This window comes from Trueperella sp. LYQ141 (genome assembly GCF_046599555.1).
GTDB lineage: Bacteria > Actinomycetota > Actinomycetes > Actinomycetales > Actinomycetaceae > Trueperella.
Genome location: NZ_JBKIWQ010000001.1, coordinates 1 through 230,686 on the forward strand (window position 1 = coordinate 1; position 230,686 = coordinate 230,686).

General features: G+C 54.1%; 192 protein-coding genes, 4 tRNA genes, 1 other RNA gene, 1 pseudogene, 1 CRISPR repeat array and 1 riboswitch (1 of these 200 cut by a window edge). Of the genes and pseudogenes, 128 read left to right on the forward strand and 70 right to left on the reverse strand.

What is annotated here, in order from left to right:
• Positions 1 to 445: 445 nt before the first annotated feature.
• Together ACLHIJ_RS00005 and ACLHIJ_RS00010 are read left to right on the forward strand one after the other, a co-directional pair.
• Positions 446 to 1,549 (forward strand): tyrosine-type recombinase/integrase, encoded by a 1,104-nt coding sequence (locus tag ACLHIJ_RS00005; RefSeq protein WP_411298148.1) that lies wholly within the window; start codon positions 446 to 448, stop codon positions 1,547 to 1,549.
• Between the two features lie 136 nt (positions 1,550 to 1,685).
• Positions 1,686 to 1,952, forward strand: coding sequence for a helix-turn-helix domain-containing protein (locus ACLHIJ_RS00010; protein ID WP_411298379.1), 267 nt, complete (start codon positions 1,686 to 1,688; stop codon positions 1,950 to 1,952).
• 224 nt (positions 1,953 to 2,176) lie between these two features.
• Here the strand turns inward: ACLHIJ_RS00010 and ACLHIJ_RS00015 are convergent, their stop codons facing one another.
• The 6 genes from ACLHIJ_RS00015 to ACLHIJ_RS00040 all read right to left on the reverse strand — a co-directional run bounded on the left by ACLHIJ_RS00015 (position 2,177) and on the right by ACLHIJ_RS00040 (position 7,362).
• The gene (locus ACLHIJ_RS00015) at positions 2,177 to 2,338 is read right to left on the reverse strand and encodes a hypothetical protein (RefSeq protein WP_411297361.1); all 162 of its coding nucleotides are present in this window, start codon (positions 2,336 to 2,338) and stop codon (positions 2,177 to 2,179) included.
• 1,016 nt (positions 2,339 to 3,354) lie between these two features.
• Entirely contained in the window at positions 3,355 to 4,152 is a 798-nt protein-coding gene (locus tag ACLHIJ_RS00020) for a hypothetical protein (protein ID WP_411298149.1), read from the reverse strand.
• A gap of 13 nt (positions 4,153 to 4,165) precedes the next feature.
• On the reverse strand, positions 4,166 to 5,044 hold the full coding sequence (locus ACLHIJ_RS00025; protein WP_411298150.1) for a DNA-processing protein DprA: 879 nt from the start codon (positions 5,042 to 5,044) through the stop codon (positions 4,166 to 4,168).
• A gap of 470 nt (positions 5,045 to 5,514) precedes the next feature.
• Complete coding sequence (locus ACLHIJ_RS00030) at positions 5,515 to 5,931, reverse strand: ImmA/IrrE family metallo-endopeptidase (RefSeq protein WP_411298151.1); 417 nt, start codon at positions 5,929 to 5,931, stop codon at positions 5,515 to 5,517.
• Between the two features lie 171 nt (positions 5,932 to 6,102).
• A complete protein-coding gene (locus tag ACLHIJ_RS00035) occupies positions 6,103 to 6,696 on the reverse strand; it encodes a hypothetical protein (protein WP_411298152.1) in 594 nt (197 codons plus the stop codon).
• Between the two features lie 156 nt (positions 6,697 to 6,852).
• Entirely contained in the window at positions 6,853 to 7,362 is a 510-nt protein-coding gene (locus ACLHIJ_RS00040; RefSeq protein WP_411298153.1) for a helix-turn-helix domain-containing protein, read from the reverse strand.
• A gap of 233 nt (positions 7,363 to 7,595) precedes the next feature.
• Here ACLHIJ_RS00040 and ACLHIJ_RS00045 point away from each other — a divergent pair, with 233 nt between their 5' ends.
• The 3 genes from ACLHIJ_RS00045 to ACLHIJ_RS00055 are packed head-to-tail and all read left to right on the forward strand — an operon-like array spanning position 7,596 to position 8,363.
• Entirely contained in the window at positions 7,596 to 7,775 is a 180-nt protein-coding gene (locus ACLHIJ_RS00045; RefSeq protein WP_411298154.1) for a helix-turn-helix transcriptional regulator, read from the forward strand.
• A 44-nt stretch (positions 7,776 to 7,819) separates the two neighbouring features.
• The gene (locus tag ACLHIJ_RS00050; protein ID WP_411298155.1) at positions 7,820 to 8,029 is read left to right on the forward strand and encodes a hypothetical protein; all 210 of its coding nucleotides are present in this window, start codon (positions 7,820 to 7,822) and stop codon (positions 8,027 to 8,029) included.
• Positions 8,030 to 8,087: 58 nt separating this feature from the next.
• A complete protein-coding gene (locus tag ACLHIJ_RS00055; RefSeq protein WP_411297354.1) occupies positions 8,088 to 8,363 on the forward strand; it encodes a helix-turn-helix domain-containing protein in 276 nt (91 codons plus the stop codon).
• A 48-nt stretch (positions 8,364 to 8,411) separates the two neighbouring features.
• Here the strand turns inward: ACLHIJ_RS00055 and ACLHIJ_RS00060 are convergent, their stop codons facing one another.
• Positions 8,412 to 8,618 carry a hypothetical protein gene (locus ACLHIJ_RS00060; RefSeq protein WP_411298156.1) on the reverse strand — a complete coding sequence of 69 codons (207 nt, stop codon included), beginning with the start codon at positions 8,616 to 8,618 and terminating at the stop codon, positions 8,412 to 8,414.
• A 204-nt stretch (positions 8,619 to 8,822) separates the two neighbouring features.
• On the opposite strand from ACLHIJ_RS00060, the gene ACLHIJ_RS00065 reads away from it, so the two are divergent.
• The 8 genes from ACLHIJ_RS00065 (at position 8,823) to ACLHIJ_RS00100 (ending at position 16,079) form a co-directional block, all read left to right on the forward strand.
• Entirely contained in the window at positions 8,823 to 9,182 is a 360-nt protein-coding gene (locus ACLHIJ_RS00065) for a hypothetical protein (RefSeq protein ID WP_411298157.1), read from the forward strand.
• Positions 9,179 to 10,018: a hypothetical protein gene (locus tag ACLHIJ_RS00070; protein WP_411298158.1), complete on the forward strand. Its 840-nt coding sequence runs from the start codon at positions 9,179 to 9,181 to the stop codon at positions 10,016 to 10,018. The genes ACLHIJ_RS00065 and ACLHIJ_RS00070 overlap by 4 nt, the downstream gene beginning before the upstream one ends.
• A gap of 30 nt (positions 10,019 to 10,048) precedes the next feature.
• Entirely contained in the window at positions 10,049 to 10,633 is a 585-nt protein-coding gene (locus ACLHIJ_RS00075; RefSeq protein ID WP_411297349.1) for a hypothetical protein, read from the forward strand.
• A 126-nt stretch (positions 10,634 to 10,759) separates the two neighbouring features.
• A complete protein-coding gene (locus ACLHIJ_RS00080) occupies positions 10,760 to 13,231 on the forward strand; it encodes a phage/plasmid primase, P4 family (protein ID WP_411298159.1) in 2,472 nt (823 codons plus the stop codon).
• The gene (locus ACLHIJ_RS00085; RefSeq protein ID WP_411297347.1) at positions 13,224 to 13,892 is read left to right on the forward strand and encodes a VRR-NUC domain-containing protein; all 669 of its coding nucleotides are present in this window, start codon (positions 13,224 to 13,226) and stop codon (positions 13,890 to 13,892) included. Before ACLHIJ_RS00080 ends, ACLHIJ_RS00085 begins: the two co-directional genes overlap by 8 nt.
• Complete coding sequence (locus ACLHIJ_RS00090) at positions 13,889 to 15,253, forward strand: DEAD/DEAH box helicase (protein ID WP_411298160.1); 1,365 nt, start codon at positions 13,889 to 13,891, stop codon at positions 15,251 to 15,253. Before ACLHIJ_RS00085 ends, ACLHIJ_RS00090 begins: the two co-directional genes overlap by 4 nt.
• 19 nt (positions 15,254 to 15,272) lie before the next feature.
• Positions 15,273 to 15,437, forward strand: a complete 165-nt coding sequence (locus ACLHIJ_RS00095; RefSeq protein WP_411297345.1) for a hypothetical protein — start codon at positions 15,273 to 15,275, stop codon at positions 15,435 to 15,437.
• Between the two features lie 12 nt (positions 15,438 to 15,449).
• A complete protein-coding gene (locus tag ACLHIJ_RS00100) occupies positions 15,450 to 16,079 on the forward strand; it encodes a hypothetical protein (RefSeq protein WP_411298161.1) in 630 nt (209 codons plus the stop codon).
• 367 nt (positions 16,080 to 16,446) lie between these two features.
• On the opposite strand, the gene ACLHIJ_RS00105 is transcribed toward ACLHIJ_RS00100, so the two are convergent.
• The 3 genes from ACLHIJ_RS00105 to ACLHIJ_RS00115 all read right to left on the reverse strand — a co-directional run bounded on the left by ACLHIJ_RS00105 (position 16,447) and on the right by ACLHIJ_RS00115 (position 18,273).
• A complete protein-coding gene (locus ACLHIJ_RS00105; RefSeq protein WP_411297342.1) occupies positions 16,447 to 16,644 on the reverse strand; it encodes a helix-turn-helix transcriptional regulator in 198 nt (65 codons plus the stop codon).
• Between the two features lie 252 nt (positions 16,645 to 16,896).
• Complete coding sequence (locus ACLHIJ_RS00110) at positions 16,897 to 17,022, reverse strand: hypothetical protein (protein WP_411298162.1); 126 nt, start codon at positions 17,020 to 17,022, stop codon at positions 16,897 to 16,899.
• A gap of 1,128 nt (positions 17,023 to 18,150) precedes the next feature.
• Entirely contained in the window at positions 18,151 to 18,273 is a 123-nt protein-coding gene (locus ACLHIJ_RS00115) for a hypothetical protein (RefSeq protein ID WP_411298163.1), read from the reverse strand.
• Positions 18,274 to 19,364: 1,091 nt separating this feature from the next.
• Between ACLHIJ_RS00115 and ACLHIJ_RS00120 the strand changes: the two genes are divergently transcribed.
• From ACLHIJ_RS00120 to ACLHIJ_RS00260, 29 genes are all read left to right on the forward strand, one after another.
• Entirely contained in the window at positions 19,365 to 19,754 is a 390-nt protein-coding gene (locus ACLHIJ_RS00120) for a hypothetical protein (protein ID WP_411297340.1), read from the forward strand.
• A gap of 46 nt (positions 19,755 to 19,800) precedes the next feature.
• Positions 19,801 to 20,226 carry a hypothetical protein gene (locus ACLHIJ_RS00125; protein ID WP_411298164.1) on the forward strand — a complete coding sequence of 142 codons (426 nt, stop codon included), beginning with the start codon at positions 19,801 to 19,803 and terminating at the stop codon, positions 20,224 to 20,226.
• On the forward strand, positions 20,165 to 21,670 hold the full coding sequence (locus ACLHIJ_RS00130) for a terminase (protein ID WP_411298166.1): 1,506 nt from the start codon (positions 20,165 to 20,167) through the stop codon (positions 21,668 to 21,670). Before ACLHIJ_RS00125 ends, ACLHIJ_RS00130 begins: the two co-directional genes overlap by 62 nt.
• Positions 21,667 to 23,064 carry a phage portal protein gene (locus ACLHIJ_RS00135; RefSeq protein WP_411297337.1) on the forward strand — a complete coding sequence of 466 codons (1,398 nt, stop codon included), beginning with the start codon at positions 21,667 to 21,669 and terminating at the stop codon, positions 23,062 to 23,064. Before ACLHIJ_RS00130 ends, ACLHIJ_RS00135 begins: the two co-directional genes overlap by 4 nt.
• A 79-nt stretch (positions 23,065 to 23,143) precedes the next feature.
• On the forward strand, positions 23,144 to 24,484 hold the full coding sequence (locus tag ACLHIJ_RS00140; protein ID WP_411298167.1) for a hypothetical protein: 1,341 nt from the start codon (positions 23,144 to 23,146) through the stop codon (positions 24,482 to 24,484).
• A gap of 814 nt (positions 24,485 to 25,298) precedes the next feature.
• Positions 25,299 to 25,769 (forward strand): hypothetical protein, encoded by a 471-nt coding sequence (locus tag ACLHIJ_RS00145; RefSeq protein WP_411298168.1) that lies wholly within the window; start codon positions 25,299 to 25,301, stop codon positions 25,767 to 25,769.
• 2 nt (positions 25,770 to 25,771) lie between these two features.
• Positions 25,772 to 26,695: a phage major capsid protein gene (locus ACLHIJ_RS00150; RefSeq protein WP_411298169.1), complete on the forward strand. Its 924-nt coding sequence runs from the start codon at positions 25,772 to 25,774 to the stop codon at positions 26,693 to 26,695.
• A 106-nt stretch (positions 26,696 to 26,801) separates the two neighbouring features.
• On the forward strand, positions 26,802 to 27,311 hold the full coding sequence (locus ACLHIJ_RS00155; RefSeq protein WP_411298170.1) for a hypothetical protein: 510 nt from the start codon (positions 26,802 to 26,804) through the stop codon (positions 27,309 to 27,311).
• On the forward strand, positions 27,299 to 27,670 hold the full coding sequence (locus tag ACLHIJ_RS00160) for a hypothetical protein (RefSeq protein ID WP_411298171.1): 372 nt from the start codon (positions 27,299 to 27,301) through the stop codon (positions 27,668 to 27,670). The genes ACLHIJ_RS00155 and ACLHIJ_RS00160 overlap by 13 nt, the downstream gene beginning before the upstream one ends.
• Positions 27,671 to 27,681: 11 nt before the next feature.
• A complete protein-coding gene (locus ACLHIJ_RS00165) occupies positions 27,682 to 27,933 on the forward strand; it encodes a hypothetical protein (protein ID WP_411298172.1) in 252 nt (83 codons plus the stop codon).
• Positions 27,930 to 28,337 carry a hypothetical protein gene (locus tag ACLHIJ_RS00170; protein WP_411298173.1) on the forward strand — a complete coding sequence of 136 codons (408 nt, stop codon included), beginning with the start codon at positions 27,930 to 27,932 and terminating at the stop codon, positions 28,335 to 28,337. Before ACLHIJ_RS00165 ends, ACLHIJ_RS00170 begins: the two co-directional genes overlap by 4 nt.
• Positions 28,324 to 28,509, forward strand: coding sequence for a hypothetical protein (locus ACLHIJ_RS00175; RefSeq protein ID WP_411298174.1), 186 nt, complete (start codon positions 28,324 to 28,326; stop codon positions 28,507 to 28,509). Before ACLHIJ_RS00170 ends, ACLHIJ_RS00175 begins: the two co-directional genes overlap by 14 nt.
• A complete protein-coding gene (locus ACLHIJ_RS00180; RefSeq protein ID WP_411297328.1) occupies positions 28,496 to 29,059 on the forward strand; it encodes a hypothetical protein in 564 nt (187 codons plus the stop codon). Before ACLHIJ_RS00175 ends, ACLHIJ_RS00180 begins: the two co-directional genes overlap by 14 nt.
• 127 nt (positions 29,060 to 29,186) lie before the next feature.
• Positions 29,187 to 29,486, forward strand: a complete 300-nt coding sequence (locus ACLHIJ_RS00185; RefSeq protein WP_411297327.1) for a hypothetical protein — start codon at positions 29,187 to 29,189, stop codon at positions 29,484 to 29,486.
• Entirely contained in the window at positions 29,441 to 29,863 is a 423-nt protein-coding gene (locus ACLHIJ_RS00190; RefSeq protein ID WP_411298175.1) for a DUF5361 domain-containing protein, read from the forward strand. The genes ACLHIJ_RS00185 and ACLHIJ_RS00190 overlap by 46 nt, the downstream gene beginning before the upstream one ends.
• A 34-nt stretch (positions 29,864 to 29,897) precedes the next feature.
• Positions 29,898 to 33,284, forward strand: coding sequence for a tape measure protein (locus ACLHIJ_RS00195; RefSeq protein ID WP_411298176.1), 3,387 nt, complete (start codon positions 29,898 to 29,900; stop codon positions 33,282 to 33,284).
• Complete coding sequence (locus ACLHIJ_RS00200) at positions 33,281 to 35,446, forward strand: hypothetical protein (RefSeq protein ID WP_411298177.1); 2,166 nt, start codon at positions 33,281 to 33,283, stop codon at positions 35,444 to 35,446. The genes ACLHIJ_RS00195 and ACLHIJ_RS00200 overlap by 4 nt, the downstream gene beginning before the upstream one ends.
• Positions 35,447 to 35,458: 12 nt before the next feature.
• Complete coding sequence (locus ACLHIJ_RS00205) at positions 35,459 to 36,466, forward strand: hypothetical protein (protein WP_411297323.1); 1,008 nt, start codon at positions 35,459 to 35,461, stop codon at positions 36,464 to 36,466.
• Complete coding sequence (locus tag ACLHIJ_RS00210; RefSeq protein WP_411298178.1) at positions 36,459 to 37,004, forward strand: hypothetical protein; 546 nt, start codon at positions 36,459 to 36,461, stop codon at positions 37,002 to 37,004. Before ACLHIJ_RS00205 ends, ACLHIJ_RS00210 begins: the two co-directional genes overlap by 8 nt.
• 35 nt (positions 37,005 to 37,039) lie before the next feature.
• Positions 37,040 to 37,354: a hypothetical protein gene (locus tag ACLHIJ_RS00215; RefSeq protein ID WP_411297321.1), complete on the forward strand. Its 315-nt coding sequence runs from the start codon at positions 37,040 to 37,042 to the stop codon at positions 37,352 to 37,354.
• 2 nt (positions 37,355 to 37,356) lie between these two features.
• A complete protein-coding gene (locus ACLHIJ_RS00220; RefSeq protein WP_411297320.1) occupies positions 37,357 to 37,860 on the forward strand; it encodes a hypothetical protein in 504 nt (167 codons plus the stop codon).
• Positions 37,861 to 37,877: 17 nt separating this feature from the next.
• On the forward strand, positions 37,878 to 38,138 hold the full coding sequence (locus ACLHIJ_RS00225; protein WP_411297319.1) for a hypothetical protein: 261 nt from the start codon (positions 37,878 to 37,880) through the stop codon (positions 38,136 to 38,138).
• Between the two features lie 78 nt (positions 38,139 to 38,216).
• Positions 38,217 to 39,422: a peptidoglycan DD-metalloendopeptidase family protein gene (locus ACLHIJ_RS00230; protein ID WP_411298179.1), complete on the forward strand. Its 1,206-nt coding sequence runs from the start codon at positions 38,217 to 38,219 to the stop codon at positions 39,420 to 39,422.
• A 4-nt stretch (positions 39,423 to 39,426) separates the two neighbouring features.
• Positions 39,427 to 39,699, forward strand: coding sequence for a hypothetical protein (locus ACLHIJ_RS00235; protein WP_411298180.1), 273 nt, complete (start codon positions 39,427 to 39,429; stop codon positions 39,697 to 39,699).
• A 317-nt stretch (positions 39,700 to 40,016) separates the two neighbouring features.
• On the forward strand, positions 40,017 to 41,510 hold the full coding sequence (locus ACLHIJ_RS00240) for a DUF1846 domain-containing protein (RefSeq protein ID WP_411298380.1): 1,494 nt from the start codon (positions 40,017 to 40,019) through the stop codon (positions 41,508 to 41,510).
• Between the two features lie 49 nt (positions 41,511 to 41,559).
• On the forward strand, positions 41,560 to 44,082 hold the full coding sequence (locus ACLHIJ_RS00245; protein ID WP_411296597.1) for an HAD-IC family P-type ATPase: 2,523 nt from the start codon (positions 41,560 to 41,562) through the stop codon (positions 44,080 to 44,082).
• A gap of 55 nt (positions 44,083 to 44,137) precedes the next feature.
• A complete protein-coding gene (locus ACLHIJ_RS00250; RefSeq protein ID WP_411296598.1) occupies positions 44,138 to 44,467 on the forward strand; it encodes a MoaD/ThiS family protein in 330 nt (109 codons plus the stop codon).
• Entirely contained in the window at positions 44,460 to 45,290 is an 831-nt protein-coding gene (locus ACLHIJ_RS00255; protein ID WP_411296599.1) for a HesA/MoeB/ThiF family protein, read from the forward strand. The genes ACLHIJ_RS00250 and ACLHIJ_RS00255 overlap by 8 nt, the downstream gene beginning before the upstream one ends.
• Before the next feature lie 365 nt (positions 45,291 to 45,655).
• Positions 45,656 to 45,892: a hypothetical protein gene (locus tag ACLHIJ_RS00260; protein WP_411296600.1), complete on the forward strand. Its 237-nt coding sequence runs from the start codon at positions 45,656 to 45,658 to the stop codon at positions 45,890 to 45,892.
• Positions 45,893 to 46,266: 374 nt separating this feature from the next.
• On the opposite strand, the gene ACLHIJ_RS00265 is transcribed toward ACLHIJ_RS00260, so the two are convergent.
• Complete coding sequence (locus ACLHIJ_RS00265) at positions 46,267 to 46,416, reverse strand: hypothetical protein (protein WP_411296601.1); 150 nt, start codon at positions 46,414 to 46,416, stop codon at positions 46,267 to 46,269.
• A gap of 80 nt (positions 46,417 to 46,496) precedes the next feature.
• On the opposite strand from ACLHIJ_RS00265, the gene ACLHIJ_RS00270 reads away from it, so the two are divergent.
• Positions 46,497 to 47,573, forward strand: a complete 1,077-nt coding sequence (locus tag ACLHIJ_RS00270; protein ID WP_411296602.1) for a hypothetical protein — start codon at positions 46,497 to 46,499, stop codon at positions 47,571 to 47,573.
• Positions 47,574 to 48,214: 641 nt separating this feature from the next.
• On the opposite strand, the gene ACLHIJ_RS00275 is transcribed toward ACLHIJ_RS00270, so the two are convergent.
• The 6 genes from ACLHIJ_RS00275 to modA form a co-directional block, all read right to left on the reverse strand.
• On the reverse strand, positions 48,215 to 48,703 hold the full coding sequence (locus ACLHIJ_RS00275) for a response regulator (RefSeq protein WP_411296603.1): 489 nt from the start codon (positions 48,701 to 48,703) through the stop codon (positions 48,215 to 48,217).
• Positions 48,700 to 50,970 carry a sensor histidine kinase gene (locus ACLHIJ_RS00280; RefSeq protein ID WP_411298181.1) on the reverse strand — a complete coding sequence of 757 codons (2,271 nt, stop codon included), beginning with the start codon at positions 50,968 to 50,970 and terminating at the stop codon, positions 48,700 to 48,702. The genes ACLHIJ_RS00275 and ACLHIJ_RS00280 overlap by 4 nt, the downstream gene beginning before the upstream one ends.
• 18 nt (positions 50,971 to 50,988) lie before the next feature.
• Entirely contained in the window at positions 50,989 to 52,494 is a 1,506-nt protein-coding gene (locus ACLHIJ_RS00285; RefSeq protein WP_411296605.1) for an SLC13 family permease, read from the reverse strand.
• Between the two features lie 706 nt (positions 52,495 to 53,200).
• The gene (locus tag ACLHIJ_RS00290) at positions 53,201 to 53,470 is read right to left on the reverse strand and encodes a GlsB/YeaQ/YmgE family stress response membrane protein (RefSeq protein WP_411296606.1); all 270 of its coding nucleotides are present in this window, start codon (positions 53,468 to 53,470) and stop codon (positions 53,201 to 53,203) included.
• Between the two features lie 192 nt (positions 53,471 to 53,662).
• Complete coding sequence (locus tag ACLHIJ_RS00295) at positions 53,663 to 55,858, reverse strand: ABC transporter permease (protein WP_411298182.1); 2,196 nt, start codon at positions 55,856 to 55,858, stop codon at positions 53,663 to 53,665.
• A 165-nt stretch (positions 55,859 to 56,023) separates the two neighbouring features.
• A complete protein-coding gene (gene modA / locus ACLHIJ_RS00300; protein WP_411298183.1) occupies positions 56,024 to 56,860 on the reverse strand; it encodes a molybdate ABC transporter substrate-binding protein in 837 nt (278 codons plus the stop codon).
• Between the two features lie 339 nt (positions 56,861 to 57,199).
• Here modA and ACLHIJ_RS00305 point away from each other — a divergent pair, with 339 nt between their 5' ends.
• Positions 57,200 to 57,691, forward strand: a complete 492-nt coding sequence (locus tag ACLHIJ_RS00305; protein WP_411298184.1) for a molybdenum cofactor biosynthesis protein B — start codon at positions 57,200 to 57,202, stop codon at positions 57,689 to 57,691.
• Positions 57,692 to 58,211: 520 nt separating this feature from the next.
• Here the strand turns inward: ACLHIJ_RS00305 and glp are convergent.
• Positions 58,212 to 59,828 (reverse strand): gephyrin-like molybdotransferase Glp, encoded by a 1,617-nt coding sequence (gene glp / locus ACLHIJ_RS00310; RefSeq protein WP_411298185.1) that lies wholly within the window; start codon positions 59,826 to 59,828, stop codon positions 58,212 to 58,214.
• On the reverse strand, positions 59,821 to 60,312 hold the full coding sequence (gene moaC / locus ACLHIJ_RS00315) for a cyclic pyranopterin monophosphate synthase MoaC (protein WP_411296611.1): 492 nt from the start codon (positions 60,310 to 60,312) through the stop codon (positions 59,821 to 59,823). The genes glp and moaC overlap by 8 nt, the downstream gene beginning before the upstream one ends.
• A gap of 168 nt (positions 60,313 to 60,480) precedes the next feature.
• On the opposite strand from moaC, the gene ACLHIJ_RS00320 reads away from it, so the two are divergent.
• The gene (locus ACLHIJ_RS00320) at positions 60,481 to 60,912 is read left to right on the forward strand and encodes a molybdenum cofactor biosynthesis protein MoaE (protein ID WP_411296612.1); all 432 of its coding nucleotides are present in this window, start codon (positions 60,481 to 60,483) and stop codon (positions 60,910 to 60,912) included.
• Between the two features lie 52 nt (positions 60,913 to 60,964).
• Here the strand turns inward: ACLHIJ_RS00320 and moaA are convergent, their stop codons facing one another.
• Positions 60,965 to 62,011 carry a GTP 3',8-cyclase MoaA gene (moaA, locus tag ACLHIJ_RS00325; protein WP_411298186.1) on the reverse strand — a complete coding sequence of 349 codons (1,047 nt, stop codon included), beginning with the start codon at positions 62,009 to 62,011 and terminating at the stop codon, positions 60,965 to 60,967.
• A gap of 97 nt (positions 62,012 to 62,108) precedes the next feature.
• On the opposite strand from moaA, the gene ACLHIJ_RS00330 reads away from it, so the two are divergent.
• Positions 62,109 to 62,783 carry a molybdenum cofactor guanylyltransferase gene (locus ACLHIJ_RS00330; RefSeq protein ID WP_411298187.1) on the forward strand — a complete coding sequence of 225 codons (675 nt, stop codon included), beginning with the start codon at positions 62,109 to 62,111 and terminating at the stop codon, positions 62,781 to 62,783.
• 168 nt (positions 62,784 to 62,951) lie between these two features.
• Positions 62,952 to 63,692, forward strand: coding sequence for a helix-turn-helix transcriptional regulator (locus tag ACLHIJ_RS00335; protein WP_411298188.1), 741 nt, complete (start codon positions 62,952 to 62,954; stop codon positions 63,690 to 63,692).
• Positions 63,693 to 63,919: 227 nt separating this feature from the next.
• On the opposite strand, the gene ACLHIJ_RS00340 is transcribed toward ACLHIJ_RS00335, so the two are convergent.
• Genes ACLHIJ_RS00340 through xylA form a run of 3 tightly spaced genes read right to left on the reverse strand, consistent with a single transcriptional unit; the run spans position 63,920 to position 67,888 of the window.
• Positions 63,920 to 65,290: an alpha-amylase family protein gene (locus tag ACLHIJ_RS00340; RefSeq protein ID WP_411298189.1), complete on the reverse strand. Its 1,371-nt coding sequence runs from the start codon at positions 65,288 to 65,290 to the stop codon at positions 63,920 to 63,922.
• Between the two features lie 50 nt (positions 65,291 to 65,340).
• Positions 65,341 to 66,669 (reverse strand): xylulokinase, encoded by a 1,329-nt coding sequence (gene xylB, locus ACLHIJ_RS00345; protein ID WP_411298190.1) that lies wholly within the window; start codon positions 66,667 to 66,669, stop codon positions 65,341 to 65,343.
• 37 nt (positions 66,670 to 66,706) lie between these two features.
• Positions 66,707 to 67,888 carry a xylose isomerase gene (gene xylA, locus ACLHIJ_RS00350; RefSeq protein ID WP_411296618.1) on the reverse strand — a complete coding sequence of 394 codons (1,182 nt, stop codon included), beginning with the start codon at positions 67,886 to 67,888 and terminating at the stop codon, positions 66,707 to 66,709.
• A 232-nt stretch (positions 67,889 to 68,120) separates the two neighbouring features.
• Between xylA and ACLHIJ_RS00355 the strand changes: the two genes are divergently transcribed.
• Together ACLHIJ_RS00355 and ACLHIJ_RS00360 are read left to right on the forward strand one after the other, a co-directional pair.
• Positions 68,121 to 69,755, forward strand: coding sequence for an ROK family protein (locus tag ACLHIJ_RS00355; protein WP_411298191.1), 1,635 nt, complete (start codon positions 68,121 to 68,123; stop codon positions 69,753 to 69,755).
• A 104-nt stretch (positions 69,756 to 69,859) separates the two neighbouring features.
• Positions 69,860 to 72,130, forward strand: a complete 2,271-nt coding sequence (locus tag ACLHIJ_RS00360; protein WP_411298192.1) for a hypothetical protein — start codon at positions 69,860 to 69,862, stop codon at positions 72,128 to 72,130.
• A gap of 651 nt (positions 72,131 to 72,781) precedes the next feature.
• Here ACLHIJ_RS00360 and ACLHIJ_RS00365 read toward each other — a convergent pair.
• The 4 genes from ACLHIJ_RS00365 to ACLHIJ_RS00380 all read right to left on the reverse strand — a co-directional run bounded on the left by ACLHIJ_RS00365 (position 72,782) and on the right by ACLHIJ_RS00380 (position 78,293).
• Positions 72,782 to 73,333, reverse strand: coding sequence for an O-acetyl-ADP-ribose deacetylase (locus tag ACLHIJ_RS00365; RefSeq protein WP_411296621.1), 552 nt, complete (start codon positions 73,331 to 73,333; stop codon positions 72,782 to 72,784).
• Positions 73,334 to 74,101: 768 nt separating this feature from the next.
• Positions 74,102 to 74,178, reverse strand: a tRNA-Pro gene (locus ACLHIJ_RS00370).
• 97 nt (positions 74,179 to 74,275) lie between these two features.
• Positions 74,276 to 75,466, reverse strand: a complete 1,191-nt coding sequence (locus ACLHIJ_RS00375) for a metallophosphoesterase (RefSeq protein ID WP_411298193.1) — start codon at positions 75,464 to 75,466, stop codon at positions 74,276 to 74,278.
• Between the two features lie 379 nt (positions 75,467 to 75,845).
• Positions 75,846 to 78,293: a penicillin-binding protein gene (locus tag ACLHIJ_RS00380; protein WP_411298194.1), complete on the reverse strand. Its 2,448-nt coding sequence runs from the start codon at positions 78,291 to 78,293 to the stop codon at positions 75,846 to 75,848.
• A gap of 309 nt (positions 78,294 to 78,602) precedes the next feature.
• Here ACLHIJ_RS00380 and ACLHIJ_RS00385 point away from each other — a divergent pair, with 309 nt between their 5' ends.
• The 3 genes from ACLHIJ_RS00385 (at position 78,603) to ACLHIJ_RS00395 (ending at position 79,736) form a co-directional block, all read left to right on the forward strand.
• Positions 78,603 to 78,941: a WhiB family transcriptional regulator gene (locus tag ACLHIJ_RS00385; protein WP_411296625.1), complete on the forward strand. Its 339-nt coding sequence runs from the start codon at positions 78,603 to 78,605 to the stop codon at positions 78,939 to 78,941.
• 151 nt (positions 78,942 to 79,092) lie between these two features.
• Positions 79,093 to 79,248: a hypothetical protein gene (locus ACLHIJ_RS00390; protein WP_411296626.1), complete on the forward strand. Its 156-nt coding sequence runs from the start codon at positions 79,093 to 79,095 to the stop codon at positions 79,246 to 79,248.
• On the forward strand, positions 79,245 to 79,736 hold the full coding sequence (locus ACLHIJ_RS00395) for a RidA family protein (protein WP_411296627.1): 492 nt from the start codon (positions 79,245 to 79,247) through the stop codon (positions 79,734 to 79,736). Before ACLHIJ_RS00390 ends, ACLHIJ_RS00395 begins: the two co-directional genes overlap by 4 nt.
• Positions 79,737 to 80,248: 512 nt before the next feature.
• Here ACLHIJ_RS00395 and ACLHIJ_RS00400 read toward each other — a convergent pair.
• Entirely contained in the window at positions 80,249 to 80,926 is a 678-nt protein-coding gene (locus ACLHIJ_RS00400; RefSeq protein ID WP_411296628.1) for a Crp/Fnr family transcriptional regulator, read from the reverse strand.
• A 186-nt stretch (positions 80,927 to 81,112) separates the two neighbouring features.
• On the opposite strand from ACLHIJ_RS00400, the gene nth reads away from it, so the two are divergent.
• Positions 81,113 to 81,847 (forward strand): endonuclease III, encoded by a 735-nt coding sequence (gene nth, locus ACLHIJ_RS00405; RefSeq protein ID WP_411298195.1) that lies wholly within the window; start codon positions 81,113 to 81,115, stop codon positions 81,845 to 81,847.
• A gap of 421 nt (positions 81,848 to 82,268) precedes the next feature.
• Here the strand turns inward: nth and ACLHIJ_RS00410 are convergent, their stop codons facing one another.
• A complete protein-coding gene (locus tag ACLHIJ_RS00410) occupies positions 82,269 to 83,177 on the reverse strand; it encodes an alpha/beta fold hydrolase (RefSeq protein ID WP_411298196.1) in 909 nt (302 codons plus the stop codon).
• 163 nt (positions 83,178 to 83,340) lie between these two features.
• Complete coding sequence (locus tag ACLHIJ_RS00415) at positions 83,341 to 85,026, reverse strand: hypothetical protein (RefSeq protein WP_411298197.1); 1,686 nt, start codon at positions 85,024 to 85,026, stop codon at positions 83,341 to 83,343.
• A gap of 150 nt (positions 85,027 to 85,176) precedes the next feature.
• Between ACLHIJ_RS00415 and ACLHIJ_RS00420 the strand changes: the two genes are divergently transcribed.
• The 12 genes from ACLHIJ_RS00420 to ACLHIJ_RS00475 all read left to right on the forward strand — a co-directional run bounded on the left by ACLHIJ_RS00420 (position 85,177) and on the right by ACLHIJ_RS00475 (position 97,884).
• Positions 85,177 to 86,220, forward strand: a complete 1,044-nt coding sequence (locus tag ACLHIJ_RS00420) for a hypothetical protein (RefSeq protein ID WP_411296632.1) — start codon at positions 85,177 to 85,179, stop codon at positions 86,218 to 86,220.
• Between the two features lie 11 nt (positions 86,221 to 86,231).
• Complete coding sequence (locus tag ACLHIJ_RS00425) at positions 86,232 to 87,359, forward strand: TadA family conjugal transfer-associated ATPase (protein WP_411298198.1); 1,128 nt, start codon at positions 86,232 to 86,234, stop codon at positions 87,357 to 87,359.
• Positions 87,360 to 87,361: 2 nt separating this feature from the next.
• Positions 87,362 to 88,222, forward strand: coding sequence for a type II secretion system F family protein (locus ACLHIJ_RS00430; RefSeq protein WP_411298199.1), 861 nt, complete (start codon positions 87,362 to 87,364; stop codon positions 88,220 to 88,222).
• 390 nt (positions 88,223 to 88,612) lie between these two features.
• Positions 88,613 to 89,119, forward strand: coding sequence for a hypothetical protein (locus ACLHIJ_RS00435; RefSeq protein WP_411298200.1), 507 nt, complete (start codon positions 88,613 to 88,615; stop codon positions 89,117 to 89,119).
• Between the two features lie 516 nt (positions 89,120 to 89,635).
• Positions 89,636 to 89,821: a DUF4244 domain-containing protein gene (locus ACLHIJ_RS00440; protein WP_411296636.1), complete on the forward strand. Its 186-nt coding sequence runs from the start codon at positions 89,636 to 89,638 to the stop codon at positions 89,819 to 89,821.
• A 308-nt stretch (positions 89,822 to 90,129) separates the two neighbouring features.
• Positions 90,130 to 90,516: a hypothetical protein gene (locus ACLHIJ_RS00445; RefSeq protein WP_411298201.1), complete on the forward strand. Its 387-nt coding sequence runs from the start codon at positions 90,130 to 90,132 to the stop codon at positions 90,514 to 90,516.
• Positions 90,500 to 90,925, forward strand: coding sequence for a pilus assembly protein TadG-related protein (locus ACLHIJ_RS00450; RefSeq protein ID WP_411296639.1), 426 nt, complete (start codon positions 90,500 to 90,502; stop codon positions 90,923 to 90,925). Before ACLHIJ_RS00445 ends, ACLHIJ_RS00450 begins: the two co-directional genes overlap by 17 nt.
• A 102-nt stretch (positions 90,926 to 91,027) precedes the next feature.
• A complete protein-coding gene (topA, locus tag ACLHIJ_RS00455; RefSeq protein ID WP_411298202.1) occupies positions 91,028 to 93,814 on the forward strand; it encodes a type I DNA topoisomerase in 2,787 nt (928 codons plus the stop codon).
• The gene (tmk, locus tag ACLHIJ_RS00460) at positions 93,814 to 94,461 is read left to right on the forward strand and encodes a dTMP kinase (RefSeq protein ID WP_411296641.1); all 648 of its coding nucleotides are present in this window, start codon (positions 93,814 to 93,816) and stop codon (positions 94,459 to 94,461) included. The genes topA and tmk overlap by 1 nt, the downstream gene beginning before the upstream one ends.
• 2 nt (positions 94,462 to 94,463) lie before the next feature.
• Positions 94,464 to 95,663 (forward strand): DNA polymerase III subunit delta', encoded by a 1,200-nt coding sequence (locus ACLHIJ_RS00465; protein ID WP_411298203.1) that lies wholly within the window; start codon positions 94,464 to 94,466, stop codon positions 95,661 to 95,663.
• A 386-nt stretch (positions 95,664 to 96,049) separates the two neighbouring features.
• On the forward strand, positions 96,050 to 97,630 hold the full coding sequence (locus ACLHIJ_RS00470) for an alpha/beta hydrolase (protein ID WP_411298204.1): 1,581 nt from the start codon (positions 96,050 to 96,052) through the stop codon (positions 97,628 to 97,630).
• A gap of 178 nt (positions 97,631 to 97,808) precedes the next feature.
• Positions 97,809 to 97,884: transfer RNA gene (locus ACLHIJ_RS00475), tRNA-Thr, on the forward strand.
• Positions 97,885 to 97,974: 90 nt separating this feature from the next.
• Here ACLHIJ_RS00475 and ACLHIJ_RS00480 read toward each other — a convergent pair.
• Positions 97,975 to 98,394 carry a Fic/DOC family protein gene (locus tag ACLHIJ_RS00480; protein ID WP_411296644.1) on the reverse strand — a complete coding sequence of 140 codons (420 nt, stop codon included), beginning with the start codon at positions 98,392 to 98,394 and terminating at the stop codon, positions 97,975 to 97,977.
• A gap of 85 nt (positions 98,395 to 98,479) precedes the next feature.
• The gene (locus ACLHIJ_RS00485) at positions 98,480 to 98,665 is read right to left on the reverse strand and encodes a hypothetical protein (protein WP_411296645.1); all 186 of its coding nucleotides are present in this window, start codon (positions 98,663 to 98,665) and stop codon (positions 98,480 to 98,482) included.
• A gap of 524 nt (positions 98,666 to 99,189) precedes the next feature.
• On the opposite strand from ACLHIJ_RS00485, the gene ACLHIJ_RS00490 reads away from it, so the two are divergent.
• A complete protein-coding gene (locus ACLHIJ_RS00490) occupies positions 99,190 to 99,639 on the forward strand; it encodes a hypothetical protein (RefSeq protein WP_411298205.1) in 450 nt (149 codons plus the stop codon).
• A gap of 1,080 nt (positions 99,640 to 100,719) precedes the next feature.
• Here ACLHIJ_RS00490 and ACLHIJ_RS00495 read toward each other — a convergent pair.
• On the reverse strand, positions 100,720 to 101,535 hold the full coding sequence (locus tag ACLHIJ_RS00495) for a hypothetical protein (protein ID WP_411298381.1): 816 nt from the start codon (positions 101,533 to 101,535) through the stop codon (positions 100,720 to 100,722).
• Positions 101,536 to 101,758: 223 nt separating this feature from the next.
• On the opposite strand from ACLHIJ_RS00495, the gene ACLHIJ_RS00500 reads away from it, so the two are divergent.
• Positions 101,759 to 101,995, forward strand: coding sequence for a hypothetical protein (locus ACLHIJ_RS00500; protein WP_411298206.1), 237 nt, complete (start codon positions 101,759 to 101,761; stop codon positions 101,993 to 101,995).
• A 41-nt stretch (positions 101,996 to 102,036) separates the two neighbouring features.
• On the opposite strand, the gene ACLHIJ_RS00505 is transcribed toward ACLHIJ_RS00500, so the two are convergent.
• Positions 102,037 to 102,855 (reverse strand): hypothetical protein, encoded by an 819-nt coding sequence (locus ACLHIJ_RS00505; RefSeq protein WP_411298207.1) that lies wholly within the window; start codon positions 102,853 to 102,855, stop codon positions 102,037 to 102,039.
• Between the two features lie 10 nt (positions 102,856 to 102,865).
• A riboswitch (SAM riboswitch) is annotated at positions 102,866 to 102,981 on the reverse strand.
• 764 nt (positions 102,982 to 103,745) lie between these two features.
• Complete coding sequence (locus tag ACLHIJ_RS00510; protein ID WP_411298208.1) at positions 103,746 to 106,667, reverse strand: AAA family ATPase; 2,922 nt, start codon at positions 106,665 to 106,667, stop codon at positions 103,746 to 103,748.
• Positions 106,668 to 107,013: 346 nt separating this feature from the next.
• Between ACLHIJ_RS00510 and ACLHIJ_RS00515 the strand changes: the two genes are divergently transcribed.
• Positions 107,014 to 107,190 carry a hypothetical protein gene (locus ACLHIJ_RS00515; protein WP_411296649.1) on the forward strand — a complete coding sequence of 59 codons (177 nt, stop codon included), beginning with the start codon at positions 107,014 to 107,016 and terminating at the stop codon, positions 107,188 to 107,190.
• 37 nt (positions 107,191 to 107,227) lie between these two features.
• Here ACLHIJ_RS00515 and ACLHIJ_RS00520 read toward each other — a convergent pair whose 3' ends face one another.
• The 3 genes from ACLHIJ_RS00520 to ACLHIJ_RS00530 all read right to left on the reverse strand — a co-directional run bounded on the left by ACLHIJ_RS00520 (position 107,228) and on the right by ACLHIJ_RS00530 (position 109,564).
• Complete coding sequence (locus ACLHIJ_RS00520; protein ID WP_411298209.1) at positions 107,228 to 107,716, reverse strand: hypothetical protein; 489 nt, start codon at positions 107,714 to 107,716, stop codon at positions 107,228 to 107,230.
• 544 nt (positions 107,717 to 108,260) lie between these two features.
• Positions 108,261 to 109,115, reverse strand: coding sequence for a hypothetical protein (locus ACLHIJ_RS00525; RefSeq protein WP_411298210.1), 855 nt, complete (start codon positions 109,113 to 109,115; stop codon positions 108,261 to 108,263).
• 68 nt (positions 109,116 to 109,183) lie between these two features.
• Entirely contained in the window at positions 109,184 to 109,564 is a 381-nt protein-coding gene (locus ACLHIJ_RS00530; protein ID WP_411296652.1) for a VOC family protein, read from the reverse strand.
• A gap of 93 nt (positions 109,565 to 109,657) precedes the next feature.
• On the opposite strand from ACLHIJ_RS00530, the gene ACLHIJ_RS00535 reads away from it, so the two are divergent.
• Together ACLHIJ_RS00535 and ACLHIJ_RS00540 are read left to right on the forward strand one after the other, a co-directional pair.
• Positions 109,658 to 111,076: a hypothetical protein gene (locus tag ACLHIJ_RS00535; RefSeq protein ID WP_411298211.1), complete on the forward strand. Its 1,419-nt coding sequence runs from the start codon at positions 109,658 to 109,660 to the stop codon at positions 111,074 to 111,076.
• A gap of 396 nt (positions 111,077 to 111,472) precedes the next feature.
• Positions 111,473 to 114,844: an AAA family ATPase gene (locus ACLHIJ_RS00540; RefSeq protein ID WP_411298212.1), complete on the forward strand. Its 3,372-nt coding sequence runs from the start codon at positions 111,473 to 111,475 to the stop codon at positions 114,842 to 114,844.
• An 83-nt stretch (positions 114,845 to 114,927) separates the two neighbouring features.
• Here ACLHIJ_RS00540 and ACLHIJ_RS00545 read toward each other — a convergent pair.
• Positions 114,928 to 117,709, reverse strand: a pseudogene (locus ACLHIJ_RS00545) (class I SAM-dependent DNA methyltransferase).
• 795 nt (positions 117,710 to 118,504) lie between these two features.
• Between ACLHIJ_RS00545 and ACLHIJ_RS00550 the strand changes: the two are divergent.
• The 8 genes from ACLHIJ_RS00550 (at position 118,505) to ACLHIJ_RS00585 (ending at position 130,209) form a co-directional block, all read left to right on the forward strand.
• Positions 118,505 to 120,298 (forward strand): 5'-nucleotidase C-terminal domain-containing protein, encoded by a 1,794-nt coding sequence (locus tag ACLHIJ_RS00550; protein ID WP_411298213.1) that lies wholly within the window; start codon positions 118,505 to 118,507, stop codon positions 120,296 to 120,298.
• Between the two features lie 399 nt (positions 120,299 to 120,697).
• Complete coding sequence (locus tag ACLHIJ_RS00555) at positions 120,698 to 121,993, forward strand: excalibur calcium-binding domain-containing protein (RefSeq protein ID WP_411298214.1); 1,296 nt, start codon at positions 120,698 to 120,700, stop codon at positions 121,991 to 121,993.
• A gap of 626 nt (positions 121,994 to 122,619) precedes the next feature.
• Entirely contained in the window at positions 122,620 to 123,636 is a 1,017-nt protein-coding gene (locus ACLHIJ_RS00560; RefSeq protein ID WP_411298215.1) for a 4-hydroxythreonine-4-phosphate dehydrogenase PdxA, read from the forward strand.
• Positions 123,633 to 124,184, forward strand: coding sequence for a tripartite tricarboxylate transporter TctB family protein (locus tag ACLHIJ_RS00565; RefSeq protein ID WP_411296659.1), 552 nt, complete (start codon positions 123,633 to 123,635; stop codon positions 124,182 to 124,184). The genes ACLHIJ_RS00560 and ACLHIJ_RS00565 overlap by 4 nt, the downstream gene beginning before the upstream one ends.
• A 12-nt stretch (positions 124,185 to 124,196) precedes the next feature.
• On the forward strand, positions 124,197 to 125,828 hold the full coding sequence (locus tag ACLHIJ_RS00570) for a tripartite tricarboxylate transporter permease (RefSeq protein WP_411296660.1): 1,632 nt from the start codon (positions 124,197 to 124,199) through the stop codon (positions 125,826 to 125,828).
• Between the two features lie 184 nt (positions 125,829 to 126,012).
• Positions 126,013 to 126,999: a tripartite tricarboxylate transporter substrate binding protein gene (locus ACLHIJ_RS00575; RefSeq protein WP_411298216.1), complete on the forward strand. Its 987-nt coding sequence runs from the start codon at positions 126,013 to 126,015 to the stop codon at positions 126,997 to 126,999.
• Between the two features lie 478 nt (positions 127,000 to 127,477).
• Positions 127,478 to 128,842, forward strand: coding sequence for a C4-dicarboxylate transporter DcuC (gene dcuC / locus ACLHIJ_RS00580; RefSeq protein WP_411296662.1), 1,365 nt, complete (start codon positions 127,478 to 127,480; stop codon positions 128,840 to 128,842).
• A gap of 26 nt (positions 128,843 to 128,868) precedes the next feature.
• Positions 128,869 to 130,209 (forward strand): lyase family protein, encoded by a 1,341-nt coding sequence (locus tag ACLHIJ_RS00585; protein ID WP_411298217.1) that lies wholly within the window; start codon positions 128,869 to 128,871, stop codon positions 130,207 to 130,209.
• A 33-nt stretch (positions 130,210 to 130,242) separates the two neighbouring features.
• On the opposite strand, the gene ACLHIJ_RS00590 is transcribed toward ACLHIJ_RS00585, so the two are convergent.
• Complete coding sequence (locus ACLHIJ_RS00590; RefSeq protein WP_411296664.1) at positions 130,243 to 131,112, reverse strand: MurR/RpiR family transcriptional regulator; 870 nt, start codon at positions 131,110 to 131,112, stop codon at positions 130,243 to 130,245.
• 133 nt (positions 131,113 to 131,245) lie between these two features.
• On the opposite strand from ACLHIJ_RS00590, the gene ACLHIJ_RS00595 reads away from it, so the two are divergent.
• The 4 genes from ACLHIJ_RS00595 (at position 131,246) to ACLHIJ_RS00610 (ending at position 133,293) form a co-directional block, all read left to right on the forward strand.
• Positions 131,246 to 131,689 (forward strand): MarR family transcriptional regulator, encoded by a 444-nt coding sequence (locus ACLHIJ_RS00595; RefSeq protein WP_411296665.1) that lies wholly within the window; start codon positions 131,246 to 131,248, stop codon positions 131,687 to 131,689.
• A gap of 103 nt (positions 131,690 to 131,792) precedes the next feature.
• A complete protein-coding gene (locus ACLHIJ_RS00600; RefSeq protein WP_411296666.1) occupies positions 131,793 to 132,041 on the forward strand; it encodes a hypothetical protein in 249 nt (82 codons plus the stop codon).
• 17 nt (positions 132,042 to 132,058) lie between these two features.
• Entirely contained in the window at positions 132,059 to 132,694 is a 636-nt protein-coding gene (locus ACLHIJ_RS00605) for a radical SAM protein (protein WP_411296715.1), read from the forward strand.
• 365 nt (positions 132,695 to 133,059) lie between these two features.
• Complete coding sequence (locus tag ACLHIJ_RS00610) at positions 133,060 to 133,293, forward strand: hypothetical protein (protein ID WP_411298218.1); 234 nt, start codon at positions 133,060 to 133,062, stop codon at positions 133,291 to 133,293.
• 216 nt (positions 133,294 to 133,509) lie between these two features.
• On the opposite strand, the gene ACLHIJ_RS00615 is transcribed toward ACLHIJ_RS00610, so the two are convergent.
• Complete coding sequence (locus tag ACLHIJ_RS00615; protein WP_411298382.1) at positions 133,510 to 133,629, reverse strand: type II toxin-antitoxin system mRNA interferase toxin, RelE/StbE family; 120 nt, start codon at positions 133,627 to 133,629, stop codon at positions 133,510 to 133,512.
• A 1,180-nt stretch (positions 133,630 to 134,809) separates the two neighbouring features.
• Between ACLHIJ_RS00615 and cas9 the strand changes: the two genes are divergently transcribed.
• From cas9 to cas2, 3 genes are read left to right on the forward strand one after another with little or no spacing between them, the layout of a single operon-like run.
• Complete coding sequence (gene cas9 / locus ACLHIJ_RS00620; RefSeq protein WP_411298383.1) at positions 134,810 to 138,226, forward strand: type II CRISPR RNA-guided endonuclease Cas9; 3,417 nt, start codon at positions 134,810 to 134,812, stop codon at positions 138,224 to 138,226.
• A 1-nt stretch (position 138,227) separates the two neighbouring features.
• Positions 138,228 to 139,127 carry a type II CRISPR-associated endonuclease Cas1 gene (gene cas1 / locus ACLHIJ_RS00625; RefSeq protein WP_411298219.1) on the forward strand — a complete coding sequence of 300 codons (900 nt, stop codon included), beginning with the start codon at positions 138,228 to 138,230 and terminating at the stop codon, positions 139,125 to 139,127.
• Positions 139,127 to 139,447 carry a CRISPR-associated endonuclease Cas2 gene (cas2, locus tag ACLHIJ_RS00630; protein WP_411298220.1) on the forward strand — a complete coding sequence of 107 codons (321 nt, stop codon included), beginning with the start codon at positions 139,127 to 139,129 and terminating at the stop codon, positions 139,445 to 139,447. Before cas1 ends, cas2 begins: the two co-directional genes overlap by 1 nt.
• A gap of 49 nt (positions 139,448 to 139,496) precedes the next feature.
• Positions 139,497 to 140,556: direct repeats of the CRISPR family, unit length 36 nt; unit sequence CAAGTATATCAAGGGGAAAGGTAACAGATCCCCAAC.
• 118 nt (positions 140,557 to 140,674) lie between these two features.
• Here the strand turns inward: cas2 and ACLHIJ_RS00635 are convergent.
• The 10 genes from ACLHIJ_RS00635 to ACLHIJ_RS00680 all read right to left on the reverse strand — a co-directional run bounded on the left by ACLHIJ_RS00635 (position 140,675) and on the right by ACLHIJ_RS00680 (position 153,215).
• Positions 140,675 to 142,294 (reverse strand): class I adenylate-forming enzyme family protein, encoded by a 1,620-nt coding sequence (locus tag ACLHIJ_RS00635; protein ID WP_411298221.1) that lies wholly within the window; start codon positions 142,292 to 142,294, stop codon positions 140,675 to 140,677.
• Positions 142,295 to 142,309: 15 nt separating this feature from the next.
• The gene (locus tag ACLHIJ_RS00640) at positions 142,310 to 144,403 is read right to left on the reverse strand and encodes a glycerate kinase (RefSeq protein ID WP_411298222.1); all 2,094 of its coding nucleotides are present in this window, start codon (positions 144,401 to 144,403) and stop codon (positions 142,310 to 142,312) included.
• Positions 144,346 to 145,695 carry an MFS transporter gene (locus ACLHIJ_RS00645; RefSeq protein ID WP_411296672.1) on the reverse strand — a complete coding sequence of 450 codons (1,350 nt, stop codon included), beginning with the start codon at positions 145,693 to 145,695 and terminating at the stop codon, positions 144,346 to 144,348. Before ACLHIJ_RS00645 ends, ACLHIJ_RS00640 begins: the two co-directional genes overlap by 58 nt.
• Positions 145,696 to 145,708: 13 nt before the next feature.
• Positions 145,709 to 146,884 carry a thiolase family protein gene (locus tag ACLHIJ_RS00650; RefSeq protein WP_411298223.1) on the reverse strand — a complete coding sequence of 392 codons (1,176 nt, stop codon included), beginning with the start codon at positions 146,882 to 146,884 and terminating at the stop codon, positions 145,709 to 145,711.
• 20 nt (positions 146,885 to 146,904) lie between these two features.
• Positions 146,905 to 147,039 (reverse strand): hypothetical protein, encoded by a 135-nt coding sequence (locus ACLHIJ_RS00655; RefSeq protein WP_411298224.1) that lies wholly within the window; start codon positions 147,037 to 147,039, stop codon positions 146,905 to 146,907.
• Positions 147,040 to 147,407: 368 nt separating this feature from the next.
• The gene (locus ACLHIJ_RS00660) at positions 147,408 to 148,883 is read right to left on the reverse strand and encodes a CoA-transferase (protein ID WP_411298225.1); all 1,476 of its coding nucleotides are present in this window, start codon (positions 148,881 to 148,883) and stop codon (positions 147,408 to 147,410) included.
• Positions 148,880 to 149,641, reverse strand: a complete 762-nt coding sequence (locus tag ACLHIJ_RS00665) for an SDR family oxidoreductase (protein WP_411298226.1) — start codon at positions 149,639 to 149,641, stop codon at positions 148,880 to 148,882. The genes ACLHIJ_RS00660 and ACLHIJ_RS00665 overlap by 4 nt, the downstream gene beginning before the upstream one ends.
• Complete coding sequence (locus ACLHIJ_RS00670) at positions 149,638 to 150,693, reverse strand: LacI family DNA-binding transcriptional regulator (RefSeq protein ID WP_411296677.1); 1,056 nt, start codon at positions 150,691 to 150,693, stop codon at positions 149,638 to 149,640. Before ACLHIJ_RS00670 ends, ACLHIJ_RS00665 begins: the two co-directional genes overlap by 4 nt.
• 298 nt (positions 150,694 to 150,991) lie before the next feature.
• A complete protein-coding gene (locus ACLHIJ_RS00675; RefSeq protein ID WP_411298227.1) occupies positions 150,992 to 152,308 on the reverse strand; it encodes an MFS transporter in 1,317 nt (438 codons plus the stop codon).
• A gap of 73 nt (positions 152,309 to 152,381) precedes the next feature.
• Positions 152,382 to 153,215 (reverse strand): SMP-30/gluconolactonase/LRE family protein, encoded by an 834-nt coding sequence (locus ACLHIJ_RS00680; RefSeq protein WP_411296679.1) that lies wholly within the window; start codon positions 153,213 to 153,215, stop codon positions 152,382 to 152,384.
• A 275-nt stretch (positions 153,216 to 153,490) separates the two neighbouring features.
• On the opposite strand from ACLHIJ_RS00680, the gene ACLHIJ_RS00685 reads away from it, so the two are divergent.
• The 10 genes from ACLHIJ_RS00685 to ACLHIJ_RS00730 all read left to right on the forward strand — a co-directional run bounded on the left by ACLHIJ_RS00685 (position 153,491) and on the right by ACLHIJ_RS00730 (position 172,380).
• The gene (locus ACLHIJ_RS00685; protein ID WP_411296680.1) at positions 153,491 to 154,837 is read left to right on the forward strand and encodes a hypothetical protein; all 1,347 of its coding nucleotides are present in this window, start codon (positions 153,491 to 153,493) and stop codon (positions 154,835 to 154,837) included.
• A 176-nt stretch (positions 154,838 to 155,013) separates the two neighbouring features.
• Positions 155,014 to 159,897: a family 20 glycosylhydrolase gene (locus ACLHIJ_RS00690; RefSeq protein WP_411298228.1), complete on the forward strand. Its 4,884-nt coding sequence runs from the start codon at positions 155,014 to 155,016 to the stop codon at positions 159,895 to 159,897.
• 371 nt (positions 159,898 to 160,268) lie between these two features.
• Positions 160,269 to 162,443, forward strand: a complete 2,175-nt coding sequence (locus ACLHIJ_RS00695) for an HtaA domain-containing protein (protein WP_411298229.1) — start codon at positions 160,269 to 160,271, stop codon at positions 162,441 to 162,443.
• 112 nt (positions 162,444 to 162,555) lie between these two features.
• Complete coding sequence (locus ACLHIJ_RS00700; RefSeq protein ID WP_411298230.1) at positions 162,556 to 163,671, forward strand: hemin ABC transporter substrate-binding protein; 1,116 nt, start codon at positions 162,556 to 162,558, stop codon at positions 163,669 to 163,671.
• Complete coding sequence (locus tag ACLHIJ_RS00705) at positions 163,668 to 164,876, forward strand: FecCD family ABC transporter permease (RefSeq protein WP_411298231.1); 1,209 nt, start codon at positions 163,668 to 163,670, stop codon at positions 164,874 to 164,876. The genes ACLHIJ_RS00700 and ACLHIJ_RS00705 overlap by 4 nt, the downstream gene beginning before the upstream one ends.
• Positions 164,869 to 165,693, forward strand: coding sequence for a heme ABC transporter ATP-binding protein (locus ACLHIJ_RS00710; RefSeq protein ID WP_411296685.1), 825 nt, complete (start codon positions 164,869 to 164,871; stop codon positions 165,691 to 165,693). The genes ACLHIJ_RS00705 and ACLHIJ_RS00710 overlap by 8 nt, the downstream gene beginning before the upstream one ends.
• Complete coding sequence (locus ACLHIJ_RS00715; protein ID WP_411298232.1) at positions 165,690 to 167,771, forward strand: ATP-binding cassette domain-containing protein; 2,082 nt, start codon at positions 165,690 to 165,692, stop codon at positions 167,769 to 167,771. The genes ACLHIJ_RS00710 and ACLHIJ_RS00715 overlap by 4 nt, the downstream gene beginning before the upstream one ends.
• Complete coding sequence (locus tag ACLHIJ_RS00720; protein ID WP_411298233.1) at positions 167,768 to 169,852, forward strand: ATP-binding cassette domain-containing protein; 2,085 nt, start codon at positions 167,768 to 167,770, stop codon at positions 169,850 to 169,852. The genes ACLHIJ_RS00715 and ACLHIJ_RS00720 overlap by 4 nt, the downstream gene beginning before the upstream one ends.
• A 12-nt stretch (positions 169,853 to 169,864) precedes the next feature.
• A complete protein-coding gene (locus tag ACLHIJ_RS00725) occupies positions 169,865 to 170,569 on the forward strand; it encodes an FMN-binding negative transcriptional regulator (RefSeq protein WP_411298234.1) in 705 nt (234 codons plus the stop codon).
• 518 nt (positions 170,570 to 171,087) lie between these two features.
• A complete protein-coding gene (locus tag ACLHIJ_RS00730) occupies positions 171,088 to 172,380 on the forward strand; it encodes a hypothetical protein (protein ID WP_411296689.1) in 1,293 nt (430 codons plus the stop codon).
• Between the two features lie 279 nt (positions 172,381 to 172,659).
• Here the strand turns inward: ACLHIJ_RS00730 and ACLHIJ_RS00735 are convergent, their stop codons facing one another.
• Positions 172,660 to 173,787, reverse strand: a complete 1,128-nt coding sequence (locus ACLHIJ_RS00735) for a threonine synthase (protein ID WP_411298235.1) — start codon at positions 173,785 to 173,787, stop codon at positions 172,660 to 172,662.
• 124 nt (positions 173,788 to 173,911) lie between these two features.
• Here ACLHIJ_RS00735 and ACLHIJ_RS00740 point away from each other — a divergent pair, with 124 nt between their 5' ends.
• The 9 genes from ACLHIJ_RS00740 (at position 173,912) to ispF (ending at position 183,767) form a co-directional block, all read left to right on the forward strand.
• Entirely contained in the window at positions 173,912 to 174,652 is a 741-nt protein-coding gene (locus ACLHIJ_RS00740) for a phosphoglyceromutase (RefSeq protein WP_411296691.1), read from the forward strand.
• Between the two features lie 229 nt (positions 174,653 to 174,881).
• Positions 174,882 to 176,171, forward strand: a complete 1,290-nt coding sequence (locus tag ACLHIJ_RS00745) for an ABC transporter substrate-binding protein (RefSeq protein WP_411298236.1) — start codon at positions 174,882 to 174,884, stop codon at positions 176,169 to 176,171.
• A gap of 87 nt (positions 176,172 to 176,258) precedes the next feature.
• On the forward strand, positions 176,259 to 177,215 hold the full coding sequence (locus ACLHIJ_RS00750) for a carbohydrate ABC transporter permease (protein WP_411296693.1): 957 nt from the start codon (positions 176,259 to 176,261) through the stop codon (positions 177,213 to 177,215).
• Positions 177,208 to 178,068, forward strand: a complete 861-nt coding sequence (locus ACLHIJ_RS00755; protein ID WP_411296694.1) for a carbohydrate ABC transporter permease — start codon at positions 177,208 to 177,210, stop codon at positions 178,066 to 178,068. The genes ACLHIJ_RS00750 and ACLHIJ_RS00755 overlap by 8 nt, the downstream gene beginning before the upstream one ends.
• 3 nt (positions 178,069 to 178,071) lie before the next feature.
• The gene (locus ACLHIJ_RS00760) at positions 178,072 to 180,201 is read left to right on the forward strand and encodes a glycoside hydrolase family 127 protein (protein ID WP_411298237.1); all 2,130 of its coding nucleotides are present in this window, start codon (positions 178,072 to 178,074) and stop codon (positions 180,199 to 180,201) included.
• A gap of 142 nt (positions 180,202 to 180,343) precedes the next feature.
• Positions 180,344 to 181,345, forward strand: a complete 1,002-nt coding sequence (locus tag ACLHIJ_RS00765; RefSeq protein ID WP_411296696.1) for a LacI family DNA-binding transcriptional regulator — start codon at positions 180,344 to 180,346, stop codon at positions 181,343 to 181,345.
• A 465-nt stretch (positions 181,346 to 181,810) separates the two neighbouring features.
• Positions 181,811 to 182,371: a CarD family transcriptional regulator gene (locus ACLHIJ_RS00770; protein ID WP_411296697.1), complete on the forward strand. Its 561-nt coding sequence runs from the start codon at positions 181,811 to 181,813 to the stop codon at positions 182,369 to 182,371.
• 33 nt (positions 182,372 to 182,404) lie between these two features.
• A complete protein-coding gene (locus tag ACLHIJ_RS00775) occupies positions 182,405 to 183,283 on the forward strand; it encodes a 2-C-methyl-D-erythritol 4-phosphate cytidylyltransferase (protein ID WP_411296698.1) in 879 nt (292 codons plus the stop codon).
• Positions 183,273 to 183,767, forward strand: coding sequence for a 2-C-methyl-D-erythritol 2,4-cyclodiphosphate synthase (ispF, locus tag ACLHIJ_RS00780; RefSeq protein WP_411298238.1), 495 nt, complete (start codon positions 183,273 to 183,275; stop codon positions 183,765 to 183,767). The genes ACLHIJ_RS00775 and ispF overlap by 11 nt, the downstream gene beginning before the upstream one ends.
• A 19-nt stretch (positions 183,768 to 183,786) precedes the next feature.
• On the opposite strand, the gene ACLHIJ_RS00785 is transcribed toward ispF, so the two are convergent.
• Both ACLHIJ_RS00785 and ACLHIJ_RS00790 read right to left on the reverse strand, forming a co-directional pair.
• Positions 183,787 to 184,302, reverse strand: a complete 516-nt coding sequence (locus tag ACLHIJ_RS00785) for a hypothetical protein (RefSeq protein ID WP_411298239.1) — start codon at positions 184,300 to 184,302, stop codon at positions 183,787 to 183,789.
• Between the two features lie 570 nt (positions 184,303 to 184,872).
• A complete protein-coding gene (locus ACLHIJ_RS00790; protein ID WP_411298240.1) occupies positions 184,873 to 186,411 on the reverse strand; it encodes an MFS transporter in 1,539 nt (512 codons plus the stop codon).
• Between the two features lie 103 nt (positions 186,412 to 186,514).
• On the opposite strand from ACLHIJ_RS00790, the gene cysS reads away from it, so the two are divergent.
• Genes cysS through ACLHIJ_RS00810 form a run of 4 tightly spaced genes read left to right on the forward strand, consistent with a single transcriptional unit; the run spans position 186,515 to position 190,900 of the window.
• Positions 186,515 to 187,939 (forward strand): cysteine--tRNA ligase, encoded by a 1,425-nt coding sequence (cysS, locus tag ACLHIJ_RS00795; RefSeq protein ID WP_411298241.1) that lies wholly within the window; start codon positions 186,515 to 186,517, stop codon positions 187,937 to 187,939.
• A complete protein-coding gene (gene rlmB / locus ACLHIJ_RS00800; protein WP_411298243.1) occupies positions 187,932 to 188,915 on the forward strand; it encodes a 23S rRNA (guanosine(2251)-2'-O)-methyltransferase RlmB in 984 nt (327 codons plus the stop codon). The genes cysS and rlmB overlap by 8 nt, the downstream gene beginning before the upstream one ends.
• A gap of 46 nt (positions 188,916 to 188,961) precedes the next feature.
• The gene (locus ACLHIJ_RS00805) at positions 188,962 to 190,272 is read left to right on the forward strand and encodes a hypothetical protein (RefSeq protein ID WP_411296704.1); all 1,311 of its coding nucleotides are present in this window, start codon (positions 188,962 to 188,964) and stop codon (positions 190,270 to 190,272) included.
• Positions 190,262 to 190,900 (forward strand): ASCH domain-containing protein, encoded by a 639-nt coding sequence (locus ACLHIJ_RS00810; protein ID WP_411298244.1) that lies wholly within the window; start codon positions 190,262 to 190,264, stop codon positions 190,898 to 190,900. The genes ACLHIJ_RS00805 and ACLHIJ_RS00810 overlap by 11 nt, the downstream gene beginning before the upstream one ends.
• Before the next feature lie 596 nt (positions 190,901 to 191,496).
• Here the strand turns inward: ACLHIJ_RS00810 and ACLHIJ_RS00815 are convergent.
• Positions 191,497 to 192,075, reverse strand: coding sequence for a LytR C-terminal domain-containing protein (locus tag ACLHIJ_RS00815; RefSeq protein ID WP_411298245.1), 579 nt, complete (start codon positions 192,073 to 192,075; stop codon positions 191,497 to 191,499).
• Positions 192,076 to 192,085: 10 nt separating this feature from the next.
• Positions 192,086 to 192,181: signal recognition particle sRNA small type (ffs, locus tag ACLHIJ_RS00820), an RNA gene on the reverse strand.
• Between the two features lie 161 nt (positions 192,182 to 192,342).
• On the opposite strand from ffs, the gene ACLHIJ_RS00825 reads away from it, so the two are divergent.
• Positions 192,343 to 192,427, forward strand: a tRNA-Ser gene (locus tag ACLHIJ_RS00825).
• 847 nt (positions 192,428 to 193,274) lie between these two features.
• Here ACLHIJ_RS00825 and ACLHIJ_RS00830 read toward each other — a convergent pair.
• Positions 193,275 to 194,342: a metal-binding protein ZinT gene (locus tag ACLHIJ_RS00830; RefSeq protein ID WP_411296707.1), complete on the reverse strand. Its 1,068-nt coding sequence runs from the start codon at positions 194,340 to 194,342 to the stop codon at positions 193,275 to 193,277.
• A 288-nt stretch (positions 194,343 to 194,630) separates the two neighbouring features.
• Between ACLHIJ_RS00830 and ACLHIJ_RS00835 the strand changes: the two genes are divergently transcribed.
• From ACLHIJ_RS00835 to ACLHIJ_RS00855, 5 genes are all read left to right on the forward strand, one after another.
• Complete coding sequence (locus ACLHIJ_RS00835) at positions 194,631 to 197,513, forward strand: DNA polymerase III subunit gamma and tau (RefSeq protein WP_411298246.1); 2,883 nt, start codon at positions 194,631 to 194,633, stop codon at positions 197,511 to 197,513.
• A complete protein-coding gene (locus tag ACLHIJ_RS00840; RefSeq protein WP_411298247.1) occupies positions 197,500 to 197,736 on the forward strand; it encodes a hypothetical protein in 237 nt (78 codons plus the stop codon). The genes ACLHIJ_RS00835 and ACLHIJ_RS00840 overlap by 14 nt, the downstream gene beginning before the upstream one ends.
• A complete protein-coding gene (gene recR / locus ACLHIJ_RS00845; RefSeq protein ID WP_411298248.1) occupies positions 197,737 to 198,351 on the forward strand; it encodes a recombination mediator RecR in 615 nt (204 codons plus the stop codon). It abuts the gene before it with no gap.
• Positions 198,352 to 198,415: 64 nt separating this feature from the next.
• On the forward strand, positions 198,416 to 199,690 hold the full coding sequence (locus tag ACLHIJ_RS00850) for an aspartate kinase (protein WP_411296711.1): 1,275 nt from the start codon (positions 198,416 to 198,418) through the stop codon (positions 199,688 to 199,690).
• Positions 199,687 to 200,745 (forward strand): aspartate-semialdehyde dehydrogenase, encoded by a 1,059-nt coding sequence (locus tag ACLHIJ_RS00855; protein WP_411298249.1) that lies wholly within the window; start codon positions 199,687 to 199,689, stop codon positions 200,743 to 200,745. Before ACLHIJ_RS00850 ends, ACLHIJ_RS00855 begins: the two co-directional genes overlap by 4 nt.
• Positions 200,746 to 201,303: 558 nt before the next feature.
• Here the strand turns inward: ACLHIJ_RS00855 and ACLHIJ_RS00860 are convergent.
• Together ACLHIJ_RS00860 and ACLHIJ_RS00865 are read right to left on the reverse strand one after the other, a co-directional pair.
• Positions 201,304 to 202,563, reverse strand: coding sequence for a DUF4032 domain-containing protein (locus ACLHIJ_RS00860; RefSeq protein ID WP_411296713.1), 1,260 nt, complete (start codon positions 202,561 to 202,563; stop codon positions 201,304 to 201,306).
• Between the two features lie 308 nt (positions 202,564 to 202,871).
• A complete protein-coding gene (locus ACLHIJ_RS00865; RefSeq protein WP_411297518.1) occupies positions 202,872 to 204,005 on the reverse strand; it encodes an ABC transporter ATP-binding protein in 1,134 nt (377 codons plus the stop codon).
• Between the two features lie 321 nt (positions 204,006 to 204,326).
• On the opposite strand from ACLHIJ_RS00865, the gene ACLHIJ_RS00870 reads away from it, so the two are divergent.
• From ACLHIJ_RS00870 to ACLHIJ_RS00880, 3 genes are all read left to right on the forward strand, one after another.
• On the forward strand, positions 204,327 to 206,519 hold the full coding sequence (locus ACLHIJ_RS00870; RefSeq protein ID WP_411298384.1) for a serine/threonine protein kinase: 2,193 nt from the start codon (positions 204,327 to 204,329) through the stop codon (positions 206,517 to 206,519).
• Between the two features lie 217 nt (positions 206,520 to 206,736).
• Positions 206,737 to 207,603 (forward strand): thioredoxin domain-containing protein, encoded by an 867-nt coding sequence (locus ACLHIJ_RS00875; RefSeq protein ID WP_411298250.1) that lies wholly within the window; start codon positions 206,737 to 206,739, stop codon positions 207,601 to 207,603.
• 207 nt (positions 207,604 to 207,810) lie between these two features.
• Positions 207,811 to 207,885 (forward strand) — tRNA-Thr (locus tag ACLHIJ_RS00880).
• A gap of 469 nt (positions 207,886 to 208,354) precedes the next feature.
• On the opposite strand, the gene ACLHIJ_RS00885 is transcribed toward ACLHIJ_RS00880, so the two are convergent.
• From ACLHIJ_RS00885 to ACLHIJ_RS00905, 5 genes are read right to left on the reverse strand one after another with little or no spacing between them, the layout of a single operon-like run.
• Complete coding sequence (locus ACLHIJ_RS00885) at positions 208,355 to 209,170, reverse strand: hypothetical protein (protein ID WP_411298251.1); 816 nt, start codon at positions 209,168 to 209,170, stop codon at positions 208,355 to 208,357.
• A complete protein-coding gene (locus ACLHIJ_RS00890) occupies positions 209,167 to 210,009 on the reverse strand; it encodes an ABC transporter ATP-binding protein (protein ID WP_411297514.1) in 843 nt (280 codons plus the stop codon). The genes ACLHIJ_RS00885 and ACLHIJ_RS00890 overlap by 4 nt, the downstream gene beginning before the upstream one ends.
• Positions 210,010 to 210,011: 2 nt before the next feature.
• Positions 210,012 to 210,524: a PLD nuclease N-terminal domain-containing protein gene (locus tag ACLHIJ_RS00895; RefSeq protein ID WP_411298252.1), complete on the reverse strand. Its 513-nt coding sequence runs from the start codon at positions 210,522 to 210,524 to the stop codon at positions 210,012 to 210,014.
• Positions 210,511 to 211,329, reverse strand: coding sequence for a DUF5808 domain-containing protein (locus ACLHIJ_RS00900; protein ID WP_411298253.1), 819 nt, complete (start codon positions 211,327 to 211,329; stop codon positions 210,511 to 210,513). The genes ACLHIJ_RS00895 and ACLHIJ_RS00900 overlap by 14 nt, the downstream gene beginning before the upstream one ends.
• Positions 211,326 to 211,652, reverse strand: coding sequence for a PadR family transcriptional regulator (locus ACLHIJ_RS00905; RefSeq protein ID WP_411298254.1), 327 nt, complete (start codon positions 211,650 to 211,652; stop codon positions 211,326 to 211,328). The genes ACLHIJ_RS00900 and ACLHIJ_RS00905 overlap by 4 nt, the downstream gene beginning before the upstream one ends.
• A gap of 273 nt (positions 211,653 to 211,925) precedes the next feature.
• Here ACLHIJ_RS00905 and ACLHIJ_RS00910 point away from each other — a divergent pair, with 273 nt between their 5' ends.
• From ACLHIJ_RS00910 to ACLHIJ_RS00920, 3 genes are all read left to right on the forward strand, one after another.
• On the forward strand, positions 211,926 to 212,597 hold the full coding sequence (locus tag ACLHIJ_RS00910; protein WP_411298256.1) for an endonuclease III domain-containing protein: 672 nt from the start codon (positions 211,926 to 211,928) through the stop codon (positions 212,595 to 212,597).
• A 514-nt stretch (positions 212,598 to 213,111) separates the two neighbouring features.
• Positions 213,112 to 214,407, forward strand: a complete 1,296-nt coding sequence (locus ACLHIJ_RS00915; protein ID WP_411298257.1) for a MurT ligase domain-containing protein — start codon at positions 213,112 to 213,114, stop codon at positions 214,405 to 214,407.
• Positions 214,407 to 215,159 carry a type 1 glutamine amidotransferase gene (locus ACLHIJ_RS00920; protein ID WP_411298259.1) on the forward strand — a complete coding sequence of 251 codons (753 nt, stop codon included), beginning with the start codon at positions 214,407 to 214,409 and terminating at the stop codon, positions 215,157 to 215,159. The genes ACLHIJ_RS00915 and ACLHIJ_RS00920 overlap by 1 nt, the downstream gene beginning before the upstream one ends.
• 299 nt (positions 215,160 to 215,458) lie before the next feature.
• Here the strand turns inward: ACLHIJ_RS00920 and hemH are convergent, their stop codons facing one another.
• Positions 215,459 to 216,439, reverse strand: coding sequence for a ferrochelatase (gene hemH / locus ACLHIJ_RS00925; RefSeq protein ID WP_411298260.1), 981 nt, complete (start codon positions 216,437 to 216,439; stop codon positions 215,459 to 215,461).
• 229 nt (positions 216,440 to 216,668) lie between these two features.
• Here hemH and ACLHIJ_RS00930 point away from each other — a divergent pair, with 229 nt between their 5' ends.
• The 7 genes from ACLHIJ_RS00930 (at position 216,669) to ACLHIJ_RS00960 (ending at position 224,587) form a co-directional block, all read left to right on the forward strand.
• The gene (locus tag ACLHIJ_RS00930; RefSeq protein WP_411298261.1) at positions 216,669 to 218,597 is read left to right on the forward strand and encodes an acyltransferase family protein; all 1,929 of its coding nucleotides are present in this window, start codon (positions 216,669 to 216,671) and stop codon (positions 218,595 to 218,597) included.
• A 263-nt stretch (positions 218,598 to 218,860) separates the two neighbouring features.
• Positions 218,861 to 220,063 carry a Gfo/Idh/MocA family protein gene (locus tag ACLHIJ_RS00935; protein WP_411298262.1) on the forward strand — a complete coding sequence of 401 codons (1,203 nt, stop codon included), beginning with the start codon at positions 218,861 to 218,863 and terminating at the stop codon, positions 220,061 to 220,063.
• A 35-nt stretch (positions 220,064 to 220,098) separates the two neighbouring features.
• Entirely contained in the window at positions 220,099 to 221,130 is a 1,032-nt protein-coding gene (gene tdh, locus ACLHIJ_RS00940; RefSeq protein ID WP_411297502.1) for an L-threonine 3-dehydrogenase, read from the forward strand.
• 64 nt (positions 221,131 to 221,194) lie between these two features.
• On the forward strand, positions 221,195 to 222,394 hold the full coding sequence (locus ACLHIJ_RS00945) for a glycine C-acetyltransferase (RefSeq protein ID WP_411298264.1): 1,200 nt from the start codon (positions 221,195 to 221,197) through the stop codon (positions 222,392 to 222,394).
• 578 nt (positions 222,395 to 222,972) lie between these two features.
• On the forward strand, positions 222,973 to 223,392 hold the full coding sequence (locus tag ACLHIJ_RS00950; protein WP_411298266.1) for a hypothetical protein: 420 nt from the start codon (positions 222,973 to 222,975) through the stop codon (positions 223,390 to 223,392).
• A gap of 159 nt (positions 223,393 to 223,551) precedes the next feature.
• Positions 223,552 to 223,983: a hypothetical protein gene (locus ACLHIJ_RS00955; RefSeq protein WP_411298267.1), complete on the forward strand. Its 432-nt coding sequence runs from the start codon at positions 223,552 to 223,554 to the stop codon at positions 223,981 to 223,983.
• Positions 223,973 to 224,587, forward strand: a complete 615-nt coding sequence (locus ACLHIJ_RS00960) for a hypothetical protein (protein ID WP_411298268.1) — start codon at positions 223,973 to 223,975, stop codon at positions 224,585 to 224,587. The genes ACLHIJ_RS00955 and ACLHIJ_RS00960 overlap by 11 nt, the downstream gene beginning before the upstream one ends.
• Positions 224,588 to 225,005: 418 nt before the next feature.
• On the opposite strand, the gene ptsP is transcribed toward ACLHIJ_RS00960, so the two are convergent.
• The 5 genes from ptsP to ACLHIJ_RS00985 all read right to left on the reverse strand — a co-directional run bounded on the left by ptsP (position 225,006) and on the right by ACLHIJ_RS00985 (position 230,025).
• Positions 225,006 to 226,691 carry a phosphoenolpyruvate--protein phosphotransferase gene (ptsP, locus tag ACLHIJ_RS00965; protein ID WP_411297497.1) on the reverse strand — a complete coding sequence of 562 codons (1,686 nt, stop codon included), beginning with the start codon at positions 226,689 to 226,691 and terminating at the stop codon, positions 225,006 to 225,008.
• A 41-nt stretch (positions 226,692 to 226,732) separates the two neighbouring features.
• Entirely contained in the window at positions 226,733 to 226,993 is a 261-nt protein-coding gene (locus ACLHIJ_RS00970) for an HPr family phosphocarrier protein (protein ID WP_411298269.1), read from the reverse strand.
• A gap of 89 nt (positions 226,994 to 227,082) precedes the next feature.
• The gene (locus ACLHIJ_RS00975) at positions 227,083 to 227,568 is read right to left on the reverse strand and encodes a PTS glucose transporter subunit IIA (RefSeq protein WP_411298270.1); all 486 of its coding nucleotides are present in this window, start codon (positions 227,566 to 227,568) and stop codon (positions 227,083 to 227,085) included.
• 8 nt (positions 227,569 to 227,576) lie between these two features.
• A complete protein-coding gene (nagE, locus tag ACLHIJ_RS00980; RefSeq protein ID WP_411298271.1) occupies positions 227,577 to 229,187 on the reverse strand; it encodes an N-acetylglucosamine-specific PTS transporter subunit IIBC in 1,611 nt (536 codons plus the stop codon).
• Positions 229,159 to 230,025 (reverse strand): PRD domain-containing protein, encoded by an 867-nt coding sequence (locus ACLHIJ_RS00985; protein WP_411295997.1) that lies wholly within the window; start codon positions 230,023 to 230,025, stop codon positions 229,159 to 229,161. The genes nagE and ACLHIJ_RS00985 overlap by 29 nt, the downstream gene beginning before the upstream one ends.
• A gap of 482 nt (positions 230,026 to 230,507) precedes the next feature.
• Between ACLHIJ_RS00985 and ACLHIJ_RS00990 the strand changes: the two genes are divergently transcribed.
• Positions 230,508 to 230,686 carry the beginning of a hypothetical protein gene (locus ACLHIJ_RS00990; protein ID WP_411298272.1) on the forward strand. The gene runs 3,112 nt beyond the window's last position, so the window shows 179 of its 3,291 coding nt (coding positions 1–179); its start codon is at positions 230,508 to 230,510; its stop codon lies beyond the right edge, outside the window.

Here is a 230,686-nt window from a genome sequence, read left to right on the forward strand (position 1 = left end):
TCCCTCCTCCACCGCGAATGAGCCCCTCTCAGGGAATCCTGAGGGGGGTTTTTCGTTGCTATTAAGCCAAAAAGTGCTAATCAGGGTGTTAGGTCGAGCCTGACGGAAAAAGCCGACAAAAGGTGCGTGAATGACCCTATTTATACCCCAGTTGTGCGGTGGAAATGAGGTATCGTCGAAGTGTCATCGAAGCGAAAAAGTGAGGCAGCTTTAGAGTCCAATAAAGGCTGATAAAAGCTGATAAAGACGATAGGCAGATAGGAAACGCGAAGAAAAATAGGAAAAAAGGGAAAAGAAAAAGCTAATAAAAGAAAAATTTGAATTAAATCAGAACTCACTACACTAACCCGATAAAAGGGGCAAAAAGCGTGGCAAGTTGCCCCGCAAAAGAAAAATAAGTGAGGCACAAACAGACACCAAAAGACCACCAGAAAGACACACCAACATGCGATCAACATTCGGAAACGTCGTCCAAAAACCAGACCGCCGACCCCACGGCCGCTACAAGCACAAAGGCAAAACCTACTACACGCCAACACGAGACCGCGTCAGCCAAGTACGCCACGACCTCGCCCGAATCCACGCCACCATCCTCGACGGAACATGGGAAGACCCCAAACGCCTAGAACGAAAACAAATCACCCTACACGACTGGACAAACAAATGGCTTGAACAAATCAACAACAGCGACTACTCGCCAGGAACATACCGCTCCTACCGCTCCTACGTGCGCGCCCACATCCTGCCATTCTTCGGACCAGACACCCCACTACACGCTATCGACACCACAGCAGTCAACGAATTCGCCGACCACCTGCGCGCCACCAGCACCAAAGCCGTATTCTCCGCGTCTTTGCGAACCCTCAGCTCACTCCTACGCGCCGCCCAACGTACCGACCACATCGAAACACTACCCACCATGCCTGACGGCATATACAAGAAAATGAAACGCCCACCAGAAAAACAAGTCACCTACACCCATACAGACTTGTTAGCGCTCGTTGAAGTAGCAGAGCCGCGTTTCAGAGCCGCTATCGCGCTAGCAGGCTGGGGATGTATGCGCTCTGGCGAGGTTGGCGCACTACAGCGCAAACACGTCAGCGAGGACGGAAAATGGATCAAGATCGAGCGCACAACCAAGCGTGACGTGTCCGGGCGCACGGTGGTTGGCCCGCCAAAAAGCGAGGCAGGGCGCCGTATGGTGAGCCTGCCAAAAGTAGCGGCACGGATTGTTAAAGATCATTTGGATTTGTTTTGTGCTCCTGGTGATGAGGCGTTGCTGTTTGCTCCGCATAACTATGACAGGGAGGAGTTTGTGTCGGATCGGGTATTGCGCTACGCGTTGCATAGGGCGTGTGAGCGTGCTGGGCTGCCAAAGGCACGTTTTCATGATCTGCGTCATTCGGGATTGACGTTGTTTGGCCAGGCAGGCGCAACATTGGCGGATCTGATGGCACGGGCAGGACATTCCACGGTTGATACTGTGCTGATCTATCAGCATTCAGCACGTGCGCGGGACGCAGAGCTAAGCGCACGAATGGGCAAGTAAGTGGCTAACGTCATGATTATTACGGTGCACGATGGTCCTGTTCGATGCACAACTGTTAACGACAAGCGATAAAGCGCTCTGTTTTGCGGGTTTCGTAGATAGGAGGAGTGTAAAAATGCGATTTACTAGGGAACGGATGCGAAGTATTCGGCGTCGTGTTGCGCAAAATCACCGCAACCAAGATCTTGTCCGTAAACTCGTGCAAGAACGCAAAAATAAGTGTCTCAACCAGGAAGAGATAGCTGAAAAGCTAGGGGTGAGCCAGTCGCTTATTTCGAGGATTGAGAATCTTGAGCTGCACCCTCGTTTAGATCAGATCCGAGAGTATGCTGAGGCGGTGGGTTGCGAAGTTCATTTTGACGTGAGGCCTGTAAAGGAAACTTTCCCGCTTATTCCTTGCTGAATATACAGACCCTCTAGTTTAGTTTTGTTGTGGTTTCAGGTCGGTGCGTGCTCCTCGTCCTGGCCGGTTGGCGTTCCATGTGTCGAGTGTTTCGGGTAGCCAGCCTTGGGCTTGACCGATGGTGGCGTCGGGTGGCGGTGTGAGGCCTTTTTTGGTGTAGGAGCGGAATGTGCCTCGTGTGATGCCGAGGTGTTCGGCTGCTTCGCTGCTGGATAGATAGTGGATCATTTGTGGTGTCCTTTGATGGTGGCGATGAGGATGGCGATGGCGGCGAGGAGGATTCCGGTGCCTGCCATGATTTGAGGTGCTCCGTCTAGCTGGGTGATGGTGCATACGGCTAGGAGGATGATGAGGAGGCTTGCGAATAGTGTTTCTTTAGGTGTCATGGTGTTTATGATATTATCCTAGGGAGGCTAGACCCTCACGGTGAGGGCCTAGCTGAGAAGTTTGGTTACTTCTCTTTGTCCTTGCCGGCGCGAAGGGCGGTTATAAGGTTTGCAATCCCTGTAATGATTGCCCCTAGCCCGGTGAGGATTTCTCCTAGGTTGTTCATCATTTCACCTCCTTTCTTACACTAACAATTATACTCCCGATAGGGAGTATTGTGCATGTTGATAAAAGTGCAATACACCACAAGCCGAATAAAACGCATAAAAACTGGCAAAGAGCAGGGGCATGTTTAACTTCTAATGTTCTCGATAGAACTGCATAGCAAGGCTAATACTGCTGAAAGCACTCACTCCTACGCCGCAAATAATAGACGTGTAGCCAACCGTGGTTACTAGCAGGGCTGCAATAATAACAATCCCGCATAGGAGATGTATTCGATTAGTTTTAAGGGGTGTGTATGCGCCGCGTAGATACTGGATAAGAGAGAAGGCGGCGATCAGTAGGGCAAGATCTTGTAGAGGTGTGCTGATGATTTGGGCGATAGACATAGGTGCATTCCTTGCTTGGCACGTTTTAGGTGGGGTAGAATAGTGCGCGGAAGAGCGCCCATCTTGATGGACGCCCTCCGCTTTGATGATATTTAATCGTCCTTATTGTTCCGCTTGCTGGTTGCTAGTGCTAGTAGGATTCCAGCGACTTGAACGATTAAGCTTAAGATTTCATATCTTGTCATTATGACCTCCTTCCGGTTTTCTCTGGGAGGAGGTCTTTTTGCTATCCCCTCGCTCTAATATAATATTACCGATATTTACCAAAATGTACTAATTATATGCGGTGTAAAGCGCCACAATCAGAACAAAACGCGCAAAAATAAAATCACTGGTGCGAACACCAAAAACAACAACCCTCACCGCAAAAACCGTCAAAAAATGACGAAAACTGCTATCATAGGACTATCAGACCCCCGGCCAGGCCTCTGACTCAAGCACAAATGGCCGGGGCCATTTCATGTCTAGCTATGACGCTCCCCGGTAACAGGACACAAATACGGGTCAAAATGCTTATCATCCGCCCACGTATCCACCAACTCTTTCGTAGGCGGATACCGATAATCTAACAAGCGGGCAAGCACCACAACACTCACCTTTTCCGCACCCGCACGCCGCGCCTGAACAGCCAGACCCTGCGCATTATGCCCCTGAACCCACGTATCCTCAACAATCATCACATGCCCAGACAAAGCTTCATCAATCCTGAAATCATCCGGGCTAGTATCCTGAGCCCTACCCGTGCGCGGCTGACCGACAAAACAAGCCGGAACAAACGACACGCCAGAACCCTCTGAAGCAAAACGCTGCGCAATATTCACAAGAGGATGGTCAGGCCGATTTCTCCCAGACGGCACCGCAATCACATGCTTAACAGGTAACCCAATACGGTTTTCTAAACAGGCAAGATGACGAACCCGAAAAAGATGAGCTAACACCGTAAGGTGAATCAACGCCCTAGTATCACAACGCGCCGATTTATAATTATGCAAATCAAAATAAAACTGTTGCAGTACCGGATGTGCACGAACCGCATAACTTAACGGCACAACAATATCCGCTAACTCGCCACCGAAAACTCGCTCACGCTTATTGCACGCATAACACGTCGAATAGATAGCCTCAACCGAACCACAACAAACATGACACACATTCTGGCGTGGAAATAAAGCAAACTCGCTACCAGGCCAGTCGCGTTGAATATTACGCACGTGATAGCCGATAAGCTGTAAAAGCTCACTATTCTCACTATCACCCGCCATCAGAACACCACTCTTATAGCAAGGCAGCCAAAGCAGGAGGCGAGAAAGTAAACTCAACCATACCTATAGCTTTATCGACTGCTTCCACGGCGCTGGTTGCTACCGCCGCCAACACGTGCGGACTATCCACAAGCTTACGCGCCCACGTCGTCCCCTCATACACCGATCGTGACACTACCAATGGCCGACTATGAGCCGCCGCCTGGCGGGCTTGATGCCGAGTCCCAGAACTCTCAGAAGCCTCAACAATAATAGTGGCACTCCCATAAGCCGACATCACCGCATTACGCATAGGAAAGGAATACCGAGTCGGACTAGAACCAGGCCAGAACTGGGACACAACCAGGCCACGATTCTCAATCGTCTCTTGCAAAGCCCTATTCTGGGCGGGGTAATACAGGTCGATACCATTACCGATAACAGCGACGGTCCGCCCTCCACACTCCAAGGCTTCACGGTGAGCCGCCGTGTCAACGCCTTTTGCTAGACCGCTGACCACAGTCCATCCTTTATCAACAATAATCCGTGCCAGGTCACGGGCAGCATTGATAGCGCGTGGTCCTGCATTGCGTGATCCGACAACGCATAGCCCGTGATCGTAAGGGACACGTGTGCCGCGTGTGAAGATCACTGGCGGGAAGTCATGCACTTCGCGTAACTGTTGCGGGTATTCCTCATCGCACCAGGATATGGGCTGTTCTCCAGCGGTAATCCACTGGTCAATATCATCATGGGCTTTCTGTAGGAGTTCTTGCGGGTTAGGTTCGTCGGCAAGGATTTCAGCGGGGGATTCACCCTCGATAAGGCGTTGGCGTAACGACATTTGTTCCCTACGGTACGACCCATAACGTAACAGGGCAACAAGGGTTGCAAGTTCAGGCGAAACAACCATCTCCACACCCCCACTTCACAGACACATTCCTACTATCTGATCCTATCACCGTCACCTACACGTTTTAACCTGCGATAGCGGTTTTGTATAATAATGTCAACAGTTCCCCGGCCTGGCCTCTGCACTGCATGCACAACATGACCGGGGCCAGTTTTTATATCGCCTCAACCCTGGTCGTGATCCGCGCACCAACAGGCATGCCTATCAGTACATACGGCAACCGCCCCTAGGGAGTCCTAGAGGCGGCGCTAAATTATTCAAAACATGCTGAGTAACAGACCTGTGGCCTAGCCCAGCGGGTGCCGGCTATACGACCTGAGGCCGGGGCTTAGGCACCTACCGATAGGCTACCACACGTCAATATAAAAGCCTTTTTGGTCATCGGCGTTCCCCTTATAAGTGGGGATGTCAACGGCCAAAAGGGCTGATATGCAAAATCTTAGCTGATTTGCAAAAAGAAGATCAAGTATCTAGTAGCTGGTGTCGCTTAATGGGGTGTGTGGTGGGTTTTGGGTTAGCCAGGTTTGATAGGCGATGAGGAGTCGGGTGGTGACGCCGAGTTCGTCGGCGATTGCCCAGGGGTTTCCGGCGTATAGGTGTTCTGCTGTGGCGTAGTCGTTTTCGTCGATGAGCATGCGGGCGGCGGTTTGGTCGCATAGGTGTTCCACGCTGGGGGTTTGGTGTCCGTGGTCGCACCTGTAGGCGTGTGCGAGTTCGTGGGCGAGGGTGCAGCGCAGTGCGGTGGATTGCGGGGTGTGGGCTAGGTAGATGGTGTGGGTGGTGTGGTCGTAGTATCCGGCGGGTTGGCCTGGTTGTGGGTGTGTGAGGACGAGGTGGAGGTGGAGGGCGTGGATGGTGGAGATGAGGTCGTTGATTGTCATGCTCATTGTTGGTTGTCCTGCCTTTCCTCACACCGTTGTTCGAACGTTTGTTCGTATATGTATTAGTGTAAAGGCGGGCTCATTAAAAAATTCTTTCCACAGGAGGAAGAAAATGGGGCGGGTGTTGATTTTCCAGGAAAACCCACAACCCGCCCGAGACGCAGATCACAAAAATAGCTAGCGTGAGGGGGCGGGCTCGTAATCACTATCCTCATCCGGATCATACGACCTGCCAAACGTGAACACCCTACCAGGAAGCTCATTCGCTATCTTCTCCGAGACAATCTGACTAAATAGCCCTGCAGAAATCTCCGAACCCCTAGGGCTGACATAATAAATAGTGTTGCCCTCAGTGAAAATAAGAAGCGCAACAGGCTCATCGCCAACCTTGAAAGCTTCTTCCCAGTCGCGAGGATCGTATTTAGGTTCTCTCTCGTAAAACACTTTCCTCAGCTCTGGATAAACCGAGTTCCTGTGCATTTTCTTGCCGGCCATATCATAGGCCTCCACGTGCATGCCTTCTGGGCCTAAATGCACATCACGATCCGTAGGTGAAAGAGGCCTCCAGTGCATGACTGCCGTATAGTCATTATATTCCTCGTCGCGTTCTACGCTTTCAACTGTGACGAGTGCGGAGGGAAATTCAAGCGTATCTCCGACCTTGTGTATAAGCTCGCTACGGTCAACCGGCTCATGACTAGCACAGCCAGCAAGCAAGGGGAAAGCAAGGAGCGCGGTGGTGAGAATGCGAGGAAAACGTTTTGTGCTCATATCCCACATATTAACCGATCCACCCCCCCCGTAAACCAAAAAGAAAGAAAAGCGGCGAACCGTCTAATACAAGAGGGACATGCCAACAATTTGTCGCACGCCCCCTCCGAGTCGGTGCCCTGCAGTCTATTTCACCTGCTGCTACCATCACCTATTCTAGCAGCCATCCCAATACTCTTCCTCCTGCTCATACGGCTCAGGAAACATCGCCGCATGCCGCAACGGATCATACGCAGAATCCACAATCGGCAAAGAATCCAACAAATCACCACCACTACCAGACTCCGGCATAGCCTCTGGTACGGGGGTGAGTCGTACCGACCCAGACTCGGCAGTGGTTCCCGCATTCCGTGCCCGCACAATCACGCGGATAAACTCGTCCACCGCTTTACGCTCACGAGTATCCAGAAAATCAGCCTCTGGAGGAGGAGAATAAGGGGAAGTTGTTTGAGCAGCAATGCCTAATGCTTCTGCGATTTCGCTTTCTGAACGGCGTAACGCTTTAGCTAGCCCAGCAAGCGTCTCAGGCTTCACAGTGTCCGTTTTCCCGTTAATTGCTTTGTAGATGGTAGCGCTAGAAAGTTCTGCTGCGTCGGCTATTTTATGGTACGACGAAAGTCGAACCTGGATAGCCCATGTTCGCCACGGTTCTGGCATTGTAGTCATGGCGGAAGTCTTCCTATCAGCACATCATTAATTCAACGAAACAAGTATACGTGGCGTATACAAATTACTAACATGTAATTTTTCGACGCGCAGTAAACAAGCCAAAAAATAGAGTTGACAGAGTATACAAACATGTATACTGTTTGTTGTGTGCATGAACGAAAAACATATGAAAGGGGGCTATTTTGAGAACCGATTACACCTACACGGTGAAGCTAAGTAGCCCAGATTCCATGCGTAGACTGCTCGCCTATAAAGACTATTCATACGGCGATATAGCGTTTCGCGTAGGGTGTTCAAAGAGCCTCATTGGCCACCTTCTAACTGGTAGGCGTTCACGTACCAAACTCAGCACAGCACGGAACATTTGCAAAGTTCTAGATGTTCCGATCGAGACTCTTTTTTTGCCGTAATTGTTCACCGTGTACGAGAACAAGAACTATTGAAGGAGTTTTTTATGGACAGTGAATACGGACGGATTCTCGTCGAATACATGGACTGGCTGGATTACAAGATCGAGACCACTCGTGATGTTGCCCAGGACCGCCGTGCACAAGGCTCAATCCGAGCCAAACACGAACTGAACGCCTGGGAAGAAGCCCACGACAAGCTCTCTGAACTTTTTGAAGAGCACACACCCGAACCACTTGACCCCGCCTGGAACTAACAGGACAACCCCATGACCACGAAAACCACTTACTTTTTACGCACTCCAAGGAAACCCCATGACCATCGAACCGCTGTTAACCATCAAAGAAGCAGCCAAAATCCTGAAAACCACCCCGAACACGATCTACAGGTACGCATGGTCCGACCAGCTCGAAACAGTGAAAATCGGCGGCCGCAGGCTCATCACTCCCGAAAGCCTACAAGCCTTCATCAACCGTCACATCGACACCGGCCAAACCGTCATCGACCGAGCAAATACCGCTACCAGTTTCGAGCGACCGTGGCTCTCATCGCGGCCTGCTGGGCGCTCATCGACCTACCTAAACCTCTAACCGCCCTCACCGTCTACACGATCGGAATCACCTATGCCATCTACCAGCTCATCCGCTACGACCACGACCAGCAACAGGACGATCCCCGCCAGGCGGATCTTCACCACCACCGTGAACGCCACACCCAAAGGGAGACACTACGCGCACAGCCCACAAATGCGGCTCGCTAACCACCTCCTGTGTATTGTGCGTGACCTGGCTGAGAACCGTCGCCAACTCGCCTGCCCGCCCCAAATCGTCCACCGGCCAAACCACTACCTCATCCAATGGGACACCGAACCCCAACCCGAACCAGACCCACAAGAAAAAAACCCACTCTTTATCCGAGCCCTCAACGGTGTGGATCTAAAAAACGTCCTCATCCGTGCGGTTGGTCCGAATAAATGGCCGCCATCAACCCTCCCATCACTTCTTATAAACCCGAAAAACTCCCTCAACACAACCACGTAAGGAAACACAATGAACACGACAACCACCACCATCCTGGCTGCCCCGCAAGACGACGACCCCGCCTACCACGTCCAACGGATCCTCCACCTCACCGACATGGCAAACACAATCAACAACGAAATCACCGAACACAAAAACACCCTCGCAGCCCTCCTGCCACAAGGCGGACACGTCGGAAACGTCAAAATCACCGTCACCCACCCACGCCGCCTTGACACCACCAAGATCGCTAAAGACTACCCCGTCACCACCTACCCCTACCTGTACAAGCCGCAAATCTCCACCAGTGACGTCCGCAAACACCTCTCACCGGCCGACCTCGACACATATCTGAAACCCTCCGACAAGCCCGTAGTGAGCCTGCGATGAGCCTGAACACGCGAATCTACCGGATACCCCACACGCCAGGAGCCGAACCACACCCCGATGACGGGAAAGCCAGCCACGGCTACATCACCTCCATCATCGAACACGCCATCGCCAACCAGCCACGATCCCTACAAACCATGATCGGACCATCCGAAATCGGCATGGAATGCGACCACTGCCTCGCCGCACGCCTCGCCGGCTGGACCAAACACGGCCACGACACCCCCTGGCTACCATTCATCGGCACCGCCGTACACGAAAAACTCGAACGAATATTCAACGCCTATAACCACGCCAACCCGCCACAAGAAGACGGCGTGGACACACCCGAATTCTTCACCGAACAGAAAGTCACCGTCGGCAAAATCGGCGGCCAGCCCATCACCGGCTCTACCGACCTGTATCGGACACACATGCGCGGCCCTGGCACCTGTGGGATGACGGTCGATTGGAAGATCGTGGGGGATACGACACTACGCAAGGTGAAAGCCACCGGCCAGCCCTCTATGCGCTACCAAGTCCAAGCACACCTGTATGCACGCGGCTGGAACATGGCCGGATACCCAACCTCACACGTCGCCGTCTACTTCATGCCCAGGAACCGGATGACCCTCAACGACGGGTACTGGTGGACCGTCGAATACGACGAACAGATCGCCCATGCGGCTCTAGAGCGAGCAAACAGTATCTATACCAGCCTGACCATGATCGAAAAACACGCCGGAACCGCCGCACGCGACACATGGATCACCAGCCTACCCAGAGACGCTAACTGTTACGACTGCCCCCGATACCCCGACTATCCAACCAACCTCAACACGTTGCTAACGCCATAAAAACAAGTAAGAGAAAGAGAGAAAAATAAAATGAGCGAATTCGATTTCAACGCCGAACTAGCCGACAGTGTTCCCAGCGCAAAATTCGACCACATCGGCGACACTTACACCGGCCGGATCATCGCAGCAGACATCCGCCAAGCCATCGACTACGAGTCCGGGAAACCAGACTATTGGAACAGTGGCGAACCCAAAAAACAAATCCGTATCGAGCTCGATACCGGCGGGCAGAACCGGATAGCAGTGTGGATCAAACTATGGGGATCACAAAAAACCGCGTTAAAAACCGCGTTACGCCGGTGCGGCACAGACGCAAACACCGCGCTAGCACCCGGCAACATGTTCACCGCCACATTCGTCCGCGAAGTACCCAGCGAGAAGAATCCCCGCCTGCAACCAGCAAAAGAATTCGAATACCGGATCGACGTGCGCGCGAATCTGGACAGTGCCGGACTCGACGAAACCCCCACACCAACCGAGCCGGTAGCCCCGGCAGGACAGGGCTATGACATTCCCGCGTTAATCCGCGCCGGCCTAGACAACGCGAGCATTGCTAAAACCACCGGCATGCAACCAAGCGCGATCCAAACAATCCGCGACAACATCACCAACTAACCCCTAACCCGCGCATGTATGCGGGTGGCTTCATACCGTCAGGGACACAGCTAGGTGCAAGCCCTAGATGAAGCACAAAAACACAGGTCAATAAAACAATATTGCGATCACCAAGGAGAGGGACTAATGACAACACTCGCTATTACCGCGACCGCCACACACGTCCTAGACGTTGCTCTACAGGCTGCACGGCAGGGAATCAGTGTCATCCCCATCCTGCCCCACACGCCAACAAAAGGCGACAAACGCCCCGCTTTCCCCTGGAAACAATACCAACACCAGCCAGCCAGCCTCCAACAAGTCACGCAATGGTTCCAGAGCGATACTTACGGGCTTGCCGTCGTATGCGGAAAAGTATCAAACAACCTGGTCATGGTCGAGTTGGAGGCTGCCGGGGCTGATCGGTTGACCGACCTGGAAGCAATCGCCCGCGACAGCGGACTCGGCCCCCTATGGGACAAGATCACAGGCGGCGCGTTCGAGCAGTCCCCTTCTGGCGGCTACCACTGGTACGTGCATGTTGACCTGGAAGACGGTCAGGAGTTACCAGGGAATACGAAACTCGCCCAGGTTGTGACCGGTGGGAAACGGAAAGTGGTGGCAGAGACCCGCGGGGAAGGCGGATACTCCGTTATCGCCCCCACCCCAGGACGCTTCCACGCTTCTGGTAAACCCTGGCAGGCCATCACCAACCATATAGATAAGGCCGCACACATCACCCTCGACGAATACGAAACGTTTACTGACCTGCTGCGCACCCTCCACCAGCCTGCCGAACCCAGCCCAAACATGCCTGCCTGTTCTACCGGTCCTATGATTGGCGGCGTCCGCCCAGGAGACGATTACGAGAGTAAAACTAGCTGGGAAGACATCCTCACCCCACACGGCTGGACGAAAGCATTTATTCGCGGCACCACAACCTATTGGTGCCGGCCAGGGAAAACTGAGGGCACATCAGCCACCACCGGCCGTGCTACCGACAGGGACAGACTCTACGTTTTCACTACTTCTACTGTTTTCGAGCCGGAAACCCCGTACACGAAATTCGGCGCATACGCACAGTTAAATCACGGCGGGGATGTGCATGCGGCCGCTAAAACCTTAGCCCGTGACGGGTACGGAAAACCCGGCGAACACCCACGCGACACCACCGGCCTGGATACTTGGATCAACCAACACGCCACCAGCCAGCAGGCAGATAGCACGCCTAGCGGCATGCCCGCCCTAACAATAGACGAGCCTGATACGTACACCCGCACCGATGACGGCAACGCCATCCGCTTCGCCGACACCTACCGCAACCAGCTACGCTACATACCCGAAACCAGCTCATGGGTGTACTGGACCGGAACACAATGGAAACGCGACCACAAAAACGCCACCGCCATCGAAGCCGCCCGAACCCTCGCCCGCAACCTCCCACAAGATGACAAACCAGACCAGGCACACCGCCGCCGCTCCCTATCCAAAACCGGAATAGACGCCACCGTCGCCCTCGCCTCCACCATGCCAGGAATCTACACGCCACTCACACGTTTCGACGCCGACCCCTACATCCTTAACACCCCCGGTGGTGCTATCGACCTGAAAACCGGCCAGCTCGCCCCACCAGACCCCAACATCCTCTGCCTACGCTCCACCACCGTCACACCCGACTCCACCGTACCCATCACACAATGGGACGCATTCCTCGCCCAAACATTCGCCGGAAACCCCGAACTGGTCACCTACGTCCAACGATTCCTCGGCATGGCGTTAATCGGGAAAGTCAAAGAACAAATCTTTGCCTTCTTCAACGGAGCTGGAGCTAACGGTAAATCAACCCTGCTTAACACTATCCAGCACATTCTCGGAACAGGAACAGACGGCTATTCCACCACCGTCCAATCCACCATGTTCACCAAAGGAGCAGAAAACCGGCACCCCGCCGACATCGCCGCCCTCTCAGGCGTCCGCCTCGCCGTCACATCCGAAACCGAAGAAGGACAGCACTTCGCCGAAGCCAGAGTCAAACTATTAACCGGCTCGGATCTAATCTCCGCCAGGTTCATGCGACAAGACTTCTTCACCTTCACCCCCACCCACACCATCGTCATGATCTCCAACTACGAACCAGAAGTAGCAACAGGCGGCAGTGCGTTCTGGCGCAGAGTCAAGAAAGTCCCATTTAACAATGTTGTCCCTGAAAACCAGCGCGACCCGCATTTGGAAGAAAAACTCCTCAAGGAAGCTCCAGGGATTTTGTATTGGCTGATTGATGGCGCGTGGGACTATCTCCAGCACGGCATGGAAGAACCAGCGGCGGTCAGGGTCGCAACGAAAACCTACGAGGTCGAGCAAGACAACGTACAGATGTTCATCGACGAAAAATGCACCATCTGCATTAAGAATCGGGATCTGTTTCAAGTGCCGGTATCCCGCGTCTACAGCGTCTATGAGCGGTGGTGTACCCGCAACGGGTATGACGCGATAAGCAAGGCCAGTTTCGGGCGGCGGTTAAAACGGCGCGGGATTGAAAGCTGTGTGTCGAACAGTGTGCGTTACTACGTCGGTTTGCAAGTGGAGTCGAACGAGCTGGAGGAGGCCCTCGATGGGTAAGAAAAACGGAGCACAGAAATGTACTTTGCCGCATCAAAAATCTGTATTTTCTGTACTAAAAAACCGTACTAAGCGTGTTGAAAATAAAACTAAATATATTGAAAGTAAAACTAACGGGCGTTTTTACAGTACAGATAAGCCGATTAGTACAAATAAAGTACAGAATTTTAAGGCAATCTGTACTGGCACTTTTCCCAGTAAACACAATACTTTTATTACTTTACAGTACAGAAGTACAGAAAATATATACATACACGCTATACGAGAAAATATATATACGTATATACGTATAGGGGAACTAAGTAAAAAATTTCTGTACTGTGTACTGACTCAACAAAAACCAGCCACGAAAACGGGATCAGGCATGGCCAGAAAACACTCAGAAAAAACCCTCGAAAAACTCCTCGCTACCGCCTGCCACACCCACGGCTGGCTGTGCTGGAAATTCGTCAGCCCCGGCCTAGTCGGCGTACCCGACCGGATCATCCTCACCCCCAGCGGGCGGGTTGTCTTCGCTGAAATCAAAACCAGCGGCAAAAAAACCACCCCCATCCAAACCCACCGACACCACCAGCTCAACACCCTCGGCTATCCCGTCTACCTCATCGACCAGCCCGAACACATCACACAACTCGTCACAACACTTGAGGAACAACAATGACTGTCTACACGCCCCACGACTACCAGACCGCCGCTACCCGCCACATCCTCACCCACCCACAGGCCGCGATCTTCCTCGACATGGGGCTAGGCAAAACCGTCATCACCCTCACCGCCCTCACCCACCTCATCGCCACTAAACAAACTCAGCGGGCCCTCATCATCGCGCCCCTACGGGTTGCGAATACCACCTGGCCGAGCGAAATTGCGAAATGGGACCACACCCAGCATTTGACCTACACCCTCGCCACCGGCAGCCCAACCCAACGCCTCCAAGCCCTCACCGCCGACAGTCAGCTAGTGATTATCAACCGTGAAAACATCCCCTGGCTCATCGACCACTACGCACAGACCGGCCGGCACTGGCCGTTCGACACCGTCATCATCGACGAACTCTCCAGCTTCAAAAACCATGCCTCCAAACGAGTCCGCGCCCTGCTACGCGCCCGCCCGTACATCACACGGATTATCGGACTGACCGGCACACCCAGCCCCAACGGCATGATGGACCTATTCGCCCAATACCGAATCCTCGACCAAGGCCAACGTCTCGGCAAACACATCAGCCACTACCGTGCTAAATACTTCACCGCCCACAGGTACGGCAACATGACATTCACCCGCTACGAACTCAAACCCGATGCGGAACAACAGATCTATGAGGCGATTTCCGATATGACGATCTCCATGCGCGCCGCCGACCACCTCCACCTGCCAGCCCTGACCACCACCAGCCAGCCTGTCTATCTCACCGACAAACAAACCCGCCTCTATAACGAACTCAAAAAGAACCTCATCGCCACGATCGAGGGTGAAATAATCGACGCGGCTAACGCTGCTGTGCTTGCCGGCAAACTCACCCAGCTCGCCTCCGGAGCCCTCTACCTCGACAATCCAAGTCGGCCCTCACGCGAATACCTCGAAACCCACAGCGCAAAACTCGCCGCCCTCGAAGATCTGATCGAAGCCGCGAACGGTCACCCCGTTCTTGTCGCCTACTGGTTCCAACACGACCTAGACCGGATCAGCCGCCGATTCCACGCGAGAACGATCACCACAGCCAAAGACATTGAGGAGTGGAACGCCGGGCGTATCCCACTCGGTCTGATCCACCCAGCTTCTGCGGGGCACGGCCTGAACCTCCAGGCTGGTGGGCATATTCTCATCTGGTTTTCCCTCCCATGGTCCCTTGAGCTTTATCAGCAGACCAACGCCCGCCTATACCGGCAAGGACAAACCCAGCCCGTCACCATCACCCACCTGGTAGCTGCTGGGACGATTGACGAACAAATCCTGGCAGCCCTCAAGCGCAAGGATCTCACCCAGTCCGCGTTGATTGACGCAGTGAAAACCCACCTGTGAGCAGCGGAGGGACATACACATGTGGAATATACGCTTGACCGTCACGCTCAGCCTCGGACACCCCAAACCCGAACCGGATTTTGATAGCCCGCCCGTCCCAGGAGATACCTACACCGATACGGTCCTCGCTGAGACTGATCCAACCCCGCGCACCATCGGCTTCATGCCCAACCACGACCAGTAAAGGAGGCCCGTAATGGACAACACGACCCCGTTTGAACTCGTCTGCGCCAGACTCGACGAATGGGAGCCAGAAATGGTCATGAAAACTGCTAGCCAGAGTGTTAGCCAGCCTGCTGTGGCTATCCGGCAGAGCGTTTCACCCGTGGAATGTAGCGTGATGAGCCGCGAGCGCTTGGCGGAGCAGTTGGGGCTTATCCGGGCGTATGCGGTGGCGTTGGGCTGGCAGTTTGGGGATGGTCGTGCGGCTGGGTGGATTGCTAGCCGTCTAGATGTGGCGCGTAAGACGTTTCCTGATTATGGGCGGATGGTGGAAGATCTTGACCGGATCTATCGGGCGTGGCGGGCGGTGTTGGAGCCGGTGGTGTCGGCTCATACGTGTCCGATTTGTCTTTCGGAGCGGTTGGAGTATCACGCGAATGGTGGTCTTGTGTGTCGTGGTTGTGATTATTACGGGACAACAGAGCAGGTGCGGGTGGCGGTGGTGTGGCGGTTGGCTGGTGCGCGGGTGTGGGTGTCTCGTGGTCAGGCGTGTGCTGTTGCGGGTGTGAGTCGTGCGGCGTTGCGTAAGCGGATTCAGAGAGGGCAGGTAAAGACCCAGCCGGATGGGCGGGTGTGGCTGGCGGATGTGATAAAAGCCCGCTAATGCTCCTGTGAGCCTGTTAGTGGTGTTTTTGGTATGGGGGTAGCGGAAGTGGTGTGAAACTTCGTCTGTGGGGCGTATAGGTGGCTTATTGGGGCTGTTAGGTGGTGTGGTGGTCTTACGGTTCGGGTTTGTGGTGTTGAAGGTTTTGGGCGTGTCGAATAGTTGCATACTGACATCAATTCTGGTAGTGTCACGCTTGTGGGCGTTTCGTGCGCCCTTTTTCCATAAAAGAAGCATCTGGTTGTCTGGTTTCTCGCATGGTGTCAAATCCTTGAGCGTGGTCACCTCAGGGGGTTCCTTTCATAAGCCCGTGGCGGGGTAGCGTCCGATCAACGCACACCCCGCCACGAGTTTATTGTGAGCTTTTTTACTTGTTGGCTCGTGGTCGGTTCGCCTGCCAAATATCTAGGGTTTCCTCGCTCCATCCACGCACGTCACCGATGAACGCATCGGGCTCTGGAAGCATTTTCTTGTGCGAGTAGGACCGGAACGTGTTAGGGGATAGTCCGAGATAGATAGCGGCTTCGGATAGGGAAAGAAACTTCAACGGTTCTTTGCGTGCCATGATTGTCCTCCTTAGGGGTGGTGTTGTGTATTCTTTTTGTATCGGCGTAGTTCGCTGACCCATAGATATGCCACGTAGATACAGGCGGCTAGTCCGAATCCGAACTTAAGCCAATCCGGGGCGTGTAATACCTGTAGCAGGAACATGCCGAAAACGATGATGTATGTTGCGTAGTTGCGCATAGTCTTCATGTCGGTTAGATTGGAGATAACCAGGTTTCCCCGCCCGAAGGCGGGGATCTGGTTGAGATAATTACTTATCTCGCTTTTGCTCGCGGCGGTAAATCCACATCTGGAAGAATAGGTTTGCCGCTGCGGCTAGCCCTCCGATGAGGGCTCCAATCTGTCCGATCATCTTTTCACCTCCTTTCTTCGTCATACCTACATTCTACACATGAACGGCGGGACTTGTCTAGCTGTTCAGTGTAGAACATAGGTAAATTACATGTGATATGCACCACATAGGAAGTGTGAGCGCTTGAACAGGCTCTGGTGCCAGGTTAGATTGACATTGGATAATTATTTATCCCGTTTTTGCCGTGGTAGTAAATCCAGATGTGAAGCACGCGGTTTACTGCCGTGGTGATCCCTGTTGTTAGCAAGTCAATCTGTCCGATCAAAAATAGCCGAATCCCCGCCAAAGCGGCGGGGAAACGGTCATTTATTTAGTTGTTCTTGTTCTTCTTGCATCGGCGTAGTTCACTGACCCATGCGTATGTCACATAGGCGCAAGCCCCTAGTCCGAATGCGAACTTGAACCACCCTGGAAGGGGGAGCAGGCTAATGATAAAGCCGCCATAAATAATGATTTCTGCAGCGTACTTGTGCATAGCGATTTCGTTAGGTTAGATTGGAGCTAACCAGGTTTCCCCGCCCGAAGGCGGGGTCCCGGTTGGGAGATTTTATCTATCACCCTTTTGGTCGCGGTGGTAGCGCCAGATTTCGAAGGCTAGCGTTACCACTGCGGCGATCCCTGAGATCAGGGCTCCGATTTCACCTAACATCTTTTTCACCTCCTTTCTTCGTTGTAACTCTATTCTACACACAAACGGCGGTAAATGTCTAGCTGTTTGGTGTAAAATAAAGGCAGATACTATGTGATTTATGCTACACAACCAGTGCGAGTGCTTGATTTGCTTCTCCGTATTAGGCTAACTTTGGAAGTGCCAGAGCTTCCCGCCCGAAGGCGGGAAGGTGGCGCGAGGGCCTATCTATCCCTCTTTTGGTCGCGGTGGTAGCGCCAGATTTCGAATACTAACGTTGCCACCGCGGCTAAGCCTCCAATGAGACTTCCAAACTCGCCCATCTTTTCACCTCCTTTCATCGTCATATCTATATTCTACACATGAACGGCGGTAAATGTCTAGCTATTCCGCCTAGAACAGGGAGAGATCGCATGTGATTAGCACTACATAATCGCTGTGAGTACTTGATTATTTTCTTGATGTTAGGTTAGATTGAAGCCGACCAGGTTTCCCGCCCGAAGGCGGGGATCTGGCTGGGAATATTATTTATCCCGCTTGTTGCGGCGGTAGTCGAGGACTTTGATCGTGGCTTCGACTACTGTTGCAATTGCTGTCACCAGCAATGCAATCTCACCTAACATCTTTTCACCTCCTTCCTTCGTCATACCCGCATTCTGAACATAAAAGACGGTAAATGTCTAACTATTTGGCGTAAAACAACCATAAAACCCCTATGCAGTAAAACACACCCGCCCCGCTTAAACCACACCCGCACCCAATAAAACCCCTACCGCAAACCACCACGCCTACCCCTAACCTCACCCCTGGCATAAGCACGCAAGAACAACAGCAGACACACACGAACACAACACAACAACGTTCCAAACGCCAAATAAAACCACGAACACCTAGCGCACAAATCACAGCCAAACCCGTAGCATTCAGACCCCGCCCGCACAAACACTGCCCCAGTCCCTGCTAAGGAGGAGATATGGCAGCACGTAAACGCCCACCTAGCCGCCTGTATGCCGACCTATCGAACGCCTTACGACGCAAAGCACAACGCGAAAACCAGCCCTGCTGGATCTGCGGACAACCCATAGACTTCACCGCCAACTGGCGATCAGCCAGATCATTCACAGCCGATCACGTTCATCCCATCGCACGAGGCGGAAAAATACGCGGACTCCTACGTCCAGCCCACCGGGGATGTAACTCACGCAGGGGCACAAAAGATGTTATCCTTGGACCGAAACCTATTGCGTGGATAGTGCCAAAAACATCGCGCGATTGGTGCGAGAAAAATTTTTAAAAAAATATCCCCGCTCCTCCCGGGTAGGTAGGGGGAGGACCCCGCCGAGGGTGGGCTGGGAGGCCACGCCGCATAGACGGATTTTTACACGAAGGTCTAACGTGGAACGTACCACGAGACGTCTTATTTTTGATTCTGACTGCCTTTCTCGCCCTTTTCCGGCTTTTATTGGGGTGGCTGTTTTTAATTGTTTCTAAGGCGCCTACGCGTCTTGCCACCTGTTTACTGTTAGACATATTGGCTTTATTGCAGTAATTAACCGTAAACACTGCTATTATTAGAGATGTGAGATCCTGCCAGAATTGCGGTGTTGACGTCAGTGGTAAGCGCGCGAACGTGAAGTACTGCTCAACTTCATGCCGAGTCATGGGCAACCGGCAAACGAAAACCCATGTGGTACCGCCCGTTATGGTTAAATCGTCGCGCTGGGTGACATGGAAACCTATGCAACGTAACGGCAGAATAACAAAACGCCCCTACCAGCTTGATGGTTGTCCGGCTTCTACCCGGGATCCTGGCACGTGGACTTCGTATGAGCAGGTTCGCCACCTGCCTCGTAAAGGCTGGGTACTGGGTGAGGGTATTGGCTGTATTGATTTAGATCATTGTTTTGTTGATGGCCGGCTTGCCTCGTGGGCTGGTGAGGTGTTGGACGAGGTGCGAGCGTGTGCGGTTTTGGTGGAATATTCGCCCTCGGGTGATGGGCTGCATATTTTCTTGCCTCTTACCCCTGGTTCGGGGCGGGTGGTGCGTGATGGGCGCAATATTGAGATTTATCCGCCTGATTCTGGGCGTTATATATGTGTAACTGGTAGGCCGTATATCGCCTGGTAGAAGCAGTGCCAGGCAGAGGCTTGGCGTTGTGAGGTGATGATTAGTTTTGGCTGGACGGGAATTGAAGCCGTGTGGGACACATGCGGCGGCAATGCGGCATCGTCGTCGTGGCGAGCCGTTATGTGAGGAATGTTTGGCGGCTGAGCGTAAACATAAAGCGCAGATGGTGGCACGGCGTGCGGCAAAAATATCGCAAGCGGTGGAGGAACATATCCAGGCTGCGCCGTCGGACAGCCTGCGCAGGGTTGATCGCCGTGAAGTACTATTACAGATTTTTGATGTTTTGGAAGCGAATCTCCATCAGGCTCTACCGCAGTCGGTTGCAGGTATTGCTCGTGAGCAGCGTGCTGTTTTGGCTGAGTTAGCCGCGTTGGATGGGGATGTTCATGAAGATACGCAGGAAAAAGTGAATGGGGGTGACCCGCTCGATGAACTTGCCCGGAGACGTCAGATGCGGGTCGCAAACGCCTAGGATTGCGCATATTCCACAAACGATTGCGGATTTTTCTGCTGGTGAGGACGCGATAGACCTTATCGCGATTGCCGGTAAAGAGCTCATGCCGTGGCAGGCCTCGGTGGTGCGGAACGCTCTCGGTATAACCCAGACGGGTAAATATGCGGCCTTGGAGGTAGCGGTTAATGCTCCACGCCAAAACGGCAAGAATGTCATTATTGAAGCTATCGAGTTGTATAACTTGTTTTTGAATCCTGACTGCAAGGTGATTACGCATACGGCGCATTTGTTTTCCACGGCTCGTAAATCGTTTAGCGAGTTGGAGGCGATTATCAGAGATAATCCGTGGATGTTTTCCCGTGTAGCTGGAGCACAAGGCAGGTCGCGTTTTGATGATGTGCGCGGGATTCGTACCTCGTCGGCGGAGATGTCGATCAAACTGGCGGACGGGTCGAAGATTACGTATGTGACGCGGACGGGCCGGCAAGGGCGTGGCCTGACGGGTGATCTTGTGGTGCTTGATGAGGCGTTCGATCTTGATGAGGATCAGATTGCTTCGCTTATGCCGACGATGGCGGCGCGCACTATGCAGGGTAATCCGCAGATTCTTTACACTTCCTCGGCGGGTATGCTCTCGTCGGCGACGTGGGAGCGGGTTCGCGATCGGGCACTATCGGGGGCGGATAGTGCGTTGATGTATGTCGAATGGTCTGCTGATGATACGGCTGATAGTGGTGATATTGAGGCGTGGTATCAGGCGAATCCGTCACTGGGCCGGTTCATTTCTGAGGATTACATTCGTAACACTGAGCTGGTTGGGATGGCTGATGAGCAGTTCCGGCGGGAGCGGCTGGGTATTTGGGCGCGTGTTGGTGATGAGGCGGCGATCCAGGTTCGGGATTGGGCTGGGCTGGTTGATCCGGATTCTGAGCCGTCGGACACGGTTGCGTTCGCGGTGGATGTGCCGCCGACGCGGGATTGGGCGGAGATCGCTGTCGCGTCGATTCGCGATGATGGCCGTATTCATGTAGAGCTGGTTGACCGGCAGGTGGGTACGGACTGGGTGGCAGATCGTCTAGCCCAGTTGCAAGAGGCCTGGTCGCCGGTAGCGATTGTGGTGGAGGCAGGGTCGGCTGCTGGTTCGTTGATTGGTCAGTTGCGTCGCCAGCGGGTGCGCCTGTTGCAAGTATCGGCGCGGGAGTATTTCCAAGCATGTGGCCGGTTTTATGACTTGGTCCGTCAGGGTGTGTTGGTGCATATCGGGCAAGAAGAAATGGATCAGGCCGTTAGCGGGGCAAAGATGAAGTTTGTTGGTGATTCGTTGTTTAAGTGGGTTCGCCGTGAGGAGTTATCGAATATTTCTCCGCTGGTGGCTGCCACTCTTGCGGTTGCGGGTATTGAGCAAAAGGGAATGAAGCCTGTTGGGGCGCGCAGGTCTGGCTGGAAGGTGGTGTCATTATGATCGTTGGGTTAACGGATGTTGAGCAGGGTGTGTTTGACCTGTTGGAAAAACAGTTGGCGGGTAAGCGTCGGCGGAATTTGTTGCGGTCGGCGTATATGGATGGCAAGCATGTGTTGGATAGGTTGCCGCCGACTGCGCCGCCGTATTTGTCGCAGGTGCGTACCGTGTTGGGATGGCCGGCGAAAGCAGTAGAGATGTTGGCTCGCCGGATTCGTTTAGACGGGTTTGCTCCCGCGTCGGGTCGTGGCGGGAATGATCTGGGTGTATCGGAGATCCTGGCTGGTTCGCATTATGTGGAGATGGTGATACAAGCTCAGGTTTCGGCGTTGGTGCATTCGACCGTGTTTGCGGCGGTGACGGCGGGTGATGTGTCGGCGGGTGAGCCGGAGGCATTAGTGTCGTTTATTTCGGCGTTGGATGGCACGGGCGTGTGGAATGCGAAGTTGCATGCGTTGGATTCGTTCTTGTGGGTTCACCGTTGGGGTCAGTCGGTGTCGGAGGGGTTTGCTTCTCGTGGCGGGGCGCGTATTGAGAGTGCGACGCTGTTTTTGCCGTTTGTGTCGATCCGGGTTGAGGATGGCCGGGTGGTGGACCGGCAGGTGCAGGATTTGCGTGTTCCGGTGGTGCAGTTTCCGTATAAGCCGCGTCTGGATCGTCCGTTTGGGTCTTCTCGTATTTCACGCCCAGTCATGTCGCTTACGGATAGTGCGGTGCGTACCGTGTTGCGTTCGGAGGGTACAGCAGATTTTTATGGTGCCCCGTGGTTTATGGTGTTTGGTCCGGATGAGGACGCGTTCACGAAGGGTTCGTGGCAGTTGATTATGGATCGGGTGAACGCGATTCCGGATAATGATGACGCGGCGAATCCTCGGGCGGATGTGAAGCAGTTTTCGCAGGCCTCTCAGCAGCCGCATGTGGATCAGTTGCAGGTGTTGGCTGGCTTGTTTGCGGGTGAGACGAATATTCCGGTGTCGAGTTTGGGTGTGGGATTAGCGCAGGCTAATCCGACGTCGGCGGAGTCGTATTTGGCGTCTCGTGAGGATTTGATTGCGGAGGCAGAAGACGCTCAGGCGACGTGGTCGGCGGCTCATCGTCAGGTGGCTGTGTGGGCGTGGCAGGTGGCGAATCGGTCGTTGGATGTCCCTGCCGAGTTGGCGGGCTTGTTGCCGGTGTGGCGGGATACTCGGTTTACGTCTCGGGCGGCGGCTGCGGACGCGACGGTGAAGCTGGTGTCGGTGTTTCCGTGGATGGCTGAGTCTGAGGCGATTATTGAGCAGTTGGGGTTTGATGTTCAAACGACGCGGCGTTTGCTCAATGAGAAGCAGAGTGTGAGTTTCCTGGCTGAGTTGAGTGCTGAGATGGAGCGTAGTCGTCAGCGCAGGGAGGCTATTTAATTCTTCTACTCGTTTGTTGAAAGCGGGGTGATATGTATTGGTTTCCCGCAAGCAAATGCGAGATTATCAGAACACCAACATGGCGATTAATGCGCGGATCGAAGCAGATATGCGTGAGGCTGTGGAGGCGGTGGCGAAGATTGAGGATCCTGAGCTTGTCCGTCCGGCGTTGAAGCAGTTGATTGCGGGGGTTCTGGAGCGGTATGGGCTTTTGTCTCAGCAGGCTGCGCAAGAGTGGTTTGAGACGTTGATTGGGTATCCGGCGATTGTTCCGGCGATTAGTCAGACGAAGAAATCGGCGAGTGTTATTGCTCAGTCGATTGGGCCGTTGATTGAGGCTCGTAATCTTCGGCAGGCTAGTGCGCTTGGGGCTCGCTGGGTTGGCCGCCGGGTTGATCGTAATGGTCGTGATGTGATCCATGCGTCGGTTGAGCATTATAAGGATGTGTATTGGGCGCGGGTGTTATCGCCTGGGGATAATTGCGATTTTTGTATTATCTTGGCCTCTCGTGGTCCGGTGTATGGATCGTCTAAGACGGCTGCGGCGACGGCTGATGGGAAGAGGTATCACGAGAATTGTCATTGTAGTGCTGTCCCGTTGAAAGGTCGCTGGGTTATTGATCCGTCTAATCCTCGTGGGACTGCGTGGGTTGGTGACCGGGTTGCTGGTGTTGATTTCGATGAGTTGTATGCCAAGGAGTATAAGCCGTATTGGCGTAAGAATGATTCGATTGAGCATGTTGTTAAGCGTCGCCGGGAGGCATTGCGAGCCGCGGGGAAGCAGGAGGTAAGAGCAGAGGTAGCGGCTGGTGAATCGGTCGGAGCAGTATCGAAAGTAAAGCGCCGTAGAGGATCGAAACGGGTTGATTTTCCGTTAGAGCTTTTGCCGGCTAGTTCGCCGAATCGGAAGAATGGTGTTATTTATGCTCCTCCGGAGGGTGGCTGGCCTGCTGGTCGAGGGACTGAGGATGAGCCGCTGTGGGCTAAGCGGCAGTCAGAGTTAAGGTCGGAGACAAATGGTGAGTTTCTGAGTACGTTGGAGATTGAATCGCTTGAACGTCTGGAGAAGCATGACCATTATGTGAATTGGATTCCTCGTCCTCCGCATGTGTTAGGGGTTGGACGTAAGGCTTCTAATGATTTTTATTGGACGTCGAATAAGAATATTGAAGCGGATCTGAAGACAACATCAACTAAATGGGGGACTATCTCTAAACACCTATTGAAATCGATTGTAAATGCGAAAGAACATCATGTGATTAAAGAGAATTTCATTCTAGATTTCCAAGGAGTAGAAATAATCCCGGCTAAGGTAATGCGTTATCTGCGCGAATGGAATACTTCTCATGCTGCTGACCGCCAGATCAAGGAATTATGGATCATGTGGGATGATGGTAGACAACTGCTAAGAATCCTTTAAGCATAAAAAAGAACGGAGGCTTAGCCGCCGGTTTCCTCTTAGCCCAAGACACTATGGCCAGGCGCCCCGTTATTTTCAGGGTACAACGGGTGGCTCTCCGTTCTTTATCTTCATAGTAATGGGCGGGCGGTTATCTGTCAATACTTTATTTTATTTGACTGAAGATGATACACTGTGAAGCACGGCAGTAGGAAGGCAGTCCCTAGGGACAGCCGGGCCGCTGTCTCAGCCCTGTGGATACTTTGGTATTGGCAGGGCTTTAACTTTACCTGGAGTGTTTAGGGGTAAATATAAAAAGAACGGAGGCTTAGCCGCCGCCTGATCTTCTAGTTCCGCAATGAGAACGCCCACTTCGAAATCTGTTGAACAGAAATCTTGAGGTGCACCGGGTGGCTCTCCGTTCTTTGCTTTTATCGTAATGGGTGAGTATTTATCTGTCAATACTTTATTTTGTTATTTTGTTTGACTGAAGATGATACGCTACAGATACGGTGGCGGCCGGCAGTCCCTAGGGACAGCCTTGCACCATCTCCAGCCCTGTGGATACTTCGGTATTGGCAGGGCTTTAACTTTACCTGGGGTGTTTTAGAGGAAATAAAAAAGAACGGAGGCTTAGCCGCCGGCTGGTCTTCTAGCCCTAGACACTATGGACGGGCGCCCCAATTATTTTCAGGGTACAACGGGTGGCTCTCCGTTCTTTACCCACAGCATAGCTGGAAGAAACACAAGTAGCAACAATTTTTTATGGTTTTTGGCCTGTTCCCGCACGGGGGCGGGTCTTTTTCATTAACCCGCACGGGAGGAAACAAAAAATATGGCTGACAATACAGCACATACTGGGCACGATACGACACCGGCAGACACGATTCCTGCACAGGAAGAGGCTGCTGGTGAGGATTGGAAGATCCAGGCACGTAAATGGGAAGAGCGAGCGAAAGCGAACATGGCGGAGGTACGCCGGATGAAAACCGAGCTGGACGCTGCTCAATCCCAGAAAACCGACCTGGAAAAAGCATTAGATCGGATCGCGAAACTCGAATCGAATAATGCCAGGCTTGAGCACGAAAAACTTCTTTCACAAGTCGCAGCCAGTAAAAAGGTTGATCCTGGCTTGTTGAAAGGCGACACGTTAGAAGAGCTGGAGGCCTCGGCTGAGGCGCTACTAGCGTGGCGGGGCGATCGTCCAATCGTTGCACACGTGCCCCAGGCTGGAGCCCAGCCATCACAACCCAAACAAGATGAGAAACGCGAGTTTCTTAAACAACTTTTAGGCAAGGAGGAATAGCTATGGCTATTTTGGATTCAAAGACTCTTTCCGCCGTCCTTCCGCGCAATATCGCAGAGGGCATGATTAAGAAAACCCTGTCAACCTCAACGGTGGCGAAACTATCGGGACAAGAGCCCATGAAGTTCGGCACGGTGGATATTCTGCGTTTTAATAACACGGTTCGTGCCGAGTTCGTGGAAGAAAACGCGGATAAGTCCTCAACGGTTGCCGCGTGGGATAAGGTCACCGCGGTACCGCATAAGGCTCAGGTGACTATTCGCACGTCGAATGAATTCATGTGGGCGGATGAGGATTATCAGCTTGGCGTGCTCGATCAGGTTGCCGAGGCAGGCGCGAACGCCTTGTCACGCGCTTTGGATATGGGCCTGTATCATCGGGTGAATCCGCATACGGGTAACGTGATTGCTTCGTGGACGAATTATTTGACGGCGACAAAGAAAACGGTCACCCAGGGTAGTGCAGACGCGGACGCGGATATTCGCCAAGCGATCGGCCTGGTGATTGATGATGGGACCCCGATCACTGGTTTGGCTCTCGATCCGAAGATGGCGTTCGCGCTTGCGAATTTGCAGTGCTTGTCGGGTGGTAAGCCCAATGGTATGCCGCGGTATCCCGAGCTGGGTTTCGGAACGGATATTACATCGTTCTTGGGGGTTAAGACGGCTGTCGGGACAACGATTTCTGGTCTGCCGGAGGCGGCTAAGGATACGGGTGTTCGGGCGATTGTTGGTGACTTCGCCGATGGTATCCGGTGGGGTGTCCAGCGTGATCTGCCTTTGGAGTTGATCCCGTATGGTGACCCGGATGGTCAAGGTGATTTGAAGCGGAAGAATCAGATCGCGTTGCGTCTTGAGATCGTCTATGGCTGGTATGTGATGGAGGATCGTTTCGCGTTGATTAAGACGGCAGCGGTTGGCGGATGATACGCCCGGTCGGCTGGTGGGTACGGATGATACGGTTACGGGTTTTCCGTGCCCACACACGCCACTAGGGACATTCCAACACCAATAGATTTTTAAGGAGTGTTGTATGTGGTTGACAGTTGATGATCTTCTCGCTGACTGGATTGGTACGGACGCTCCTTACGGGCAGGAAGACACGATCGGCCGGTGGATCGGGCGGGCGGAGCGGATGATCCGTCGTGAGTTTCCCTCGATCCAGGCGCGGATTGATTCTGGTGGTGAGCCCGACTTGTTAGAGACTGTGCGTGACGTAGTATCGGCGATGGTCACCCGGGTCTTTCGTAACCCGGAGGGGATTCGGCAACGCCAGGAAACGGATGGGTCGTTCACGGGCAGTATCACGTTCGCGGGCGACATGCCTGGCGGGTTGTTTCTTTCTGATAGTGAGCGTGACGCGTTACGTGAACCAGGATCGACAGGTTCTGGTGCGGCGTATTCAATCACAGTGTCAGGAAAAGACACCGGCCGTCATTACCCGTGGTGTGATCGAACGTGGGCGCGGGATTCTTGCTCATGCGGAACAGATATTGCGGGTTATCCGATCTATGAGGCAGGTGACTGCTCGTGCGTCGGATAACCGCGATAGGAAAGATTCACCGTAAACCGGCCGACAGGCTAGACAGGTACGGCAATCCGGTATCTGTGCCGGTAGCACAGTGGAAAACAGAGGACCTGCCCGTGTTTTCCATCCAACCCTCACCCCCGGTAGAAGAGTTCGCCGGCGGGCGGGTGGCTGTAGAGCGTCACGTGCGGGTTTCTGCCCCGCTGTCTGCCCCGATTCCGGGGGTTGATGACCTGGTTAGTCTTCCTGGCTCGTGGAGTGAGGGCGGCTTGTTCATGGTTGTTGGTGAGGTGGAACGGTGGGAGACGAATCCGATTTTGCCGGTGACGTTACATGGCGGGATGGTGATCCGTTTGGTGAGGTATCGAAGATAGGGGTGGTTGTCATGCCTGTGCAGGTGCGCCGTGTGGTGTTGCAGCATTCCCAGGTGCGGGCGTTTTTACGTTCGGATGAGGTTCGGGATCTGGTTGGCGAGTGTGCGGAGGAGATTGCGGGCCGTGCCGGTGAGGGGTATGCGTCGGAGACGTGGATGGGTCGTTCGCGTGTGATTGGTAGCGCCTATACGGATAGTGTCCGGGCGATGGTTGATTGCGCGAAAAATCAGACCTTGTTGCATGCGTTAGGGAGGTCCTCGTGATGGTTATTCCTGGTCCGGCTGACGTGGTGGCTGGGGTGGTGGCGTTTCTACGTGCGCGCGGCTTCCCAGCCTCTACACAGAACATGTTGGATCCTGCACCTGGGGCGGTGAAAGTGACCCGCACGGGCGGCGCTATGGACGGAAAACAAGATAAAGCCCAGATCCTGGTTGAGGTTTGGCACACCGATCAGGGTGCCTGTTTTGACTACGCTCGACGGATTTGGGCTGAGTTTGCGGCAGTATCACGGGATGACCAGGAGGCTTTTCCTGGTTTGACCGTGTATGAGGCTGTCCCGTCGATCCCGTTGCAGTATCCCGATCCGCGTATGCCGAGTCTTGATCGGCATCAGTTTACGGTGTCCATGCTTGTCAGATGGGAAGAGGTGAAAGTTGGCGGAGGATAAAACAGAGCTTGTTCATCCGGTGTTTTCGCAGGTGCGTGCCTGGGTGGCAGCCGGTGAGAAAGAGTCATGGCTTGCCCAGGGTTGGGTGGGTCGAGAAGCAGGAAATGTTGGGATCATGCCGGTAGATGTCGGTGTGGAGAGTAAGGATAGTGAAGATAATGGCGTTACCTAAAGTGATGATTGGTTCGTTGGAGAAGGTTGGCGGTTCGGTTGCGGCTGGCCCGTTGAATACGGCGTTGCCAACGGATGCGAAGTCGGAGTTGGATCCGGCGTTTAAGACGCGTGGTTTGATTGGCGTGGAGGGTTTCACGTGGTCGCCCGAGCGTGAGGATACGGAGATTGAGGTTGAGGGCGGGCTGGTTGCTCGGACGTTGACCACGAAGTATAAGGAACGTATCTCGTTGACGTTCATGGAAGCAGCGAACGCGGAAGTGTTGAAAGCTGTTTTTGGTGAGAAGAATGTTGAGGCGAAAGATAAGAAGGTTTCGATTAAGCATAATGCGTTGGATCCTGCCGAGTTGGCGTGGGTTATTTCGCTTAAGGATGGGGATGGCCGGCGTCGTCTGGTTATTCCTCGTGGCCAGTTGAAGCTTTCGGGTGAGATCGCGTTTGTTCATAATGACGCGATTAAGTATCCGGTGGAGATCACGGCGTTGGCTGATGATAACGGAAACTACACTTACGAGTATATCGAGGATACTGCTACCGGGCCTGCCGCGTAGTGTTCACTATTTTTCTGTGTGTGGTCTTGCCTGTCGGCTCAGTGTTGCCCTCGGGTAAGACCACACGTTTCTTCCCCCCTTTTTTTCTTATTTGTCTTTTTGTTAGATGCCTGTTTTGGAGGTTGTAATGGTAAAGAAAGCTGTCAAAAATGAGCCGGTAGTACAGTTTCACGGTGAAGACGAGTTATTTGAGCATGTCACCGAGCATGGGACGATCCGTTTACCGTTTTTAGAAAACGTGCCGATGGGGATTCTTGAGGATAATACGGGTAAGCCGCAGGCGGCGTTTATTACTCAGATTATTATGGAGTTTTCTGACGAGGAGGCGGTGCGGGCTCGACGGGCGATGACGATCCGTGAGTTTAACGAGATGATTACTGCGTGGCAGGATCAATCCGCACTGAAACTGGGGGAATTGGTGTCCTGAGCCTCCTGTTGGGACGGTTCAGGGACGAAATCGAATATGAGCTGATCCGGCTGGGCTTACGTCTGCGAGACGTGGGCCAGCCGGGTTTTAATTTGCGGGATTTATTCCTTATCGTGTCTCATCCTATGCCGGGTTTGCCGTTAGAGCGTGTGGTGGCGGGTGAGGCGTGGACGCCGTGGAAGACCACGGATTATCTGTTGGCGAGCGTGTTGGATTGTGTGCGCTGGCTGGTGTGGTCAAAGACGCGCGACGGGGCGCGCGGGGTGAACCTTCCCACGCCTACCCCACGTCCGGGCATGGCTAACCAAAGTAGTGAAGAGTGCCAGCAGGTGCGCGGTGTCGAGGTCAGTGTGGACGAGGCGGCTGACATGTTCTAAAAGAGCGGGAAAACAATTGTAAGGGAGGGCGCTGGTGGCGGGTGTTGAAATAGCAAAAGCATACGTGCAGATCATTCCATCTATGCGTGGGGCGGAACGCCGGATTATGGCTGATCTGGGCGGTATTACTTCGACGGCGGGCAGCAAGATTGGTTCCATGCTGGGTATGGGGATCGGCCAGAAAGCTGTTTCTCATGCGAAGTCTCTGATTGTTGGCGGTATGGCGTCGGTTGCTGGAGCCTCGACAGCTATTATCGGCACCGCCTTGACCAAGGGTTTTAACAGGTTAAAGAAGTTTGAGCAGGCAGAGCAGGGCTTGAAAGGTATGAAGCTGTCTGCTGAAGAGATTGACCTGACGATGAAGAACGCTGAGGCTGCGGTCAAAGGGACGGCATTCGGTTTGGATTCGGCGGCGACAGCGGCGAAGAATCTGGTTACAGCGAATGTGAAGCCTGGCCAGGAGTTGGAGCGGGTACTGCGTCTGATTGGTGATTCTGCCGCGCAGGCAGGCGTGGATTTTGACCGGATGAGCCTGATCTGGAGCAAGATCTACTCTAACCAGAAAATGCAGGGCGATGAGGCGATGCAGCTCATGGAAGCCGGAATCCCGATCTATCAGATGGTCGCTAAACAGATGGGGATCACTGCCGAGGAAGCCCGAAAGATGGGTGAAGCCGGTCAGATTTCGGCAGACATGTTTGCTGACGCTATCGAGGCCGGGTTTGGTGGTTCGGCGTTAAAGATGGGTGAGACGGTTTCCGGATCGTTCGCTAACCTGGGAGCAGCGTTAGGCCGTCTAGGGCAGGGTATCCTTGCCGGGCCGTTCGCGGATTTACCGAAAGTGTTCACCGTCGCTAAAGACAAGATCGACAGCATAATCCCCACCGTGAAAGTCCTATCAGAAACCTATTACGGGTTGGGTAAAGCGGTCGGTTCGTTCCTTGCCACCGGGTCTGCACAGTCACAGTTAGATCTTTTACATTCGCTTAGCAATGTTGCGAATATGGATAGTTCTGCCAAGATCATGAAAAGTCTGGTGGTGCTCCGTGAGGAAACCGCGAAAACCAAAGTAGCGTTTTCTAGCCTGTTTACTGTTATGCGTGACCAGTTGCATCAGACGCATGGGGTGGAGATTGCGCTTGCTGCCCTGCCTCGGGTGATTAGTCTTGTTGGGGAAACGATCCGGGGCATGATGGGAAGTATGGAGGCTCTCGCTCCGGCGATGAAGTTTATTGCTCAGGCTGCCGCGATTATGGGTAACGGTATCCTTACCTCCGCAGAGATCCTTATCCCGGCGTTAAGTGAACTGTGGAAAGCGGTTGGCGAATCAGGCGTGACGGTTTCGGCGTATCTTGTGCCGGCAGCAACGGCAGCTTCTGCGGTGCTCGTCCCACTATCGCGTGTGGTGGCGGTGCTTGCTGAAACCATATCCCAGCTCCCTACCCCGGTGTTGGCTGTCGGTGTGGCGTTCGCAGCGTTGAAACTGAAGATCGGCCCGATTGGGAAAGTGATTGGTGTGGCGTCAAGGGCGTTGACTTCTTTCGGGGATGAGACAACTTTGGTTGGTAAACGTATTGCGGCAATGAAACTACCGGAGAATATTTCCCTGGTTGGAAAAATGCGTGCGGGTGTAAAAGCTATGGGCGGGGCTATGAAAGACGTTTTTATGGCAAATCTTCCCATGCTAGGGATTGCCGCCGCTGTCGCTGTTTTCGGTAAGGTCACTGAAACCATTGCCCGGAATAAGCAAGAAGTCAGAGATTTAGCGGCAACCTTTGACCGTTTAGGCCAGGCCACATCAGAAACCAGAACCCAGATTCTAGCAATGGCTGACGCAGATAAACGCCTATTTGGCTTTGGTGAAAGCTTAACGGAGCGTCTAGACAAACTGGGGATCAGTCAAGAGAAATGGATTAGCGCAGCTATTCATGGAGGCAAAGAACTTGAAGCAGTATACGATGAAATAGATAGAAATATTTTGAAAGATCCGCTTCATTATGAAGGCACAAAAAATGGGCTAGAACTTCTAAATAAGAAGTATGAGAACGCGCAGGAAGTGCAGAAAGCCACAGCCAATGCGTTAAAAACTTCCACGGATCGCTTCAAGGAGCAAGAGCAAGCAATTCAAAGTCTGATTGAAACCGAAAACCGTCGGCAAGAAAAACTGCTTGCAGCGCAAAATGCTGCTCTCGCAGCCCGTGCAGCTAATCGTGACTATCAGTCTGCTGTTGAATCAGCCCGTGAAACAATAGCGAAAGCTAACGCAACAGAAACAGAGCGTGAAGCAGCCCTTGATTCAGTTGCGAAAGCAATCCAAGCAAATATTATCGCGGCAAGGGAGAACAGATCCTCGCAAGAAGAGCTGAACGCGATAGCAACGACAGGCAAACAGGCCTTCTTTGAGCTTGGTGCGGCAGCGAACAAGTCCAATGAGGAACTCACAGCTTTATGGAATCAGATCGGTACAGATCCAGGGGTTATCTCGGCAACTGTTGATATTGATACTAAGGCTGCTTGGGGTAAGTACCGTCAAATGATGGTCGCTATAGATTCTTCAACGGGCCTTATAAATATTGATGGTGATTCTTATCGGTTTGATGAAACGATGGCCCAGGTTAAAGGGGCAATTCAAAATGCGGATGGAACCGTCACTATTAAGGGTAATACTTACCCTGCAGATATGAAGCTGGACGCTTTAATGCACCAAATTGTTGGTTCTGAGGGCAGTGTCAATATCGAAGGTAACGATATTCCGGCAACTGTTGCTCTCAATAAGCTTATAGAAGCTATTAACAAGAATCAGGGCACAGTTAAGATTGGCGGTAAAGAATTCGGTGTAGATACCGTATTAGAGGCAATAAAGAATCGTGTTGCAGAGCAGACAGCTTTCTTCCGAGTTAGCGTTACGCCTGCTGCTAATTTGTCTGGAATGGTTGCGAATATCAGATCATTAATATCTGGGCAGTTGGGAACGATTCATGCTGCTGTTGCTCCTTCTACGGGATCTAGATCTTTTAATGCTGATGGTTCGATTATGGGTCGGTATACGCGGGAACGTCATATTGCGCAGATTGCGCCGGCTGGGGCGTGGCGTATCTGGGCTGAGGATGAAACCGGCGGGGAGGCATATATTCCGCTCGCACGGTCGAAACGAACCCGCTCCACCCAGATCCTTGCCGAGGTTGCCCGCCAGTTCGGATACCGGCTCGAATCGTATGCGCAAGGAGGACTCCACGGGGTGAGCCCCATGCCCGTCGATGTGTACGGGCCGGCACGTCTGCCCTCCACTGTGATTCTTCAAGTAGGGGATCGGCAGATGGAAGCCTACGTGACGGAAGTCGCCTCAGGGATTCCTGGCGTGCAAGCCGCGAACGATATAGCCCGCTCAGCCACCCGCTATCGGGCACAGATGGGAGTGTGATTAATGTGATGTGGTGGGGTAGCCCTGTCAGCGGGCAGGGCACAACAGTGCAAATCGGGATCGACATGCAGGTCGCTTCAACCCAGAACACGGACACGGTCACCTTGACCGCATACCTGTCCTGTTCTGCCGGCTGGGTATCAGACTCGTATAACAAGCTCGTGTTTTACGGGGAAATCGCGCAAACGTTCACGAACGTTCCGGTCAACATTAAAGCCGGCCAGCAGATCCAACTCGGGCAGGTATCGAAGACCTTCACGAAACAGCCCGGCGTGGAATACTCGGTGTCGTTCGGGGTACGCCTAGAGGAGTTCCAAACGGGAACCCCGTCTATGGTGGTCACCCATATTGTGCGTCCGATGGCCTATCAGGTGCCGGCACGTCCCGCGTTCTACGTGACCCGCCAGTCAGATAACCAAGTAGCGCTATCCTGGTCAGTGACCTCTACCAGTGAGGCGCCGATCTCCAGTTTCACGATCCAACGCTGCTATAACGCGTTACCGTGGGAAACGATCGCAACTCTCGACGGGCAGATGCGTAACTGGATTGATACGGCCGCACCAGGGGCGAACACGGTCATCAACTATCAGATCCGTGCCAACGGCCCGGGCGGGGCTTCACCGTGGAACCTGTACGAGCATTTATATATGACTCCTGGAGCACCGGCGTCTGTGGTAGGTCGGCGTGACGGGACGAATATTATTCTCGAATGGGTAAACACGGCGGTCGGACCAGCCCAAATCGAGATCTGGGAGGGCTCTACCAAGATTGCCACCCTCAACCCGGGTACGACCACATACACGGTGGTCAATGCCGCCCAGGCGGCAGCCCACACGTACCGGCTACGCGCCCTCCTCGGCGGCCTGGTTTCCGATTTCACCTCGTCCAACACGGTGATTATGGCTTCTGCACCGCTTGCCCCGACCGAGCTGCAACCCTCCGGGCAGAACCAGCCGAAAGGCGCGACAGTGAACCTCGTGTGGCGGCATAACCCGACCGACACATCCGGGCAGACCCAATTCGAGGTTCAATACAGGTTTAACGGGGCTGCTAGTTGGACGAGTAGCGGGGTGAAAACCGCTACCAGTTCGACGTTCGCGTTAACGGTGGGGTCGAATAGTTCGTGCGAGTGGCAGGTGCGCACGACAGGTCAGGATAAAACGAAATGGTCGCCGTGGTCGAACACGGCAGCGTTCACGATAGTGGATCGTCCTAGCGTGCAGATCACTAGCCCGCCCACGTCAAGCACTGTTAATTCGTCTATGTTGACCGTCGAGTTCACATCGAGCCCGACGGTTGTTTTTTGGCAGGCAACCGCAACAGCAACGGGCTATTCCCAGTCAAAAACAGGCAGCTCAACATCTCCACATCGGGTAACGTTCACAGGGATCCCGAACAAGGCAACCGTCAGTGTGAATGTGACGGTGCGAACCACGGTCGATTCCTTGCCGGTGTCGCGGTCGTTCACGGTTTCCTATAGTCCGCCGTCTACCCCGTCAGGGTCTGCCGTGTGGGATACCGCCCGCGGGTCGATCAATATCAACTACAGTGAGGGCCCGCTACTGACCGGCGGAATGGAGACGGTTAAGCTGCGTGTTTTACGGGTTGACGGGACGGGCGAAACCTTGGTTTATGAGGATTCACGTCCAGGCACAACTACCGGGCAGGTTTCGGGTGTGGTCACGGACGGGCTGCCCTCGTTAACCGGGGCGGCCTATGTGATCGAGGCCGTGTCGAAAGATGGTGCTACGGCGCGCACCCGTGTCGAATCTGGACCGTTGCAACAGCAAGCCCAGTTCCTAAATTGGGGTCCACAGGCAGGGAAAGTTCTCAAGGTTACCTACAATCCGACGCTAGCGGTATCGGCAGACCGGCAAACAATCGTGCAAACGTTCGCAGGACATACTCTGCCCCGTGCGGTGTTCGCCGAGCAATGCACCACCACCTATACGGTTGGCGGTCTGCTGGTTTCAGATCCGGGGCTACCGGCAGCACGGCAAGCCCAAGCAGCAGTGTCCGATCTGGCGTTAACCGACAGTCCGGTCGTGCTACGCACGTTCGATGGGATGGTGCAAACCGGCTATGTTTCGGCGGTGAAATTGACTCGTAATAGGTGGCGTACCTGGGAGTTCTCGTGTACTCACACGCAGGCAGAACTATAAGGAGATGATTGTATGCGGGAGCGCTATTGGGTGGATGTGTTAACCCGTGAGGGGGTGCTGGTTGGCCGGTTGGATCGTTTCACGTCGCTGTCGTTGACGGGGAATGTGAATCGGCAGATCCGGTGGGATGGCCAGATGGAAACCCAGGGCGATCCGGGTGTGGACTGGTGGCGGCATAGGATACGTCCGATGTATCAGCGTGACGAGGCTGCGCCGGTCGCGTTAGGCGTGTACCTAGTTGAACCGGAATCCTGTAAAGAAACAGAAGGGCTGACCCATTCGCGTGGCTCCCTGTCGTTCAACCTGTATGACCGTACCCGTATCCCGTCGTTGGATAAGGTCGAGCAGGTTCACACAGAAGTCGCGGGATCGAAAGTCACCGCTCGGATTAAAGCATTGTTGGAATCGACTGGCGAGAAAGGTGTGGCTATCACGGATCGGGATGAAACCCTACGCACCGACATGGTGTTCGATCCGGGCACATCAAAACTACGGATCATCAATGATTTGCTGGACGCGGCCGGTTTTTTCGCTCTCTACACCGACTATTCCGGCCAGTATCGCGTCACCCCCTATACGGCTCCGAATCTGCGTCCGGTGGTGCGGGTCTACACGCCTGGCGGGCGGGATCTTTACGAGCCACAAGTGACAACAAGTTTTCCGGAAACCGCCGCGAACAAGGTGATACTTCAGGCTCGCGGGGATGGTGACGCGCCGGATCTGATCGCGGTGGCGCAAGACCGGGAGGATTTCGCCCGCACAGGCACCTGGCGAGCCATCCACGACGAGTCAGTAGAGGCAACATCGCAAGCAGTGCTGGATGGGATGGCACAGCGGCGTCTACGCGAGGCTCAGCAGGCGACATGGACGCGTAGCCGTTCGGTGGAGGTGTCCCCGCTGGAGTTAAACAGTGTGATCGCCGGTCGTGATGGCGGGCGGGAAACGGTGGAGGAGATCCGGATTACCTGCCAGGCAGGCGCGTTAATGATGGTCACATCAAGGGAGGTGCGTGGTGGCTAACCCGTTTATTGATCTATTCGCGCCCGATACGGATACGGGCCAACGATGGTTTTGGGCGACGGTCGCCTCAGTGAACCCGTTACGGGTACGGGAGGACGGTGCGGCAGCCCCGCTGGGAACGACTCCGCGCACCCTGGTGGCACTCACCCCAGGGGATCGAGTGCTATGCCTGCGGGTGGGTAGGCGTCTGATCGTGATGGGCAAAATGGGTGGCGGGCCGCCCCCAGAAGTAGTCTCACCAACCCAAATCACTATCAACGGTAAAACGTATAACCGTTTTGGTTTTCAGTCTCTGCCGTCGTTTGGGTTTGGGTATATGGCTCCGTTGGCGTGGGCGAAGATCCGGGTACCGTTTCCGTTTACTCCTCCGTCTGGGTGGGGGTTTCATTATGAGGTTGTGGATTCGGCGTCGGTGACGTTCGTATCGTCTTACACCTCGCAAAAGGACGCTTCTGGTACGTGGATTTGTATTTGGCAGTTGGCTGATCAGGATGCGTCGAAGGTGAAGAAGCTGCGTTGGGAACTCGTCCCAGCATAGAGAAACTGTAGGAACAATATTTTAGGGGTTGATTAGTGATGGTTGCGTTGACGTCGTTGAATGCGTTGATTGAGGATGAGGATTTTCGTCGCCGGGTTTATACGGCGGCGTTACTGGTGGGTGTGGTAGACGCTCATGATTTCACGGCACGGTTTTTAGGTAAGATCGCGGCAAGTAAACCGATTATCGAAGCCTATGATAAGGCGGTCCAGGCTCAGGCCTATGAGGGTGCTCATGGTCGGATTGGTTTTGATCCACGGGTGATTACTGACGAGATGATTATCAGCACGGTACGTGAGTGTGTTACCTGCGAGACGGGTACAGCCACGGATCTTGGGGTGGTGGTCTAGTCATGTCGAAGAAACTTGTTATAGCGCTGTGGCATACGTTGGAAGAGCCGCGGGCGGTCACCGCCGCAATGGTGGCAGCCTACGGACTGACACTACTGGTCGGCATCGACCTTTTACTCCACCTGCCTGGAGTATCCCCGGTTGCTGCGTGTTTGCGTCTCATGTGTGGGTTGCTGCTTGTGTTTGCTGGTTGTACGGGTATGCCCTCAGCGTGGCGGGGCGCCTATTGGTTGGAGCGGTTATCGGCGTTAGCGATGGCTGGCGGGCTCGCGATTTGGGGATTCCGACTAGTCACGGCCCAGTTGTTTGTTCACCGTGACTTGCTGTTACACGCCCCGTTGGCTTCTGTGTGCTCTATTTTCCTCGGTGTGCTTTTTGGGTTCACGCGGTTTCGCCGGGTGGCTCACATGCCCTATGCGTTTGGTAAAGGTCCGTTACTACCAGAGACACAGGCACGGTTGCATGTGGCAGCTGAGCAAGAGCTAGGGATTATCGCGGCAGGCTAGGAAGAGAGTGGGACTAGATGGATGCAGGGGCGATTATTGGTTTGATCGCTGGCTCGACGTTAACGGTTGAGTTGTTGAAACAAGGTGTGTCTGGGGTGCAACAGCGGCGGCGTTCGCGGCGTAAGTCTCGCACGGAAATGGATTCGCTGCATGCGGCGCGTATGGAGTTACGTGAATACGTTTCGGTGTTGCGTCAGATGATGATTGAGCATGGGATTGACCCGCCTGATGTGCCTGAGGACGCCTGGACGGAGTGGACGATACGTAACGAGGAATAACCAAAAAAGAAAACATGTGTAAGGCCCGATGTGGGTCTATTTTTATGCCCGAAAAGCACGAGTAAAGGGAGGGTGTTGATGAGGGAACTAGAGACGTTTATGCGTCTGGTTGAGTCCAAAGCGGGCTGCCCGTATGTGTGGGGCGCGGATGGTCCAGGCGAGTTTGATTGTTCGGGGCTGATCGTCTGGGGGCTCCAACAGATCGGGCTGCTTGCCCGTGGTGAGGATCGGCATTCGACCGCGCTAGCAGTCATGGGCCGACAGATCAGCGTCGAGGAAGGCATTACTACTCGTGGGGCGTTCCTCTGGACGCCGACCCATATTGCGATCTCGCGTGGGGATGGCACAACAATCGAAGCCCGCAACCCGGATCTGGGGGTGGGTATCTTCCCCGCTACCGGTCGGGGCTGGACCGGGGCAAATATTCTGAACACTTTCACACAAGGAGGAAATATGACACGTATGGCTTCACCGGCGGTAGGGATGGTCGCCTCGGAATACGGCTGGCGGCCCCGCCTATCCGTGAATATTCCTGCCATGTTGCATGCTGGGATTGATATAGCGAACCAGACGGGCACACCGGTCTATGCCGCCTATGCGGGGGTGGTAGAAAAAGCTGGCTGGGCACCTGTGGCAGGCAGGTCAGGTAATGGGATTCTGATCCGTAACCCTGATGGGGAACGCCAATACTACGGGCACCTATCGGCTATCCAGGTTATGGTCGGTCAACAGGTGGCACTCGGTCAACAGATCGGACTCATGGGCGCAACAGGTAACGTCACCGGACCGCACCTACATTTCGAATGTTGGGATGTTAATGGTAAGACGCGGAATCCGCGTGAGGACTTCGCCAGCCACGGGGTAATAATCGGCTCAACAACCGGACAAGGCGCACCCACACCACAGACCACCACTAGCACTAATGCTGGTGATGAGAACAGAGACGGGAAAATCACCTACTATGAGCGCTCTATTGACGGGGATTTTGGTAGCGAAACCGTTAAAGGGCTGCAAGAGTTTCTGCGCGACCGGCATGTCTATGCCCGTGAGATCGACGGGCAGCCCGGACGCTACACCTGGCAGGCCTGGCAACAATGGCTACAAACCAGGGGCTTCTATGTGGGTTACACGGTAGATGGCGACCTGGGCTATTACACGGTGTACGAAACCCAACGCTACCTACAATCTCTCGGGCAATACGCCGGCTGCCTACTCGATGGGCAATTCGGCGGGGAAACCATTAAAGCTCTCCAGCGGGTCCTGGCAACAACACGGAAAGGATAAAAACATGATGGATACGATTTTTGCGCCGCACGTGCGTTCCTGGATCTACGGGATTGCTCTAGCAGGGCTAGCAATCCTGACAGCCTATGGGATTGTGGATCAGGCAACATCCCCGCTATGGCAGACCCTCACCGCCGCGATCCTCGGCATGACCGCCTCCGGCACAGCGTTGGCATACCGACCAACCAAACACCCACAAGACGCGCCGGACATCCCCACCACAGACGGGGTAAACACGGTAACTAGTGGACACGGAAAACATGTGGCGGATGTTTAACGCATAATAATGGGTATGGGCTGGCTATCGCATGCGAGGAGTGTGGTAGTCAGCCCTCCTATTTTTATAAGTGGGGCAGAGTGTGGTGAAGTGCACAAAGTGGGGCGAACATGTGTTCGAAAAAGCGGGGTGGAAGTGGGGCGAAAACGCGTAAAATCCTTCTACCATGCGGAAGGGTTCTGCTCCCTCCTCCACCGCCATCTCTTTCGGGACGTTGAATCAACGTCCCGATTTTTTATTTCCATTACATGCCACGTGCTTCCACAGTATGTTTCGTATCCGTCAAGCTCTCGCTTAGACTTTCGACAGGAAAGGGAATAGCTATGTCGATTGGTTTCCATCGGGATAAATATATTGAGATGCAGTCTGCTCATATTCAGGAGCGCCGCGACGCTATCGGCGGCAAGCTCTACCTGGAAATGGGAGGGAAGCTCTTTGATGACCACCATGCCTCTCGGGTTTTACCTGGGTTCACCCCGGATAACAAGATCGTCATGCTCGAACAGATCAAAGACGAAATCGAGATTGTTGTCTGCCTGAATGCCAAGGATATTCAACGCCAGAAGAAGCGCGCGGATCTGCAGATTTCCTATGAGGATGACGTTTTGCGCCTGGTTGATGTGTTCCGGGAGCGCGGTTTCCTGGTGGAAAACATCGTCGTGACGCAAATGGATGAATCCAACCAGCAAGCGCAGGCCTTTATTGAACGTCTACAGCGGCTGGGCTTGAAGGTGGCCAAGCATCGCGTTATTGCTGGATACCCTTCCGATACCCACCGGATCGTTTCGCCGGAAGGGTTCGGGGTTAATGACTATGTTGAAACCTCGCGGGATCTCATTATCGTCACAGCTCCTGGCCCAGGTTCGGGCAAGCTGGCGACCTGCCTTTCACAGATTTATCACGAGTATCAGCGGGGTAAGCAGGCAGGCTACGCCAAATTTGAGACGTTCCCGATTTGGAATATTCCGCTAGAACATCCCGTGAATCTGGCTTATGAAGCGGCAACGGCTGATTTGGACGATATTAACGTCATTGATCCGTTCCATTTGAGTACCTATGGCAAGCAAGTCACCTCGTATAACCGTGACGTTGAGGTGTTTCCGCTGTTGAAGTCGCTGCTAGAGACGATGGCCGGATCGTGTCCGTATGCCTCTCCAACGGATATGGGTGTGAATATGGCGGGTATGTGCATCAGTGATGACGAGGTAGTTCGGCAGGCTTCTCGCCAGGAGATTGTGCGGCGCTACTTCAAGGCATTAGTGGATGAGCAGGCCAACGATCTGGATTCGACGATTTCTGATCGGGTGGCCATCATCATGTCGAAAGCTGGTACGACGGTAGCGGATCGTCGCGTGGTTGCTCCAGCTCGCGAGTTGGAGGAGCGTACCGGCGCTCCGGCCTGTGCGATGGAGCTGCCAGATGGCACGATTATCACGGGCAAAACCTCGGAACTTTTAGGGTGTTCGGCGGCTATGTTGTTGAATGCCTTGAAGCATCTGGCAGGGATTGATCCAGAGATTCCGTTGCTTTCCCCGCGTTCCATTGAGCCTATTCAGACCTTGAAAACCACTCATCTTGGGTCACGTAATCCACGGTTGCATACCGACGAAGTGTTGATTGCCTTGTCGGTATCGGCTGGTGAATCCGAGGATGCCCGTCGGGCTTTAGAACAGTTGCAGAGTCTGGCCGGATGTGATGTGCATACCACAACGATTCTGGGCACGGTAGATGAAGGCATTTTCCGTAATCTTGGAATGCTCGTCACGTGCGAACCGAAGTATCAGCGCAAGACGTTGTACCGCAAGAAGTAATTGCGTTTACGCAATGAATAATGCCGCAAGGCGGATACAGGGAGTTGGCATGAGCCAAACTGACCACACTCATACAGATATGACAGCACCGACGCAGCCGCATGACGGTCGGGTATCGGGGTTAACCACAGAGCAGGTCGAACAGCGCCGAGCTGCGGGGCGGGCGAATGAGCTACCGCCGCGTACTGGAAAAACTGTTCGCCAGATCGTACAACAGAACGTTTTTACGCGAATTAATGCGATTTTAGCGGTTCTGCTGGTTATGGTTCTCAGTACTGGATCATGGATTAATGCGGCCTTTGGTTTGTTGATTGTGGTGAATTCAGCGATTGGCATTATTCAGGAGTTGCGGGCGAAGCACACCCTGGAATCGCTGTCGATTATCGGCGAGGAGCATCCGCGCGTATGGCGGGATGGCACGGTCGTAGAGGTGAAGCAAGAGGATCTTGTGTTAGATGACCTTGTGGAACTTGCGGCTGGCAATCAGATCGTGGTTGATGGCGAGGTGGCAACCTCAGATTATCTTTCCGTCGATGAATCGAATCTGACTGGTGAATCGGATCCAGTGGCGAAAAAAGCTGGCGATACGGTGATGTCTGGTTCTTTCGTGGTTTCCGGAACGGGCTCATACGTGGTGACGAAAGTGGGGGCGCAATCCTATGCGGCGAAGCTCGCTCAGGAGGCTTCGCGTTTCACCTTGGCGCGTTCCCAGTTGCAGGCGGGTATTGATTCGATATTGCGCTACGTGACGTGGGTGCTCATTCCGGTGGGAATCGTGACGGTTATTTCTCAAATGCGTTCGGGGGTTTCCCGTTGGCAGTCAATGATTCTCGACATTACCGGCGCGCTTGTGCCGATGGTTCCCGAGGGATTAGTGCTGATTACCTCAACGGCTTTCGCACTGGGTGTGATCCGTTTGGGTCGGCGTCAGTGTTTGGTTCAGGAGCTGCCCGCTATTGAGGGATTAGCGCGCGTGGACGTCGTATGTGCGGATAAGACGGGGACGCTGACGGAGAACACCTTGGAGTTTGCCGAGCTAGTGATCGCTGAGGATGCGCGAATGGATCGCGATGCGGCAACTGGGGCTTTAGCTCAATTGTTGGCAACGGATCCAGCCCCTAATGCGACGGCACAGACGGCAATGGAGCAGTTCCCGTTAACGCAGCAGCCGTGGCCAGTTGTGGCCCGTCAGCCGTTTACTTCAGCGAAGAAATGGTCTGGGGCTACTTTTGCCGAGGGCACAGTTACGATTGTGGGTTCTTCGGGGGCAGGCACTGCGCAGGCCGGTTCTGCCGGTAGTACCCCGTGTTCGTGGGTGATGGGTGCGCCTGACGTTTTGGCGCAGTCACATCCGCTGGGTCAGCAGGCGGAAGAGATCGGTGCTACGGGCAAGCGCGTGATCGTCTTTGGATGGTGCGAGACGCCGGTGGATCAAGAGAATGCCCCGGGGCAGGTTCATCCGGTTGGGCTATTGGTGTTCGAGCAGCGCATCCGCCCAGATGCTGCCGATACCTTGGAATATTTTGCCCGTCAAGATGTTGATGTAAAGGTCATTTCCGGGGATAACGCGACCTCGGTTGCCGCGGTAACGAATCGTTTAGGAATAGATGCGGGCCAGGCGGTGGATGCTCGGCATATCGAGGATTCTGAGTTTGACGAGGTAATTACCAGCAATCGTACATTTGGTCGAGTGCGCCCCGATCAGAAACAGGCGATGGTTAAGGCCCTGCAAAAGGCTGGTCATACGGTGGCAATGACGGGTGATGGCGTCAATGATGTTTTGGCTTTGAAGAATGCCGATATTGGGGTGGCGATGGGCTCAGGCTCAGCGGCAACCCGAGCGGTGGCCAAAATTGTGCTACTGGATAACCGCTTTGCGACTTTGCCGTATGTGGTGGGAGAAGGGCGCCGAGTGATCGGCAATATCGAACGAGTGGCTAATCTGTTTTTAACAAAGACGATCTACTCTGCGATTTTGGCTATTCTCATCACGGGCGCGTCGGTGCCGTTCCCCTTTGTGCCTATTCACGTCACGATTACCGGCTGGTTTACTATTGGAATTCCCGCATTTTTCTTAGCTTTGCCACCGAATAACAATCGGGCAAAATCGCATTTCGTCCGGCGTGTTTTGCATTTTGCGGTGCCGGCTGGAGTGATCGTCGGGGTGACGGCGGTGGTGGCTTATCTTGTGGTCTCTGGTGGGCATGTGCCCGACCATCACGTGCAAGAGTCCACGGCGGCTTTGGCGGCCCTCATTATTCCTTCTTCCTGGGTGTTGTGTTGCATTGCGCGTCCACTTTCCCCGTGGAAATTAGCATTGATTATTTTGCCACTTGTGGGTTATGGGGTGATTTTTACCTGGTCGGTGACGCAGCGGATGTTCTCCTTGGATTCGTCGAATGTACAGATGATGATAGTGGCGAGCGTGATCGGGGTAGTGGGAGCACTCGGTGTAGAAGGCGTATGGTGGTGGAATCGGATGCGCTCTGAGGATCCGACTCCGTTGTGGAAGCCAGAGCCGTTCTTTGATTCTGAGGTAACGCACAGCGAGGAGCGCAGCAGCGCAAAGTAACGCAATCGCACGTTCTGGAGCTAGCGGTGTTGTGGTGTGTGGATAAGGGAAGTGAATGAAGATTCAGTTGCGTTATTTTGCTGCGGTCGCGGCGGCAGCCGAACGAGAGGTAGAGACGATTGAGTTTCCGACGGCGGTTCGGGTCAGCGAACTAATGGCTGAGATTATGCGGCGGCATCCGAGTGAGCGAATGGCTCATGTGCTCGATATATCGTCTTTTTTGGTGGATGGCAGCTATGCCGAGCGGGAGGCTGAGCTCAGCGGCGAGGTAGTGAATGTTGATATTTTGCCGCCGTTTGCGGGTGGTGATCCGGATGCGGTGATCTTGCCTCAGGTAGCGAAACGTCATCGGATTGCGAGCCAAGGCGTGGGCGCTCGTGGGTGAGCGCGGCACAATTGCGCCGCTGGTTGCGCCCGGGGCAGAGCTGAGTGCTGAGCAGCAGGAACGTTTTGCTCGGCATATTAGTCGGGAAGAGATCGGCATGATCGGTCAGCGGCGTTTGCTTAACGCTCGGGTGCTGATGGTCGGTGCAGGCGGTCTGGGATCAACGGTTCTGCTCTACCTGGCGGCTGCAGGTGTGGGAACTATCGGGATTGTGGATAACGATCGCGTAGATCTGACGAATCTGCAACGGCAAATCATTCATTCAACGGCGGCAATTGGGGAACTGAAAGTTGATAGTGCGGCGCGGCGCTTACGAGAGCTCAATCCAGAAATACGCATTGAACGAATGGCACTGCGCCTAGATAGCGAGAATATCGACGAGGTACTGCACGGGTGGGATCTCATTATTGACGGCACGGATAATTTACCTACGAGGTATCTCATCAGTGACGCTGCCGCAAAAGCGGAGATCCCGCTGGTGTGGGGCACAGTCCTCGGGTGGCACGCGCAAGTGTCGGTGTTCTGGAGCGGGCCTCGGGCGGTGGCGGCCGGGTTCCCCGGCCCGCGCGGGATTTCGATGCGGGATATTTTCCCGCGCGAGGCACCGCCGCAGGCGGTGCCTCCCACCGCCCAGGTGGGCTTGCTGGGGGCGGTTCCTGGGCAAGCTGGGGTCGTCATGGCAAGCGAAGCGATCAAGCTCATCACTGGAGCTGGTGTACCGCTCGTGGGGAGGATCCTGCTTATTGACGCCCTTACGGCTCGCACGCATGAGATCCCAATTGTGCCGCGTGTGTCGCATACCGATACTCCGTCGGGTGAATAAAACCTGTCGGATTGATATGTGCGCCTGCCAGAGTGCGGCGAGGTCAATTGGGTGAGGAGTTAGGGATGGCCGACGGTCGAGTGCCATTTTGGCAAGCCAGATCAATGAAAAATGTCAGTTAGTTCAATGAGATCGTCAGTTGGGTCAAATGAAACTGCCAAATCGATTAATGGCAACACTGCCAGCCAGGCAACGAGGACGTTAACCAGCTCAGCGATATGTTAGCCGCTTGGGATGATCGGGGCACTGCTACGGTTGGCGCATTCAGGGGTTAGATTGATGGATGTGTCTCGTCAGGTCAGCGCACGAGGAGGATCGCGTAGGTCGCGAATACCTGAAGCGTGTCAGCTTCTTGGGAGCCTTGTGTGGGCGAGAGTAGTATCTCGGTTGGCAGATTCGCCAGCGAGATTGATGAATATATGCCTGGGGTTGAGAGCGCAAGTAAAGAGCACATAGGCAGCGAATATCTCGGCGAAATATGGAAAGAGTTAATCGTCAATCGGTGTGAATACGTCGGGTTAGCTTGGGAGCATGTGAGAGTACGTGGAATCAGCGCTGCTGGTCAGATCGCGGTTGCCTCAGCAGATCACGCAGACCAGTGACGCCTCAGCTAATCGCGCGGTCATATTTCTCGGATTGTGCAAAGCGCTGTATTCGGCTCGAGAGCGTGCGGTTAATAGGTAGGCAACCTACCAGCAGGATCCTACTAACAGACGCTACCAGTGGCACTAGCATAGGCAACCTACCAGCGCGACTAATCAGCATCTGCTCTACTTAACAGGCAAACACTGGCACGTCGGTCTACTAACAGGCGAACTACCCAAAATAGGCAGCTATCAACAGGCAGCTCGCAAGTAGGAAGATTAAACAACCTCAGATTGCCGAAAGGTGGCTAGATCAGCGATAGGTAAACCAGTACGATTGAGCTACGATGACCAATGCTTGGCTCACTTATTGGCAGGTAGGTCCGAAATATCTAACGAGCAGCCCGATTACCGAAGAGAGTTAGATCCGCATTCGCCCGATTACCGAAAAAGATCAGGCGCGCGTACTTGAGTACTGGCTGATACGTTCCTCCGCCGGATAATTCTGCGTCACTGGGTATGCTGTGAATTATTACATTCATGTTGTTGGATATGAGATGTGTTTACTGGGAAACCGCAAACTGGCAGATAGTTACACAAACTACCGCGTAGGGAAGTGACGATGGATCGGCATGAGTTCGTTGAACTGAGTAATAGACTGCGGATTCCAGGGCGGGGAATTGACCAGGCGCTATCGGAGTCGAGTGGTTTCACCGAAGGATGGCATTTGGTTACTAAAGAGCAGCATGGAGCTCCGGTTGTCGTGGTGGGGTATGCCGAGCGGGGATATCTCTACGATGAAAAGCGGTTCGCGGATTCTCGTGACGCCTACGAGTATCTGTGGAATAAAATATGCTCCGGTTACGGCATCTGTGACGAGCTACGTCGGAAAGTCCGGGCGCAATACGCTGCCGGTATTCCCGACGATCCAAGCCAAGATATTCAGCACTACGATATTCCGGTGATAATTGCTGGGCATGTAGAAACCTGGCACATTGAGTGGAATCCAGGATGGAATCCCAATGATCGAGACTTCACCCAGGCATGTATGGTGTTGCGCGATCCGGCAGGGCAGCACACGTATTCTTCACAGACGGAATCCTTAGCGAGGTGCTGCCAGATGTGGCGGCAAAAAGAATCGAATGTGTTTATCCATTTATGTGCTATTCGGGAGCAAGCTGAAAAGGACGGAATTAAACTTGCAGTGGCTGGAGCTTTTGTTCATGCCGTCGCCGATTATCCATCGTATCCAATCACTCAACCCTACGTTAGGGTCAGCCTGCCAGAAGGCAATACGCAGATCACGTTAGATCGGCGAACGTATCAGAGAACTAAAGGCTGGTATTCGGCAGCCAAAGTTCCCATTTTTGCGCCCATTGAACCAGATCGGGCCGTCTCGGTCGTGGCGCAATATCGCGCTGATAACGAGTATAGACAGGCGCGGCAGGCACGTTATGAAACGAGAGTTGTAGAGCGAAAGGCTCTAGAGCGTCGGCGATATCTTCGTGTAGAGCTGCCGCTGACGTTACTGACTATGGTGATAACTACGGTGGCATCGTTATGGATGTGGACGACCGGGCAGGCGATGTCCGGAGTGCCCAAACAGCTCATGCTCTACCTCGGTTTTGCCATGTGGGGTTTAATCTATCTGCCGCATGTGCTGCTAAGGGCGCGCTGGCGGCGTCTCGATCAGGAATAGGCTCACTCACCCACTGGAAATAAACGACGAGGCACGCCCGGGAAAGCAAGCCTTTGGAGGTGCGCCCAGTGGAACTACACTCGTCAAAAATACGCCACCTCAAAGTGCCCAGCAAAAGTGTGTGCCCGCCAAAAGTCGGTTTCCTCCTCTCCTCGGAAATCACGTTTATTCACGGCGCGCCACTAGGTTAATCAATAGTGCAAAACACCAGGAGTGTGCCCGCAGCCGTTAAGAAGCGAGCTATCAAGGAATAAGTGGCTACCAAATACGCCGTCAAAAAGTTGAGCCGCTAAGCCCTAACCCCTAAGCCGCCACCAACTAAGCAGCCGCGACTCGAGCCACTACATACCGACTTGCCAAACGTGAAGCCACTAAAAACAGCCGCGACCATGAAACATAACTGCAACCATGAAACAAACTGCGACCATGAAATAAACCGCAGCCAATGAACATCGCCGCGATCATTGGCTGCAGGCGTACTAAAACAACCGATACGAGCTAGCCCGTCATCGCGGATAGAACTGCCGGTAAACCTGCCCTGCATGCTTCACGTATAAGGATCTCGGCACACAGAGCTTTTTATATAGATCGACGGAGATTTGGGTACAGATCGGTACAGATCATTGATCGCTTTCCTCGCGCTAGTCTGCCCAGCTTGCGTTACGGGTCAATTCCATTGCACGCTGCGCATCCAAAGCCGCTAGATGTGGCAGTGGATTAATCCCGCACAGCTCAACATAATCGGTGAGCATACGACGCACAGTATCGTGTAATTCGTCAGGATCCCACGGCTTCGCAATATAGTGATCGAGATCGGCATCGTTGACCGCCCGGATGGTATCAGCGAGATCGGCTTGACCAGTTACCAAAACCTTACGAGTTGCGGCAGTGCGTTCATCATCCATCATCTGCACCAGGAAATCCACTCCCGAGGTACCCGGCATACGATGATCGCACAGAGCAAGCGCAAGGAGATCACCGTCGGCGTCTACTTCGTCAATGACATCCCAGGCGTCAGCCACGTCTTGTGCGGGCTCAATCCGAACAGTGGTGGAGAACTCGATAAGATCGCGTTCAACTGCGGCGCGCACCTCTGGCTCGTCTTCGACAATTAGGATCGTGAGTTTCATAATTCCTCCGTAATTTTAGGGATGTGGCCGGATTCGGTTGGGTCAGGAGAAAAGCGGTGGATAGCAGTGGTGGATTCCTCTGTGCCAGCGCAGGATCCAGGACCGTCAATGGGCAGAATGACGGTGAACGTCGTCCCAGCGGGGCTGGAATCAACAGTGATTTTTCCTTCGTGCCGATTAACGATATTTTGCACTAAACTCAGCCCAATTCCCATGCCAAATCGAACTTGCCCATTCTTCGTGGTGAATCGGGGTTCAAAAATATGGGCCTGAGTGGTGGGAGGAATACCAGGGCCATTATCGGCAACCTTGACGCTGATATGGGTATCACTGAAGCGACCTGTGGTGATGGTGATATGGGCGTCGCTCTGCTCTGCCATAGCTTCTGCGGCATTCGTCAGCAGGTTCGTCCACACTTGGGATAGCTGCCCAGGATGGCAGGTGATGCGGGGCAAGGTGTGGTAATCCCGATCAACGGTGATATGGGTCAGGCGGTGGGATAGCAGCCGCAAGGTGTCATCGATGCCGACGTGGACGTCAATATCCACAATCGGATCTCCGTCTGGGCGCGCATAGGACCGCAAAGAGGAGACGAGTTCAGTGATCCGGTCAGTTGCGGTGGTTAAATTGCGCAGCCCACTGCCAATAGAAGCCGCCAGCTCCACCGTTTCCAAGGACATGTGCCGAGAGCGGGTGATTTCACGGGCGAATTCTGGATCGTGAATTCCGGCTAGGACGAGACGCTGGGCAACCGCGCGATCCTTGACGACGTTTTCCAGTTCATGACGAACACTGCGCGCTTCGCGGGTTGTCAACGAGGGCGCGTCATGAGCGGCTTCCAGGGCTGCCAGGGTGCGTCGGGCCCATTTCTTATCCCCGCAGGTGGCGATGAGGGATTCGACGGCATGGAGTAGGTGATCGGCGGTGCGGTCAATGGCGGCCATCGGATTATTAAGTTCGTGTGCCACACCGGCGGCCAACTCTCCTAGGGAGGCGAAGCGCGCTTGGCTCATCAACTCAGCTCGCGCGGCTTCGAGGTTGCGCAGGGCGAGAGCGAGATTGTGGCGTTCCTGTTCAAGCTGGGTGGTGAGTTCGTATTGTTCTATTTGGATGTCTTCCGCGCGGCGTAACCGTCGGTCAAAGGAGCGCACGAACAGGGCAGCCACAAGGGAGGGCACATCATGGTCGTGATTCCAGATGTAGTTGAGCTGTTCAAAGGTGAGCTGGACGGCGACGACATGGGTGGTGGTGCGGGAGGTGAAGAATGCGGGACGCCCGGAGGTCATGGCTAACATGCCAATAAGCCGACCTGTTGAGGCGTGATGCATGGTGATGTCTCCGGCATCGGAGGCGCGTTCCAGTGAAACTTGGCCAGATAGGGCGAGAACGACTTCCTCAACTCGCAGCCCTTCGCGCGTCAGGCAGACGTCAGGCGGGAAATTGATTCGCGGTTGGAAGCCGAGGAGGTGATCAGCAGAATCGACGATTCGATGGATAATTTCCAGATCGGATAGGTCAAGGTTGAGGGCGAAGCGTTCTTCTGCGGACAACGGTTCGCTATCGAGCTGCTCAGTATATGAGGAACTGACGGGCGTGGCGGGAGCGAAAGGCGCCGGCTGTGGCGGCATGGGTGGGGGCGGGCTTGAAGAAAGCGGCTGCGTTTGAGAGGCGGGAAAAGTGAGGGAAGACGTGCTGTTGGGGCTACGTTCTGACGCGGGCGCGGGTGGCGCGGTTTGGGAAGTGGTGGTGGCATGGCGGCGTCTAGCCCAGCGCAATAGTGGATTTCCTGCGTGTGCGGCGGCAGCGGCGTGGCGTTGCCGTGCGGCGTGCCGTGTGTTTTTCCGATAGCGGCGCATTTGGGAGCGAATGTCGCGGGTGAAGGCCTTTTGTGGGAAATCGGGAAGGTAGCCTAAGAGATTCAAGCGTCCCATATCTGCGAGCGCATTCAGCCCGTTGACTTCTTTTGCGCTGGTGAGGATCACGATACGGACGTTATCGTGGGCGGGGTTGCGCAAGAATGTGTGGATGGGGTGTTCTGGGGGAATGCCTGCGTTATCCACAGTGAGGGTGACGACGGCCAGTTCAATGAGTTTTGATTCCATTGCGAGGAGTTCAGCGAAGCTCGTCGCATGGTGGATATGACATTCGCCGTCTAGCTTAGGGGTGAGCCATAGCGGAATGGCCGCCGTCAGAGGATCAGCACCGACGACGACAAGATCCAGGGGGCGCTTGTCGATCGCTGCGAGATCAGAGGTGGATTCGCTCATGGATCAGGCACCTGTTTATCAACTGACTAAGCCCATAGCCGACCATAGGTAGGGCACGGCAAAGACGAGCAAAGCGGTGGCTGCTGTTCCGACTACCATGCCTACGATAGCCATTTGGCCGATCTTGATTTCTCCGGTTGAGTAGGCGATTGCGTTCGGTGGGGTGGAAATCGGCATTGACATGCCCAGTGAGCAGGAGATGGCGACTACGGTGGCGATCGTGATGGCATTGACGTCATCGAGGGAAACGGCCAGGGAAACGGCCAGCGGGACGAGGAGGTTAGCGGAGGCGGAGTGGGAAATGACGTTCGCCATGCCGAAACCGATAAGTGCCAATATCGCGAGGATCCACAGCGCGCCGAGTGATTTCCAGGGCACGGAGCCAACTAGCCAATCGTCGAGTCCGGTTGCGCCGACTCCGTTTCCTAATGCGATACCGCCGGAGACGAGCCAGAGGACGGGCCAGTCCAGGACTTTAATATCGGCGCCGTGCATGACTTTTAAGCATAGTAGGGCAACGACGGGGAAGAATCCGACGATATTTGAGGAGATTCCGTGTAGCGGTTCGGTCATCCATAACACGATGGTGAGGGCGGCGACGGCATAGAAGATTTTTGCGTCGGTGGAGCGATCCCATTGGGAGTCCATTTCGACGTGGATTCGTGCGTCGGCGGGTAGGAACATGAAGCAGATGAAGAGCCAGGCGAATACGAGGACGATCAACATGAAGGGGATCGCCATAATCATCCAGTCCACGAAGGAAACAGTGATGCCTTTTTCTGCGAGTGCGCCGACGGCGATGGCATTCGGTGGAGTGCCCACTGGGGTGCCGATTCCGCCGACGTTTGCGGCCAATGGGATGGATAGGGCAACGCCGGCGCGCGCTTTGCCGGCGGGCAGGGAGCGCAAGATTGGGGCGACGACGGCAAACATGGTGGCAGTGGTCGCGGTGTTGGACATGAACATGGATAGCACGGCGGTGATGAGCATGAGTCCGGCAGTGGTTGCGCGGGCTTTATCGGAGAAGGGGCGCAGCATCACGGATGCGAGGTTTTTATCTAGACCGTATTTTTCGGCGCCGTGCGCGATGATGAATCCGCCGAGGAACAAGATGATAACGGGGTTTGCTAGGGCGGCGAAGTAGGCTGCGGGGCTAAGGATTTTTTCGGCTAGTTCGCTGTTGCCGCCGGTTGGGTCAACGATGGCGTCGGTGGAGATGAGCAGGACTTCTAGGAGGATGACGAGGACGGCAGTGGCCGTCAGGGGGATGGGTTCGGTAATCCACAGCACGATGGCAAGCAGGAAGATGGATAGCATCCGTTCGCCAGGTTCGGCGAGGTTGGGGATGTCGATGATGAAGGGCAGAAGGAATACGATGGCGCCGATAAGGAGGCCGATTTTTTGTTTCAGGTCGAGTCGGGTTCGGCGGTGTGCTGCGGGTGGTTGTGCGCTGGCCGATCCTCGGCCGGTTGAGCGGCGAGCAGGGCGTGGGTGGCGTGGTGGTGTGTGCGCAGGGGTCGGCATGGTGGCGGCCTCATATAGTCGATATGGTCACGGACACATCTATCTTATGTTGTAGGCAACATAATCGGGGGCGCTTTTGTCGCTAATCGATACGAGATGGCTGCGACGGCGGAGCAGGCCGTGGGTTATTGCTGTGTTTTTCGGGGTATGTGGATCGGGGTGGCGATGTGTGGGAGTTGGAATGGGAGTAGGTGGTGCGGGGATTTTTTACGGCAGAACATGTCGCCATTTTCGGGTATTGAAAATCCCAGCAAATTCCCAGGATCAGTTAATGGATATCCAAGACTGGTTCGCCATACTGGATTCATCGCGAGGAGTTATCCAGAGAAAAATCCTCTCGTGTGTGTGATGGAAATAGCCGTGACTAGCGGATGAGAAGGAAATTTGTGCAGTCCTTCGACAGCATCAGTTAGTCTGCCCGGAGGCGGGCGACCTATTGCGTGGAAGGTCGCCCGCCTTTTCCATGCGCCGGCTTGTGTGTGGATCTCGGCGTGGTGCGGGTACGCCCGATATGTGTGCGTGGTGGAGCGAGGGGTAGCTGCGATCTTGCTGGTGGTGTGGTAGGGGATAGTGCAGTGTAACGAGGGTAAATGTGTGGCGTGGCGGCTGAGTGTTCTACTCGCCGCCACGCCACGCTGTTTTATGAGATTTTCCAAATGCGTTGTTGTCTTACGCGGCATCTGGTGATGAGTGATTGGTGAGAGGGCTACTTCCGGGAGCTCTTTCCCGTCATGCCAAGATATACACCGATCACTACCATTGCGGCGATCGTCGAGATAATCCAACGCCACCAGTCGATACCTGGAGTGTTTGCCGAGTAGTGGAACAATCCAAGGATAAGATTGGCAATCGCGACGCCACAGACGCCGAGGACGACGGTGGCGATCACCGAGACGTTCTTAGCATCTTTGCGGAGGAAGCGGGCGAGAAAGCCGATGATCCCACCAAAGATGATGGTTCCAATGATGTTGCCCATTGTTAAATATCCTTTTCTGATAGGGGTTATCTGCAAAAGATTGCAGACGGCTACTTACTATACATTTCTAGGGAAAACTCGCATCTCAATAGAGCAAGTGTGCAAGGGTTTGCTGAAATTTTATTCGCGAAAATACCGACATGATGGCATAAAACGGCTAGAGAAAGCGTGCGGTTAGTCTACTTTGTCGGATTATTGGGGTGTACGCTCTGAGCTAAGTGGAATAATTCGCACCTGCATCGCCTTCACTTCTACGAACAAGTTACTGCCAGGATGCAAAGATAAATCCGCAGCAGCGCGCGTCGTAATAACCGAACGCACCACGTGATCGGTACCGATGTCAATACTGACTTCCACCCCGCTCGGTCCAGTATGAACATCTCGCACCTGACCGGCCCAAACGTTTCGAGGCGATCCAGCAGAGGGTTCTCGCCTAATAGTAACTGCCGTCGGATCAAATACGGCTGCGGCCCGAGGAGAGTCCACAACCCCCTCCGTCATGCCATCAACACGCACCTGAGAGTTATCAGTATGCAACACCTGCCCGTCATAACGACCAACTTGCATATTGACTCCAGCAAAACGCGCTACAAAAGCAGTCGGCGGATGGGTGAGAATATGCTCCATTGAGCCCAGATCGACACATGCGCCATCTTCAAGAACGGCCACCTGATCGGCCAGCATCACCACATCAATCAGATCATGAGTCACAATCACCGTCGTTAAACCAGCAGTGCGCTCAGCGATAAGGGAGCGCAACGTAGCCGATGACGCAGAATCCAGGGCGGCGAAAGGCTCATCTAACAGAAGTAGCTGCGGATCAACTGCCAACAATCGAGCAAGAGCCACCCGCTGGGCCTGCCCGCCAGATAGCTGCCACGGGGCCTTATGCGCATAGGCAGATAACCCTACGGCGGCAAGCTCATGCTGGGCGCGCTCGCGAGCCGCTGAGGTGCTCATCCCGTGGCAGCGCGGGCCAAAAGCAATGTTTTCAAGGACGGACATGTGCGGGAAAAGCTGCGGAGATTGGTCAAGAAAACCGATCATTTTTGGGGCGTCCACCTGCGAATGCGGGTCAGTAATATCCCCAGCTAATAAACGGATACCAGTGGATTTGCCCGAACCATTCGGGCCGATGAGGGCAAGAGTTTGCCCCGGATTAACGCGCAACCTGTAGTCAACTCCGCGCTCGGGGACGCACGCATGCAAGGTGCAGCCGGCGCCGGAGTGCGAGGAGGCGACCAGCGCTTGTGAGATATGCGGATCGGATACGTTTGAGCGTGGCGAATCAGTGGCTGGCTGGCTAAGACCCGACGAGGTAGCCGCTGCTTGCGTGCGCGAAACTGCGTGAAGATCCTGCAAGCGATGAGAAGCCAAACGCGGGTTGAGAGCTGTGTTCGCCGCTGTATGCGGTACTGCATCTGATCTACGAGACGCAGTTTGCCGCGCCTCGTCTGCGGTCATTTCCCCCAGCTCATGCGAGACGGTTTCCAGTGCCTGGGATCTGGCTTGCGGGAATCCTGGTGTGGTTTGGGCTGACGAAAAATCGCCGGCTGCATCTGGCACGAATCCCTTGGGCGCGCGAAAACGTCGCATATTGCGCGCCTCAATAACCGTGGTGGCGGCAGTGAGGATTAATGCGATAACAATGAGCACGACGCTGAGGGCCAGGGCGCTAGGCGTATCCTGTTCCCGCTGAAGATACACCTCCAGCGGCAGTGTACGAGTAGTGCCCTGCATAGAACCGGCAAAGGTAATCGTCGCCCCGAACTCCCCTAACGAGCGAGCAAAACTTAAGGCCGCACCGGAAATAATGGAAGGTCCGAGCAGCGGAACAGTGATGCGTGAAAATTGGATCCAGCGTGAGGCGCCCAAACCACGGGCGGCATGTTCTAACTGAGAACCGGCTGTTTTAGCGGCAGTTTCTACCGTCATGACCAAATATGGCAAGGAGACAAAGACTTGGGCGATAATGACGGCAAGTGTCGTGAATGGGATATTAATGCCGAAGGCCGCTAAGGAGGGTCCAAATACCCCGCGGCGCCCAAAAGTGGTCAAGAGTGCCAGACCAGAAACCACAGGCGGCATGACGAGTGGAACAAGGATGAAAGCGCGCAGTGGAGTGAGCCAGATGGGACGATGACCCTCACTTGCTCGCGCCAGGATTAATGCCAGCGGAGTTCCGAAGAGAATGCACCATATTGTTGAAACGGCACAGGTGCGCAGCGATAGCACTAGGGCTTCTCGCGAGGCCTCGGAACTCAAAATAGCAGGTAGTTCTGCCCACGGTACCCGAAACGCCATACCGGCAAGCGGGAGCAGTAGCACTCCGAAGGCAATTAATGCCGGAAGCCAAAACCAGTGAGGGATACCGCGTAGCTGTTTCATTGTGGAAATCCTCAAACTCGCCAGATCCATCAGGCGATGGGTCATAGATGGGTGACGGGCGGATAGTAGGTAAGTGGGTGGGGAGGTGGTGTGAGGTTAATATGCTCATTGCCGTAATGGTTGAGGTGGGTGAGTTGCTGGGATGACGACTCACCCACCTGGTCGCTATTTGCCGTTACCAGTGCCAAACCCGTAGGTGGCGAGAATCTTTTGCCCCTCCGGTGAGGAGACGGATTCGAGGAAGGCGGCAGCCCAATCGCTATGTGTTGATCCGCTTAGTGCTGCGATCTGGTAGGAGGTTCCAACGTCCTCCATGCCGGGGATGTCCACAATATCGACCTTGCCTTTTGCGAGGAGGGCGTCGGTGTAGTAAACCAGTCCAGCGTCAGCCTCACCGGATTCCACTTTGGTGCGCACATCCGTCACGGATTGTTCTTCGGAAACCGGCTGGAAGGTGATGCCTTTTGCTTTGGCTAGCTCCCCAGTGACGCGACCACATGGAACTTGTGGGGCGCAGACGACGAATTTTGTGCCGTTGACGGATTCCAAGTTAGTGATCTTGGCAGGGTTGCCAGTGGGAACGATCAGGCGCAAGGTATTTTTGGTGAACGTAACGGGCGTTGGAGCGAACTCTTTGACTTTCGACATATTCTTCTCGTCAGCCGAGGCAAAGACGTCTACATCTGCGCCAGCGAGTATCTTTTCAGCAAGGGAGGAAGAACCCTCGAAAGAAAAGTTCACTTTCACATGGGGATATTTTTTCGCAAAGACGTCTTGGGCGATCTGCGGGAAAGCGGTATTGAGTGAGGCCGCCGCGAAAACCGTCAGTTCTCCAGAATCTGTTGATTCGCTTGCTGTGGATGTGGATGTGGATGTGGATTCGGTGCTGGTCGCGGGGGCGTCGGTCTTTTCAGTATTTTCGGTCTTGCCGCTCTGAGAGCATCCGGCCAGTGGAAGGGTTAACAAAAGCGCGCATGAGAGCGCAATCTTCCGAATATTCATCTGTATCTCCTGTGCATCGTAGGTCCCTAGGCGCCACCGGAGTGATGCGATTCCGGTGATAGGACGTGTGACGGTAGCTTTGTTCGCCCTACCGTAGCGATACCGCGATGCTAGCAGGATGGTGGGCGGGATGTCGTGGCAATATCGCAGCGGAAGAGGTTAGCACGGCAAAGCTGCGGCGACCTCGCGCAATGGGTGCGAAAAACGTCGGAAAAAACGCCAAATCCTTAACGATAAAAGTGATTAACCAGGGCGCTAAATGTTGCCAATACGGCTGAGTTACCAGCGTGAAGCTACCGGCATATTTACCCTGCCCAAACGCCACCCTAGAATGGGAGTATGACGATTACAGCCGCAGTAATAACAATTTCTGACCGATGCTCAACCGGCGAACGCACAGATATTTCTGGGCCGACGGCTGTGCAGCGTCTAACTGAAGCGGGCATTGAGGTCCGGCAGACCATGATTGTGCATGATGATGTGCGCGCTATCGCGGAGGCCGTCCAAACGGTGGCTCTCGATACTGTTGATTTTGTGCTCACCACTGGCGGGACGGGGATTACCCCGCAGGATTACACTGCGCGGGCGATGGATCCGCTGCTGCGTTTTGATATTCCGGGGATTGCCGAGGCGATTCGGATGTACGGGATGAACAAAGGCGTGCCGGGGGCTTTGCTTTCGCGCGGGCGCGCTGGCGTGATGGTGTTAGGACCGCGCCGTATTTTGGTGGTCAATGCGCCTGGATCGGTCGGCGGGGTCAGCGATACTTTGGACGTGCTGCTGCCTATTTTGGAGCACACGATTGACCAGGTGCGTGGAAGCGATCACTGAGCGATTTCCCGTTTAAGCAGGGCAGATGCTGATCCGTCGGGGCTGGATTCTGCGTCTATAAATAATTCGGGTCAGGAATCTGAGGCTTATCTTCCTGCGTGGGAGGTAAGGGCGGCTGGTCGTTTGATCGGCTGCTGCGTCGGTGCAGATGGTAGGCAATGAGTGTAGGTAGCCGGCGGCAGGCGTTAAGCTGCCTGCGCGGGGAGATAGCGGTCTATAGCAGGCAGTAGATGGTGTTCTCCTCTGACGCTACCACTGGTATTAGCACCATGTGGTGCCCTTGATTTTGGCTACTCGGTTGTTGAGTTGGTGCTTCGCTGGAATGGCGGGTAGCGTAAAGCCGCAACGAGATGGCGTGAGGGGGCATAGCGCGCCAATTCTTATAGATGGTAGTCCCGCACGTCAGCCTGAGCACTGCCCGAAAGTAACGAGAAAAGGTGGGGTATGCATTGCTGCTGGTGGCAAAGCTGCGGCGCAGATGAACGATTACTAGCGGAGGACCGCTAGGGGCTGCAGTCAATCACAGCGGGGAGATCCTGAGAATCCTTAGCTCATCGCCAGGATTGACGGTGCAACACTCCTCAGGAACGACGGCAAGTGCATCGGCACCCGCTAATCCGGTGACGAGGTGAGAACCAGATCCGCCGACGTGGGAGGGGCAAATAGTGGCAATCCCGTTGGAATAGCGAAGTTGTACGGGGACGAATTGGCGTCGGCCTGCAGGAGAACGCCATCCGATTTCCGCGCGGGCATATTGGCAGCCCGAATCGCTATCCATAGCCGTTGGCATACGAGCAAAGAGTGCGTCAATGATCGGGCGAACAAAGAGGCAGAAGGAGACCAGCACAGAAACAGGATTCCCGGGTAGGCATACGACGGGAGTGCGCCCAGAGGTTCCAGCCCAGCCGTAACCTTGTGGTTTGCCTGGTTGCATGGTTACTTTGCGGAATTGCCAGCCATGACGCAAACCGTGATGCTTAATGGGATCAAAAGCGCCCATCGACACCCCACCGGAGGTGATAATCAGATCCGCATCAATACTGAGGGCTTCGGCCAGCTCGTTCGGATTATCACCAACTCGCTGACAGAGCGGTTCGCCGCCCAGTTCGCGAATCAACCCGGCAAGCTGCACAGAATTAGAATCCGGGATTTGCCCTAAGCCGAGCTCTTGGCCTGGTGCGCACAGTTCGTCTCCGGTGGCGATAACCGCGATTCGGGGGCGGCGACGAACCGGCACGTCAGCATATCCCACCGAAGCAAGGGCGCTTAGCCGTTGCGCGTTGAGTTGCTGCCCGCAGGGGATAACGAGCTGGCCGATCTCGATACTCTCCCCGCGCCGGCGCACGTTTAATCCGGCGTGTGGTGGGGCAAAAATCCGTACCTGTTGTGGCGCCTGGCTGGGGCCGCTCGGAGCGTTGGTGTCCTCAACTTTGACTACCGCGTCGGCCCATTCAGGTAGCACAGCGCCGGTCATAATACGGCAAACGCGGATGGGGGAGTTGCCCTTTGCTGAGGATTCGGTTGATGGGTGTAGCTCAACTGCTGGGTAGCCGGTATCTGGCGCAGGGGTAGGAATCGAGCCGGTGTTCGGGCAATTAGGATTAGGCGAGCCGTCAGAGTCATTAGATTCCTCAGATCCGCTAGCTCCATCGGTGCTCTCAAGGTGGTCAGATCCAATCGAACCGGCCGCCCGATCACCATCCACCTGGCAGTCCCACGGCCCGCCTCCACGGAACTGTTCACTACAGACGGCGTATCCATCCATAGCGGAATTAGTGAAAGGTGGGACGGGAAAACGGGCATATATATCTTGCGCGCAGATACGCCCGAGTGCCTCACTGAGTGCAACATGCTCTATCGCCAGGGGAGATAACGCGAAAGTGTCCAATAGTTCCTGGCGATAGGTTTCTGGGCTGATCGGCTCAGCAGGTGCGGGATTCTCCGAGTGGTTGGTGTTGGGCTGGGTGGCACAGTCGGTAGCGATGCTTGCATGGGCGGCAGAGGCAGCATGATTCGTCATTTCCGGATTGTCGGTATGTTTGTAAGCCGCATTAGCTCCGTCAGTTTCACCAACTTTGCCGCTTAAAGGGGTGTTTTCTGGGATCCTTGGCTGTGGTGATGAGTGCGGCTCACTCATGGTTTGTTTCCTCCCAGCCGGGGCGTACCCACTGGCCAGAGCGGCCGCCGTCTTTATGCGTGATAAGGAGTTCGCTGATGGCAGCGGAGCGATCTACGCCTTTGACCATATCAACCACGGCAAGTGCAGCAACGGCCGCCGCAGTGAGGGCTTCCATTTCTACTCCGGTGCGATCAGCAGTGCGAATTTGGGTGCGGATGAGGACGTGATCGTCTTTCAGGAGGCAGTCAACCTGCGCGCCATGAACCCCGATAGTGTGGGCGAGTGGCAACAGCTCGGGAACGCGCTTACACGCAGCAATTCCAGCGATGCGAGCTACTGCGAGGACGTCACCTTTGGGGACTCTGCCTTCGCGTAAGGCGCTCATAACCTCCGGCGAACAGTGCACCTTTGCCTGGGCGCACGCGGTGCGAACACTTGGTTGTTTGGCACTGACGTCAACCATGTGTGCTTCGCCGGTGTTCCTCAGATGGGTGAATTTCATCGAATATCCTTTCGCTCAGGCTGTGTTCCATCGTAGTGCGTGTGCTGCTCGGTGCTAGGTTGATACGGCGGCGCGGCACGTTGTCGATATGATCGGATAGGTTGATAGCAGATTGAGCGATAACGTGCTCGATAGTTCGTGGTTAACGCAGGGCGACGGAGGATGGTAATGGAACGCGCAGAACATATTGGCATGGTAGGTGTCAGTTCATGCCCGCTCGTGACACAGCAGATTGCCGATACGGTACGTGATGATAGCGCTGGAGCGCTCGTCGTTTTTGAAGGGATTGTGCGTAATCACGATGCGGGTCGAGCAGTATTGGGGATTGAGTACAGCGGTCATCCCAGTGCGGCCGATGTACTGCGCGAAGTGGCTGGTGAGATAGCGCAGCGCCACCCACAGTGTCGGGTGGCTGTGGTGCATCGGCTCGGTCCGTTGCAGGTGGGCGAATGTGCGATGGTGGCGGCGGTGGCCAGCCCGCATCGCAGTGAGTCTTTTCGCGCGATTTCAGATCTGGTTGATACCGTTAAGGAGCGTTTGCCGGTATGGAAACGTCAGTTATTCCCCGACGGTACCGACGAATGGGTTGGTAGCGCGTAAGTGCCGTGAGTGCCACTGCGCAGTAGTGGGATTGATGGGTTGCGGTGCGGAATCAGCCGCCAATTTCAGACATGTACCGATCCGGCTGGACGAAATCGGGATCGTCAATCCCGTGACCAGGTTTTTTATCCCACATCGCGCGTGCCCATAGGTCTGCGATTTCTACGTCGCTTGCTCCGGAACGCAGTGGAGTGCGCAGATCGGTTTCTGTACGGGCAAACAGGCAGGTGCGCATATACCCGTCGGCGGTAAGTCGCGTCCGGTCACAATTTATACAAAATGGCGCGGTTACGGAGGCGATAATGCCAACCCGCCCGCCAGGATGATCGGCTCCAGCGGCAACATCCCACAGGGTAGCTGGAGCGCTCAGATCGGTGCGCGGCGCTGGCGTGAGATCGAATTGTGCCCCCAATATTTCCAAAATCTCGTCGCGAGGAACGAGATTATCTCGCGACCAACTCTCCCGTGGGCCAAGTGGCATGTGCTCAATAATGCGCAACTCCGCCCCATTTTGCAGGCTGTATCGCAGTAGATCCGTCAAGCCGCTGTCATTTACTGAGCGAATCGCAACGGCATTGATTTTGATGGGGGAAAGCCCGGCGGCTCGCGCGGCGGTAATACCGCGGAAAACATCGTGCAGGCGGTCGCGATGGGAAATGTGGCGATACACCTGAGGATCGACGGAATCCATCGAAATATTGACTCGCTGCAAGCCGGCACGGGCGAGCGCTTCGGCTTTTTTATCTAAGCCAAGGGCATTCGTTGTCAGGGAAATATCCGGTTGTGTGCCAAGATATGTGCGCAAGCCGTGGGTGAAAGCAACGAGATCAACAAGGGATTTGCGCAGGAGTGGTTCGCCGCCGGTGAACCGAATTTCGGTGATGCCGAGCTGCTCAATGGCAATGCGGATAAGCCGCATGACTTCCTCGTCGGTAAGTGTTTCCTCGGTGGGCAGCCACTGTAGCCCTTCTGGTGGCATACAGTAGGAACAGCGCAGGTTACAGCGGTCCGTTAAGGATATACGCAGGTCGCGCGCTATCCGCCCCCACTGATCGACCAGCCCGCGGTATGGGCGAGACGGTATGCTGTTCACACTCATATCGCGAATTCTAGCCCACGAGCTAGCAGGGTTTCCTACCGAGATAGATCAGATATGATCTTTCCCAATATCACAGGAAAGCTGGAAGAAGGCACAGATGGATCGTTCGCCCGTCAAGCAGTCGCATATACCGTATATGCCGCCTGCTAACCGGCTGGATGCGGTTATCGTGCTAGCCGGTGGGACGGCTCATCGGCTAGGTAAGGTCAGTAAACCGGAATATCGGGTGGCTGGGTATCGGCTATTAGATTTGGTCCTCGGTGAGATCTGTGCAATTGCTCCGGCGGCGCGGATTGTTGTCGTTGGTCCGCCGCAACTTTCTGTTCCGCCTGGGGTTATTCTGACGAATGAAGATCCGCCGCTGGGTGGCCCTTTGGCGGGAATTGCTGCGGGGGTAGCGGCACTCGGTGAGTTACCAGCAGATGGCGTCCTCGGGTTGGCAACGTGTGATGCTCCGCGTGCGATTGGGTGTTTTATTCCTCTGCTTGCCCGGATGGCTGGCAGCCCGCAATGCGCCGGAGCTGTGCCACGTGCCCAGGATCGTATTCAGTATGTGCATGGGGTGTATCGGTGGGCGTGGATACGTCAAGCTATTGAAAAAGAGTCACAGGTGGTGCGCAATGGCTCAATTCGTCAGGCATTCGCGCAGTTGCCCTTATGTGTAGTTGACTGTGATAGTAGCGATTTCACTGACGTTGATACCGTTGCGGACGCACAGCAGCTAGCTGAGCAAATTCGTCGTGGTGTATATGTTCCCCGACCAGTGAAATAGTGCGTTCCGGGACTTTCGCGCTCGTTGGGGACGTAATATCCTGGATCGTATCGTGTGGCTTTGCTCGCATAGCTGAGAGCTTCAATGATAGGGAAGCCCAGTAGTGGGCAGGTAGCCCGTAGTAGGTACATACTCGTAATGGTGCGGAGAAAGTGAGGGGTGAACATTATGGCACAGCATGGCGTTCCGTTGACTGCGGCGGCGCTCTATTCGTCAATGGTGTCGCTTTCGGCTGCTCAGCAGGCGATGTTGACCGCCATTTCTCGGCATCGGGAGCACGTCACCGTCACGGAATTAGCTGAAGAATTAGATCTACATCCTAATTCGGTGCGCATGACGTTGGATTCGCTTGTGGAGTTGCGGCTGATTGATCGGGAGCCGATAAAGGGAGAGGGGCGTGGGCGCCCGGCTTGGGGATATTTTTCGCTGGCGCCGAGTTCGAGCGCATTTACTGCGGCATATTTTGTTGAGCTGACGAATTCTTTTTGTGACGCTATCCGAGAATATTCCCCTGATCCGGTGGGTAGTGCCCGCCAACTAGGGAAGGCATGGGCGGATCGGATCTTTTTGCAGCTTGCTCGAACGGCAGGTGGCGACGGGGCAGATACTGAGGCAGATTCGGACCATACACATCGTGTGGCTGCCATGCGGATGCTTTACTCATCAATGGGTACTTCAGCCTCGATTGATGACGATTCTTCGGCATTAGATCTGCACTCATGCCCTTTCGTTCATAACGGTAGTGTTGACCCGCTCATGTGTGAGATACATGCTGGGATGAGTGACCAAATGATGAAATTGTGGTACGACGAATCAATTGCTGCCACGCTTTATCCGCAATATCGCGACGGGGTATGTCGAATTCAGATGCGAGCGGTAACTGCGCCGTATAGCCCCCGTGCGGAGTAAATGTATGCCACGCTGTGGAACGTGTTTTCCTCGATAGGGTAGGGCTGGTGTGACGCCGGGCCAATAGCGGCACGATAGTACCGACGCTTCGTGCGCGTCGGAGTGTCTTTCCAGCTTTCCGACGAAAATCTTCGTCTACCTTGGCATATCACGAAGATTGAGGATCACCCCAAAATCATCGCGACCGTGCGTAAAATTCCGGCAGCGGTCTGCTCTGTTCCGCAGCCTTATTCCACATCCCCAAAGGTCCACACCTCAGAATCACTACACGAAATACGGATCCATCCGGCGGCCGCATCCAGATCAACCGTCAGCCATTGGGCGCAATCGCTATCGTGATTACCTGGATTGCCTAATTCAGGAGGGCAGTTGCTATCCTGCCTATCCGGTGCATCTCGCTCAGCGGGGTAACCAGCAGGCGTGCCAGATGTGCCGGATTCGCACCGCTGCGTGACCCGATAGCTGATCCGCTCATTCGTTTTCGACGTAACCTCAATGTGTGCATTAGCAATCCAAGGATGACGGCGGCGCACACCAATCAACGCCTGGTAGTGCCGATACATCCAGGCCCCAGCCGGAGAAAGTTCTGCGGGACTATCTGGTAGCGGGGCGCGAATCTGATCATCGGTCGCGACGCCATCGCCTTTAACCCCGCGAAATGCCTGCTCGTCACCTTGATAAATACTGGGCATACCGGGGACGCTAAAGACGATAGCGGTAGCAAGGGCAGCACCAGTATCCGTGAGCGTGGAAGCAATGCGGTCTACGTCGTGATTGCCGATAAAGGTATTCAACAAGGGCGGGTAGTAGCGGTGATCGCGCTGCCCGATCTGGTAGGCGCCTTCGGTGAAATCTGCGTGGCGCTCCAGGGCATGGGCCAGCTCCCACATATTAACGTCGGAAAGCGAACTCCAGATAGCTTTCCACAATTCGTACTGGGTAACGGAATCCAAATGTCCGTCGGCAATCAAACTGAGGTAATCACCGTGGATAATCTCGCCTAAGAAAAATGCCTGTGGAAAACGCTGGCGAACTCGGTCGGTGACGCGCCGCCAAAACTCATTCGGCACGGCATACGCAACGTCAAGCCGCCAGCCAGAAATGCCGCGCTCCAACCAATACTCCATCGTGTTGACGACGAGATCTTCAGTTGCTGGATTGCTGTGGTCCAGCTCGGCAAGATCTAAATGACCTTCCCAGTGTTGCGGGTAGCCATCAGGCGCTACCAGGACGGGAGAGGGCTCACCGGCTAGAGCGGCTTTCGTTAGTGGATGTTCCACTCCGACGTGGTTAAAAACGCCATCAAAAAGAACGTGCAACCCGCGCTCGCGGCACTGTGCCAGCAGCCACTCCAGATCCTCATTCGTCCCAAGCCGAGGATCGACGTGGAAATGATCGGTCGTATCGTAGCCGTGAGTGGTTGAGGCGAAGAGCGGCCCGAAGAGCAGCCCGTTACACCCTAAATCGCGCACGTAATCGAGCCAGTGGGATAAGCGGCGTAACCGGCCGGTCGTCCCGTCATCATGCCAATCGGGGCGAATGGGTGCGCCAAGAGCGCCAAGTGGGTAGATATGCCACCAGATTGCGTGTTCGTTCATGCCTCTCCTCGTCAGGGTATCTGACAGTATATAGAGTCACGGCGAGGGTGTTAGCGCAATTGAGCAGCTTGCCGTGCTGCCCCAAGGGCGACGTATTCCCGGGTAGGCGGAATCGTGACCGGCAGACCAAAGATCTGGGCGGCAAGGTGTCGAACCGCCTGCGACTGCGCTCCGCCGCCGATAAGAATAAGCTCGTGGAGGCTTACGGAATGTCGAGTGATACACCGGAGGGCGTCGGCCATGTGGTGCAGCAAGGCTTCGATAGCGGCTCGGGCGATATATGCTGGTTGGCTGTTTGCCAGGGTCATTCCATGCAGCTCACCGCGGGCTTCGGGGAGGTTTGGAGTGCGTTCTCCGTCGAAATAAGGAATGAGTTTTAGCCCATTGGCATGAGGAACGCTTAGGGCGAGTTCGTCGAACTGGGCGTAGTCAACACCTAGGATGCGGGCCATGGCGTCAACAATTCGGGAGGCGTTTAGCGTGCAGACCAGAGGTAGCCAATGACCGGTTGCGTCAGCAAATCCGGTGACTAAACCATCTGGATCGGCAATACTATGCTCGCTAACGGCACTAATGACGCCGGATGTTCCCAGGGAAACAAGACCTTGACCAGGTTTTAGCCCAATTCCAAGAGCCGCTCCAGCGTTATCCCCACAGCCCGGCCCAAGCTGGATATGCCCCCATCCCTGACGCGGATCTCCGCTTCCGGCAACCTCCCACGGTGTGAGGATCTTCGGCAAAACAATGTCGTCAGCATGGGAACGACGTAGCGCTTGAGCGAGAAGATCGCGTCGGTAGTTTTGGGCGTCACGGCTGAGATAGCCCGTTCCTGAGGCATCTGATCGGTCGGTAGTGAGCTGGCGGATGTCACCTGATCCGGCAATTTTCCAGGTCAACCAGTCATGCGGGAGGCATATTGCTGCTATTTTTTCGGCATTTTCTGGCTCGTTATCGGCGAGCCAGCGCAGTTTTGTGATAGTTAAGGAGGCAACGGGAGCGGATCCGGTGGCCTGAGTCCAGGCGCTAATGCCGTTTCCGTCGGGCTGATTTACGGCTAATTCCTCAATCAGCTCCTGGGCGGCGTGAGCGGATCGCGTATCGTTCCACAGCAGGGCGGGACGAATGACCTGTCCATGTTCGTCTAGGCAGATCATCCCGTGCTGTTGCCCGCCTATCGATAATGCGTAGACGTCCTCCAGTCCGCCGGCTTGTGAAACTGCCTGCTGGAATGCGAGCCACCAGTGGTGTGGATCAATCTCGCTACCGTCGGGATGTGGGGCTTTTCCAGATCGGACGATCTCTCCGCTGTGTGGATCGACGATGAGTACTTTCGTGGATTGCGTTGAGGAATCGACTCCGGCTACATAACGCGGTTTCACCCGTTGCCTCCTGGGTAACTATGGTTTTAGTTGCACATTAGCCGATGAGGTGACGCATGGCGTGGTGATACAACTCAACGAAGTGGTATTCGCGAGCTCCGGCTGCGTCGGCATCAAACTCTTCATAGCTGTGTGGGTCGGCGAGGAGGTCTGAAATGCTTTCTCCCTCGGATAAAGTGGGTGTGCTCAGCTCAGGGATAGATGCGCTGGTCATAAGTTCGGCAGTGCGCGGGTCGGCACGGAAAGCAATGGCCTTTTCCTTGAGCATGAGGTACATTTCCATGTTCGCGGCAGCAGATTCCCAGACGCCTTCGGCGCCTTCTGTGCGCGAGGGCTTGTAGTCGAAATGACGTGGTCCGTCGTAGCGTGGTCCGCCGCCAGGGAAACCGTTTTCTAGTAGATCGACGGTGAAAAATGCACTAGCGAGGTCGCCGTGCCCGAAGACTTTATCTTGATCGTATTTGATGCCGGACTGGCCGTTGAGATCAATGTGGACGAGTTTATTGGCGTTGAGCGCTTGAGCAATTCCGTGCGTGTAGTTCAGACCTGCCATTTGTTCGTGACCAGTTTCTGGGTTGACGCCAACGATGTCGCCGTTATCGAGTTGTGCGATAAGGGCTAGTGCGTGACCGACGGTGGGGAGGAAAATATCGCCGCGCGGTTCGTTGGGTTTGGGCTCAAGGCCGATTTTCAGGTCGTAGTCACGTTCTTTGATGTATCCGGCGATGACGTCTAAGCCTTCGCGATAGCGATCAAATACGGCGTTGAGGTCTTTCGAGGAGTCGTATTCGCTGCCTTCGCGTCCACCCCACATGACGAATACCTGTGCTCCGAGTTCGGCGGCAAGATCGACATTGCGCAGAATCTTTCGTAGGGCGAAGCGTCGGATGCTGCGATCGTTATTGGTTAAGCCACCGTCTTTGAAAACTGGGTGGGTGAAGGTGTTGGTGGTGACCATGGAGATCACGAGGTTATTGGCTTCGGCGGTTTCTTTGACTTTCATAACCCGCTGGTGGCGTTCTGCGTCGGAAGCGTCGAAGTCAAAGACGTCGTTGTCGTGGAAGGTGATTCCCCAGGCGCCAAGTTCGGCGAGGCGAGAGGTGTACTCCCAGGGGTCAAGGACTTCACGAGTGCCGGTTCCGAAGGGGTCAACAGCATTCCAGCCGACCGTCCATAAACCAAAGGCGAATTTGTCATCTGCGGTGGGGGTGCGCGTCATTGCGGGCCTTTCTGGTGAAGAATGAAATGAATTTAATTAGTTTTATTAATATACTAAATGCGGGTCGCGGTATAGTCAACACATCGTCTGTTCGCATTATCGGCATGTTTTAAGGGGTGAATCGCTGCATACCAACTTGCTGCGGTATATCGCCTCGCTAAAACGTCAAAATATGCCGAGGTGCTGACGAAATACCGCAGGCACCAGCAAGGGCATAAGGGAAACGAAACGCGTGAGTAATAACAAGAAAAGCACCAAAGGGGTGAAAGGCACTAATCTGCATGCCATTCCGCAAACACTTCGAGAGATGAATTTGCGGGTGGTCTTGCAAGAAATTCTTGCCAATCCAGGTCAATTATCTCGGGCGGATATTGCCTCGCGTACGGGTATGACGAAAGCGACTGCTTCTCGGCTTGTTGATGAGCTACTATCGCATGGTTTTATCGACGAGCATCCTCTGCCGGTGGGTAGGGTAACGCCAGCTCTGATCGCCAGCAAAGACGAGATGAATGGTCAAAGAGAGAAAACGAATAGCGAAGTAAGTGGCGAACAGAATAGCAATTCTTCCAATCAAACCCGATACCAGGAGGCGATTGAGCCGGTAAAGACGAGTACGCGGAATCATGCGGATGTCGCTGCGAGTCAAGAATCAAAGTCGCGCCGGCGAGGGCGGCCCGCAGTTTTTCTCTCACCACGCCGCGGCAGTATTGTCGCGCTCGGCTTGGAAATCAACGTCTCTTTTCTCAGCGCTGTAGCGGTAGATTTGGCGGGCAGAGTTCTGGCCCGTCGCAGGGAGTGTTGTGACGTCAGTGCACTGTCAATGCACGAAGCGATGACTCGATTAGCGCAGATAGCTCAGGAAGTGCGTGCCAGTGAATCGGTGTGTTGTGCTCGATTTGCAGGAAGCTCATTAGCGCTACCAGGGTTAGTCTCAGCCGATACCCTGGCAATTGCTCCCAATTTGGGTTGGAAAGATGTTGCTTTTGCTCAATTGCTCGCTCCATTAGCTGATTTTGACGTTCGACAGGTTGGTAATGAAGCAGACCTGGCGGCCTATGCCATTGCGCATCCGCGTCCAGGAGTAGCTGGCGATTTAGCGGAATTTATCTACCTATCGGGCAATGTTGGGGTCGGAGCGGGGATCGTGCTCAACCATGATTTGGTTTCTGGTTCTGGATGGTCTGGAGAAATTGGGCATGTCATGGTCGATCCGAACGGCCCTCAATGTTCGTGTGGAGCTCGCGGATGCCTGGAAGCCTATGTGGGATTGAATGCATTGCGGCAAGCTGCCGGAATAGATAATGCCTCCTCCTTGGGAAGTGAGCTAGAGCAAGTATCCCCGTATGAGGCAAACGCGGCAACGCACCGCATAAGAACCGACGGGAAATACGACCTAGCAACTGCGAACCAAAGCGAATCCAGTGAAAGTAAGGAAATAGCAGAAAATCTACTAGCTCCTCACCCATCTATCGAAGCATCTACCGGCATTGCGGTAACACCCTCTCGGGCAGAGGTACGCGATATGGGGGTTGAAGCAATTATGCAGGCTGCGCTAGCCGGAGATGCTCGAGCGTGTGCTGCGATGCGGGATGCGGGTATTGCATTGGGGCGAGCATTGGCGGCAACTATTAATACGCTCGGTATCTCCACGGTTCGAGTGGGAGGAATTATTGGGCAGATATTGCCGGTAATTCGATCGGTCATGGAATGTGAGTTAGCGGATCGCACATTGCAGTCGCAGTGGCAGGATATGGATATTGATGTCGTTGAGCACGCTATGGATTTAGCGAGTATTGGAGGGGCTCATCGTATCTTACGTGAGGCTGCCATTAACCCTGGCGCATGGATAGCTCAGGATTCAAAATAGCAGTTACTCTACTGCGGCGGTGGCATAGAATTGTGCCGTCATTATATCCACGCTGGGAAAGGTCACTCATGAGTGCTACCTCAAATTCTTGTGGCGCATACCGAATGCCTCGTCTTTTACGGTTGGCATGTGCGCTGGTTGCTGCGTGTTTGCTGGCTGCATGTGGCGTGAAAGTTACGTCGACGACGACGATTGATAAAAACATTGCCGGTACTCGCATATTCACGTTTGCCGTATCAAAAAATGATCTGTCATCTAGTGACGTGAAGAAGACTCCGGCAGAAATTGACGCGGTTATCCGTCAGCATCTGCCATCCATCCTGACGTATTCCGGTATGGCTGACGATGGATCGACGATCTCTGGCAGCTTTACGATGGGATTCAGCTCTGCTGACGATTATGCGCAGAAGATAGATACGTTGCGCTCTTTGGCGGGTCTTAGTGAAGATTCGTACTATGGCGAGCCAGAGATGAAGTATTACGATACCCCCTTGAAAAAGGGGTTGAGTATCAACGAGCAGTTCACTGATGTTGAACTGATGGGCTGGCTTGCCGATGCGCTCGTCTATGAACACGTGATTGAGGAGCACAATCGCAATTCCATTTTTGATAACAGTGGATCACCTAAACCCACCGTTGTCTTTGAGGGGAATACGTATCCATCTGAGAAGGGTAACCGTCTGGTAGTTAAGCAGATAAAGGACGATACCTTTGCGCATGTTGAGGTTTATACCTCGATGAAGCCGGAGAATCAGGGTGAAACCGTCGTCATCTACCATTCAGATAGCGGATTGCCGGATCATCAGGTTAAGGCATTGGAGGAATTCCTCAAGGATCGTATGCCTGAAGGCGCAGAGAAACTTACCCCTTTGCATCAAGGCGAATACATGATTCGCTTCATGCCTAAGGATATGGATGATTTATCAGCGAAGCTCAAGAAACTTCTTGATGATGATAGCGTCTCCATCAAACTCGATGTTGCCCCGAACGGGGATAGCATTACGGAGCGGATTTATCAGCTCACTGGCACTATCGGATGTCGAGGGGTGTGCCAAAGCACTGATGATGCAGATGATGAGCGAGCGCGGTGGTACTTCGTCTATGACCAAGAGAATATGACGCCAGAGGGTAACTCGTATGGTGATCCAGATTTCAGTGGAGTTATTCCCGATTGGACGGGATCCTCTGCTGGGGATGGCAAGAAAGTTGATTTGAGCTTCGCATCCAAACTGGTCTTTGAACCGTGGACGGTAACCGTGGAGCGCTCGTTTATGGGAGGCTACGACGTTACCTTTGAGTATCCGGTTAAGACGGAAGAACTCAAGAACTTCGATCTCGATTTAGAAAAGCTTTTTGATCCTGGGGATGCGGGCGATATTACGGTGGAAGAACGCGACGATACCACCGTTGCAGTTGTGACGCTTTCTGGTTCTAACGCAGAGGAGATTTCCGAACGTCTTGCGGGGTATCGCACTGGTGGTGAAATCCGTGAAGATGATCAAGGTGGGGCGTTGTGGTCGAAAAAGACGATGATCTCCATTGATTTACCAATGTTCTATGACAGTGATACCCCCAGTGGGTCAACACTTGTGGTACGCCCCTCTGTATTGCATAGTTTGGAGGAGGAACCGGGTGCGGTGGTCAAAACTGATGGTAAAGATCTGATCTATACCGATGCTGGCGCGACCCTTGTTATGGATCACGGGCCGACGTTATTCTCGCTGATTATCTTGGGCGTTATTGCTCTGACGATTATCGGGTTGATTGTTTTGGCTATCGTCTTGCGTAAGCGGGCGAAGCGGCGGATGGCTGCTGGTGGGATGACCCCAGCGGGGATGTCTCCTGAGGCAATGGCGTCGGCAGTGCCGTATTCGGGGGATTCTGCGGATTTTGCGCAGGGATATGAGCCAGCGCCGACGGGTGAGACCGCGCAGTATGAGCAGGCGCAGACGCCGACGCCGGAGGGCTACCAGCCATATCCGGCGCAGGATTCATCTCCGGCATATTCGCCGCAGCCGTATCCGACGCCAGGTGGGTACGAGGCTGCGCCGTCGGGTGATGGCTATGGCGATGGTTATGGGCAAAATGGTGCGTATTATCCGCAGGGGGCAGCACAATACGGTCAGCCCTCGGCAGATATGCAAGGCACTGCAGATTATGCGCAACCTGCAGATATGGTCGCAGATACGCAACCGGCAGCGGGATATGTGCAATCTGCGCCAGAGTATGCGCCACCTGCGCCAGAAAGCGCCGCAGAAGGTGCCTCTGAGGGCGATCCAGAAAGCACGTCAGATGATCGGTTAGCCCACGGTGCGGCTGGGCCGGAGGATTTCGGCACAACGCCTCCACCTCCGCCGCCAGCCCCAACCGTGTAGGGGTGACTGCTTTGCCGCCTAAGGGGTTAATGTCATAACGCGTTAGGCGGTGAGGGAGGAATGTTACCGCTGGTGGGTGTCCATTGCTGGACACCCACCAGCTTTTTATTCTGCATGACGTCCATATCTGTGCGGCGTCTAACGCTGTCACATCTATGTTCCTTATTTGGGCGAGATGGCTATGCTGAGCTATTACGTCAGTTTTCCGCTTAATGTGTGGCGCTTGGGATGTGGTCAGGTTTCGCGTGAGGGATATGCGCAAAGGGTGCCTGAACGCGAAATAGCTGAGAGGTTTAGAGGAAATAGGCAATGGGTCTGGGGTGTGAGGATACGTCACGATGTGTGCAGTCGAGGAGGCGAAAGGCGCGTGAAGCTGAAGGGTATGCGAGGATACCCAAAGCCAAGCCGAGGATAAGGTGCTCGGCGGCGGTCCATATATTCGTAACGTATGCTCCTGCGGTTGTCATTACGTCTGCAAAATCATTTGTATTGCGTAGGAAAACCAGGCGAAAGGAGAAGGAACAGGGCAGGATAAAGCGCACAATATGGCAAAGAATCAAAAGGCTCCTGAGAATCCCGCATGGGAATGAGCATGGAGCGTGCAGGTATTTACGTATTTACGCCCCTGTTGATGCGTGGCGGCAGCGAGTTTTACGCGCTGTACTGGGCAAGGGCTTGGCGAAAAGCGTGGTCGGCACGATGGCTAAAGGCGACGAGATATACAGTGATAGTGGCTGGCTCTTTCAGGTTAAGCGTGGCGGTTTGGGCAGTCTGCTGTAATTCGGTGACGGCGATTCGAGCGACCTCATCTATATCCCAGCCGTACACGCCGGCGGAGATAGCTGGAAAAGCGATAGATTGAGCGCCACATTCCAGCGCGCGCTGCAAGCTATTGCGGAACGCAGCCGCCAAAAGTTTCGGATCTGTCTGGCCGATGTGCCGATTTGGCCCGACGGTATGGATCACCCATTTGGCAGGCAGCTTGTATCCTGCGGTTGCTATAGCTTGCCCGACTGGCAGACCTGAGGGTAGCGAGGTTTCCCGCAGGTGGCGGCACTGCGCTAGAAGTTCCGGACCAGCTGCCCGATGAATAGCACCATCGACTCCGCCGCCACCCAGGAGGGTGGAATTTGCAGCGTTAACAATCGCGTCTACGCTCAGCGTCGTAATATCGGCGAGGACCACCTCAAAATGAATAGTCACCGTTCCAGTGTAATTCGCTTTGGTGTCATGCGCCGCAGCTATTCCGGACGGCGGTTAGTGCTGGCTTGCACGATAGCTGATCGGCAACGCCGGCAATTCTGGCTATGGATCACCGCCGAAATTGAGAATCTAGCACTGTGCAAGGAAGCGGAAAGCATGCATACTGCAGTGTTTTATAGGGGAAGAGGCAGTATCTCTTCAACCTGCCCGTACCAGCTTCGACGATCTGCTATGTATGGCACAAGCCCGACAACTCGAACGAGCCCTCAAGCCTTAACAATCCTAGATCCTGGCTCGTGTCACGTCTGGTTATAAAACTCTCCACCGAAGTTATGAGCAGTCTCTTCAAAGGTGGGCAAACGCCTGATACGGATTTACTAAGTTAGAAAACTGCCGAACCTGATACCTGCTCGGCGCGGGTAAACCCAACTGGCGACTACTAGGTAACAACTTTCCCCTAGCTCCACCAAAATCCGAAGAGCCTGGAAGAATCGACCGCTGAACGCGCATGCCTTAACCCGAAGCCTTGGCGTTGTAACGGCAGATACAGCGCTGGCATGCGCAATATGCTAACTACGTCAGGCCTATACATGGTGGTTAGGTGCTGAGATAGATCGTGCACTGATCGGCAAGCTGCAACCCTGACGTACTCGGGGTACACATAGGGTACACGACGCGGGGATAAACTCCGCCATGCCTACTGAGAATCTTTCACATAGAGATACAGTAAATCGCCGCTTTCCTTATTTCCTAGAAAGCGGCGATTAGTGGTCGGGGTGGCGGGATTTGAACCCACGGCCTCTTCGTCCCGAACGAAGCGCGCTACCAAGCTGCGCCACACCCCGGTATGCCTACGGCAACCCAGTAATAATAACCAATTGTGTGCCCATTTGGAAAATTGAAAAAGGCTTGCTTGCTCACATACGGCGTTACGCAGGTTATTTACTGGACGATGAGATCAAGGATAATGGCTTCAGGTGGGCAGAAAGTCCGTACTGGCGCGTATGTCGTCGTCCCGATTCCGGCGCTAACCTGAACCCACATATCATCGTTCGCCTGGGCGGCTCCATCCTTTGCGATCAATTCCGTCAGACCATGACGGGTATGGCGCAATTGCCCGTCGCGTAGCGGGGATTCTGCGCTGGTAGTGGCTGGCCAGTGGAATAATCCGGCAGCAAGTTGCGGGTCAATATCGCAGTTAGAGACTAAATGTTTGCCGGGCAGGCATACCTGCCCACCGTGGGTATGCCCAGCAAAGACGAGGTCGCAGTTATCGCGTGCCATTTCATCGAGAATCCGCAGATAGGGGGCGTGGGTCAGCCCGATACGCAGTTGCGGGTGAAGGGAAAGCACCGAGGTTTCCGAGGCGCAATGCAGATCCGGCACTGGTTTATCGCCATGCGGGATTGGAAATACGTCGCGGCGGATATGCGGATCGTCAACGCCAACAAAATGACATTCCCATCCGGCTACTGGCAACATCGCCCGAGTGTTCGTCAGGTTAACCCAGCCGAAGTCTTCGTAGATCTGCACAAGATCCTGCCAAGGCAGGGGGCGGGCTTTTGGTTTAGGCGGTGGAGTAGATTCCGATTTTTGTACCATCTTCCGCGACGATGGGCCAAGGAGATACTGGAACGGATTTTTTAGTTTGGGAGCATAGTAGTCATTCGATCCGCAGACGAAAACCCCAGGAATATCTGCCAGTGGAGCCAGGGCTGCCCGGAGCGGGGAAAGCGCAGAGGAATGGGCAAACATATCGCCAGTTATGACGATCAAATCTGGCTCATAGGCAGCCAGAGAAGCGATGAACTCAAAACGGTTACGATGGCGAGCTAAAGCGTGTGCGTCGGAGATATGCAGGATCCGTAGTTGGGCGCTCGGTGCGTGCTGATTCTGCGGTGGCAAGGTGAGCTGTGAAGCCTTTGAGTCGCGATTAGCTTCGCGCTTTTGCGTGTTGTCTGACGCAACGCAAAGAGCAGTCGGCGTTGCGTTGTACACCCGCTCAGCGGGCATATACAGCGTGCGGTGGCGAACGGTATATGCGTGAGCGTGGGTCAATCCGTATATGGCAGCGCCGATTCCGGTTGCGGCTGTTGCTGCCAGTGTGCCGCGTAAGTTTTTCGATAAGGACATTTAGCTGTACTCCTGTCCGTCCCATGTAGTACTGCACTATTGCTGTGCGTTGGCTATATATGGGATTTTCGGTTTCTTCTCCGTTTCTCATGAACGCAAATCCCCGGAAATCCCGCACGTACCTGGTATGCCAGGTGAGGGCAATAGGTAATAGCTGTCAGCTATCTAGAGGCTGGAGCAGGTGGCTAGCCTCGCCCGATACCTGCTTAATACCTTGCGCTAACTGCTCCCCCCCAACTACTTGCTGGAGTTTCTGCTTGCCGGCTAGATCTCCAATCTATCTGGCAGAGCCCCGCTACGTGGCATGATTCGGTGCCGATTGGTATGCGGTTAGCCTCGCGTTTCTCACATCTCGCTTCTCGTTGGCCTTAGTTTCGCGTCAGCCTCTGCCGTTGGATACCCAAATGTCAATACGTATGCCTGGTTCTGCTTTTTCACCGGCGGCGGGGGATTGGGCTACCACGGTTCCGGCTGGCTGGTTCGAGTCTTTCGCACGGGTGGTGTATCCAAATCCGGCGGCAAGCGCGGTGTTTTGGGCATCTTCTTGGCTCATGCCAATCAGATTTGGCGCGCTGGCGTTCGAGTCGTTATTTTCCTTGTCTTTGTTCTTGTCTTTATCTTTATCCTGATCTTGATTCTTGTTCGCGTCTGCTGGTGGGCGATTTGCTCCGCGCAATGGATCTTTCGTTGGCTTATTGAACTGTTGGATAGGCGTATTTGCTAAAGCGTTATCCATGTATTGCTTGAAGCTTCGGGCGGGATACAGACCGCCGTACACTTCGGAGTGGAAGGTCCCGTTGATGACGCTATCAAACATGGAGATTGAGCCTTCATAGTGACCTTGCCATACGGCGGTGGCCAGTTGTGGGGTGTAGCCCACGAACCATGCGTGATAATCAAGATCGGCAGTACCCGTCTTACCGGCGGCTGGGCGCCCTCCGGCGAGGATCGCGTTTTCGCCGGTTGCTCCTCGAGTGAGAACCTGTTGGAGGACGGCAGTGGTCTGCCGAGCTAGCTCGGCATCCACCGCTTGGCGGCACTGGGGTTCAACGGCGGCAAGGATAGTGCCATTGTTGTCAGTGATCTGGGTGAATGATGTCGGTTCGCAATATTTTCCTTCTGCTGCCAGGGATGCCATGGCATTTGCCATAGATAGTGGCGTAACCGGGTTTGTACCTAAGATTGAACCGGGATTGGGCAATAGCGGCAAGGGTTTGCCGTATTCGGCGTGCAGCCCGGCATTGAGAATTTCGGCGGTTTGGGAGCTGCCTTCTTGGGCAAGCGTTCCGCGGCGCACCCCGAGCGCGCTGGCGCGATCAACGATGTCACATAGATCGTATTGGTTTGCCATTACCGCGAAGGCAGTGTTCACAGATTTTCGAGTGCTTTCCAGGACGGTCATTCGCCCGCCGCCAGCGCCTTCCAAGTTACTTGGGTTGAAGACGTCGGCAACACTAGGAGCGCACCGAATTTTCCAGGTATTAGCTGGGAAGGTTCGTATATCTGTGTTGATAACTTCATTGACGTTACGCCCTTGATGTAGCCATTCCATCAAGGTAAAGATCTTGAACGTCGATCCTGATTGGAAGCCGAAACCGCCGCCCATATCTTGACCGGCGTTGAGATTCAGCTTCGTATTGTTTGGACTTTGCTCGGTGGGGTTGCCATACGTCGAATTTTGGACCATGGCGACGATGTGCCCAGTGTTCGGTTCAACGGACGATAGGGCCATATCGACGCTAGAGGGATCGTTGACGGGGGTGGAGGCAACGATGGCGTCATAAGCGGCTTGCTGTTTGTGTAAATCCAGGGTGGTTTTGATGACAAGACCACCGCGGTAGAGCTTTTGGATGCGCTGAGCGCTGCTCTCTCCCAGGGATTTAGATTTCAGCACATCTTGGACGACGTAATCGCAGAAGTATGCGGAAATTCCTGCCGTCGCACAGCCATTGGGAACTTCCGTTACGTGCAGCATGGCTTCAATCGGAACGGCTGAGGCGGCTTCAAATTGTTCGCGCGTGATCTTATCGAGCTTGTACATCTGCCCTAAGACGGTATCGCGGCGGATCTTAGCATTCACTGGATCAGTAATGGGGTTCCATTTGCCGGGTGACTGGGTGATACCAGCAAGCATGGCGGCCTGTTCGAGGGAGACGTCTTTTGCGGAAACTCCGAAGAAATAGCGCGAAGCTGCCTCTACGCCCCATTGGGACGGGCCAAATTGTGCGATGTTGAGATATGCGGTGAGGATTTCGTCTTTAGTGAGCTTGTTTTCAACGGCGATTGCGTAGCGGGCTTCGTTGATCTTTCGAGCGATGGAATCCTCGGTGGCTTTTGCGATGAGGTTTTCATCGCCCAGGATACGCCCTTGTTCGATGAGTGCGTTCTTGACGTATTGCTGGGTGATAGTGGAACCACCTGCGAGGGCGCCGCCGGTGAAGTTGTTGACAGCCGCGCGGAAAATGCCTTGCGCATCTACGCCGTTATGCTGGTAGAAGCGTTCGTCTTCGATGGAGACGACGGCGTCTTTGAGGAGCGGTGAGATGGCGTCAGATTTGACGATGATTCGGTTTTCGGCATAGAACGTGGCGATCTTTGTGCCGTCGGCGGCAAGAATGACGGATTGCTCGGACGGGCGAGTGAAGTCGATTCCGGTGGGTAAATCATCGAACATTCGCGTGACGGCATTGGCCGCAGTTCCAGACATTGCTGTGAATGGAATAGCTGAGGCGGCAAGGAGAGTACCGCCGACTCCGCACAGCAAAGAGAAGCTGAGAAGGGCAACGATGAGCTGCCGAATAGTAAGACGCCGACCAGTTTTCTGCATAGCGTAAGCCTATCCGGTTTGGCTTTCACCTGACATACCTTCCTTCAGACTGTGGCATGGTCGGCGCGAATGGTGGGGTGAGGCAGCGGGCGAGAGGGAAGGTGTATGCGCACTGGGTAGTAGTTGTTTTCCTGAGATGTGCGGGTATTGTGCGGGTGGTAAATGGCGGTATGCCAGAGAAAATGGTGACTAGGTGTGAGCGTGAGATAAAGGTAATTTTTCTTTCGGCACATGTGCATGTAACATAAAACACGTGACCGTCATCACGCCACTTTGGAAGCAAGGGCGCTTCCCACGGAGGAGAGAGACATGACACAGGTTTATCAAGATCAAACTTGGGCGGCCCAGGCGCTGTGTGCAGACATTGATCCTGACGCACTGTTCGTCCGCGGTTCGGCACAGGTCGATGCCCGCCAGATGTGCTTCTCGTGCCCGGTTCGGATTCAGTGCCTTGCTGACGCATTAGATTCCGGAATGACCTTTGGAGTATGGGGCGGAATGACGGAACGCGAACGCCGAGCATTGGTGCGGCGTTTCCCTGAAGTGCGCGATTGGTGGCTTTACCTCAATGAGTCCGACGATATTGTTGCCGTGGAACTGCGGGCAGGTCGGATTCCGCGGCTTTCACGTCGGCCTGCCGGGCGCTAACCATAAGTACATTCCCGCGCTGCATGGCAAACAGAGTTCGGCAAGTGTGCCCGTTAGGGAACGAACAGATAGTAATTGAGTAGATCGCGCGGGCAGCAGCCATCGCGGAGATCACCTTGCTGGCGGCAGCGTCACTGCCTAGGCTTGAGCTATGACTACATGGGAATACGCCACAGTGCCGTTACTAATTCACAATACGAAAGCCATTCTAGATACGTGGGGTCAGGACGGGTGGGAACTCGTCACGGTTATCCCTGGGCCGGATGGAACGAATCCGGTTGCTTACCTGAAACGAGAAAAGCAGTGAGCGGATTAGTGGGAAACGAGGAAAATGTGAGCATATCGCAGCGGTTAGCCCAGCGCGGATTGGAATTGCCTGAGGTTGCTGCGCCTGTGGCAGCGTATATTCCGGCAAAACAGGATGGCCATCTGGTGCGAACCTCCGGGCAGCTTCCGTTCGTTGCCGGAAAATTACCGATGACGGGGAAAGTGGGCAGTGAGGTTGACGCAGAACAGGCCAAAGAGTTAGCTGCTCAGTGTGCCCTGAATGCTATTGCGGCGGCAGCGGCAGTATGCGGAGGCGTAGAACGGCTAGTGGGGGTTTCCCATGTGACGGGATTCGTGGCTTCTGCGCCAGAATTCACCGGCCAGCCAGGGGTTATCAACGGGGCCTCGGAACTGTTGGCAGATCTTTTTGGAGCGGCTGGATCACATACGCGATCAGCGGTAGGTGTGGCAGTGCTGCCGCTCGATTCTCCAGTAGAGGTGGAAGTGACCTTTCTGGTCGCGCAGTGAGCAATGAGTCGCGGTCAATGCTGCGAGTTATTGGCGATACGTTGAAGAAAAGCCGGAAAGGGCCCGCGGTAGGGCGTGGCGCTGGTAGGGCGTGGCGCTCTGCCTGTCTCTCAATAGCGCCACTCAACGGAATGTCGCATGCGGATTTGCCTTGCTGGATCAGGCGAAATAAGCCTCCAGGGCGATATAACTGGAGCAAATGCCCTAGCGTAAATGGTGGTAAATCATGATGGCGGGGTGGGGAGAGTTCATACTCCCCACCCCGCCATTGCTATGTTCTTGCGGCATTTACGGCAAAAGCGCCGCAAACCTATCGCACGCCCCGCGCGCCACCACGGGAGGAAGCCCCTGATTTTCCAGTGGGATGTTAGGGGCTGCGGGCGCGCAACCATCGCGGCGCTTCGGCATTACCAGGAGAACTAGACTGCCAGGAAGAACCGGCGGTTACGCTATGTGTGCGCACCTATTCGCGCGTCACTGCTATGTGGCGTCCTTAGCCGAGCCGTGCGTGCTCAGTGGGCGCGCCGCTGGAGGCGCCCTACCTGCATGAGCAGGACCGCGCGACCCTCTAGGCGAATCCAGCCACGAGCAGTGAAATCAGCCAGCGACTTATTCACCGTCTCGCGGGAAGCACCAACCAAATGCGCCAGCTCTTCCTGAGTCAAATCATGAGCCACATAGATACCTTCAGGCGTGCGCTCACCAAAGCGCTCCGCCAAATCCAACAGCGCCTTAGCCACTCGACCAGGAACGTCGGAAAATACCAAATCCGCCATCTGGTCATTGGTGTTGCGCAAGCGGGTAGCCAGCTCGCGCAACATCGACTTTGCCATCTGCGGATGGGCGTCAATGTATTCCATCATTTCCTGGTGGGATAGGTACAGGAACGAGGACGGAGCGATAGCCGTCACCGTTGAAGAACGAGCGCCGAGATCAAACAGCGACAACTCGCCGATAATCTCACCCGGCCCGAGGATGGCGATGAGGTTTTCCCGCCCATCATCGGCAGCGTGCGAGAGCTTAACCTTGCCCTCTGTGATGACGTAGAGACGATCGCCAGCGTCACCCTCGTGGAAAAGTGATTCACCACGCTTGAGGCTTGTCTCGGTCATAAGGGCGAGCAGAGCATCACGCTCGTCGTCGTTCAGCTCCTTAAAAAGCTCTACATTGGCAAGGATGTTGGATTCCATCCGAATACCTTTCTCGTGATCGGGCACGAACCATCAGCACAGCAGAACCGACATACAGTACTCTCTGGCTTGTGTTCGAGGTCATACAGAATCTATCTTGCCATGTAGGAGGCTGGTATGCACGACATATTGATAGGTTTGTTGTGCGCAAAGTCGGCAATATTGATATAGAGGAAAGAGATACCGATGACGAATACGAGTTCACGAAGATCAGCGTCATTGGCCAAGAACACCCCACAGCGGGCGAATTCTCGGCGCTCTGCCGCCGCTACTCGCCGCAAAAAGCGTCAGCCTCGCAATGTAGAGCCAATCTGTGACCAGCTTGCAAAACTGTATCCGGATGCCCGATGCTCACTCGCCCATCGCAACGCTTTCGAACTACTCGTTGCAACCGTATTATCTGCACAGACGACCGACGAACGAGTCAATTCCGTGACCGGAGAACTATTTGAACGCTACCCCGACGCGCAAACCCTAGCCGGCGCAACTATTGGGGATTTGCAGCGGATTTTGCGCCCCCTGGGATTCTTCCGAGCAAAAGCTGATTCGCTCAGCCGACTCTCGCGCAGCCTCGTCCACGATTTTGGCGGCGATGTTCCTCAAACATTGGAAGAGCTGGTGACCTTAGCTGGAGTAGGGCGCAAGACGGCCAACGTCGTTCTCGGTAACGCCTTTAATACCCCTGGAATCACCGTCGATACTCACGTCGGGCGACTTTCGCGCAGATGGGGATGGACGAAAGAAACCAATGCGGAAAAAGCCGAGCGTGACCTGATGGATATTCTCCCGAAAGACCAGTGGACGGTCTTATGCCACCGCATTATTGCGCACGGGCGGGCCATCTGCCATGCGCGAGGACCGCAATGCGGGATCTGCCCTATTGCCTCGCTGTGCCCGTCAGCCAAACTCGAATCAGCATAGCGAAAACACGACAGCGCGGATTAAGAAAAGATGAAAGGACGAGCGCGCTCAATATTGTAAGCGCCGACGCATAATCCACGGCTTATTACTGGCTCGTCACGATGGATTACAGCCGGGTTGTTGCCGTTAACCTGGGCGACCAGGAGCGGTCACGTACTAAAACCCCAGCTAATCTCAATGCGGACTGCGGATTCAACATATCAAAACCCATAGCGAAATCACGACGCCACCGCAGAGCACAACCAGCGGGAAAAGAGAGAATGCCACGTCGAGCGCCACGCGCACCCCTCACAGGGCAAACCACAGGGAATACAGATCAATCGCTGAACGCCGCCGACGAGGATACGCCCAGCCGCTAGCGCAAGCACCGATGATCCTAATCCGTGATGATCCATGCGCGCCCTACTGCGGCGACTGCAGGTTACAACCCCGCGAGGAAATTCAACAAGATTCGGTTAAACACCTCAGGTTGCTCCTCAGGAACGAAATGCCCAGCGTCACTGACCCGCACCTTCCGATACGGCCCGCCAGCGAATTCCCGATCCTTATTCCACGCACGATCCGGCAAAAACGGATCAAGTTCCCCGCGAACTGCCAACACAGGAATATACACAGTATTGGCAGCCTCGCGCAGATAACGTCGGCCAGTTGGATTGCGCTGTGCCCGCCACGTCCACCGCAACTGATCGACAGCGATTTGCGCCGCCCCTGGCAACTGCAAAGCCTGACTGTAGATCTCCCACTGGCTTGCCGCCCCGTCGTTCCCAGGAGCAGACCAGCGGGTCAATAGCTGACGGACGGACTGCGGATCGCGCAGATTTTTACGACCCATCGGCGGAACAAGCGTGCCTAATACCTGCTGCCACGTTTTGAACGTAACGTGCGTGCCAATGCGATGTAACGTGCGCGGATGAGGAGAAGAAACAGTGACTAACCCGGAAAATAAATCCTGTTTCATGGAAACAGCCGACCACGAAAAAGCTCCCCCACGCCCCAAACCAACCAGCACGGCCTTACGCGCGCCCAAGGCTTGAACGATAGCGATGAGATCTTGAGTGAGCGTCAAACCATCTTCCGAGTTCGGCGTTTTATCGGAGCCGCCGATTCCGCGTTGGTCAATAGCCGCAACCTCATATCCGGCCTGCGCCAGAGCAGAAATCTGATGACGCCACGCCCACCAATACTGCGGAAAACCGTGAACAAGCAAGACTAACGGCCGGTCATCGCGATGTTCACCGGCGTAGGCGGCGTGGAATTGTGCGCCATTAGCTTGAATTTTGCGGTGCGTCCACGGGCCACAGAGCGTAATGCACGAAGTGTCGGCGGGCATGTGCAAGAACCTACCTGTCTGACGAAAACGAGGGAGTTTTACCGAAAACGTGCGCCGTCATGCGCGATGCGCAGCACACGGGCTGACGAAATAGCTAGAGATGGGATTGTGGGAAGAAAGAAAGGAAAGACCCGACCGGAAAACTCCGTGTCGGGCCGATCCACTACTTTGCGTCTGTCTCGTGGGCGAGAAGCAGATCGCGACGAGTAACGATGATGGCTCGCCGTTCTCCACGTCGGCGCGCCAAATGCGAAACTAGACCAGTGAACAGCAACAGGAAGCCAAAGACGGCGATACGACCTGAACCAAGATCATTGGTCAGATGGTAGACGACATTGCCAGTGAAATCGTTATATGACCCAATGGCGTGGTCAATCTTAGCGATCACCTCATGAGCGAACTTCGGCATGATGAGGGCAAGCGAACCAGCTACCGCAAGGATCAGACCAAAGAACTGTGCGCCCAGTGAGGAACGGCGAGCTGTGAGCCACAAGATTGCAGCAACAGCGACGCCTCCGAGAAGCTCAACAAATGGCCACAACTGGAAAACCTGCTGATCCCAGCCATTGTTAGGAACTGTGTAAAGGCGCGCCCCCGCGTCGGCAATCAAATACCAAGCAATCGGGATGAGGATGAGCGTCAGGAAGAAACCGCCGATATGCGCCCACGTGCGCGGCTTTGGTTCCTCGGGAATATCAGTTGATACCTCACCAGGATCTTTGGACCAGCGCTCGCGGCGGGCCTCATCTTCGCTGTTTCCGGCGACGGGTGCAACGGCAGTATCGGTTGTCGTTGCAGGTGTGAGAGTCTCATCACCCGCTGGGGTGGCAGGGGTAATAAGTGATCCGCCCATGACGGAGGTGCGAGTAGGAGCGCTGGAGCGAATCTCCTCAGCTTCTTCCTCGCGTTGGCTGACGTAGCTGCCTAGCGTGGGATTATCTGAGGTCCGTTCCATGCGGCGTGAAGACAGCCCTGGGCGGGTTGTTGCGGCTGTTGTTGCTGCGGCGGCAACGGATTCGCTCGGAGATGCTGCTTCAGGCGCAGCGGAACGTTCGCTGCTATCGCTGGTAGCGGCTGGGCTTTCAGCGGAACGGGCAGATTCTGAGCTGGAATCGTCATCGCTGGTCGCAAAGGGATTGGTGGCGACAGTGCGATCTGAGGAGCTGCCGGCTGATTCTTCTGCGCGCTCGGCGGAAGGGGCGCTATCAGGCGTGCTTACGCGGGATGTGCCCGTGTGGAAATCTGAGTCGGTATCCGAGCGGAAATGATCTGATGAGGCTGAATCGCTGGGATATTCGTGGGAATATGCCGTCGCGCTCTCGCCATCTGCAGGGGATGGAGCTGCGTCGGTGGAATCGCCGGGCTGGTATGAAGAGCTGCCATTCGATGGGGAATCCGCATAACCAGATTCTGTGGATGCGAAGGACCGGTATGAGGACTCCGATGATTCACCGAACTGCGGATCGTCTGCAATATCGAGATCCTCGTTGGAAAATTCGCGAGTAGGGTGCGAGGCGTCTGACGCCGGATCAGAGTATGTGGACTGATCATAGGCTGGCTCGCTGGGCGTGGCAGACGCCGTATTGTGTACGCGGTATCCTTCAGGATCGTCGTCATCTTCGGGTGCTGTGGAAAACGCGCGATCCCAGGCGGCGTGTTCGGCTGCCGCAATATCGACTTCAGCAGGGCTGGCTTCAAATGAGCCGGCTGTTTCAGCGGGGGCGTCCGTAGGGGACGCTTCGGACGCGGTATCGCGTGCTTCTTCGTCGGAGAGCGGATCGAGGATGTTCTCCTCGTCCTCAAATGGACGACGGGACGCCGAGTTATACGGATCAGTTGGCATAGACACAGTTACTCCTATCAAATGCTGTTTTCAGCGTAACTGTTATGCGGGTGCTAATCGACAATGATTGCGGCGTGCCTTTGTGGATAAGAGGAGTTTTTCCACACATCTTGCCGATCTTGCTCAGAAATTATGGGAAGCGGTCAGGCTAAAGGCATGGTTGATATGGATATCTTTTCGGTGCTCTACACCGGAGCAGACCGAGCAATTGCCGCAGAATTACAGCGGTTGGCAGATCTCGTCGGGGTGGATTTCACCTGCGAACCGCGCACATCTATCCGAATCTCTCACGCACAGGAAGACGATTCAGCCTCCCCTATCGTCTCTCGGCAGTCAATGGCCGTCCTGTACTTTAATGACGCGCCGACCCCAGGGCAGGTAGAGGCACAATTTCATGAAATGTTTGCCCCGTACTTTCCCCGTGGAAAAGTACGGCTACACCCACGAGAGGACTCCTCAGAGATTCTCGAACTCATGGCAGCCGTTGGGGCAACAGTACGTGGGCGAGTCGTTGGCGTGCTTGGTGCTCACGGTGGCGCGGGAACATCAACAATTGCTGCCTGGCTCGCACGCATATTCGCACGCGAAGAATCCGCTGGACTCATTGATCTCAACCCAAGCTCCGTCGGAATAGATCAACTCCTCGCAATTGAGACAGCGCCCGGAAAAAGATGGGCAGATCTCCTCGGCAGCGGAGCAGTGCTCGCCGGTCGGCTCAACGACGTCTTACCAATATGGCACGCAGTGCGCGTCGTTTCTGCTGATGAGCGCGGGGCAGTACCCAATATGGAAGCAGGGGCACGAGTAATTGCGGCACTATCACAAGTGCAACCGTGGACGATTCTCGACCTACCCACCTACGCTGGCGTGCCCGGAACAGCAGAACACAGCCTCGTGGAATGGTGCGATATTCTCGTCCTGCTCACCAAAACAGACGCGGTTAGCCTGGCTCACGCCGCCTGCCGGATCACCCACATATCCCAACAGGTGCTCGTCGTTGCCAATGGTATTTCTGGTTCGTTTCACAGCGCGCATATCGCGCACAGCGTGGGAGTAGAACAGGTCCTATCGGTCCGGCATATCCGAGGAATGGCCGCAGATATTGACCACGGGGTTAGCCCAGGTGATCGGAGTCGGGCCGCAATGGCAAAAGACATCCGGAAGATTTGCCAGCATATTCGCGATCAAATCTCGGCTTAAGCGGTAACGCCATGAAACTAGCAGGTGAGCAATTGGCGGCTATGCGCCAACGAATCGCTGCCGGAGAATCAGTGCGCGCGGCCGTCGCCCAACTCTCTGGTGCTGTATTCACGGCAGATCTGGCGGCAGTTGATACCCAAATTCGCCACGAACTGATCGGGGCAGGGCCTGTGATAGCCCCACTCTTGGAAGATCCCGCAGTGACGGATGTCGTCATCAATGGGCCACACGTATGGGTGGACCGAGGTGAAGGGATGGTGGCTATTCCCCAGGCACAATTTGATGACGAAGAAGAGGTGCGGGCCTTGGCGGTGCGGCTAGCGGCTGGATGTGGGCAACGGCTGGATGATGCCAGCCCAATCGTGGATGGCACATTAGCTTCCGGGGTGCGGCTTCACGCTGTAATTCCGCCACTATCTGCGGAGGGAACACTCATTTCGCTGCGTACCCATCGGGCTCGGGTGATTGGGCTGCACGAATTAGTTGCCAGCGGTTCCGTACATGAAGAACTCGCCGATCTAGTGCGCCAGCTAGTAGTGCAACGGGCAAACGTCATCATTTCCGGAGCTACCGGATCAGGTAAAACGACCTTCTTGAACTCGGTTTTATCGTTAATAGATCATCGCCAGCGGATCATCATTATTGAGGAAGCCGCGGAATTACGCCCCGAACACCCGCATGTTTTGCATTTACAGGTGCGCAAAGCCAATGTGCAAGGAGCTGGGGAAATCACCATGAGTGACCTGGTGCGAGCGGCCATGCGCATGCGCCCCGACCGCATTGTTTTAGGGGAATGTCGCGGGGCAGAGGTGCGCGATGTGTTAGGTGCGTTGAACACTGGGCACGAGGGTGGCTGGGCGACGCTCCATGCTAATTCCACGACGGATATCCCTGCTCGATTAGTGGCTTTAGGGGCGCTCGCTGGGATGAGTGAGGAAACGACGGCGGCACAGGCGGTAGCGGGCTTAGATTGCGCTATCCATATCAGGCGGGCGGGGCGGCGCAGATACCTCCACGAAATTGCAACCTTTCGTCGGGAAAATGGACGCCTAGTAACAGACGTGGCAGTGCGAATAACGGATAGCGGGCAGGTAATGCACGGCAATATGGCCGTTCTCGAACAACGATTGGTGAGATAGCCATGTGGATAGTTGTGTGTGCTGTGATTTTTGTGGGGTATCTCAGTGTTCCGCGGCGATATGTGCGGCATCGGCGGCGCAGTCGGCGCGTTCGACAGCCAGTGGTGCGCCAAGATCTGGATATGGGGGCGATCGTTACGGAGGTGGCGACGCGGTTACGCTCTGGGGCAAGTGCTGAACAGGCCTGGGCTGGAGCTTTAGATCATGCGGGCTTGCGTACGCAGATACCGATGCCTGGGCGGTGGTTGGCTAATCCTGTGCAGCGGTGGCGCGGACGAGGAGGACGAGGAGGTCGCGCGCTGCGTGGCGGGAATAGTGCTAGCAGCAATGCGTCGGAATATGGGAGGAATCGCTCTGGAGTGAAGAATCGAGCGAAGTTAGCGGCTCCGCAGGCTACGGCTGGGATGGGCGGCGCAGAGTCGATCTTGGATGAAAATGGCGTGCCGCTAGTGCTGTATGACCTCATGCGTCGGCCTTGGGGATTGCCGTGGAAACATCGCGTTTCTCAGACGGTTCGCCATTCGCTTCCGGCGGTATTTGCGGTGTGCCATATGAGTACGCGCACGGGTGCGCCAATGGCGGAGGTATTGGATTCGTGTGCGGCCGGGATTACGGAGTCAGGGGAGGCCCAGGCGGCTCGGGAGGTGGCGTTAGCTGGGCCGCGATCCTCGGCACGTATGTTGGCTTTTCTTCCAGTTTTGGGGTTGTTCTTGGGGTGGTTGTTAGGGGCTGATCCGGTGGGTTTTCTCTGTGGAACTGCGATTGGGCGGATTGCTTTGCTGGCAGGGGTGGCTTTTGAGAGTGCCGGAATTATGTGGACAACGCGGTTGGTGGCGCGCGCACGTTCTCAAGCGGATAGGTAATCGTCGGTGACAAGAGGCAAGAGCGGGTCAGTGGTGGATAACGTGCGAATCAGGGAAGTGTTTACGGGCGTGGTCTGTGGTGTGCGGTGCAGAGAACGGATTGGTGACGTTACAGCTTAGGGCGTCGGTCGGTTTAGCTTACGGCAAGTCAGGTGGATCGTTCGGTCAACGGCTGGGGTAACGAAGCGGGTTTCTCGCTATTTTGCGCAGATATTTTACATATTTTGCATGGGATTTCATTGCGCACGATGTGTATAGGGATTGTGTGCGGGGATTGTGTATGGGGCTTTCACGTCATGATTACCCCTTGAGCTTAGAGAGGGAAAAGACGGGTGTGCTGTTTTGGGTGGTAACGGGCAGTGCGGGTAGATGTGGGGAGATGGAAACAGGATGCATATTGTTTTGGGATTAGCTGTGGCGGCGTTGGGGCTAGTGTGGGTGGTGCCTGGTCCGGGTCGAGTTCCGCGGAGTGTGGAGTTACGTAGCACGGATAGTGCGGTGTTGTTGGATTTAGCGGCGGCAGCGCTCAGCGCGGGGTTGTCTATTCCGGGAACTCTTCATGCGTTGGGGATAGCTACGGGTGGTACACAGTTGACGACGACGGCGAATCTTTTGCTGATGGGTGCCGGATGGGAAGAGGCGTGGGCGGATAGTCGGGCCTGTGATATGCCGATCCGAGAGGCTTTATATGCGGCGTGGACGGATGGGGCGGCGCCGGTTCCGTTATGTGTTCGAGCTACGCAATCGGTGCGTTTGGCGCGGCAGCGTCGTGCGCGGGAGGCGGCAGCGCGGTTAAGTGCGCAGCTTGTTCTTCCGTTGGGTTTGTGTTTTTTGCCGGCGTTTATCTTTTTAGGGATTGTTCCGGTCGTGGCTGGCGCTGCGCGTTTCGTCTTGTGAGGAGTGCGCGTCTTACGAGGAGTGCGCGTCGGTTATTAGGGCGTCAGTCGATTATGGGATGCCGGTGCGTTATTAGAACGACGGGCGGATGGCGGAAATACGAAGGGATGGGTGGTGGCATAGTGCGTTGCGATAGGCGGATATGCGTTCTAGATGAGCTGTGAAAGCTGCTCAGATCTTTTTATTGGGAGAAGGCCAAGGCAGATAGTGCTGGGGAATAAGGCCGATGGTGTCGGGAAAAGGAAAAGAGTGGGTTAAGGAAAAGCGGGGTCAAGGAGGGGAGGAGGGCGTTGCGCGTAGCACGTACCCTAGAAAGGTTTTCCACATAGATAGCTGCGTAGGTGTTTTCCACCAGATCATTTCGGTGCTGACGGGCGCGGTAGCTCAACGCGCACAATCAAAACGTCACATCCAGTGGCAGGCCTTACGGGATGGATGCTGGGTTTCCCAAAGAACCATTGGGATAGTCAAGCCTTGGCCGTAGGGCAGATTTCCTACAAAAGAAAAGAGAAAAACATGTTTCACAAAATGATGACTGCAGCGGTGACCCCTCGCGTTGAATCCGGCATGGTGGCCGCAGAGTATGCGGTGGGTACGGTTGCTTCCACAGGTCTGGCCGGGATTCTCGTCTGGCTGGCAAAGCAAGATTGGTTCCGAGAGGGCATTTCCTCTATTTTCAAAATGATCTTTAAGTGGGTCTAATCCCAGATAATATCGGTCAGATATGGGCAGTCAGGGCGAGCGAGAGATAGTCGCGGCTCGCCCTGGGGTTCCCAGTCATGGCGCGCTTCTTATTGGTTTCCGACGCTGAGTGGTTGCTGTACCTACATTCGGCGTATCGGAAGTAATGCGCTCGCAATGCTGGCAAAGAGCGTCAAGTGATAGGCGTCGTTGTGCGGAGCAATAAAGCTAAGAGCCAATCCGTTTAAGACCACTTTGAGAGCGTCAGTGGAAAACGCGCTATGTATTGATTCAAAATATGTCGGATATGTCGAAGAAAGGAGGCAGGTGTGAGACGTTCAAGCAGTTTTTGTACACATGCTGGCGGTGCTGTTATTCGTGCTGAGCCAGGAATGGTAACCAGTGAATTTGCGATGGTTACTCCAATCGCCTTGATGGGGACCTTCCTACTGGTGAGCAGTATTGTCCAGTCTTTTCACGTATTAAATGCAGCTAATGATGCGAGAGATATTGCTCGTCAATTGGCTGTCAATGGCACCTCGTCAATTCAGTCGGAAGTAGAGGCTCGTGGTGGGCGAGTGGATGTTTCGATGGAGGGATCGTCTCTGACTGTGCGAGTCACTGAGCCAGTTCGAGGGCTTTTCCATTCACTGGGAGTAGAGGTTAGCGAAGAAGCTCATATCGCGATGGAGCCTGGTCATGGTCGCAATCCGTAGTAGGCGAAAATGGTGGCGCGTGGGTAGCTTGCGCAAGAGTCGAACTGCGAGGCCCGGCAATGAATCTGGTTCTATGACGGTACTCGGGGCGTTTTCCATGATGCTATGTGCCATACTGGCTGTTTTCCTTATGCAAGGGGGATATACCGCACTGGAAGCCCATCGGGCGCAGAATTCAGCAGATCTGGCGGCGATTTCTGCAGCGACGGTACTGCGCGATACAGGTTCGGAGCAGCAGGCCTGCCGTCAGGCGAATGAGGTCGCATATCCGTTAACTGCCAAGTGTCGATTTCGCGGCGAGATAGCTATTGTTGATGTTCGAGGTGCGGCACGGTTTACCTGGCTACGATCCGAACATCAAGCACAGGCAACGGCTGGGCCAGCTCGTCTCATGCCGAACTCCGAGTAAATATCGTGGTTTCTGAGACGATTGGGCGCTGTCATAGCTAGATGGTGCCTGCACATGGTTACAATGTCCACGAACAGCTAAGCCGAAAGAGGGTAAGAGCAGATGTCGAAGCTAGTGATCGTGGAGTCGCCTGCGAAAGCGCGAACGATCGGGAAGTATTTAGGCTCCCCGTACGTTGTGGAGGCGAGTGTAGGTCACGTGCGAGATCTTCCGCGCCCGAGTGATCTGCCAGCACAGATGAAAAAAGGGCCGTATAAGAAGTTCGCAGTGGACGTCGAGAATGGCTTTGAACCCTACTATGTGGTTAGCGCAGATAAAAAGAAAAAGGTCGCAGAGCTCAAGAAGATTTTGAAGCAGGCTGACGAACTGTACCTCGCCACCGATGAGGACCGCGAAGGTGAAGCAATTGCGTGGCATCTTCGCGAAGTCCTTAAACCAAAAGTTCCGGTTAAGCGCATGGTCTTTCATGAGATTACTCAGGAAGCTATCTCGCGCGCCCTGGATAATACGCGAGACATCAACATCCCCTTAGTGGATGCGCAAGAAACCCGCCGAATTCTTGATCGACTCTACGGTTATGAAGTTTCGCCGTTGCTGTGGCGCAAGATTGCGCCAAATCTCTCGGCTGGTCGAGTGCAATCGGTGACGACCCGTTTGATCGTTGAACGTGAGCGGGAGCGTATCGCTTTCCGTCCGGCCTCCTATTGGGATGTCACTGTCACTCACGATGCAGCCGGAGAGTCATTTGTTTCTAAGCTCGTTGCATTAGATGGGCGGCGAATCGCCACTGGCAAGGATTTTGATGATGACGGGCAGCTTAGCGCCAAGGCACGGGGAAATAATCTGCTAGCTTTGACGCAGGCAGATGCGCAAGCAGTGGCATTATCTTTGGCTGATAGTCAGGCTGGAGTGGCCTCAGTGGAAACGAAGCCCTATCGTCGGCGCCCACCGGCACCGTTCACAACTTCCACCTTGCAACAGGAAGCCTCTCGTAAGTTGCGCGTAACAGCTCGGGAGACGATGCGAGCAGCACAGTCGCTGTATGAAAACGGCTACATCACCTATATGCGTACTGATTCGGTGAATCTATCGAGTCAGGCCATCGGTGCCGCGCGTAAGCAGGCGGCAGCTATGTATGGTGCGCGGAGCGTGCCAGAAAAACCTCGTATCTACACGGCAAAATCGAAAGGTGCGCAGGAGGCACACGAGGCGATTCGCCCAGCCGGTGAGTCTTTCCGCACGCCACAGGAATTAGCGTCGGTGCTCTTTGGCTTGGAGTTAAAGATCTATGAGCTGATCTGGCGTCGAACGCTGGCCAGTCAAATGATTGACGCGACGGGCGTGACGGCTTCGGTGCGGTTGCACGCGTCAATTGACGCGGCTGGAGCGCGGCAGGCGGAATTGGCGGCATCGGGGACGGTAATCACCGAACGAGGATTCTTAGCGGCATACCAAGAAGGTCGCGATAAGAAACGATATGAGGACGAGGCAGAAGGGCAGTTGCCGGAGCTATCCGTCGGGCAGCATGTGAGTAACGCTGAAGCAACGGCAGAAGGGCATCAGACGACGCCACCACCGCGATACACAGAAGCGTCTTTGGTGCGAACCTTAGAAGAACGAGGAATCGGGCGGCCGTCAACCTATGCGTCAACGATCTCAACGATCATTGATCGCGGATATGTAACGAAGCGGTCGCAGGCTCTAGTGCCGACTTTCCTGGCGTTTGCTGTGGTGGGATTGATGGAAAATAATCTGCCGCAGTTAGTCGATTATGACTTCACCGCTGAGATGGAAACAGAGCTGGATAATATCGCTGCTGGCGAGCAGGATCGGGTGGCGTATCTCAAGGAGTTTTATAACGGGGATACGAACAGTACGGGTTTGCATGCCCAAGTGGATGGTCTTGCGGAAGAAATCGACGCACGTGCGGCTAATACCTTAAAGCTTTCTGACGAGGTTGCGATTCGTATTGGGCGCTATGGCCCGTATGTGGAGCGCAGTAATTCTGCCGGGGAAGCGGTTGGGCGAGCAACGATTCCTGATGATGTCGCTCCCGATGAGCTGACCTTAGAGCGGGCGCTCAATTTACTAGAAAATTCTGGTTCAGAAGAACGCGAGTTGGGTCGTGATCCGCAGACGGGTTATCCGATTATCGTTAAGAATGGTCGCTTTGGTCCGTATGTTACAGAGGTTTTGCCTGATGATGCTGTGGCATATACCGCGACGGGGAAGGTTTCCAAGGTGAAGCCGAAGCCGCGCACTGCGTCCCTGTTTTCAACGATGAGCCCACAGACCATCCGCTTGGAACAAGCCTTAGAACTCCTGACTTTGCCGCGTGAAATCGGCGAATTCAATGGTGAGATTATTCGGGCGCAAAACGGTCGTTATGGTCCGTATATTACGTGTGGCAGCGAATCGCGGTCCTTGGAATCGGAAGAGCAAATCTTTACAATCACCGTGGAAGAGGCCCAACAGCTCCTCTCTGAGCCGAAGAAGCGTCGGGCGGCGGCAAGCCGTACCAGTCTTAAAGAGTTCGGAGCGGATCCAGTTTCCGGGGGCAATATCGTTATGAAGACGGGGCGTTTTGGTCCGTATGTTACTGACGGTACTGTCAACGCCTCGATTCCGCGGGCTGAGGCGGCAAACTTGGATACTATTACGCCGGAGCGCGCTCAAGAGCTACTGGCTTTGCGTCGGATTAAAATTGCGGAATCCGGTGGGGCAACTAAGTCCTCGCGCACATCGGCAGCAAAGAAGGGCGCCGCAGCAAAGAAAGGCTCAACGGCCAAGAAAGCTAGCGGATCACAGCGAGCCTCGGCGAAGAAAACAACGAGTCGCACAGCTAAGACGTCTCGGAGCGCGCGCACAACAAAGAAGAAGGATGCATAATGGCGGGCTGCTTCATCTCTTTTGAGGGTGGGGATGGCACCGGAAAATCCACCCAGGCGGCGATTGTGGCCAAAAAGCTCGAAGAACGCGGGTATCGCGTGTGCGTGACGAGAGAGCCTGGCGGAACGGAATTGGGCAAGCAGATCCGTCACTTGCTGTTGCATGGATCGGATATGGGACCGCGGGCTGAGGCACTGCTGTATGCGGCTGATCGCGCGCACCATGTTGATACGGTGGTGCGCCCTGCTCTGGAACGCGGGGAAGTGGTGCTCACGGATCGCTACCTCGATTCTTCTGTTGCCTATCAGGGGGTTGCCCGTCAGCTTGGTAAGGATGAGGTTCGCAATCTTTCGATGTGGGCGACGAATGATCTGCTCCCGGATGTAACGATCTTGCTGGATTTATCGCCGGAGGCTAGTGCCCGACGGACGAATGAGCGAACGGGAGGAAAGCTGGATCGGCTAGAGTCGGCAGGGGATAGTTTCCATGCGGCGGTCAGAAAGCAGTTTTTGCAGATGGCACAGGAGTATTCCGATCGCTTTGCGGTAGTGAATGCCGATCAGACGGTTGATGAAGTAGCTGCAGATGTTTGGGCGGTTGTTGAGGGAGCGCTCGAAAGAAGAGCAATAACGGTGGATGCACAGTAGCCATGAATGTATTTTCCGACGTGGTGGGTCAAGAAGAGGCGGTCCGCGAATTACAGCGAGCTGCTCAGGCCGCGCATGAAGTGCGTAGCGCATTCGCTGACTCTAGTCAGTCGGAGATGGCATCGGCTGCGATGAGCCACGCCTGGCTCATCACCGGCCCGCCCGGGTCGGGCCGCTCGCTTGCCGCCCGCGCCTTCGCGGCAGCCTTGGAGTGTACCGGCGAGGAACTCGGCTGTGGGCAGTGCTCGTCGTGTCGTGCGGTGATGGCCGGTAATCATCCGGATGTAACAGTGGTGAGCACGGATCTGGTGACGATTAGCGCGGATGAAGTGCGTGGTTATGTTGCCAGCTCCTATCAAGCGCCAGGCAGTGGGTATTGGCGGGTATTCATTATCGAAGATGCGGATCGTATGTTGACTCGCACAACGAATGTCTTGCTGAAAGCCATTGAAGAACCTGGCCCACGGACGGTGTGGATGCTGTGTACGGCGGCGGTTGCGGATGTTTTGCCAACGATCCGGTCGCGCTGCCGGAACGTCAATCTGGTAACGCCGTCGGAGCAGGCAATTGTTGATTTGCTGGTGCGGCGGCATGGGGCAAGTGAGCAGGAAGCTCGGGTCGCGGTTGCAGCGGCGCAGCACCATATAGGGTTAGCGCAGGCGCTTATCACTGATAAGACGGCGGTGGAGTTGCGCTCGCGAACCCTAGATTTTTTGGTGCAGGTGCGAGGTGTTGGCGATGCGGCGTTGGCGGCCCAGGTTTTAGTTGATCCGCAGCTTATGGGTGGAGCCTCGAAAGCGGCGGATGAGGAGTCGATTGCTCAGGAGGAAGCGGAGCGGTTGGCGGCTCTTGGGTTAGAAGCGGGGGCGAAAGTTCCGGTAGCTTTGCGCGCTCAGATGAAGAGTGCTGGTGTTGATGCGAAACGACGGGCAACTCGGCGCTTGCAGGATACGATTGATCGGGAACTAACGTATATGATCTCGTTTTTTCGCGATGTGCTCGTGTGCCAAATGGGGGCAGAGGTTGCATTGGTTAATTCGGATTATGAGAAATATATCCGTCAGTGTGCTGAGCAAAACAGTGTAATGTCGATTTTGCGCCGCATTGATGCGCTAGCGGAGGCTCGTACGAGATTGACGTCGAATGTAGCCCCGCAGCTACTGATGGAATCAGCGTTAATGCAGGTTCGTATTGCGCAATAATAGGTGCAATGATAGGCGTGTCTTTGGCGTGTTAGTGCCGATGGCGTTCCTGCCCAGGTTTTCACATCGATTGTTCTCAATAGGTAGTTTTAGTAGCTGGATTTCAGTGGCTAATCTGCGAGTTTGCCCTAAAACAATCCTCAAGGAAGATTCCCAATAGCTACTTATGTAATGAATATTTTGCCGATTTTAATGGATACGTTGCAGGTTTAATAGCTGCTTTGCCGAGGTAATGGGTGCTTTACTGAGCGGAAATCTGAACAAAATGGAAAGTTACCAAGCTGCCCTTGTGTAGAAACTTTTCCACAGTTTTATTCGTGTGGGTATTTCCTGGTGATCTGTGTACAACAGATGCTGAATATGACGAAATGGCTTAGATTTATGGGGTGAAGTCATACAAGAAGATTGCTACCGTTATTGCCGTATCGGCAATGGGCTTGGCTGCGTGTTCAGCAGATGTCAACGTTGATAACGTTGGTTATCCGTCGGGGAAAGTCAGTTCTTCATCAACAAGTGAGTCAACAAATAGCTTGGTTCCGCAGGCAATCGAAGCTCCTATGCCGGCTATCCCTTCCGGTTTAGAGAAGTTTTATACCCAGAAATTGACGTGGACGGACTGCGATTCGCAAAAATGTGCTGATCTGACGGTCCCTATGGATTATCAGCATCCTGACGGGAAGACGATTACATTGCGGATGCGCATGGTTCCGGCGCGGGGTACGGCGATTGGGAATCTGTTGACGAATCCGGGTGGTCCGGGGGCAAGCGGTCAAGAAATCGCAAAGATGGCCGATCAGTATTTCGATTCTGAGGTTTTAGATTCCTTCAACCTCATAGGTTTTGATCCGCGTGGTGTTGGAGATTCCACGCCGGTGGATTGTTTGCCTGATAAAGAGCTGATTTCTGTTATTGAAGCGTCTTATCCAGATACGCCAGAGGGAACGGCACAAAATGAGGCTGACGCGAAGAAAGTAGTCGATGGATGCGTTGCCCGAACAGGTGATGTGCTGAAATTCCTTGGGACGGAAGAGGCGGCACGGGATATGGATGTTATGCGCCATGTCCTCGGCGATCCACAGTTGTACTATGTTGGATTTTCTTACGGAACGTCTCTCGGGGGAATGTATGCTCAGTTGTTCCCGAAGAATGTGGGGCGTCTAATTCTTGACGGAGCAGTGGATGACTCCCTATCCTCATTTGACCAGTATCTGACGCAGACCAAAGGTTTTGAGCGGGCCTTCAACGCGTATTTAGAGTCGTGTTTGTCGAATAAGTGCCCCTTAGGTAATAGCGTGGATGAAGCTCGCGCAAAGTTTAGCCAACTAGCGGAGCAAGCGAAAAAGACGCCATTCCCAGGTGAGGATAACCGGACGGTTAACGATACGGTGCTGCTGTACGGCGTGATCCTTCCTCTGTATGACAACATGGCGTGGCCGGCATTGACTTCAGCGTTCGATGAGCTTGTTAATGACGGAAAAGCGGGGCTATTCCAACGATTCTTCGATATGTATATTTCGCGTGAGGGCGATACATTGACGAGTAATATGATGGAAGCAAATTGGGCTATTAGCTGTGCGGATACCGTGGTAACAGGAAATCCGGAAGAGTGGAAGCGACTATCGCAGCAGGCGGCTCAGGAAGCTCCTATTTTTGGCAAGCTCATGCAGTACAGCGAATATATGTGCTCTATTTGGCCTGGTGGTGGGCGTAAGACTCCATTAGGCCCGTACGTTGCTAAAGGTTCGGCACCGATCGTAGTTGTTGGCACGACGGGTGATCCGGCAACGCCGTATGAGTGGGCGCAGAAGTTTGCAAAGGATCTTGATAATGGTGTGCTGGTGACGTGGAAAGGCGATGGCCACACGGCTTATGGTCGGGCGGGGGACTGTATCAGCAAACCGCTTGATGAATATTTGCTGACCGGAAAGGTTCCGCAAGACGGCTTGACCTGCGAAGGGAAAAACTAAGAAGAAGCGGGATCAAAAGTAGAAGGACGAGGGGCGCCGCCGGTAGCACGGGTAGTGTATGGGGTGCGAGTAGCGTACGCGGGCTACGCGGGTAGCGCCCCCACGTCACTCAGATCACGTCTGCCTATTTGAAATTCTATGGGGATGTTCGGTAGATTGATCTAGCTGCTTGCAGCGTGCCACCTTAGCTCAGTCGGCAGAGCGATTCACTCGTAATGAATAGGTCGAGAGTTCGATTCTCTCAGGTGGCTCCAGTTATGCGTAGACACCCATTTTGATACAACGCCCGGCGAGGTCGGGTAGCGAATCAGGATGGGTGTTTTTGCTCGTCAGCGCATAGGGGTTTATTTTTCGGCTTGTTCGGCTAGTTGGGGAAAGAACACTGACTGAGTGCGAGTGTTGCCCTCTCTAAATGAGTGAACGACGTTGATTTCACCCCAATACTCAGCCAGTGCTTTCACGAAATCCTGCCGGTCAAGCCCGCGCAAGCAGTTATCTGTACCAAGACTATCGAATAACCGCTCAGCTTCGCGGGTTAATCCTGGACCAGGCGGATAATACCTGTGCCCGCCCTTGATCGTGCCAACGTGACGTTCTTGACCGGCCCACGGGTAAACATCTTGGAAAATATGACGGTGGATGGCTTTGAAATGCTCATAGGAGAAATCCTCAACAAGCGGCTTATCGAGCCATTCAATAGCGCGCACCATCGTAAAAGACGTCTCAACATTTTGCAATACTTCGCCATCGCGAATATTAGCCACATTAATGAGGCAACCGCACCCTGTGATGGGATATATAGTTTCAGGGTAGAAATACGACTCCCAAGTGGGATACTCATTCCCTTCACTAAGCAACATATTTATCTAGTACAATCGCGCGGTATTCCTCCATCGTCATCTCATGGCGGGCAACCTTCAGAAGAAAAGGACGCAGATCTTCAGGCACGTATCCGGTTGCTAAGCGCACGCATCCCATCGCTTCATCAACGATTTCCTCATCAGTTTTTCGAGTATTAATATCTGTGCTACTCATCGCTCTCCCTCCTTTTTCTAGTAGTTCAGTTATACTCAGCTCACTGCCTATTCACTAGAGTAAATCCTTGGATAATCAACGTTTTCAGGTTGTTCTAGTCTGATTTCGTATCCTGGGATACTCCGATGTTTAGCTCCTGTTTCTCGCCGTCAAGAGAGGTGAATATGCCATGAGAACCCCATCATTTTCCTCAACGAGGCTATCACTTCATGTATGGACTGTTTGAATCTCAATAGTCTAGTAGTGATGACTCTGAAATAGATTCCACAACGCCAATGCTTGTGGCGTATGACCTCACCGACTTCTGGCATTGAGTGTAAAGTTGTGTTTACTAGATATTTCTGGAGCGACTGCGGCTATAACTTTCGGGTTATGCTCTTGTGGTGTTGGCAGGGATTGTTGGCTTTACCTACCCTGGAGGCGGTTTTGGCTATAGGGTGTATAGCTACCGAGCTACAACAATTTCGTGGAAGAGCGAGTAAGTGAACGCTGGTAGTAAGTATATGAGAAGGTATGCTCTCTACATGACGATAAGGAAAATTGCCCTTATCGTCGCTACTATCTTGTTTTCTCTTTGGGGAATTTTCATTGCGCTTAACTTTGATTTAATCCCAGGGGTTTACGTCGGTCCTCCAAAAATTGATGAGGAATATCTTGTATATAGTGTCACTTCTGGGGTCAATACGGTTGATGTCTACCAGTACAACGGTGAGGTTTGTGTAGATACGTACTCGACTTCAGAAGCCGATATTCCAGATCAGATCTGTTCACCTATGTCGAGAAAGCTTAACCCTAGCGATGTTACGCTTCGCTGGTTCACTCTCAATGGTGATGAGGAAGAAGTTGAGGCAGGACATCCGAATACAACATCGGTGCATATCCTTATCAAAGACGGAGAAAAAGTAATTCTTGACCATAAAGAATCATTTGTCGAAAGGTTTGTTGAAGCTCTTAATGAGGCGATGAATAGGTAATCTTCGCCCAAGTAACGCATTGCAGGCAGTTATGCCTCGGTTGATTCTGAAGATTCACCGGAGATTTTAGGGTGAGCAGATCTTAGGCGTTGAATATGAATGTTTTGTTTATGGTAGATAACTGCCAGGAGGCAGAGAGCGATATATAGTCCGATATTGAGCGAAATATGACCACAAAACATTTTCCGCATTGTCGCATCGGCGTCCTCGGTTATAAGCCGCGTGGCGTAGGCGGTCAGGATCCCTATGAAAATAACACCTCCACATCTCAACAAGGAGCGAGAACTAACGTTCATCAGTGGTAGTACGCATCCAAGGAAAGCGCTTAGCGGCATTGAAGCGACTATTAAAACCGAGCCAACTAGCTGAAACTTAGGAAAAGTAGATAGCAAAAGATAGTAGGAAATATGACAGGTGAAAAACACAAACGCGATTCCTACCAGCCACCTGCTTTTAATCTCATGTTTAGATGAATCCTTGCCAGTATGCATCGCACTACTTTCTGGATACTGCCACCGTGCACTCAACCAATTCAATGGTAGAGCATTATTCACTAACTATTTATAACAAGAAATGAGTATGTGGATAATGATGACATTAATGATACGGACGTCAAGTTTATGCAGGGGAGGGGTGAACTCGACGCGCTCAGAGTGACCCTTGCTAAGGGTGTTCGGGTTTTCCGTCGGAGAAGGAGAACTTCGCCGACTAGTTTTTGATGGAATGTGTGCGGGGCAGGAGGAGTCCTGTTGTTTGTATTGCAGTTGATGTGTTACCGACGCGGGATTGGGCGAAGATCAAGGTTGCCTCGATGCAGGATGACGGGTATTCATGTGGGTTTGCTCGTCCGTTAGGCGGGTAATACGGATTGGATGGCAGTCGAATGCGCGCCGGAGTGGCGGTAGTGTTTTGTGAGAGATTCCGACGCCGTGTGGGTTTTCTTTCCGGACTCAGTTTCAGCGCCTGGTGATACTGATGTGCCATGCTGGAGTGCTGACGAATTATCTCGGTACTCCAACTACTAAAGATATGAATGATTTGTTGATTTTTCAGTGTTATTAAAGGCTGTTATGGGTGAGATCAGCAACTTTGGTGATTGCGTCTATGCGTGAAGCATAGGAATATAGCCGCTGCGGTATAGAGGATCCAGGGGCTCATACAAAAGAGGAGGTTTTCTTGCCAGTCTCCAAAGAAAATTTCGTCCGCACTCGTATCGCGATAGATGGAGCTCTCCGCACACAGCAGTAATGCTGCAATACCGCTGGCTATGATCTTTATCCATAGTGTGGTTCTATGCGGAAGTGGCCAGCGTCGTGGTGGGTCAACCGCTAACAGAACGAAGCCGGTCAAGAATGTTCCATACAGCGGGAACACCATCAATAACGTCCCCATTGCCGCAAGCCCAGCAGAGGGAATGGCGAAGATCCCGAAGAAGATTCCAACCCATGCCGCAAAGGTACGGACCGCGTCGGCGCCTTTCGTGGATTTAGTGGTTGCCGTTCCTTCGGCGGGTTGGCTTGCCTGGGTGTGATTGGACTTTAGCCCAGCCGCGATAGCAAAAACGAGCCATGCCACGCCAAGGGATATAAGAGTTTCACCCCAATGTCGCGATCCGTAATGGTTACAAAAAGTCGCGTCAAAAGCGACGAGGGTGGCGGAGGCGAAGCCGGTTCCTGCCAGTCGGGAAGATATGGATTCGCGCCGAGGTAAACGCCATAGTGAGGGTGGGTCAATATAAAACAGCAGTAAAGCGACGATGGGCATCGCCCATAATGGGGTGTTTACTGGGGTTAGTCCGAGCGTGAAAAGCAGGTATCCCGGGATGACGGCCAAGCCGTAGAGGAGTCCGATCCAATAGACGTAAGCGCGGATGAACTCTTTGGCGTGCTCAATCATCACGATCCCTATCCTAGGTTTGCCCGTACTCAAGCATACCGAGGCAGGGGCGTCGGCTTATAGCAGCTTTATAGTGGTGTATGGCGTGTATAGCGATTTTATGGTCGTTTATAGCAGGACGGGTATAAGCAAGGCGGCGGCAGCCATGCCAGCTTACGGGAAGCTGGCATGGATGTGCTGAGCTTTTGATTTGCTGGCGTTGTGGCCCGTCAGAGCCAGGGCTGTGTGCCAGTTGCCTCTGGTATCTCGCGATCTGCTCAAAGCCTACGACCTTGCTGCGTTGATATTAGCGATGAGGCAATACCGGCATACTGCCCGTCATCCCAAAAGCCCCGATTCGTTTTCCGAAGAGCTAGCACAACGCCAATGTTTGTGGCGTATGACCTCACCTACTTCTGGCATTGAGTGGAAAGTTGCGTTTACCGTATATTTCTGGAGTGAATGTGGCTATAACACTTGAGTTATGCGTCTGACGCCATCTGCTCTAACAGCAGGCCTGCGTCAGTCAATATCACTCCAGTTGAGCCCGCCCTCGCAGGCTATTTCCGGGCAGCCGTTCCAGGTTTTAGAGAAATATCCAACGATGTCCACTGCCACCGAATACGGATACTTTTCCGCTACCTTCCCATAGACCGCCCTAGCGGAAAGCGCGACGTGGTCGAAGAAGAAGTTGCATACGCTTTCGTAATTCCACAGCTCTTGGATGACCTGGCATACTGTCCGGTGGGATACCCATTCCGGGATGTCTTCGAGAATAAACCACAGTTCATCTTCGACGGTTTCTCGGTCAATTTCGCAGCCCGCACCACAATCGCACCACTGCATACCCTCATTTGGCATTTCCCAAACATCTGGCTTTTCCGGCGCTTTCGCCGGTGCTGGAGCTTCAACTGGGGTTTCAGTCGATGGTGACGCGGGGATCTCAACTGGGGTGCTGCTATATGGCAGTTCGGAAGCTGTAAAAGCCCCAGTGCGCGATGAGATAGAAGTTGCAATCACGTTTTTGGTAGGCGGTAGTGCGGCACATTTATCTAGAGTTTTGGCGCATGATGGCATAGGAGTTACGGCGGTGGTTTCAGTATGCGATATTGCAAGAGCGTCAGTGAGTGATTCCATCTCATATATCGGATTGTGAGTGCTGACGAGTGCTCCGGCAGCATGTGATGAAATATGAGTATTGACGTCCGTTTTGGTGCCGCTCGACGAGGCAAAACCCTGAGGCGTGCCAACTACAGTCGCCCTAAACACTGTTTCACCAGGGATGATGCGGCGGTTAAAAGTGCCGAGAATATCGGTATCAGTCGTATTTACGGTTCGCATTGCGGAACTCCTTTCGCATTATTCAGCGAGACTCTCTCGCTGCGGATCTTCCTTCAGGGGCACCGTGTGCGAAAACGCGGTTGCCAGATAAACAAGCTGAAGGGCTTGGCGTTTATCTTCTTGATCGTTACCTGACCAGTTTTCCCAAAGAGGTTTGAGCCGTACCGACCAGGCGATTGCTACTCTAGGGCAGAATTCCCTTTTCTGCAATATATTTCTTTGGGTGTCCGTCATTACCCAAAGTATTTCTGACGGGAACAGCATATCCCGCCTGTCTCCAGCGCCTGCTGCTCACTGTGTAACATGATCTGTGCTATAAAGTGCCGTCACCGCCGTAAAACACTGCCATCGCAACGAAACCTCGCGCTGAAAGACGTTGTCACCCTGCGCCTGTAATGCAGGTAGCTCGCACCCTTCTGGCGATCCGGCGCATATCTATCTGCCGTAGCGCCAGGAAATCCGACGTGGGATCTGGGATTCGGTGACTATCCAATGCGGGCTTGCCGCCGGTACGTGTTACCGACATGTGTTACCGGCATGTATCCTTTGGTCGTTAGTTTCCAGCAGATATGACTGTGACCAGCGCACAGATTGATACATTCTTAGCTATTGCGTGCATTGCTGTATGCCTGCTCGCTGGCTCGTATTCAGTTGCCGGCTCACCGTCAGCACGTATCTAAAACGGTTCGCCTGCTCTGGGCTGCAGGTTCGACATGTAAAAGCACATCCCGCCTAGCTAGCTCTGATTGGCGAACACCTGGCAAACCTCAGCAGGAAATACGTTTCCCCAAAGTATGGAAAGGTCAGGCGGTAGTCACTGCCTTTCCGATCTTCTTTCCCTCCTCTCGCACCTACCTGTGTACTTTCTCTTTTGCGCTAAGGACTCCTGGTTAGGCGCCGATCTGGAATCCAATGTGATGAGGTCTGTTATCCTGTAGCGGCTGTTCAAGATCGCAGACGTCAATAACGTCATCTGCTGTTGCGTCACTTGCCAGCCCGCTGTTGACCATGCGCAATGCATGTTTCTTCAAGGCGGCATGCAAAATGTTGCGCACGCTGCGAGCATTGGCGAAGCCGAGAGTGCCACACAGCGAACGGAAAATCTCAGTTAATGCCGTAATTGCCGCTTCTGAGAGCGAATAATCCGCACGGGCAACCATCATTTTTGCAATATCCACCAGCTCCTCAGGCGAATAGTCCTCGAAAATGACGTGAGTATCTACCCGAGAAGCAAAACCGGGATTAGTTCGGATTAGTTCGTCGATTTCCTTGGTGTATCCAGCCAGAATGACAACAACCTCATCTCGGTATTGCTCCATGTGATCCAATAACGCCACAATTGCTGCTTGGGCGTCGGCGCTGGGCTGATTGATGGAGTATGCCTCGTCAATAAAAAGGATTCCTCCGCGCGCTTGATGAAAAGCCGCACTGACGGCGAGGGGATTGGCGATCTGATAACCACTTACCGGCACGAACAATCCAGTGGCAAGCACCCCGGCTTCGGCAAGCGCATGACCGACGAGCCTCGCAACCTCAGATTTTCCAGTGCCGGGGTTTCCTTTGAAAGCCATGTGAAGGGGGAGCGGGGCGGTACGTTTTCCGGCGTCACGTCGTTGGCGTGCATGTGAATGGTAGGTCAAGTATTCCGCTAGTTTTGCCTTCACATTGCTCAGACCGATCATGTCATCCAGGGATAATTCGCTTAATTCTTTTTGACGTTGGGCTGCGTCAATATCCATAGCTTGAGCTGCCTGACGAATATCTGCTTCGATAATAAGGCGTTGATCGTCGTTCTGATTCTCCGGTTGGGCGGTTATCGCAGTCCTGGCCATGCTGGTTGTGTGCTGCGCAGGCATCGAAGTAGTAGCGGTATCTGTAGCATCCGCAGCACAAACAGCAGGAGTGCCCACAGCAGCAGTTTCCTCGTCGGAACTCATAATGGAGCGAGATAGCCGAAATTCCTGAGCAACCAGGGATTTCTCAAAAAGTGAGCGCACAAAACGGGCGTTTCCTTGGTCACTGGGTACGCCCATCCGTTCAAAAACTTCTCGGGCGAAGCTGTGTGCCTCAGGGGTTAAATTGTGCTCAATCTGGTTCACCATGAACTCAAAGATCGCGAGTTTTTCTTCTGAGGTGTAATCCGGAAAGTTAATCACATGAGCTATCCGAGAGCGGAAACCAGGATTGGTTGCCAGGAGCTGGTTGATTTCACGTCGATAGCCAGCAAGAATGACCACGGTATTTCTTCGGTTGATTTCCATGTAGCTGATAAGTTCCGAGATGAACACCTCGCGCCCGGTCAGGGCGTATGCCTCGTCAATGAAAAGCACTCCGCCGCATGCGCGTTCTAAGTGATCGCTGGTGAGGGATTTTCCCGTCACGGTAACGACCCGAGCTTCACTAACCAGATGATGGGCTTTGAAAAGATCGGCGATACGAGTGGCGAACTCAGTTTTTCCAGTTCCTGGTGCACCGACGAAAGCCATGTGCATAGTGGGCAACGTGACGGGAATACCTGAGTTGATCTTGCGTTTGACGGCGATCTGCCGTCCGATTAATGACTGAATGACCCGCTTAGGTTCAGTCAGCCCGATAAGGGCGGCGAGGCGTTGTTGGGGGTCGGGTTGCGCGGTGTGCTGATCGAGTTTCTGATATTGCGGGAAGTCTCGTAAGAGGATCTCCTCGCGATACCACTGGCGATAGGTCTGCTCTACGCTTATATCGCCTGAACGGTGGGCGTGTTCAGAAAGGAGCTCTAAGGCGCGGTCGTTGAGTTCAACGCCGTCGGATGTGGCGCGCATGTGCAGATATTTGTGTGCTGCATCGTGATCGCCTAGCGATGGGGCAGCGAGTGGGCGAATGACTTGAACTATCCCTGGCAGATAATCCTGTACGAGTTGGAGGACTTCCTCGTCGGTGGTTGTTAGCACGATAATGAGTTGGAGTTTTCCTTCGTATGGTGCAATGACACGAAGCCACTGTTTGAAATTTTCTGCGGCAGAACCGCGATCGTTGACTTTTCCTAGGGCGTCAAAGCGACCGTATTTAAGCACGAGGGTATTGCCCAGCACTCCATTTAGCGCGGCGGCGGTGGGAATGAAGCGTGGGTGTTCGAAGGAGGGGCGCGGTACGTCGAAATCGAGTTCAAAGACGTGCCCTGATATTCGGTTCTGCGCTGCCAGGGCAGATAGGAGAAGCGTTAATGCGGGGATGTGCCCGGTATCCGTTGCTTGATGAAAAACATAGGAGACGGGGAAGCGCAAATTCTGAGATTCGGTGAGTTCGGTGCGCGCTACAGATTGTATGACGGCAAGTTCGTCCATGACGGGGGAGTGCCAGTTATTCGGCGGTAGTTCGTCGATCAGTGTTGGTAAGGGTTTGGAATCGTCAATAATCCAGTCTGTTGCCCAGGTGGAATCGTGGAATATATCGGCAAAACGAGTCAGGCCCAGGCGTGCCATATTTGCTTTGCTTAGCTGACCGAAGAGGTATTCGCTTGGGCGGGTAAACTCGCCGGCATTAACGACATGTTGGGTAAAGCTGAGCTTTTCGGGTGTAGGTAAGCCCCACTTTTTCAGTGCTTCATGCGTAACCTTAGTCAAATCCTGTTCGCTGGTGTGATCCCACGAGCTGAGGATATATACCGCAAGGGATTCCTGACTAAATCTGGAGGCGACGGGTATTGCAACAAAATGCGGATCACTGAGCTGAGTAATATCGCTGGGTATGTTACGGCTTATCGAAGCGAACGGATCTGCGTCAAACTTTGATGGGCGTGACGGGAAAACGAAATGTACTTTGAAGAACTGCACGATATTCCTTATGTATGCATTAGAGGGGACGAAAGACGGGTGGAAACGGGTGTGATTGACCAGTAGTCATTGATAGCAGCTAGGCCAATTGATGCCAGTTGCCAGCGCTAATTAGCTAGTTGCTAGCGTCAATTAGTAGGCGTGTGCGGGTCTCTGGGGAACCGACGGGTGTGCTGCGGCAAGCTGATCGTGAGGAAGAGGTCAGGTGTAATGCTCCTTTGATTTCAGGTGGTATCGCTGAGGGGGGCGGAGGTTGCGTGAGGCTGCGCAAGGCTTCCGGCGAAAGGTAAACTTTGCCTTTTATGTACGGCGTGCTTACGCAGGGCAAATCCTGAGGAAATGGGGTGTGCTTTACCGTAAAACGCGCCTGTGCGAAGCGAAATATGCCTGGCAGCAAGAGCTGCTGTGTAAAGCTGGCATGTCTGCTATCTGCTCCCCGATGAATCAATGCGTGTTGAGAGCCGATCAACAGGCGTTACCTCCAGATCTGACGATGAAGTTGGCTTTGGCGGGTAACGCCTGATGGTAGCTGCTAGCCGCGTGCTATAGGCAGCGCATTTTTAGCACGCGGCTTTTCGTATCGCGTTCCGTATTTCCTCATCAATGTTACGGAAAAATTCCTCTGGGCTGAGGCGCGGATCAACACGGTTGATGAGGTCATCTAGAGCGAACTCGGTTACTTGCGTATTGGTTTTGCGGAATTCTGCGGCGGCGGTGTTCGCAAAGCGTGCGCGGCTTTGGCCTTCAAAGGAGAGCGGATGGGTGACGTATGCTGCGGTGCCGATGCCGAGTTGGTGTGCCAGGTGGGCTGTTTCTATGGCAAGGCTTGTTCCGGTCGGACCGCCACCACCAAAAACGATGATGAATTGGGTTGCGGTGTTCGCGGCTGCTATAAGGTGTTCGTGTTCGGATTCAGTAAGGGTGGTGGGCTCGGTGGGAGCCGCAGATTCGTTTGGTTTACGGTCGAGATAGATGACGGTAAAGCCGTCTTTTTCGAGTGGCTGTGCAATGTTCTTACCGGCACTTCCGGTTGCAATAATGAGTTTCATGGAATGTTTCCTTCTCCTCACGGTCTTATTGACCTAGCTCAGTCAGCCCGCAGGAGGTTGCCGATCGGCAACGCTTACCCCGCGAACCGAACGACGGTAAGCGTTTCAGGATAGCAGAGGGGAAAATCCTGCGCAAGCGTCCTGTTGGTGTGCTTTCTGTAGTGTTAGAAGCCGTGAATGTGCCTACATCATCCTCGGTGTTTAATCAGGGGCTAAAGACGCGGGTGCGGTTATGTACGTTCTTTTCTTTCTTTATTGCCTCCCCTTTGTGCTCTCAAGATCTAGCCGTCTGGTTTTCCTAACCTGCTAGCGACTTCCTACTGTTTGGCGTGCGCTAACCGACCAGCCCTCACGGTCCTATCTACTCCAAAGCGCCATCAACGCCGAGCCGTATCCGTCAGTTCGTGATGCGTGGCTAAACGGGGTAACAGCCCGATGTTTTGTATGAATAATGTTCCTATGTAATCGGCTATTTCTCATGTTTGGTAGGTGTTAGCAGCCATCCGCACGCTCGAATGAGGTAACGCGTGGGGACGTGTCAGCGCTATTTCCCGAGAAAATCCTGAATGCGTTTTCTGCGCAATTGGATTCGTCTCGTCATCTCGCCAATGAGTTCGTACCAGTCTTCGCGACTTTGAGGACGCGGAGATTCTACGCTGTGACCAGGAAGCAACTTCGCTGCCAGTCTTCCGTCTTTTTCTGCCAGCCAATCATCCAAAAATAGATTGTTAGGATCCTTAGAAATCATCTCCCGCATAAGATCTGCCAGATGTATTCGCTGTTCCTTGGACGTTTCCCCGAGAAAGGCGCAGTTATTCTCGATGAAGTGATACGTTGATAAATCCCAATAATCGTCGGTTTTCCGCGGTATGCTTCTTCCCGTATTGAAACCATTGGGCACAATCACCAAATTTGCCAGCGTATAGGCTTCCCGAATGAATTCAGCTAGCGGCTCGATGTACTCTGCCGTCGCAAAACCGTATTCTTCATCGTAAAAATGTTCGTTGATAAAATCCCATCGCCAATTACTATCACCAGGCCATAATCTCATGGCTCTCCGGTATGTGGTGGCGATGGAGCACATCCAGTCCCCTTGAACCACTATCTGCCCAGCGGCATTTCTTGGGGAATCCTTAGGGTCCTCTCTTTTGACGCACTTATATGTGGGGTTCTTAAGCCAAAGCTGATAATAAAAATCCCATGCGTATGCGCCACCGTCTGAATCCTGATGAGGGCATCCAAAAAATCCAGTAGTGCTATCTGGTCGGCAATCGCATGTGGTAGGCAGCGGGGCATAATATTCGAGCCATGCTTTCACATGCGCTGTTCCAGGTTTTTGCTCATCCAATTCCGGATTCGCGCTAATGAGGAAGGTGTGAAGATCAAATACTGTTTGCATGGTTTTCCTTAATCGAGGTTGTACGCGTGAGGCGGTATGTCGGCGTTGTGTAGGAGGATTTTGCGCAGCTATACGGTGATTTCGATGTGGTTGCCCTCGGCGTCGAGGATCACTGATTCGTAGTAGCCATCGCCGGTTGTTCGTGGAGCGCTTTCTAGCCGGTATCCGGCTGCAGTGAGTTGGCGAGTTTTCTCATCTACAGCTTCGCGGCTACCGACGCTAAAAGCGATGTGGTGGTATCCCAATCCCTGCCCGCTAGCCGAGCTATTGCGATTGTCATTGTGCATAATTTCAAGACGTGGTCCGTCGGAAAAAGTTATGAAGTACGACGAAAAGCCAGTGCGCTCGTTGACGTATCTGTTATTGGATGTGCCGTCGAAATATCGCACAAAGAATTCTCGTGCTCGCTCAAGATCTGCAACGTACACGGCGATGTGTTCAACCTTCATGCAACCACTTTAGACCAGGGGGGGGTGAGGGCAATAGAGGGCAATAGGAAGAACAGAGAAAGGCAGGAAGAAAAGCGAAAAGAGCGCCGGAGAATGAAAGCTTCACCAACCGTCGGGCAATCTCCGCGCATGGTTATCTTCGCTATCACTTATGATGACTCTATGGGAATACCGGGAAGTGAGGAAGTGGCTCTGAGTCGGCCTCGCGCAATATACGCCTGGATGCGCTGCCACGGATGGCTATTTCGACCGTTGTTACTGCTTGCCGTACTTGTCACCTTAGGGGTCGTGACCTTCTTCCTGTTCGACGCCCTGGAGCCAGGCTCGTATCCGGCTCAAATCAATTCCGCGATTATCGGATCTCTCGTCACTGTTTTTATCGCGTTCAGCGTCGCCATTGTTGCGCTCTGGTCGCAGTTCGCCCAGCGTCACGACGCGAGAAGGCTGGAGCGTGTTCGCCATGATTCTCGGCAGCGTCGAGCCATTCAGGTTGGGCGTATGCGGATTCCAGACATTATCGCTATCCGCTCAGCGCGCAAAGGCGTTGATCTGCGCGAGATTTGCCCGATTGAATGGCATTGGAATCCAGACCCTCGACCGTTATCAGATGATGCCCGACGTGAAGTTGAGGCTGTGCTGCCGTCGTTGCAAGAAAAAGCGGAGAAAAGAGGTGTCGTTCTGACGAATGGTCCGCGTGTTGATCTAGTTCGTGCGATTCCTTTTATGAAGACATCCACCCAAGAAGTAAAGGCGGGTGGGCGCAAAGATCTTGCGGGTTTACGGTTAGAGGTTTCCTCTGGAGAGTATTTCGATTTTGTTTCGACGGCGGCGCGCCTGGAAGCGAAGGCAGCGGCTGGCGAGGGTACCGTGCGCGAATTTCTCAACGTGCACATCGATTGTATTGAAGAGATCCATCGCTTGCCTTTCCTGGCTTCGATGGGGTCGGGAACTGTTGTGCTGACGAAAGATCAGCAGCTTGTTGTGGGGATACGAGGAAATACTTACATTGCTAGTGGTGCTCGTTCTGGGGATTACGCGGTTGATAGCCCGCGGAAGGTTCATTTCATTGCGGAGGGGATGCTTCCTGACGATATCAGCACAGCGGATGATCCAAGCGAGATTGCTTCGCGCAGAGGCTTAGAAGAGGAACTAAATATTGGGTTAACTCGGGGCTGTACGGGTCGGGTTGTTGAGCATGCGGCGACGGGATTTTTTCTCGATACATTGCGGATGCAGCCCTGTTTTTCGTATTTTGCACAGATTGATCAGACCTTTGACGAGCTGCACACCTGCCATGTGATGGCGCCAGATTCGTGGGAAGCCTCGAATTTGGTGGCGTTACCGTTTTCGCTGGAACGCCGCGATATGCGGCAGTTATTGCTCGGAAGCCATCCTGATTATGAATTGGCGTCGAATCACGCTGCCGCAATGTTGTGGTTTGCGCTCATCTATCGTTTTGGTTTTACTGCTGTACGCGACTATCTCACGACGCCGTTCCTGTTAGAGAAGTGAGAAGTGCCCGAGCTGTAATGCTGTGTTCCCTGCGGGTATTTTGGCGGTTTGCGGTCGGCTGGTAGGCGGGTTGGTAGCGCGTATCTTGCCTGAGATCTGTTCCGATGGGAATTGCTCCATTTTGCGTGTTGTCGCCTAACGCTCTGTGCTGTTATCGGGATCTTTTCGGTTTATGCCGAACCCCATGCTGCGCTTTGTTGTCGGCAAGCCGAGATGCAATGTGCTCTTGCTGTTTGAGTAGCTGGTTTGTAGTAGATCTTCAGTTGATTCGGGTGCAGGATTGGAGGGGATTAAGGAAACGTCCTTTTGTTTTAAGACGGATCTGGGCGGGATATAATCAAATTGGCTGTATTCCTTAAAGCCGGCGAATAGCTCTTTGCGATGGGAGTTTACTGCATGTCTATCGTCATTACCGAAGAATTTGCTGCGGCTTTAGCACGCTTAAACGCGAGAAAAAGCGTGTTGATTACTGGTAAAGCGGGCACCGGAAAGTCAACGCTACTTCGGGAGTGGATAAATTCAGCCCATAATCGCAATATTCTCGTTACTGCTCCTACAGGTGTGGCAGCGCTAAATATTGACGGGTTCACAATCCATCGTTCTTTCGGGTTTCGCCCTGGGATGTATCCTGATGATCTTGCGGCCGGCGGAGCCTGGAAACCGACATCTCGTATTCGCAAACTACTAAAGACTATAGATGCTCTTGTTGTGGATGAAATTTCCATGGTTCGGGCGGATTTATTTGACATGATGGATCTTGCGTTGCGTGATATACGTGATTCGCAAGTGCCTTTCGGTGGTGTGCAGCTAGTGCTTGTCGGTGATCTGCTCCAGCTTCCACCAATCGTTGACTACAAGGAAGCTCGAGTTTTTGAATCGCGCTGGGAAACGCCGTTTTTCTTTTCATCGCATGTTTTCCGGGAACTTCACGTGCAAAATATCCATCTGACAACGGTATGGCGGCAAGTTGATAGTCAATTTCTGGAAATCCTCAATCAAGTTCGTGAGGGGAATGTTGGTGAATCTGCGCTTGAGGTGCTAAATCAGCGGGTGGATCCGAACTTCCAGGCCCCTGACGGGTGGGTTACGCTTGCCTCCCGCCGTAACAGAGTGGCTCTTATTAATGAGTCTCGTCTTGACGAACTTGACACTCGCCAATTTACGTCGCAGGCCCGTTATACCGGCAAATTTGATAGTGATTCCTTCCGTAGCGGTAAGTTCGGTAGCAATTCCTTTCCTGGCTCAGAAGAGCTGACCTATGCGGTTGGCGCTCGTGTTATGACGATTAGGAATGACGAAGATGGTCGCTTCGTTAATGGCAGTTTTGGCACTATTACTCGCGCTACTATGCATCGCATTACCGTCCGTCTCGATCACAGTGGTGAGGAAGTCGAACTTGGGAAACATACGTGGGAAATTAAAGAACCCACAGTCACTGGAGGCATGCTCAGCAGTGAAATTATCGGCACAGTTACGCAGTTTCCCGTCATTCTTGCCTGGGCGATTACTATCCACAAGGCGCAGGGTAAAACAATTCCGAAGCTATTTATTGACCTTTCTGGTGGAACGAGGACGGAAGGGCAGTTCTATGTGGCGTTATCGCGGGCGGTAGATCTGGAGAATGTTCGGTTCAGTGCTCCGGTTAAAACCGCTCATATCCGTGCGAATAATAGCTTGGTGCGCCAGATTCGTCGGGAGGTTGAGACGGGTGAATCAACTGATCGTCTAGTTCTGATGTCTTTTGATGGGGTAGATTTTGGGATCAGTAACCACCTGGCCCGTGTGCACGTTATCGTGCTGGAACGCGGAGAAACGGTTGCAGAGTTTGGGTCCTGGATCAATCCGATGGCAGATCTGGGTGATTTTGGCGAACGGAATAATATTCCGGTTGGCGGTTTAGCGCTTGCCCCTGCTCTGGGAGATTTCTGGCCGTTGCTGTTGCGCCAATCTGCCGGTGCGCTTGTTATTGCGGATGGTCTGCCGATGGTGGAGCGAGCGGTTCGTCATCAAGAAAAAGGCATGGATCTCGCACTTGGGCATGGATATGACGCATCTGAGCTGGATATTGACGTCTCTGGTGAGGATGTGATGCAACGGTGCCGAAGTATTAGAGATGCTCTGATCCGTAAACAGCAGTTTTCCGCGTATGGGCATCTTGTTCCTCCGGCGGCTCAGGATACTGAGGGTGCGGTATTTATTCCGTCTTGGGCTCCACCAAGCCCTATGGTGTTAGATCCTCAGCGGGCAACGGCATCGGATCGAGCCTGGGCGGCTTATTCTGGCGGTGAGACTGAGAACCAGGATCGAGATGAGCTTGTTGAAACTGCAGAATTGCTCTCGGCATGGGCGCTATCGAGAGGGTCATGGACGGCGGAAGAACTGGCGGACGTGCGCCAGCGTGCGGTCCGTGCCGGTGTGACTCATCTGGACCTGCCGAATGTTGAGGAGCCGGACGGTAAAGTTGGAGAGCTTTTAGCTCCTGGAACTCGCGTCGCGTTTACGGGGGTTAGGGATCTTATTGGTGGATTTGACGATGATCGACTCAAGCAGATCTGTTCGGAAAGGGGATTGACCTATGCGGCGGGAGTTTCCCGGACGCGCTGTGACGTTTTGGTGGCCTGTGATCGTGCGTCTATGTCGCGAAAAGCTCAGAATGCGCGAGAGTATGGGAAACCGATCGTCACGTGGGAGGCATTTGAGGAATGGTGCGCCTCGGCAGGGTCTGTGCCGTCTGAACCGATGACGGTGTTGCCGCAGGAGCAGATAGAAGAAGCGGAGGTAGTGCGCGAGCTGCCGGTGTGTGACGATTTGCGAAATTCTACGGTGGAGGTCAAGGCTAAGGCAGAAGTTGTGGAAAAGGCGGAAGAGCCAAAGATGACGGAGCCTGTGCGTTGGGAAACCCCGGAAGAGTTCCTTAAAGAAGGGATTCGAGTGGCTTTCCGTGGCTCAACCATTATTGGAAACAAGCTGTATCCACACGGTGAAGCCTTACAGAATGTTTGCGTCAGCCTTGGGATTGAGTATAAACAAGCTGTAACAAAGACCCGTTGTGATCTTCTGGTAACAGACTCTGCTGAGGGTAGTGACGGAAAGATGAAACTGGCACGTCGCTACGGTACTCCGCTGATGCGTCAGGCGGATTTTAGCCGCTGGGCAACTAAACAGCTTGATGATGAAACCAATGTCGATAATGCGTTTGACAACGCAGGTGGCGTTTCACCGGCACGTCTTGACGAGGAGATTGTTGACGATGTTGATCGCGGTGATGTGCGAGAGGTATCGTGCGATGGGGTGCACGGTTCGGAGTTGAACTCAGCCTCTTTCTCTCCTTCTCGGCGCGGGGCGCCTCCTGCTTATATGCCACCTATTAGTCCGGTATCGTCGCCATCTTATGACGAGAAGGTAAACTCCTTTCGTGATCCGGCGATCTCAGGATTATCCAATGCGGCGTGGCTTAATTGTGGTGGAGTGAGTGTGCCATCGTTGGAAGCAAGCGGGCGTGAAGAATTAGAAACGGGTGTGCCTGGCAATCTGAAAACAGGTAAATCTGGCGATGAGGCAGTGCGGAAATGTAAAAAATACGCTAAGTATGCTCTCATTGTATTTCTGCTGATACTGCCGGTTGCGGGGTTGGCGCCGAAGTTACCTGTGTTAAATAATGTCGGAGCCGTCATGGTACTTGTATGGTTTATATTCCTTGGGTTTATGACGTACTTTGGCATTATTGCACTGATTGCTCGAAGGAAAGAGAAAAGATTGCAAAGGTAGCTGTTAGCTTATGCGCAACAGCGGTACGCGCTCGCTGGCACGGTAAATTACGGGTACGAGAGGCGTGGAATCTGTGGGATAACTCAGCTCGTGGCTTTTTCATACAAGGTAAACAGGTGGGCGACGATTTCCTCTTCGCTGCAGTTTGCGGGCAGACCGTAGGCACGTTCCACCGCGACGTCGAGGGCTTTATGTGCCTGAGTGAGCTCTGGGTAGAGCCAGTCGTTATCGGGATCGTAGAGGTCAGCTAAGGTGGCGTCGGGGTATTGGGCGCGGGCATCCAGCACGGCTTGTGCGGCTGTTTCGATAGCTGCGCGCTGGGCATCGGTCGGTTTTGGCCAGACGAGGGTGTTATACACGATGGTGTTGGCGTAGCTGTAACGCATTTCTAACCGACCAGCTACCGCTCGCATCCAGGCATTATGTACGCGAGACATTAAGGCCCCGAACACGTATAGAGAATCTGACATAACAAAATACAGCTTGTCACCAGGGATCATACCGTTGGTTACGAAACCCATTGGAATATAACGCCGACGCTCAGAGGAAACTTTTGGAACCCCAATATATGTGCCATTACCTTGGTATCGGATTTCATCGAAGAGCCATGGGGTAGCTGCTTTTTTCTGAGTGGCGACTTTTGAAGACTGTAAGCGCATTTCTCGCACACCTTCAACGCGCGCCCGTGTAAGAGGCAAATCTTTCAGGTGATGAGGTGGGCAATCGACTAGCCACAAACAATAGCGAGGGATTCCCTTAATAAATTCTTCACCCATGGAAAACGGTTTTATCCACTGGGCTGCTGCTGGTTCAGCTTTGATTAGTTCGTCTCGTTCGGCTTGAGATAATAAAAGATTTCCTCCGTCGGTTGGTTTACCGCCAGCAATCATAGGTGTAGGTGCACTTAACGGCTTGCTTTGCTTGCTGATAAACACATTGGGAGCAGGCGCTAAATAGGCGTTGATATTTGCGGGGTGCTCAATCGTGACTTCACTGTCTTTGCTATGGCTAAACAATATCTTTGTTTCACGCTCTTGATAGCCAAACCCCACAACCACCACATGCACATGCGCGGCGTCGTTAGAGTCATTCGTCCACACAAAGGAGCGATGTGCAAAGTTAATTACCAATCCGTCAGCAAACAACGGTTTCCACAGCGGCTCTACCTGTTGGCCCTGCGTGATGGAATTAGAAGCAACGAGAGCAGCCTGCACGTTCGTGCCTTTCATATACTCAGCAGCCCGTTTGAACCAGCACGCTACATAATCCAGCACTCCACCGGACTTGCCCATCACCCGCAAACGGTCAGCTTTTTGCTCGGGCGAATGGTTGGAATACCCCACAAACGGCGGGTTGCCAATGATGTAAGTGCATCGGGGGGGGGACTATTTTCTGCCAGTCCAGCTCTAAAGCATTACCCTGCACAATATGCGCCGTATCGTGCAAGGGTAAATCTTCAACCACGCCATACACAATAGATTGTGTTTCCGCATTCGCTTGCAGCTCGGCAATCCATAAGGCGGTTTTGGCTACGTTAACCGCAAAATCGTTAATCTCGATGCCATGAAATTGTTGCAGGGAGACTTTCAAGGGCGAATATTCTTCAGAGAGTGCTAGCATGCCTTGATGATTTTGCAGTTCAGAGAGAACTTTGTTTTCCAGTTTTCGCAGTTCAATATAGGTTTCAGTCAAAAAGTTACCCGAACCGCAGGCGGGATCAAAAAACGTCAAGCCAGCGATTTTATCGTGGAAACGCATCAATTGATTACGTCGTTTCGATTCGCTTAACCTGTTAGTATGCAAAATTTCTTTCAACTCATTTTTGAGATCATCTAAAAATAGCGGATCAATCACGCGGTGAATATTCTCCGGTGATGTGTAATGCATACCGCCGGAGCGGCGCGTTTCCGGGTTAAGCGTAGATTCAAACACCCCACCAAACACGGTGGGAGAAATTTGCGACCAGTCCGTGCCTTGGGAAACTTCATTTAATAAAAAGTCCACAATTTCGGCAGTAAAGTTAGGGATCTCCACCTCGGCTTCAAAGAGACCCCCATTCACATACGGAAATTCTTTTAAGGTTTCAGCGGCATAAGGGTCGCGCTGATCGTCTGGAGTTTTTAGATATACGAATAATTCTTTGAGCGCGAGCCGCACCATTGAGGCTGGTAGCGCACGTAAATAGCGATAAAAAGAATCTTTTTTGAACAGCCCTGCATCTTCAGCAAATAATAAAAATACGAGCCGCACGCATAATACGTTTAAGCAATGGCGGGCATGAGCTGAATCGGGGTCTACATATTGTGCACGTAATTTATCGTAAAGCTGACCAATTAACCGACCGGCTTCTACCGACACTTTGGTTTCTCGGCGACGGCGCGCTAGTTGCGGATCGATAAGAAAATCAAGCAAATGTAACTGTTCAGGCAGCTCAGCAAGCGTAAATTCTTCGTAGTTTTGGGCGGGATTATCAGCGTCTAAATTATGAATTCTAAAAGTACCAAAATCACACACAATAATCGTGTTCGGGCGTTCAGAATTACGCAACGAATCTGCATAACGTTTAGCCTGTTCAAACGGGGTAACTAGGGTGCCTTGTCGCAACTCAGGTTTATCTAAATTTACGCCCAGTGACTTTTGTTCCACCACAGTTTTGGCGTCTCGAATAGTTACATCAATAAAACCGCGTGCCGTTGTCGCATTTTCAAAACGCACATTAGTGGTGACGTCTTCCATCCCCACCACATTGCCTAAAAGCTCCAACCAAAAAGATGCGGTATCGCCTTTTTCGTAACCGCGCCCAGCCCACTTTTCGGCAAAGCGCCGGGCGGCTTGCTTTCGCTCTAAAGCGGCCTGTTGCGCCATTTCAACTCCCTGGTTAGTTGGTTGGCAGTTAGCTCTGGCTGGCGAATCGCCGGATACTGCTGCCTGCCGGCAGGATCTTGTGTGTGGAACCTTGCGGTGGCACTACCAATTCTGCCACATGCTACTTTTGCCGGAAAACACTGCCTGGGTTCTTTGGTTTGCTCACATGCCTAACCGCGTCTAATAGATTGCTGACGTATGCCTGGCCTCTCGCCCGCTCTTCTGATGCTGCTAGTCTCGGGCGGGGCGGCTCCTAATGTTATAGGTGGGGCACCTCCTAATGTGCGGGAAGTATCTGAGTATGCGGTGCTATCTCGTATATGCCTGTTTGAAATAACGCGGATATGATCTGGCTTTGCTTGTGGCTGTCCTGCAAAACGTCGTCCGCCAAAAACTTCTTTGTCAAGAAAGAACCCTTGGAAGCAAAGTATAGAAATCATGCACTCACTGGCCCTTATGTGGGTTTTCGCGAAGGTAACATCCAAGTTTTCGCAGATGTCATATCCAATCTGACTGGCTTTTATTTATGCAGCCAAGAAAGGTCAACTCGTTCTCGTTGCCGCTGGAACGGGGATTTGTGTAGACCTGTTTGGCAATAACCGTCGGACCGCCCATAAAGGTGGGATGTCGGTATTGAGATTGCCGTATCTGCGGCGCTTCGCTTATTCGCAGTTTTCCGCGCTATCTCGGCATTTATCCTTATCCGTATTTTCCGCGAGCACCCAACAGGTGAGGCGGCAAATAACCAATTAAATTTACTATCGCCTGCACATATTGCCCGTTAGTATTGGGAGCATGAAACGCCTGTGGTCAACGATGACGGTCGCCTTTGCCGCGACTCTTCTACCTCTTTCCGCCTTCGCTGCTTCACCAGAGCCCTCGGCAGGTACAGCTTCCCCAACAGACCCTGCCTCCACGTCGGCTACTGATCTGACTACGAGATCAACCACGGTTGCTTTAGCGGCAAACGATAATAACCCGACGCCGGATGCTCTGCGCGCGGCCGATGCCTCAGTTGACGTGCTTGCCATCCAAGACGCCCACGAAGTCGAACAGCGCACCTGGAAAGATGGCAGTAAACACGGAGGGCTTGCACAACTGGCCACAGTTCTCGCTGCCCAGCGCGCCGCCAGCGCCAATACCATCACGGCCTTTGGCGGGGATTTAGCGGGCGGAACCCTGTTTGGCGCGGTCTACCGCGGAGAGCCGTTCGTCGATGCGTTTAATGAACTCAAGTTTGATGTTGCGGGATTCGGGCAGCATGATTTCGATTTCGGGCTTGACCACACGATGTCACTTATCGAACGGGCAAAATTCCCGTGGATCAGCTCGAACCTGACGGCAAATGGTAAGCCCCTCAGCCCTGACGGAACGGTTGCAATTGTTGACCGCGGTCTACGGGTGGGTTTCCTATCTATCACCGGAAATATGACGACGACGGCTGCCTCCGCGCAAGTGCAGGAGCGCGATTGGGTGCAGGCCAGTAAAGAAGCGGCAGCAGCATTAACCGCTCAGGGAGCTGACGTTATTATCGCGTTGACCCAGCTTAGCAATGACGAAACCCAGGCAATCATGCGGGAGGTGCCACAGATTCATGCTGCGGTTACGGAGGAAACGAGCGGCTCGTCACCGGCAACAGTTACCCAGGTAGATGGGCGCCCGATACTGACGCCGGAGGCTGACTATGGCACAGTGGCGCGGCTGCATATTGTGCGCTCTGCAGGCAAAATTTCGGTAGAGCCGAGCTTTATTCCGGTTGACGGGAACGTCACTCCCGATAGTGCGTGGAGCGCAAAGACTCAGCAGTACATGGACGAGTTGAATCAGCGGCTATCGGAAAAGCTGGGTGTTGCCCCACAGGGTATGGCACGCGATGTCGTCGGGCCAATTGTTGCCCAGGCGTATCGAGAGCATGAGGGCGCCGATTTTGGTTGGCAAAACGGTGGCGGGATTCGTGCAGAAATCCCTGCCGGTGACGTCACCAAGCGAACAGTGCTTTCGGTGTTGCCCTTTGCTAATAGCGTGATTACGATCCGGACGAACGGGGAGCATTTGCGCACCGCTTTGGAGCAGGCTATCGCCTCGGATCCGAAAGGGAATCGTGGGTTCCCGCGTCTGGCTGGCTTACGGGCAACGATTGATCTGACCGCCCCGGAAGGCCATCGGGTGACTGCGTTGACGACGGAGGATGGAACGCCGATCTCTCCCACTGGCTCATATACGATCGCTTTGACTCGTTATGTTTATCAGGGCGGGGATAAGGTGACGGCATTCCGAGGTGATGAGATTGTATCGGCGGATCCAGTGTTGGATGCTGAGGCCTTCGAGGCGTATGTGCGCCGCCACGGAACGCTGCTGCCATTAGATAACAATGCAAAGCCCACTCCGGCGCCCGCTCCCTCTCCGGTAAATCCACAACCGGAGAAGCCCTCAAATCCAGCTCCGAATCCGATGACCCCTGGCACTCCAGGTCCGCGCGGATCCGGCTTGGCGGCCACTGGTCTAGCTGGCGGGGAGCTTCTTGCTGGGCTGGCGCTTGTGGCTATCGGTGGCGGATTGTTGCTGATGCGGCGTTATCGTACCTACTGAGAGCCTCTGCCCCCCCCCCACCCAGCTAGTAAGCGCGGTGAAAAACTCGATTTTCCGTCGGTCTTATTGCGAGGATTTATTTATCGTGACGTCATGATTGGTTGCTAACCGTTACTGGTTAATAGATAGCAGTAACGGGCTTGTAACTCTATTTCCCCTGTTTGAACGCGATGATGGGTGTGGATAGCAGTACGTATGTGGTGCTCAATCTCAAATCTCACACGGTTGAAAGATATATCCGATATAGCGAGAATAGAAGTTGTATGCAGAGCGGGGTGCCCTGTTCTGCATACAAGCACATCTGGAGAGAAGTGAAAGAAAGACTCATCGGGATGTGAGTGCGCATAGTGGCGTGTGAGTATTGCGATGAGTTCGAGATGGATTGGCAGGAGAAGCTTTATGTCGGGCTGGCGACGGTGGGTAAGTGTCGCTTTAATGTTCGTCTTAATGGCAGCAATGGTAGAAAGTCGCTATCAACCGGGGTTAATTGTTTTTGGAGTACTGCTCCTGGCATATGGCGTTTACCGTTATCGTTTCTTTTGGAAATACCGTTCTGCAGAGCTAAGCCTTTCCCCAGCTTTACAGAGTACGCTGACGCGAGAACCAAGTCATGGATTCCCGCTTGCCTGCTGCCTAATTGCGGGTATGAGCATTATTGCCGCTTTTGGCGGCTCAATGGCACAAGATTACCAAGCCTCTGAAGCAACGAAAGTCAGTTCTTTCTCCTCCTCAGCATCTGCTAGAAAACCAAGCGCTGCACCTACTCCGACAACTGAAACAACACAGGATGTTGTGATTAAGCAGGTAGCTGGTCGAGAGGCATTGACGGTTTTGAATTCGCTTGATGTGAAAGATCCTCTGCCAGTTGTTGGGTTTTCAGAATCAGAGTTTGGCGAGGATTGGGGGAGCGTAAATCGCGGTAACTGCGATATGAGAAATCATATTCTTCGTCGAGATCTCAAGGATGTCATCATTCAAGAGGGCACGAATGAATGTGGTGTTCTTGCTGGTGATCTCGTCAGCCCATATACCGGAGAATGGATGCGCTTTGAGTTTGGGCAGGATATGGTTGGCGTTGACCATGTCGTTTCCCTTTCAGATGCGTGGCAAAAAGGTGCAGCTAATTTTCCGGTTTCGACGCGCAATGATATAGCTACCGACCCGATGAATTTACTTGTTGTTGATGCTGCTTCGTTAGGGCAGAAAGCTCATAACAATGCGGCGGGCTGGCTGCCAGCACATCAGTCATTTCAATGTGAATATGTGGCACGGCAGATCGGCGTTAAAGCAAAGTATGGTTTGTGGGTGAGTCGAGACGAAAAAGCGGCGATGACGCGGGTGCTCAATAGCTGTTCGGGGCAAAAGATACCAGCCGCCGATCAGGCGCCTGATGTTGAGCCAAATGGTCCTAAGCCTCAGCCCGAGCCTCAGCCGGAACCGACTCCGGTTGTGGAAGCTGCGCCCTCACAGCCGCAGCCACTATATGAACCAGCGCCCGCTTATGAATCTGCTCCGGTTTACGATCCAGCCCCTGCGTATGTGCCCGATCCGGCGCCTGCTCCGACGCGCACATATTATAAGAACTGTACAGAGGCTCGCGAGGCAGGTGCTGCTCCTATCCACTTTTGGGAGCCTGGTTATGGGGTCCATCTTGATCGTGATAGAGACGGGATTGCCTGCGAGCCAAAGCCGTAACCCATTAACGTGATTTCTAAAAGAGATAAGGGTTTATTGATGTGGGCAGTGGGCAACATAGGAGAGCGGCAGGCAGCATGGATAAGCCTAGGCGGTAAGTGCCATAGGTTATCGGTTTGAGGGCGTAAGCAGCACACCCCCACCCGTTTCCTAATCTCGTAACGCCCCTTGCGTCATCGTGTTACCGATAAGCAACATGGATTATCAACTGAGCTGCGAGTAATTGCCCGTGCCCCTAATCTTGTGTAGTGCGGCTACGCCGTCGATACTCGCGGTGTTATGCTTTAACTGGTATGCGCGTTTAGCCCTACCTTGCGGCTGAGTATTGGATCCCTGCCAGCTTTTCCTAGCATTAAGCGGCGTCCCATACCTTTCCCTGCCATCACAGCGAAAATAGCTTCTTAACAATTCGATAAAATCATTGACTCCTTAAAATCCTATATGATATATCTAATAGCAAATATGTCGATGGTGACATATAGAGCTGGCAAAGGAGACAGACATAAATCTGCAGCGGCTGCTGCGTCATACGCAAAAACTGCTGTGCACAACAAACGAACGACGGATGCTCTCTTCGCGTATCCATGCAAAGCGCGCGAAAAGGGGATCGTGATTGGAGAAGTGCTGTGGGTGGATGTACCTGTGAAACTGACCGTCCTCGTCTGGTAATGACGTTAGGCGACCTATCGGGTGTAGGACCTGAATTAGCTATCAAACTGCTATCGAATGAAGAAAATCGTCGGAAAGCCAATATTTACCTCATGGCTTCACCGGCAGAATTACAGCGATTTGCCGACGAGCAAGGCGCAACAATCCCAACTGCCGATCAGTTCGGCGACGGGAATATCGTGCTCGTCGAATCAAAATATGCCGATCAGCCGGTCGAACGGGGCGTGGCCAGCGTTGCTGGTGGCACTCGCGTCATGAGTGATCTGCTCGATTGCCTAGCGATGTTCAAAGACGGCAAAGTTGATTCCATTATGTTCTTGCCGCTGAACAAATCCGCATTGCATGACGCCGGCATGCACGAAGAAGACGAACTGCGGTGGTTCGCTAAAGAACTCGACTATCATGGCACCACTTCGGAGCTAAATTTCGCCGGTTCGCTGACGACCTCTCGGGTGACCTCGCACTGTGCCATTAAAGAGGTATCCGAGCGGATTAATGCGCGCTCAGTCTATGAGGCGATCCGGCTACTGGACGGCGTGATTCGGGGCAGTGGCGTGGATAATCCTCGGTTGGGCGTCTGCGCATTGAACCCACATGCCGGTGAATCTGGGCAGTTCGGTCGGGAGGAAATCGACCATATTGCGCCCGGTATTGCCTTGGCGCGCAACGAGGGTATGGACGTGGAAGGTCCATTCCCCTCCGACACGATCTTTATTGCCGCTCGCGACGGTAAATACGATGGCGTGGTCACGATGTATCACGACCAAGGTCAGATCGCGATGAAACTCATGGGCTTTGACGGCGGGGTGACGGTTCAAGGCGGATTGCCCGTTCCTATTGCCACTCCGGCACATGGCACGGCATACAACATCGTCGGGCAAAACAAAGCGAGTGTTGGTCCGTCCCAGCGGGCTTTCGATATTGCTGTTTCCTTGGGCAAGCGCACAATGGAAGAGCGTAAGGCTGCGCAATGAGTACCACGACGTCAGATAATTCTGTGGTAGATGATCGCTCTGATCGCCCAGCCCCGACGCGGAAATTCGATGTCGGCGAATGGGTTGTCAAATGTGTTTTCCTCGGAGTGGGAATCGCCGTCCTCATTGCCGGGCTAGGCTACGGACTGCAAGATAAAAACGGTCTGGTTGGCCCGGGGCTTATGCCTTTCGCTGCTGGGTTAGTGACGGTAGTGGCATCGATGTGGGATATGGCGAGATCCTTGCGTGCTCCGGTTGCCGCGGTGGCAAGCGAAGAGCCTACAGCCGCAACAACAGATGGGTTTTGGGCAAAGTATGCGAACGTCATTAAAGTATTCCTCGCCCTTTTCCTTACTCTCGTTCTCTGCCGGTTTATCGGCCTACTGTTATCGCTATGCCTGATGGTTGCCGGATTGATCGTCCTGGTTGAGAAGCGCCCCTGGTGGCAAGGGGTGATTGCTGGCGTTATTGCTTTCCTTTTCGGCTATGGCGTCTTTGTACTCGTCCTCGATGTGCCGCTTCCAACCGGCATGCTTGATCTGGTTTAAGGAGGGCAGCTCATGCTTGACAACATTATTTTGGGATTCCAGACCTCGCTTACTCCCGATAATTTGCTGTGGTGTTTTATCGGTGTGGCGCTGGGTACCGTCATCGGCATGCTGCCTGGTTTGGGTGCGACGACGGGCGTTGCTGTATTGTTGCCACTGACCCTGAGCATGGAGCCAGTAACGGCGCTCATCATGCTTGCCGGTATTTACTATGGATGCCAATATGGCGGCACTATTGCGGCGGTCCTTATCGCCACCCCAGGCGACGCGAATGCGGTGGCTACCGTTATAGACGGCTATGCCTTAGCGAGAAAAGGGCAGGCGGGCAAGGCGCTCGCGATTGCCGCAATTGGTTCCTTCATCGCTGCCATCATTTCGCTGGTACTGCTAGTACTCGTTGCTGCTCCGATTGCGACCTTTGCCCTTAAGTTCGGCCCTGCTGAAATGCTGGCCATTATGATTATGGGCTTGCTGACGATCATCTCCTTCTCCGGCGATAATCTCGCTAAAGGTCTGGTTATGGCGGGTCTGGGATTGTTCCTATCCACGATTGGCATGTCCTCAGGCTTTGCACAGTCGCGCTTTGCGTTCGGCAGTGTCAACCTGCTCGGTGGTATTGACTTTGTGGTTGTGATGATCGGCGTCTTTGCCGTCGGTGAAGTTGTGAGCCAGGTCGGTGCTGGTGGGGTAGCGCCAATCCGCACGAGAATGCGCGATATGGTCATTAAGCGACGCGATATTCAAGAGTCGATGCCCTCGATTTTGCGTGGCTCTGGCTTGGGCTTCCTGTTGGGATGTTTGCCGGGCGCTGGTTCAACGCTTGCCGCTCTCGTCAGCTACGGCGTGGAAAAGCAGACCAGTAAGAATCGTGCAATGTTCGGCAAGGGGGCAATCCAAGGCGTTGCGGCGGCTGAGTCGGCAAATAATGCGGCGGCGAATGCGAACTTCGTGCCTACGTTGGCGCTCGGTGTTCCGGGTGGTACGACGACTGCGGTGTTGCTGGGAGCATTCGTGATGTATGGCGTCCAGCCGGGACCGCTGCTATTCCAAAATCAGCCGACTTTGGTGTGGGGCTTGTTGACGTCATTCTTCATCGGTAATGTCATCTTGCTGATCCTGAACTTGCCGTTAGCTCCGGTATTCGCTCAGGCTTTACGGTTGAACTACTCGTTCTTGTATCCGGCAATTTTGTTCTTCTCAATGATGGGCGCTTTTGCCGTCGGTAATAATCTGTTTGCTCTATCTATCTTGTTCCTTGCTGGTATCGCCGGATTCTTCTTGAAGAAGTACGACTATCCGACGGCTCCGCTCATTTTGGGTCTGGTTTTAGGGCCGATGGCTGAGCGCGCATTGGTTCAGACGTCCTCGTATGCGAATGGTGATCTGACGATTATCTTCCGTGAACCGCTGGCTGTGGGCATTTTGGTGCTGACCTTGCTCATTATGTTGGTGCCGACGCTGGCTAAGCGAGTGAACTCGATAGGGCGTAAGAAGAAGGCGCGTGCTGGCGCAACTTCTGCGACGGAAAATCCCGCAGTAGAAACTCCTGCGATGGAAACCTCGGCAGAAGATGTCGTGGAAGTTGAGCTAACCAAGGGCGAAATAGCTGATGAGAAGCTTGGTACGAAGAGTGTAGACGGGTGAGGTGTATGTGCGGGATAGCGCAGTGGGCGTGAGCGTGCAGATTCGGCGCTGTGCCTCATAGCGGTGGATCCAGATTCCGGTGCGAGTGCGTCAGCCGTGCTATCCCGTCATCGCCTGATAGTAACCAGAACTAAAAACAACTAAATAATCAACTGTCAATGACGACATATTGAGGAGTGACATCATGATGAAAAAGCGTGCGTATGCGGCTATTGCTGCTGCTGGCCTGCTCGTCGTATCCCTCGGTGGCTGCGGCAAATCAGGCGGTTCAAGCTCGGAGGGCGGCTCGGATTTCAACCCGGGCAACCGACTGACGATGATTGTGCCGATGGCCCCTGGTGGTGGCTCGGATCTATCTGGCCGAGCAATTGCCTCGGGGTTGGAGAAAGTTATCGGTAAGTCGATCTCGGTAGAGAACCATCAAGGCGGCGGTGGCGCGGTTGGCTACGCCGGCTTCATGGGTAACGAGGGCAATGCCTCGTATTTGCTAGCAACGGAGACGGCGCTGGTGAATCTGCCGTTAACGGAGGATGTGCCCTTTACGTGGCGCTCCTTTACCCCGATTATGAAGGTTGGGCAGGATTCGACGATTATGGTCGTGCCGAAAGCTGCTAAATATGCCACCTGTGCTGACGTGGTGAGCGCAGCGAAGTCGGGAGCTGTTAAGGTTGCCGTTTCTGGTGGCGTGACGGGTAATGACGCAATCCAGTTCGGCTTGATTGAGAAGGATCAAAAGGTTCAGTTCCAGCGGGTGCCGTATGAATCCGGTGGAGAAGCTATCGCGGCGGCGCTCGGCGGGCATGTTGATGTGGCGCTGACGAACCCGAGTGAGGTTATGGGTCAGTTGCAGTCCGGTGATCTCAAGCCTTTGTGTGTTATCGCTGATAAGCGTTATGACTATGAGGAATTGAAGGACATTCCGACGACGATTGAGCAGGGGATTAACGTGACTTTCGCTCAGTTCCGCGGTGTTATTGCGCCGGGCGGTATCAGTGATGAGGCTAAGGCCTACTGGATCGACGCGGCGAAGAAGTACGCTGAGTCGGATTCTTTCAAGGAGTACATGTCCTCGAACTATATGCAGACCGACCCGCTATTCGGTGATGATTTCGTCAAATATTTAGAAAAGTACGAGGCGGATCTCAAGGCTGGTTTGGGGGAGGCGAAGTAGCTTCCTGATATATGGCCTAGTTGTTTTGTGCTGATGGAGGGGGTGCGCCTGCGGGTGTGCCCCCTCTTTTTGCGTGTTGGGTTTGTATAGCCAGTTGTGTGTTGGGTTTGGTTGTAGTAGCCAGCACGAGCTTTGGGTGATACCTCGCCTTGATATGTGCCGTTGTGTTGTGGGTAAGTATGTGCCTCGTACGTCGATTTCGGTGAGATGTCATCAGTTGGGGCGCCGTCAGTTATCGTGCTTTTAGGGCTCTATATCTCGTATTCCTTGTGCGTTGATGTTAGTAAACTGTCAAAGTATGTAGGCAGGGCTTCCAGCTTATCTTGCACCTAGGTGACTTCTCTCGATGTTTTTCAGTTTTTAATGTCAGATTATTGACACGCCGGTCTAATGGGGTTATATTACTAACAATTAGTACTGAATAAGTTACTAATTTTTCATCAGCGTCGATGTGTTACATAAAAATAAGAGGTCGCCAATGTCTGCCGTACTTACTATCTGCGCCATAATGGGCGTTATCGCTGCCGGATATTTCTTAATTAAAGGTCACAAGCCAGTCATCGTCTTGCTACTTACTGGCATTATCCTGACGGCAGTTTCCGTCATTGCTAAACCGGATCTGCAACTCCTCGACGAGAAAGCGACTTCTGGCTCTCGTTTCTTTGATATTTTCACCCTCTTTGAAAAGGTGGCTGGTAGTCAACTTACTGGTGTAGGTCTGATTATTATGGCAGCAGGCGGTTTCTCGGCATATATGAATAAAATCGGCGCCTCGCGCGCCCTGGTATCAGTAGCAGCTCGACCGATTGCGAAAATACATAAACCTTATCTGCTACTGATGGTTGCCTACCTACTCGGGCAGGTGCTCTTCATGGTTATCCCCTCCGCCGCCGGGCTGGCAATCCTCCTGCTGGTTCTTCTGGTACCTATTCTGACCGAAGCAGGCGTGACCCCAGCCGCCGCTGCCGCAGTCATTGCGACCTCCTCAGGCCTGCCAATGGGGCCAGCTACCGGAACGACGGTTCTCGCAGCCGACACTGCCAAGATGTCCCCCGTCGTGTACTTCACCCAAAATCAGCTTCTTGTTGCCGTTCCTGCCATGATCGCCGTGATGTTGACCCACTACTTCACCCAACGCTATTTCGACCGAAAAGGCACAGAGGTGTATCAAACCCCGGTGCTGAAAAAGCAAGCCCCGAAAAATATTGCGCCGCGCTACTACGCGCTGTTCCTGGTTTTGCCCATCGCTATGCTCGTCATTTTTAGCCCGCTGACGAACGACAATATTGAGCTATCGACGGTGACGGCTTTCTTTATTACCTGGCTATTGGCCGTTATCGTGGAGTTGATTCGCCGACGTGAATCGGCGGTACTGGCAGAATCCACAGAATTCTTCAGCGGAATGGGCTCAATGTTTGCGTCGGTGGTGTCCTTGATTATCGCAGCGCAGATATTTGCTCAGGGAATAACCCATACTGGTGTTATTGCGCACCTCATTGAAGCTACCTCAAAAGTGGGTGCCGGAATGGTGATCGTGACGATCCTCTTTACCCTTATCGTTGGTATCGTGACGTTCTTGACGGGATCCGGTGTTGGAGCATTTTCTGCTTTTGCCAAGCTCGCTCCCGATGTTTCTGCCGGATTAGGCGGATCGACGGCAGCTCTCGTCACCCCAATGCAGTTTGCCAGCGGGCTATTCCGATCATTTTCTCCGATAGCAGGAGTCGTTATTGCTGTTGCTGGTGGCGTCGGAATTTCTCCCATTGCACTCGTTAAGCGCACACTTGCGCCAATGCTCGTTGGGATTATCGTCATGCTGGCAGCCTCCTTGATCCTGCTCTAATTACTCCAAACGCAAAGGAGAACATCATGCCAATCGGTGCTTTGAATTCCTCGCTAACCCGCAAGGGGTATCTCAGCGATGAAATGGCTGAAATATGGGGAGAAAGAGAAACAATTGCGCGAGTCGTAGAGGTAGAATCGGCACTCGCGGCTGTGCAGGGTGAACTCGGTATTATTCCGGCGCGCTTTGCGGCAATAATCGTCGAATATGCGTATATGACTGACGAGTTAGTGGCAAAAATTTCGGCTGGAAAAGTAGGTAATCCACTTGTTGCGGCACTCGATGCGATTCGCGCACAGATCCCCGAAGAAGCCAGAGGGTTCGTGCATTATGGGGCGACGAGTCAGGATATTCTCGATACTGCTCGGGCGCGTCAGATTCTGATGGGAATGGGCGTTCTTGATGAAAAACTTAAGGAGCTCATTGGCAGGTTGCGTCAGTTTGCAGGGGAACATGCGCAAACGTTAATGGTGGCGCGCACGAATGGGCAATATGCCCTGCCGACCACGCTCGGTATGCGGTTTGCTCGTTGGCTACGCGAGCTGCAACGGGCGCAGGCGCGGCTGGCGCAAACAGTTGAGCGTGCCGCAATGATTCAGTTCTCGGGGGCTGCGGGGACGTATGCGGCCACCGGAGAGCAAGGCGTTCGTGTGGCGCAGGCGCTAGCTCAGCGTTTAGGGCTGACTTTTGAGATTGTGCCTTGGCATGCTTCGCGCGACGGGATTACGGAATTGTGCTGCAATCTGGCGATTTTAGGGCAGAGCTTGGCAAAAATTGCCGAAGATTTATTTGCCATGCAGCAATCGGATATGGGAGAAGCCCATGAGCAGATGGATGCGCATAGTTCCGGCTCGTCAGCAATGCCGCAAAAACTTAATCCGTTTACCACGATGAAAGTCAGCGTCAATGCTCGGCTGGCAGCCGGTTTAGCGGCGACGGTTTTGACTGCGCCGCCAGGAACTTTTGAACGGGATCATCGGCAGCTAGAGGTGGAACGCGATGCGCTGGGGCAAATTTTCACCCATATTGATGGTGCCCTGACGAAACTCCTAGGGTTGTTTTCTCGCCTGAGTTTTGACGTGGAAAAGCTGCGCGACGGGGTGAAAAATGGCGGTGAGTTGCTGATGAGTGAATCGGTGATGATGGTGCTCGCGCCAAGGATTGGCCATGAGGCGGCGCATGATCTTATTCAAGAATTTGCGAAAGCCCAGCGCAGTGAAGGGATTTCCCTGGCGGAGTATATCGGGCAACGCACGGATTTAGCGCTCAGTGATTCGGCAGTTGCAGACCTGCAGGAGGCTTTAGATCCGCGATCCTATTTAGGGTTATCTGTTGATATTGCCCGAGGAGTTGCGGCTGGAGAGTAGCGCCCGGGAGCGTGGTCCGTCGTCAGTTCTTCGTCACTGATCTATGTGAGGAAGGATGAAAAGTTCGAGTTGATCGATGATTTCCTCGATTTCGCGGGTGCGCTGTTGGGCGAGATCAGGGTTGTGTTCGGCCATAGCGGCAAGGAGGGCTTCTAAGACGACGATCATGCTCGCGCGGCTCTTAAATCGCGCGGAGGAAGAATGTACTGTCAGCATGTGGTCGGCGTGTACTCGCAGTGGCGTTGTTTGCCGGTTTGTCAGCAGTATGGTCGTCCCGCCTCGCTGTTTGACGGCGTGCATTATGCGATACATGGCAGCGGAATGGCGGTCGAAGCTGGTTACGAGAAGGACGGCATTTTCGCCGGCATCGAGGAGGTCGTGGGCTGTCATATCTATGCCAGATAGTAGGCGAACATTGGGACGTCGATATTTTGCGAGCAGTGCAAAGTAGGTCATCAGGGAGCGCCCGCTTGCAAAAGAGGCGAGGAATAGTGGGCGGTGAGGGTCGGAGACTAGGGCGGCAACAGTGTCGAAGGTTTCTGTTGAGATATATTCGGCGGTTCGTTGCATATCGGTGGCGGCTCGATGTAAATGATCGCCGACGAGGTGTGTGGCTGCGAAGCGGTGGGGATCTTCGCGTTGCAGGGGGCGGTCAAAGTTTTCTGCCACTTCGGCCTGAAGTTGACGAGAGAAATCGCGGAATCCGCTGTAGCCAAGGGTGCGAACGAATCGAGTTACGGAAGCGGTGGATAGCTGGGTATCTGCACAGATTGCTTCTAGGTTGCGGAAGGCTAGATTGGGGTATTTTTCCACGAAATAGTCAGCAAGCACCTGTTGTGAGGGGGATAGGTTGCCTAGTGTACTCAGGCGGTCAAAAAGACTCGTGTTACGTCCGGTGCTCATAGACGTATTCTAGGTGAATAGGGGGAATGCTACAGCTTGACCTTGCCCGTCTGATAGGTGTGGCTCGCCAGTAATAATTCGATATAGTATATTCTTATATAGAATTATAAGCGGGTGAGAAGAGAGGCTGAATATGCGTCGTACATGTATGGGGCACGTATTGGCTCAGGCAAAACAACTGGCAGACCGGCGGTTTGCCCGAATTTTGAATCAGCATGGAATTGACGCTTTTAATGGGGCGCAAGGGCGAATCCTGTATGTGCTATGGCATAACGACGGGCAATCTTTGCGGGAAATCGGGCAGGCTACCGGCTTAGCTGCCGCCACTTTAACGTCCATGGTTGACAGAATGGAAAAAGCTGGGTTGGTTTCCCGAGTGCAATCATCTAAAGATCGACGTACTACGCTCATTCGCTTATCTGGAGAAGCCCAAAAGCTAGAAGAAGCCTATTATGCGGTTTCCGACGAGATGGCTGAGGCGTTTTTTGCGGGCTTTAGCGCTGAAGAACGTCGTATGTGTGAGGAGCTTTTAACTCGTGCGGTGGAAAATTTGAAGCGGTTGGAGTACTCGGAGTAGTTGGATCAGTTGGACTCGTTGGATCGGTTGGAGTAGCTGGAGTTGGCAGGTTTGCTGAAATAGCTGGGGTGCTGAGTTGGTTGGAGTAGGTGAAGGAAAGGTAATGCGCGAGCTGATTATCAAAGAGATCAACGTCAAATCGATTATGACTAAATCGCAGCTGCCAGTTGGGGGATATAGCGTCAATCCTTATGTGGGATGTGCTCATGCCTGCCGATATTGCTATGCCTCGTTCATGAAGCGGTTTACTCGCCATCCGGAGCCGTGGGGCGAATTTGTGGATGTGAAACAGTGGAAACCGCTTAGCGACCACATAAATATGACGATCAGCGTATTGTCATCGGTTCGGTAACTGACGGGTATCAACCAATTGAGAAAACGTTTCGCCGCACTCGAGCAATCTTGGAGCAACTAAAAGAGTCTCGGGCAAAAATTTTGATTTGTACTCGCTCTGGGTTGGTGACGCGAGATCTAGATTTACTAACGACCATGCCCGACGTCACCGTAGCCTGGTCAATTAATAGCCTTGAGGAAAAATTTGTGCGTGATATGGAGCATGCGGCTACGATTAAACGGCGTTTGGCGGCCATGCAGGAGCTTTATCAGGCCGGAGTGCGAACCGTTTGTTTTATTTCGCCAATTTTTCCGGGCATCACTGATCCCGTCGAGATTATTGAACAGGTAAAAGATCGGTGTCATTATGTGTGGCTAGAAAATCTGAATCTGCGAGGCGGTTTCAAGAGCGATATTCTCAACTATATTCGGCAAACTCGCCCTGGATTAATCCCGCTCTATCGAGATATTTATGAGCGTAAAAACTATGAATATTGGGACGAACAGCTACTAGATATTGAATCGTATGCACAAAAGCATGGGCACCAGCTTTTCGATAATTACTTACCCGATCATCGAATGCCGCCCGGAAAACTCGGAATTATCAACTACTTATATCACGAGCAAATTAGAGGTAGTGACAATACTGGGAAAAGGAATAAAGCCTCGTAATGTGGGTGGATTAGGGGCTTTAAGGGTTGCGATAGGCGCGTGTTCGTGAGTAGTTGTGGCGTGTTTTTGTTTTGTAGGTAGCCGAATTGGGTGGCGGTAGGAGCGTTGTGGCATTACATTCGGGTGTTGCTCGGCGCAGGATTCCTCTTATTCGCACTCGCGCTGTTTTGGTGTTGTTGCTGGTGATTGGGTATGTAAGGCGTCAGGGCAAAGCAGATAATCCACCGGCAATTAGGTATTGCAGCGGCAGATTGGGTGTGATACGTTTCATTAATCCTATGGCAAAGATGTTTTAGGATTGCTAATCAAATAAATCGCAAATGGTGTTTAAGGAGCTGTTTGGTTATACGGTCGTGAGGTGCGAGATGAAAGTAAACAAAATCCTTGGAGCAGTTATCTTTCTGGGGCTAGCGTTTGGAATTATTTTTCTTGGCGCGTGCTATAACCGAGTTGATGCTATGCAGAAACTTTTCGCAGCGGGTGTAGGCCCTTTACCTGAACACGTCATACGGGCGATGCAGTGGATGGAGTATTCCGTTGCTGCGTTTGCGGTTTCCGCAGTCAGTGCTGGAATTCTCTATATTCGTAAGCGGCGATAGGGTGTGTTCCTAGCTCGGGCTAAAGATTGCTGTGCGGGGCGTTACGTGTGAGGTAGCGCCCCGCGCGTTTAATCGTGAAGTCAAGACGTGTTTGCTGCGGCGGGTAGGAGGATGCTGCTGTGTTGAGGGTTGCTGGGGATTAGCCGTTACTCGGATATGAAGCGCTAGGTATTAAAGGTGATTTTTTGGGGGGGGTTGGCTGGCTTCCGGTTGCAACTACGGGCAAAACATGACGTCGTCTTGTTTGTAGTAGATGAATAACCAGTCTGGCTCTATATGGCATTCTCGATGGCTAGAGTTGCTGCTTAGTGCGTGATCTCGATAGTTCCTGGTGATGGTGTATCACTTGCCAGGAGGTTGACGCTTGCTCTCAGCTTATCGAGTTTTTCCGTATTCATTAGCAATTTTAAGTTGCGAGAAAGCACGAGGAATACTTAATTGTGTAGCCGTGGCATTAACCGTCCTCGCTCAGTGCCGCAGCAAATGATTCACGCGCAGTTGTATGGCCAGGAACGCTAGATTTTTGCAATCCGCTCTGGTTCCAACATGGCGGCAATTGCCTCGTGATCAGGCTGACCGAGCTGGATGTGAAAAGGGATAGCCGCTCGCGAATAGCGTGACGCACGAAGATGTTGAATGTAGCGGAGATGTTCATTCTCATCTCGCCAAACAATTGCTCTGCTTCTTTTTCAGGGCTTCATCCATGTGGATGCTGATATTTGTTGTAGCCATATTGCATCTCCTCGCATAGGGTGTTTGCACGAATAAATTAATGATTTTATGGCGATAACAAGTACACATGAATCGTAGACCGGCTCTGAAACGTTGTTAGCGCAATGCGTCATATGGTCTGAGCTATAGTGGTGTGGTAGCTCCGCAGATTTTCTTGCTGGATGTGGCGTTGTAGTTGATGCTCTGGTTAACTCTCAACGAATGGGTGTTGTGACTACTTGATGGAAACATGTGCGTTCTGTTGGTTTTCTCTTAGGCATATGTATTGTCAGCTCTTTTGTTCTTGAAAACATATGTTTTAAGTTCCTAATTCTGAGTGTTTAAGGTGTATGTTATCTGCTATTTTTGGCCACTGGGCAGAAAATAATTCAGCAAGTATCTAGTAGAAATGTGTCGAGATAATTTAACAAGTACAAGACTATGAATCTTGAGATGGGAGGGCTATACTGGAGAAGGTAACAGATAACCAATAAGAATCGTCACAGCTTTAAGGCTTGGTATAGGCGATTCGGATTTCTCCTCGGAGTCAGCTTGCTGGCTCCGATTTTCACGTTGATTCAGCGTTGTCCTGTTGAGATTGTTGATCTCTAGTTAGTGGCAGTGGTCGGTCAAAATATTCGAGCTGATAAGGTAAAGCTGATTATCTAGATAATGCGCGCAATCCTATCAAGTTTTTATTTGAGAAATAATCATTCTGAGAAACCTATTTCGCCAAAAACTACTCTGCAATTATGTTACATATAGACCTATGAGTACGCGCACAGTAATGTCTGATGAACAGAAAATGTATCGGGTGGGAATTGACGTAGGTCGAAACTCTGTTGGATTTTGTGCACTTGAGGTAGACGGGAATTCTGCTCCGTTGCGTTTGCTCGCAATGAATACGATTATTCACGATGCTGGTGTCGATCCAGATGCTCAAAAGACTGCTGAAACTCGTCTAGCTACTTCTGGTTTGGCAAGACGTATGCGTCGAGCAAAGCGTCAACGTCGTAAGCGGCTGCGTGATGTCGAAAATCTAATGGAGGAATTAGGGTGGCCGATATTAGACGTCCCGCAGGCCGATGATACTAACCAGTCCTGGGAAAACCGTGCAGAGTTAGCGACCTTTTATATTGAGGACGATGATACGCGCAAGCAAATGCTGGTTTCTGCTGTACGTCATATAGCGCGGCATCGAGGGTGGCGTTCTCCCTGGCAAAGAGCTGAGGCGCTGTCAATCCAAGATAATCAGATCGTCAGTGAGCAATATTTGGAGCTTCACCAGAGAGTTCAAGAAAAGTTGGCTGTTAAAGATCTCCCTGAGGGACTGACGGTCGGCCAGCTGGTATGGTGTCTGTTGCAAAAAGAAGCAGTGAATTTAAGGAAGAAAAAGACGGCGGAAAAGAGCGGAACAATCCCATTACTGCCTCGCCTCATGCAATCCGATCAGGCGCGTGAACTGAGAATAATTGGAGAAGTGCAGCGCTTAGATGAGGGTCTTATTGCAAGGTTGATTCATGCGGTATTTGCTGCCAAGACTCCCCGGGGTTCGGCGAATGAACGAGTTGGTAGAGATCCGCTTCCTGGACAAAAACAATACCGCCGTGCTCCGAAAGCTCATCCGGTATTCCAGGAGTATCGTATTCTTAGCGTGGTCGCTAACATGCGCGTTAAGATGCCAAATGGTGAGGAAAAGTCATTAGATCAAAGCCAGCGGGATCGTGTGGTGGATTTATTGATGACGTGGGAGAGGGAAGAGCGCCCTTCCTGGGCAGATGTGGCCGATGTGCTTGGTCTAGAACGCCACAACTTACGTGGAACGGCGTACGAATTTGAAGATGGGGAGACAGTAGCAGCTCGTCCACCGATTAATGCAATAAATGAGATAATACGTGCGTGTAAAGTTAGAGATGTACGAGAGGCCTGGCGGATATGGACGCCAGAGCAACAAGGGCGTTTTATCTCACAACTTGTCGGTGATCTTGACATTGATATCCCTCTTGATGGTGAGGAGAGCGACGATGAAATCGTCACTTTGCTGAGATCTCTTACTGAATCAGATCTTGACAAGCTGGATGCTATGCGTTTGCCTGCTGGACGTGCGGCATATTCGATTGAGTCGCTCGAAATTATTAACAAAGAAATGCGAGAGCGCAATTGCGGTGTGTATGAAGCTTTACATGCAGCTTTTGGTATCACGGGTGATTGGAAACCCCCAGCCGAGCCTATTTCGGCACCATTAGGGCATCCAGCGGTTGATCGAGTACTGAAGATCGTTAATCGTTGGATTCTTATGGCAGAGCAACGGTGGGGTGTTCCAATCGCCATCAATATTGAGCATGTTCGTGATGGGGCGGTTCCAGAGAAACAAGCTCGGGAAATCATGTATTCGTACAATATTTCGGCTAAAGAGAATGAGAAAATTAGTGACCAGCTAAAAGGACTGTCTGATAGCAGTGGGATTCAGCTCTATCCTGCTCCAAGTAGCGCAGATATTCGTAGATATAGAGCGCTTCAACGGCAAAATGGTGAATGTTTGTATTGTGGAGCAGAGATAACTCTATCGACTGCGGAAATGGACCACATTGTTCCACGTAAAGGTGAAGGATCGTCGAATCGGCGAGAAAATCTCGTAGCTGTTTGCCGTGATTGTAATCGTGATAAGTCAAATCAGCTGTTTTCGGTATGGGTCGCAAAGTGTGGTCGCGAAGGTGTTTCTAGTGCGGAAGCGTTGCGGCGGATTAATTTTTGGATTAAAGACCCTGATTGGAATGCGTCGTCATTTCGAGCGTTTAAGAAGGCAGTAGCTCAGCGTATTAGGCAGAAGCAATCCGATGAGCCAATTGATGCGCGCTCAATGGAGTCAGTGGCGTGGATGGCGAAGGCGCTTGCTCATCGTATTGAAGCGCACTTTAGTTATTGTCCGACTCATAAGGTATCAGTACGGGTGTATCGAGGTGCACTAACATCTGAAGCCCGCAGAGGAACTCGTTTTCGCCATATCGAAATGATTGGTGGACGAGGAAAGCATCGTATGGATCGGCGGCATCATGCGATTGACGCAGCAGTTATTTCAATGATGCGTCATAGTGTTGCAGAGACTTTGGCTATTCGCAGTGAGTTGCGAAGAAATCAAGAAGATACTGGATCTCAACGTACGTGGAAAGAATTTGTTGGAAGGGATTTTGCTGCGCAGAAAATCTACGCTCAATGGTTAGAACATATGTCGGCTTTGGCTCAGCTCTGTCAAGAGGCGCTGAATGACGATATGGTGACTGTGCATAACTATTTGCGTTTACGTCCCGCGGTAGGGGCTATTCATGAGGCAACGATTACCCCGTTGGTTTACAAAAAACTCGGTGATAAATGGACACGTGAGGAAATTGATCGAGTAGCTTCAGGTGCGATGTGGGTGGCGTTAACACACGATCCGTGTTTTGTTTGGAAGACGGGAAAAGTTGAACTACCAATAGACCCTGAGCGTAGAATCCGGGTTAATGGAACAGAGTATAGAGCAGAAGATCTGATCCCGTTATTCCCTTCTAAATCTCCACAGATTGTAGTGCGTGGTGGTGCGGTGAGCATCGGAAATTCCATTCATCACGTGCGAATATATCGAGTTCGGGAGAAAGCAAAATCGCGTTTTTATATGATGCGTGTTTTTGCTTCAGATCTTAAACGAGCACGTAGAGAAGATGTGTTTGCATGGGAGTTGCCGCAATATTCAGCCTCTATGCGGGATGCTCATATAAATTTACGGATAGCCATCCGCGAAGGTAAAGCGGAATATTTGGGATGGTTAGTTCGCCATGATGAGATTGAATTAGGTTCTCTCCCTGAGATGGAAGGGGTAATAGGGGAATATTATCGCGTATTGCCTGAGACGAAACGATGGAAGATAACTGGATATGAAGATTCCTCTAAATTGACGCTTAAACCGATTTATATTTCTGGAGAAGAGTTAAGCTCTTTGGACCGCGATGCAAAAGCCTGGCGAGATGAGGGAGGGAGACGAGAAAATGTCTCACCGCCGGTCTTTAGCTGCGAAGATATAGCTGCGATTTCTAAGGTTGTTAGCAGTCGAGGATGGCGTGTGGCAGTTAATTCGCTATTTAAGGATTACGGGGTAATTAATATTAACCGACGGGATGCTCATGGGCGAGTACGACGATACTCTTATGCAGGCCATTTGCCTGTTAGCTGGTGTATAGAGGATTAACATGCAAGAACTATGGCAGGTTCTGGATCTGTCAGCTGCGCACTGTAATCTTCGTAGTGAACGAGGCGCAGTTGTGGTTACAGCAGAGGGTAAAGATCCTGTGCGGATTAGTGTCAGTGACCTTGCATGTGTGTTGCTAGGAATGCATGTTCGTCTTTCTGGTGCAGTGCTCCATCGTTTAATGCAAGAGGGAACAGCCGTTCTGTTATGTGACTGGCGGGGAGTTCCAGAGGGTGGCGCGTATAGCTGGAGGGATCACTCGAGAATTGCTGCACGTCGTCGTGCACAAGGAACCCTGTCACTACCTCGCCAAAAGAATGCATGGAAAATAATTGTTCGTGAAAAGATTTATAACCAGGCTATAGCGCTTGAGGCGATTGGGGAGGAATCGAGATATTTACTCAATCTTATGAGAAAGGTTCGTTCTGGAGATTCAGAGAATATCGAGGGACGTGCAGCACAGTATTACTGGAAAAAGATTTTTGGTCCATCTTTCACCCGTAACGCAGGGAGTCGGGCAGGAATTAACGGGTTACTGGACTATGCCTACACGATTGCGCGTGGACATGCTATACGAGCAGTTCTAGCAGCAGGTTTAGAGCCAAGTTTTGGAGTGTTTCATCGTCATCGAGAAAATATGTTTTGTCTTGCAGATGACATCATTGAAATTGTTCGACCTGCAGTCGACCTTGGGGTGTGGAATCTTATTGAAGCTGGAGCAGTTGATGTGGTCGATTGTCGTGCAGAGCTTGTTGCTATAGCTGCAGGTACTTTTTCGCCAGAGGGGTATACAATCCCCAGCGTGCTGGAAAGAGTGGCAAAAAGTTTTGGGCAGTATGCAGAAGACGATGAAGCTGAGTTTGAAATTCCCTCATGGAAGCCCTGTTGTGGTGAGACCTAGTGGCAGATGATCCGATGTGGGCGCTAGTTATGTTTGATGCTCCGGTGAAAAGCGCTGAGCAACGAGCATCTGCTACGAGATTTCGGAACACTTTATTAGATTATGGCTTTAGTATGGTGCAGTATAGCGTCTATGCAAAGTATTTACCCACAGGGGTGACTGGAGTTCCGACTCTGCGTGCAATACGCAATCGTGTGCCGTACCAGGCAAAGGTTCGTATTCTGTTTGTTAGTGATCGCCAATGGGCAAATATGCAGAGATTTTATGGAGAAATACAGGAATTTCATGCGGAAAAGCCGCAACAATTAATGTTTTTCTAGCTTATTAACCCCAGATTGTGGCTTAATTGCAATGAAAAATGGCATAGCACAAGTATATCAAGGGGAAAGGTAACAGATCCCCAACTCAAGAATCTCGATTGCCGCGCGAGAGTCAAGTATATCAAGGGGAAAGGTAACAGATCCCCAACTATACGAGATGTTCCTCGATAACTTTTTCAAGTATATCAAGGGGAAAGGTAACAGATCCCCAACTGGTCCACGGGCAAGCTCCAACCCCTACCAAGTATATCAAGGGGAAAGGTAACAGATCCCCAACGCAACGATTCGAGAAGCAACTGGTCAGACAAGTATATCAAGGGGAAAGGTAACAGATCCCCAACGTCCAGGGGCGGGGAATGATCTCGTGAGCAAGTATATCAAGGGGAAAGGTAACAGATCCCCAACGTTTCGACCAGTGGGCCGCTGGAGGTTTCAAGTATATCAAGGGGAAAGGTAACAGATCCCCAACACTCGGTTACTCATATAGTCACTCGGTTCAAGTATATCAAGGGGAAAGGTAACAGATCCCCAACCTGATGGGTTGCGATCATCGCGAGGATCCAAGTATATCAAGGGGAAAGGTAACAGATCCCCAACTAATCCTCCACGCCATCAAAAGCTAGATCAAGTATATCAAGGGGAAAGGTAACAGATCCCCAACCGTGTGCGGCCTGGTCGATAGTGCCGGTCAAGTATATCAAGGGGAAAGGTAACAGATCCCCAACTACGCTGTCTTGTAGTTCTCCATCATCGCAAGTATATCAAGGGGAAAGGTAACAGATCCCCAACTGGTCGAGCTGACCGGCACGGTTGGCTTCAAGTATATCAAGGGGAAAGGTAACAGATCCCCAACCTAAAGCGTTGCGTCGTTCGGAGGAGGACAAGTATATCAAGGGGAAAGGTAACAGATCCCCAACTTCGACTATGACGCATTCAAGCGTGATTCAAGTATATCAAGGGGAAAGGTAACAGATCCCCAACAGTACAGGTGCCAGCCGCCCGAGCCGGTCAAGTATATCAAGGGGAAAGGTAACAGATCCCCAACTTAAGTTGATCTTCCTGCGTCTTTCCCACAAGTATATCAAGGGGAAAGGTAACAGATCCCCAACCAGGCTAGACGGTTGAGCGGTTAACAAACAAGTATATCAAGGGGAAAGGTAAAGGTATTCAATGAGGTTCTGCAGCAAACTCTATAGTGCGCAGTTGCCCGTTTGTTATCCGGTCACCTCACCCGTTTTCCTCGGCAAACAGCTCCCGAATTGCTCGTTTATCAATCTTCGAGCCGGCCGTCGTCGGTAACTCCTCAAGCACTCGGAAATACACCGGAACCTGATAACGGGCCAGCCGCAAATTGAGCTGTTCGCGCACCGCCTCCCGATCAAATACCGCGCCCGGAGTTAGCACCACAGCCGCCGCTGGAACCTCCCCATACACTGCGTCGCGCACCCCAACTAGCGAGGCGTCGGCAATCTCAGGCAGGCGCCGCAACTCCTCCTCAATATCGAAACACCAGATCTTTTCGCCGCCGCGGTTAATCATGTCTTTCTTACGGTCCAAAATAGAGATATACCCATCGGGATCAATCCGCCCAATATCGCCAGTTCCCAGCCAGCCGTCGCCTGTCATAGCGGGCGTGGTCAGCTTGTCATAACACCGAGCGATATTTGCCCCGCGCATCCAGATCTCTCCCGAGCTCCCCTCAGGAACTTCCGCGCCCGAATCGTTGCGAATCTGCACATCTAGCCCCGGGATTGGCCTCCCAGAGCTCCCCAGATGTTCTGACGTGGCAGCGTCAACAGGGAACACAAAAGCTGGTGAGCAGCTCTCCGTCAGACCATATACTGTGCGGAACTGCATCTGCGGCATCCACTCATGAAGCGCTAAGATCCGAGAAACCGGCATATGCGCAGCACCGCACGCCATCTTCTGCACCGAAGGCAGCTCCGGGAAACGATCTCGCTCCTCTAGCATGAGGGCAAACACCGTCGGGGAGGCATGGATGAAACTAATTTCTGACGCCGCAATCTCGCGCACGAACGGCCGACCAGACATGCGTTTTTGCACATGGATCGAACCGCCTAAGTAGATAAACAGCCCAATAATCGCGATCATTCCAGTGACGTGGTAGATCGGCACAGCAATGATCGTAGTATCCTCGCTGGTCAGCGCCAGGGTGCGTTCATAGGAGATGATGGCGTGAATCGCGTTGAGGTTTGTTAAAACCACGCCTTTGCTCTGTGACGTCGTGCCTGAGGTAAACAGCAGGATTGCGTCATCTTCCCAGGTGGGTAGGGGATAGTCTGTGAGAGCTGCCGCCCATCTGGCGGTGTGTTCACCGGCTAGTTCTGTTTCAAGCAAGCCGAAAGCACAGGACGTGGAATTCGTGGTCAAGGTTGGAATATCTGCAAACCATCCCGCCTGTTCTTTTTGGCAGATCACCAGTTTCACATCTGCCTGTTGGATAAGCGCCAGGATCTCATTTTTTCGAAATTTGCCGGGCAGTGGGACGATCATTGCTCCCAGGCGATTCACGCTGTAAAACGCTGTCACGAAGTCGATGCCGTTATCGAGTAGTACCCCGACGCGATCCCCGCGCCCAATCCCATGCTCGCAATGTAAAAATGCGGCAAAGTTATCCACATAGCGTTTCACGTCGGCAAAGGTAAAACGGTTGGAATCCTCCGCATAGATGGCAACCTTTTCACCGAAACGCTCGGCAGTGCGCGCCAAGGTATGGTAGAGCGAATGTGGTGCACCGGCGTAGGTGCGAACGGTTCGCCCATAAAGAGTGACTTCTGTAAGCCCTGCTGTAACCTCATCGTTCCACAGGGTATCTCCACTTAGCATGATCGTCAGTCCTTATCACTGGTCTGAAAGTAAGGATAAAAGTCGGCACGTCATCGTGACGGCTTCGTACAGATTTGTTTCGCCGCATTCCAAAGCGGTCGGTAAGTCGCACACTTCGCGCACAATCGGGACGATTGCGGTGAAGCCTGGCGTTAAGGGGGTGCGGCGGGGTGCGTGCTGGCTCGTATGGGCGGCTACTTCCAGGGCGGCGGTAGCGGGTTGCCCGGCAGCGGTATTAGCGGGCAGTTCTGGGGAAGTGGCAAGAGGGAGCCCTGCGCCCGTGGTAACTGGCGGCTCGGCAGCCGTGGCAACGGATGACTCTGCACCCGTGGTAGTGGGTGACTCTGTACTCGCGGCGAGAGCCAGCTCTGAAACTGCGCTAGAAGCCAGTTTTACGTCCGTGTTAAAAACTGGGGCTGGAGCTGCACTAAGACCCGAATCCTGAACTGCCCCCTGAGGTGGGGTGTGAATCGGGTTGTGGGCTGGGGCGTTGAAAGTAGGGTAAGGCGGTTCATGGAAAGTGGGCTGGGGCGGCTCGTTGAGAGCAGGGTGGGCTGGCTCGTGAACCGGCTCGTGAGATGCCTGCGAAGTGAGGTTATTGACCAAGCCCTGAACCAGATCATGAGCTGCGTGCGAGGCTAGGTGCAGCGAAGAGGCGTGGGCTGAGGAGGAATCTAAGTTCGGTAAAGAGTTTTGACCTGGTGAGACAGATAAACTCAGAGAAAAGCCCGAGCTCACGGAAGAATCCTGGCTTGGGTAGGAACCGTGATTCACGGACAAATCTTGACTCGAATTATCGGGCGCCACCGGAAAAACACCCTGAGCTTTACCCTGACCGCTGGCGGATGGCGCCTCGGTGGCAGATGGTGCCCTAGTAGCAGATCGCGCCGCAGTGGCATATAACGCACCCGCATCCGCGCCAACCCGCCCAGCAAAAGCAATCGTGGGAATCCCCAGCTCATATGCCGCCTGCATGACGCCCCACGGGGTTTTGCCTTCCCTCGTCTGCCCATCAATACTGCCCTCGCCAGTGAAAACCAGATCGGCACCCACTAACGCATCGCGCAAGCCAACAGTATCCATCACCAACTCCACTCCCGGCTGAGAATGAGCGGCAAAAACCGACATGAACGCGAAACCAAGCCCGCCAGCAGCCCCAGCTCCAGCCCGCTCCGCACACACAACCCCGGTTTGCGATTCGACGAGGGTGGCCCACCGAGCCAAAATCGCATCAAAATCGGCGACCTCCTCCGGGGCGACGCCCTTTTGCGGTCCAAAAATCGCGCTCGCACCATTCGCACCCGTCAACGGATTAGCAACGTCGCACGCCAACTTAACCGACACTGCGGCCCAACGCGGATCTACGCCAGCAATATCAACGCGCACTGCACGGGCAAGAGCATCAACATAAGGTGGCAACGGCAAACCGGCATCGTCATAGGCGCGAACCCCGAGAGCATGGCACATTCCCCAGCCGCCATCATTCGTGGCAGAACCACCTAAACCGACGAGAATCGTTGCCGGATCGTAGCTCAACACGTGAGCGAGTAACTCGCCCAAACCAAACGTCGAAGCTGTATGCGGATCGCGTTCCTCGCGCGCAATGTGCTCAATCCCGATGGTTTGAGCCACCTCAACAATAGCCAGCCGTTCCCCAGCAACCCAGCCAAATTCTGCCCGACGAGCCCGCCCCAAAGCGTCATGCACATCGGCATATTGCACCTCGCCACCTAAGGCACTGACGATAGCCGCCATTGTGCCCTCGCCGCCGTCTGCCATCGGGACTTCGCAACACTGAGCATCAGGCCAGACCTGTTTCACAGCTCGCCGCATACACTTTGCCGCTTCCGACGCTGACAGGGACTCCTTAAAAGAATCCGGCGCTAGCACAATCTTCATTGATACTCCCCAGGCGGTTGGGTTGGGAGCGTAAGTGGTGCTCCCAACCCAACCAGCTCGATTTTTATCAGATACGAATACCGTATCGTTGACGCTCGCCGCCGTGGCAGGCAACCGGAAGGTTGCGCCTGCCGGACCGCGAGAGATACGCGCTACTTGGCAGCGTTCTCCGGCGTGGCAGTCTTGGCATTGCGATACTTCAAGCCCCACACCAGCAGGCATCCCACCAGCACCGCCGCGATGATGAACCACAAACCGGCGATCTTACTTCCGGTTGATTCTTCCAAGGAACCCATAACCGTCGGGCCAAGGAAACCACCAAACAGGCCGCACATATTCATGAACGCGACCGCCCCAGCAGTAGTTGCGCCAGAGAAACGCTGCTGCGGGAACGTGAAAAGCACCGATTGGATGACGAATAGCTGCGAAGCGGCAATAAAGAAACCAACAACAGCAATCCACAGATTATGAGAATTCAGCGCGGCAATCGCCAAACCGACGGCAACGGCAAAGAAGCCAGCCGACGCCATCGTCTTTGCCCGCCGCTGCCCAACCGCATACTTCGGCAAGAACCACGAACCCAGAGCAGCCGCGATCCACGGAATCGCAGTAATCAAGCCAATCTGGAAGGTCTTCATCGTCGGATCATAGGACTTAATAATCGACGGCAAGAAGTACGACAGCGAATACACTGCAATCTGGTGGGTGAAGTAGATGACGGCCAGCAGCCAGAACACCCCATCTTTCATCGCCGGAGCGAGCGCCCGCAAATCGCCATGCTGGGAGGATTCGCCAGTATCTTCATTCGCAATGGCGCGATGGATCAGGGATTTATCTGAATCCGAAAGCCACTTGGCATGCTCGGGGCGATCCGGCAAGAACTTCCACACCAAAACGGCCAACAGCACCGCCGGCAAACCCTCGACAATGAACATCCACTGCCAGCCCTTCAGGCCGAGGAAGCCATGCATATTGAGCAGCAACCCAGCCACCGGAGCACCGAGAATATTTGCAATAGATACGCCCAGTAGGAAAATGCCGATCGCTCGGGCACGATACTTCTGGGTGAACCAATACGAGATGTAGAGGATCATGCCAGGGTAGAGTCCAGCTTCGGCCGCGCCGAGAAGCATTCGTAAAACGTAGAACGATACGTCATTCCACACCACAGCCATCAACATCGAAATAATGCCCCAAGTGACCATAATGCGCGCGATCCAGAAGCGAGCACCCACCCGATGCATGATGAGGTTGGAGGGAACTTCCAAAATGGCATAGAACAAGAAGAACAAGCCAGCACCTAAGCCGTAAGCGGCAGCCGACAAGCCAATATCAGCTTCCAGCGCCTCCTTGGCCATGCCGATATTCGTCCGATCAATGAAGCTGATGATGTAGACGATCACCATAAGCGGCATGATCTTAGCGAAGTTGCGCTGAGTTAAAACGCCAATATGGCGTTCCTCCTCGGCAGATAATGGCGTTTTGCGTGTTGATTTAGCCATGATTTTCCTTTCTTTACAGTGCCCGGAACACTGCTGCTACGCCTTGGCCGCCACCGATACACATGGTGACCAGACCTAGCTCTTTGTTTGTGCGATGAAGGTTGTAGAGCGTGCGCAGCGTAAGGATCGTGCCCGTTGCTCCCACCGGATGCCCGAGGGCGATTGCGCCGCCCAACGGGTTCGTCTTGCTCATATCGAGGTTCTGATCGCGAATGACGGAAAGCGCCTGCGCGGCGAATGCCTCGTTAAGCTCAATCCAGTCAATATCCGCTAACGTGACGCCGGCCTTCTCCAATGCCCGCGGAATAGCTAATGCGGGTGCGAAGCCCATGATCTCTGGAGCGACGCCAGCCTTCGCAAAACTGACAAGCTCACCAATGGGTTTCAACCCGTGTGCCTGTGCGGCGGATTCGGTCGTCATAATCAACATGGCGGCGGCGTCATTAATTCCCGACGAGTTACCCGCAGTGACGGATCCGCCCTCACGGAACGCGGGGCGCAGCTTGGCGAGTTTTTCCACAGTTGTGCCTGGGCGCAGATGTTCGTCACGGTCAAAAACCCGCTCGGTGCGCTTTTCCTTAACCGTGATACCGGCGATTTCGGCGTCAAAATGCCCGGCTTCTTGGGCGGCAGCCGCTAAATTCTGCGAACGCGCAGCAAATTCGTCTTGATCTGCACGGGAGATATTGAATTTTTCGGCAACTTTCTCAGCCGTCATGCCCATGGGGTATCCACCGAAGGGATCAGTGACCAAAGACAGCGTGCCGTCAACAAGGGTGTGATCGCCGAGCCGCCAGCCGTTGCGGGCCTCAAAATCCATAAAGGGCTGACGGGACATGTTCTCCGAGCCGCCAGCGGCAACGAAGGTTGAGTCGCCAGAATGGAGTTCAAATGCGGCACTGGCCAGTGCTTGCAGGCCAGAACCACACAGACGATTGACCGTGAAAGCGTTGGAATCTTCGCGCACTCCAGCTTGTAGTGCAATACGGCGAGCCAGGAAGGCATCCCCGCCGACCTGCCCGACGCAGCCAACAATCACTTCGTCGATTGATTCCATCGGGACTGCAGCACGTTGAGCTGCTGCGTTAAGAGCATGAGCGCCCATAAGGTGATTCGGAGTACCAGCCAGGGAGCCGCCATAGGCTCCGATTGCGGTACGCGCACCGTCAACGATGACGATTCGTTCCATAATGTTTCCTTTTCTCTGTGTTACATGGCTGTGATTGCAGCTTGTTCGGTGCTAATGGCTGGCCATGCGCGACCTTGTGGCGGCCAACCGTGAAGTTCTTCCTTTCCAGTTAGAGCGAGAAGCAAACCGAGACGGGCAGTAATCCGGTAGTGCATGCCCCCCCTAAGCGGAGGTTAGGTATTGTGCTGGATTTGCTTGCTGGCTGTGATAGTGAGCTGCGGTGCTAGTGGGTTACCCGTTCGGCTAGGGGTGCGATACCCGTATTCAGATGGTCATCAGATAGCCACTAGCTAGATGCTCAGATGTGGCCAGATAGCCAGCTGCAGTAGCCGCCAGCCCGATACCTGCGCACTCGCGCGCACGTAGGTCGCGAACACCGTTCAGGTGAACAGGCACGGCGAACACCTGATAGCTACCCTGCTGAGGTGCAGATCCTGTGTCGGGCAACGCTTTCAGCCCAATCGCTTTGGCGTTCCGGTATCCGTCAGCACTGCTTACGGCCTGGCTGCTCTGGCACTTTTGCTTAGGCATGGCCACCGCTATCAGCAACTTTGATGAGCGCGGCAGCACGGCGAGCAGCGTCATTGTCATCTACTGCGAGGATGACCCATCCGGTATCCGTCAGTTGCACCAGATAGTGCTCCGTTGCCAAATACACCTCCTGACCTTTATCTATGGCGGCCTTGCCGTAGAAAGTCAGTTGGTCAACCGCATCGACCCACTTGGGATGTTTGGAATCGGCAACCATGAGGAAGCACACCCGCTTTGCGCCATCGACAATATCCATGAATCCGCCGCATCCCACAGCTTTCCCGCCGAATGCTGAGACGTTGATATTGCCTGCGCCATCAACCTGCCCAACCCCCATAAAGGTGATGTCCACGCCGCCACCGTTATAGAAGTCGAATTGTTGCGGATGGCCAATAATTGCCGCCGGATGTAACGCACACCCGAAATCAACTCCGCCGAGTGGCACCCCGCCGTAGGTTCCGGATTCAACGGTGAGCGTCACCCTGGCAATCTGACCGCTTTTTGCCAGTGCACGCCCAATGGAATCTCCGGGTAGACCCGTCCCCAAATTGATAATGTCGCCATCGCGCACCAGGCTAGCTCCTCGCTCCCCGATAGCTTGGCGAACCGGATCAATCTCCTGAGCCAAAATAGATTCAGCGAGCTCTGCCGCGGAGGCATACCCCGTGATGAGATCCATGTTGACGCTCAGTGCGCCATTGGTCTGCCGGTGATATTTCGCCGGATCAGAGACGACCATAACGTAATCGATCAGCACCCCTGGCACGTTGACGAGCCGCGCTGGAATATCCCCACGATCCACGATCTCTTTCACTTGCGCGATGACGATTCCGCCGCTGTTGTGTACCGCCTGAGCGATAGCGAGCGCATCGAGGATCGTCACGTCATCATCTTGGGCGAGGTTCCCATCTGGATCGATTCGGGTGCCACGAATAATGCCGACGTTAATCGGGAACGACTTGTAAAACAGGTATTCGCGCCCGTCAATTTCTTGCAGCTCAACATATTCAGTGGGGGAAGTGGCCGCGCGGGCGCTGGCATTGATTCGCCCGCCGTCAATTCGTGGATCAACGAAAGTTCCCAATCCGACGCTGGAGAGTTGCCCTGGACGGCCGGCAGCGATCGTGCGGTAGAGAGTGGAGATCTGCCCTTGGGGGAGGCAGATGGCTTCTATCTCGTCAGCCCCTAACATATTCGCCATTGGTGGGTTCAATCCCCAATGTGGGCCGACGATGCGCTTGACCAATCCCGGATGGGCGAGCCGAGCTAAGCCGTCAAAACGATTCGATTGACCTGCCGCATGAACAAAGGTCAGATCGTGTGGAGCGCCAGTGGTAAGGAAAGATTCTTCGATACGCAGGTAGATCTCGTCGGCGACGCCCATCATGGTGAACCCGTCGCCGGCGACAGTTGCACCATTGGGTATCAGGGCTGCGACGTCTTCCGCGCCAATCTGCTGGAAGCTCACAGCTTGTACCCTCCTCCGATGTTGATGACTTCGCCGGTGAGGTAGGAGGCGTCATCGGAAACCAGGAATGCCACCAGGTTGGCGACGTCTTCCGGCTGGCCAGCTCGGCGCAGGGATACTTTGGCGACTTGCTCCTCGTACAGATTCTCAAAGCCGGCGCGGGAGGGAACATCTTTGAGTGCGCTCGTCATGGCGGTTTCGATAAATCCGGGGCAGATGGCGTTGGCGGTGATTCCCTTGAAAGCTAGTTCTTTGGAAATGGAACGGGTCAGGGAGACGACGCCGCCTTTGGCCGCAGCGTAATTTGTTTGGCCGATATTCCCCATCCAGGACGCTGAGGCCACGTTGCAGATCCGCCCGTAGCTGTTTTCGCGCATGTGTGTGCCGACTTTGCGACAGAAATAAAAGACGGCGGATAGGTCAACGGCGATGACGGCATCCCACATCTCGTCAGTCATTTTGTGTAGCATTCCGTCGCGGTTAATGCCGGCATTGTTGACGAGAATGTCGATTTTTCCGTGGTTTTCGATGATCTCATCGACGGTGCGATCCACTGCTTCGCGGTTCGATACATCTAGGGCGACGGAGACTGCTCCGTTGCCACATTCGTCTGCGGTGCGCTGGGCGGCCTCGGCGTTAATGTCAATAACGATGACGCGCGCGCCGCGTTCGGCGAGTTTTAGTGCGATTCCACGGCCGATTCCTTGGGAAGCGCCGGTTACGATAGCAACGCGATTTTCTAGGGGTGTGCAGCTCATTGGTTATCTCCTTGGGGTTTGGGGCAGCGGCAGGAATTGCCGATACGCAGGGTGTAGGGGCAGATCACATCGGTTATGCAGATGCGCCGATGGTGAATGAGATCGTCGATGTACGTGATTGCTTGGGCGGCCATCTCGTCAATGGGTTGGACGATGGTGGTCAGTTCTGAGTCGGGAACGCCGAAATTGGTGATTCCGTCGAATCCGGAGAGGGCGACGTCGTGGGGGACTCGGATGCCGTGCTCGGCGAAATCGTGAATAATTCCGCGGGCAATGGCGTCTGTTCCGCACAAGATCGCTTCGGGAAGTTGTGGTAGGGAGCGCAGATAGGCTCCGGCTTTTCGCCCGCCCTCACGGCCAAGTTCGGTGCGGATGATACGTTGTTGCGGGACGTAAATATCGTTTTCGATGAGCCCTTCCAGGTAGCCGACGTGCCGTTCATTTGAGGCGGAGGATTGCCGTGGGCCGATGGCAATGGCGAAGTTTTGGTAGCCGTGGGAGGCCATGTGATATGCCATTTCTTTGGCGGCGGCGCGGTTGTCAATCCCGACGAACGTCGCTCGGACCGTGGGCATTTTGCGTGAGACTTGAACGTAGGGGATGCTGGCTTTACGCAGAATTTGGGCGATGGAGGCGTCGCCGTCTTGAGTGGCAGTGAGGATGATGCCATCGACGCGGTGGGCGACCATCATCTCTACTGTGGTTGCAAGATCGGTGGCGGTATCTCCGGTGTGGCTCAAAATGACGTTAAAGTCGTGGTTTTTTGCTGCTTGATGGAATGCGACGCCCAGTTCCTGGTAGAAGGGGTTGGCTAGGTCTGCCAGTACTAAGCCAACTAGCGGTGTGCGAGTGGTATCGCGTCGTGTCGCGTTTGAGGTGTCGATGCCGTAGTCGCGGGCAAGGTTGATAATGCGCCGACGGGTTTCCTCGGAGACTCCTGGTTTGCCGTTCAGTGCGTAAGAAACGGCAGCGCGAGAGATGTTAAGTTGTTGGGCGATTGACGCCGCGGAGGGACTCCGTCCGTTGGAGTCAGGTGCACTTGTTCTCTTCACGTCATCACCCCTTCGTGACTAACGAGAATGCGAAGCTGTTGTGGCTAAGCTCACCTCTTCGATTCTCGGGGGGGGGGTATGGGTTAAGCAACCTTAAGTTCCTGCTGATAATGGCGGGACTTACCGCTTTGACGCTGGGAAAACGCTTTGAAGGAGAATAGCACCCCTGCGCGATTGTATAGGATATTGGCGGTATAGCAGCGAAAACTGTGCGTCGAAACCTTAAAAATATTCGGGGCGGAAGATTCAGAAAATTACTGAACTCCCGCCCCGATTCACATCCTTAAACCGCTACGAATTAATTAGCTTTGTTCTTGAGTGCGATCTGGAAGAGCACTCCGGCTATCGCGCTAACCATCATGAAGATGAACGAAATGCTATATCCGGTGACGTTCCCCCATCCGCCTCCCACGGAGATGAGGAAACCAATGATGAGCGGCGCCAAACCGCCACCAATAAACATGGATGTGGTGATAATGCCGTTTGCCGTTCCGCTTGTACCGCGTGGCGCTGCGTCGGTCGCAGCAGCATAGAATATCGGCCACGGAGCGTTAGCGACCATGCCCAAAAAGAGCTGCAAGCCGATGTAGGCAACAATAGTGTGCGCAAAGTAGAAGCCACCTACTGCGACTCCCATCCACAAACCGCAAATAATGAGCGTCATTCGTCGCCCGAGATAGTCAGATAGCGAAGGCCAAAAAATCTGCCCCAGAATTCCGGTGATGGTAAAGACGATGGAATACGCGGCAGCTTCGCTGTATGACAGATTGATGATATTTGCGAGGTAGAGCGGCAAAATATAGCTGACTCCGTTGTACACAATCTGCGTTAAGGCACAAGTTGCCCCAGTAAACATAACAACTTTGTTGCGCAGGCAGGCCTGGATTGCCCCTGCTACCTCGCCGGTTTCCGCTTCGATATGCTCATTTCGGAAACTCGTCATCTCGCGACTGTCGATTTTATCTAAGGTTTCGACGTATCGACGCTCAGAAGAGTAGTACGCCCAAAAGCCCATGAGCGGAACAGAGACGATGAGACCAATATAAAAGACGTAATACCACTTATCGACGCCAAAGGATTTCAAAATCCATGCGACCGTCAATCCGCTCAGGAGCGCGCCAACCGGATAGCCGGTGTGGTGAACTCCGAGCGCAAATCCACGGCGCTCTTTGGGCCACCATTCTGTCGTATTAGAAACCCCAACAGGTTCTGCCCAACCGGCACCGAGATTAACTCCTAGGCGCAACGCGATGAACACAACGAGATGGTGAATGGCAAATTTCAAACCGGATAGTGCGGAAATGAAGTTGTAGCCAATAACTAAGGGGACTTGGAATATTGCTCGTTTCCACCCGAATCCGTGCTTATCGCTCCACCGAGATCCTGGGATGGCGAGCAGGGCAAGGGCAAAGAAAATTGCCGATGTGATTGCGCCCCAGGCTTCCGGGGTGAGCTGGAAATGGTCAGAAATTACTGGACCGAGGCGTAGGACGACTTCTCTATCAAATGCGTTTAATACCCAGATCAACCAGGTGACTCCCAGCGCCGTCCACGATGCTGCGGGCATGAGTCGAAATGGTGCGTTAACTTTTTTCATACGCGGGCGTTTCGTCATGACGTTCCCCCCCCCCTAAAAGCTGGACTCGCGGCCAAAACGAGGTAGGGCATACCCCTGGATGTCGAGCCCGTCAATGACGTATAGCGCGCCACGCTCTGGTCCGTCTTCGGGGAAGCGTTTCAGGGGGGGGGCGACCCATCGTTGTGATAAATAGTCGAGATAGATCCTGACCGCCGAATGTCGGGCAGGTGACTTTGCGTACCGGCATGTCGATGCTGCGTTCGAGGGTGCCCTCCGGATCATATCTGTTGATTTTCCCGCCGTACACATGGGCTTGCCAGACAAAACCATCGGCATCGACGGTCATACCGTCAACAGCGCCACCGTCGGAGGTGTCAACTGTGGTAAAGACTCTCTTATTGGAAACCGTGCCGGATGTCAGATCGTAGTCATAGGCCCAAATATCGCCAGACCAGGTATCGGCAAAGTAAAGGGTGGATCCGTCGGGGCTAAAACATGGCCCATTTGAACATACGATTCCTTCGTCAAGTACGGATAGCTGATAGTCGGTGTCGAGGCGATAGAGCCGCCCAGATGCCTGTTCTTCGGCTTGATCCATTGAGCCGACGACGAAGCGCCCACGAGGATCAACCTTTCCGTCGTTGAAGCGATTATGCGGTAGGTGTGGTTCAGGGTTGACGATAAGTTTTGCCTCATCCAGTTCCGGATTGTATTCGTATAGCCCATCCTCGCCCGATAGTAAGAAATTTTTACCGTCCTTAAATAGGGCCATTGAGCCGAGCTTTTGGCGGGCGTCCCAGACTTTCAGGTTGCTGCCGCTTTCGGTGTGGCGATAGATTCGCCCCTCCGTAGAGTCGATCCAATATAAATACTGAGATGCGCAATCCCAGACGGGACCTTCGCCCAAACTGGGTTTAAGGTCAATGATGTGCGATATATGCATGGGAATATGCCTTTCTTTAGGCAGTCTGCTTTGACTGCGGTGGATAAGGTGTGGTCGCATAATGCGACGCGGCAGGGCGGTCGGTGATTACTGCGAAGTGGGAGCACTGATTTGTGCGAATAACATCCAATGACGGAGTAATCCCCAGCTATAACCTCGTTGTTATCGCTTGGGTCACATTTTTGTAATCGTTTCTGCTGGTAAGCAAGGTTAAGTACGACGCAATCTGGCACAGGTAAACTGGGCTATCAGTTGAGCATGTGAGGAGAAAATAGATGTCGGCCCGTCTTTCTTCGGCATATACCCAATGGTTATTAGATCGTGGGCTACCGGCTTTTGCCCAGCACCGACCGCGGCTCTCAGAGCTGTGTGCGCGGGTTGCTCCGATGGCTGTTTTTGTGCTGGTAGGGCAGATCTTTGCACTGGTCGTCGGCGCTATTGTGGCCTTTGTTTTGCGCTCGCCGATTTTTGCCAGCCTTGAATCGGACGGTGCCACAGTGCGTGCGGTATCGACGCTAGGGGAGCAGGAAAATGCGCTGGCACAAATGGTGGCTCTGGCAACCTTGCTCATCCCAATCTTCGGCATTATTGCGGCGATTTTATTAGCCTGGCTAGTTTCGCGGCAAAACGCTCATGTGCGCCAGCGAATTGGCTGGATAGCGATGGTGGGCTGCGTTTTTGCTCCACTGATTGCGCGTATATTTATGGATTTTACGGGTCTATTTTCATCAAGTCCGGTGCGAATTATTGGCTGGCTAATGATTCGCGTATGTGCCGTCCTCGTCGTTTTGTGGACTATCCGTATCGGTTTTGGTTCGATTGTGAGTTATGCTTGGCGGCAAGCCCGCCGTCAAGTTGGGGCGATGGGGCCAGTGATTGCCAAAGCCTTACCGTTGACGGTGCTCGCTTTTCTATTTGCGTTCTTCGCTGCAGAAACCTGGCAGGTAGCCGCTGGATTATCAACTGGGCGGCTGATATGTGTGCTGGTGATCCTGTTTGGCTTGGCGTTCGCGCTGGTTGCAATGACGATTTCGGAGCGAATCGACGATGTTGTCACCGACGGATTATCTGCTCAACGTGCCAGCGATCTTATGCAGGCAACACAATTATTATCGGAATCTCCTAATGGCAGTGGATTAGCGCCGACGGTAGACGGGCAGGCTTTGGAGGATGACCCGCCTGTGGTGGAGCTCCTGCGTGCTGAAGAGTGTCCGTCGCGCCTGTATGTGCCACTGACGCGCTGGGAGAGACGTAACCTGGTGGTAGTGCATGTACTGGTGCACATGTGGCAGGCGATCGTGTTTGCAGCCTTCATTTTTATCTTTCTCGTGGGCTTTTCCTTGGTGGCTATTCCGTCGGGAATTGAAACAAAATGGACGGAACTGCCGGTTAAACATCTTGTCGTCAATGGGGTTACGCTGCCTGTGACCTGGGCTTATGTGAAGGTCTGTAGTTTGTTGGCAGCGGTTTCTGCCTTGAGCTATGCAGGTGCGGCGGCGAGCGATGACTTCTATACTCGGACTTTCATGCGCGATCTCAGCGATGACGTGGAGCAGGTGCTAGCTGTTAAACATAGTGGTCAGTGCCTCGCTCAGGTGGTAGGCGCTGGCGAAAACGCCTAACTTTTCCGTTCTGCTGTTATTTTGCCACGCAGATCTTTCGCCCAGCCCTAGCGAATATGACTGCGAACACATTAGAGTTGTTCCCAACCTTGAATGCGGCCTAACGCACTGTGCGGGGTGACGTTTCCTGGGCTATCCCCAATAGAACACGTATCTCAACGTTGAGAGGAAAGCATATGGGTAGATCGCATATGCGCAGGGTTCTCAGTGCGGCTTCCACGTCGATCCTCGCTCTTGTGCTAGCAGGTATTGCACCATCTGCAGCACAGGCAGCTCCGACGCCGGCACAGCCACTGACTATCCCTGCTGTTTCGCACTACACCTCGGATGCGACATCGTGGTCGCTGAATCCGAGTGGAAAAATCATTCTTGGCGGAGACGCCATAACCACTGATGGGCAGACTTTCGCACAAGAAATCGGCAACATCCTCAAGAAAGACGCAATGAGCGTCACCCGTGATGGTGCTCCCGCTGCCGGTGACATTGTTATTCAAACTGGCGATGTCGCAGGGGTGAACGGGCCAGAAGGCTACTCCATCCAGGTTCGCGACGGTGCGCTCGTCATCACCGGCAAAAGCGCTGTTGGTGCCTGGTGGGGCACCCGTACCGTCTTGCAGATCATCCGCGGGGCAACGGCTCAACCGGCCACCTTTGCCGGAACAATTACCGATGAGCCAGCCTATGGCGAACGTTTGGTCATGATTGACGTCGGCCGTAAGTACTTCACGCCAGACTTCATGAAACAACAGATCCGCCAAATGTCGTATTTGAAGCTCAACCGCCTCCAGCTCCACCTTTCCGAAGGTATCGGCTACCGTTTGGAATCCCAGGTAGCGAAGGAGGCTGTCAGCCCGCAGCACTGGACGAAAGCAGAGCTGGCAGAGATCCTCGCGGTGGCTAAGCAGTATCACGTTGAGGTCATCCCCGATGTTGATACGCCCGGGCACATGGATAACCTGCTCAAGGCCCATCCAGAGTGGGCATTGACTGTCAACGGGAAGAAATCCACAGGAAAGCTTGACCTCGCGGTGCCGGAAGCTCGGCAGTTTGCCAAGGATTTACTGGCAGAAGTTATTGATATGTTCCCCGATTCCAAGGTGGTACATATCGGCGGTGACGAATACCTGCCGGCTCCTTGGGAAGAAAGCGCGGGCAATGCCATCAACAACCAGAGCGCCCCGAGCCTGGTGAAATACGCCAACGAGGGGGTTGCGGGCGGCAATCTGGGAGTCAATGACGCCTACGCCAAGTACATGAACGAAATCGGCGATCTGGTGCGCAGCAAGGGCAAGGTCGCGCGGATGTGGAACGACGACGTGTACCCCAAGGGCACGACGATTCAAGTCAGCCGCGAAACCGAGTTGAGCCAGTGGATTCGCTGGAATGCCAGCAAGCCCAACACCTCGGATTATGTGGATGCCGGTTTCAAAGTCGTCAACGCCAACGGTGATTATCTGTACTACATTCTGACGAATGCGGGCGGCTCTGATGACGGATTGGGAACCGGTCCGAATAAGAATCCGCAGGCGATTTACGAACGGTGGACTCCGCGTACTTTCATGGGGGCGGCCGGTAACGGCGGTGATTACATCCTGCCTGACGGCAAGCCGATGCTGGGCGCGCACCTATCCATCTGGTGTGATAACGCCGACGCGCAAAGCGAGCAGAAGATTGCGGAGCGGTTCCCAGAGTGGATGCGGGCCTTCTCGCAGTCAACCTGGGGATCGCCGAAGATGCGCACCTTGCAGGCGGATTTTGAACGCGATGTTGCCCGTCGGGTGGGCAATGCTCCGCTCCCACAGGCCGGTGCAGATTCAGGTGCCGATGCGAATACGCTGCCTGGTCCGGGTCTGCCTGCCGTCTATCCGGGTTTGCGCGAGTACCAGCCGGTAGCGGGCGCGACCCCGTGGACGATCACCGATGCGACCCGCATCATCATCACCTCGGAAGAACTCCGCGCTGATGCGAAGCTGGTATCACGTGAAATCGCAGTTATTCGCGGAACGAATCCACCGGAAATCGTGGTGGGAACGCCGCAAGACGCGGGCGAACACGACATTGTGTTGAATAAGCAGGCAGATAACGGCATCCCGAATCCGGAGGGATACGTCCTGGATACTCGGGCTAAGGGAGCGGTTATTACGGGCACGACGACCGATGGTGTGTTCTACGGTACGCGCACGTTACTGCAGTCAATTCAGAGTTCCGGTGGCGCACAGAACGCCCTGGTGCGGGATTGGCCAGAAGTGAAGGAGCGCTCTTTCCATATTGACGCAGCGCGCAAGTACTATTCGCCGGATTTCTTCAACCAGTTGATTCCGCAGTTGGCGTGGCGCAAGGTCAATACCCTGCAGTATCACTTCTCAGAGAATGAGGGATTCCGCTTAGAATCCACTCAACATCCGGAGATTGTGTCGGCTCAGCACCTGACGAAGGATCAACTTGCGGAGATCATTGAGTTGGCCACGATGTATCACATTGAGGTCATTCCGGCTTTGGATATGCCGGGGCATTTGCGTCAGGTATTAGGTGCCCATCCGGATTTGCGTTTATCGGATAGCCAGGAGGGGCGCAATGGTTTGAACTATGCCAAGCCGGAGTCGCGTCAGTTGATGAAGGATCTATTGGCTGAGTATGCGCCGTTGTTCCCGTCAAATAAGTGGCATTTGGGTGCGGATGAGTTCATTGATTTTGCCGCTGCGCAGAGCAAGAACACCTATCCGGATTTGATCTCCTATGCCAAGGACGTCACGGGCAAGCAGGACGCCACCATTGCTGATGGTTTCACGTATTTCATCAATGACATGATTGATTACCTGGGCACGCTCGGTAAGAGCGATGTTCGGGTGTGGAATGACGGCTTCTACCGTTCGGATATTAACCAGACGGTTCAGCTATCTCCGAAGGCAACAGTGGATTACTGGACGGCATGGGATCGGCACATGTCTCCGTTGGAGACTTTTGTGCAAAAGGGTCACAAGGTCGTGAACTTTAACGATAAGTACATGTACTACGTGCTGTACTATCCAGGTGGGGCATACCATGATCGCCCGCAACCAAAGGCGATCTGGAACGAATACCATCCGGGCGTATTCCCGCGTCATGCCCGTGGTTTTGCGCAGACGTATGAGCGTCCGTATCCGCAGTGGCTGCTCGGTGGCTCCTTTGCGATCTGGTCCGATAATGAGCGGATGGAAACCGAAGAGCAGGTGTTGGCGAATTCGACGCCGCTGGTAGATGCCTTTGCGGGTCGGGCGTGGGCGCCGGAGGATAAGCGCGATCACTCCACCTACACTTCGAATATTCGATCCAGTGGTCGGGCGCCAATTTTGCCGAAGGAAGTTAAGGTGAAACTGGAATCGGCCTTGCAGGCGGATCCAGCGGCCGGAGCGGTTGCGGCGAAGTCGCCAATTAGCTATACCGCTACGACGACGAATAAGACAACGGTTCCTGTTGAGACGACGGTCAGCATCAACACCCAAGCTACGGCGGGGCAGTTAATGGCTGATGGGGTGACAGCTCAGATTCTCGATGAGAATGGCAAGCCGGTGATGAACCAGGCACGCAATGTGGCCGCAGCTAGCGAAGGGTCGAGTGTAACTGCGTCGGGAACGGAAGAGATTAGCCCTGGCGTCCCGTCAAGCTTTACCCCAGATAAGGCAACGGATGGGGATACGACGGGTGGTTCTCGCTGGTCCTCGCTCTACGATGACAATTCCTGGATTCAGGTGACTTTCGCGCAGCCGCAAACCCTGGATAAGGTGCGCTTGGCCTGGCAGGAAGCCTGTGCTCCGACTTATGAGGTGATGGTTAAGCTCAATGACGGTCAGTGGAAGTCTTTGGGTAAGAATACGATTACCTGCCCGTCGGGCAAGTCGGAAGTGTTGTGGACGGAACATCCAGTTAGTGCCGATGTCACTGGCGGTCAGACGGTGACGGCTGTGAAGATGCAGGCCAGTAGTCGAGTGGCTATCGGCGGTACGAAGTATGGCGTTTCCCTGTGGGAGATTCAGGCGCTGACGCCGGCAACGCCGGTACAGGTTCCGGCTCCGACGGTGGAAAATGGCGTCATTACCTGGAAGGGGACGCTGGCTCCACGTCAACATGTGGCCCTGAAGTGGGCGGGGGCGGCTCCGGCTGCTCCGGCACGCGGGCAGAATCCGGCTTCGGCAACGGTGACGCTCAATGCCTCCGGAACGGCAATGGGATTTGCTGGTACGGCTGCGGAGCAGTCGGTCACTCATACGGTTGCTCCGGCGAAGTTCTCGGTGACGCCGCATGGGACGGATACTCTGAAGGTGAATCAGAACCAGGAGTTCCAGGTGGATGTGCATAATGCTGTGCCGGATACCGACGCAGTGTTCCAGCTACATTCTGATGTGACGGATCTGGGAACGGTGCGGATTGCTTCGGCTGAGGAGACGGTGACCTTGCGTGTGCCGTGTTCGGTTGAGGCGGGTGAACACCGTCTGGTGGTAAGCAATGGTGATGCGACGGCTGAGTTGCCGGTGACGGTGGCGGCAGATCCGGCGGCGTGCGGGGTCTATCGTCCGACGGTGACGGTTCCGGCGGAGCCAGTTGCACCTGGAAGTAAGGTGGCGATTACGGCTGCTGGTTTCGCGCCGCAAGAGGCGGTGGCTTTGGAGATCGTGCGCATTACTGATCCGGCGACGGGCGCGGGGGATGTGGTTGCTGGTCCGTTGACCATCACTGCGGATGCCTCTGGTGCTTTTGCTACGACGATGGATCTGGTGAAGGATCTTCCGGCTGGGTCATACACGGTACGTGCAACGGGTAGCGTCTCTAAGACTCCTGCGGTTGCGACGTTAACGGTGGTGGCGCTCTCGCCAACGCCGTCGCCGGAGCCAACTAATCCGAGTGTTCCCGGTAAACCGGATGTGCCTGCTAAGCCAGGCGTTCCAGTCAAGCCTGGGATGCCGAGTAAGCAGGGGCTGTCGCATACGGGCATGCAGGCGGGCGGAATTATGCTGCTCGCGGGTATGAGCGTGCTGTGTGGTGCGGTACTGCTCGGAGTGCGGCGAGTACGCCGAGAGAGCTGAGGTGCAGGTTCTTCATACGCAATCTCCGTGCTGCCGCTAGCGGTGGCGCTGCGAGATAGCTCGATGTGAACGTCTGCCCCGCCATCATGGATGGCGGGGCAGACGTCTTTCTTTTAGTCTTTTCTTTCTTACTTCTCCGTTGTTCTCGTTTCTCACTCTTGAGCTAAGTATTTTTTCACAGTATTCACGGGTGAAATATTCGTCGGTAATTTTGGCTAAAAACCAGGGTTTTACGGGGGTGTGCTAAGAAAATCCGACAGGTTAGCGACACTATTGCAGTGAAATAACATCAAACTTTCGTTGCGTAATTAGAAAAACTTGGGATACCCTAACTTTGCAGAATTAGTCGATGTGTCAGTGGAAGGAATAATATGACACGCGCCAAAAGAGCCATTATTGCGCTGTTTGCGGTGTTGGGACTCCTTGTTCCCGGGCTAGCCGTTACCTCGCCAGCACATGCTGAAGGTGCGCCAAGCCTCACCGCAACTGTTGCCCCGCGCAGTGGCGGAACCGTCACGATCACCGGCAATGGATTTAGCACAAAATCTCCGGGAATCTACGTCGGGCTTGCTGCCAATGCGCAAGGAAAAACCTTCTATCAGTACTTCACTGCTATGGATGACGAGTCGATGAAGAAAGTCAAGTACGTTCTTCCGCCCTCCGACTCTCCGGCTGCAGGTAAGTACTACCTCAAAGCGGATGGTTCTTTTGAACTGACCTTCGATATTCCCGCATTCGCCGAGGGAACGACCTACACCATCCTGACCTCGAAAGCGCATGGCATGGGAGCGCAAGATCCCTCGCAAAATGCCTCGGTGGATATTGCATACGAGCCAGCTCCGGCTCCCACCCCCGATCCGGCGCCAACTCCAGATCCGAAACCAGATCCGCAGCCCAAACCAGATCCCGCACCTGAGCCTGCACCGGCGCAGCCAACGGTTAGCGCCAGCGTGGCCCCCTATGCTGGCGGAAAAGTCACCGTCACGGGTAAAGGTTTTGCTACCAGTGGTCCGGGAATCTACGTCGGTATCGCCACTAACGCCGCAGGAAAGGCCTTCTACGAGTACTTCAAGATGGGTAGCGATGAGATGAAAAAGATCATCTATCTGCGCCCACCGACGGATTCTCCGGCGGAAGGTAAGTACTACCTCAAAGCCGATGGCTCATTCGAAGTGACGATGGAGGTTCCGGCCTACGCAGAAGGAAAGAAACTCACCGTTTTGACCTCCAAGGCGCATGGCATGGGCATGATGGATAAGTCGCAAAATGCTGCGGCTGATATTACCTATGAGCCAGCTCCGGCTCCCACCCCCGATCCAAGCCCGAAGCCTGAGCCGAAACCGGAACCCAAACCCGAGCCGACGCCACAACCAGCAACTAAGCCGAGTGTGACGGTAACGGAAGTCTCGGAGGATGGCGGCACAATCACCGTCACAGGCAAAGGATTCTCTGCGCAAAAGCCAGGCATTTACGTCGGGTTAGCAGAAAATGCGCAAGGAAAGAGCTTCTACGAGTACTTCACCACGATGGATCCCAATGCGAGCAACGTATTCTGGGTCAATCCAGGAATTACCGCACGCCAAGGGCAGATGATCCCGTTAAATCCTGACGGCACATTTACTGCGACCTTTACCGTGCCAGCAAAGAAAGACGGCGTAGAATTCACGATTCTTACCTCCAAAGCGCACGGAAAGGGCGTGCAGGATCCCTCCCAAAATACCGCGACTCCGGTGGTCTATCGGGCTGGCCTCAAACCGCAGCCCGCACCGGATCCAGCTCCAGCACCTACCCCGCAACCGGCTCCGGCGCCGCAGCCCGCGCCAGCTCCGGCTCCTGAGGCTCCCGCTCCGGCGAAGCAATGCGAGGTGGACCGCACCAAGACTCGGGTGACGGCTGGTTCGCTGGATTGGGGCGTGCGCTCCTCGTTCGTTAACTACGTTCGCGGTTCAATCGCCAACGGCACGATGGAAACCTCCGGTGGGGTGACGTGGACCGGATCAACCCTGGTGTGGTCAGCGCGCAGTGGCTCCTACGATCTGAATGCAGGCACTGGTACGCTCAACTACTCTGGCACAGTCCATTTCACTGGTCACAAAGGCGTTTTGGATATGACGATCTCGAACCCTTCGCTCGTCATCAACGGAAATTCCGCCGCGCTATACGCGACGGTTTCCTCCTCGGATATGTCTGGCAATCGGACGGATCACGGTCGGGTTCACTTTGCTAACGTCGTGCTCTCCGGAAAGAAAGCAGGCTACAGCTCGCTGAGTTTCTCAACAGCGTCAGTGACCTTGACGTCAGCAGGTGCGGCTGCCTTCGCTGGTTTCTACTCGGCTGGCGAAGAACTCAATGCGATGTCCTCCTCCGTCTCTCTGACTCCGAACAATGCCTGCGATCCGGTGACGGGTGAGCACACATTCTACGACGGGTCAGGAAAGCTCACCTACACGGGTGCGGCAGTGCCTGCCACCGCTGGCGTGGCCTTGGCGCTGTCTCTCCTGGGTGCGCTCCTCCTGGTCGTGCGGCGTCGGGAAATGACGGCATAAATATCAGCGAAAAACCATATATGTGAGCGGAAAACTCGCAATAAAACCCTAATGGTGTGGGATGAATGCAAATCTGTAGCGCGTTCATCCCACACCATGATGACGAGGAACAATGAAAAAACTGCGTGCATTCAGCCTCGCGCTCGGGGCCTCCTTCACTCTGCTGTTGACCGGATGTGGAGCAGACCCCACGTCGCCTCCAGCCTCTGATAACAAAACCTCCACCAGCACGTCAGATGGCACATCAACACAAGCGCAGGCCGCAGAATCAGGTAAATCCTCGCTACCTGATCCAGCACGCCTCACCGGAATAAGCCAGGTAGCAGATATTGGCGATCCCGTCCCCATTGAGGGGAGTTTCGCCCAAAAACTTCCGGTGACGCTCACCGATTACGAGCACAATTCCGTCACGGTATCCGATACCTCGCGTATTCTGGCCCTCGATATTAACGGCACATTATCGCGTACCGTCATTGCGCTGGGATATGGCGATCGGCTCGTCGGGCGCACAGTATCCTCAACGGAAAAGGCATTGCAGAGCCTCCCCGTCGTGACAGAAAATGGCCACTCCATCAATACTGAAGCCATTATTGCGCTGAATCCGACCGTAATCTTGGCAGATAGATCTGTTGGCCCGCCAGAATCTCTCGACCAACTGCGGGCTATGGGAATTCCCGTCGTATTAGTTGATCCGGCACGTTCCATCTCTCATACTCGCACCCTGATTGAAACAGTGGCGCACGCATTAGGAGCTGACGAGGCTGGGAAAGCCCTCGCGCAACGCACAGAGTCAGAGATTGCCAGCGCACAAGAGCAGATTGCTCAGTGGACGCCAGCTCAGCCGCTCGGTATTGCGTTCTTGTATGTGCGCGGGACGGCAGGAATCTTCTTCATCCTTGGTTCGGAGGATGGGGCCGGGGAACTCATTACCCATGTGGGTGGGCGTGACGTTGCGAGCGAACACGGGATTACCTCGGTGGCTCCCGCCAATGCGGAAGCCTTAGTGGCGTTAAATCCGCAGGTCATCTTCGTGATGAAGAATGGTTTGGAATCCACTGACGGATTAACTGGTTTATTGGCCCGCCCAGGAGTGGCACAGACGCGCGCTGGGGAACATCAGCGTGTGGTAGTGATCCCTGACGGAATATCGCTCGCCTTTGGCCCGCAAACGGGTGAGATTCTGTTGGCAGTGGCTCGGGCGCTTTATGGGGTCGATGAAGCGCAGTGAGTGTTTATCAGCTATTTCATCGCCGATCGCATACCTCACCGGCTAAGGGCTCGCCTGCGGCACAAACATCTGGGGTGAAACATCTGCACGAACAGCAGCTTTCGGCTCAGCAGCCGCAGAAAGAACAGTGCCAGTGTGCGCGCCCGGGGTGTAATTCGCGCCGTGGCGGGCTTCGTGCCCGCACCCGCCGTCGCGTATTGACTTTTATTGTTCTCATCGTCGCGCTTATCGGAGCGGTCGTGCTATCGGCGTCAATTGGGCAATACGAGATTGCAATCCCGGACGTCATTCGTGGGTTCTTTTCGCATTTCGGTATTGGTGGTGAGCCGGCAGACGCTAACGCTACCCAGGTGCTGTGGAAGATCCGATTCCCGCGGATTGCTCTTGGTTTGCTGGTCGGAGCTGCATTGGCCGTATCTGGCGCTATTATGCAAGCTATTTTCTCTAATCCGCTTGCCGAGCCGGGCATCATCGGGGTGTCATCGGGCTGCGCCGTGGGGGCGTCGATAGCTATTGTGGTATTCCCTTACGCACTCGGCGGATTTGCGGTGCCCTTGGCGGCTTTCTGTTCCGGGCTTATCGCTTCTGCGGCCGTGTATCTGTTATCGCGTTCTGGCGGTCGGGCTGACGTCATCACCTTAGTACTGACGGGAATTGCAGTAACTGCCGTATGTTCGGCGTTGACGTCAATCGCAACGTACGTTGCCCCCACGACGGCTCGTGATCAAATCGTGTTTTGGCAAATGGGATCGCTTAATGGGGCAAGCTGGGCACATGTGCTAACAGTTGCGATCATTACGGGGATTGGCCTGCTCGGTGCCATAAGCATGGCGTGGAAACTCGATACGTTGGCGCTTGGTGAAAAAGCTGCTGGGCACGTAGGAGTCTCAGTTCATGCAGTGCGAGTATGCGCTATCGGGATAACAGCATTAATGACGGCGGCGGCAGTGTCATACGCTGGAGTGATTGCTTTCGTCGGGCTGATCGTTCCGCACGTTCTGCGTCTACTTATTGGACCTATGAACAAATACCTCTTGCCGGGGGCACTGCTCGGCGGGGCGCTGCTTATCACGCTTTCTGATTTGGCAGCTCGCACCGTGATCCCGTTTGCCGATCTGCCGATTGGAATTTTTACTGCGCTGGTAGGGGGTCCAACGTTTTTCATCCTGCTGCGCCGTGGCATGAGAGGAATGCGTCGTGGCTGATACTGATACTCCCACTCGTACTGATACCGGCGCGATAGACCCTGGTGAAGTGCTGATTACCTGCCATGATATTTCCTTTTGTTACGGGCAGCGGCCAATTCTGAGCCAGGTCAGCGTGGATGTGCGAGCTGGTGAAGTGGTGGGCTTGCTTGGGCCGAACGGGACAGGAAAATCCACGCTGTTGGGGGTGTTGGCCGGAGATCTGCGGCCCGCTAGCGGCACGGTATCCCTGTGTGGGCGTTCGTTGGCGGAATATGATCGTCGGAGTTTGGCACAAAAGCGGTCAGTCATGCCGCAATCAAGCGATTTTCCGTTCTCGTATTTAGTACACGATATTGTGTACATGGGTCGCTCGTGTTGGCCGCGCGATACTGAGCGTGACGAGCAGATGGTCGGTCGCGCTATCGAATGTACCGATGTGGAACATCTCGTCGATCGGGATGTCACGCAACTATCTGGCGGAGAAAAATCACGAGTCACACTCGCCCGCGTCATTGCCCAAGACGCCCACGTCGTTTTTCTGGATGAACCGACGGCTGCCTTAGATATTGCCCATCAAGAGCGAACGATGGAGTTATGCACCCAGCTTGCTAGTAAGGGATGTGGGGTTATCGCGGTGATGCATGATTTGCAGTTGGCAGCGGCCTACTGTGATCGCATTGCGGTGATGAGCGCAGGGAAAGTCGTTGCTTTTGGTCCGCCGAGCGAGGTTTTATCTCCAGATCTTCTCACTGAGGTGTACGGATGGCCGATTCGGGTGAGTGAAGTGGACGGCGAGATAGTGATTATTCCGGAACGCAAAGGAGTGCGAAAGTGACAGCAACAGCAATTTCTGCTCAAGGAATTCGCACCACCCGATTCGTAATGGCCTTGCGTCTGGGCTATGCCCTCTGGGTGGGGGCAACGTTATGTGCGCTGGCACCGCAGGTTTTTCGCCCAAGTTCTCACGGCTGGATCATGCCTGCGATATTCGCGATTCTTGCCGGAATATGCGCCTATGGTGAATTGGTTGTCGGTGGGCGTGGGGCGCGGGCGGAAGAAAAATATTTGCGCCGACGGATCCTTCGTCGGTTATATGAGACTGGACCGAGCCCAGACGATGCGCCGGATCGCGATGCGCACGTCGTTACTTTGATGACGGATAATGCTGAGCGCGTCACGGAATATCTCCAGGTGTATCGCGGAGCAACACAGGCAGCGCTAGCTATTCCGGTGTTAACGATCGCCTATATTGCGATTGCTATTGATCCGCTTATCGGGCTGGCAATGCTTGTGCTTGTACCCTTCGTGCCTGGATGTGTACTGGGCTTTTTGCGGCTATTTAGAGGGACTTCAGCTCATTCCCGACGCCAACGTGCAGCGCTCATGGCCCGTTATATTGACGCGATTCGCCACCTGGTGATGATCCGGCTATTGGGCGCCGGCCGTCGGGTAGAAGACGAATTACGAGAGGCAGGGGAACGCAATCGCAAAGCCATTATGAAACTGTTGGCGGGCAATCAGATCGTCATTATTGTGCTCGATGGGGTATTTTCCCTTATTTTGATCTGTGCTGTGGCTGCTCTAGCGGTGTGGCGGCATAGCTCTGGGGCGATAACGATGAGCCAGGCATTGACGGTGGCACTGTTAACGTTTTTACTGATCGAACCGCTACAGCAGGTGGCAGGGTTCTTCTATATCGGAATGGGCGGTAAAGCGGCCCAGCGGGCGATCAATCGCTACCTATTCTCGGCGGATTCGGCTACGTTGGGGCGGCACGCACGCCGTGGCAAGAATGAGCATGGTGGGCACGATCAGGGTAATGGGCATTCCCAGCATAGCGCGCGTAGTGCACATCGCGGGCGTGACCAGCGCGAGGAGCAGAGCCAAGAACGTGGCGAACATAGCCGATCCCACGCGCATAGCCAATATGGCGAGCGTAGTGAAAACCACGAGCAGACTTACCGCGCCGAGCGCTCGCAACACAGCAGCCAGGCGCCACAGAGCTCTCAAAATTCGGATAAGGATCAGGGCCGATACGTCGGCAAAACGCAATATGACGCGCAAGTCGAAGCTGAAGGGCATCCGCAACGCGCGCAAACTGCCACTCGGTCGGATACTCCGGTTCAACGCACGCGATCTGCTTGCTCTGAGGCCCAGAACGCCGAATCCAATCCGACCTGCACCAAAATGCAACTACCGGCAGCCCTACCAGAGCGCAGTGGGGTACGCGTGAGCCGCGCTTGCCCAAATAAAGCGATTATCCATCTCGAAGATTTATGCCACGACTATGGGCGAGGCCCGGTACTACGCAACCTCAATCTCACGGTGTACCCGGGTGATCGTATCGCTGTGACCGGGCGTTCTGGTTCGGGAAAGACGACCCTCTTATCCCTCATTGCGGGAGTGCTGCCGCTGCAACAGGGTGCTTTGAATATCGCCGGTTATGAAGCGGCGACGACGGATCTTTCCCGCCTGCGAGCCTGCTCAGCCGTGGTATCCCAACGCACCTGGCTGTTCACCGGAACAATTGCGGATAATCTGCGGATGGCTTGCCCACAGGCGACTGAGGAGCAGATGTGGCAGGCTCTGGAGAAAGCCTATGTGGCACATGATGTGCGAGCGATGCCCGCTGGATTAGAGACGGATTTAGGTGAGGGTGGGGCGTTGATCTCTGGGGGTCAGGCGCAACGACTCTCCTTGGCGCGGGCTTTTCTCTCCCAGCGTCGGCTGATCCTCTTCGACGAGCCAACCTCGCATGTTGATATGGATTCAGAGCAGCATATTCTCCGTGCTATAACGCAGATTGGTCCGGAATATACCTGTATTTTTATTACCCATCGCCCAAGTCTGCTGCAGTTAAGCAACCGGCAATGGCATCTGGCTGATGGGCATGTGACGGAGGAACAGCGATGAATGGGCCGACGAAGAATCAACCGGCAACGGATCAGTCAACTAAAGATCAGCTAACTAAAGATCAGCTAACTAAAGATCAACGAATGACGGATCAGCCGACGGCGCATCGCCCCACAGCACATCACCTGGCAGCAAACCAGGCCTCACCTGCCCAGGCAGTTTCAGCCGTTGCTCAACCAGTGACAGCGCAATCGATGCCAGCCCAGCCAGTAAATGAGCAGCCAACGGCAGATCGGCTAACGATGCCCCAGCCAACCGCGCCTCAGCCAGCGATAACGCAATCAAAGCTGGCTGAGGCGGCAAGGAACAACTCGGCGGCTGCCTCCTGCCAGGATTCGGCAGCCGATTTTGCGCTGCGCGCCGCCACATCAACCACTGCATCGGCCGCTACATCAACCGTAGTGACGACGCCGCAACTGATCCGATGGTTAACCTCCATCACTCGTCCGGTTCACAAACCCTTGTTTTTCTCGGCCTTTATGCGGATAGTCAACCTCAGCCTTGAGATAAGCCTCTTTGCCATGATGGGGGCAGGGGTGGTGGCACTTTTCTATGGTGCTGCTTCGCCGATCATCTTCCTGGGATTAGTGCTTATCGCGCTGGCAAAAGCTGTGGCCTACTATTTAGAGCAGTTCTCTGGGCATTACGTTGCCTTCAAAGCCTTGGAATTATTGCGAACCCACGTTTTTGCAACCCTGTGGCCGAAAGCTCCGGCGATCGTCTACCGCTCTCGCTCCGGTGATATTTTGGCGTCCCTGACCCGAGACGTCGATCGTATTGAAGTGTTCTATGCTCATACTTTCGCTCCGTTGGTTGCAGCATACGTCGTGCCACCGTTGGCCTTACTCGTCACTGGCCTATGGATCGGTTGGGATATTGTGATAATCCCAGCCCTATGTGTAATGCTCTCGCTCAGCCTGGTTCCTTATGTGGGAACTCGCCGAGCCTTAGCCGCGACGGCCGATACTATCCGCACTCGGCGGGTCCTATCCCACCACGTTTCGGATTCCATTTTCGGCAAAGAAGAAGTTGTCGGATATGGTCGAGCAGATGATCGCGCGGCCGAGATGGCAAAAATTGACGACGAAGTTGCCCGCACAGCAGCGATTTCCCGCCGTATCCTCGCTTCACGTCGGGCAGTAAATATTATGTTGATGCTGTTCGCAGCGATCTCTATCCCCGCCGTTGGCCACTATTCACCAATTGTGACGGCAGGCATGGTTGCGGGGGCTTTGCGGCTGTTTGAAGGGCCGCGCGGAGTAGAAGATGCCGTCGGCTATCTCGATCATTCCTTTGCCGCAGCGCGCCGCCTGTGGGATATTAGCCACGCCCCAATACGTGTTGGTGATGGTTCGCAAGAATTAGTGCAGAATTCTGCCCCGACGGTGGCATGGAATAACGTCTCCTATCAATATGAAACCGCCAGCGGGCAGCCAGGTTTTGAGCTACGCGAGGTATCTATCGTCGCTCCAGCAGGGAAACACACGGTGTTCTTAGGGGCTTCCGGCTCTGGAAAATCAACATGCGTGCAACTATTGGCGCGGTATGACGATCCTGATACCGGAAATATCACTGTGGACGGCATCCCAATTACCGAATACACCCTGGATTCCTTGCGCACTGGCGTCGTCATCGTCTCCCAATATAATGAACTGCTCAACTGTTCGATTCGGGAGAATCTCCTGCTTGCCGTGCCGCAGGCAACCGAGGAGCAGATGTGGCAGGCCTTGAGTATCGCCGCCCTCGATACCGATATTCGCGATATGCCGCAAGGGCTGGATACACCAGTGGGGAATAATGGCGCGGCGCTGTCTGGAGGTCAAGCACAACGGCTATGTTTGGCGCGGGCGTTACTGATGAAACCTAGGGTGCTTGTTCTTGATGAGTTCACCGCGCATGTTAATGTCGAACTGGAACGCGATATTCGTCGAGCCTTGGCGCAAGCGGATGTGGAGATGACGCTTATTGAGATCACACATCGTCGTGATTCCATCGCAGACTGTGATCATGTGGTGCTCTTTGACGCGGGGAGCGTGCGGGCGCAGGGATCGGCGCAACAGATTCGTGCCATGTTTTCGTGAGGTGGTCAAAAGGTGTACGTCGCGCAGCAACATCAGCTTGACGAGGAGCGTGCTTGGCAGCTTGTTTGCCAGCTCGGAGTCGGCCAGTTTGTGAGCCTTGCCTCTGGGCAATTCGATGCGAGCCTATTGCCCTTTAACGTAGTTCGTGACGGGGAGCGCGCCATGCTCCAAGCGCATGTGAATCGGGTGAATCCACAGTGGCGCAGCCCAGGGGCGGCGATGGTGATTGTGACTGGCCCGCAGGCCCATATCGCAGGAACGGATCTTCCGGCAGAAAAACCAGAGGCGAAAATGCCCGTCGTTCCCACCTGGAATTACATCACGGTACATCTGCACGGGCATTTCACTATCCATGACGATCCGGCATGGAAACGGGAACACCTGGCGCGACTAGTGGCGACACATGAAGATACCTGGCGGCCTGAGACGCACTCAAACTATCAGCGAATCAACAATGCCTTGAATGCCCTCGTCGGTATTGAGTTCGAGGTGGAGAAAATCGCAGGTAAGGCAAAACTTGGGCAAAATATGGCGGCGATGGAGATCCGAGATACGGCACAACGCCTGCGCGCTCGCGATCCCCTGGCCGCTCCGGTTGCAGATGCAATGGAGGAGATTGCCGTGCCCTGGGCGCTGGCTCGGGAAGCACGAGTGGAAAATGCTCGGCAGGCCGGGCGCTCAACGCTACCTATCGCCCTACCCGATGTGGAGTTTTAGCGTTAATAACCTTAGCGCGGTATTTTCGTATTTTCGTTCGCAGTGTTTGCAGTCGTGCAGAGTTTAGACTCATAGTGCTTCGAAACTCTTATGTTTTGAGCATCTTGCGTCTATAAGGTTCTTGAGGGTGTGCTGATTCTAAGCGGCGTGTGCTGCTTAGGCTCATATTGTTCCTAGGTTTATATGCCCGTAGTGTTTTCTCTTATGTTGTTTTGGCGCTCTTGTGCGGGTAATGCTCCTTAGCGTTGGTTGCGTAAGTGAGTGCAGCAATCCTGATAATTCTCGGCAGGCTTAGGCAGATACCCAATAAACTAGAGGTGAGCTGGGTTGTATCGGCGCATCTGTGCCTTTTCCGCTGAAGGGCGTAGCGTTCGGCTATCGCACTGCGGGATGTTCGCAGGAGCAGTAACGGCGGGTATGTCTCGGCTCGTGCTAATTTGTATTGCCGCAGATAGGCGTGGTGTGGCAGGTAGCCGCGCTGGATCTTGGCAAGATACCTGCAGTTAGGGGGGGGAATCATGGACGTACTCGCGCAGATCATCATGGCATTGACCTTGGTCTTAATGCTGATCGGAAAAACTCCGCTCTACTCAACAGCTATTGTGGGGGCAACGCTATCGGCGCTGGTTTACGGTCTGCCAATCCGTGGCGATTCCGACGTTGCTATCGTCAATCTTGTTGCCGGCGGATTGAATCCGGTTATCGCCGATATGGCTGGCGTTCTTATCTTCATTGGAGCGATGGAATACGCCGGTTTCCTGCACGTCCTCGTTAAGGCGATGATCCGCGTCGGCAATCGAATCGGTGGTGGGCCAGGGGTTGCCACGATGGGTGGCATTGGGGCTGGCATCATCGGCGGCTTTACCGGCTTTACTCAACCGGCAATCACGGCAGTGGTGACTGGCCCGGCTTCCGTCCGGCTTGGTGCTGATCCGAATCAGAGCGCGGGGACGCATGCTCATGCTGGGCACCTAGGTAATTTCGCGGGTTTCACGCATCCGACCTTGCTCGCGGTTATGGCTCTCGTCGGCATTAAATTTGGGGCGATTAACGTCGTGGGGCTGGTGACGGGGCTATCTATTTTTGCGGTGTCCTTTATTCGGATGCGCCGGTCAGTGCGCAAGTCTGGGGCACAGATTCCCGCTGAGGATCGCGCTCAGGCGATGGGGGATTTTCAGCGTGTTGACGGGGAAAAGTCCGTCTGGTTTGTGCTGCTGCCTTTCGTGTTGTTAGTTATAGGATTCTCGCTGGGCTATCCGGTTTTCCTAGTCGGTTTCCTGGTGTCGATTTTGGTGATGGTCATGGGGCGGTGCCATCCGGTTGCTGCCGAAGCGGCCATGCTTGACTCCGCCAAACGCATTGCTGTTCCCTTGGTCGCGACCGTGGGATTTTTGTATATGTCGAGCGTTATTGACGCTATCGGTATAACAGATCTCTTGTCTGACTGGTTTAAGCCGCTATTTATAGCTATGCCGATTATGTCTATTGCCATTATTTCTGCGTTGGCGGGGCTGCTCACACAGTCGAATTCTGCGTCGGCTGCCATTATTTTGCCGACGGTGCGTTTGATGATGGCGATGAACGGGGTGGCTATCAGCATTAGCCCCTTAGCTCTTGCTGTGGCGGCGTGTGGACCGGCGGCGATCATGCAGTTCTTCTTAACGGGTGGTCCGGTGGCGGCATTGGCAACCACGATTCCCGTTGTGCCTGGGTCGGATTTGCGTCGTGCTAATCGTTTCCAGCGTCCGGCTCAGCTATTTGGGCTGGTAGTGGTTGTTGTGATTGCACTGCTGATTAATCATTTTGCCTAAGTGGAAGATTGCGCGAGGCTGCTAGCTGGCGAGTTGCGCTGGGCAGGTTTTCTGAGTGGGAGTGCCGTTGCGCTGGCTTAGCTGTTGCGTGCATTGTGGTAGTCGCAATGGCGTGTGCTCTGTGGCTGTGCATTTTCTGGGCAGCCACAGAGCGATCTGCTAAAAATAGCTGCCTATGTTGCATTTGAAAGTTATTAGTTCGCGTGAAAGCTAGCTGAGGTGCGCAGCAAAACGTGTGAATCGGATTGTGTACATGCCGCATTGTGCTATCAGTTGCGCTTATATATCAGCCTTTCCCCAAGCTAAGGCAGCCGCCATTGCTTCGGCGGCTTTCAATCCGGTGCCAGTTAAGACGACGACGGTTTGTTCGGAGCTGGTAATGACGCCGCTATCGCGCAATATCTCGGTTGCTGCATAGGCGAGGGCACTCGTCGGTTCAGCAAATATTCCTCGGGAAACGAGGTATTGAGTTGCTCGGGCAATCTGCTCATCGCTGACGCTTACGCCGTGCCCACCGCTGCGGCGTACCACCTCGGCAACCTGTGCGCCGCGCACCGGGCGAGTGATGGAGGCCCCCTCTGCCAGCCGTGCCGGTTTTTCAATGTTGCTTGGCGGCGGAGTTGTGCCGTTAGCCAGGTGAACGATTGGGTCGAATCCGAGGGGTTGTCCGACGAAAATTCGCGGCGATTTAGTTATTTGCCCAGCCTGGCGCAGTTCGGTGAAAGCGAGGTCAAGACCGAGCGCGATAGAGCCAGATCCGGCGACGGTGACGATATTATCGGGCAGTGTAAAGGCAAGTGATTCCCAGATCTCATATCCGATGGTTTTGATGCCGTGTAGGAAGTAGGGATTCCAGTTGTGGCTGGCGTATGGGATCTGTTGGGCTAGCGTGACGGCGGCGGCGGAGACGTCATCGCGCGATCCTGAGATGAGCTCAACTGTGGCGCCGAATGAGCGAATTTGGGAGATCTTATGGGATGAGGTGTGGGCTGGTGCGAGGATGGTTGCCTGCATGCCGGCGGCTCGCGCGTAGGCGGCAACGGATGATCCAGCATTGCCGGAGCTGTCTTCGAGGACTCGCTGCGCGCCTAAGGCTTTGAGCTGGGAGATCATCATGGCGACGCCGCGATCTTTGAAAGATGACGTGGGGTTGAGCCATTCGAGTTTCCCTAGTGTGCCGCAGGAATCGAGTTCGACGAGGGGTGTGCAGCCTTCGCCTAGGCTGACTCGATCAGAATGTGGGATAGGCAAGGTGGCGGCGTATCGCCACATGGAAAATTCGGTGGTGACGATATCGGCTGGTGTTAATCCGGATTGGGCGGGAAGCCACAGGGGGGAGCCATCGGCGGCTCGCCAGGTGAGCAGGTCGGCGCGGGCAGGATATGCGGAAGCGGAATCGTCGTTCATAGCTCACAGCGTAGCGGGTAATCCTCCGGTCTAGGACCAAGTTAGCCAATATCTGAGGAGAACTATCGGTAGAATTGATCTGAATGTGCGCGATCGTGCACGTCAGGACTACAGAAGGAAGAACATGGTGTACAAGTTAGTCCTCGTCCGTCACGGCGAGAGCGTGTGGAATGCCAAAAACCTCTTCACCGGCTGGGTTGACGTCCCGTTGTCGGAGAAGGGCACTGGAGAGGCGGTTCGTGCTGGCGGTCTGCTGAAAGACGCTGGGGTGACGCCGGAGATTTTGCACACCTCGCTGCTGCGTCGGGCGATTATGACGGCGAACCTTGCGTTGGATGCTGCTGATTTGCACTGGATTCCGGTCAAGCGTAGCTGGCGGCTCAACGAGCGTCACTATGGCGCGTTGCAGGGCAAGAATAAGAAGGAAATCCGCGATGAGTACGGCGAGGAGCAGTTCATGCAGTGGCGTCGCTCCTACGATGTGCCACCGCCGCCGATTGAGAAGGGTTCGGAGTTCTCCCAGGATGCGGAGCCACGGTATGCTGGCGAGCCGATTCCGGATACGGAATGTTTGAAAGATGTGTTGGAGCGTCTGCTGCCGTACTGGGAAGAGGCAATTGTTCCGGATCTGAAGACGGGCAAGACGGTTATGATCGCTGCGCATGGTAACTCGCTGCGGGCGATTGTTAAGCATCTTGATGAGATTTCCGACGATGAGATCTCAGGGTTGAATATTCCTACGGGTATTCCGCTCTACTATGAGCTGTGCGAGGAAACGCTCAAGCCGCTGACGAAGGGCGGCACGTACCTTGATCCAGAGGCAGCGAAGGCTGCGATTGAGGCAGTGGCAAACCAAGGAAAGTAATTTTCTGTTGAGGTGAACCCGAAGTGGGGTGGCGTTGTGGCGCCGCCCCACTTTTTGCTGTTTTGTATCAAAGCGGTGTGCCATATCAAGCAAATTGTCAAAATCTCTTGTGGTCTGCGAGTGGGCGTATTATTGTTTTACGTAAGCGCTTACGGAAATGGAACACCGGGCAATATGGCGGCATACCGTTCGCGTTAGGACAGATAACAATGGAGTTAGGAGAACTGTTATGGCGAAAAAGTTTCGCTCGCAGTTAGTGGCAACCGGCGCGATTGCAGGCATCACACTGCTCGGGCTGACGGCGTGCTCGGATTCAGGATCGTCAGAGGGTGGATCTGGCGGCAGTGAAGGCTCAGGAAACCTTGTGATGTGGACGCGCGCTCCGCTCGAATCGCAGGGCAAGCACGCAGTTGAGGCATACAACGCCGCGCACGATAAGAAGATTCAGTTGGAAATCTTGCCGAACGATGATGTTGAAGGCAAGGTTGGCGCAGCAGTTCAGACGGATTCCCTCCCGTGCCTCCTCGCCGGTGATGTGGTGCGTATCCCGTACTGGACGGAACAAGGAATCTTCACCGACTTGACCGATCGTATTGACGGGCTAGAGAACGTTAAGGATCTGCAGGCTGGTCACATTGCGGCAGGCACGATCGACGGCAAGAAGCACACGCTTCCCTTCGTGACGGATATTTCCGTCATGGTATGGAACAAGAACCTCTACAAGGAAGCCGGGCTTGATCCGGAAAAGGGCCCGACGACGATGGATGAATTCGTCCAGCAGGCACAGGCTATCGCAAAGCTGAACAAGGAAGGCGTTTCGGGTAGCTACTTGGCTGGTCAGTCCGGTGGCGCGCTAGTGTTCACCCTGTTCCCGACGATTTGGGGCTCCGGTGCGGAAGTGCTCTCGGAAGATGGCAGCAAGGCGCTGTTGGATTCCCCAGAATCGGCAGAACTGCTCAAGGCATACCGGACCCTCGCTGAGACTCCGAACGGTTTGGGCGCTGGCTCGCGCGAAGAGACCGGCGCAACCTGGACGGCCCCCTTCCAGGAAGGCAAGGTTGGTGTCATGCCGTACCCGTTCACCACGGCAACCGGCTTGTTCGCCAACAAAGACTTCGAAATCGGCGTTGCTCCGATCCCTGGTCTGAAGGGCGGGCAGTCCACCTTCCTCGGTGGCGATGCTATCGGCATCACCTCCTCGTGCAAGGACGTTGACGGCGCATGGGATTTCATGGCATGGCTGATGACGGAAGACGCCCAGAAGGAAGTCTTTGTGAAGAACAATGACACCGCTGGCAACATCAAGGTTCTCGAATCGGCATACGGCAGCGCAGATCCGCGTACCATCATCGCCAATGGTGTGGTCAAGGATGGTCGCACGCCGGTGGCTCGTAACTTCAACGAAGCCTTCAATGCTCCGGGAAGCCCCTGGCAGCTATTGATCCAGAACGCCGTATGGGGAGACGCAGGAGCTCTCAAGGCGGATAATGAAGCAATCACCAAGATTCTCGGGCAGTAATGCACCACACTGGCGGGGAGCGCAATTAAGTGGCGCTCCCCGCCAGTCGCTCACATCCCTCGGTCAATGAGGAGAAGTACAATCACCATGTCATCACATACTCAATCGACTGCGCACTCGGCCGCTGAGCCGTCGGTGCGTCGCGCACGCAACATTAGGCGGCGCCGCAGTTCTGGAGAAGCTGCTCGCGGGTGGTCCTTCCTGACGCCGACGCTGCTCCTCATTGTCTTATTCTTCCTAGTTCCCATCGTCCTCGTCATCGTCATGTCAACGATGAAATGGACGCTATTAGGTGGCAACTTAGGAACGAATTTTCCGGAGAACTTCATTAAGGTTTTTGAAGAACCACTGCTGAAAGACGCAGCAATCTTCACCTTGAAATACACCATCATCACCACCCTGATTCTCATGCCTTTGGCTCTGCTTCTGGCAATGTTTTTGCAGGATTCCTACCGCTGGAATAACGTGGTGCGAACGGCCATCTTGCTGCCTTCAGCCTTGGGCATCGCCTCCTCGTCATTGCTGTTCTACGCGCTGTACTCCCCGCAAGTAGGGCCGCTAAAGAAATTCTTGGGCTTCTTTGGTTTTGACTCGGATACGGCCTCTGTGCTCGGCACACCAAACGGTGCTCTATGGGGAACAGTGTTCCTGATCGTCTGGCGTTTTACCGGCTATTACATGCTGCTGACGATGGTTGGCTTGCAGGCCATCCCAGGTGACGTCTACGAAGCGGCACGAGTTGACGGGGCAAATCGATGGCAGCAATTCCGTTCGATTACCCTGCCGCTTCTGCGCCCAACCTTGGCGATGACCTGGATTATGTCCATCACTGGCTCGCTGCTTGCTTTCGACCAGTTCTACATCTTGACCAAAGGTGGGCCGAATAACTCGACGGTCAGTATCGTCCAGCTCATTTTCAAATACGCATTCGAAACGAAGAAAGACCTCGGCATGGCGGCGGCACTATCCGTTATCGTCCTGCTTGCCCTGGTAGTGATTAACTTCTTCCAGCTCAAGGCGATGGGAGTGGATAAGGATGACTAACTCGGCACAAGTGGCTCCCACTCAAAACAGCCTCCCGCTCGGGCGTCGGATCGAACATATCGGGCGTATCATTCTCGGGATTTTGCTTATCGTAACCTTCATATCCCCGCTAGTATGGGCAGCCGTAAATTCCATCTCTCCAAATCCTGGAACGGCACAAACTGAGGGATACGGCCTAAATAACTATCAGACCTTAGTCAACTACAACCTGGGAATCTGGACGTATCTGCGCAACTCGCTCATCGTCTCCCTCGTTGCAGTGGTCGCGACGGTCATTGCAACCGCAACAGGCGGCTACGCCTTTGCCCGCTTCCGCTTCAAGGGGCGCAACTTCGCATTCATGCTCGTCCTGTCGGTCATGATGGTGCCTTACGCAGCCTTGCTCATTCCGCTCTTGGTGTGGATGAAGCAAATGGGCATGCAGAACTCCTTGATCGGTGTCGGCTTGGTGCTGGGTCTATTCCAGCTACCTTTCGGTACGTTCATGATGCGTAACGCATTCGCGGCTATTCCGCGGGAACTAGAAGAAGCAGCGCTGATTGACGGATGTAGTTCTTTGAGCGCCTTTGTGCGGGTTCTCTTGCCGGCGGTTCGCCCGTCAATGGTGTCCGTCGGTCTGCTGACCTTCCTCTTTGCCTGGAACGATTTTATGGTTTCGCTGTACCTGCTCGGCTCCGAGAAAGCACCACTGCCCTTGGCGATGGTCAATATGCGCCAACAGGTCATGGGCGTCATTGATTACGGCTTAACCACCGCCGGAGTGGTCGTATTGACCCTGCCTGCCATCTTCTTGTTCCTCTCGCTCCAGCGTTACTACGTCAAGGGCTTCACCTCCGGAGCAGTGAAAGGATAAAACATGTCTGCTCAGCCCGTACTCGCTCCCCAGCAGCAGGACGACTCCGTGCGTGAGTCGATTGTTGCGCCGGTCGTTCCTCGCGTTCCGACGGTTTTTCAGCCCGTTTCAGTGCGGGACGTCGAGATCAGCGGTGGGTTTTGGAAATATATGCAAGATCGCAACCATGAGGTGACGATCCCGCATATCTACCATTGGATCCATGAATTCGGCACGATGAGTAACTTCGATGCCGTGGCCGCTGGCAGTGATACGACGGAACATATCGGGCGTGAATTTGCCGATTCCGACGCCTATAAGGTGCTGGAGGCAATCCTGTGGGAAGCACATCGGGCAGATAGCGAGAAGTTACGCAACCAGGCTCGGGCGTTGGTGGAACGGATCTGGCCAGCCGTTGACGCTGATGGATACCTGCATACGCTGTACGGGCACGGCGGGCAGGCCCCTCGCTACTCCAATTTAGAGTGGGGGCATGAGCTATATTGCGCTGGCCATTTGGCACAAGCGGGAGTGGCGGCAGCGCGCACGGCTGCGGGTTGTGCATGCACCGCAGAGGCTGACGCGGATCTGTGCAGCTCTGATCTAGAGGGCTGCGATCCAGGCGAATCTGATCCAACTGGCACTTGGCAGCTCGCCACCCGAATTGCTGACCACGCCGTTCACCATTTTCTGCATGAGGATACCCGCAGTGTAGGTGGGCATCCCGTCGTAGAAACCGCCTTGGCAGAAATGTATCGAGTCAGTGGTCGGGAGGAATATTTACGCCTGGCGAAGGATCTCATTGACCGACGCGGGCGTGGCACTCTCCGCCCCATCGAATTCGGTCAATCCTATTTCCAGGACGAGACACCCGTGCGGGATATGGAGGTCCTAGAGGGGCACGCGGTGCGTGCTTTGTACCTGGCGGCCGGCGCGATTGACGTCGCAGTTGAAACCGGCGATGACGAATTGCTAGCCATCATTGAAAAGCAATTCAAACGCACCTGGGAACGCCGCACCTACATTACTGGCGGAATGGGCTCACACCATCAAGATGAGGCTTTTGGTGCAGATTGGGAGCTGCCGCCGGATCGTGCATATTGCGAAAGCTGCGCGGGAGTCGCGGCCATCATGGTGGCCTGGCGATTAATGCTGGCAACTGGCGATATGTCCTACGGCGATGTGATTGAGCGCGTACTGTTCAACATCATCCCGACCGCCATTTCCGAAAGCGGTGATCGCTTCTTCTACACCAATACCTTGCATCAGCGTGAACCGATCACGCCCGACGATAACGGCGGAGTGAGCGTGCGGGCGCTGACGAAAGGCCGTTCAGAATGGTTCGAAGTCTCGTGTTGCCCGCCAAACCTGGCACGTACAATCGCCCAGTTGGGCTGCTACACCGTCACGCATCGGGAAGACGAAGTGCAGATTCACCAGTATGCGGCAGGAACATACACCCTGCATACTGACGCCGGGCTGGTGCGCTTAGCAGTGGAGACGAATTATCCGAAGGAATCACGGGTGCGCGTGCGGGTCATTCAGGCACAGCGTCCAGTGAATATTCGTATTCGGGTGCCGCATTGGGCGGATAACGCTCGCGGATATGTGTTGCGTGGCGTCGGGCTGGATAGTTCGGTAGGGGAAATGTTGCTATCGGATTCCGAAGCGGGGCAGCCCCTAGCTGGGTGCAGTTCCTGGCTGTGTGAGGGTATGGCCGTCGGTGATGTGATCGATATGGATATGGCGATTCGCCCGCGGTTAAGCGTCGCTGATCCGCGAGTCGATGCTGTTCGCGGCTGTTATGCAGTGGAATATGGCCCGATGGTTATGTGCCTAGAATCAGTAGACCAAGATCCGCGTTATGATTTTGCTTCCTTGCGTATTGATCCTGGTAGTGAACTGCGGGTGAGCGATAGCGGTGAGGCAGTATGCGCTGCCGGCTATGCGGTTAACACCTCAACCCATCAATGGCCCTACTGTACAACTGGCGCTTCCTTGCAGACTGGTCAGAGAGATCAGCAGTTAGCGGATGAAAAAGCTAGGGAGCAATCGCGTTATCAGCGCGTTGATCTGCGCTTTATTCCGTACTACCAGTGGGGTAATCGAGGTGCGGCGACCATGCGTATTTGGGTGCCGGGAGATCAGGAATAATCTCGAATAATCGAGAATTGAGCAAACGTCTAGTGTAAATGCACAAATCCACGATCGGGTCGGAGTTAGCGCTATAATCAAACGCGACAGCATCCGGCCCGACGGTCGTGTCGCGGCCTCCTTACCGAATAGTGGAGTTATTGTGCACGGTTCAAAAGTTACACTTGCCTCGGTAGCCGACCGTGCCGGGGTATCGTTGGCGACGGCCTCCAAGGCATTATCTGGGCGTCCAGACGTCAGTGATAAAACCCGCGAAAAGATCATTCGCATTGCCAACGAGATTGGTTTCCGCCCGAATCGGCTAGCGCAAAATCTTGCTTTGGGGCGCTCGGGAGCGGTGGGGCTTATTACCCACGATATGGAAGGTCGTTTTTCGATTCCGATTATGCTCGGCGCAGAGGATCGGTTTGGTGAGGGTGAAGTCTCGATTCTGCTGTGTGATGCCCGAGGGGATACGATCCGCGAGCAGTACCATATCCGTAATCTATTGAGCCGTCAGGTGGACGGTCTTATTATCGTGGGTGCGCGTCCGGATCCGCGGCCGTCCATCGGTGATGTGCCAGTTCCAGTGGTGTATGCCTATGCGCCGTCAATGAACGACGAGGACGTATCCGTGATTGTGGATAATGAACATGCTGGGCGGCTTGTGGCCCAGCATCTCCTGGAATGTCAACGCACCCGCATCGCAATGATCTCTGGTGACTACACGTATGGTGCGGCGCAGGATCGCGCCCGTGGGGTTATATCGGTACTGGATGCGGCTGGATTGAAGCCGGTGGGGGATCAGCCGTTGTATGGCCCGTGGAGTGAATCCTGGGGGCGGCAAGCGACTCGGTTATTCCTCGATCAGCATGGAGAATCGCAGATTGACGCTTTCGTGTGCGGATCCGATCAGATTGCGCGCGGATGTCTGGATATTTTGCATGATCGTGGGGTGCGTGTGCCGGAGGATATTGCGGTTATCGGCCACGACAATTGGCATTTGATTGCGGAGGCCTCGCGCCCGCCGTTGACGACGATTGATCAGAATCTGCATGATTTGGGGCAGACGGCAGCGCAGTTACTCATTGACGCGATGTCTGGTCGGGAGATGAGTTCACAGGTTATTCAGGGCAAACTCGTTCTGCGTTCCTCAACCTTGTAGAGTTTCGTCGGGGCTTTCCAGGGGTACGGGATATGCCTGCAAGTACAGCAGTGTTGCCTTGACGTGCCAGATGAAACGGGCGTTTCAGGCGGGTGCTGGCTAGGCGGAAATATTAAAGGGTTATCGCGGTGGAAGCTGACTTCGGTTTGGATTATTTATTGGGTTGTTAGCGCGTGCACACCACCGACAGGTAATCCGGTAATAGGGTGATCCGGTAATAAACCAGAAATAACTTTAATACTGACGGGTGGCGTTCGCAGATGCCTGCTCCTCGTTGCGGTTAATTACCCTTTCTCTGCTCCCCTCCCGCGATTGCTATGATCCTTATCCTTGGGCGCTACGTATGCCGAAAAATAAGATGACGCAGGGTGCTTCACTTGATGGCGTAATTAGTAATCGGGCTTTCCGTTCTTGGCAATGCTAAAATGGTTCGTGGTATTGGCGAATGAAAAGGGTGATCTTCCCGTGAGCTTCAGAGTTGGCGAGACTGTCGTATATCCGCATCACGGAGCGGCATATATTGAAGAGATCTCAGAGAAAACAATCCGCGGCGAGACGCGGCGTTATTTGACCCTGCGGATCTTGCAAGGCGATCTGGTAATTGAAGTTCCAGAATCCTCCATTGAGCAGGTCGGTTTGCGTGACGTCTCTAATGAAGAGCAGCTTGAGCGGGTTTTCGATGTGTTGCGCAAGGAAGACGTGGAAGAACCGTCGAACTGGTCGCGTCGGTTTAAGGCCAATTCAGAAAAGTTGACCTCGGGTGATGTTAACAAAGTGGCCGAGGTTGTTCGAGATTTGTCGCGGCGTAGCGTTGAGCGCGGGTTATCAGCCGGGGAGAAGCGCATGCTCTCGCAGGCTCGGGCGATTCTCGGTTCAGAGGTGGCGCTGGCTCGGGAGATTTCCGACGATGAAGCCGATCAGCTTCTCGATGAGATCATGGGTGTTGATCCCAATATGCCCAGCGCTATGACGATTGAGAGTGGGGATTCGGCACAGTCCGTTCCGTCGGCGGCAACACCGCAGTAATATGCCGGGCGGGCTGTGGTGATGGTTGCTCAGGTGGCACGCGGTGAACGCGTGGGAGCGGTGATTGCCGGTGCTGGCTCTGGTTCGCGGCTAGGGGCGCAACTGCCGAAAGCGCTCGTTCCTATAGCGGGAGAGCCACTCGTCGTCCACGCTATCCGCAGCATGAATCGCAGCGGGATTACGCGTATCGTGGTTACTATTCCGCAAGATGCCGATTCCCAACAGCTTTTCGCTGAGGCTCTAGCAGCGGCTGATGTTCACGCGGAACTCGTACCAGGCGGCCTCACCCGTCAAGAATCTGTGGCACGAGGTTTGGCACATATAGATACGCCGTATGTGTTGATTCATGACGCGGCTCGGCCTTTTGTTCCCCCAGCGGTTGTTGATCGAGTTGTGGCAGCCTTGGACGCCGGATATGAAGCGGTCGTTCCAGCGTTGCCGGTTGCCGATACGATTAAAGAGATTCGCGAGGCCCATGCGCTGCCGATACCTGAGCGAGAAGAACCGTCAGATCAGATCTGTGAAGGCGATAGTGCGCCAGTGGCAGATGCTCTTTTACCGGCAGATAAGAAAAAACTGCTAGCGCCGATAGCGGGTGGCGTATCTACTGAGGTAGAACCAGTTGGGCGCACCTTAGAACGTCAACGCTTGCGCGCTATGCAAACCCCTCAAGGATTTCGGCGCGATATTTTAGAACACGCACATCGCCTAGAGCGAGAACGCAGCATGGATGAAGCGATCGCTGCCCCAGATGATGCTGCTCTGGTGGAGATGGCCGGTGGGCACGTCGTATTGGTTGCGGGTGCACCCGAAGCAATGAAGGTAACGACGCCGTGGGATCTGCGTATCGCCCGTATGATTGCTGAGGAATATGCTGGCGGATCACCGGAAGGAAAAACGCATGTATCGTAGCGCGACCGCGATAGATGCTCACCAATTTGCCGATGACGATACGCGCGAACTGTGGTTAGCCTGTTTGCAATGGGAAGGTCATCCGGGTTTAGTCGGGCACTCTGACGGAGACGTCGCGGCACATGCGGTGTGTGACGCAGTGTTGATTGCTGCAGGATTAGGCGAATTAGGGACTATCTTCGGCGTTGATCAGCCACAGTGGGCTGGAGCGACGGGGCAGGCGATGATGAGTCACGTCGTTGAACGTGTGCGAGAGGCCGGATGGCAGATCGAATTCGTCAGTGTGCAGATTATCGGGCAGCGCCCGCGCCTGTTACCACGCAAATATGAGGCAGAGCAGCGAATGAGCGAGATTCTCGGCGCGCCGGTAGCCGTCTGTGCCACCACTACCGATCGGATGGGATTTACTGGGCGCGATGAGGGGCTAGCGGCAATTGCCACGGCAACGCTATCTCGCGCGAATATGGAAGCGGAATGCAAATAAAGCGCGTGTGGCGAAAGGATTACTTCTCGTTATCGCTAGTGGTGTACCTGTCATAGATTTCGGAGGCTTTATCCTTTGCCTTCTGCCCGTATTCACCTAGCTTTTCTTTTGCTTTCTGACCATATTCGCCCAGTTTCTCTTTTGCTTTCTGAGCGTCCTGCTTGACTTGGTCAGTATCGATCCCGTGTTTTTGTGCTTCCTCTTCGAGCCGTTCTGAAATAGAGGTATCGGAGGAGTGCTTCTTCCAATTTTCACTATCGCGTGGATCAGATGGCGATGAGCACGCCGACAGTAAGACAGCAGCCACAACAGACGCCATACCTGCCTGCACTAAGCGCCGTTGCCCCTTCCTACTATGCTTTTTAGCTTCTGCCGACAGCCCGGAAGTAAACATCAGATGGCTTTTAGTGGTTTCGTGGGATATTTTGGGGTTCTTGACGATGCCGCCATGCTGACCCTCACGTGATAATTTTTCCGCGCGAAAGCGATGAGCAGATGGTGCTCCGCTCGGTGAGCTGGTGTGATGCAGTGGCATATTTAGCACCTCACAGGCAAATTGATGACACGGAATAGTGCAGTTAAGTATAGCAAACGCCTTAGCGGGGCAGCCCAGTAAACTGCGCGTTACCTGGTATAAATTGGCTCTCGGTAGCCAATAAATATACCTGTGCTTATGAGGATAAAAGCGGATGTGGCAATAAGCTGAGCCACTACATATTCCCGCTACGGGCTGTCGTATTCCATGAGCCTAACCCGGATGTACGTGTGGTTCACTGTGCCGCGTGAGTAATGCGATCCCCCCTCTTTTGCGCTGACCCAGTGAATAACTCGCGATCGGTATGCCCTAAGGCGCGTGAGGCATGGCGTAGCGATCCCGCTTTTCTCCTGATTTTCTTAAACTAGGTGCTCGCGCTGCCCATATAAATAGGGAATGTCGCTGAGCGTGAGGCACATACATTTAGTTGAGAGTGGCAAGCGTCTGTGGGCAGTAAACGTCTGTGAGCAGCAAAGTTCCTGGCGAAATAGCAACAATCAATCGTCAGCCTGCGAATAATTGCCGGTATGTAGCCCAGCGCCGTTGATACGTGCCGGTATGCGCACACAACTATGCGGAGGTAGCCGCCTGCGTGCGCGGTATGTGATGCGCACTGACAGGCAAGAACGCCAGCAGACCAACTGCGAGAACGATAGCTAAACCAATAATGCCGTAGTAGGCGGCCTCATCCAGAGCGATTCCGCTGGCAGTTGCACCGACGGTGATGGCTGTGGAATACATGAACGGAGCGAGGAAAGAGACGGCGCGGCCAGTCGTAGCGTAGAGCCCAAAGATTTCTCCCTCGGCGCCTGATGGTGCAATACGGGCCAGATAAGTGCGCGAGGCAGATTGCGTCGGTCCAACAAAAACGCACAGCAGTAAGCCGAAAATCCAATAAATGGCGTGACCTGATAGGCCAGCCATCCCGTCATGGCACAAGAAAATAATGACGCCGAAGCTCACCATCGCGCTCAAGGACACCACGATAACGGCCCGTGCCCCGATTTTATCGTCTACCCAGCCAAACAAGATTGTGGCGACACCAGCAACCAGATTCGCAGCAATCCCGAAAATCATAATTTCTTGCTTTTCAAATCCGAAAGCCGTTCCAGCTAAGACGGCGCCAAACGAAAAGACGCCAGCTAAACCGTCTCGATAGATCGCTGAGGACAGGAGGAACCAGAGGATATGGCGTTCGGAGACCCACAGCCGCTTGACGGAAGATCCGAGCTCTTTGTAGGAGGCGATGATTCCCAGCCCGCCTCCGTCATGGACGGCTGGCTCGTCGCGCAAACTGCCCAACAGTGGCGCCGAAAATACGAGCGTCCAGATGGCGGCGGCAAGCATAGAAACCCGCACGTGCATTGCGTTGTGGGAGGTAACTCCAAACCAGCCGACCTCAGGCGAGATAAAGCCAATGAATAAAATGAGCATGAGGACGATACCGCCGACGTACCCCAACCCCCAGCCGAACCCGGAGACGCGCCCAAGATGTTTAGGTTCAGTGATGTCGGTGATGATCGCGTTGTAGACCACGGATCCGGTTTCGCAGGCGATATTGCCGGCGGCGAGTAAAAATAAGCCTAGCCACAGGTGATTTTCCCCAGGGGAGACGAAGAATAGGCAGGCGGTGATGAGGGCCGTCAGCAAAGTAGTTACCCGTAAGAAAGTGGCGCGTTTACCGGAGCGATCAATAGCTTGGCCGATAGCGGGGGCGCCCACGGCGATTAACACTCCGGCAATCGCGAAAGCATATCCGAGTCGTTGGTTCGCTGATCCGCCGAAGAGATCTTTATCAGTGATGTAGACCGAAAAGACGAAAGTGGTGACGATGGCGTTGAACGCTGCGGAGGCCCAATCCCACATTCCCCAGGCCCACACTTCGCGGGTAAACGGTGAGGGTTCGCGCGAAGAATCTGAAGAATTACGGCGAGGCCTGCCATGATTTTTCAGGTATGAGGCAACGGCACGTACCCCGCTGATTGCGGCTCCGGCAACTGCGCGGGGTGCGCCTTTGGCATCCGAAAGACCAGCTAATCCGTGTTTATTTGCCTGATTGGGGATGGGATGACGTCGAGACGTATGTGGGGTGCCCTCTGAGCTGTCCATACGTGTTACCCTACGCCATCGTAAGTTCATTGTATTGTCGTGTTGGCTTAGTTTGCGTCACCTTCTTCGCGTTCGCTTTGCAATAGCCGGTATTGTTAAAGACGTGAAAATTTTTGATTCCAAAACGAAATCCCTGCGAGAGTTTGTCCCGCTCCATCCTGGTCAGGTGGGGATCTACCTGTGCGGGGCGACGGTGCAGGGATCGCCGCATATCGGTCACATGCGTTCCATGCTGGCGTTCGACGTTCTCGTGCGGTGGTTGCGAATCTCCGGTTATGACGTGCGGATGATCCGTAATGTCACCGATATTGACGATAAAATCCTGGCGAAATCCGCAGAAAACGGCTGGCCGTGGTGGGCGTGGGCGTATCGGTTTGAGAAAGAATTTACCGAGGCCTATCGCACTCTCGGCATATTAGAACCGACGTATGAGCCGCGCGCGACGGGTCACGTTCCAGAGATGATTGCCCTCATTGCGCGCCTCATTGAGCGCGGGCATGCCTACGTCGGCCGCCCAGGTAATGTGTATTTCGATGTCACGTCCTTGCCGGATTATGGCTCACTGACGAATCAAAGCCTGGCTGATCTCAATGCGGATGAGGATACTAGCGAGACAGATAAGCGCAACCCCTTAGATTTTGCCTTGTGGAAAGCACCGAAAGCTGGTGAGCCGGAAAGTGCTGCGTGGGATACGCCGTGGGGGCGGGGGCGTCCCGGGTGGCATATTGAATGCTCGGCGATGGCTGGAAAATATTTGGGTGAATCTTTTGATATTCATGCCGGCGGAATTGATCTGCGTTTCCCCCATCACGAAAACGAGCAAGCGCAATCCCATGGCGCAGGTTACGGATTTGCCCAGTATTGGATGCACAATGCGTGGGTGACGATCGAGGGAGAGAAGATGAGTAAATCCCTCGGAAACTCCCTGACGGTTGCGAATATCGTCCGTGAATATCCGCCGGTGATTGTGCGGCTGGCCTTAGGCACGGTGCATTATCGGTCAACGGTTGCCTACTCTCCTGCGACGTTGACGGAAGCAGCGGCAGTATGGGATCGGCTCGCCGGATTTGTGGCGCGCGCAGTAGACGTCGTAGGGGAAGTCCCGGCAGCGGAGATTGCGGGCCTGACGCGCGAGGATCTACCGGCGGAGTTCGTTGACGCGATGGATGATGACCTCAACGTTTCAGCAGCACTGGCAGTCATCCATGAACACGTGACGAATGGCAATAATGCCCTAGCTGACAACGATCACGTCTCACTGCGAGCAGAACAGACGATGGTGCGAGCAATGCTCAACGTTTTAGGCTTGGATCCGTGCGCCGATCCGTGGCGTCAGAGCGATAACGGAGGCACACACGAAGCCTTGGCGGCGCTTGTGGAGCGGATTTTGGCCGAACGCACGCAAGCCCGAGCAGAAAAAGACTGGGCGAAAGCCGACGCGCTGCGCGATACCCTAATGCAAGCAGGTATCACGGTAGAAGATAGCGCAGATGGCGTGCGGTGGGCAGTAGGAGGCGAGCGTGGCTAATAGTGGGCATCGAGGGCGGCCAGGAGCTGTCCGTAAACACGCGCGTAAGGGCAGCACGACGGGTTCCGGCGGACATCGTCGCCGTCGGCTCGAAGGAAAAGGGCCAACCCCTAAGGCAGAAGATCGCACATATCATCCGGCCTACAAGCGCAAGCAAGAACGAGAAGAGGCAGAACGCAAGGCACAAGGACCAAAACTGAAAGCCTCCTTGCACACTCCGGCTGGCTATGAGCTTATTTGTGGGCGCAATCCGGTTTATGAGGCAGTGCAGGCAGGAATGCCGTATGCGCGCGTCTTTGTGCTGAGTGCGGCCGTTTATGATGAACGGCTGGCAGATATTATTCGGGCGGCGATGGAGGCTGAGGTTCGCGTCATCGAGGTTTCGCGTACTGAACTCGATCTGATGACGGAGGGCCAGGTTCACCAGGGAATTGCGATAGAAGTTCCGCCATACGAGTATGTGACGTGTCAAGATCTGGTTGAACGCGGGCAACGTTCCGGGCGTGATGGGCTTATCGTGGCGCTTGATTCAGTGACGGATCCGCATAATCTCGGTGCTGTTATGCGCTCTGCTGCTGCCTTCGGGGCAGATGGTGTGCTTATCCCAGAGCGGCGTGCGGCTGGTGTGAGCGCAACGGTATGGAAAGTCTCAGCGGGAGCGGCGGCTCGTCTGCCGGTGGCACGCGAGACGAACCTCGTTCGCTGCCTGCGAGATCTGCAGCAAGCAGGATATTTTGTAGTGGGGTTAGCCGGTGACGGGCAAAGCTCGCTGCCGCAAGCCGATCTTGCTGATATGCCATTAGTGCTGGTAACTGGCTCAGAAGGGGCAGGTTTATCGCGCCTGGTTCGGCAGACCTGCGATCTCGTCGTCGCTATCCCCATTGATGGGCAGACGGAATCCTTAAACGCTTCAGTGGCTGCCGGTATTGCGCTATACCAGATCGACCAAGTGAGAAACAGGTATGCTGGGCAGTAGGTGAGCGGATAACGCCGCCGCCGATTCGATAGGAGGCGGATGCACCATGACGTCGTGGCGAACAGTACGCGGACACATCCAACGTCTTGATCGGGACATCGTGACGGTTGACGATATTAATGCGTTCTTCGCAGAGGAACGCGTGCTTGGTCGTGGCGCGGCGGATGAGTCAGGAGATTTCACTTTTGAAGTGGCGATGGCAGGGCGCCGTCGCCGAGTGGCAACCCTCGATGATAAAGGCACGGTTTTTCGCGGGCGAACCGTCGGGGAACTGGTGGAGGAGATGCGCTCGCGGCTGCGCAAAGTCGAAGTGGAATTAGATGGCGAAGTTGCTCATGGTCCACTGGATATTGGCGCAGTTGACGTCGGTGATGATCTCTTTTCAGACGATGATGCCCTGGCGTCGGTGCCTGTGTCGATCTCGGATGAACAGCCTGAGGAGAGTGCCGAAGAAGAAGCCGATCAGGAGTTATTCGACCGGCCTGGTCCGATGATGATGATAGCGGATCTGCCGCTCTCAGAGGTTCCGGCGCTGGCTAAGTCTGACAAAGCTGAGGTGGCGGTGTTGAAGCTGGGGGATGCGTTAGTGCTGATCGCCCAGTCTCCGCTAGATGCAATGCGGCGAGTGTTTCCGCGTCCGTCTTTCCAGATTGTGATTCGCCCTGGGTGTGGTGATGATGTTCCGTTGATGAGCGTGCGGCGCGATACTCTTACCCGCACCTGGGATTGGACGGGTGAGTTGCCGGTTTTTACCTGGATAACCCCAGGTACCGATGCGTATGAGTTTGTGGTTGATGAGACGGGCGCTGGCGCGATGGCCCGGGCGGCGGTTGCCGACGTCATCGGGGCGCGTTTTGCTGATGTGCGGGCGGCGTTATTGAGCTCTCCGCGGGTGGCGTTGGAACGTTTTGTGCAAGCCCTGGGATTGCCCTCAGAGGTTGCTCTAGTTTTGGCTGGAGAACTGCCGTTGACGGCTATCCCCAGCGCGCGGCTTTTTGCGCCGGAAACCACGGGAGCGGCATTTAATGATCGCCTGGCATGGGAGCTCGCCGGTGAGGGCTTTGTTGAGCCGATGGTCATGGGTGCATATCGCAAAATTTATTTGGAGCGTCCGTGGGCGGTCTCGCTTTTCTCTGCTGCGCAGTCAGCTTTAGGCGGGGCATTATTGACGGCGGGATATCAGCGCGCAGAAGCGGGCAAGCCGTGGCGTTTAGTGACGGCACTTGGCGGGGCGACCTTGTTTTCCGGCATGATTCGAATCCTGACAACCTCCTATGCGGCCCAGGTGATGAATCACCGCCAGCAGGAGATTGATATGTGGAAGATGACGCGCAATTGGGGAGAATATGGTGAGTGAAGAAAACTATGAGGTAGCCGAGCCTCTCGATATTGATGCGGCGTTGGATTCTTTTTGGGCACATGCAATAAATGCTGGGCGTCTTTACCCGATTGAAAGCGTTGGCGGGCAAGTAGATGAGACCTCGCTGCGCCCAGGGTCTTTTAGTTTGGGCGATACTCCGCAGCTTGCCGATGAGTTGGCGGAATTGATTGTTTCGGGCGCCAAGCGTGCAACCTCAAGTTACGAGCCTTCGTATATGGCGGCCGGTGAGAGCCTGCCGAGTATCGGTGAATTGTGGATTGTGTGCGATGGTCGGGGGTATCCTCGGGCGTTAATTCGCAATGTGGACGTGCGCCGTATTCCGTTTTGTGACGTCGGTGCAGATATTGCTGAGGCTGAAGGGGAAGGGGATTTGCCGAAGTGGCAGGCTGACCATGAGCAAATCTTTCGCGAGGAAGCGCAGTCCTTAGGGATTGAGTTTGATCCCCAGGAGAATGTGATTGTGGAATTCTTCCGCCTGCTCTACGCCTCCGATGCGCATATTCCTTCGAGCTCAGATGCTGGCGAAACGGCAACAGCTACGCCTACACCTACGCATACGCCTTTGCCCTCGAAGCTGCCAGCAGGCTGCGAGGAAGCGCTATAAAAGCACTCGTGTTCGCTTCCGTTTTTACAAACTTTGCGTAGTTTTCCTTGCTTCTAGGGAATCTGGGGGGGGGAGAGAAAAAAGGACGGAAGAATGCCTTAGGTCATCGTTTGCGCACGCAGGCAAAGAGGATCTTCCGTGCGGGAGCGGCGCTCTGTGTTCTGCTTTCCTATTTTCTGCCATGGTGAAAGCGGAGACACTCGTTGGGGTGTAGTTGCTCATTGGGAATATATCTGCCCTTGGGTAGGCACAGCACTTGGTTGGCGGGGCGGTAGAAGAAGTGCCTCGTGGGGCTGTTTTTGGCTTTAACCCGCTTTTGCTGGATGCCATTTGCCAGTTAGTAGGCGTGCTTGGCTGTTTTGCTATCCTGGCGGGCGGTTAGCTAGAACGGGGCAGCGGGGCGGCTAGCTGGTTTGCCCCCCCCAGGTAATGTTCGCGTGTTTTCTGTAGGGCTTTTCGTCTTTAGGGTTTCCCGTCGGTTTTCCCGAAAACGGTGTTGAAATATTCGCGCTAATAACTACGCGAGCGGTTTTCTGAGCAGAGTAACCCGAGCGTAAATAAAACTGAGCGTTCAGTGCGGTGATTGTGACTCAGGGTTAATCAGTAAAATCGCTGACGTCTACGCAATCCCCGTCAGCATGCATAGCAGCGGTAATCTGTTCGGGAGTTGGCTTTAGATTGACGTTTTGGTAGTGCGAACCGAGGACGATGGATACGGATTTATCTGCGATATTCGGATCGATATGCACCGACGAGCTATCGAAATATGCGCGCATGGTGTAGGCGTCGTTGATTCCCTCTGGGGAGGTGTAGATCCGAACGGCCTCTGAGAAATTCTCTGTGGACCAGTTTCCCGTCTCGCGTACTTTAATGCCGATAGATCCCAGGGATTCGGCGACGGATTTCGCTAATCCGGTCGTTTCGGTGGCATTGTAAACCGAAACGGTGATCTCGTTCGTCGGCGAGGGGCTGGCGTTAGCGTCGGTGGGGCAGACAACCTGTGAGGTGTCAGGTGCTCGGGAGAAATCACGATTGAACGGGAAGGGGATGACGTTTAACCAGACTAATGAGCCAAGGATGAGGAGTGCGGCCATGATGAGGACCATTGATCCGAAAATGACCGTCTGGCGTTGCTGGGTTCGTTTGCGATATTCTGCGCGAGCATTTGAGTTCACGACCCTAATCTAACAGGACGCCCCACGCACCCGCTAGAGCTCAAGTACCCTTGCTGCATTCCTGCCCTGGGGGATTCCTCAAGATAACGCCACGTGGGGAGTCTGTTCGAGTGTACCACGAGTCAGGGAATACGTGTCGAGATATGGATTTAGGGTTGCTACTGAGACTGATCGCACCAAAAAAGTGGCGTATAAATTTCCTATCGTGGCCGGAATTCCGTAAGATTAAGCACTGTCAGGTTTTCTGCGTGTCAGATAGCTGGCTAAGGAGGATTCGCCTAGCGGCCTATGGCGCACGCTTGGAACGCGTGTTGGGTTAACGCCCTCGGGGGTTCAAATCCCCCATCCTCCGCGAATGTTACCCCTTCCGAGTAGATCGGGAGGGGTTTTTCGTTGCTATGAAGCTGAAAAGTTGGATAGCTGGCAGGTGTACCCAAAAAGATATGGTGTTATAGGCGGCGGATTGGACTATACGGCTATCGTGCAGGCCATATTGCTCTGATCTGTGTTGTTGGGATATTAGGTTAGCGAACAGAATATGGGGTTACACCGGCAGAATATGTGGGTTATGGGGAGAACATGCTCCTCTCCGGTGTTTTCAGTGTCCTAACGCGGGAAAGTCGGGCTGTAATTTAGTGCTGTCACCTATGAGTGATAGGCAAAACATGTTGTGATTTTCTGGGATTTCGGCGTGATAGCAGGGAGAAGCGGGGCATAGTTGGCGTGCTACAAGGTAATGACAAGCCGGTATATGTAATGACTGTGAAATGCTGGGCGTGCGGCTGGCTGGTAGCGGAAGTAGATAAGAACGAAGCAAATATTTTTTTGGGGGGGGGGGATGCCCTCATCTATGCGCTGTGTGGCTGGCTGTGCGTGTCAGCAGGCGCAGCGGCAGTGTACTAGACGGTTAAGCAAGCGCTGGTGAGCTGTGTGAGGTGCGGTGTGGCTTAGGTATGAGGCGTTGAGCAGGCTGCCCCGCTGTCTGCCCATCAAACGCCTTTTTTGCGAGGGTGTTTGCCTGATCCTGGCTCTGTGTATTGGCTGTAAGGGTATTGATATTCGCATAATGCAGGGCGTATATCGCACGGGTGCATATATGAGATGAGAGAAGTGGGCCGACGAGGAGGTTCGTCAGCCCACTTCATTGGGTGTGAGAGGAGGATTAGGAGTAAAACGTGTTGAAAGCTGGATAGCGCAGATTAGTGCCCCATCATCTCTTCAACGATTTCATCTTTCGTCAGTGACGCCGGATAGTAGGTAGGCCAGTTATCCATCTCTTTGAGCAGCTCTTCATGTGACGTGTTCCCCATGTAGATATGGAAATGTGAGGCTTTGACCGGGAAGATGTTGTGGTCGGAGAATTGTACGAACTTGGGGGCAGCTTCATCGCCAGATTGCTTGGTGAATAGGAAGCGCACGCCGCGATTGCCTTTCTGGTAGGTCAGGATTTCGTAGCGCTCGTAGGCGTAGGTGGCTTTGGCGGTCTGCCCGTTCTTGGTAAATGACATCTCATTGCCAGCAATATCAATCTTTTCTATATCGGTGCGGTAGCCAGTCTCGTAGTAGGCGGTCCACTCTTCTTTCGTCTTTTTTCCTGATTCGGCTTTGTGAGCCATGACTTTGTCGAGGCTGCCATCTTGGAGTAGGGGATAGACTGATTGCCAGTTTCCGGCGTAATCACTGAGCTCGCGGTCTTTGACTTGTGAGTTCTCAAAGTATCCGTCGTAAATATCGTTTGTGGAGTTGTCGAGGACTCGTTCTGTGATCGGTGCGACGGGCTCGTCGGCTGCGTTGCGAAGTTTCCACGGTAAGGCATTGCCAGGTGCAATATCGGCAAATACTGCCCATTTTCCAGCGGAGGGAACAGTGAAATCGACGCGCCCGCTGTAGTGCCCCATCTTGACGTAGTAGACGTTGTTTGGCGTAATCGTCACGGTTTGCTTTTGTTCAACCGTTGTCTCGTTGGTGTTGAGCGCGGCTTTTCCGGCAGCCATCAGATCGGTTACTCCCTCGGTGGGGACGAATGCTATGCGCATGAACTTTTCGTGCGTGTGGCCGAATTCGATGTGATAGGTGGCGGCCTCAAGTTGATAGTCGGCGTAGTAGGCGACGTGGTTTTCTTTTGTGCTGTCTTTGGCGTCTTTCGCCTGTGCATTTTGTGTGGATGACGGTGTGGATGTGGTGGATTCTGAGGTGGTGCTATCGGAGCAGCCAGCCAGTGCCATGCCGGTTAGCGCGAGCAGGGCCAGAATTTTATGGGCTTTCATGTGTGACCTTTCTGTGCAATCAACCCCTAAATGATAATGATTCTCAAAATTGTTAACAAATTGAGCATAGTATGAGTGCTGTTAGCTTGATCTCAGCATGAGTGTTATCGGTCGCCACCCTCTTCGCTCCACGTTCGATGCCTTAGCCGGGCTCGTCGTTATGCCGTATTCCCCAATTGGGGTGCCGTCTGGCGAAAAAGATACGCGGTTGGCGATCAGGTAGTGATTATGAACAGGTGACGTGCTCGGCACAGAAAACTTCGGGCATGAGCACGTAGACTAGAGGGCGTGAGTATCGCACTGTATCGCCGTTATCGCCCGCAAAGTTTCCATGAGGTCATCGGGCAAGATCATGTTGTCAAACCTCTGATGGCAGCTCTCGATGGTGGGCGCACCGCGCACGCATATCTCTTCTCAGGGCCGCGCGGCTGTGGGAAAACCACGTCTGCCCGAATCCTGGCCCGCTGTTTGAACTGTGTGGAGTACCCGACGGCAACCCCCTGCGGTGTGTGCGATTCATGCCGAGAACTATCCCGAGATGGTTCAGGCTCCCTTGACGTGGTTGAACTCGATGCCGCCTCGCATGGTGGCGTTGACGATGCCCGTGACCTGCGAGAACAAGCCGCATTTGCGCCTGCACGGGATCGTTTCAAGATCTTCATTATTGACGAAGCGCATATGGTGACGAACCAGGGATTTAACGCGCTATTGAAATTAGTGGAAGAACCCCCAGAACACGTGAAGTTTATTTTCGCGACGACAGAGCCGGAAAAAGTGATCGGGACGATTCGCTCGCGCACGCATCACTACCCATTCCGCCTTGTTCCGCCCAATGAACTCGAAAACTACTTGGCGCAGTTATGCGATACCGAAGGGGTAACCGCCGGTAAAGACGTCTTATCCCTGGTTGTTCGGGCGGGAACCGGATCGGTTCGCGATACCCTTTCCGTGCTGGACCAGATCATCGGCGGGTCGGAAGGTTCGGTTATTGATTATGAGCGGGCTGTTGCGCTTTTGGGATACACCTCGGCAGCGCTTCTCGATGAGGCGTTGGAGGCCATTATCGCGCGCAATGGCAGCGGGCTATTTGCCGTTGTTGATTCGCTCGTAAAATCCGGTCACGATCCGCGTCGTTTTGTGGAAGATTTACTACAACGCCTGCGCGATCTCGTCATTATTTCCCTCGCTGGAGATTCGGCGAAAGACGTCTTTGTATCAGTTCCGGAAGATCAATATGGTCGAATGGTGCTCCAAGCTAACCACCTTGGAGCACAACGAGCCTCCTATTATGCCGATCTGACGCATCGGGCCTTAGCGGATATGGTTGGCGCCACCGCCCCACGATTACAGCTTGAATTGCTATGCGCTCGAATCATTGTGGGTGATCCGCGTGGCGAAACTGGACGTGCTTCTGAGGGTAAAACTGCGGCAGAATTCTCCAATCCCAGTGGAGAAGCGACGGGAGGCCCCTCTGCGCAGACGGCACAGCGGCTTGCGCAATTCGTTAATGCGCAGCGGGAAACCTCTCAAAATCAGCGCTCTGAGGCAAATGGCGGGAGCAATGCGCATAATCCCGCGCAGCTAGCACCGCAGAAGCCAGGCAAGGGAACGGACCTGGAGAGCAATCCGGCAGCCGCGACAGGAGCACCAGCGCCAGAAAACTCCGCACTTTCGGGTATGCAGAGCAGAAAAACGACGGAGCATAACAGGCCTGATATGGCCGCGGCTTCGCGAAAGATGAGCAACACTGACCCGAATCATCGCCCCATGCCGAGTATGCCACCGATGGCAGAAACGGATACATCCGCGCTAGCGCACCCGAAAGGTGACACGGAGAGCAGACCAGTTGAGGTGACTAACGCGGCTACGGATACTGCTCGGCCCCGCCAAAAACCTGAGGAAGCTCAAGGTCAACAAGACCCGCATAGCAGGCCTTCCGCTGTGGCGGTAGAGAACGAAAACGCTCAGGCTAGCGCAGTGCAATCAGGGCATGAGCCCGAGGTGGAAGAGCCACAGGATTCACCGCAGGAAGCTCCACTTGATCACGTGGCGCAGATCGCTGCCCAATGGCGGCAAATCTGCGAATCTCCTATGCTGCGCCCGTCGGTGCGAGGATTTTTGCAAAATTCCACGGGGCCATTGTCGCTTGCAGATGGAGCTTTAGTGCTCGGTTTTGAATCGGAAGGTCTGCTGCGGCAACTGCCGAGTAAAGCCGAGGCCATAGCCCACGTTATTGCACAGCACTGCGGTATTTCGGTGCGAATTACCGGGCATGTAGGCGCACCGACGGAGCGTCCGGCCCAGCCTAAGCCACAACCGCATACGCCGGGTGGGAGTCAATCCGAAACGCCACCACGCAATGGCGCCTCCCCAAAAGTTAGCGCCGCGCAGGGCGCGGCGGTGTCGAGCCAAGGAGGCAATGGGCGCAATTTCGGGGCCTCCGGCAAAAATAGCGGCTCATTCGACTCAGCTGCGGCAGATGTTCGCGAAGATGGCGATGTGGCACGAGGATCGTTCCATGAGTTCGGCGATATGCCCGCACGATTGCCAGGGGATACCGCGGATGCTTCCCGCCTGCCTGAAGTGAAAATAGGTGGGGAGGCGCCTTCCGCGCTAACAGTAGGGGGTGACGCCACTGCCGCACAGTCTGCCAGCCAGGCAGCAGCGGCACCAGCAGCAAAGGGCATGTCAGTAGATGAGTCGATCACCTCATACCCAGTAGCAGTGCCAGAGAATCACGAGAAATCTATGGGGAAGCTGGCTCAGGTATCAGATTCGGCGGTGGATGATATGCCACGATCTGCGGGATCTTCTACACCATCGGGTGCGGCGAGGTTCGAGGAGGATTATTCAATAGATACCTTCCCGGATTTGCCGCCAGTGGATCTTCCGGCGGATTTCGTCAGTGCTGGAGCCCCTTCCGCCGTATCTAATATTCGCCAGCAGATAGACGCAATTCGCCCCGCCCAGGAAATACCTGTGCACGATGATGCGTCTGCATATAGCTCACCGCTGGAAGAGGAGCCGGTTTTCCTTGACGAGGAAGAGGAAATCTCGGATGCGGATCCGCTGATTGCCCATTCTGACCTTGCTGGAGTCAACGTCATTATGGAAAAGTTCGGCGCGGTAGTGATCGACGAACGTCATGAGGGCGGCGATGGCACGTCGTAATAATGCGGGGAATATCGCTGGCAGTACCACCGGCAATAATTGGCAGTTTTCTCCAGCCGTGTTATCGCGGTCAACGGCTGGCAGATATTGCCCAATACTCACCGGCGCGAAGAGCGATAAGGGAGCGGAAACCCGCCAAAGCTGGCAGGTAACAGCACCACATATGCGGGTAGCGTGGCAGGCGCTAGGCAGCTACATGGTTCACAACAGAAAGAGCAAATAAATGGCAGGAATCTACGACGGCGCTGTCCAGGCTTTGATTGACGAGCTAGGTCGCTTGCCCGGCGTCGGACCAAAAAGCGCTCAGCGCATTGCGTTTTATCTGTTGGAGGCAGACGAAGCTGAGGTGCAGGCCTTAGTGGAGGCGCTGCAGGCAGTCAAAGAAAAGGTGCGATTCTGCGCGGTGTGTGGGAACGTCACCGAAGATGAGCTATGCCGAATCTGCTCTGATCCGCGGCGAGTAGGATCAGTTATCTGCGTCGTGGAAGAAGCAAAAGACATTGTGGCGATTGAACGTTCGCGGGAATATCGTGGCCGCTATCATGTGCTCGGCGGGGCGATTGATCCAATTGGCGGGGTTGGCCCGCAGGATCTGCGTATTCGAGAACTGTATGCGCGATTGGCGAGCGGGGAAGTCGAAGAGATTATTTTGGCGATGGATCCGAATATCGAAGGTGAAGCCACGGCAACCTATCTCTCTTTGAATTTGGCCAATATGGGAGTGACGGTATCGCGCCTCGCCTCTGGGTTGCCCGTTGGCGGCGATTTAGAGTATGCCGATGAAGTGACGATCTCACGAGCTTTAGCGGGTCGGCAGCGGATAACGCCCATACAGTGAACAGCCGCAAACTGCGGTTGCGACTTTCCTTTACGATGGGATAACCATTGAAGGAGACGAGACAGTGACACTCATTGTTCAAAAGTTCGGCGGATCATCGGTTGCGGATGCAGCTGGCATTAAGCGCGTCGCTCGGCGGATAGTTGATACATACCGCGCGGGCAATAACGTCGTCGTGATCGTCTCGGCGATGGGCGATACTACAGATGATCTTATTGATCTTGCCGCATCTGTTTCGAGTGAGCCTTCCGCCCGAGAGATGGACGTTTTGCTGACGGCAGGAGAGCGTATCTCGATGGCGCTGCTGGCTATGGCGGTCACAGATTTAGGGGTGACCGCCCACGCATACACTGGGCAGCAGGCGGGTCTGCATACGGATAACATGTATGGCGCGGCCTCTATCGTCGGGGTTGTCCCAGAGCGTATTGCTCGAACCATTCAGGCCGGGGAGATCGCCATTATCGCTGGTTTCCAGGGGGTTAACCGCGATAACGATGTGACGACTTTAGGGCGTGGTGGGTCAGATACGACGGCAGTGGCTTTCGCGGCGGCCTTGCGGGCAGATGTCTGTGAAATTTACTCGGATGTTGATGGTGTATTTACCGCTGATCCGCGCGTATGTACGACTGCCCGTAAAGCTAGCGCCTTGACCTATGAAGAGACGCTAGAGATGGCAGCACATGGCACAAAGATTTTGCACTTGCGGGCAGTTGAGTATGCTCGTCGGTTTCATGTTCCCTTGCACGTGCGCTCGTCATTTTCAGATAAGGAAGGAACCTGGATCGTGGATGAAGTTACCCGCAGTCGGTGGGAGGGGGATAATGAATCCCCGACGATTTCTGGCATCAGCCATGACACCTCGCAAGCCAAGATCTCGATTACAGGTATCCCAGATGAGCCTGGGGCGGCGGCGCGGGTTTTTAACGTGGTGGCTGACGCGGGATCGTCAATCGACATGATCGTGCAAAACGTGCCGATTAACCAGCCGGGTCATGCCAATATCTCTTTCACCTTGCCGATTTCTGATGTGAAAAAGACGGTCCGGGCGCTCGAATCGCGCCAGGAGGAGTTGGGCTTCCGCAGCATTATTCAAGATGACGGGGTTGGTATCTTATCGCTGGTCGGTACCGGCATGCGTTCTCATCCAGGAGTGACCGCTAAATTCTTCGCAGCCCTGGCTGACGCGGGAATCAATATTGACATGATCTCCACCTCAGAGATCCGTATCTCGGTTGTGTTGGATGCAGAGGATATTGCGCAGGCTATTCGGGTCGTTCATGCGGCGTTTGATTTGGATGTGGACGGGGAAGCGATCGTGTACGGAGGAACGGGGAGATGAGCATAACGTTAGCTATTGTTGGGGCGACCGGCCAGGTTGGGCGGGTTGTACGTAATTTAGTGGAGGAACGCGCAACGCCAGTAGATGCGGTGCGGTTCTTTTCCTCTGCGCGTTCAGCTGGGATGACGCTACCCTTCCGTGGTGAACAGGTCTGCGTTGAGGATCTTGCCCAGGCAGATTTCGCCGGTATTGATATTGCAATTTTTTCGGCTGGCGCCAGCGTTTCACGGGAATATGCTCCCCGATTTGCAGCGGCGGGGGCTGTCGTCATTGATAATTCTTCGGCATGGCGGAAAGATCCGCAGGTTCCGCTGGTGGTCAGTGAGGTGAACCCGCAGGCATTACGGGATCGGCCACGAGGGATTATTGCCAATCCGAACTGCACCACGATGGCGGCTATGCCGATTTTGAAAGTTTTATCGGATGAAGCTGGGTTGTCGAGCCTGGTGGTTTCCTCTTATCAGGCGGTGTCTGGTTCGGGGCGTGCGGGGGTGCAGGCGTTGGTTGAGCAGTCTCGTGCGGCGGTGGCTGCCGGTGATGCGCTAGAAGGTTTAGCCGTGGATGGGCAGGCGATTCCTCGTCCGGAAAACACTGAGCCGTATGTTGCACCAATTGCTTTTAATGTGGTTGCGTTTGCGGGTAATGACGCAGGGGACGGCTCAGGAGAGACGGATGAGGAGCAAAAACTTCGTCATGAGTCTCGGCGGATTCTTGATTTTCCTGATCTGCGTGTTGCAGGGACGTGCGTGCGAGTGCCGGTATTTACTGCTCACTCAATGTCGATTTCTGCGGAGTTTGAGCGCGAAATTTCTGTTGAGCGAGCCATTGAGTTATTGCGGCAAGCGCCGGGAGTGAGGTACGTCGAGGTGCCTGATCCCTTGCAGGCTGCTGGGCAAGACGCATGTTATGTAGGGCGTATCCGGCAGAATTATGCGGCTCGTAACCCCGCGGCCGGGCTGTCAATGTTTGTTGTTGGGGATAATCTGCGTAAGGGTGCGGCTCTGAATACGGTGCAAATCGCTGAGCTGTTGATCCAGGAGCTGAGCGAACGCTAAGTAGTTAATATGTGAAAGCTAGTAGGAGGCGCTGGCGTGTGGCGTACATGGTGTTGCGCTAGCGCCGGCGCCTCTTAGGTATCTAGCGTATCCGGCGGGTTCGGTTGTTTCGGTAGTTGCTACTGCTTTGTTGCCTTGTTGCTTTTGTGTGGGTTCGGCTGCGGTTTGTATTGTCTGCTCTCCGGGATCTCTCTTTCTAAGTGCATTTTATGGCAATAGCTTTCGAGTCTTAGATCCGATGTTCGCGGGCAAGGTAAATATCAAAACGTTGTGAATAGCACGGGGCAGAACAGTTGTGGGTAGTCGCGGCAGCTAGGGAAGCGTGGATCACGCGGGTGAGGAGGAAGAAACGTAGATATGTGGGTAGGTGAGGGAGGAAACACGAGGTAGGCGCAGGAAGATATACGTGGAAGATAACCACAGGAAGATAGGCATAATACATAGGTGTGGGCAGATCTGCCGGTTGTGGGCAAAGATCAGCCTGCTTTTCCCGGCACGCCAGCATAGTAGCTTCTGTTTAGCGTTCCACGTAGTAGCTTATTTTGGAACTATCCTGCGCTATTCTTCGTCCAGATCCTCGTCATCACTACCTGCAGGGCGCCCAATCATGCGGGATTCGTCCGGTCGGTAAGCGAGAACGTCATTAACGTAGGAATCGACGGTATTGGGCATCATGGGAATATCGTGGCCGGCACGTTCGGAAATAAACCAGCGATGTTCCAGTAGTTCGTGGAATAACTGCGCTGGCTGGAGCTTTTTGCGTAACTCAAAGGGGATGGCCTGCACGGTTGGCTCGTAGACGTTCATCATCCATTCGTGGGCGACGATCTCCAGCGGGATATTCGATTTGCCGGTGACCATACGGAAAGATTCCATGTCGTTGACGAGTCGGCGGGCCTGCTTTTCTCCGACGTCCAGGCCGGTCAGCCGCATGAGCTTTCGGGAATAGTGCCCAGGGTCAACCACTTTAGGTTGAATGGAGATGGATGTGCCGTCAATGTCGGCAGCCATAGATAGCTCGCCGACCTCAAACCCGAGATCATTGAGCCGACGAATACGCGCATCGACGCGCCACCGTTCACTAGCTTGGAACGATTCTTCTTCGGTCAGTTCTGCCCACAAATCTTGGTAGCGCTCAACGAAACGATCCCCAACGGCGATGGCATCGTATTCTGGATCGAGGATTTCGCCGGCCTGCAGATCCATCAATTCTCCGATGATATTCGTGCGGGCGACGTCAATATCGTACAGACGTTTGCGTTGTGAGAGATTTTCTTCCAGTTCGCCGGTTTCCGCATCGACGAGATATGCCGAAAATTCGTTGGCATCACGGCGGAACAGGGTATTAGATAGGGAGACGTCACCCCAGAAAAATCCGAGCAGATGTAACCGCACCATGAGTACAGCTAGGGCGTCGATAAGTCGGCGAACGGTTTTGGTGCGCATTTGTGAGTTGCCGAATAAGGCGCGATAGGGCATGGAGAAGGAGAGGTGACGAGTGACGAGGACGGCATTAAGTGGTTCGCCGGCTGCGTCGTAGCGGCCAGTAATGACGGCGAGTGGTTCAACGCAGGGGGCGGATAGTCGGTTGAGGTCGCGCAGTGTTTCGTATTCGTGATGGGCGACCTCTTCACCGATTTCTTTGACGGCAACAACTTGCCCGTCCAGATATGCGAATCGGACGATGTGGCGAGAAATACCGCGAGGCAGGGCGGCGATCACGTCGGAGGGCCACTCGTCGAGCGGGATAGCCCAGGGCAAATCGAGTAGAGCTGGGCGTACTTCCGCTGAGGTAATCTGCAGCGATCGGTTATGCATGAGATCCTCCGTGCGATGAGATGGCGACCGACGTGGGTAACGTGGGCGTGACCAGGCAAATTGATGCTTAGCCTCGGGTGTTCCTGGGGCGTGCCAGGAACGCTACTGATTGTAGCTGGTGAACGGGAAGCGGCGTCGGAACGAACTATCGTCCGTTCCGACGCCGCTTTAACATGACAGCCTATCTGGGCGTATCCATGACGCTGTACCCCTGGCATGATCTTGCACATACGCGCCGTATGGCAATCGGACCGTATGCAACTGGATCACGGTGTGGAGCACAGTGTGCTAGGTAACGCCCGCTATTCTTATCCGTGCTGAACTGCGGAATCGATACGGTTTCCGGTTGTGCTGGAGAAGAAGTGCGTGTGCTCCGGGCGTGGGTGCAGGTAAATAACTTCACCAGCAGCCGGCACGTTAAACGGCTCAATTCGCACAACGAGGGTTTCGGATTCATCGCCGGAACCGAACTTGCTATCTTCGCGCTCGCCGCCAACAACTGTGCCGTAGACGTAAGCATCCGATCCAAGAGATTCGACGAAAGTAACCTTAACCGGGATCCCGCCTTCACCCTGACCAGCGATGGAAAGCGCTTCGGGGCGCAAACCGATCGTCAACGAGCCGTCCTTACCGGCGGCATCAAGAACGTCACGCGGCAGCTCGAAACGGGCGTCACCAAAGACGGCTGAGTTGCCGTCAATCCGCCACGTACCGAGGTTCATAGCCGGAGAACCGATGAAGCCAGCAACGAAAGCGTTAGCCGGACGCGAGAACATCTCCGCTGGGGAGGCAACCTGCTGGAGCAGACCATCCTTAAGTACCGCAATCCGATCACCCATCGTGAGAGCTTCGGTCTGATCGTGGGTGACGTACACGGTGGTAACGCCGAGCGAACGCTGCAGAGAAGCGATCTGGGTACGAGTCTGCACACGCAGCTTCGCATCCAAGTTAGATAGCGGTTCATCCATCAGGAACACTTGCGGCTTACGCACGATTGCGCGACCCATTGCCACACGTTGCCGCTGACCACCCGAGAGGGCCTTTGGCTTGCGGTCGAGGTATTGCGTCAGATCAAGAATACGGGCCGCTTCTTCCACGCGCTCGCGGATAACGGCCTTATCTTCGCCAGCGATCTTCAGCGCAAAGCCCATGTTATCCGCAACCGTCATGTGCGGATATAGGGCGTAGTTTTGGAATACCATCGCAATATCGCGATCTTTCGGAGTCACATCGGTGACGTCGCGATCGCCAATATAAATACGGCCGGAATTGACGTCTTCCAAGCCAGCGAGCATACGCAAAGAGGTGGACTTTCCACAACCAGAGGGGCCGACGAGGACGAGGAACTCGCCGTCAGCAATCTCTAGATTGAGGGCGTCAACCGCCGGTGTCGTCGCTCCAGGGTATATGCGCGTAGCATTCTCAAATGTAACTGTTGCCATGATTATGGCTCCCTTCACCGGCAGGTACGTGCCGGACGATCCGAGTGAAAGGTGTCCGAGTAGGTGTCGACTCTGACACAGCGCAGGTAGCGCTACCGCTTATTCTCGCACAATATCTCAGAAAGGAACATAGCTTTACGGCTTAAGGTGGAGCGGTTTGTGCCACAGTATGCGGCACAATAGAGGCACGGCGTGAATATTCTGCGTTTTCGGTGCGAACCGAGAGCGTCGAGAATACACCTGGACCTGGAAAGAGATAGCGCAGCGAAGAACACGGAAATACGCAGAGGCGATGCCAGAAAGGATGGTCGCGTCGTGGCGATGCGAGAGAGCATAGGGGGCTATCATCTGTTGGCGCAGATCGGCGCAGGCGGGATGTCCAGCGTATATCGGGCCTGCGATGACGCGGGAAATCTGGTTGCCCTTAAGCTGCTCCATCCGGCCATTGCCGCCCAGCCACGTGCGAGAGAGCGTTTGCGTCGCGAGGTCGCGATGTTGCAACGGGCGCGCGGCAAATATGTTGCGGCAGTGCTCGATGCGGAAACCGAGGATGATGACATTTTCATCGTCACAGAACTCATTGACGGGCCGACGCTAGAAGCCGATGTATTTGCCCAGGGCCCCTACCTGTCACAGGATTTATGCGAACTAGGTGAGGAACTATCGCGTGCCCTAGATTCGATTCATCGCGTTGGGGTACTACATCGGGATTTGAAACCCTCGAACGTCATGATGGGTGCACAGGGGCCGGTTTTAATTGATTTTGGTATTGCCCAACTTGGCGAAGACGTGCGGATGACGCAGACGGGTGCAGTTACCCATACCCCAGGGTTTTGTGATCCGCGAGTTATTCGCGGCGCGGCACCTGACGAGGAAGCGGATTGGTGGGCTCTCGCTGCGGTGCTTGCCTTTGCGGCAACTGGGCATGCCCCTTTTGGCACAGGCGGGCATCCGGCGATTATGCATCGGGTGTTATCTGGGCAGGCGGCCTTACCGGGTCTATGTGAGCCGGTTGCTCAGGCGTTTCGTCAGGCTCTGCATCCGAATGTGGAGCGACGCATCGGTTGTGCTGAGCTGCTTGACGTTATCCAAGCCAATCAACATTGCCGGTATATTCCTGAGGATCTCAACGCAGAGGGCGCTGTAGGTGAGGAATACGAGCAACATGATGATTGCCCGCCGACCCGTGTGGTAACAGATGTGGAACAGCGAGCGGGTATGCCATCTGCGGATGTGCCACCGGCACGTGGCGGGCATGTAGCTTCCGGCGATGCGGGAGCCGTGTATGGTATGGCACAGGGCGCGGCACAAACGATAGCGTATGGCGCAAAACAAACAGCAGATGGTTATACCGGCACCTATGGTGACTATGACGATGAAAGCTCGTGGGATGAAGGCGTAGCGCACTATTGGCCAGCTAATGGCGATTCGCAAGATATAAATGATGAGGCAGCTACCGCAGCGTATGGCGGGCAGTATTTCCTGGAATCCGATAGGGATGTAGTGGCGGATACTTCGGGGGCAACAATGCGCTATCCCGCTGCCACTTCCTCGGGGCAGGCGATTAATACGGCTGATTTACGGGCTAGCGGCGCAGGGAGTGGCGCGGAGCGGAGTCCCGAAATAACGCCAGTGAATTCGGTGGCAGGCGCATACGAGGGCGGTGGATACGGTGAGGAATATTCTGACGAATACGGCTACGGGCAATATGATTCGAGGACGGAGGAACTGCCCGCCGTACAGTATGCCGATGGGCGGGGGTATCCCGCAGATCGGATGTCTTCGTCGGTAGCTGATCCGCATGCGTTATCGCACAGATCTGCGGATCAACGCGCATATGCCCCGCACCAGCCCTATGCGCTTAACTCGCCCTATCCTGTTGCCTCATACGCGGCGCACTATCCACACTCCCCGTCGGAGGATATTTCGGCAGTTCACCCGTATGCCACCGATTCTGCTTCGCATAACGATATGCCGTCAGAACATAATGATGACTTACTGCCAGCGAAAGTTCGCCTTCTGGTATTGCTGACGTGGATAGCGCTGGCTGCTTTTGCGATCCACTGGTCGATGATTGTCGTGCCAGTATGTGCCGGATTGTTTTTCCTATGTGCCCTGGTAGGGGAATGGGACGCGAAACGTCGCGAGGAGTTGCGGCGGCGCTCTGTGATAGGGCGGCATAGTGCGGTGCGGAAGATATTGCGTGTTCCGGCGGCACTATTCGGGGCACTGTTACGCAGCATCCCAGTAGTGCTGCTGTTACTTAGTGGAATGTGGCTAACTGGATATGCGGATACGTGGGGGTCATATCCAGAACTCATTACCGCCGGAATATGTGCAGGAACGATGCTGCTTGGATGGTTCCTGCCGACGAGTTACCGTGCGCAACACGGAGCGAGAGTGATCGGTCAAGCCTTTGCCCCGACCCTCGGCTACCGGCTATTTTGGTGTGTTTTCCTGCTTGGGGTAGCTGGTCTGGGAGTGCTGTCAATGTTGGACGTTGTGCGTCGGTAAATACGCCAAACTATGCGAACGCGGCTCCCTGGCGCACGCTGTCGGCAAAATCGTGTTCCAGATGCTAGCTGACGGGTTATTTAGGCGAGTACGCTGTGAGGAGGTAGATTTGCGCGATGTTTTCCCGCATCGTGCATCGCGATCATGTGGATGTGCGAGATACTGCGTCGCGCGGTTTATTGGGCACATTCATCGATGCTAGGAATACGAGGGATTGATGGCAACACAGAATACGGCCTATACGTCGAAGAATGCGCAGACGTTAACGAAGAAAGAACGTCGGGAACAAGCTCGGGAAAAGAACCGGATTTTGCGTGAGCAGGAAGCAAAACGACGCAAGCGCAACAAGATGCTGGTTATCGGCGGATGTGTGGTAGCTCTGCTGGTTATTATCGGGGTTATTGTGCAGATTTTCGCGAAAAATACTGGCGCAAGTGAGGACGATTTTGGATCGTATAATGGGTCAGCTCGTCCGGCTGAATTGGCGAATGTGACGAAAGATTACGGGATTGACGTCAGCCCCGATGGAATGGCTGGGGTATCAGTTTCCGGGTTGAATACGATCTCTATTTATTCGGATTACACCTGCCACGGCTGCCAGAATCTAGAGAAAGGCTACAGCCAGAAATTCCATGACCTCGCCAGCCAAGGTAAGTTGAATTTCCGGTTATATCCAGTGGCGACCCTAGGTAACGAATTATCGGATGACGCGACGGCGGCCATGTTCTATGTGGCAACATACGCACCGCAAAAGGCATGGGCCTACTCGGATGCGCTCATGGCTCGCGGTACTGAGACGGTGGCCAATCATGCGCCCATCCCGCCGAAGAGCGAATATGCCGATATTGCTATTAAAGTCGGTGTGCCTGAAGAGGTTGCCAATGATCTGCCGGCCTCGATTGCCTCTCAAGAATGGAAAGATATTGCAGTCAAAGCAACGGAATCGTTCCGGGCAAAGGATTACACGGCAACGCCGACCTTGGAGATTAACGGCGTGAAAGACGATTCCTGGCTGGAAGATGGCAAGAGCCCGCAGACGGTTATTGATAAGGCCTTAGCGGCGACTCCGCCGGCAGCAAAGTAGGAGTAAGGCGGCGCTGCGGCGCGGGTAGGAATTGTCGGGTAAGGCGTTCGCTTGTGTGAACACTGCAAAGTAGGTACTACTACGCGCCAAATGCTGCACTGTGCTGGATGGCAGTGCGTTGGAGTATGGGGATCGTCTCCCGTATTGGTGTCGCGCTAATAAATCTGGCACAATGAAACACGCTTGCGAGCCATGCGCTCGCGGCAGGCCTCCTTAGCTCAGTGGTAGAGCACCTGTCTTGTAAACAGGCGGTCGTCGGTTCAAATCCGACAGGGGGCTCCACTTAATAGCCCATTTTGATCTCATAGCTCGGTTCGGTTGGCGGCGGATCAAGATGGGCTTTTTGTTTGTTGACGCGGGTTTCTGGCGGTTGACGAGGCTGCAGTGGTGGGTGCGTTGGTGTAGGCGATGCTCTGATGAGGAACGGGTGATAGCTCCGAGCGAACGATTTTAATAGCTACGATGTGAGGGGGGGGCAGGGCTCTTGGAGGGAATCGCTGCTGTATGAGCTGAGGTTTGGCAGAAAAGAAAAAGTCAAGCGAACATAGCAAACCCAGCGAAACAAACTCGACGCCATTAAACATCACCACATGCCGCTACGCAACCACGAGCAGTTTTGTTTGCTAAATGCCGGTCACTAGCCCATATCGGCATTTAATTTATCCGTCGTAATAATATGCCTCGCGCGTTCGGCCAGAAAGGAAACCCCGCAGTGAGGGAATGCCTGAAGTCGGCACAAATCCCGCCGAAGTTAGCACAGATCCCGCCGCTCGTAACGCCATATAGCCGCCACGAGTAAAACGCCCGCACAGAAAACAGTGGAGAGAAGTTTAAGGGCGAAGATAGCTGTAGGAATATGGGAGGCATTGGCGAGTGCGCTCATTGTGCTCAGTAAGCCAAGTGGCGTGTAGGTGCTTCCCCAATGCCACGCGCCGCCAATAGAAACAAATACGTACACGGCAATACCGACGCCCAGGGTTGCTCCGAGGCTTAAGAATGTCGCCTCGGCAAGTGCCATCGCGCAGATAATGACGAGAGCAAACAGGAGCCATATACCGCTGATCTCCAGGAGGGGAAATAGTGGCGCGTGGTCAAAGACGATTCTCGTCGTTACCCCTGCAATCGCGGTAGTAATACCGAGTGTGGCCAGTAACGTCAGTACCAAAGTGAATACGTGTGCCAGTAGATAGGAGCTGCGTTTAACGGGGCGGGTGAGAATCATGTGAGCCTCTGAGCTGCCCATTTGGGAGTGTAAGCGCAGTGCGCCGACGATAATAACGCTGAAAATACAGATTTGATTGAGATTCTTGATCCACCCTGAATATGCCTCACTCCACGACGGTTCTCCGAGGTTGCGCGACATAAATTCGGCGAGGGCGGGGTCGGCTAGTGCGGAAAGGATACGTGGCGTGTATTTTGCGATGATCGCTGACGTCAGGGCCATTAGTGTGAAAATGCTGAACACTACCCAGGTGCTGGCGCTGCGATAACTTCCGCGTGCCAGGAGCCGCGTCAGGGAGGCAATACCAGGTACTCTGCCTGCGGTGTTATGAGAATTCCGGCTCATTGGTTCAACTCTTTCGTCGTTGCCTGCAGATAGACGTCTTGCAATGAGGCTTTCTCTTCGGTAATGGATAGCCCAGGCAGAGCCGCTGATAGCAGTTCACGTGCCGTATTCAGATCGTCCTGCTCTCCGGTGATGTGGAGTTGGGATTTCGTGGCGGGGATAGTTTCCAGAATCTCCTCAAGCCGTCCTTGGGCTAATAATTTCCCGCGGTCAAGTAGCCCGACGTGGCTGCACACCTGTTGGACGTCGCCCAGTAGATGTGAAGAAAAGATGACCGTTGCTTTGCCGGCCAGCGATGAGATGATCTCAAGAACTTCAGCCCTGCCCATTGGGTCTAAGGCGCTGGTTGGCTCGTCAAGGATTAACAGGCGAGGGCTGCCAATGAGGGCGCTGGCAATACCGAGGCGTTGCGTCATGCCACGCGAGAAACCGCCGACTGTGCCATGCGTTCGGTGTAGCCCAACGAGCTCTAATAGTGAATCTGCGCGAGTGGCAGCAATATCGGATGGCACTCCAGATAACTGCGCGAAAGTAATGAGGGCATCTTTGGCGGTCAGCCAGCTACTGATACGGGGGACGTCGGGCAAATAGGCAAGATCGGCAATAGGGTCGCAGGGAAGTTGGCCGCGCGAATATCCGAGAACGGTGGCGTGCCCGCTAGAGGCGGAGATTAGCCCTAAAAGGATACGGATAGTGGTGGTTTTTCCGGCTCCATTTGCGCCGATAAATCCGTAGATCGCGCCCTCGGGAACGGCCAGATTGATCTGATTGAGCGCGCGGTATGTGCCGTAATCCTTTGTTAGGTTATGGGTACTGACGATTAACTCGGGCTCAGGCATTGTTACTTCCGGTAGAGGTCGTCGATAGTGGATTGGATATCTGGGCGCGTTTCGGAGGCCTTCTGGTGATGGGGACGGCCTTGAGCTTCTCGATGTGGAGGGGCTGGTTGGCGGTTATCGTTATCTTGCTTCTGCAGCGATAACTGGCTGTTTGCCGGTAAGTGGGTGTAGGTAGGTAGTTGGCTGTTTGCCGCTAATTGGCTGCCCGTAGTGATCCCGCTATCGCTATCTGAATGCATACGTGGTTCCATCTGGCGTACACGGGGTTGTTCGTATTCGGAGCGGGCACGGGCATCGCGTCGGCTCAAGATGAGAAAGAGGAGCGGCCCGATTGCTTGACCAAAAATAATGATGAGTGCCCATACGGGTTTTGCGGCACCGGCGATTGGCCCAGGAGGGGTTCGAGCCATGACGATGAACGCGGTAATGAGTAGTACAAGCTGAATGGCGAACAGGATACCGATGGCGATTTGCACCTCGCGGGGCAGCGCGGTGAGAGAATCAAATCCGTTCATTATCGTCTTCCTTGGTTGAAGCTGAGGCGGGGGCGGGCATGGGCTGGGAGGCTGGTGTGTGAGAGCTGCTTTTGAGCGCGCGAGATACGCCGTTGAGCGCTTGCTTGACGGTCGCCACTAATACTGCGGATGTGACGATAGGTGCAGCGAGTAGCCCGATAGAGGCAATGAGCTGGCGAGTATGTGGATGTTTTATCTCGCGGCGGGCGGCTTCAGCCGAAAAGAGTAGGAGGCTCTGCAACCCTAGGGCGTGAGCAGTGAGGACGATATCGGCGCTGCGGGCAGTATCGAGCGCAGATGCTGGTTGAGTGGAGGTAGGTTCAGATTCTGATTCGGATGTGTTGCCCGTTGGGATGCGAGAGATGACGATGGGTAGGGCTGCCAGGGCGATACTTGTGCCTGCGCTGAGAGCTGCGGCTGCTTTTCCGCTGGAATATCGCTGAGGTAGCCCGGTTATATGCCATTTCGTCACTACTCGGCGGGCGCGGGCGATGTTCCGAGCGTAGAGGCATGTGCTAGCCGCTCCGATCCAGGGTGCGCTCGCGAGAGCGCGCCGTGTTGTAGGAGGGATGTATGCTTCCAGGTCGGGCAGGGAATCGTCGGGGCGAATAAGGCCAAGTTTGACGGCGATGGCTCCGATGTTCAGATCCCAGCCGATACCGGCGGTGCGGGGAACGAAGATTGCGGGATTTTCAGGTTCGAAGCAGCGCAGAATTTTTCCAGTGGTATTGCTTCGAGTGGGGAAACTGACGGGAATTCCGAGAAAGCGACGGGTTCCATCTTCGGTGGTGGAGCGGAGTCTCATAGCTGAATTCCTTTCACGGATTGAGTTACTGCCTTGTGTAGGTGAAGCCATTCGTGTGTTAACGCGGTGAGTCGTTCATGACCGTGATGGCTCAGTTCGTAGATCTTTCGTGGTGGCCCGGATGGTGATTCCTCCCAGCGGGTGTGTACGGTTCCGGCTTTATGCAGCCTACTGAGTAGGGGGTAGACCGTTCCTTGGGATATGTCGAGGTGGGTTTCCGTTTTTAGGCGTTCTAATAGTTCTCCCCCGTAGGAGGGGCGGGTGGCGAGCAGGCCGAGAATGATGAGCTCTAAAGCGCCTTTACGTAGTTGTGATTCGGCCATGTGGACTCCGGTGGGCTGTTAGCAGTGTGGCTATTACGCCTAGGTTCTATGTAATACATAGTACTAGGCGTAGCAAGAAAGTCAATGGGTGATAGGAGGGGAATGGATGGCGGGGTTAATGCAGTAGTAAATGGGTTAATGCAGTAGCAACACCGGCCACTGATAATGCGCAATAGTGCAATATACACTGGTGCGGCACTGTATTCGATAAAAGTGCGCTGCGATACCCTCATAAGAGAAATACGAAGACAGTACGAAAAGGATGGGGAGAACATGCTGACGGAGCCGTCTGACCAAGCCCTGGCGCGCGGCTTGCGCCGCCTATATCAGCTACTGTGTGAGCAGGTGCCCAGTGAATCGTGGTGGCCGGGTGAATCCCGATTCGAGATCGTCGTCGGTGCTGTACTGACGCAAAATACCACATGGGTGAATGTTCAGCGGGCACTCGCAGCCCTGCGTCAGGGAGATCTCCTGAATCCTCAGTCAATTGTGGATATGCCGCGTGGCGATCTGGAAAATGCCATCCGACCGTGTGGCTATTACCGAACAAAAGCGGAGTATCTGCGGAGCATCGGGCACTGGTTTTTAGAGCGTGACGCTGAAGCTTGCCTCCTGCCGTGTGACCGCTTGCGTCAGGAACTTCTTGCCCTACGTGGAATCGGCCCGGAAACTGCCGACGATATTCTCCTCTACGTCTACCACCATCCCGTATTTATCTACGATGCGTATGCGCGCCGATTGATAGCGGCTGCCGGTTTAGGGGATTATGCCCACTATGAAGCCGCTCGTCGGGCGCTCGATCCAGCAGTTAACGCCGCCCAATTTACCGTAGCGGAATTAGCGCAATTCCACGGTCTGATTGTTGATTCTGGGAAAATAGCGCGCCGCTATGGAGGCTGGGAGCAGGCCTATTCGTGTTTATTAGATGGCACTTTTGGGCAGTAAATTAGCAGTTTGTTCCTTTCGTATTAAGTAGGCGCTCTATTAAAGCTCTATTAAGGAGGAGCTAGAAAAGGATGCGCCGGGCGGGTATAGCGAGGGCTTCTGGCATGTGGATGCCTTATGAGTCTTGGTTAAACGGACGGGTGTGCGAAGCCTTAGCGGCATTGTAGGCGGGCTATTCGGTCGGTTGCTAGCTCACCTCTGGTAAGAAATGCCGTTCGTGGCTCGCAGATGGTTTATGGGCGAATCCCGTCTCGATATGTGCCTTGCCTGCGGCGAAGGATATTCCAGGTGCGATCCTCGTGCCTGGTCCTCGTCGGTGCTTATGCGGATACGTTTTATATGAATTCCTGCCCTGCCTCGCGTCACATGTGGGTATATGCCCGATAGGTGAGGCGATCCCCCGCAACACGCATAGCGATTAAAAATAGTAAGAAAACATTGCGATCCATGCGATATTGTGGCGGATAATCCTATGGCCATGGGCGAGATAGGCTATGCGGAATATACTGAAGGCGTGGGAAAGAAAGTGGATATGAAACTTCCTCGGCGCAGCGCTATCGCTATGCAGGCCGGGCGTATTGCGGCGCGAGCCTCCCAACTTATGGGGCGAGGCTCTGGCGGGATGATTGGCGGAGCTATCGCAGAAAAGATCAGCCCGAAAATTCTGGCGCAGTTAGCGGCGCAGAAGAAAACCGTCGTCGTCTCTGGAACGAATGGAAAATCCACCACGACGGCAATGGTTCGCGCGGCGCTCAATACGATAGGTCAGACAGCGTCGAATGATAAAGGCGATAATATGGGCTCTGGCGTGCTCAGCGCTTTGATGAACCAGCCAGATGCGCCCTACGCGGTATGCGAGGTTGACGAGCTGCACGTCCCCTTGGTTTCTGCCAAAATTCGCCCAGCCGCCTTTGTGTTACTCAATCTTTCTCGCGATCAGCTAGACCGAGTTGGCGAGATTGGTCATGTTGAAAAACGGCTCCGGGCGGCTGTTGATGATAATCCGCAGGCTACGGTGATTGCTAATTGTGATGATCCGTTGATTGTTTCTGCAGCGATGGATAGCCCTCGGGTGATCTGGGTGAGTGTGGGCTCGCGATGGTACAACGATTCGGTGAGCTTCCCGCGCGGGGGCAAGCCGATTGTGCGCCAAGGGGAGGATTGGTACGTCAAGGATTCGCCCTATCGACGTCCAGATCCGGATTGGATGGTGCGTGAGGGCGTTCTGATTAATTGTGCTGACGAATCTCAGCGGTATTCACTCGATCTTGCAGTGCCTGGTCAGGCTAATCAGGGCAATGCTGCTCAAGCTATTGTGGCTGCTCATGCTCTAGGCGTTCCGATGGCAGACGCGGTAGAAGCAGTCCGAGCAGTGCAGACGGTTGCTGGTCGCTATGCAACATATTGTGTTAATGGGCGGCAGATTCGGATGCTGCTCGCGAAGAATCCGGCTGGATGGCAAGAAGCTATCACCATGATTAATACGGAGATTCCCAATCTGATTATTGACGTCAATGGTCAAATTGCTGATTCGACGGATCTGTCCTGGCTGTGGGACGTCGATTTTGATGAGTTGGCGCGCACCTATAGTCGCGTTATCGCCTGCGGAGATCGAGGCTTAGATCTGGCAATCCGCCTGCAATACGCCGGAATCGACGTGACGTATGTTCCGGGAATTATGCAAGCCCTGGAGGCCTGCCCGTCGCAGGCCAAGGTGGAGTTACTCGCTAATTACACTGCTTTCCGCGACGCAAAGAAAATCTTTGATCGGGTAGGCACTGTCTCGGGTGCGATGACGGAGGAAGAATAGTGAACTCGGCACTGCATATCGGAGTTATTGATCCGGAAGTCCTCGGGACGTATGGCGATACAGGTAATGCGAGCGTTTTGGCTTACCGTGCTCGGGCACGCGGCATTGACGCACAGATCCACATGATTCATCTCAATCAGGCGATCCCCACGTCAATGGATATTTACGTGATGGGTGGTGGCGAGGATGCGGCTCAGGCTATCGCTGCCGAACACCTGCGCGCGAATCGGGATTTTTGCCAGAAAATTGAGTCGGGAACTCCACTGTTAGCGATCTGTGCGTCGTTGCAGATTCTCGGTAATTGGTATGTAGACGCGCGTAATCAGCGGGTTGAGGGCTTGGAATTACTGGATATTACTACCTCCCCGCAAGGTCATCGTTCCATTGGTGAGCTGGTGAGTGAGCCGATGTTTGGCGGGTTGGCGCAAGAATTAACCGGATTTGAGAATCATGGTGGGGCGACGAGTCTCGGCCCAGACGCACGGCCCTTAGGGATCGTTACCGCTGGCACGGGCAACGGGGGAACGACGGCTGTGGGGCAGCCAGGTTTAATGTATGACGGAGTGGCGCAGCACGGCATTATTGCGACATATATGCACGGTCCGGTGCTGGTTCGCAATCCAGAGTTGGCAGATTATCTTATCCGCCAAGCGACGGGGATGGCGTCCTTGGAGGAGCTAGAGATGCCCTTGCTTCACCAGCTCCGAGCTGAGCGGATCAAGGCGGCACGCAGCCAGCACGCGCAGCGTTAGGAAATCGTCGCAGTTTGGAAGGCGCAAGCCGTTCTTTCGATTATTCCTCGATTGTTTTGGTTGCTTTTCGGTTGCTGCTCGTCTGTGATGGTGCTCGTCGGGCATCGTGATCTCGTGAACCTGCTACCGGCAATCTGGAATTTTCGGTGTATGCAACAAAGAGAGTAGCGAAGCAAAACCACGGCGTGAGGCGAGCTGCGCCGCTCTCGTGTCTCTTTCGGCTGGCAAAATTGTGTGCCGCGAAGCGGGCGAAGTTATGCGCCCATGAGGATTGCAGCATTTTTATATGTATGCCGACGTTACACTGCGTTGTGATAGAGATCGAGAAGCATAGCTGTGACGGCCGGATCGTCGTTCATCGGATTTAGATAGGAAAAATCTGTGCCGCCGGCGTTCAGGAACGCCTCTCGGTTAAGAACGTCGATTTCGTCAAGGGTTTCAATACAATCCGCGAGGAATCCTGGCGTACACACTAAGACGCTGCGCACAGCTTCTTCTTGTGGCAGGCGGGCCATTTCGTCGATTGTGGCTGGCCCGATCCATTCACCTGGTCCGAATTTCGATTGGTAGGTCAACACGCCGGGGATATTGAGTTCACTAATAGCGCGATGGTGGCAAATAGCGTCAAATGTTTCCATGCACTGTGTGCGGTAGTACTCCGGTTCGTGGCGGGGATGGCGAGGGACGCCGTGAAATGAGAATACGATTCGATCAGGGCGCGATTCGAGGCGGTCAATCCGTTCGCGTAGTGCCTGAGCGTGCCAGTTAATGTAATGCTTTTGGCAGGTGAACTGGGAAATGATTCGCAAGTTCGGGATACGAGTGGCCCGAAGATAGTGACGAAAAACCTGATCTGTGATTGCTGCAACTGTTGACGGGGCGTACTGCGGATAGAGCGGGATGATCGTGAGATCTTCGACGCCCTCACGTTCAAACTCGCGCAAGGTCTCCGCGATACGTGGCGCGGTATATGCCATCGCATATTTGACGTTGACCTGCGGTAATGCCTCGGCAAGCTGGGCGTGTTGGGCTTGTGTGTAGTGGACGAGCGGGGATTGATCGCCCATCCAGATGCTTTTGTAGATGGGTTTCACTTTTCGTGGGCGCACCCGACGGACAATCCCGTGCAGGACGGGTAGCCACAGCCATCGAGGCCAGTGTACGACCCGATGATCGGCGAGAAAAGCGGCAAGAAATTCGGAAATATCGGCTTCTCGGGGAGAATTAGGGCTGCCTAGATTGACGATAAGTAATCCGTATTGCGTGGCTGTATTATTCACACTCAAACTGTAACGAATAATTGGTCAAGAAACGGAAAAGAAATGTGTTTCCGTGGCTTTGATTGCGCGACTAATATATTGACGGTTACTAGCAATTGAAACCATAAATTCGTGATGAAGAATGACGGCATGGCTGAAACCAGGGAGAGAGTAGTTGGGGTATCCAGGGCATAAGGTGCTAGAGCCAGCAGTGGGCTCAACCTCCACTCGTACGACGAGGCGTTTCCGAGTGCGGGGGCTTGACGGAATTCGCGCTATCGCAGCATTAGCCGTCGTCGCCTACCATGCGATGAAAACTCGGTTATCCGGTGGATTTACTGGTGTTGACGTCTTTTTCGTGCTGTCAGGGTTCCTCATCACCGGATTGCTCATGGTTGAATGGCGAAAATATCGCACGATTCGGTTGTTCCGTTTTTGGCTGCGGCGATTCCGCCGGTTATTCCCGGCGGTAGCAGTAACTACGTTGATAATGATTCCGGTGGCGATGTTCGTCTCGTCGGATCTGCTGGTAGGGATTCGTCGGCAATTCCTTGGCACGCTGACCTTCACCTATAACTGGACGGAAATCGCTTCTGGATCGTCCTATTTCACCCAGTGGAATCCGCTACTCTTGCGCAATATGTGGTCGCTGGCAGTTGAACAACAGTTCTACATTTTCTGGCCGATTATTTTATTACTGTTAGTGCGCCTGCGTACCCATGTTCGCCCGCGTATCGCGGGATTGATTGCCCTGGCCTCGCTGCTATGGATGTTTGCGTGTTCTTTGCTTGGCATGGATCTGACCCGAATTTATCAGGGAACAGATACGCATTTATTCCCCATTATTATCGGCGCCTCGCTCGCCTTGATTTTGCCGCATCCAATTGAGGAAGCCCCAGCTAGCGTGCGTGCCGCCCTCCCGCCGACGATTCGTTTTGGGCGTGGGGCATTGGCGATCATCGGCTTCGTTTCGATGATTTGTGGCTTTATCGTTATTGATGACGCAGTGATGTGGACCTACCCGTGGGGCTTGCTATGGGCCTCACTATCGACGGCGTTAGTTCTCCAAGGTCTTGTGGACGTCGTTTCAGGAGCACCTGGGCCTGGGCGAGTCCTCGCCAGTATTCTCGATGTGCTGCCCTTGCGTTGGCTAGGGGAGCGATCCTATGCGTTATACCTGTGGCATTGGCCCATCTTGATCGTATTAAATACGGCGCTTCCGAATTTGGAATCCTGGATCGTCGGGTTGATCGTGTTAGTGATCTCGATTGGCGCGGCTGCTGCCTCCTATACCTGGGTGGAAACCCCCATGCGTCGTGATGGTATTTTCGCTACCTTGCGTCGCTGGCTTTCCATTCCGCAGCGCGGAGTGCAAGCGCTCGTCTCATTTGTGGTTATCGTGGCCGTAGTTGCCTCGGTGGGGGTTGCCTTAGCAAAAGCTCCAGAAAAAACTACGGCACAATTGGCGGTTGAGGCTGGGCAGCAGGCTTTGACGGCGAATCCGCAGCCTAATGGTACGGATAATAATTCGGGTCAGCCGCAACAGCCTGCTACGAATGGCAATGGCGCTGCTGCGCCTGGTACGGATGGTCAGGCGAATACCGGCGCGGATGGTAAGCCTGCTGATAAACCAGGCGATAAGCCCTCTGGTAAGCCGGATGAGGGGAATAAGCCAAGCCAGCCGCCAGCCCCGATTAGTGGTGGGCAGGTCAGTATTATTGGCGATTCGGTAACCTTAGCTTCCGCTGCGGCATTGCAGAATCATCTCGCCGGCTGCGATCTAGACGCAGAAGTCTCACGTTCGACGGTTGCTGGATTGTCCATCATTAATGACTGGGTGGCGACGGGTCGGGTGCGCCCATACGTCGTGATCTCTTTGGCAACAAATAGCTACTTGACGGTGGATATTGGAGAACAGTTCCTCAATGCGGCCCCGAATGCGAAATTTGTTTTCGTGACGGGATATGGGCCAAGAGCTGACGATTGGATCTGGTCCTCCAATGAAGCGATTGCACAGTTGGCCGCGAAATACCCGCAGCGGGTTCGGATGGCCGATTGGGCGAGTGCGATCAGCTCCCACGAGGATTATCTCGCCTCTGACGTCGTTCATCCTGATGGGCGCGGTGCAGAGATCTATGCGCAGTTGATCGTCAATGCATTAAATGATCTTCCGCGGTAAATATCTCTGTTGCCCACTGCGATATTGAGAGAGGCAATCCGCTCGGAGAAGATAGTAGTGCGGATCGCTGATAGTTTGGATGTGGGTACTGCTGGATCGGTCTGTTTACATGGGTGAGTAGGGTATCTAGCAGGGAAATGCTGGGCATGCGCGGTCGGTGGCGCACTCGTTACCTGTGGCGTTAAGCAAAACCGCAAGTGGCGGCGACGGGGAAGTGCAGCGAACTGGCGGCGCCAAGATGGCGAGGAATAAGGAGGATACGGATGGGCGATAGTACGCTACGAGTCGGTATCGTGGGGTGTGGCGCTCGTGCCCCCTTAGCGCGGCACGCAGAGCTACCAGAAAATGACGGAATTATTACTGCCGTCTGTGAACCGCATCCAGATGCGCTGGCCCGAGTAGAACGTCAGTTGCGCCGCAATGCCGATCAGCTCGCGATCACCGCGACGGTTGCCGAACTCATTGCTACAGGTATTGACGTTGCCTTTGTTACCTCGCCGGATGACACTCATGCGGAGGTAACCTGTGAGCTGTTGAAAGCTGGTATTCCGGTCTACCTTGAAAAGCCGCTGGCCATTACATTGGAGGGGGCGACGGCGATTCTTCGCACCGCCTATGAAAGCGGAACTCGGCTCTACGTCGGGCATAATATGCGGCACATGAACGTCGTGCGCCGCATGCGCGAACTGATTCAAGCTGGAGAAATTGGTGAGGTAAAAGCGATCTGGTGCCGGCACTTCGTCGGATCGGGTGGCGATTTTTATTTCAAGGATTGGCATGCCGAGCGAGAGCACACCACGGGGTTATTGCTCCAGAAAGCGGCGCATGATATTGACGTCATGCATTGGCTGGCGCAGGCGCACACCACCGAGGTCGTCGCGATGGGCGGGCTAACTCTTTACGATCAGGTTGCCAGCCGTGCCGATCATAATCACGAACTGATGGGGCAATGGTATTCGTTATCGAACTGGCCGCCGTTGAGCCAGACAGGGCTTAATCCGGTGATTGACGTTGAGGACATTTCCATGATGCTCATGCGAATGAATACCGGAGTTTTTGCCTCCTATCAGCAGTGCCATTACACGCCCGATTATTGGCGCAACTACACCGTCATTGGGACGGAAGGGCGGTTGGAGAATTTTGGTGACGGTGAAGGCGGGCATATCAGCTTGTGGAACACCCGCACCCACTATCGTCCAGATGGTGACGTCCAGTATCCGATTATTGGCGATGCTCATGGGCACGGTGACGCCGACGTCTTAACAGTGACGGAATTCTTCCGCTTTGTTCGCTCAGGAACGCCGACGGATACCAACCCGCTGGGTGCATGGTATGCTGTGGCCGCCGGAATCTGTGCCACTGATTCGCTGCGCAATGGATCCCAGCCGCGGCAGATCCCCGCCGTCGATCCGGTGCTTATCGACTATTTCACGGCAGGCCAGACTCAACCGCCTCTCGCGCAGTAAAATCACATTATGGACAGCCAAGAGAGAACTCAACGATGAAAGCATTAGCAAAGACGCAAGCCGGCCCAGGCTTAGAGCTTATCGACGTTCCAGAACCTACCATCGGGGCAAATGACGTCCTGGTTCGAGTAATGCGTACCGGCATTTGCGGAACGGATGTACATATTGACCGCTGGGACGGCTGGGCGCAAAATACCGTCCATACGCCACGAATCTTAGGGCACGAATTCTGTGGAGAGATCGTGGAGATCGGCTCGGAGGTAGATGGGCTCACCCCGGGAATGTTTGTATCCGGCGAAGGGCATTACGTCTGTGGCAGGTGCCGAGCATGTTTGGCTGGGCGTCGGCATCTGTGCCGTAACACTCGGGGAATTGGCTATCACGTTGATGGGGCTTTTGCGCAGTATTTCGCTATGCCGGCCAGCAATGTGTGGGTTCACCAGATCCCTGGTTTAGATCCGGATGTGGCGGCGATCTTCGATCCTTTTGGCAATGCCGTCCACACGGCTTTGCAGTTCCACACTCTTGCAGAGGATGTGCTGGTCACCGGCGCAGGGCCGATCGGTATTATGGCGGCGCTTGTTGCGCAATTCCAAGGGGCACGCAATGTTGTGATTGCGGATTTAGCTGATGAGCGATTGGAACTTGCGCATCGTCTGGGGTTGAAACTGACGATTAACACTGCTGACCGCCCGCTGAAAGATATTTACCAGCTTGCCAATATGAAAGAGGGTTTTGATATTGGGCTGGAAATGTCGGGCTCTGGAGCGGCGCTGACGATGATGATTGACCACATGACCCACGGTGGTCGGATCGCCCTGCTGGGGACTCCGGCGCAGCCCGTGACGATGGATCTAAGTACCGTCATTTTTAATATGCTGACGATTCAGGGCGTGACGGGGCGGCAAATCTTTGAAACCTGGTACATGATGACGGCACTGCTGCGTTCTGGTCTAGATATTTCTGGAATTATCACTGACCGTTTTTCCTATCGTGATTTTCGTGAGGCCTTCGCTGTCGCGGGTGACGGGCGTTCCGGCAAAGTCGTGATGACGTGGGAGGAATAAGGAAGCGGAGCAGGTAAGTGCTTGCCAAATAGGTGATGGGCTGCCAAGGGGAGAGGAATAACACATGGATAGCCGACTGCGGGAGCGTTTAGCGCGCGAACTCGAAGAATTACGTGCCGACGGTCTGTATAAAGAAGAAGCGGCATTGACGACGCCACAGTCAGCGCACGTGGGTATCGCAGATGGTCGTCAGGTGCTTAACCTGTGTGCCAATAATTATCTCGGCTTGGCTGATTCGCCGGTTCTTATTGAGGCTGCCCAGCAGGCGCTGCAAACCTGGGGGTTTGGGATGGCGTCGGTGCGTTTCATCTGTGGGACGCAAACCCTACATACTCAGCTAGAGCGTGCCTTGACGGAGTTTTTCCATCCGGAGGATCCGCAGAATTGGGATACGATTCTCTATTCTTCGTGCTTCGACGCCAACGGCGGCCTATTTGAAGTGGTGTGTGGTCCTGAAGACGCAATTATTTCGGATGAGCTGAACCATGCCTCGATTATTGACGGGGTGCGCCTGACGAAATCTGCGCGGTTGCGCTACCGGAATCGGGATATGGCGGATTTGGAGGCGCAGCTTCAGGCGGCCCGCGATGCGCGTACCCGTTTGATTGCTACCGACGGGGTGTTCTCGATGGACGGGTATGTTGCCCCTATTGACGAGATCTGCGAGCTGGCTCGCCGTTATGACGCGGTGGTGATGGTTGACGATTCTCATGCGGTTGGATTTACCGGAGAGAGCGGGGCGGGGACCCCAGAGTTATTTGGTTGCCGCGATGAGGTCGATATTCTTACTGGAACATTAGGTAAGGCGCTTGGCGGGGCAAGTGGTGGATATATTTGTGCGCGGCGCGAGATCGTGGAGATGTTGCGGCAGCGCTCGCGGCCGTATCTGTTCTCCAACTCCTTGGCACCCTCGATTACAGCGGCCGCTTTGGCGACTTTGAATGTGCTGCGCGATAGTGCCCAGTTGCGGGAGCGCTTGCATGAAAATACTCAGTATTTCCGTGCTCGGATGACGGAGCTTGGTTTCGAGATTCCGCAGTCGGATCACCCGATTGTTCCGGTGATGGTGGGGGATGCGGTGCGGGCTGCTCGGATGGCTGATGCGATTTTGGCTCGGGGAGTGTACGTTCGGGCGTTCTCGTTCCCAGTTGTTCCGCGAGGTAAAGCGCGTATTCGCACTCAGATGTCAGCAGGGTTGACGCGCGCAGACCTCGATATGGCAATCGAAGCTTTTGTGCAGGCTCGTGCTGAGGTGGATCAATAGCTGGCAGCTTTTTAACCTGACGTTGCTGGATTCTTTGCGCGAGGTTATTCCCGGCGGGGGCGGCGTTGCCGTGGGCTTAGCGGAGTGTGTTTTGGTAGGGCTGGCGCTAGCTTTCTCTGATTAACTGCGAAGCTGCTGGACGCGCTCTGGCTGTAACGTTCTTCAGTGGTGGAGAGACTCTTTTTGTGTTTGCGTAGGTGGCTTTCCGTGTGCGAGCACCCGACGTTGGGTGGAGGGATACAAACGCTTAGCTAGTGCTATTGCTGATATTACCTCGGGGATATATCAGCCTGACCTGCGGTTTAATTGGAATTACTCCAAAAGTATTGACCTTAGTGTCGGGTTTCCACTACTCTCTCACTATTAATACTTAATCTGGTGGCTTGAGTCACATCGTCTGCAGGCGCAAAGAAGCCTTTGCCGTGAGGTGGTATTTCCACCGTCTTAACCATGAATGATTATGTCGTTCTTTTTGTAAAGAGATGTATTAAGAATGAGGTGTGGGAGATGAAGGCTGTTGTAAGTATTTCTCTGGTCTGTGCTTTGGGTGTAAGTGGCGTGTTGTGATGCTGGATAGAGTGAAACGCGCAAATCGAGCTAGTATCTTGCTCGGCTGCATGGCTGTGGCTTTTGGATTGTGTGTGCTCAGCGCAATCTGTGGCGATCTCAGTGAGCTATGGTTTTTCGTAGCCTGTGGTTTGATAGTTGGTTCGCTGTATTACTTTTACAGAGGGATTGAGCGTCGCTGGGGAAAGATGAAGCGTTTTTATCCGCCTGATGTTTTGTGGCGGATACTCTTTTTCTCTCCGTTTCTGCTTATCCTCTATGCGGGATTAGAGCTGGTCTCGCCGCCATTTCTGCATGGATTTTATTGGTGGAATACGGGGTGGGCGCCGCTTTGCAGTGGCTGTCTTATTGTTCTTGGGTGTATTGAGGGTTTTGCTCCGTCGGTATGGCAGGCGTGGCGTAAGGAGCGTTCTCGCCAAAATACTGGGTGATTCTTAGCTCTGCTGTAATAGGGGCGTAATTAAGGCGAAATAATCTGTCATTATGTGAGCTAATGGTAGAGCTTTTGGGATGTTACGTATCGCTTGGCTGGTGCGAAGTCTGCACTGAGGTTTGTGGTCATCATGGGAAGAGTGATGAAAGGAAATGCGGTGGATAGGCAGAAGTGTGTTAACCGAACCGTCATCTCGCTTGGCTGCATAGCTGTGGCTTTTGGGTTGTGTGTGCTCAGCGCAATCCGTCGCGACCTCGGTGATCTATGGTTTTTCGTTGCTCTTGTTTTGGCGGCTATTCCGATGTGCTACCTGGATATGCGGGTTAGGCGTCGGTGGGGAAACAGAAAATCTTTTTACCTGCCCAATATCGTGTGGAGTGTAGCGTTCTATGCGCTGTTCTTCCTGATCGCATGGGCGGGTCTGGAGGAGATGACGCCCTCATTTCTAGGCGGTTTCTACTGGTGGAATACGTGGTGGGCACCGCTCGGCTGTATTTGCTTTATCCTCAGCGGATGTATCGAATGCTTTTTGCCCTCGCGAATCCAGGCGTGGCGTAAGGAACGGATAGAGATTCTTAATGCGCAATAAAATAGATACATTCGCCGACGTTTCGCTTGCTCATTCTCATGAGATATTGCGTGCCTTTGTTCCCTTGCGAAAACTTGACATGGACTGTGAATGGGCGTCGTGGGAGCAAGTGATCGGAGATTCGATCAACCTTTATGCAGACTCCGATCTATATGAAGTTCTTGAGGATAATCGCATCACTGAATGGACTTTAGCCGAGGGAGTAGCCCCTGAGTCGTTTATTTGCAAGATTCACCAGTTGAGCTTGATGTATGGGAGTGGCCCCTGGAAGGTAATTCCTTATGAGGGCATAACCCGAACGCGGTGGGATAGGGTTGAGCAAAATGATCTTTTGTCGTGTTTCTTCGAAGAGTGGGAACGTGACAATTTTCCAGGAGTTCTAACATCGGCTAGCTTTCACGTGTGGTCAAACCGTTACGGTAATTCAGTAGTGTTATCTGGAAGTAAAGGTCTTTTTCGTGCTGCACAGCGTATGGGGCTTGAGTGCCGAGCAGCCTTAGCATCAATGGTGTTGCCCTTTGACTTACAGGAGCATTACAGAGCAGAAAATCGCCTCGATAACTCCGATTGTGCCTTCGCTCCACTATCTACCCGCTCGCCGTAGTTAAGTATTCGATTACACTCAAAAAAACGAGCAAATAACATAATCCCTGACGCAGCCTACCTAAGGCTTCTCAGGCACGTTCTGAAATCCGTGGCACGTGTGCCAAGCTTACTGAAGCCAGCAAGAAAGACGAGTATTAGGAGTTTTATCCCGTTACTATGACGTTGACGTGTATGGCGTAAGGAACGTTCGAATCAAAACAGCGAATAATTCTCGATCGCATTGTTGCTTGTGCTGATCGCACGAATCTGGTGCTCGTCATCTTCGCCCATATCATTCGTTCCTATTAGCTAGATGTACGGGATGGGCTAAGACTAAAAGAAACATAATGTAGTGGGGGCTGACCGTTACCAACGGTCAGCCCCCACAAACAAACTAGCTGAATCACACTATCCGCGTCACTCCCGCGGATTACACGTTAGAGCAGTGCAAGCACTGATTCAGGTACGGCTGCAAGCACAGCTTCGCGTGCAGTATCTACATCTGGTGCAAAGAGCGCCAAACGAGACAGCTCGCGGCAGGTTTCTAGATCGACTTGTGCTAGAGACTGCCGAACAGCGGCGATGCGCTTAGGAGCCATCGAAAGTGACTGGATTCCCAGGCCGGTCAGCACTAATGCCAGCAGTGGATCACCAGCGGCTTCACCACAGATTCCGATATGGGAATTCGACGTCTGAGCTCCGGAGCATGCCAAGCTAATTAAATGCAAGACTGCGGGTTGCCACACCGAATTGAGTTCGGCAAGTTCACCCTGCATTCTATCTGCGGCCATCGTGTACTGTGCCAAGTCGTTTGTTCCGATGGAAGCGAAGGACAGCGGCGTTAGCAGCATCTCGGCATGAATCGCCGCGGCCGGAACTTCGATCATGATGCCGACGGTCTTGATGCCTGCCTCCTCGCACCGCTCGGCAAACCAGTGTGCCTCAGGCTGGGTGGCAACCATCGGAGCCATCACCCACATATCAGCATTGGTGGCCGCGGCAGCGTCCGCCAACGCCTTCAATTGGACGTCGAGAAGATCTTGGCGGACGCGACTCAGCCGCAGACCGCGGATTCCCAGTGCCGGATTCTCTTCGGGGCCCAGATCGGCAAACTTCAGTGGCTTGTCCGCACCGGCGTCAAGAGTACGCACAACAACGCGACGGCCGCTGAAAGCGGTGAAAACCTTAGTGTAGGTATCGAGCTGTTCTTCATAAGTGGGAGCGTCAAGCCGATCAAGGAAAAGGAATTCGGTGCGGAACAAGCCGCAACCTTCAACGTCGGTCTTTCCGGCAGCGATAGCGTCTGCGGCTGAGCCGATGTTCGCAAGCAGCTTGACGTTGTGACCATCCTTAGTTTGACCTGGACCATGCGAATTAGCCAACAGCTCCTGACGCAGTTGTGCGCGCTGCTCCATCTGAGCGAGCTCATCAGCTTCGGGAGCCACAATCACAGTGCCGCGCGATCCGTCAACAGCGACAGGAGAATCAGCCTCGATCTCGCATGCGCCAGCAACACGAACGACCGCTGGGATACCCAACTGGGCACACAAAATTGCGGTGTGGGAGGTGGGCCCGCCCAATTCGGTGACGATGCCGAGCACCTTCGTTAAATCAAGAACTGCAGTTTCCGCAGGGGAGAGATCGTAGGCAATGAGAATGGACGGTTTGGAGATCTGCCCAACTCCCGGAGCTGGCAAACCACGCAGCTCGCAGATAAGCCGATCGCGGACGTCAAACAAATCGGTAACGCGCTCAGCCATATAGCCACCGAGCTGCTCAAGCATTGCAGCGTAACCAGACACTGCATGGCTCACAGCAGCGGTGATCCCACGACCCTTATTCAGCTCTTTATCGACAGCTTTTGCGAGGGCTTTATCTTTTGCGAGATCGGCGGTGGCATACATGACTTCGCGAGCTGATTCAGGCGCGCTTTCCGCGCGAGTGTAGAGCGCACGAGAAACTGACGCCATGGCCTCTCGAACACGTTGCCCGTCAGCTTGTGGATCAGTGCTGGGCGTCTCGTTCGGATCGACTCCGGGAGCGCGCTGCACGATAAACGCTGGACCGCTGGCAAAACCAGCAGAAACACCGAGACCGGAGGTTATTTCACGTCGTTGTGTCATCACTATGTCCTGAATCAAAAAGAGATCAATGAATTGATTGATTATTCGGCTGGGGTTTGAAGAAGTTCGACGAGCTTATCGAGTGCATCAGCCGCCGAATCGTCTTCACAGCGCAATTCTACTTCGTCACCCTGCTCGACGCCGAGCGTCATGAGCTCAAGGAGGCTAGAAGCGTCAGCACTATCATCCTTGTAGTGGATGGTGACATCATACCCACTTTGCCCAGCAGCCCGGGCAAAAAGTGCGGCAGGGCGGGCATGTAAGCCCTGTTCAGCGGCAACAGTAGCAGTACGGGAGATCATGAGAGGAGTCCTTTCTTCGTTCTTCAGGTCAGTGTATGAACGTGGTGGGTGCGAACGGCGATGCGTTCGCACCCACCACAGGTGATGAACTATGCCAGTTTCACCGTACACGCACAATCAGTGATAGCGCGCGCCGATGAGTCAACCGATACCGAATCAACTTGGCTCGGCTTGGTGCACACAACGGGCGTGATGAGGTTGTATCCGGCGGCGCGCACTTCATCCGCGGCAACACGGACGATCGGCGTACCGGCTTGGACCTCATCGCCGTCCTTGGCGAGTACGTCAAAACCTTTACCTTTGAGTTCAACAGTTTCAAGGCCGATGTGAACCAGCAGCTCTAAACCGTCGGTGCTAATCAATGTGAAGGCGTGCCCTGTATGGAACACCTTGTGTAGCTTGCCGGCAGTTGGAGCGCAGAACTCAATCGTCGCCTGATCAGCATCAGGTTCGACAGCGAATCCGTCTCCCAACATGCGGTCGGCAAAGATTGGGTCGGGGACTGCGTCGATACCGACCACTTTGCCCGAGCATGGCGGGTTCAGCGTGACCTTTTTCTTACCTAGTCCAAACACATTATCCCCTAGGCGGGTTGTTCACCCTGGAGGGCGACGGAGCTGTTCTGTAGCTGTGCGGCAACCTCGTCGTAGACGTACTGAACCTGCGGGCCAACAATGACCTGGACAGACTTCTGCGACGGGCGGATCACGCCAGCAACGCCGGTCTTCTTGATCTCGGCTTCCTTCACCGGCAGGTGATCCTTCACGGTCACACGCAGGCGGGTTGCGCAGTAATCAACAAGGTCGATGTTGGACGGACCACCCAGACCAGCGATGATGCGCTGAGCGATGGAGGTGTAATCCGAGTTGCCGGTCAGCACAGCCTGTGCCTCGCTGTCGAGATCCTCGCCGCGGCCAGGAGTCTTCAGGTTCAGGGCGCCGATGAGGAAGTAGAACACGAAGAAGTAGATCACAGCGAATACCACGCCCATAACGAGGAGCATGTACCACTGGTTGGCCAGCGGGTTGCGTGCCGAGAGCACCATATCCACCAAGCCTGCCGAGAAGCCGAATCCGGCTGTCCAGTGGAAGGCGGCCGCGACAGCAACGGCAATGCCGGTGAGCAGCGCATGTACCAGGTAGAGCAGCGGAGCAACGAACATGAAGGCGAACTCAAGTGGCTCGGTAACGCCGGTGAAGATGGAAGCCAGAGCGCCAGCGAACATGAGCGAACCGACGACCTTCTTCTGGGTGGACTTGGCGCGCAGGAACATTGCCAAGGCGGCAGCCGGCAGACCGAACATCATGATCGGGAAGAAGCCAGCCTGGTAGCGGCCAACGAAACCGATAACCTCACAAGCGCCGTTTACCCACTGACCCGGGCAGGAAGCAGCGTCGGTAGCAGCCTTAGCAGCATCGATCGTCTTGACACCATCGAAGAACTTGCCAATATCGTTAATGCCGATAACGTCAAACCAGAAGATGGAGTTCACTGCGTGGTGCAGACCCGTCGGAATCAACAGGCGGTTAACGAAGCCGTAGATACCTGCACCAAGCGGTCCGAGATTCTGGATCTTCTCACCCAAGGTGAACAGCAGGTTGTAGACGATCGGCCAGATGATGTAGAGGATACCGGATAGCACGATCGACAGCAGCGACGTCATAATCGGGACGAGGCGGCGGCCGGAGAAGAAGGCCAGGAAGTCTGGCAACTTCGTCTTGTGGAAGTGGTTGTAAACCCAGGCGGCAAGAATACCGACGAGGATACCGATAAGGACGTTCTTATCGTTGATCGCGTCCCAACCGTGCGACTTCCATGCAAGGAGGTCATCACCCTCGAGCTTGGTAACGTCAATGCCCTTATAGCTGGCGACGGTGCCTGCGCTAATGAGGAGCTTGACGGTTCCAAAACCAAGGAAGCCAGACAGTGCGGCAGCGCCATTGGAATCGCGCGCTAGACCGAAGGAAAGTGCGATAGCGAAGATCCATCCGAGGTTATCGAGAACGGCTCCGCCAGCCTTAATAAGAACGGCTGCGACAGCGCTGTTTGCGCCCCAGCCTTCGGGATCGATCCAGTAACCGATACCCATGAGGAGTGCGGCGACGGGCATCACAGCAACCGCGCCCATCATCGCCTTGCCAAATCGCTGCAAGGCCATCATTAGCTTATCTTTCACCATATGTCCTTTCGACATGTGACTCGTGTGTGGATTGACGCCAGCCATGGAAAAACATGGCAAGAAAAGCGGCCTCCCCTTGTGCTGCCATTGGCAACGTCGGTACGTTCAAAATTCGGCAGATGATCCGCCGAGCGATGGACATATCATCAGGGAGATCTCGTTCAATCGATAACCGTGCGTCATTCGTTCTCATATGCCCATTGCGCAACTGACGAATCAGTTGGGCAATATGAGTGAATAGGATGTTATCGACACTGCGGGCAGTGCCACTTTCCGTGAGCATAACGCCAATATCGTCAATGATCCGAGCAAGTTCGTTAGCTTGCTCGAGGGGCTGCTTGACCGCATCTCCAGTGCGCGCCGCTTTGAGGTGGAGCGCAATGAATCCGGCCTCAGACTCGGGAAGATCGAGATTGAGTCTGGCATTGACGAAGTGTAGTACCAGTTGGCCGGCCGCGTATTCCTCTGGGAAAACAGCTTTGATTTCCGAACAGAGGGTGTCGCGGATAACCTCGCCTGATCCGAGCCGCTGGGCGGCGAAGGCGAGATGGTCAGCAAGCAGTAGATATACCGAGGGCTGTAGATCCCCGAGGAGGTCGTTAGCGAAATCGACGGCGGCAGAGACAGTCTCTAATACCCTCGGATCGACGGACCGGATGACATCAAGGAATCTTTCCTGTTCGGAGCTTAGTTCAACATAGGATTGCTGGACTGTATCTACTGAGATCGAATCCCCTTCTCGGCGCCCAAAGCCGATGCCGCGACCTACGACAACGCGTTCGCTGTCGTCTGCGCGCACCAGTAGCACGTTGTTGTTGAACACGCGCACTACGTGAAGACGTCTTTCGTCCACTCGGGCTCCTCTTTGAGCGACATTTGAGACGCAGCCTCGCACCGCGACCCTCATTCCGGTAACGCCTGAGTAATCAGTGACGCCCAACTTGTTTCGATCTGCCTTTAGCATAGGACGTTTGGGTTCGTTTTTCTAGAGGAAAAAGTAGTGTCGGCCATATTTTCGGAATTTGTTTCGAAGCTGCGTGGGGTTATGGGCGCGATGTGCGGTAGATATGCACGGCAGTTATAGATGGGGCTGCAGTGATCCGCGCCGAGTAGCTGTAGGTAAGTAGAACTACCTAGATTTAGGCTAAGAAAACGTTATTATCATAGTTTCTTTTGCTGGAAACCATTATCTACTTTGCTTTATTTAGTAAAGATATTTTCAAAAAACTCTTTGAATGATAGCGTTATCATGTTAGGCTGTTGGCAGTGGGTAGCTCAATCTTGCTCAAAGTGGAGCTGGAGAAGAGAAACCTGAGCACGAGACGAGGAAGTCTGATGCGGATAGGCGAAAGATATAGAAAACTGCGTTGCAGTATTGCGCTAGGTGGGATTGCTCTTCTATGCGCCAATACCTTCGGATATGCGTATGCTCAACCGGCGGTGGAGAATCCGGCATCGCCGGAAGAATCGGGAGAAAAACCAGCCCAAGTTCTCACCGTGGATTATTCCCACTC

Bases quoted from the DNA above. Each gene is read 5' to 3' on its own strand.
- ACLHIJ_RS00650 (WP_411298223.1), bottom strand. From the start codon at position 146,884: ATGGAACGAATCGTCATCGTTGACGGTGCGCGTACCGCAATCGGAGCC.
- ACLHIJ_RS00130 (WP_411298166.1), top strand. From the start codon at position 20,165: ATGGGGGTGACCCGCTCGATGAACTTGCCCGGAGACGTCAGATGCGGG.
- ACLHIJ_RS00590 (WP_411296664.1), bottom strand. From the start codon at position 131,112: ATGAGCACCGGACGTAACACGAGTCTTTTTGACCGCCTGAGTACACTA.
- recR (WP_411298248.1), top strand. From the start codon at position 197,737: ATGGCAGGAATCTACGACGGCGCTGTCCAGGCTTTGATTGACGAGCTA.
- nagE (WP_411298271.1), bottom strand. From the start codon at position 229,187: ATGTCGAAAGGACATATGGTGAAAGATAAGCTAATGATGGCCTTGCAG.
- ACLHIJ_RS00785 (WP_411298239.1), bottom strand. From the start codon at position 184,302: ATGCCACTGCATCACACCAGCTCACCGAGCGGAGCACCATCTGCTCAT.
- ACLHIJ_RS00610 (WP_411298218.1), top strand. From the start codon at position 133,060: ATGAAAGTAAACAAAATCCTTGGAGCAGTTATCTTTCTGGGGCTAGCG.
- ACLHIJ_RS00685 (WP_411296680.1), top strand. From the start codon at position 153,491: ATGTCGGCCCGTCTTTCTTCGGCATATACCCAATGGTTATTAGATCGT.
- ACLHIJ_RS00020 (WP_411298149.1), bottom strand. From the start codon at position 4,152: ATGGCGGGTGATAGTGAGAATAGTGAGCTTTTACAGCTTATCGGCTAT.
- ACLHIJ_RS00275 (WP_411296603.1), bottom strand. From the start codon at position 48,703: ATGAAACTCACGATCCTAATTGTCGAAGACGAGCCAGAGGTGCGCGCC.
- ACLHIJ_RS00690 (WP_411298228.1), top strand. From the start codon at position 155,014: ATGGGTAGATCGCATATGCGCAGGGTTCTCAGTGCGGCTTCCACGTCG.
- ACLHIJ_RS00945 (WP_411298264.1), top strand. From the start codon at position 221,195: ATGGATAGCCGACTGCGGGAGCGTTTAGCGCGCGAACTCGAAGAATTA.
- ACLHIJ_RS00045 (WP_411298154.1), top strand. From the start codon at position 7,596: ATGCGTAGACTGCTCGCCTATAAAGACTATTCATACGGCGATATAGCG.
- ACLHIJ_RS00595 (WP_411296665.1), top strand. From the start codon at position 131,246: ATGCGTCGTACATGTATGGGGCACGTATTGGCTCAGGCAAAACAACTG.
- ACLHIJ_RS00015 (WP_411297361.1), bottom strand. From the start codon at position 2,338: ATGACACCTAAAGAAACACTATTCGCAAGCCTCCTCATCATCCTCCTA.
- ACLHIJ_RS00530 (WP_411296652.1), bottom strand. From the start codon at position 109,564: ATGAAGGTTGAACACATCGCCGTGTACGTTGCAGATCTTGAGCGAGCA.
- ACLHIJ_RS00735 (WP_411298235.1), bottom strand. From the start codon at position 173,787: ATGAACGACGATTCCGCTTCCGCATATCCTGCCCGCGCCGACCTGCTC.
- ACLHIJ_RS00830 (WP_411296707.1), bottom strand. From the start codon at position 194,342: ATGAAAGCCCATAAAATTCTGGCCCTGCTCGCGCTAACCGGCATGGCA.
- ACLHIJ_RS00540 (WP_411298212.1), top strand. From the start codon at position 111,473: ATGTCTATCGTCATTACCGAAGAATTTGCTGCGGCTTTAGCACGCTTA.
- ACLHIJ_RS00435 (WP_411298200.1), top strand. From the start codon at position 88,613: ATGCATATTGTTTTGGGATTAGCTGTGGCGGCGTTGGGGCTAGTGTGG.
- ACLHIJ_RS00150 (WP_411298169.1), top strand. From the start codon at position 25,772: ATGGCTATTTTGGATTCAAAGACTCTTTCCGCCGTCCTTCCGCGCAAT.
- ACLHIJ_RS00700 (WP_411298230.1), top strand. From the start codon at position 162,556: ATGAAAAAACTGCGTGCATTCAGCCTCGCGCTCGGGGCCTCCTTCACT.
- ACLHIJ_RS00360 (WP_411298192.1), top strand. From the start codon at position 69,860: ATGCCTCGTCTTTTACGGTTGGCATGTGCGCTGGTTGCTGCGTGTTTG.
- ACLHIJ_RS00140 (WP_411298167.1), top strand. From the start codon at position 23,144: ATGGCGATTAATGCGCGGATCGAAGCAGATATGCGTGAGGCTGTGGAG.
- ACLHIJ_RS00520 (WP_411298209.1), bottom strand. From the start codon at position 107,716: ATGAAACTCATTATTGCAACCGGAAGTGCCGGTAAGAACATTGCACAG.
- ACLHIJ_RS00760 (WP_411298237.1), top strand. From the start codon at position 178,072: ATGTCTGCTCAGCCCGTACTCGCTCCCCAGCAGCAGGACGACTCCGTG.
- ACLHIJ_RS00495 (WP_411298381.1), bottom strand. From the start codon at position 101,535: ATGATTGAGCACGCCAAAGAGTTCATCCGCGCTTACGTCTATTGGATC.
- ACLHIJ_RS00025 (WP_411298150.1), bottom strand. From the start codon at position 5,044: ATGGTTGTTTCGCCTGAACTTGCAACCCTTGTTGCCCTGTTACGTTAT.
- ACLHIJ_RS00280 (WP_411298181.1), bottom strand. From the start codon at position 50,970: ATGAGCGAATCCACCTCTGATCTCGCAGCGATCGACAAGCGCCCCCTG.
- ACLHIJ_RS00430 (WP_411298199.1), top strand. From the start codon at position 87,362: ATGTGGATAGTTGTGTGTGCTGTGATTTTTGTGGGGTATCTCAGTGTT.
- ACLHIJ_RS00890 (WP_411297514.1), bottom strand. From the start codon at position 210,009: ATGCCTGAGCCCGAGTTAATCGTCAGTACCCATAACCTAACAAAGGAT.
- ACLHIJ_RS00600 (WP_411296666.1), top strand. From the start codon at position 131,793: ATGCGCGAGCTGATTATCAAAGAGATCAACGTCAAATCGATTATGACT.
- ACLHIJ_RS00080 (WP_411298159.1), top strand. From the start codon at position 10,760: ATGACAACACTCGCTATTACCGCGACCGCCACACACGTCCTAGACGTT.
- ACLHIJ_RS00265 (WP_411296601.1), bottom strand. From the start codon at position 46,416: ATGAATGTAATAATTCACAGCATACCCAGTGACGCAGAATTATCCGGC.
- moaA (WP_411298186.1), bottom strand. From the start codon at position 62,011: ATGAGTGTGAACAGCATACCGTCTCGCCCATACCGCGGGCTGGTCGAT.
- ACLHIJ_RS00910 (WP_411298256.1), top strand. From the start codon at position 211,926: ATGCTGACGGAGCCGTCTGACCAAGCCCTGGCGCGCGGCTTGCGCCGC.
- ACLHIJ_RS00390 (WP_411296626.1), top strand. From the start codon at position 79,093: ATGACTACATGGGAATACGCCACAGTGCCGTTACTAATTCACAATACG.
- ACLHIJ_RS00105 (WP_411297342.1), bottom strand. From the start codon at position 16,644: ATGGCACGCAAAGAACCGTTGAAGTTTCTTTCCCTATCCGAAGCCGCT.
- ACLHIJ_RS00035 (WP_411298152.1), bottom strand. From the start codon at position 6,696: ATGAGCACAAAACGTTTTCCTCGCATTCTCACCACCGCGCTCCTTGCT.
- ptsP (WP_411297497.1), bottom strand. From the start codon at position 226,691: ATGACACAACGACGTGAAATAACCTCCGGTCTCGGTGTTTCTGCTGGT.
- ACLHIJ_RS00085 (WP_411297347.1), top strand. From the start codon at position 13,224: ATGGGTAAGAAAAACGGAGCACAGAAATGTACTTTGCCGCATCAAAAA.
- ACLHIJ_RS00885 (WP_411298251.1), bottom strand. From the start codon at position 209,170: ATGAGCCGGAATTCTCATAACACCGCAGGCAGAGTACCTGGTATTGCC.
- ACLHIJ_RS00075 (WP_411297349.1), top strand. From the start codon at position 10,049: ATGAGCGAATTCGATTTCAACGCCGAACTAGCCGACAGTGTTCCCAGC.
- ACLHIJ_RS00695 (WP_411298229.1), top strand. From the start codon at position 160,269: ATGACACGCGCCAAAAGAGCCATTATTGCGCTGTTTGCGGTGTTGGGA.
- ACLHIJ_RS00810 (WP_411298244.1), top strand. From the start codon at position 190,262: ATGGTGAGTGAAGAAAACTATGAGGTAGCCGAGCCTCTCGATATTGAT.
- ACLHIJ_RS00180 (WP_411297328.1), top strand. From the start codon at position 28,496: ATGGCGTTACCTAAAGTGATGATTGGTTCGTTGGAGAAGGTTGGCGGT.
- ACLHIJ_RS00335 (WP_411298188.1), top strand. From the start codon at position 62,952: ATGGCACAGCATGGCGTTCCGTTGACTGCGGCGGCGCTCTATTCGTCA.
- ACLHIJ_RS00400 (WP_411296628.1), bottom strand. From the start codon at position 80,926: ATGGAATCCAACATCCTTGCCAATGTAGAGCTTTTTAAGGAGCTGAAC.
- ACLHIJ_RS00505 (WP_411298207.1), bottom strand. From the start codon at position 102,855: ATGCGAACCGTAAATACGACTGATACCGATATTCTCGGCACTTTTAAC.
- ACLHIJ_RS00270 (WP_411296602.1), top strand. From the start codon at position 46,497: ATGGATCGGCATGAGTTCGTTGAACTGAGTAATAGACTGCGGATTCCA.
- ACLHIJ_RS00655 (WP_411298224.1), bottom strand. From the start codon at position 147,039: ATGCACTACCGGATTACTGCCCGTCTCGGTTTGCTTCTCGCTCTAACT.
- ACLHIJ_RS00095 (WP_411297345.1), top strand. From the start codon at position 15,273: ATGTGGAATATACGCTTGACCGTCACGCTCAGCCTCGGACACCCCAAA.
- ACLHIJ_RS00425 (WP_411298198.1), top strand. From the start codon at position 86,232: ATGAAACTAGCAGGTGAGCAATTGGCGGCTATGCGCCAACGAATCGCT.
- ACLHIJ_RS00185 (WP_411297327.1), top strand. From the start codon at position 29,187: ATGGTAAAGAAAGCTGTCAAAAATGAGCCGGTAGTACAGTTTCACGGT.
- ACLHIJ_RS00865 (WP_411297518.1), bottom strand. From the start codon at position 204,005: ATGGCAACAGTTACATTTGAGAATGCTACGCGCATATACCCTGGAGCG.
- ACLHIJ_RS00235 (WP_411298180.1), top strand. From the start codon at position 39,427: ATGATGGATACGATTTTTGCGCCGCACGTGCGTTCCTGGATCTACGGG.
- ACLHIJ_RS00440 (WP_411296636.1), top strand. From the start codon at position 89,636: ATGTTTCACAAAATGATGACTGCAGCGGTGACCCCTCGCGTTGAATCC.
- ACLHIJ_RS00005 (WP_411298148.1), top strand. From the start codon at position 446: ATGCGATCAACATTCGGAAACGTCGTCCAAAAACCAGACCGCCGACCC.
- ACLHIJ_RS00220 (WP_411297320.1), top strand. From the start codon at position 37,357: ATGTCGAAGAAACTTGTTATAGCGCTGTGGCATACGTTGGAAGAGCCG.
- dcuC (WP_411296662.1), top strand. From the start codon at position 127,478: ATGTCTGCCGTACTTACTATCTGCGCCATAATGGGCGTTATCGCTGCC.
- ACLHIJ_RS00245 (WP_411296597.1), top strand. From the start codon at position 41,560: ATGAGCCAAACTGACCACACTCATACAGATATGACAGCACCGACGCAG.
- ACLHIJ_RS00290 (WP_411296606.1), bottom strand. From the start codon at position 53,470: ATGGGCAACATCATTGGAACCATCATCTTTGGTGGGATCATCGGCTTT.
- ACLHIJ_RS00840 (WP_411298247.1), top strand. From the start codon at position 197,500: ATGGCACGTCGTAATAATGCGGGGAATATCGCTGGCAGTACCACCGGC.
- ACLHIJ_RS00420 (WP_411296632.1), top strand. From the start codon at position 85,177: ATGGTTGATATGGATATCTTTTCGGTGCTCTACACCGGAGCAGACCGA.
- ACLHIJ_RS00205 (WP_411297323.1), top strand. From the start codon at position 35,459: ATGCGGGAGCGCTATTGGGTGGATGTGTTAACCCGTGAGGGGGTGCTG.
- ACLHIJ_RS00525 (WP_411298210.1), bottom strand. From the start codon at position 109,115: ATGCAAACAGTATTTGATCTTCACACCTTCCTCATTAGCGCGAATCCG.
- ACLHIJ_RS00285 (WP_411296605.1), bottom strand. From the start codon at position 52,494: ATGCCGACCCCTGCGCACACACCACCACGCCACCCACGCCCTGCTCGC.
- ACLHIJ_RS00680 (WP_411296679.1), bottom strand. From the start codon at position 153,215: ATGCATATATCGCACATCATTGACCTTAAACCCAGTTTGGGCGAAGGT.
- tdh (WP_411297502.1), top strand. From the start codon at position 220,099: ATGAAAGCATTAGCAAAGACGCAAGCCGGCCCAGGCTTAGAGCTTATC.
- ACLHIJ_RS00320 (WP_411296612.1), top strand. From the start codon at position 60,481: ATGGAACGCGCAGAACATATTGGCATGGTAGGTGTCAGTTCATGCCCG.
- topA (WP_411298202.1), top strand. From the start codon at position 91,028: ATGTCGAAGCTAGTGATCGTGGAGTCGCCTGCGAAAGCGCGAACGATC.
- xylA (WP_411296618.1), bottom strand. From the start codon at position 67,888: ATGACGCGCACCCCCACCGCAGATGACAAATTCGCCTTTGGTTTATGG.
- ACLHIJ_RS00665 (WP_411298226.1), bottom strand. From the start codon at position 149,641: ATGAGCTGCACACCCCTAGAAAATCGCGTTGCTATCGTAACCGGCGCT.
- ACLHIJ_RS00860 (WP_411296713.1), bottom strand. From the start codon at position 202,563: ATGCATAACCGATCGCTGCAGATTACCTCAGCGGAAGTACGCCCAGCT.
- ACLHIJ_RS00050 (WP_411298155.1), top strand. From the start codon at position 7,820: ATGGACAGTGAATACGGACGGATTCTCGTCGAATACATGGACTGGCTG.
- ACLHIJ_RS00155 (WP_411298170.1), top strand. From the start codon at position 26,802: ATGTGGTTGACAGTTGATGATCTTCTCGCTGACTGGATTGGTACGGAC.
- ACLHIJ_RS00410 (WP_411298196.1), bottom strand. From the start codon at position 83,177: ATGCCCGCCGACACTTCGTGCATTACGCTCTGTGGCCCGTGGACGCAC.
- ACLHIJ_RS00730 (WP_411296689.1), top strand. From the start codon at position 171,088: ATGGACGTACTCGCGCAGATCATCATGGCATTGACCTTGGTCTTAATG.
- ACLHIJ_RS00135 (WP_411297337.1), top strand. From the start codon at position 21,667: ATGATCGTTGGGTTAACGGATGTTGAGCAGGGTGTGTTTGACCTGTTG.
- ACLHIJ_RS00895 (WP_411298252.1), bottom strand. From the start codon at position 210,524: ATGAACGGATTTGATTCTCTCACCGCGCTGCCCCGCGAGGTGCAAATC.
- ACLHIJ_RS00755 (WP_411296694.1), top strand. From the start codon at position 177,208: ATGACTAACTCGGCACAAGTGGCTCCCACTCAAAACAGCCTCCCGCTC.
- ACLHIJ_RS00870 (WP_411298384.1), top strand. From the start codon at position 204,327: ATGCGAGAGAGCATAGGGGGCTATCATCTGTTGGCGCAGATCGGCGCA.
- ACLHIJ_RS00555 (WP_411298214.1), top strand. From the start codon at position 120,698: ATGTCGGGCTGGCGACGGTGGGTAAGTGTCGCTTTAATGTTCGTCTTA.
- ACLHIJ_RS00585 (WP_411298217.1), top strand. From the start codon at position 128,869: ATGCCAATCGGTGCTTTGAATTCCTCGCTAACCCGCAAGGGGTATCTC.
- nth (WP_411298195.1), top strand. From the start codon at position 81,113: ATGACGAATACGAGTTCACGAAGATCAGCGTCATTGGCCAAGAACACC.
- ACLHIJ_RS00010 (WP_411298379.1), top strand. From the start codon at position 1,686: ATGCGAAGTATTCGGCGTCGTGTTGCGCAAAATCACCGCAACCAAGAT.
- ACLHIJ_RS00550 (WP_411298213.1), top strand. From the start codon at position 118,505: ATGAAACGCCTGTGGTCAACGATGACGGTCGCCTTTGCCGCGACTCTT.
- ACLHIJ_RS00305 (WP_411298184.1), top strand. From the start codon at position 57,200: ATGACGATTACAGCCGCAGTAATAACAATTTCTGACCGATGCTCAACC.
- ACLHIJ_RS00570 (WP_411296660.1), top strand. From the start codon at position 124,197: ATGCTTGACAACATTATTTTGGGATTCCAGACCTCGCTTACTCCCGAT.
- ACLHIJ_RS00100 (WP_411298161.1), top strand. From the start codon at position 15,450: ATGGACAACACGACCCCGTTTGAACTCGTCTGCGCCAGACTCGACGAA.
- cas9 (WP_411298383.1), top strand. From the start codon at position 134,810: ATGTATCGGGTGGGAATTGACGTAGGTCGAAACTCTGTTGGATTTTGT.
- ACLHIJ_RS00900 (WP_411298253.1), bottom strand. From the start codon at position 211,329: ATGAGACTCCGCTCCACCACCGAAGATGGAACCCGTCGCTTTCTCGGA.
- ACLHIJ_RS00745 (WP_411298236.1), top strand. From the start codon at position 174,882: ATGGCGAAAAAGTTTCGCTCGCAGTTAGTGGCAACCGGCGCGATTGCA.
- ACLHIJ_RS00935 (WP_411298262.1), top strand. From the start codon at position 218,861: ATGGGCGATAGTACGCTACGAGTCGGTATCGTGGGGTGTGGCGCTCGT.
- ACLHIJ_RS00450 (WP_411296639.1), top strand. From the start codon at position 90,500: ATGGTCGCAATCCGTAGTAGGCGAAAATGGTGGCGCGTGGGTAGCTTG.
- ACLHIJ_RS00165 (WP_411298172.1), top strand. From the start codon at position 27,682: ATGCCTGTGCAGGTGCGCCGTGTGGTGTTGCAGCATTCCCAGGTGCGG.
- ACLHIJ_RS00225 (WP_411297319.1), top strand. From the start codon at position 37,878: ATGGATGCAGGGGCGATTATTGGTTTGATCGCTGGCTCGACGTTAACG.
- ACLHIJ_RS00960 (WP_411298268.1), top strand. From the start codon at position 223,973: ATGCGCAATAAAATAGATACATTCGCCGACGTTTCGCTTGCTCATTCT.
- ACLHIJ_RS00065 (WP_411298157.1), top strand. From the start codon at position 8,823: ATGAACACGACAACCACCACCATCCTGGCTGCCCCGCAAGACGACGAC.
- ACLHIJ_RS00855 (WP_411298249.1), top strand. From the start codon at position 199,687: ATGAGCATAACGTTAGCTATTGTTGGGGCGACCGGCCAGGTTGGGCGG.
- tmk (WP_411296641.1), top strand. From the start codon at position 93,814: ATGGCGGGCTGCTTCATCTCTTTTGAGGGTGGGGATGGCACCGGAAAA.
- ACLHIJ_RS00295 (WP_411298182.1), bottom strand. From the start codon at position 55,858: ATGAAACAGCTACGCGGTATCCCTCACTGGTTTTGGCTTCCGGCATTA.
- cas1 (WP_411298219.1), top strand. From the start codon at position 138,228: ATGCAAGAACTATGGCAGGTTCTGGATCTGTCAGCTGCGCACTGTAAT.
- ACLHIJ_RS00055 (WP_411297354.1), top strand. From the start codon at position 8,088: ATGACCATCGAACCGCTGTTAACCATCAAAGAAGCAGCCAAAATCCTG.
- modA (WP_411298183.1), bottom strand. From the start codon at position 56,860: ATGAATATTCGGAAGATTGCGCTCTCATGCGCGCTTTTGTTAACCCTT.
- ACLHIJ_RS00905 (WP_411298254.1), bottom strand. From the start codon at position 211,652: ATGGCCGAATCACAACTACGTAAAGGCGCTTTAGAGCTCATCATTCTC.
- ACLHIJ_RS00645 (WP_411296672.1), bottom strand. From the start codon at position 145,695: ATGGCTAAATCAACACGCAAAACGCCATTATCTGCCGAGGAGGAACGC.
- ACLHIJ_RS00070 (WP_411298158.1), top strand. From the start codon at position 9,179: ATGAGCCTGAACACGCGAATCTACCGGATACCCCACACGCCAGGAGCC.
- ACLHIJ_RS00380 (WP_411298194.1), bottom strand. From the start codon at position 78,293: ATGCAGAAAACTGGTCGGCGTCTTACTATTCGGCAGCTCATCGTTGCC.
- ACLHIJ_RS00145 (WP_411298168.1), top strand. From the start codon at position 25,299: ATGGCTGACAATACAGCACATACTGGGCACGATACGACACCGGCAGAC.
- ACLHIJ_RS00330 (WP_411298187.1), top strand. From the start codon at position 62,109: ATGGATCGTTCGCCCGTCAAGCAGTCGCATATACCGTATATGCCGCCT.
- ACLHIJ_RS00535 (WP_411298211.1), top strand. From the start codon at position 109,658: ATGAAAGCTTCACCAACCGTCGGGCAATCTCCGCGCATGGTTATCTTC.
- ispF (WP_411298238.1), top strand. From the start codon at position 183,273: ATGTATCGTAGCGCGACCGCGATAGATGCTCACCAATTTGCCGATGAC.
- ACLHIJ_RS00485 (WP_411296645.1), bottom strand. From the start codon at position 98,665: ATGAGTAGCACAGATATTAATACTCGAAAAACTGATGAGGAAATCGTT.
- moaC (WP_411296611.1), bottom strand. From the start codon at position 60,312: ATGAAATTCACCCATCTGAGGAACACCGGCGAAGCACACATGGTTGAC.
- ACLHIJ_RS00385 (WP_411296625.1), top strand. From the start codon at position 78,603: ATGACACAGGTTTATCAAGATCAAACTTGGGCGGCCCAGGCGCTGTGT.
- ACLHIJ_RS00110 (WP_411298162.1), bottom strand. From the start codon at position 17,022: ATGACGAAGAAAGGAGGTGAAAAGATGATCGGACAGATTGGAGCCCTC.
- ACLHIJ_RS00115 (WP_411298163.1), bottom strand. From the start codon at position 18,273: ATGACGAAGGAAGGAGGTGAAAAGATGTTAGGTGAGATTGCATTGCTG.
- ACLHIJ_RS00875 (WP_411298250.1), top strand. From the start codon at position 206,737: ATGGCAACACAGAATACGGCCTATACGTCGAAGAATGCGCAGACGTTA.
- ACLHIJ_RS00375 (WP_411298193.1), bottom strand. From the start codon at position 75,466: ATGTCCTTATCGAAAAACTTACGCGGCACACTGGCAGCAACAGCCGCA.
- ACLHIJ_RS00565 (WP_411296659.1), top strand. From the start codon at position 123,633: ATGAGTACCACGACGTCAGATAATTCTGTGGTAGATGATCGCTCTGAT.
- ACLHIJ_RS00675 (WP_411298227.1), bottom strand. From the start codon at position 152,308: ATGACGAAACGCCCGCGTATGAAAAAAGTTAACGCACCATTTCGACTC.
- glp (WP_411298185.1), bottom strand. From the start codon at position 59,828: ATGAGTGAGCCGCACTCATCACCACAGCCAAGGATCCCAGAAAACACC.
- ACLHIJ_RS00250 (WP_411296598.1), top strand. From the start codon at position 44,138: ATGAAGATTCAGTTGCGTTATTTTGCTGCGGTCGCGGCGGCAGCCGAA.
- ACLHIJ_RS00030 (WP_411298151.1), bottom strand. From the start codon at position 5,931: ATGAGCATGACAATCAACGACCTCATCTCCACCATCCACGCCCTCCAC.
- ACLHIJ_RS00970 (WP_411298269.1), bottom strand. From the start codon at position 226,993: ATGATCTCCCGTACTGCTACTGTTGCCGCTGAACAGGGCTTACATGCC.
- ACLHIJ_RS00805 (WP_411296704.1), top strand. From the start codon at position 188,962: ATGACGTCGTGGCGAACAGTACGCGGACACATCCAACGTCTTGATCGG.
- ACLHIJ_RS00490 (WP_411298205.1), top strand. From the start codon at position 99,190: ATGACGATAAGGAAAATTGCCCTTATCGTCGCTACTATCTTGTTTTCT.
- ACLHIJ_RS00340 (WP_411298189.1), bottom strand. From the start codon at position 65,290: ATGAACGAACACGCAATCTGGTGGCATATCTACCCACTTGGCGCTCTT.
- ACLHIJ_RS00635 (WP_411298221.1), bottom strand. From the start codon at position 142,294: ATGCTAAGTGGAGATACCCTGTGGAACGATGAGGTTACAGCAGGGCTT.
- ACLHIJ_RS00750 (WP_411296693.1), top strand. From the start codon at position 176,259: ATGTCATCACATACTCAATCGACTGCGCACTCGGCCGCTGAGCCGTCG.
- ACLHIJ_RS00720 (WP_411298233.1), top strand. From the start codon at position 167,768: ATGAATGGGCCGACGAAGAATCAACCGGCAACGGATCAGTCAACTAAA.
- ACLHIJ_RS00465 (WP_411298203.1), top strand. From the start codon at position 94,464: ATGAATGTATTTTCCGACGTGGTGGGTCAAGAAGAGGCGGTCCGCGAA.
- ACLHIJ_RS00740 (WP_411296691.1), top strand. From the start codon at position 173,912: ATGGTGTACAAGTTAGTCCTCGTCCGTCACGGCGAGAGCGTGTGGAAT.
- ACLHIJ_RS00790 (WP_411298240.1), bottom strand. From the start codon at position 186,411: ATGGACAGCTCAGAGGGCACCCCACATACGTCTCGACGTCATCCCATC.
- ACLHIJ_RS00120 (WP_411297340.1), top strand. From the start codon at position 19,365: ATGCAACGTAACGGCAGAATAACAAAACGCCCCTACCAGCTTGATGGT.
- ACLHIJ_RS00230 (WP_411298179.1), top strand. From the start codon at position 38,217: ATGAGGGAACTAGAGACGTTTATGCGTCTGGTTGAGTCCAAAGCGGGC.
- ACLHIJ_RS00040 (WP_411298153.1), bottom strand. From the start codon at position 7,362: ATGACTACAATGCCAGAACCGTGGCGAACATGGGCTATCCAGGTTCGA.
- ACLHIJ_RS00090 (WP_411298160.1), top strand. From the start codon at position 13,889: ATGACTGTCTACACGCCCCACGACTACCAGACCGCCGCTACCCGCCAC.
- ACLHIJ_RS00575 (WP_411298216.1), top strand. From the start codon at position 126,013: ATGATGAAAAAGCGTGCGTATGCGGCTATTGCTGCTGCTGGCCTGCTC.